Origin of the sequence: Variovorax sp. LjRoot84, from assembly GCF_964254305.1 — a bacterium.
Taxonomy (GTDB): Bacteria; Pseudomonadota; Gammaproteobacteria; order Burkholderiales; family Burkholderiaceae_C; genus Variovorax.
On sequence record NZ_CAXUTE020000001.1, the window covers coordinates 5,232,654 to 5,456,160 of the forward strand.

Below are 223,507 nucleotides of genomic sequence, written 5' to 3' on the forward strand. Positions count from 1 at the left end.
GATCACCGGGTCGTCGTTCTCGATCGAGGCGATCAGCAGGCCCTTGGCATCGCGCGGATTCGAGGGCATCACCGTGCGCACGCCGCAGACGTGCGTGAACAGCGCCTCCGGGCTCTGGCTGTGCGTCTGGCCGCCGTAGATGCCGCCGCCGCAGGGCATGCGGATGGTGATCGGCGCGCTGAAGTCGCCGGCCGAGCGGTAGCGCAGCCGCGCCGCTTCGGAAACGATCTGGTCGTAGGCCGGATAGAAGTAGTCGGCGAACTGCACCTCGACCACCGGGCGCAAGCCGTAGGCGCCCATGCCGATGGCCGAGCCGACGATGCCGCCTTCGGAGATCGGCGCATCGAACACGCGCGAGCGGCCGTACTTGGCCTGCAGGCCCTCGGTGCAGCGGAAAACGCCGCCGAAGTAGCCCACGTCCTGGCCATAGATGACGACGTTGTCGTCGCGCTCGAGCATCACGTCCATGGCGGAGCGCAAGGCCTGGATCATGGTCATGGCGCTCATGACGCTGCTCCGGACTGCATCTGCTCGCGCTGCCGCTTCAGGTGCTCCGGCATGTCCTTGTAGACATCCTCGAACATCGCCGCGGCGCTGAACAGGTGCCCATCGGCCAGCGAGCCGTAGCGCTCGGCTTCCTTCAGCGCGGCGTTGACCTCGGCCTCCAGTTTCGCCTGCGTCTCCTCGTGCTCCTGCTGCGACCAGGCGCCGATGCCCGTCAGGTGCTGCGCCAGCCGCGCGATCGGATCGCCGAGCGGGAAGTGCGCCCAGTCGTCGGCCGGCCGGTAGCGCGAGGGATCGTCCGAGGTCGAATGCGCCCCGGCGCGATAGGTGACCCACTCGATCAGCGTCGGCCCGAGGTTGCTGCGGGCGCGCTGCGCGGCCCAGCGCGAGGCGGCCAGCACGGCGAGGAAGTCGTTGCCGTCGACGCGCAGCGAGGCGATGCCGCAACCCACGCCGCGCGCCGCGAAGGTGGTGGCCTCGCCGCCGGCGATGGCCTGGAAGGTCGAGATCGCCCACTGGTTGTTGACCACGTTGAGGATCACCGGCGCTCGGTAGACGTGGGCGAAGGTCAGCGCCGTGTGGAAGTCGGACTCGGCGGTGGCGCCGTCGCCGATCCATCCCGAGGCGATCCGGGTGTCGCCCTTGATCGCCGAGGCCATGCCCCAGCCCACCGCCTGGATGAACTGCGTGGCCAGGTTGCCCGAGATCGAGAAGAAGCCGACGCGCTTCATCGAATAGCACACCGGCAACTGCCGCCCCTTGAGCGGGTCGCGCTCGTTGGACATCAGTTCGCAGATCATGTCCACCATCGACACGTCCTCGCGCGCCAGCAGCAGGCCCTGCTGGCGGTAGGTGGGAAAGCACATGTCGCCCTGCTGCAGCGCCAGCGCATGGCCAATGGCTATGGCCTCTTCGCCGAGGCACTGCATGTAGAAGGAGATCTTCTTCTGGCGCTGCGCGATCAGCATGCGGGCGTCGAAGATGCGCGTCTTCAGCATCGAGACGAGGCCGCGGCGCAGCAAGGCTGCATCCGCCTCCGGCACCCACGGGCCGACGGCACGGCCCTCGTCGTCGAGCACGCGCACCAGTGTGTAGGCGAGGTCGCTGGTGTCGGCCGGCGATGCGTCCAGCGGCGGCCGCCGCACCTGGCCGGCGCGCGAAATATGCAGGTAGGAAAAATCGGTCTCATGACCCGGCCGCCCGGTGGGCTCCGGCACATGCAGACGAAGAGGTGCGCCCTGGCTCATCGCGTTGTCTCCGCGCTCGATGGGATCGCTCGCCAGCAAAGCCTAGCGAATTTCAGGCTCCGGCGCAGCCGGTCAATCGCGCGTATCTCGCTTGACACGCGGGGCCGGCAGGACTCGAATTCGATCGGGAGAGAGAGCGGCGGAGCACTCATCAGGAGCACATCATGCGCAAGAAGATCCTGGCGACGATGGCCTGTCTCGCTTGCCTGAGCCTGCCCGCATGGCCCGCGGGCGGTGGAGGTGGAGGCGGGGGCGGTGGCGGCCCGTCGCAGCAGGAGCTGGACCCCGACTACCGCGCCGGCCAGGCCGCCGTCAAGGCCGAGCAATGGGCCGAAGCCCTGCCCCCGCTCCAGGCGGCCATCCGGACCGATCCCAGAAATGCCGACGCATGGAACCTGCTGGGCTTCGCCTATCGCCACCTGGGCGACATGGACAACTCCTTCAAGCACTACGAGCGCGCCCTGCAGCTCAACCCCGGCCACCGCGACGCGCACGAGTACGTGGGCGAGGCCTATCTGCAGGTCGGCCAGCTCGAAGGCGCGGAGAAGCACCTGAAGGCGCTCGACAAGCTCTGCTGGTTCCCCTGCGAGCAGTACACGGAGCTGAAGGAGAAGATCGCGAAGTTCAAGCGCTCGCGCGCCGGGGAATAGGTTCTGTTGACGATGTGGGGGCGCGGAGGCGGGCGGTGTGCCCTGTGCCGGCCGACGTCACCGGCCCTTCGGGCTTCCCTGCGCTGCTCGGCAGTGCCTCAACGGCCGGCCCAGGGCACACCGCCCGCAGCCGTGGAGGAGCCTGGGTCGCATCCAACCCCCGAAGCCCGGCATGCGTCCAAGGGGCTGGCGCCTCCTCAGTCGATACTCACGTTCGCCGCCTTCGCCACCTCGGCCCACTTCACGCGGTTGGCGTGAACGGTGGCCTTGAACTGCGCGGGCGTTTCGATGCGCACCGTGTTGCCCTGGCCCTCGAACTTCTCGCGGATCTCGGGCTGTTCGAGCACGGACTTGATCGCGGCATTGAGCTTGTCGACGATGCGCGCATCCGTGCCCTTGGGCGCGAAGACGCCGAACCAGATCGAGCTGTCGAAGCCCTGGGTGCCGGCGATGCCGCTCGCGGCAATGGTCGGCACTTCCTTCACCGCCGCCACCGGCTTGGCGGTGGTGACGCCCAGCAGCCGCACCTTGCCCGCCTTGTACTGCGGCAGCACGGTCTGCACCTGGTTCATGATGCAGCAGGTCTCGCCGCGCACCACCGAAGCGATGGCCTCCGGCCCGCCCTTGTAAGGCACGTGCACCATCTGCAGGCCGAGGCGCGAGTTGAGTTCGGCAAAAGCCATGTGGGTGCCGGCGCCGTTGCCGGTGGAGGCATAGTTGTACTTGCCGGGGTTGGCCTTCACGAGTTCGACGAACTCCTTGAGCGTCTTGACGTTGATCACCTCGGGATTGATCGTGAGCACGTTGGAGACGTCGAGCACCGGCGCCACGGGCACGAAGTCGGCCTCGACGTCGAAGGGCAGCTTCTTGTAGAGCGCCGCATTGCTGCCGTGCGTGGCGGCGGTGCCGAAGGCAAGCGTGTAGCCGTCGGGCCTGGCGCGCGCCACGTACTCGCTCGCGATGTTGCCGGCGGCGCCGGACTTGTAGTCGATCACCACCGGCTGGCCGAGCTTCTGCTGCAAGGGCTCCTGGATCGTGCGCGCCACCACGTCGACGCCCGAGCCGGCCGGGAAACCCATGATCAGCGTGACGGGTTGCTGCGGCCACTCGGCCTGGGCAAGAGCAGCGGGCGCAGCGCAGGCGCCGAGGGCGAGGCCGGCGGCAGCGAACAGACGGCGCGAACGGCTGGAGAGAGAATGGGGCATGACTGTCCTTCGAAGCGGATGGAGCAAGCGCCGATTGTGGCGCGAGGCTCATGCGAAACCCTGTCGAAGCTTATGCAGCACAGCTCTCTGATCGCCTCTCGATAATTGCGCCCCATGGTCCGCCCCACCCAACAACTCCATCCCCCGCGCGAACCGGCGCCGCCGCTCGCCGCCGCCACCGTGCTGCTCCTGCGCGACACGCCCGAAGGCATCGAGGTCCTGATGACGCGGCGCTCCGCCAGCGCGAGCTTCGCGCCCGGCGCCTATGTGTTCCCCGGCGGCCGCATCGATGAAGGCGACCGCGCCGCGCACCGCATCGCTTTGCGCCGGCCCACGCAAAGCGAACAGCAGCTCACGCAGGCCGTGGCCGCGGTCCGCGAGAGCTTCGAGGAGCTCGGCGTGCTGCTCGCGCGCCACGAGGACGACCGCCCGGTGAGCGCCGACGAGGTGGCGGCGATGGACCGCAGCACGGCCGCCAGCGCCATCGCCCTGGCCGACCAGTGCACGGCGCGCGGACTGCGGCTGGCGACCGACGAGCTCTTCACCTTCGCGCACTGGATCACCGACCGCGACCTGCCCAAGCGCTTCGACGTGCCCTTCCTGGTGGCGCGCATGCCCGAGGGCCAGACGCCGACGGCCGACGAGACCGAGCAGTTCGAGCCCTGCTGGGTGCGGCCGGCCGATGCGCTCGCGCGCCACAAGGCGGGCGGCTTCCTCATGATCTTCCCGACCGTGCGCACGCTGGAGCGCATGGCCGCCTACGACTCGGTCGACGCCCTGCTCGACGCCTGCGCCCACCGTGCAGACGGCGAAGGCCCGCTGTTCACCAGCTGTCCGCGCGCCGGCCTGCTGCGCGGCCAGGAGGCGCGCTACATGGAGCACGAATCGCCCTACGGCGAGCTGGCGCTGGTCTGCCCCGACGGCCAGATCGTGCATGCGCTCGACTGGCAAAGCGAGGCGCCGGTGCCGCTCTTGAAGAACGTGCAGCGGCTGACCGCGCCGAACCCCGGCGCGATGACCGGGCCCGGCACCAACAGCTACATCGTGGGCGATGCGGCCAGCGGCTACATCGTGATCGACCCGGGACCGAACGACGCGGGCCACATCGAGCGGCTGCACCGCGCGACCGGCGACGACATCCGCATGATCGTCTGCACCCATTCGCATGCCGACCACTCGCCGGGCGCGGCGCCGCTGCAGGCGTTGTGCGCAGCATCGAAGCCGGCCATCCTCGGCCTGCCCTCGGCGCCGACGGCACGCGCCTCGGCGCGCTTCGCACCGGACCGCACGCTGCAGGACCAGGAACGCCTGGTGCTGCACGGCCCGGACGGCACCACGCACACGCTGCGCGCCGTCCACACCCCCGGCCACGCGGCCAACCACCTGTGCCTGGTGCTGGAGGAGGACGGACTCCTGTTCTCCGGCGACCACGTGCTCAACGGCAGCACCACGGTGGTCGATCCGCCGGACGGCAACATGAACGCGTACCTCGATTCGCTCGACAGGCTGGATGCGCTCTGCGCCGAGGGCGAGGTGCGCTTCATCCTGCCGGCGCACGGCTACGTGCTCGGCGAGGCGCGTGCCGCCATCGCGTATCTGAAGGCGCACCGCCTGAAGCGCGAGGCCAAGATCGCCGCCGCGATGCAGCGCCTGCCGCAGGGCACACCCGAGGACTGGCTGCCGCTCGCCTACGACGACGTGCCCGAACGCATGTGGCCGGTGGCCGCGCGCTCCCTGGCCGCGCATGTGGAACGCATCCGGCAACTGGCGCAAGCTCGATGACCGATAGCGACGAAGGCATCCGCCTGGCCAAGCGCGTGGCCGCGATGGCCAGTTGCTCGCGGCGCGAAGCAGAGCTGCTGATCGAGAACGGCGCGGTGCGCATCGACGGCGAACCGGCACTGCTGCCGCAGACGCGCGTGCACGCGCACCAGCAGGTCGAGATCGAGCCCGGTGCGCGGCCCGAGCCGGTGGTGCCGGTCACGCTGCTCCTGCACAAGCCGGCCGGCACGCCGACCGACAACGCGCACCGTCTGCTGGTGCCCGCCAACCACCACGAGCCCGAACGCGCGGGCCTGCGCTTCCTGCCGCGCCACGTGGCGGCCCAGCGCTGCATGACGCCGCTCGAAACCGGCGCCAGCGGGCTCGTGGTCTTCACGCAGGAGTGGCGCATCGAGCGCAAGCTGCAGGAAGACGCGGGCATCCTCGAGAACGAAGTGATGGTCGACGTGGCCGGGCCGGTCGGGCCCGATGTGCTGGCGCGGCTCGAACGCGCCTCTGCGGCGCGCGTCAGCATCGGCCAGCAGGCCGAAGGCCACACCGGCCTGCGCTTTGCGATCAAAGGTCCGCGGCCGGGGCAGATCGCTCACCTGTGCGACGAGGCGGGCCTGCGCATCCTCGCGATGAAGCGCATCCGCATCGGCCGCGTGCCGCTCGCGGGCCTGCTGCCCGGCCAGTGGCGCTATCTGCTGCCGAACGAGCGCTTCTGATGCCCACGTCCGTGCGCCGGTTCGCCGCCGCAGCCGCACTCATCGGCTGGGCCGCACTCGCGCTGCAGCTGGTGCTGTCGATCGGGCTGGCCACGGCCGGCGGGAGGCCGGCCGGCTGGGGCGTCTTCATGTACCTCGGTTACTTCACCATCCTGACCAACCTGCTCGCCGCGCTGGCACTGACGGCCGCGGCAACCGTTGCGCAAGGCGCGTTGTGGCGCTTCTTCCGAAGGCCCGGCGTGGCGAGCGCGATCGGCGCCAACATCGCGGTGGTGGGCCTGGTCTACTTTTTCGTGCTGCGCCACATCTGGAATCCGCAGGGCCTGCTGTGGCTGGCCGACGTGCTGCTGCACTACCTGATGCCGGTGCTCTTTCTCGTCTACTGGTGGATCGCGGTGCCCGCGCACGGCCTGCGCGGGGGCGACATCCCGTACTGGTGGACCTATCCGCTGGGCTATCTTGTCTATGCACTGGTGCGCGGCGCGATCGCCGGGGTCTATCCGTACCCCTTCATCGACGTGGGTGCGCTGGGCTATGGCCGCACCGCGCTCAATGCGGTGGGCGTGCTGATCGGCTTCTCGCTGGTCGCCGCGCTGCTGGTGGCGATCGGCCGCAAGAAGCCGACCCCGAAAAAAGTGTGAAGCGCGCCTGTAGGCCGGATTCTGTGCGTTGAGGTTGCCCCCAACGTGACCGCCATTACTCTGGGCCGTTTGTCGCCAAACGGCTCGGTGCCACCTACCCGCCAGCTCTGCGGAACCACATCGACGCTGGCCTACTTGGTGTTGCTGCGCGCAGAGATTGCCCGTTTCACCCGACCGGGGTTGCCCCCGGCCGACTCGTCTCTGTTGCTCTGATCCTCACCTCGCGGTGGAGAGCCGTTAGCTCCTGCGCTGTCCTGTGCAGTCCGGACCTTCCTCCAGTGCGCTCTTTCGAGACTTGCACCAGCGGCGGTCTGGCGCGCTTCACACCATGGATTATCGCGACAATGGCAGCCCGCTTCGCGCGCCACGAAAGAATCACCCATGAAAGCTCAGAGCATCCTGCAGACCATCGGCAACACGCCGCATATCCGCATCCAGCGCCTGTTCGGCCGAGCGACGCAGCAGGTGTGGATCAAGTCCGAGCGCGCCAATCCCGGCGGCTCGATCAAGGACCGCATTGCGCTCTCGATGGTCGAGGACGCCGAGAAGTCCGGCGCGCTGAAGCCCGGCGGCACCATCGTCGAGCCCACCTCGGGCAACACCGGCATCGGGCTCGCGATGGTCGCGGCCGTCAAGGGCTACAAGCTGATCCTCGTGATGCCCGACAGCATGTCGGTCGAACGCCGCCGCCTCATGCTCGCCTACGGCGCAAGCTTCGACCTCACGCCGCGCGAGAAGGGCATGAAGGGCTCGATCGCGCGCGCCGAGGAGATCGTCGCCGGCACGCCCGGCGCCTGGATGCCGCAGCAGTTCAACAATCCCGCCAACGTCGAGGTGCATGTGCGCACCACGGCCGAGGAGATTGCGGCCGACTTTCCCGATGGGCTGGACGTGCTCATCACCGGCGTGGGTACCGGCGGTCACATCACGGGCTGCGCGCGGGTGCTCAAGAAGAAATGGCCGAAGCTCAAGGTGTTCGCGGTGGAGCCGGTCGCCTCGCCCGTGATCTCGGGCGGCGCGCCGTCGCCGCACCCGATCCAGGGCATCGGCGCCGGCTTCATTCCGAAGAATCTCGACACCGAGCTGCTCGACGGCGTGATCCAGGTCGATGCCGAACCGGCGCGCGAGATGGCGCGCCGCTGCGCGGCCGAAGAAGGCATGCTGGTGGGCATTTCCTCGGGCGCCACGCTCACCGCGATTGCGCAGAAGCTGCCCGAACTGGCACCCAACGCGGTGGTGCTGGGCTTCAACTACGACACCGGCGAGCGCTATCTGTCGGTCGACGGCTTCCTGCCGGCTTGAAGCCTCAGAGCATGTCTTTCAACCCCTCGTCGAGCGGCCGATCGCAGGCAGCGAGCGCCTTGACGCGCTCGTCGCGCAAGCGTCTCCAATCGTCGGCCTGCCAATCTGCCAGGGTCGCCGGCTCAGACTCGTAGGCGCACTGCACGGGCCGCTTGGGCATGCGGAACATGCGCGGGGCGCGGGGCGCGGGGCACGATGGCGGCACCCCACTTGAGGCGAAAGAGCTGGTCGTCGTTCATCAGCGACTCGTACACCAGGTGCCATGGGCCCGGCGTCACCCGCACCGGCGCTTGCTCGTCCTCCGGAACAGGCTCGCCCGCGGCCGCGCGCTCCCTGTAGAGCTGCGCCAGGCGCAGGCCGATCGCCTGCGGCAGTTCGGCACGCGCCGGGTTGTCGCGCAGGCGCTCGTCGTCGAGCCCTTCGACGGCGGTGCCTGCGAGGTCGTCCTTCGAGAAACCCCTGGCGCTCAACGCCGCCCCACCGGTCAGCGCGATGAGCGCCACATTCAGTCCGACCTGCACCGCGATGTTCCGGCTCGTGTCTTCGCGGCGCACGATGCGCAGCGTTTCGATGCCCTCGCGGTAGCTGCCGCGCGAGAACTCGACCTTCGGGGGTGTCGCCTGAATGGGGTCGGCGCTCGGAGCGGAGGCGCCTCCGCCGGCTGCCGGCAATGGCGCCACGACCTCGGGCATCGCCGAGCTTGCATCGGCCGGCAGGGTGTCGGCCGGTTGCGCGAACACCATCGCATGGGCCAGGATCAAGGTGGCGCAAAGCGCCGTGCGTCGATGGCGCATGCCATCCTCCCTTTGTTGAAGCGACGCGATTGTCTGGTCGGCTATCGGTAGTCGGTTCCGCAACTTGTGCAATCGTTCACGGGAAGGTCGCCGAAATTCGCGGGGTGTCGAAGTCTGATTCAGTCCTTCAGCCAGAGCCGCTTGAGCCGCTTTCCGCGCGAGCTGCGATAGCGATCGAAGTCTTTGCGATCCACAGTCAGCACGTTGTAGATGCCGGTGCGATCGGCCGCGAAGACCAGCGCGACATCGGCGAGGTCCGCACCGCCGTCGGCATAGCGCCCGGTGAAGTCGGCGATCTCCGAAAGATCGGCAGGGTCGCTCGACAGCACCGTCAGCCGACCGGCGGCAGCCCAGCGCAGCAGATTGAGCCAAGCCGTGTCGTCGAGCAGGTGGCCGGCCTCGGTGAGCACCTCCCAGACCGTGTAGAGACGCCGGCCGGCGAGTTGCTGCAACATGCCGACGGCGCCCGCGTGGTGCGTATCGCCGTCGTTGAACAGCGCGACCAGGAAACCCGTGTCAGCGAGCGTATCCGTGCTTTTCACGCAGCCGCTCCAGGATCGCTCGCTTGGCCAGGTTGGCAACGCTTTCAGGACGGCGCAGGCCACCACCCTTGCCGATATAGAGCGCATCGATCTCTGCCGCCGCGCGCTCGACCGGCATCACTTTGCCCGCGTAGGCAGCGATGCTGCGGCGGATGAACTCCGACTTGCTGATGTGCAACGCAGCCGCCGCACGCTCCAGCAGGGTCTCGTCTTCCGCAGGCAATCGAATCGACAGTGTCATGATCAGGCTCCTGTAATACAGAATTGTATTACAATCCAAGGTTCCGGCCACAGCCTTTGCCCGATCGACACGGGCCTCAAAGCCATGCTCCGAATCTCCGAAATCAAGCTGCCGCTCGACCACGGCGATGCGGCACTCCCTGAAGCCATCGCAACGGCCCTCGGCACGCCTGCCGCGGCGATCGCCGGCTTCAAGGTCTTCAAGCGCAGTTTCGATGCGCGCAAGCCGCAACTCCTGCAGGTCTACATCGTCGACGCGACGATCGCGGACCCGGCGCTCGAAGCCGCGCTGCTCGCGAAGTTCGCCGGACATCCGCACATCGGCGCTGCGCCCGACATGGTGTGGCGCGCCCCGGTCCAGGCGCCGGCCGGGTTGCCGCTGCGCCCCGTGGTGGTCGGCTTCGGCCCCTGCGGCATCTTCTGCGCGCTGATGCTTGCGCAGATGGGCTTCAAGCCGATCGTGCTCGAGCGCGGCAAGACCGTGCGCCAGCGCACCAAGGACACCTGGGGCCTGTGGCGCAAGAGCGTGCTGAACCCCGAGTCGAACGTGCAGTTCGGCGAGGGCGGCGCCGGCACTTTTTCGGACGGCAAGCTCTACAGCCAGATCAAGGACCCGCGCTTCCTCGGCCGCAAGGTGATGGAGGAGTTCGTCAAGGCCGGCGCGCCGCCCGAGATTCTCTACGTCGCGCATCCGCACATCGGCACCTTCAAGCTGGTGAAGGTGGTCGAGAACATGCGCGAGCAGATCACTGCGTTGGGCGGCGAGATCCGCTTCGAGCAGCGCGTGACCGATGTGCTGATCGAGGACGGGCAGCTGCGCGGCCTCACCGTGCTCGACCAGCGCACAGGCGAGAGCAGCGAGCTGCGCGCCGACCACGTGGTGATGGCGCTCGGCCACAGCTCGCGCGACACCTTCGAGATGCTGCATGCGCGCGGCGTGCACATCGAAGCCAAGCCCTTCTCGATCGGCTTTCGCGTCGAGCATCCGCAGGGCCTCATCGACCGCGCGCGCTGGGGCCGGCATGCCGGCCACCCGCTGCTGGGCGCGGCCGACTACAAGCTGGTGCACCACGCGAGCAATGGCCGCTCGGTCTACAGCTTCTGCATGTGCCCGGGCGGCACGGTGGTCGCCGCCACCAGCGAGCCGGGCCGCGTGGTGACCAACGGCATGAGCCAGTACTCGCGCAACGAGCGCAATGCGAACGCGGGCATCGTGGTGGGCATCGATCCGCGCGACTTCCCTGGTGACGCGCTCGCCGGCATCGCCCTGCAGCGCGAACTCGAATCCAATGCCTTCGTGCTCGGCGGCGGCGACTACCGCGCGCCCGGCCAACTGGTCGGCGATTTCGTCGCCGGCAAGCCCTCGACCGCGCTCGGCAGCGTCGAGCCTTCGTACAAGCCGGGCGTGACGCCGACCGACCTGCACGCCGCCCTGCCCGGCTACGCGATCGAGGCGATGCGCGAGGCCTTCCCCGCTTTCGGCCGAAAGATTCAGGGCTTCGATCTGCACGACGCAGTGCTGACCGGCGTCGAGACGCGCACCTCCTCGCCGATCAGGATCACGCGCGGCGAAGATCTTCAAAGCCTCAATGTGCGCGGCCTCTACCCCGCCGGCGAGGGCGCAAGCTATGCGGGCGGCATTCTTTCGGCCGGCGTCGACGGCATCAAGGTGGCGGAAGCGGTCGCGCGCAGCGTGCTTGCGCGGGCCTGAGCCCCCTCACCACCGTTCGGGCTGAGCTTGTCGAAGCCGGGGCCGGCCCTTCGACAAGCTCAGGGCGAACGGGGCTGTTTGATCGGCTCAAAAAAACCGCCCGAAGGCGGCTTTGATGCAGGCACTGAAGCTCAGGCCGGTGCGTTTTGGAGCGCAGCAATGCGCTCCTCGATCGGCGGGTGCGTTGCAAAGAGCTTGCCGATGCTGCCCGTGATGCCCATGGCCTCAACCGCCTTCGGCAGTTCGCCGGGCGACAGGCCGCCCAGGCGCGCGAGCGCATTCATCATCGGCTGCTTGCGGCCCATCAGCTGGGCCGCGCCGGCGTCGGCGCGGAACTCGCGCTGGCGCGAGAACCAGGCCACCACGATCGCGGCGGCGAAGCCGAGCACGATGTCGAGCACCAGCGTGGTGATCATGTAGCCGATCCCCGGGCCGGTGCTGTCGCTGCCGCGGCGCAGGAAGCCGTCGACCACATAGCCGATCACGCGCGAAAGGAACACGACGAAGGTGTTCATCACGCCCTGGATCAGCGTCATGGTGACCATGTCGCCGTTGGCCACGTGCGCCACTTCGTGGCCGATCACGGCCTCGACTTCTTCGCGCGTCATGTTGGCCAAGAGGCCCGTCGACACCGCGACCAGCGAGGAGTTCTTGAACGCGCCGGTGGCGAAGGCATTGGGGTCGCCCTCGAAGATGCCGACCTCGGGCATGCCGATGCCGGCCTTGTCGGCGAACTTGCGCACGGTCTGCACGATCCAGGCCTCGTCGGGCGACTGCGGCTCGTTGATGATGCGCACGCCGGCGCTCCACTTGGCCATCGGCTTGCTGATCAGCAGCGAGATGATCGCGCCGCCGAAGCCCATGACCAGCGCAAAGCCCAACAACGCTGTGAGGTTGAGACCATTGGCCGTGAGGTAGCGGTTGACGCCAAGCAGGCTGGCGACGACGCCGAGCACCGCGACCACCAGGACGTTGGTCAGGACGAACAGAAGGATGCGTTTCAAGTTGATTTCTCCGTGGGTACAGACGATGGCTCGCCGTGGCGAGCAAATGAGGGCCGCCACCCTGGTTTCAAGCGGTGGACGGTCGGGGCAGGCAGTTGTTCTTGGTTGTGGAGCCCCGCGTGGCTCAGGCGTACAGAGTGATGATAGGAGCAAAAGTTCTGCGTCAAGCGCACGCCACCACGCTCACTCCGGGTAAAGCCGGCCCGCCGGCCGCGGTGGCCTGAAGACTTCGGTATCGTCATAGAAGCCGGGTGCCTCGTTCGGCGCCCACCAGCCGGGCACGCCGAGCACGGGCAGCGGGGCGAAGGGCTTGCTCGCGAGATGGGCAGCGTCCAGCGCTGCTGCGATCGCCGCATCGTCGATCGCGACCGATCGGCTGGCGCCCGGCGCACAGAGCACATGCGCGGTCATCGGCTTGCGTGGCGAACTCAGCTTTTCGAGCAGCGCATGGCCGAAGACCAGGAGACGCGCCTGCCGCCACAAGGCCCGCTCGGCCACGAACAGCCGCTGCCAGTCGCGCGCGAGCAAGGCTTCCCACAAGGCAGGCGGCGCATCGAGCACGGCTCCGTTCTCGTCGAAGAGCGTGAGCGCATCGCGCAGCGGCCCGCGCTCGGCGCCGATGCCGGCGCGCACGATCTCGGCCGCCTGCAGTTCGTTGAGGCGCCGCTTGGTCGCGGGGAAATGCAGCCACACGAGGCCGTTGAAGAAGTCGTGCAGGTTGTCGCGCGTGGGCACCTGCGCGGTCCGGAAGATGAAGGCTTCGTAGGCCTCATCGGCCGGCGCCGTGTGCGCGGGCACGAAGCGCAAGGGGCCGGCCGGCAGCCCGATGGGCACGGGTTGGTTCGACAGCGCCTCTGCCACGCCGAGGCCTTGGGCAAGCGTCGCACCCGCGGCGGCCGCCCGCAGCGCAAAGGGCGCCAGCCATGGCCGCGCCGTATCGACGGGCCAGGCGGGGTTCACGACGGCAGCGGGCCGACGTACTGCACCTTGTTGGGCGTCTTCTCCGGCGTCAGCGCGAACAGCTCGGGGTATTTCTTGAACAGCTTGGGCGAGCTCGCGCTCTTGCCCAGCAGCTTGGCGCCGCGCAGCCGCTCGGCCGCGTGGTTGAGCTCGATCTTGCCGCCCGCACCCAGTTCGGGAACGGCGTCGAGGATGCGCAGCACGTCCTCGGGCAGCGCCGGCATGCGCGCCACCGGGGGTGCCGGGGCCTTGGTGCGGCGCGGTGCGCGCGCCGCCCGCTTGGCCGCCGGCTTGGCGACGGCCGGCCGCTCGGATTGATGATGCTGGAGGTCGATGAAGCTGTCGTAGACCGCGACGGTCTCGTCGCCGGTCTTGCCCTGCTGCCCGATGCCGCAGACGCGGCAGCCTTTTTCGCGCAGCCGGATCACCAGCGGCGCGAAGTCGGAATCGGAGGACACCAGCACCACGATGTCGGGACGCTCGGCCACCGCGAGATCCATGGCATCGACTGCGAGCGCGATGTCGGTGCTGTTCTTGCCGGCCGACAGGTTGACCATGGGCCGCACCGAGAGCCGCTTGAAGAGCGCCTGCTGCTTAAACGCGGTCTCGGCATTGCAATACGCGCGCCGCACGTGGATCGCGCCGTGCTCGGCCATCGTGCGCTGCACGGCCTGCTCGATCACGTCGGACGAGACGTTGTCGGCGTCGATCAGCAGCATCACACACGGGGTGGGGATCATGTCAGTCTCCACGCCACGGTTTCGCCGCCGCGCAAGGGTTTCAAGGTTGCATCGCCGTAAGGCACCGTTTCCGGCACGGTCCAGCTTTCGCGCTTCAGGGTCACGGTGTCGGTGTTGCGCGGCAGGCCATAGAAGTCGGCGCCGTGGAAGCTCGCAAAGCCTTCGAGCTTGTCGAGCGCGCCGGCATTGTCGAAGGCTTCGGCGTAGAGCTCGAGCGCGGTCAGCGCGGTGTAGCAGCCGGCGCAGCCCAGTGCATGCTCCTTGAGGTGCGCCGGATGCGGCGCGCTGTCGGTGCCGAGGAAAAAGCGGTCGCTGCCGCTGGTGGCGGCCTCGACCAGCGCCACGCGGTGCGTCTCGCGCTTGAGCACCGGCAGGCAGTAGTAGTGCGGCCGGATGCCGCCGGTGAAGATGGCGTTGCGGTTGTAGAGCAGATGGTGGGCGGTGATGGTGGCGGCGGTGAAGCGGCCGGCATCGCGCACGTAGTGGGCGCCCTCCTTCGTCGTCAGGTGCTCGAACACCACCTTGAGCTCGGGGAAGTCTCGGCGCAGCGGGATCATCACGCGATCGATGAACACGGCCTCGCGGTCGAAGAGGTCGACCGCGGGGTCCGTCACCTCGCCGTGCACCAGCAGCAGCAGGCCGTGCTTCTGCATCGCTTCCAGCGTCTTGTAGGTCTTGCGGATGTCGGTCACGCCGGCATCGCTGTTGGTGGTGGCGCCGGCAGGGTAGAGCTTGAGGGCGCACACGCTGGCCGCGGCGGCGCGTGCGATTTCCTCGGGCGGCAGCTTGTCGGTGAGATAGAGCGACATGACCGGCTCGAAGCTCAAGCCCTCGGGCACGGCAGCGCGGATGCGATCGCGGTAGGCGATGGCCTGGTCGGCGCTCGTCACCGGCGGGCGCAGGTTGGGCATGATCAGCGCGCGGCCGAACTGGCGCGCCGAATGCGGCACCACGGCCCCGAGCGCAGCGCCGTCGCGCACGTGCAGATGCCAGTCGTCCGGGCGGGTGATGGTGAGGGTGTCTGCAGGTCTTGTCATGGCGGGATTGTCCCATTGCGCCGCAGGCCCGAGGGCATGCCAATTGCTTGCCCGCGAGGACCCACAGGAAGACCCCCACGATGCTGTCCACTTCGATGCTCTACTTTCGCGAAACGGCGCGCGCCGGATCGTTGCGCCGCGCGGCCGAAATCCTCGGCATCGCACCCAGCGCGGTCAGCCGGCAGATCGCCAACCTCGAGACCGAGCTCAAGATCCTGCTGCTCGACCGGCGCGCCAACCGCACGACCCTGACGCCGGCCGGCGAACTGGTGCTCGCGCATGCCGAATCGGCCCTGCAGGAAAGCACGGCCCTGCGCGCCGCCTTGCAGGAGCTGGTCGGCAAGCCCTCGGGCACGGTGCGCATCGGCAGCATCGAGGGCATGGTCGGGCACTTCCTGTCCTGCAACCTGGCGCGCTACCAGAAGCGCCACCCGGAAGTGAAAGTACAGGTCTCGGTGGTGGGCTCGCGGGCGGTGCTCGAAGCGCTGCAGGAATGCCGCATCGACATGGCGCTGGCCTTCAACCTGGCCGAGCGCCATCCGTTTCGCGAGCATGCGCGGCTGGAACAACCGCTCTGCGCGCTGGTCGCGCCCACACATGCGCTGGCGCAGCGGCGCTCGGTGTCTTTTCTCGAACTCGCCGGGCAGCGCGTGGCGCTGCCCGACCGCAGCTTCCAGATCCGCCACCTGGTCGATCGCATCGCGGCCAAGCTGGGCGTGGAACTCGAGCTCGCGGTCGAGACCAACACGCTCGAGATGGCGCGCGGCGTGGTGCGCAACGGCGACCTGGTCACGCTGATGCCGCGCTATGCCGCGCTGCACGAGGTGTCGAACGGCGACCTCTGCGCCGTGCCGCTCAAGGAGCGCGACTTCGCGCAGACCGCGACCAGCCTCGTCACCCTGCCGACGCAGCGCCTCTCGCCGGCCGCGCGCTCGCTGCTGGAACTGCTGGCCACCGCCATGGGCCGCTACGGCGGCAAGGCCGGCGGGCGTTCTGATTTCGGCAACATGCGCATGCCTGAATCGGCCTTCTCTCCGGCGCAGCCCTTGCCTAGAGTGGCTGCTGATCTGGAGGAACCGAATGGCAGCAGCAGCTGAGCTGGAGGACTTCCCCGAAGGGGGCTATCGCTATTTGAAGGGCGTGTTCCAGTACTCGGGCGGCGTGACTGCGCTGCCCGGCTACGCGATCGAGCGCATGGTGTTTCCCGAGGCGCTGCCGCTGGCCGAGGGCTTCGAGGCGATCGCAGCCCACCTGGCCGCGCTGGGGCGCCCGCTCGCGGCCCTGTGCGCCTGCGAGCTGCGTTCACCCGCGCCGTTCTCCGAAGCGGGTTTCGAGGCTTTCAACCGCCACTACGCGGGCACGCTCGAACGCTGGGGGCTGGCGCGCGGGGAGCGCAATCCGGTGGCGCGCACCAACGTCTGCCCGCTCGTGAGGGTGCCCGCCGCGCCGGCCTTCCATGCCTTCTCCTACACCGTCGAGACCGGCGACGCGCCCGGCCAGGCCAGCTTCGTGGTCTCGGGCGGCGGCGAGGCGCGCGACGGCCAGGCCAGCTACCGCGAAGGCATGGTGCGGCTCGGCGACACCAGCCGGGAAGGCCTGCGCGAGAAGCTGCGCTACGTCATGGGCGAGATGGAGCGGCGCACCACCGCGCTCGGCTTCGGCTGGGCCGACGCCAGCGCCGTGCAGGCCTACACCGTGCACGACATCGGCGCGCTGGCGTTCGACGAGATCGTCCGGCGCGGCGAGCTGGGCTGCGGGCTGACCTGGCAGCTCACGCGCCCGCCGATCGTCGACATGGAAGTCGAGATGGACCTGCGCCGCGTGCGCTGCGAACGGCTGTGGTCGCGCCCGTGAAAAGCCGCACTGGCACGGCTCGTGCATGACTTCTCATCGAATCCATTTTTGTTGTCCTGAACAGGAGTTCTCCGTGAAGCGTGTCGTTCCGTCTCTGCCCCTGAAACCCCTGGCCGCCTGCGCGGCGCTGCTGACGCTGGCGCTGGCGCAACCCGCCGCCTTCGCGCAGGAGAAAACGCTGCGCATCGCGATGACCGCCGCCGACATTCCGCGCACGCTGGGCCAGCCCGACCAGGGCTTCGAGGGCAACCGCTTCACCGGCATCCCGATCTACGACTCGCTCACGCAGTGGGACCTCTCGAAGGCGGATTCGCCCAGCGTGGTGATTCCCGCGCTCGCGACTTCCTGGGCGGTGGACGCGAAGGACAAGACCAAGTGGGTCTTCAAGCTGCGTCCCGGCGTCAAGTTCCATGACGGCTCGGCCTTCAATGCCGACGCGGTGGTCTGGAACGTGGCCAAGGTGCTCGACAAGGAAGCGCCGCAGTTCGACCCCAGCCAGGTCGGCGTGACGGCCTCGCGCATGCCGACGCTCAAGAGCGCCCGCAAGATCGACGACCTGACGATCGAGCTCACGACCAGCGAGCCCGACGCCTTCCTGCCGATCAACCTCACCAACCTGTTCATGGCCTCGTCGGCCCAGTGGGATGCCAAGCTGAAGGCCGTGCCGGCCAGCGTGACGGTGCCGGCCGAGCGCTCGAAGGCCGCATGGACCGCCTTCGCGGCCGACCCCGCGGGCTCGGGTCCCTTCAAGGTCACGCGCTTCGTCGCGCGCGAGCGCCTGGAGCTGGCCGCCAACAAGAGCTACTGGGATGCCAAGCGCGTGCCCAAGATCGACAAGGTCGTGATGCTGCCGATGCCCGAGGCCAATGCACGCACGGCCGCGCTGCTGGGCGGCCAGGTCGACTGGATCGAGGCGCCCGCGCCCGATGCGATGCCGCAGATCACGCAGCGCGGCTTCAAGATCTACTCGAACGCGCAGCCGCACGTCTGGCCCTGGCAGCTCTCCTTCGTCGAAGGCTCGCCCTGGCTCGACAAGCGCGTGCGCCAGGCGGCCAACCTCTGCGTCGACCGCGGCGGCCTGAAGCAGCTGCTGGGCGGCATGATGGCCGAGCCCAAGGGCACGGTGGCGCCGGGCCACCCGTGGTGGGGCAACCCCAAGTTCGACATGAAGTACGACGTGAAGGCCGCGCAGGCGCTCATGACGCAAGCCGGCTTCTCGGCCGCCAAGCCGGTGAAGGTCAAGGTCCAGATCTCGGCCTCGGGCTCGGGCCAGATGCAGCCGCTGCCGATGAACGAGTTCGTGCAGCAGTCGCTGAAGCAATGCTTCTTCGACGTGCAGTTCGACGTGATCGAATGGAACACGCTGTTCACCAACTGGCGCAAGGGCGCCAAGGACGCATCGGCCAACGGCGCCAATGCCACCAACGTGAGCTTCGCGGCGATGGACCCCTTCTTCGCGATGGTGCGCTTCGTGAGCACCAAGGCCTTCCCGCCGGTGTCGAACAACTGGGGCTACTACGGCAGCCCCGAGGTCGACAAGCTGGTGGCCGACGCCCGCACCAGCTTCGACGACAAGGCGCGCGACGCCGCGCTCGCCAAGCTGCATGCGTACATCGTGGACGACGCGCCCTTCGTCTGGATCGCGCACGACGTCGGCCCGCGCGCGCTGTCGGCCAAGGTCAAGAACGTGGTGCAGCCCAAGAGCTGGTTCATCGATATTGCAACCATGAGCATGGACTGAGACCGCCCAACCGTTCGGGCTGAGCCTGTCGAAGCCGGACCCCGCTGGGGCGAGCCCTTCGACAAGCTCAGGGCGAACGGGGTTTGGAGAACCCATTCAATGCTCGCCTACCTCCTGCGCCGCGTCTTCTATGCCATCCCGATCATGATCGGCGTGGCCTTCGTGTGCTTTGCGCTCGTGCACCTGGCGCCGGGCGATCCGCTGGTGTCGATCCTGCCGCCCGATGCCTCGGCCGACCTGCAGGCGCAGCTGCGCGAGCTCTACGGCTTCAACCGCTCGCTGCCCGAGCAGTTCGTGCTGTGGGTGTGGCGCGCGATGCACGGCGACCTGGGCGTCTCGATCGCGAGCAACCGCGCGGTGGCCGGCGAGGTGCTGACTGCGGTCGGCAACACGCTGCGCCTGGCGGTGGTCGCGACCGCGATCGGCTTCGTGCTGGGCTGCCTGTTCGGCTTCGTCGCCGGCTACTTCCGCAACTCCTGGCTCGACCGCGCGGCCTCCATGCTGTCGGTGCTGGGCGTGAGCGTGCCGCACTACTGGCTGGGCATGGTGATGGTGATCGTGTTCTCCTCGCAGCTCATGTGGCTGCCCGCCACCGGCGCCGGCCCGGGCGGCTCGAACGACTGGGCCTGGGACTGGGAGCACCTGCAGTTCCTCGTGCTGCCCGCGCTCACGATGTCGGTGATCCCGATGGGCATCATCGCGCGCACCGTGCGCGCGCTGGTGGCCGAGATCCTCGAGCAGGAGTTCATCGTCGGCCTGCGCGCCAAGGGACTCACGCACTTCGGCGTGTTCCGCCACATGGTGAAGAACGCGGCGCCCACCGCGCTGGCCGTGATGGGCCTGCAGCTGGGCTACCTGTTGGGCGGCTCGATCCTGATCGAGACCGTGTTCTCCTGGCCCGGCACCGGCTTCCTGCTGAACTCCGCGATCTTCCAGCGCGACCTGCCGCTGCTGCAAGGCACGATCCTCGTGCTCGCGCTGTTCTTCGTGCTGCTCAACCTGGTGGTCGACGTGCTGCAGACGCTGCTCGACCCCCGAATAGCTCGCGCCTGAAACGAGGACGACCATGTCGGCTCTGCCAGCTCCCCTCTCTGCTTCGACTGTTTCGTCGCTGCCCATGCAGCGCTCGCGCGGCTACTGGACTTCGGCCATGCTGCGCTTCACGCGCGACCCGGTCGCGATGGGCGCGGCGCTGGTCGTGCTGCTCTTGATCGCGCTGGCCGTCTTCGGCCCGTGGCTTGCGCCGGCGGACCCGTACCAGTCGTCGATGCTGAAGCGGCTCAAGCCGATCGGCACCGAAGGCCTGCCGCTGGGCAGCGACGAGCTGGGCCGCGACATGCTCTCGCGCCTGATCGTCGGCGCGCGCCTGTCGCTCTTCATCGGCATCACGCCCGTCATCTGCGCCTTCGTCCTCGGCGCGGCGATCGGCATCCTCGCGGGCTATGCGGGCGGCATCGTCAACACCGCGATCATGCGCACCATCGACGTGTTCTATGCCTTCCCCTCGGTGCTGCTGGCGATCGCGCTGTCGGGCGTGCTGGGTGCGGGCGTGGTCAATTCGCTGATCTCGCTGACCATCGTGTTCATCCCGCAGATCGCGCGCGTGGCCGAGAGCGTGACCACGCAGGTGCGCGGGCGCGACTACGTGGAGGCCGCGCGGGCTTCGGGCGCCAACGCCTTCACCATCGTGCGCGTGCACGTGCTGGGCAATGTGCTGGGGCCGATCTTCGTCTACGCGACCAGCCTGATCGCGGTCTCGATGATCCTGGCCTCGGGCCTCTCCTTCCTGGGCCTGGGCGTGAAGCCGCCGGAGCCCGAGTGGGGCCTGATGCTCAACACCCTGCGCACCGCGATCTACGTGCAGCCCTGGGTGGCGGCGCTGCCGGGCGTGATGATCTTCATCACCTCGATCTCCTTCAACCTGCTCTCCGACGGCCTGCGCTCGGCGATGGACAACAAGGGCTGATCCGATGGAAGCAATCAACGACATCGGCGGCCCCGCGCAGCCCCTGCTCGCGATCCGCGGACTGCAGAAGCACTTCCCGCTCAAGAAAGACCCGCTGGGCCGCGGCGGCGGCGTGGTGCGCGCGGTCGACGGCGTGGACTTCGAGGTACTCAAGGGCGAAACGCTCGGCGTGGTCGGCGAATCGGGCTGCGGCAAGTCGACCACCGCGCGGCTCTTGATGCAGCTCATCGCGCCGACGGCCGGCGAGGTGATCTTCGACGGCCGCGCCGTGGGCAGCCGCGACCTGCCGCTGAAGGAATTCCGCCGCCAGGTGCAGATGGTGTTCCAGGACAGCTATGCCTCGCTGAACCCGCGCCTCACGATCGAGGACTCGGTCGCCTTCGGCCCGCAGGTGCACGGCGTGGCGCGCAACGAGGCGGTGCATCGCGCGCGCGACCTGCTCGCGCGCGTGGGCCTGGAGCCGCAGCGCTTTGCCGAGCGCTATCCGCACGAGCTCTCCGGCGGCCAGCGCCAGCGCGTCAACATCGCGCGCGCACTGGCCCTGCAGCCGCGCATGGTGATCCTCGACGAGGCCGTGTCCGCGCTCGACAAGTCGGTCGAGGCGCAAGTGATCAACCTGCTCCTGGACCTGAAGGCCGAGTTCGGCTTGACCTACGTCTTCATCAGCCACGACCTGAACGTGGTGCGCTACATGAGCGACCGCGTGATGGTGATGTACCTGGGCCAGGTGGCCGAGATCGGCCCCTCGAACGCGCTCTACGAAGCGCCGGCGCATCCCTACACGCGCGCCCTGCTCTCGTCGATGCCCTCGATGGACCCCGACCACCGCACCGAGGAGGCGGCGCTGGCCGGCGACCCGCCGAACCCGATCAACCCGCCTTCGGGCTGCCGCTTCCACCCGCGCTGTGCGCTGGCCGCGCCGGTGTGCAGCCAGCAGGTACCGGCGCGCGTGATCGCCGGCGCCCAGCAGGCCGTGAGCTGCCTGATCCACGAGCCGGGCAGCGGGCATCCGATGGCTCAAGCGCTGGCGCAGGCCGCATGACTTCCATGTCCGACACCTCATCAACACCCTCCTGCGCGCCCGAACCCATGGTGAGCCTGCGCGAGCTCAGTGTCACCTTCTCTGGCGGCCGCAAGCCCGTGCATGCGGTGAGCGGCGTGAGCCTTGAGGTGCAGCGCGGCGAAGTGGTCGCGCTGATCGGCGAATCGGGCTCGGGCAAGAGCGTGACCATGCGCACCCTGCTGCGCCTGCATCCCGAGCGCCGCACGCGCATGGGCGGCCAGGTCCGCGTGGCCGGGCGCGACGTGCTGGCGATGACGCAGGCCGAGCTCACGGATTTCCGCGGCAAGGTGGCCTCGATGATCTTCCAGGAGCCGCTCCTGGCGCTGGACCCGGTCTACTCGGTCGGCGCGCAGATCGTCGAATCGATCCGCCGGCACGAGCCGGTGTCCGCCGCCGAGGCGCGCCGGCGCGCGCTGGAACTGTTCGAGCGCGTGCGCATCCCGAGCCCGGAGCGCCGGCTTGCGGCCTATCCGCACGAGATGTCGGGCGGCATGCGGCAGCGCGCGATGATCGCGCTGGCCCTGGCCTGCCGGCCGCAGCTGCTCTTGGCCGACGAGCCCACCACCGCGCTCGACGCCACGGTGCAGATCCAGATCCTGCTGCTCCTGCGCGAACTGCAGCGCGACCTGGGCCTCTCGGTGGTGTTCGTCACGCACGACATCGGCGCCGCCGTCGAGGTGGCCGATCGCATCGCCGTGATGTATGCCGGGCGCATCGTCGAGGAGGGTACGGCGCGCGAGCTGATCCGCTCGCCGCGCCACCCGTACACGATCGCGCTGCTGAAGAGCCGCGCCCACGGCGCGCTGGCGCGCGGCAGCCGGCTCGAAACCATCGGCGGTGCGCCGCCCGACCTGTCGGCGCTACCGCCGGGCTGCGCCTTTGCCGAACGCTGCGCGCTCGCGAGCGAAGCCTGCCGCGCGGCGCAGCCGCCGGTGGTCGAACTCGCACCGGGCCATCGCGCGCGCTGCATCCATACCGGCGCCGCCGCGGCCATCGCGCCGGTGGTCGTCGCCTGAACCTCACTCAACACGCCACCATGCCATTGCACGACCCCGCCCACGCCTTCGTCCCCTACCCCGACGTGCCCGTCCGCGGCGCGCCGACCGGCCCGCTGGCCGACCTGAGCTTCGGCGTCAAGGACCTGTTCGACGTCGCGGGCTACCCCACGGGCGGCGGCAGCCCCACGGTGCTCGCGATGTCGGGCATCAAGACGCGCACCGCGCCGACCGTGCAGAAGCTGCTCGACGCCGGCGCCCGTTTCGCGGGCAAGACCGTGACCGATGAGCTCGCGTTCTCGATGAACGGCAACAACGCGCATTTCGGCGCGCCGATCAACGGCGCGGCCAAGGACCGCATCACGGGCGGATCGTCCTCGGGCTCGGCCTCGGCCGTGTCCTCGGGCCTGTGCGACTTCGCGCTCGGCACCGACACCGGCGGCTCGGTACGCGCGCCGGCCAACCATTGCGGCCTGTACGGCCTGCGCCCCACGCACGGCCGCGTCAGCCTCGAAAGCGCGCTCGACCTTGCGCCCAGCCTCGACACCTGCGGCTGGTTTGCGCGCGACATCGGCACCTTCGCGCGCGTGGCCGACGTGCTGCTCGAGGCCGATGCCAACCCGCTGCCGGCCAGGCTTCGGCTGCTGTGGCCGACGGACCTGTGGGCGATGCTGGAGGCGCCGGTCAAGGACGCGCTCGACGGCGCCGCCCAGCGCGTGCAATCGCTGCTCGGCAAGGCGTCGCCGGTCGAGGTCGCGCTCGAATCCTGGGACGCGATGTACTGGAACTTCCGCTACGTGCAGGGACGCGAGTCCTGGCTCACCGACGGCCCGCTGATCGAGCGCTACGCGCCGCCGCTCGGCCCCGGCGTCGCCGAGCGCTTCGCCTGGTCGCGCGACGTGACGGACGCGCAGGTCAACGCCGCGCGCGCCTTCCGCATCGCCTTCCGCACTCAACTCGCAGAATTGCTCGGCACCGACGGCGTCCTGCTGATGCCCACCATGCCCGACATCGCGCCGCGGCGCGATGCCGCCGACAGCAGCCTCGAGGACTATCGCAACCGCGCGATCCGCATGCTGTGCGTGGCCGGACTCAGCGGTTTTCCGCAACTCTCGATGCCGCTGGCGCAGCGCGAGGGCGCGCCGCTGGGCATGTCGCTGCTCGGGCCGGCGGGGTCGGATCGTTCCTTGATCGCGTTGGCGGAGCGCATCGCGGGATAGCCGCCCGGCTCAGATACCTTCGGAAAATGTGGCCTTTTGCCGTATTGAGGCCAGATCCCACGCTCGACACCGTGCCGCATTGAGTACCTTCGCGTTAGCATTCGCGCGCCAAAGGGGACTTGCATGAACACCTATCGCACGCTGAATCAGGCCACCGGAGTCGCTCGCACGCTCAGCGCGCGTTCGGCGCGAACCATCGTCGTCTACAGGACCGATGACGAAAAGTTCGTGACGGCGGCCATGAATGATCCCGTCATGGGAACCATCGAGGGCGTGTACCGCGACGGCTACGCCGTGCGAACGGTGCTGACGCGGGCGCAGCAGGCGGGCTAGCGCCCACTGAAAAACGCATCGAGTTCGTTGCCCGAGGCGGCGTCCGCGAAGCCGTCGAAACGCCCCTCTTCCGAAAGCGTGCGGGCCGCGCGCATGAATCCACCCCATGCCGCTCGCGCCAGCGCACCGCCGACGCTGACGCGCCGCACGCCGAGTTCGGCAATGTCCTGCAGGGTGAGCTCGCTGGTCGATCCGACGAGCAGATTGACCGGCTTGGGTGCGACGGCAGCCACCACGGCGGCGATCTGCTCGCGCGTGCGGATGCCCGGCGCGTAGAGGCAGTCGGCGCCCGCCTCCGCATAGGCCTTGAGCCTGGCGATCGTGTCGTCGAGGTCCGGCCGGCCTTGAAAGAAGTTCTCCGCGCGTCCTACCAGCAAGGTGTCGCCACCCGCCTCGTCGATCGCCCCGCGTGCAGCGCGAAGCCTTGCGACCGCGACGTCGATGGCATGAAGCGGATGCGCCGGGTCGCCTGTCGAATCCTCGATCGACAACCCGGCCACGCCGGTCTCGACGGCCATCCGCACGCTTTCGGCAACGCCTTGCGGATCAGGGGCGAAGCCGCTCTCGAAATCCGCGTTCACCGGCAGATCGGTTGCAGCGACGATCTCGCGCAGATGGGCGAGGATGGTCTCCCGCGAAAGCGCGCCATCGGCCTGGCCCCGCGACCAGGCGAAGCCCGAGCTCGTCGTGGCCAGCGCCTTGAAGCCCAGGCCTTGCAGGAAACGGGCGCTGCCCAGATCCCAGGGATTCGGCAGCACGAAGCAGCCTTCGGCATGGAGGGCGCGAAAGGCGGCGCGTTTTTCGGCGACAGTGCGGGTCATGGGAACCTCGGTTTGGGGATGGGCTGGATTTTGAACGCAACGACGCACAAGGGGGCAACCATGAGCGAAGCGACGGTCTTCGAAGGCGGCTGCCTCTGCGGCGCGATCCGGTATCGCGCCATCTCGGCGCCTATCCGTGGCGTCATCTGCCACTGCGCCATGTGCCGCAAGCACTCCGGCGCGCCGGCATTGGCCTTCGTTCATTTCCGCACGCAGGACTTCAGCTGGCTACATGGCGAGCCCGCCCGCTATCGATCTTCGGCATTCGCGGAACGCGGCTTCTGCCCGGTATGCGGAAGCACCCTCAGCATGCACGAGGAAGTGCTGGCGGACCGTGTTCAGATCACTGTCGGCAGCCTGGACGAACCGCAGCGCGTGCGTATCGACGATCATGTGTGGACCCGGCAGCAGGTCCCATGGTTTCGAATCGACGACGCGTTGCCGCGCTTTCCAACGAGCAGTTCCGCCGTAGCCACCAAGGCAAACGGCTCCAATTGAGGACGCTGCACATGAACGAAAAGCCCCCTGCCCATGCCGAATCCACCGTGGACCGCGCGTTCGTCCACTCGCGCTTGATCGACGCGCCACGCGAGCGGGTCTTCAAGGCCTTCAGCGATCCCGCCCACCTGGCGCGCTGGTGGGGTCCGAACGGATTCACCAGCACGTTTCACGAGTTCGATCTGCGCCCCGGTGGCAATTGGCGCTTCGTCATGCACGGGCCTGACGGTGCGAACTACCCCAACGAGAGCGTCTTCGTCGAAGTCGTTGCGCCGGAGCGAATCGTCTTCGAGCACATGTCTCAGCATCACTTCCAATTGACCATCACATTTGAGGCGCGAGGAGCCAAGACACTGGTCGGATGGCACCAAGTGTTCGACACCGAGGCTGAACGGCAGCGCATTGCCAAGGTCGTGGTCGAGGCGAACGAACAGAACCTCGATCGCCTCGCCACCGAGGTACTCAACGTGGAATGAACCCGACGTCTGCCGGCACTGCCAAGGCCATGGTGTCGCAGTCGACCGCGGCGCCCACCCGCTCCACCACCACGAAGTCGCCCGCATCCACCGCCAGCAGCGCGTGATGCCAGGTGCCGGGCGCGAGCGTCACGCCCTGGCGGCCGTCGGTGACGAAGGCGGCGAGCGCCTCGCCGGCGGGCGCAGGGCCCGCGGGCGCCACCACGATCACGAAGCGGCGCTCGCCGAGCGGCACGAAGCTCTGGCTGCCCAGCGCGTGCCGTTCCATCTCGGTCACTGCATGTGGAAAGCGGCGCGCCTGCGCGCGGAACAGCGCGAGCATCGGCCGGCCGCCCTCGGCGCCGAGCTGCAGGTCGTCGACCAGATCGAAGCGTTCGGCATTGCCGCCGTTGATGAGACGCCCCTCGCCCGCGGGGGCCGCGAGCACGGTGCCGTAAGGCGCAAAGGCTTCTGCGGTAAGCGGCTGCGCAAGCAGCATCACTGCGCGATCCCCGCGCGGTCCAGCATCGCGTGCAGCAGCACGTTGGCGCCGGCCGCGAGGTGCTCGGGCTTGGCATCCTCGATCTCGTTGTGCGAGATGCCGTCCTTGCAGGGCACGAAGATCATCGCTGTGGGCGCCGTGCGCGCGACGTACACCGCGTCGTGCCCGGCGCCGCTCACGATGTCGAGATGCGCAAGACCGGCACGCTCGGCACCTTCGCGCACCGCGCGCACCAGCGGCTCCGCGAAGTGGGCCGGCGGGAAGTAGACGGTCTGCTCGACCTCGACCGTGAGCCCGCCCTGTGCCTGCAGGGCCGCGCAGGCCGCGCGCAGCTGCGCGTCCATGCGGTCGAGACCCTCGTCGTCCGTGTGCCGCAAATCGACCGTGAAGGTCACGCGGCCGGGAATCACGTTGCGCGAATTGGGATGCACCTGCACATAGCCGACGGTGCCGCGGGCGTTGGGCTGCTCGCCCATCGCAATCTGATGCACGGTCTGCATGAGGCCGGTGGCGCCCTGCAGCGCGTCGCGGCGCAACTGCATCGGCGTGGGGCCGGCATGCGCTTCCTGGCCCGTCACGACCACGTCGTACCAGCGCTGGCCCAGCGCTCCGGTGACCACGCCGAGCGGAATGTCGGCATCTTCCAGCACCGGGCCCTGCTCGATGTGGGCCTCGAAGTAGGCGCCGAAGCGCGGTGCGCCGTCGTCCACGGCGGCCGGCGTGTCGCCCGCGAAGCCGATGGCTTGGAGCGCATCAGCAACCGTCACGCCTTCGCGGTCGGTGGCGGCGAGCGCATGCGCGAGCGTGAAGGCGCCCGCATAGACGCCCGAGCCCATCATCACCGGCACGAAGCGCGAGCCTTCTTCATTGGTCCAGACACAGACCTCGAGCGGCGCCAGAGTGCGGATGCCGGCATCGTTCAAGGTGCGCAGCACCTCCAGGCCCGCGAGCACGCCGTAGTTGCCGTCGAACTTGCCGCCGGTCGGCTGCGTGTCGATGTGGCTGCCGGTGGCCACGGCCGGAAGGCTCGCGTCCTGCCCTTCGCGGCGCGCGAACAGGTTGCCGATCGCATCGACGCGCACGCTGCAGCCGGCTTCCTTCATCCAGCGCACGAAGAGCTCGCGGCCCTGGCGGTCAAGATCGGTCAACGCGAGGCGGCAGACGCCGCCCTTCTCGGTAGCACCGAGCTTCGCGAGCTGCATCAGCGAATCCCAGAGGCGCTCTGGGTCGATCGAAAGTGCAGCGGCGGCGCGGCCGGCCGCAGGTGTGGGGGTGCTCAAGGCGACATCGTTCATGCCGCGAGTACAGCAGAAAGCGTGCCCAGCGTCCAAGCATGTCGCTAGACCAGAGCCTCGCGATAGGCCAGCGGAAGCCGCAGCTGCGCCACCAGCCCGCGCGGCCCGCGCTTGAGCTGCACTTCGCCGCCATGCGCGCGTGCGATGGAGCGGCAGACCGCCAGGCCCAGGCCGCTGCCCTGCTTGCCGGACGCACGCGCGGCGGGCGCGCGGTAGAAGGGCTGGAAGACCCGCTGCAGCTCATCGTCCGGCAGCCCCGGTCCGCTGTCGCTGACCTCGGCCACCGCGTTGTCCTCGTCGATGAACAGTCGAACCCGCGCCTGCTCGCCGTACTTCACCGCGTTCTCGATCAGGTTGTCGAGCAGCCGGCGAACGCCGATCGCGTCGACCTCGACTGCGGCCTGCTCGCTGCGCTCCAGGCGCACGTCCTTGCCGACGAAGGCCGCGTCGTCCACCACGTCCTTGAGCAGGCTCGACAGGTCCAGCCGCTCGCGCGAACCCGGCTCCGAGGCGTCGCGGATGAAGGCCAGCACCGAGCTGATCATCCGCTCCATCTCCTCCACGTCCTGCAGCATGCCGGTGCGCATGTCGTCCGGCACGTCCTCGATGCGGAAGCGCATGCGCGTGAGCGGCGTGCGCAGGTCGTGGCTGATGGCGCCGATCATCGCGGTGCGGTCATCGACGAAGCTGCGCAGCCGGCTCTGCATGAGGTTGAAGGCCTGCGCCGCACGGCCGAGCTCCGCCGGCCCCTCGAGCGCGAGGACCGGCGCCGCCGGGTCGCGGCCGAGCCGCTCGGCGGCATGGGCGAAGCCGGCGATCGGCCGCACCAGCCGGCGCGAGAACATCCAGCCCGCGGGCGCGACCACGGCCGCGGCGATCAGGAACCACAGCAGCACGCGGCGCTGCCAGGCGTTCGGAAAGGGCTCGGGCACGGGCTGCACCGTGGCCCAGTTGCCATCGCCGACCCGCATCGCAGCAATGAAGTCGCCCTCGACGAAGGGCGCCGGCGCCAGGCCGAACAGGCCGCGCGCCGGCGGGTTGACGGACACGCTCTTTTCCTCGGGCACCGGCCGCTGGGCGGGCCGCGCCGCCGGCACGCGCTGCAGCGCGGAAGGCGCCGCCGGGACGGACGGAACGGATGCAGCGGGTGGGACGAGCGCCACTGGCTCGGCGGCCGCCGGTTGCGGCGTGTCGGCAGGAAGGGGGCGGGCCTTGCGTGAGGGTACCGGTGCCGGTGCCGCCGTGGGAGGCAGCACGGCAGGCGTTCTTGGCGACACGCCGTCCAGTGCCGAAGGCGCAGGCGACGGCAGGAACGGCATCGGCGGCGGCGCGCCCGCCGAGGGCGCAGCGCCTCCCGGTGCCGGCCCCGGCCCCGGCGCGGTTGCGCCCTGCGGCTGGGGCCCCGCGGCCGGCGCATCGGGCGCTCGTCCTGCCGACGGCGCGTCTGCAGGCGGTCCGGCTGCGGGCGCGGCGGGTGCAGGCCCGCCACGCGCCATCTCTGCCGGTGCGGCAGGCGGGCTCGCATCGCCCGGGGCGCGCGAAGGTGCGGCAGGCGCCGGCATGGGCGCACCGCCGCCCCCTGCCGGGCCGCCGAACGGACCACCGAACGGTCCACCGCCCGGCGGCATGCCGGGGAAGCCCGGACCGAAACCTCCGCCGCCCGGCCCTCCAGGTCCGCCGGGACCGCGGCCGGCCTGAGCGACCTGGAAGTCCGCCAGCACGAAACCCCCGCGAAGGTCGGCGCGAGGCGACGCACGCGTCGTGCCGGCAAAAGGCAGCGGCGTATAGAAATAAAGCCGCACCTCGGATTCGTTGCGCCCCAGCAGCTGCGCCAGCTCGCGGCGGGAGCGCTCGGAGGTCAGCCAGCCGGGGCCGCTCGGCTCCGGCGGGCCGGCCTGCAGCTCGCGCTGCAAGCTTCGCGAGCCCCGGATCTCCGCGCCGGCACCGGCCAGCACACGGGCGATGTCTTCCAGCTCCCATTGGCGTTGCGGCTCGGGCGGCAACAGCATCGTCAGCCCCAGCGTCACGAGTTGCGCCACCACCAGCCCGCCCAGCAGCAGGCCCATCATCTGCAGGGCGAGCGGGGGACCGGACCAGCGGCGCGCTGCACCTGTCATGTTCATGCGCCGATGCTGGCATGGACGCAGGACGATGTCACGCATGGGCCTCGCAGTTTGGAAGCGCGAGCTTGCTGAAAGATTTCAGCGTGTGTCGCTTCATTGCACCGGCCGGGCTTTGGCCCGCCCCAGCATCGACAATAGCGCCTGCCCTCCATCCCCTGCCAGACCGTGAATCTCTGCACCCGCATCCTCATCGTCGACGACGACGCCGGCATCCGCGGCCTGGTGTCCTCCTTCCTCGAGAAGCACGGCTTCCAGGTCGACACGGCCGCCGACGTCCCGGAAATGCGCGGCAAGCTGGCGCAGAACGCCTATGCGCTGATCGTGCTCGACGTGATGATGCCGGGCGAAGACGGGCTCACGGCGCTGCGCGAGCTGCAGAGAAGCAGCGGGCCGCCGGTCATCATGCTGTCGGCCGTCGGCACCGACATCGACCGCATCGTGGGCCTGGAGATCGGCGCCGAGGACTACCTGGCCAAGCCTTGCAATCCGCGGGAGCTGCTGGCGCGCATCCGCACCGTGCTGCGCCGCGCGTCGGCACCGCCGGCCGCCGCCCCGCTCGCGCCCGGGCCCGAATCCAGCGACACGCTTTGCTTCGCCGGCTGGCGCATCGACCTGACCGAGCGGGTGCTGTACGACCCGGCGAACGCGGTCGTCAGCCTGTCGGACGGCGAATTCCGCCTGCTGCGCGCCTTCACGCAGCATCCGCGGCGCGTGCTGCAGCGCGACCAGCTGGTGGACTACGCGCTGGGCTCGGACAGCGACTCCTACGACCGGGCGATCGACGTTCAGGTCAGCCGCCTGCGGCGCAAGCTCAGCTTCGGCGATGCACGCGCCGACCTGATCCGCACGGTGCGCAACGAGGGCTACATGTTCGTGCCTGCCGTGACGCGCGGCTAGTTCCGCCGGCTTCGCAACAAAGCCGCAAGGCGGCGAAATCCGCCGGCAACATCGTGGCTCGAAGCTCGGGGCTCCACCCACCCACGGAGCCACAGTGTCAGTCCACGATTCACACCCCACGCGGAACAACAACAGCCACGCTTTCACCGAACCGTCGCATGGCCACCATCTGGCCGACGATCTTCCGCTGATCTCGGCGCAGCTCCTTCAGCGCCGCAGAGCGCTGGCATGGCTGGGCTCCACCACCGCCGGCTCGGCACTCCTGCTGGCCGGCTGCGGTGGCGGCGGCTCCGACGGGAGCAGCCTCGCGGGCCTGACGAGCACCACGGCGGCGTCGAGCGGAACGACGACTTCCTCCACCTCGAGCTCGAGCGGCTCCACGACGACAAGCACGTCCAGCAGCAGCAGTTGCACCGCGCTGCCCGGCGAGACGGCGGGGCCCTACCCGGCCGACGGCACCAACAGCTCCTCCGGCGCGACCTCCGACGTGCTCACCGCCAGCGGCATCGTCCGCAGCGACATCCGCAGCAGCTTCATCAGCACGACGACGCAGGCACCCGGCGTGCTGACCACGCTCACGCTGACGCTGGTCAACACCAATTCGAGCTGTGCTCCGCTGGCCGGCTACGCGATCTACCTCTGGCACTGCGACCGCGACGGCAACTACTCGCTGTACACGGCCGCGGCCGAAAGCTACCTGCGCGGCGTGCAGGTCACCGATGCCAACGGCCAGGTCACTTTCACGACGATCTTCCCCGGCTGCTACGCCGGCCGCTGGCCGCACATGCACTTCGAGGTGTTCGCGAGCCTCGCCACGGCCACCACCGGCCGCAACGCGGTGCTGACCTCGCAGCTGGCGATGCCGAGCGCGGCGTGCAGCGCGGTCTACCCCTACGCCACCGGCTACACCACGAGCGTGAACAACTTCGCCGCCGTCTCGCTCACGACCGACAACGTGTTCAGCGACAACACCGCGGCGCAGATCGCCGCCATGACGCCCGCCATGACCGGCAGTATCACGGCCGGCTACACCGCGACCGCGACCATCGGCATCGCGCGCTAGCTGCTAGCGCCGGGTTAGCCCCCCATCGCCTCCAGCGTGATGTTGGTGGGCTGACAATGCAGGATCACCAGGAGACGCGACATGCCCAAACTGCGCTTCAAGATTGCCATGTCACTCGACGGCTTCGTGGCCGGTCCCGATCAGAGCGTGCAGAACCCGCTCGGCATCGGCGGCACGCGCCTGCACGAATGGGCCTTCCAGCTCGAGGTGTTTCGCAGGCTCCATGGCCAGGAAGGCGGGGAAGTCAATGCAAGCACGGCGGTCGTCGAGGAATCGCTGGCCAACATCGGCGCGACGATCATGGGACGCAACATGTTCGGCGGGCATCCCGGCTCCTGGGATGCGAACACGCCGTGGAAGGGCTGGTGGGGAGACAGCCCGCCCTTCCATCATCCCGTCTTCGTTCTCACGCATCACGCGCGCGAGCCGCTCGAATGCGAGGGCGGAACGCGCTTCACCTTCGTCACCACCGGCATCGAGGACGCGCTGGAGATGGCGAAGCGCGCCGCCGGAGGCAAGGACGTATCGCTCGCCGGCGGCGCCAGGGCCGCGCAGCAGTATCTGGCAGCCGGTCTCGTCGACGAGATGGAGATCAGCCTGGTGCCGACGCTGCTCGGCAGCGGCGAAAGGCTGTTCGAGAACGTCGGCGACCAGCTCCGTGGCCTCGAGCTCGTGCGGACGGTGGCCGCGCCGGGCGTCACGCACCTCAAGTTCGCCAAGCGCGGCTGATCGGCAGGCGTGAGATCTCAGTGCGCCGCCGCGCTGCCCGGGTCGGGCGGCAGCATCGTCGCACCGGGGCCGAGCAGCACCCGGCTGTCCCACCCCTGCGCGCGCGCCATCTCGCTCAAGGCCTGGTCGTTCAGCGCCAGTCCGTCGATCGAATGGAACAAGCGACGGCGCGCAGGATCGTCGGAGCCGAGCGCGCGGTAAACCACCGCGTTGAAGCATTCGATGAAGCAGCGCGCGGCCGCGCTCATCGGGTCGCCGCGGCGCGAGATCAGGCTCACCGTCGTCTCGTTGAGGCGCTCGGCCAGCGGCAGCACGCAGAGCTGCTCGCGGCCGGCGATCGCCTCCACCAGGGGCCAGGGCATCAGCGTCAGCATGTCGGTGCTGCGGATCAGGCTGGTGACGATCACCGTCGAATGCGCCACGTGGACAGTCGGCGCGCATTCGCGCAGGTAGCGGGCGAACACGTCCTCATGCGGGTCTGCCGGGTCGTCGCCGGGCGTCCAGTTCAAGAGCCACTGCGCATCGCGCAGCTCGGCCAGCGATCGGCTGTGCGCGAGCGGATGGCCTTCGCGCCCCACCACCGCCGAGCTGGTGCGGAACAGCGGCACGTGAGCCATGTCCTCATGGGTGGACGCCGGGCCGGCGCGGCCTATGCAGAAGTCCAGCGTGCCGTCGCGCAGCTTCGGGATCGAGACCGTCAGCACGCTTTCCATCAACTCCAGGCGCACCGTCGGCATGCGCTGCTGGAACAGCTTGACGACGTCGCCCAGGCAGGTCAGGGCGAGCCACGAATTCACGCCGATGCGCAGCGGCGCCCGCCCGCGGCCCGATAGCTGCGCCATCTCTTCCTCGGCACGCGCCAGCTGGCCCACGACCAGCCGCGCGTGCACCAGCAGCGCCCGGCCGGCATCGGTGAAGGTCACGCCCTTGGCCTCGCGCGTGATGAGCAGCGTCCTGACATCTTCCTCGAGCTCGCGCACCGCCTTGGTCACCGCCGCCGGCGACAGCCCGGCGGCGCGCGACGCAGCGCGAATGCTGCCGTGGTCGCCGACGGCGACGAGGGCCTTCAACTGGTGAACCTTCATGCGCGTCTCCGAAAAATGTGAGGCGCGGGCCGCAAGATGCGTACCCGGCAACCGGCGCTCAACAGCGCCACCGTTGCAGGACTGTTGCACACGGGCGGCAAATCCTAGGATCGGGCCAGATTCATCCCCACGCCCTTCCCGACCATGATGGCCCATTGCCGATCCCCTCTCCCGCGCCTCTTCGCGGCCGTGTTCGCAGGCACGGTCGCGACCGTGGCCCCCGCCCAGGACGACTACCCCTCGCGGCCGATCACGCTGGTCGTCGGCTATTCCGCCGGCGGCTCGACCGACAGCGTCGCACGGCCCTTCGCCGAGGTGTTCGGCCGCGTGCTGAAGACCCGCGTGATCGTCGAAAACTTCAGCGGCGCCGGCGGCGCGCTGGGGGCGCTGAAGGTGGTCACCGCAAAGCCGGACGGCTACACGCTCCTGATGGGCGGCAACAGCGAGCTGATCGCGACCAAGCTGATCAATCCGAAGCAGCCCTACGACGGCCAGAAGGACCTGGCGCCGATCGGCGTGGTCAACCACCAGGGCGGCATGCTGCTGGCGTCGCGCCAGTCGGGCGTCAAGACTACCGACCAGTTCATCCAGCTGCTGCGCAAGAACCCGGACAAGTACAACTACGGCAGCTCGGGCACCGGCTCGATGTTCCACTTCGCCGGCGAGCTGGTGCGCGAACGCACCGGCACCCGGATCACACACGTGGCCTATCGCGGCGTCCCGGCGCTGGGCAACGACCTGGCCGGCGGCGCGGTGGAGTTCGGCTACATGGGCACCGGGCCGGCCAAGCCGCTGATCGACGCCGGCGTGGTGGTGCCGATCGCCGTCACCAGCGGCACGCGGGCGCCGATCTATCCCAACGTGCCCGCGCTGGCCGAGCATCCGGAGCTCAAGGGCTATGAGCTCACAGGCTGGTTCGCGCTGATGGCACCCAAGGCGGTGCCGGAGCCGGTGATCGCGAAGCTCAAGGCGGCGCTGAAGGAAGCCTTGAAAGACGCCCGCCTGCGCCAGACCTTCAACGACCTGGGAGGGCTGCCGATGGTCGAGGACGAGGACCTGCCGGCGCTGATGCGCGCGGAGGACGCGCGCTATCGGAAGTTCGTGGCGACCGCCCAGCTGGAGACGCAGAAGTGAAGCCCGCCTCCGCCGTCGCCGAGATCGCCGCCGCCGTCGAGGCGCGGCGCCGCCCCTACATCGAGATCGCCGACCGCATCTGGGGCCTGGCCGAGATGCGCTACCGCGAGTTCGAGTCGGCCGAGCTGCACGCGGCGGCCCTCGAGGCCGAGGGCTTCCGCGTCACGCGCGGCGTGGCCGGGATGCCCACCGCCTTCGTCGCCGAGGCCGGCAGCGGCGGCCCGGTGATCGGCTTTCTCGGCGAGTACGACGCGCTCGCGGGCCTGAACCAGGCCAGCGGCGCGCTCGAGTGCCGGCCCGATCCGGAACGCGCGCTCAACCAGGGCCATGGCTGCGGCCACCATCTGCTGGGCACGGCAGCGCACTTGGCGGCGGTGGTCGCGCGCGACCACCTGAGGCGCCATGACCTGCCCGGCACGGTGCGCTTCTACGGCTGTCCGGCCGAGGAGGCTGCCGCCGGCAAGACCTTCATGGCGCGCGCCGGGCTCTTCGACGATCTCGATGCCGCGCTGTCCTGGCACCCGTCGGTGGCCAATTCGGTGTTCATGAACGCCACGCTGGCCAACGTGCAGGCCTACTTCCGCTTCCGCGGCAAGTCGGCGCATGCCGCGCTCGCGCCGCACCTGGGACGCAGCGCGCTCGACGCGGCTGAGCTGATGAACGTCGGCGTCAACTACCTGCGCGAGCACATGCCCGAGCAGGCGCGCGTGCACTTCGCCTACATCGACTCGGGCGGTCCGTCGACCAACGTGATTCCGGCCCATGCCGAGCTGCTCTACACCGTGCGGGCGACACGCATCGACGAGGCGCTGGCGCTGTTCGAGCGCGTCGAGCAGGTGGCGCGCGGCGCGGCGATGATGACCGGCACCACGGTCGAGATGGTGTTCGACAAGGCAGTCTCCAATGTGCTGCACAACGACACGCTCGACCGCGTCATGGCCGAGCAGATGGAGGCCGTGGGCGCGCTCGAGGTCAGCGAAGACGAGCGCCGCTTCGCCGCCAAGATGCAGGCCACGATCTCGGGCGAGGAGCTGGCCAGCAGCGCCAAGCATTTCGCCGCCGCGCTGCGCGACCCGCAGCCCATCGCCACCGGCATCCAGCCCTACCGGCCCGACGCCGCGCGCCCGGTGACCGGCTCCACCGACATGGGCGACGTGAGCTGGGCCGCGCCGACCACCCAGTGCCTGACCGCCTGCTTCGCGTGGGGCACGGCCTTCCATTCGTGGCAGATGGTCGCGCAGGGCAAGACCTCGCTGGCGCACAAGGGCATGCTGCTGGCCGCCAAGTGCCTGGCCGCGACCGGCGTCGCGCTGGCCGGGCGTCCCGAGCTGCTGTGCGAGGCGGAGAACGAGCTGCGCGCCAAGCGCGGTGGCGCAGCCTACCGCTGTCCGATTCCCGAGGAGGTACTGCCGCCGCCGGCGCGCGAAGCCAAGCCATGAAAGGAATCCCGGCCGCGATCCTGGTCGCGCTGACCTCGATGGGCTGTACGAGCACGGACGCCATCCGGGTGCGCGAGATCGGCAGCTTCCACGTCGGTGGCCAACAGGTGACGCTGTCCGGCCTGCCTGCACGCGAGATCCGCTTCACACCATCCACGCCGCCCGTTCGTCGCGATCCGAACGGGGACTTCGAGTCGGGCCAGATGTATGTGCAATACGTGCGACTGGCCTCGCCGGCGCGCAGCCTGCCTCTGCTCCTGTGGCATGGCGGCGGCCTGAGCGGCGTGACCTGGGAGACCAAGCCCGACGGCCAGCGCGGCTGGCAGGACTTCTTCATGCGCGCCGGCTACGACACCTATGTCAGCGACGCGATGGAGCGCGGCCGGGCGTCCTGGTCCCGCTATCCGGAGATCTTTGCCGGCGAGCCGCTGTTCAGGACCAAGAAGGAGGCATGGGAGGTGTTCCGCATCGGGCCTGCGTTCGACGGCGGCCCGCAGGGACGTACCGCCTTCCCCGGCACCCAGTTTCCGGTCGGCGCCTTCGATCAGTTCATGAAGCAGAGCGTCCCGCGCTGGACGACCACGGACGCGGTCACCCAACAGGCCTATGACGCCCTGGTCGACAAGGCGTGTCCCTGCGTGATCCTGGCGCACAGCCAGGGCGCCAACTTCGCGTTCCAGGCCGCGCTGCGGGCGCCGGCCAAGGTCCGGGCGTGGTGCTGGTCGAGCCCAGCGGGGCGCCCGAGGCGGCGACCCAGGACATGACCGCGCTGAAGCACACGCCGATCCTCTACGTCTGGGGCGATCGCCTGGACACCAGCGTGTACTGGAACCAGCAGGTCCTGCCTGCCGTCCGGCGCTTCCGGGATGCGCACCGGGCCGCGGGCGGCGTCTGGATCGACCTGCCGGCAACCGGCCTGCGCGGCAATTCGCACATGCTGATGATGGACAGGAACAGCGACCAGATCGCGCAGATCGTCGACCGCTGGATCGGCCAGCGTGCGCCCTGAGGCGGCCCTGCCTCAGCGCGATCCCTCGTCCGGTGTGCCCCGCGCCCGCTCGAGGATGAAATCGATGAAGGTCCGCGTCGCCCGCGTGTGCTGCCGGTTCGGCATGTAGAGCATGAACATCTGCGTGCCGAAGATGCTGAGCCGCCAGTCGTCCAGCGTGGTCAGGACTTCGCCGCGCCGCACGTCCTCCTGCACCACGTAGTCGGGCACCAGCCCGATGCCGAGGCCGGCCAGGATGGCCTGGCGCAGGAACAGGAAGTTCTCGGAGATCAGCGTCGGCTCCAGCAGCACCTCGCGCCGCTCCTCGCCCTGGTAGGCCGAGATGCGCAGTTGCCGGCCGATGACCGCCGCGGTGACCACGGGCGCGGCCGTCAGCTGGTCGAGCTGGGTGGGCAGGCCGTGCTCCTGCGCGTAGGCACGCGAAGCGCAGGCGACATAGCGCACCGGGCCCAGCGCTCGCGCCACCAGATTGAGCGGCGGCTCGGGGATCACGCGGATCGCGATGTCGACCTCGTCGCGCAGCAGGTCCTCGATGCGGTTCTCGAACAGCACGTCGAGCACGATGCCCGGGTACTGGCGCTTGAAATCGATCAGCCAGTCGGACATGACCAGCTGCCCGTAGCCGCTGGGCACGCTGAGCCGCACGCGCCCGACCAGGCCCTGGCCCAGCGCCGACGCCGACTCGCGCGCGGCCTGGAGCTCGCTCTGGATGGCGAGGCCGTGCTGGTAGAGGCGCTGGCCGATCTCGGTGGCTTCGGCGCGCCGCGTGGTGCGCCGCACGAGCTGCGCGCCGACCGAGCGCTCGAGCTGGTTCAGGTGGTAACTCACGTTGGCGCGGCTCATCTTGAGCCGGCGCGCGGCCTCGCTCAGGTTGCCGGCATCGAGGATCTCGACCAGCAGGGTCAGCGATTGCAAATCCATGATGAGGCGGGCATTGTGTCAAAAATTCTTTGACAGTCTGTCAATCGCCAATGCAATTGTCAAAGCGACGAGCCGGGCCAAGAATGCTGGGTTCACCCGGAGACAAAGACCATGGCCACGACTGACACCCTTCCTGCGTCCGATCCCGTCACCTTCCAGCGCCAGGCCGATGTGCTGGTCGTCACCATCGACAACCCGCCGGTCAACGCCCTGGGCGTGGATGTGCGCCGCGGCTTGGTCGAGGCCATCGACGCCGCCGAGGCCGACGGCGCCGTGGCCGCGGTGCTGGTCGTCGGCGCCGGCCGCAACTTCATCGCCGGCGCCGACATCCGCGAATTCGGCAAGCCACCGCTGCCGCCCTCGCTGCCCGAGGTGTGCAGCCGCATCGAGAACTGCAGCAAGCCGGTGCTGGCCGCGATCCATGGCGCCGCGCTCGGCGGCGGGCTGGAGATCGCACTGTCGGCGCACTACCGCCTGGCCGTGCCTTCCGCCAAGCTGGGCCTGCCGGAGGTGCAGCTCGGGCTGATGCCCGGCTCCGGTGGCACGCAGCGTGCGCCGCGCCTGATCGGCGTGAAAGCCGCACTCGATCTGATGTTGAGCGGCCGCCATGCGGGTGCCAAGGAAGCGTTGGCCCTGGGCCTGGTCGATCGCCTGGGCGAAGGTGCCGACGCGCTGCCCGAAGGCCTGGCCCATGCAAAGGAACTGGTCGCGGCCAAGGCGCCGTTGCGCCGCACGCGCGACGCGAACGCGCTGGCCGAGCTAGAGGCGCAACGCGCCGCACTCGAAGCCGCGCGCACCGACACCGCCAAGAAAAGCCGCGGCCTCTTCTCGCCGATGAAGATCGTCGAGGCCACCGAGGCCGCGCTCACGCTGCCCTTCGACGAAGGCATGGCGCTGGAGCGCAAGCTCTTCCTGCAGTGCATCGAGAGCCCGCAGCGCGCCGGCCTGATCCATGCCTTCTTCGCCGAACGCGAAGTGCTGAAGGCGCCCGAGACCAAGGCCGCCAAGCCGCGGCCCATCGAATCCTGCGGCATCGTCGGCGGCGGCACCATGGGCGCCGGCATCGCGGTCGCGATGCTCGACGCCGGGCTGCCGGTGACCATGATCGAGCGCGACGAGCCCAGCCTCGCGCGCGGCCGGGCCCATGTCGAAAAGGTCTACGACGGCCTGATCCAGAAGGGCCGCATGACGGCCGAGGCCAAGACCGCGGTGATGGCGCGCTTCTCGGGCTCGACGGCCTACGACGCGCTGGCCAACGTCGACCTCGTGGTCGAAGCCGTGTTCGAGGACATGGCGGTCAAGAAGGCCGTCTTCGCCGAACTCGACCGCGTGTGCAAGAAGGGGGCGGTGCTCGCCACCAACACCTCCTACCTCGACATCGACGAGATCGCGTCCGGCATCTCGCGCCCGGCCGACGTGCTGGGCCTGCATTTCTTCTCGCCGGCCAACATCATGAAGCTGCTGGAGATCGTGGTGCCGGCGAAGGTCAGCGCCGACGTGGTGGCGACCGGCTTCGAGCTCGCGAAGAAGCTGAAGAAGACGCCGGTGCGCGCGGGCGTCTGCGACGGCTTCATCGGCAACCGCATCCTCGCGGTGTATCGCCAGGCGGCCGACCACATGATGGAGGACGGCGCCTCGCCCTACCAGATCGACAAGGCGGTGCGCGACTTCGGCTACCCGATGGGCCCGTTCCAGGTGTCGGACCTGGCCGGCGGCGACATCGGCTGGGCCACGCGCAAGCGCAAGGCCGCCACCCGCGACCCGAAGGCGCGCTACGTGCAGATCGCCGACCGCATCTGCGAGCGCGGCTGGTTCGGCCAGAAGACCGGCCGCGGCTACTACCTCTACCCCGAGGGCGCGCGCACCGGCACGCCGGACCCCGAGGTCGAGGCCATCATCGATGCCGAGCGCCAGCGCGCGGGCGTCGCGCCGCGCAAGTTCAGCGACGAAGAAATCATGCGCCGCTACATGGCCGCGATGGTCAACGAGGGTGCCAACGTCGTGCACCAGCGCATCGCGCTGCGCCCGCTGGACGTCGACGTGACCTTTCTCTACGGCTACGGCTTTCCGCGCTACCGCGGCGGGCCGATGAAGTACGCCGACACGGTGGGCCTCGCCAAGGTGCTGGCCGACATCCGCGAGTTCGCCAATGAAGACCCGCTGTTCTGGCAGCCTTCGCCGCTCTTGGTGGAGCTGGTCGAACGCGGCGCCGATTTCGCGAGCCTCAATCAATCCGAGTAAGCCGAACCAGGAGACAAACACCATGCGCGAAGCCGTCATCGTTTCCACTGCCCGCACGCCGCTCACCAAGGCGCACCGCGGCGAGTTCAACATCACGCCCGGCCCCACGCTGGCCGCCTTCGCGGTGCGCGCCGCGGTGGAACGCTCGGGCCTGGACCCGGCGCTGATCGAGGACGCCATCCTCGGCTGCGGCTACCCCGAGGGCACCACCGGCCGCAACGTGGCGCGCCAGAGCATCGTTCGCGCGGGGCTGCCCATCAGCATCGCCGGCACCACGGTCAACCGCTTCTGCGCCTCGGGCCTGCAGGCCATCGCGATGGCCGCGGGCCGCATCGTGGTCGAGGGCGCGCCGGCCATGATCGCGGGCGGCGTGGAGAGCATCTCGCAGATACGCACCCGCAGCGCCACCGACAGCGGTGACAGCGGCATGGACCCGTGGATCGTCGAGCACAAGCCCGCGCTCTACATGGCGATGATCGAGACCGCCGACATCGTCGCCCAACGCTACGGCATCGGCCGCGAGGCGCAGGACCGCTTCTCGGCCGAGAGCCAGCGCAAGACCGAGGAAGCGCAGCTCGCCGGGCGCTACCGCGAGGAAATCGTGGCCTGCACCACCACCATGGCCGTGACCGACAAGGACACCAAGGAAGTGAGCCATCGCGAGGTGACGATCGACGTCGACACCTGCAACCGCCGCGGCACCACCTACGAGGCGCTGGCCAAGCTGCAGCCGGTGATGGGCGCGGACAAGTTCGTCACCGCCGGCAACGCCTCGCAGCTGTCCGACGGCGCCTCGGCCTGCGTGCTGATGGAGGCCAAGGACGCCGAGCGCGCCAACCTCAAGCCGCTGGGCGCCTTCCGCGGCCTCGCGATCGCGGGCTGCGAGCCCGACGAGATGGGCATCGGCCCGGTGTTCGCGGTGCCGAAACTGCTGGCGCGCAACGGCCTGAAGGTCGACGATATCGATCTCTGGGAACTCAACGAGGCCTTTGCTTCGCAGTCCATCTACTGCCAGCAGAAGCTGGGCATTCCGGCCGAGCGGCTCAATGTCGACGGCGGCGCGATCTCCATCGGCCACCCCTTCGGCATGACGGGCGCGCGGCTCACGGGCCATGTGCTGATCGAAGGCAAGCGGCGCGGCGCCAAGTACGCCGTGGTCACGATGTGCATCGCGGGCGGCATGGGCGCTGCCGGGCTGTTCGAAATCTACTGAGGAGCAAGGACATGGACCTGAACTTCACCACCGAAGAGCAAGCCTTCCGCGACGAGGTGTGCAGCTTCCTGGCCGAGAAGCTGCCCAAGCGCCTCTCCGACAAGGTCGCGAGCGGCAAGCACCTGGGCAAGGCCGACATGGAGGAATGGCATGCCATCCTCCATGCGCGCGGCTGGCTCGCCAACCACTGGCCCGAGCAGTACGGCGGCCCCGGCTGGACCGCAGTGGAAAAATTCATCTTCGAGAACGAATGCGCGCTGGCCCATGCGCCGCGCATCGTGCCCTTCGGCGTGAACATGCTCGGGCCGGTGCTGATCAAGTACGGCAGCGAGGCACAGAAGCGCCGCTGGCTGCCGCGCATCCTCGATGGCTCCGACTGGTGGTGCCAGGGTTATTCGGAACCCGGCGCGGGCTCCGATCTCGCCTCGGTCAAGACCTCCGCGGTGCGCGGCACCGATGCCCAGGGCGATCACTACATCGTCAACGGCCAGAAGACCTGGACCACGCTGGGCCAGCACGCCAACATGATCTTCTGCCTGGTGCGCACCAACCGCGAGGCCAAGAAGCAGGAAGGCATCAGCTTCCTCCTGATCGACATGAAGACGCCCGGCGTCGAAGTGCGGCCGATCATCACGCTCGAGGGCGAGCACGAGGTCAACGAAGTGTTCTTCTCCGACGTGCGCGTGCCGGCCGAGAACCTGGTGGGCGAGGAGAACAAGGGCTGGACCTGCGCCAAGTACCTCTTGACCTACGAGCGCACCAACATCGCGGGCGTGGGCTTCTCGGTGGCTGCGCTGGAGCAGCTCAAGGCCATCGCCGCGAAGCAGACGAAGAACGGCAAGCCGCTCGCCGAAGACCCGGCCTTCGCCGCGCGCATGGCGCGGGTGGAGATCGACCTGGAGAACATGTTGACCACCAACCTGCGCGTGATCGCGGCCGTGGCCGGCGGCGGCGTGCCGGGCGCCGAGAGCTCGATGCTCAAGATCCGCGGCACCGAGATCCGGCAGGAGATCTCGTCGCTGATCCGGCGCGCGATGGGCCCCTACGCGCGGCCCTTCGTCGCCGAGGCGCTCGAAGAGGGCTTCGACGGCGTACCGATCGGCCCGGACTATGCCGCACCCGCAGCGGCCAAGTACTTCAACAACCGCAAGCTGTCGATCTTCGGCGGCTCGAACGAGATTCAGAAAAACATCATCTCCAAGATGATCCTGGGCCTGTGAGGAAACTGCCATGAACTTCGAACACACCGAAGACCGGCGCATGCTCGCCGACAGCCTGAACCGCTTCATCGCCGAGCAGTACGCCTTCGAGACGCGCGACCGGATCGCGAAGTCGGCCCAGGGCTTCAGCACCGAGATCTGGCAGCAGTTCGCCGAGCTCGGCGTGATCGGCGCACTGTTTCGCGAAGAAGACGGCGGCTTCGGCGGCGGCGGCTTCGACCTGGCCGTGGTCTTCGAGGCGCTGGGCCGCGGCCTGGTGGTCGAGCCCCTGCTCGGCGCGGTCATGGTCGGCGACGCCATCGCAGCCGCCGGCAGCGAGGCGCAGAAGGAAACGCTGGCCGAGATCATCGGCGGCGGCACCATCGCGGCGCTTGCGCACGACGAACCCGGCACGCACTACGAACTGGCGCACGTGCAGACCCGCGCCGACCGCAGCGGCGACCGCTGGCTGCTGAACGGCGCCAAGGCCGTGGTGCCGCAGGGCGAGCAGGCGGATCTGTTCCTGGTCTCGGCCCGCAGCTCGGGCGCGCCGGACGACGAGGCCGGCATCTCGCTGTTCCTGGTGCCCGCGAAGACAAAAGGCGTCTACGTGCGCGGCGCCCCGGCCATCGACGGCGGCCGCGTGGCCGAAGTGGTGCTGGACGGCGTGACGCTCCCCGCCGATGCGTTGCTCGGCGCCGAAGGCCAGGGCCATGCCGTGCTGGAACGCGCCGTCGGGCGTGGCGTGCTGGCCCTGTGCGCCGAAAGCCTGGGCGCGATGGAAGCCGCCAAGACGGCGACGCTGGAGTACCTGCGCACGCGCAAGCAGTTCGGCACGCTCATCGGCAGCTTCCAGGCGCTGCAGCACCGCATGGCGGACCTGCTGCTCGAGATCGAGCAGGCCCGCTCGGCCGTGATCAATGCGGCCGCCGCCATCGACGACACCGACCGCGCCACACGCGAGCGCGCGCTGTCGGCGGCCAAGGCCAGCATCGGCCGCATCGGCGCGCTGGTGGCCGAGGAAAGCATCCAGATGCACGGCGGCATCGGCATGACCTGGGAGCTGCCGCTGGCCCACTATGCCAAGCGCCTCGTGATGATCGACCACCAGCTGGGCGACGAGGACCATCACCTGCAGCGCTTCATCGCCTTCGGCAGGCAGGCAAGATGAGCACCGCGCCCTTCAGCCCGTCGTTCCCCGTCCGCAGCATCGAGGACGTGCGAAGGCTCGAGGAGACGCCGCTTTCCGAGGCGCTGACCGTGCGCAGCACCTACGAGATCTTCCGCAATGCCGCCGCGGCCTTCGGCGACAAGACGGCGCTGACCTTCCTGCGCACGGCCGATCCGGCCGACGAGCCGATCCGCTGGTCCTACGCCGAGCTCTTGGCCGGCATCCACCAGACCGCGAACGTGCTGCACGCGCTGGGCGTCGGGCCGGATGATGCGGTGGCCGTGCTGCTGCCGGGCTGCCTCGAGTACCACCTGGCCCTGTGGGGCGGAGAAGCGGCCGGCATCGTGCAGCCGCTCAACCCGCTGCTCGCCGACGAGAAGCTGGTCTCGCTGATGACGGCCGGCCGCGCCAAGGTGCTGATCGCCTACGGCTCGGACGAGGAATCGGGCATGTGGTCGAAGGCGATGCGCCTGCGCGGCCAGGTGCCCACGCTCACCACCGTGCTGCGCGTGGCGCCGCACGACGAGCCCGTGGGCAGCGCCGGCGAGCTGCCCGAGGGCGTGGCGGACTTCAACGCGATGTGCGCGCACGTGCCGGCCGACCGCCTCGCGAGCGGCCGCGACATCGCGCCTGCCGACATCGCCGCCTACTTCCATACCGGCGGCACCACCGGCGCGCCCAAGCTCGCGCGCCACAGCCATGGCGCGCAGGTCTTCACCGCCTGGGCCAGCGTGAAGCTGCAAGGCCTGAAGAGCAGCGACGTCACCATCAACGGCTATCCGCTGTTCCACGTGGCGGGCGTGCTGCCGGCTTCGCTGTCGGCGCTGTCGGCCGGCGTGGAGGTGATCATTCCGACCACGGCGCTGCTGCGCAACAGGCAGGTACTGGCCAACTACTGGCGGCTGGTGGAGAAGTACCGGCCGACTTCGCTGTCGGCCGTGCCCACGGTGCTGGCGGCACTCGCCAACGTGCCGCTGGACGGCGCCGACATTTCCTCCATCCACTACTGCCGCACCGGCGCCGCCGTGCTGGCGCCCGAACTCGCGGCGCGCTTCGAGCGCCTGTTCGGCCTGCACGTGCATGAAAGCCTGGGCATGACCGAGATGGCCGGTATCTCGACCATCACGCCGCCGGGCGTGATCGGGCCGGCGGGCTGCGTGGGTTTCAGGCTTCCGTATTCGCAGCTGCGCATCGTCGCGCTCGACGAGCACGGCAACCCGAGCGATCGCGAACTGCCGGCGGGCGAGCAGGGCATGGTGCTCTTCAAGTCGCCCAACCTGTTCTCGGGCTTCGTCGATCCAGCCGACACGGCCAAGGCCTTCACCGCCGACGGCTGGCTCGCCACCGGCGACCTGGGCTGGATCGACGGCGAGGAGCGGCTCAACCTGAGTGGCCGCTCCAAGGACCTGATCATCCGCAGCGGCCACAACATCGACCCCAAGACCATCGAGGACGCGCTGGGCGCACACCCGGCGGTGCAACTGTGCGCCGCGGTCGGCGCACCCGATGCCTACGCGGGCGAGCTGCCTGTGGCCTTCGCCACGCTGGTGCCCGGCATGACGGTCAGCGAAGCCGAACTGCTGGCCTTCACCGCCGCGCGCGTCGACGAAGCGCCGGCCAAGCCGAAGTCGGTGGTCGTGATCGAGCACATGCCGATGACCAACGTCGGCAAGATCTACAAGCCCGAGCTGCGTGCCCTGGCCGCGCGCAAGGTGGCGGAGGCGCTGGTCGGCGAGGCCTGCGCCGCGCTCGGCCTGGCGGCACGGCCCGAGGTGCAGGCCGATGGCGAGAGCGCGCTCAAGGTCGTGATCGATGCGGCCGCGGCCGGGGCGCAGGCCGCGCCGCTGCAGGCGCGGCTTACGGAGGCGCTCGGACGCCTGCCCTTCAAGACGCAGGTCGTCCTGCGATAAGCCCCCCATTCCAAAAAAAACCGTACAGGAGACACACATGAACACCCACTCCCTGAACCGCCGCGCCTGGCTCTGCGCCGCGGCCTCGGCCCTCGCGCTGGGCGCGGGCAGCGTTGCGCACGCCCAGGCCTACCCGAACAAGCCGATCAAGATGGTGGTGCCCTTCGCCGCCGGTGGCGGCACCGACGTGCTGGCGCGCGTGATCGGCGAGAAGCTGGCGGCCGGCCTGGGCCAGCCGGTCGTCATCGACAACAAGCCCGGCGCGGCCGGCATCATCGGCACCGACGCGGTCGCCAAGGCGGCGCCCGACGGCTACACCATCGTGATGTCGCTCTCCAACGCGCTGCTCACCAACCAGTTCCTCTACGAGAAGCTGCCCTACCACCCGGAGCGCGACCTGACGCTGGTCTACCAGGTCGCGATGGGCCCGCTGGTGCTGGTGGTGCATCCCGGCGTGCCGGTCAAGACCGCGCCCGAGCTGCTGAAGTACGTGGCCGCCAACAAGGGCAAGCTGGCCTACGGCTCCTACGGCCTGGGCGCCTACCCGCACCTGGCCGGCGCGCACATGAGCCTCACGCAAGACGCCGACATGAACCACGTGGCCTACAAGGGCGAGGCACCGATGGTGCAGGACCTGATCGGCGGCCAGATCCAGATGGCCTACGCGAGCGCGCTGCAGGCCAAGCCGCACATCGAGGCCGGCAAGCTCAAGGCCATCGGCGTGACCGGCGAACGCCGCATGAGCACCCTGCCCAACGTGCCCACGCTGGCCGAGCAGGGCCTGAAGGACGAGGCCTATCGCCTGACCGGCTGGCTGGCCGTCGCAGCGCCCGCCGGCACGCCCAAGCCGATCGTGCAGCGGCTCGCCGACGAGATCCGCAAGGCCACGCAGCAGCCGGACGTGCAGCAGAAGGTCGCGGCCATGGGCTTCGAGCTCAAGGACAGCTCGCCCGAAGCTTTTGCCGCGGCCTACAAGGCCGAGCGCCCGGTGTGGGAGCGGCTGATCAAGCAGTCGGGCGCCAAGCTCGAGTGAACGACGAGGACCGGGGCTCAAGGAAAGCCCCGATGGGGCGAACGGTTATGGATCGTTACGATCTGCGCTGGCCGAATTCCGGCCGCTGACCCGTTCTCCCCGATGTCCTCCCCCCCTGAGTCCGGCCCTTTGCTGGACGCCGCCAGTCCCCTGCCCCCCGAAATCGAAGCCGCCGACGAGCCCACGCGCGTGCCGCTCGCCATCGAGGACTGGGCCACGGTGATCATCATGGGCCTCTTGGCCTGCATCACCTTCGCCAACGTGCTGGTGCGCTACTTCACCGACTCCTCCTTCGCATGGACCGAGGAGTTCTCGGTCTTCCTCATGATCCTGCTGGCCATGGTCGCGGGCTCGGCCGCCGTCGCGCGCGACCGCCACATCCGCATCGAGTACTTCGCCGAGGGCGGGTCGATGGCAAGGCGTAAGCGGCTCGCGCAGTTCGGCGCGCTGATGGTGGCGCTCTTGTTCTTCCTGATCGCCGCGCTCAGCGTGCGCGTGGTCTGGGACAACTACCGTTTCGAGGAAACCTCGCCCGGCATCGGCGTGCCGCAGTGGTGGTACTCGATCTGGCTGCCGATCGTGTGCTCCGCGATCGCGCTGCGCGCGGTAGGCCTGTTCGTCCGGCGCGGCCGCGAGATGCGCGCCGGGGGCTCGGGCGAATGATCCCGACGCTGCTGTTCGTCGCCTTCATCCTGATGATGCTGGTCGGCGTGCCGATCGGCGCGGCGCTCGGCCTCGCGGGCGCGGTCGCCATCGGGCTCGCCAATGCCGACGCGCAGTGGTTCGGCCTGCTCGCGGTGCCGCAGAACTTCTATGCCGGCCTGGGCAAATACCCGCTGCTCGCAATCCCGATGTTCGTGCTGGTGGGCTCGATCTTCGACCGCTCGGGCGTGGCGCTCAGGCTCGTCAATTTCGCGATCGCGATCGTCGGGCGCGGGCCCGGCATGCTGCCGCTGGTGGCGATCGTGGTGGCGATGTTTCTCGGCGGCATCTCGGGCTCGGGCCCGGCCAACGCGGCGGCCGTGGGCGCGGTGATGATCGGCGCGATGTCGCGCGCGGGCTACCCCAATGCGTACTCGGCCAGCGTGGTCGGCGCGGCTGCGGCCACCGACATCCTGATCCCGCCCTCGGTGGCCTTCATCGTCTACTCGGTGCTGGTGCCGGGCGCCTCGGTGCCGGCGCTGTTCGCGGCCGGCATGGTGCCGGGCGTGCTGGCCGGCATCGCGCTGATCGTCCCGGCCGTGTGGCTGGCGCGCAAGCACAAGATGGGCGCGCTCGAATCCACCCTGCCGCGCCCACCTTTCTGGAAGAGCCTGCGCGATGCGGTCTGGGGCCTGGCGGCGCCGGTGCTCATCCTGGGCGGCATGCGCGCCGGCTGGTTCACGCCCACCGAGGCGGCCGTGGTCGCGGTGTTCTACGGGCTCTTCGTCGGCATGGCGATCCACCGCACGATCAAGGTCCGCGACCTGTTAGTGATCCTGCGTGAATCGGGCGAGCTCTCGGCCGTGATCCTGCTGGTGGTGTCGCTCGCGGGCATCTTCGCCTACTCGCTCTCGACGCTGGGCGTGATCGATCCGGTCACGCGCGCGATCGTGAATTCGGGGCTGGGCGAGTACGGCGTGCTGTCGCTGCTGATCCTGCTCTTGATCACAGTCGGCATGTTCCTCGACGGCGTGTCGATCTTCCTGATTTTCGTGCCGCTCTTGTGGCCGATCGTGCAGTACTACAAGTGGGACCCGGTGTGGTTCGGCGTCATCCTCACGCTCAAGGTGGCGCTGGGTCAGTTCACGCCGCCGCTGGCGGTGAACCTGATGGTCTCGTGCCGCATCGCCGGTGTGCGCATGGAAGAGACCGTGCGCTGGGTCGGCTGGATGCTCGTTGCGATGTTCCTCGTGATGGTGGCGGTGATTGCCTGGCCCGAATTGGCGCTGTGGTTGCCCCGAAAGCTAGGTTATTAGATTTTTCCAAAGGAGACTGACCCATGAAATTCCGTCGTTCCCTGCTCGGCCTGATGGCCGTCGCCGCCGCGCTCGGCGGCTTCTCGGCGGCCGCGCCCGCGCAGACCTACAAGCCCGAATACAAGATGTCGCTCGTGGTCGGCACCGCCTTCCCTTGGGGCAAGGGCGGAGAGATCTGGGCCAATCTGGTTCGCGAGCGGACCCAGGGGCGCATCAACATCAAGCTCTATCCCGGCGTCTCGCTGATCCAGGGCGACCAGACGCGCGAATTCAGCGCGCTGCGACAGGGCGTGATCGACATGGCCATCGGCTCGACCATCAATTGGTCGCCGCAGGTCAAGCAGCTCAACCTGTTCTCGCTGCCCTTCCTGATGCCCGACTACGCGGCGGTGGATGCGCTGACTCAGGGCCAGGTGGGCAAGGAGATCTTCGCGACACTCGAGAAGGCCGGCGTGGTGCCGCTGGCCTGGGGCGAGAACGGCTACCGCGAGATCACGAACTCCAAGCGGCCCATCAAGACGCCGGAAGATCTGAAGGGCCTGAAGATCCGCGTGGTGGGCTCGCCGCTCTTCGTCGACACCTTCACCGCGCTGGGCGCCAATCCCACGCAGATGAGCTGGGCCGACGCGCAGCCCGCCTTCGCCAGCGGCGCGGTCGACGGGCAGGAAAACCCGATGTCGATCTTCACCGCGGCCAAGCTGCACACCGTGGGCCAGAAGAACGTGACGATGTGGGGCTACGTGGCCGATCCGCTGGTCTTCGTGGTCAACAAGGAGATCTGGAATTCGTGGACGCCGGCCGACCAGGCGATCGTGCGCCAGGCGGCGATCGACGCCGGCAAGCAAGAGATCGTCATCGCGCGCAAGGGACTCGCCGAGGCCGACCAGCCCCTGCTCAAGGACATCGCCGCGCTCGGCGTGACGGTCACCAAGCTATCCCCGGCCGAGCGCGAAGCCTTTGTGAAGGCGACACGGCCGGTGTATGCGAAGTGGAAGCCGACGATCGGCAACGATCTGGTGGCGAAGGCAGAGCAGGCGATTGCCAGTCGGAAGAAGTAGGTCTCACATGCAATTAAAAAGCCCCGCGATGCGGCTAGGGCTAGGGGTTGGCTTAAAGTGTTGACGCTGACGCCCTAAACGCCAACGATCTCCGAGTCACTTGCTGCCCGGGGATCGTTTCTTTTGTGCGCGACCCGTAGGTCCGCAATGGAGCAAGGGCGAACAGCCGCTTCGGGCCCCTAGCGGACAGTGGCCTCGCTCCAAAGCGGACGTTCGCCAGCTGCGCTTGTGGCTGGGGGGCCCCTCATCTTGAGGATAGAACGTCAGTCGTTATACGGCAGTTCGTGCACCATCTTCTCCAGCCGATCCGCGAACAGCTTCCGACGTTCATCGTCACCCTTGATTTCCTGCAACGTCGCCGCAATGCCACGACTGAACGCGTCGACCAGTCCGCGGATTGAGAGCATGACCAAGTGTTCTACATCGCTTGTTTCGGCAACCTCCGGTAGAAATTCGTCGCCGTAGCCAATCTGGCGTTTGACCAGCCGCCGGCTTCAGGCCGGGCAGCTTCCCTCGCGCGGCGTGCGCAGCAGTGGCCGGCCGGCGGCGCGGCCGGTGACTTCGCCGCCGTCCACCGCCAGCTCGCCGTTCACCAGCACCGTCGTCACGCCCTGCGACAGCAGCGTAGGCTGCGCATAGGTGGCGCGCGCCGCGTAGCGCGCCGGATCGAACACCACCACGTCGGCGTGGTAGCCGCTGCGCAGGTAGCCGCGCTTGGTCAGTCCCAGGGTGTCGGCCACTTGGCCAGTGCTGGCGCGCACGAAGCGGCCGAGCGAGATCACCTTTTCCTTCACCACATACTGGTCGTACTTGCGCGCGAAAGTGCCGTAGGCGCGCGGATGGCCTTCCGACGAATCGGAGGAGGTCATCACCCACGGCCGCTTCATGAAGTTGCGCACGTCGTCGTCGGTCTGGTTGAAGGAGGCGATCGCCAGGTCGGCCTCGCGCAGCACCGCGATGGCGGCGTCCACCGGATCGCCGCCCTGCGCCACCTCGGCCAGCGTGCGGCCGATGTATTTGGTGTTCGGGCCGGCCGAGAACAGGATCGCCTCCGGCCCGCCGCGCAGGCGTAGGTTCTCGCGCATGTCCTTGCGCAGACGCTCCTGCAGCGAGGCGTCGTCGAATCGCTTGAGCATCGCGGCGCGGCCGCCGTCCACCGCCCAGCCGGGCACCAGCGCGGCCGAGAAGCGGGTGCTCGATGCGGTCCACGGGTACTGGTCGGCGGTTATCGCCAGGCCGCGCTTCTGTTCGGCCTCGATGCGGCGGATGATGTCGCCGCTCTGGCCATGCACTGCCACGCCCAGCGCCTTGATGTGGGCTACGTGCACCGGCAGCCTGGCTTCGTGCCCGATGCGGATCACCTCGTCGATCGAGCCCTTGAGGCCGATGTTGTACATGGACTCGTCGCGGATGTGGCTGTCGTACAGGCCGCCGTGGCGCGCCGCGACCTTGGCCAGCTCGATCACCTCCTCGGTCCGCGCGAAACTCTGCGGTGCATAGAAGAGCCCGGTTGACAGGCCGAGCGCGCCTTCGCACATCGCGCGCGAGACCTGGGCGCGCATGGCGTCCAGCTGCTCGGACGTCGGCGCGCGGTTGGCCTCGCCGAGCTGGCCGGCGCGCACCGGGCCGAAGCCGACGTAGATTGCGGTGTTGGTGCCGGCGCCGTTGTCCCTCAGCCGCTGCGCCTGCGCCGCGATGTCGGCGCCGCCGAAGCCGTCGCTGCCGATCACCGCAGTGGTCACGCCCTGGGTGAGAAAGGGCACGTTCAGCCAGCGGCGCGCGTCGGCATGGAACAGGTCGCGGTCGGCATGGGTGTGTGGATCGATGAAGCCCGGCGCCACCACCTGGCCGCGTGCATCGATGCGCCGCTTGGCCACGAAGCGATGCGGCGCAGCCCGGCCGACGAAGACAATGCGGTCGCCGGCAATGCCGACGTCGCCCACCTGCGGCGGCGCGTCGTCGCCGGTGAAGATGGTGCCGCCTTCGATGAATAGATCGAGCGCGACAGGTTCGTCGACGGCGCGCGCTGACACGCCGAAGGCCAAGGGCAGCAGCGCCGCCAGCACGGCGACGCTGCGACGGAGCGGGAAGCGGGAGATGGCGACGGGCATGGCGATGGAGTGCGCGTTGGAAGTGGGACGGCGCCCAGTCTAGAGGCGCCGCCGCGCGCGCGGCCATTACAAATGGACCACCGGCCATGCCCTCAGGGCATGGTCAGCACAGGCCCTCAAGCCACCATGCCGTCGCCGCCACGATGCCCATCGCGCTGCGGGTCGGCGCCGCCGGTGAGCCAGGACTGGCCGCCGAGCTGCGTGCGGACGATGGTGCTGATGCCGTGCGCCAGCTCTCCTTGCGGACGACACCATCCTCGACGAAATGATCAGCTTCGGCCACAACGTGTGGGCGCCACTCGTCAAACAGATCCCCCCTGGGCTGCTAGTAGTGGCTAACGGTGTTAGGCATTGAGCGGTTGCGTGCAAGGGTCATTGCTTGAGGTACAGCGTCGCCCTTTAGCGAAAACAGAGAACCATGGGGAACTTCCGGTTTTGGCCGCGAGCCGACCAGGTCAAAGATACTCGACCTGCTCGCCTGGAGGAACATAACCGAAGACCTTGAATCCCGCGGGCGTCGTGGTGCCTGGAACGTGCACGGAGCGAAGCACCTGCAGAACAGCTTGACGTTGAGTTGGGGAGCTCACGGCGATCTCGACCCACTCGTCTTCCTCGTGGCGTCCATAGAAGTGATGGAACCACTCACCATCCCACTCGCTCACGTTGCCGCTCTGCAGGTTGCGCACACGAAACTGTGGAGACAGCTTTCCAAGCCCAGACATGCTGAGTCGAAGCTCATTCCACTTTGTGTTGTTCATGACCGGGGTCATAGAGGCGTCCGTTTTGGGTGGTGAACTTGGCGTCCGGTTTTGGCCGCATTCTGCCCTTCCCGCTGAACCCAAGGGGGAGTAGGCGGCCTCCCGAGAGGACCCATGCGTTGCAACGCCCAGTAGCGCCAGCCGATACTGCACAACTCGGACGATGGCAGGCTAGCCCGCCCTCAGTACATTGCGCGGCATGACATCGCATACCCCACGAGCTACCGAGGAAAAGGCCTTCCAACGCGCCGACGGCATTGACGAGGACGTTCATCACCGCAGCTCGCGACGACCGCCTGCCTGGTTCAAGCTGTTGGTGCTCGGGTTCCACGTGCTCGCAGCCCCTGTTCTGCGCGGCCGCAGTTACCGCCGTCGCGGTGCTGCCAGCGGGTTGGAGGCGTTGGACGAGCTCGATGAAGTCGACTGGGGCTGCGCGTCGGCTAGCAAAAGCGAGCGGCAGACGCCCGGTGATTGGGTCTTTCCGAGCTTCTTCCTGTGCATGGCGGTAACCGCTCTGCCGTTGATAGGCACTCGCTGGACCACGCCGGAGGGTATGGCGACATGGTCTTCCTTCGCGGACGCCCTGGTGTTTTCACTTCCAGTCATTGTCCCGCTGCCATTCCTCTTCCTGGGCTGCCTGGGAACGCTGGCCTTACAGCCCGCGTCGCGAACGCCGGCAGCGCTCGGCTTCCTTGGCACGGCCATGCTCCTCGGGCTTGCGGGGATACACGCCTTGCTGGCGTAGATGTCGGTGCCTTCAGCCGCGATAACGAGTCCACCCAGCCTCAGGCGAACTTCCTCCAGCACCTCGTGAATGTCTTGGCGCCGCAACTGGCCTAACGAAGGGCCGGTTGTGGCCGGATGCTGCCACACGCCACAGCCGGTTTGGCGCCGGTTAGGGATTAACGGGCGCCAACGTTCTGACCCAGCGCTCGAACGCCGCGCTTTCGAACGTGTGCACACCGCCTGGCGCCTTCGAGATGATGGTCTTGGACTTCAAGTTGTTGAGCGAATACTGCACGTCGGACGGCGCGAGCGAAGGAACGCCGAGAGCTTTGGCAAGCTTCGCAAGCGCCGTCTTTCCGAATGGTTTGGCATGCGGGTCGTTGACGAAGAGCAAAAGGAGCTGGCGCTGCATCGCATCGAGCGACGCCCAGGTTCCTTCGTGGTTTTCCTCCTTGTCCTGCTCTGCCTTTTCGGTTGCCACAGCGCGCTCTAAGGTGAGCGATGGGTCCATGAGCATGGCCACGACCACCGAGAGGAATGGCTCGGGCTGCTGGTGGAATTCTTGGAAGGCCGTCCACCCTGCGGCGACGTCCAGGGTTCGTCCGCTGGCGACCTGGAACTTCTTTGCGACGAATTCGACTAGTTCTCTGCCAAGCAGCGGGAACTCTTGAACAGCGGCGCCCACCGAGAAGAGTGGCGCGGTGCTGTTGGAGAAGACGTTGGCGAGCTGCGTGCGCGATGAGCCGGTGAATACGACTCGCAGCTTGTCGCTATTTTTGGTGATGGCGGTGCGCAGTGCCATTGCCATCAGCGCATTCTCCTTGCTTCGTGCAAGTTCCTGAGCTTCATCGACCAAGAGCAGAAGCTTCTTCTTGGAAACAAGCTTGACAACGAGTTCTTCGATACGCAGGGCGAGTTCAGTGGCTTCCTTTTTCGCGTCGCCCAACTCAACCTCGATGGCGCCCTTCAACTCACCCGCGCTGCCGGATGCCTTGACCTTCTTGACCGGCTCATGCAGCTTGTGGAGCGCCTTTTGTGCCAACGTCCTCGGCGTGAGCGCTTCCTCCAGTCCCCGAACAATCGCGATGCCGGGGTTCAACCTCGTCTGCCAAAGGTCCACGTACGCGACGGTGAAGCCGGCAGCGTCGGCTGCTGGCGTCAGGTCTTTGCGCAGAAACACCGTCTTCCCGGTGCGCCGGGGCGCGAAAATGGTCGTGCTCACAACCGGCCCGGCTTGCAGCAGGGCTAGGTAGCGCTTTGCGAGCTCCGGTCGGGGGCAGTGCCAAATCTGGTTCAGTTCCATATATGAAAAATTATGGTCATCTTTCATAATTATTGAAAGGTAGTTTAATTTTTCACAATATTCGCTCTGCCTCCGTCATAGGACGGGACATGTCCGATGGGTGATTCGTTTGCCGATACGTTGCGGATGTCCGGTTCTGGCCGCCTTCAGGCATCCGGCAGAGGTTCCCGTGCGGACTTCGGTTGCTCGCTCGCTAGCGCGGAACGTGGCGAACTACGCGGAGGGGTTTCAGGGCCGCTTGCAGGGCAGCGCCGCTCAGAAGGCCGATGGGGGAAGTGTCTGTCATTTCTGGAACGCTGGCCTTGTAGATTGTTTTCTGGTTGATGGCCGAAAAGTAGACATCACACCAACAAACGTAGACGAATTTGGTAGAATGGACCGTGAAGTAGATGGTTTTGCAACCCACCTAGACAAATCCGGACCTAGACGCTGCTCGAGTAGATGAATTCGCTTGCCGAACCCGCCACTGGTAGCCCGCGCGTCGCGCCGGTCTACCTGGGCTACGAAGCCCTCATTCGGCGCTATCAACTGCAGGTGCCGCCGCTACGCACGGTGAGCGTAGGCGTGGACCGTGCTGTCGAGCGCCATATCATCGCAGCAGACGGAGACGAGCGCATCGAATTGCCTCTTCCACGACTGACCGACACCAACAGCTTGGTGGGCCAACTGACCTTCGCACTCAAGCGCGAGCGACTGAACCTCACCGTGTTGGGCGCCCTCTTCGAGCACAGGGAGACTTTAGAGGGTGTGCAGGCTTGGCTAGAGGACAAGCCCTCGTCGAAGTACGCCCGAATGGCGGGACATTTGGCCCAGTGGTTGACGGGACACGAATTTGCATACAAGTTGCCGCCGGGCACCCCACGCGTGCCTGTGCTCGACCCAAAGGAGTACATCACCGGCCCAGCCGTGCCGGACACCAAGTTTGGCGTGACGCACAACCTGGTGGGAGGCCGCTTCTTCAGCCCTCTGATTCGGCGTACTGAAAGGCTCGACGCGCTACTCGCTGAGGACCTCGGCGCAAAGGTGGCGAACGCCCTGAGCAACCTCGAGCCGGAAATGTTGGCACGAGCCGTGGACTTCCTGTACCTATCGGAGACGCGCTCGACCTACAACATCGAGGACGAAATTCCCGACAACAATCGCTCGGCCAAGTTCCGACGCCTGCTGGAACAGGCCGGCGAGCCCGGCGCGCTCAGCGAAGAGCAGCTGGTGCAATGGCAGTCACAGATTGTTGGCCCCTTGTCCATTGAAGCGTCTTATCGCAATAGCCAGAACTGGCTTTCGCGCCCCGGAGGACGCCTGCGGAACATCGCCGACTTCATACCTCCGCCGCCGACGCTCGTGGACTCGATGATGGACTCAGTGGCCGAGGTCGCTGCGTTGGCCGCGGGGCGGGGCCTTCATCCGGTACTGGCTGCTGCTTGTTCCTCGTTCGGCCTGGTCTACGTGCATCCGTTTCTGGATGGCAATGGGCGGCTGCATCGTTTCTTGCTGCACCATGTGCTGCGACAGGCCGGCTTCACGCCTGCCGGTGTGGTGCTGCCACTGTCTGCGCGCATGTTCAAGGACTTGCCTCGCTACTCCGCCCTGCTCAAGAGCTACTCGCGGCCGCGCACGGAGCTTCTCGACTACCTGCTGGATGCAGAAAGCGTCACCATCTTGGTACGGTCTCCGCAACCGGCATGGCTGTACGCCTACTTCGACGCCACCGAGATGTGCGAGTTCATCCTCGAGTGTGTGAAGCTATGCGTCGAAGAGGACCTGCTGGACGAGGTGGCCTACCTTCGCGCCCATGACCTTACCGTGCGCGAGTTGGGAAACTGGCTCGACATGCGCCAGTCGCAGCTCAACACACTCATCGACGTTATCGTCCAAGGACACGGCAAGTTGTCCAGGAACAAGCGCAAGCTGGCTGAAAGACTGAGCGATGCCGAGGTCGAACGCATGGAGGCGACCGTCAACAGCCGCTTTGCAGAGTACTTCGAACGGCACGCGCCCTGAGCGGGCAACGATATTGCCTCGATTGGGCTCGGGCGTCGAACGACCGGTTGAATCCGCAGCCGACTGTAGCCTTTCAAGCTGTCTGCCCGCGCGTTATGCATCGCTGGTGTAGCTCGGCACCCACAGTCCAGCCATGCGAGCCGCCGACCACCGGCCACAGGTGGCTCTAAGCTTGATGGCGCCGCGCGGGGCTGCTTTCAGAGTGAGGCCTTCCTTGAAAGTACAGCACCTCCTCAAGCTGAATAGGCCCATCAACATCATGAACACGTCGCGGTTCTTGTGAGTCTTTCGCTGCCTTATTAGGAGCGGGTTGCCTCCGTCTGTGAACGTCTTTCCGCAGGAATTGCAACGCCATCTGGCCGTGCCAAAGCGAGTCTTTCCGAAGCGGGCGTAGTGACCGGGTTCGCCAATGGCTTTGCCGTCGTTCTCGCACTTCTCATTCGGGCACGACGCAGCGGTACGACCAAGAATGTGCGAGCTGAGCCGATGTAGCCCCTCGACCACAGCTTGGTTGCTACGAATTGGCATGTGCGCCTTGCAGAGCGCACATTTCATCAAAGTGGAGTCGTTGGCACCGTGGCGCGCGTAGTCGCCAGGGTTCGGATCGGCCTCAGGTGCGCGTCGCCTTTGATCGGGCGACTCGGCGACGCCAAAGGAGCCACACCTGATCGTCTTGCAGAAGTTGACTTGGATGCCCTCAACGGCATCGGGAAACCGAAATCCTGACGGAGAAATCTTGGCCAGAAAAAACCCTCCGAGCCCAAATGGGCAGGGAGGGCAGCCTACGAAACCAAGCCGTCGGGATCAACGCTTCAAGCCAACGGCTAAACCGATGCGGGGCTTTTTTGTTCGCTGGGGTGCCGCCGATCCGGCTTCGCCGGTCGGCTGGCGCCGCCCCCGGTAGGGGGTTGGCGCGCGCGACACGAAGTGCGCGAAGCCTGGGGGCGAGCCTAATGCGCCAGGATCTTGTTCAGGAAGTCCTTGGTTCGCGCCTGGCGATTCTCGGGATGACTGAAGAACTCGTCCTTCGAGCAGTCCTCGAGGATGCGGCCGCCGACGTCGATGAAGATCACCCGGTTGGCCACCTTGCGCGCAAAGCCCATCTCGTGGGTGACCACCATCATGGTCATGCCTTCCTTGGCCAGCGCCACCATCACGTCCAGCACTTCGCCGACCATCTCGGGGTCGAGCGCCGAGGTCGGCTCGTCGAACAGCATCACCATCGGGTCCATGCTCAGCGCGCGGGCGATCGCCACGCGCTGCTGCTGGCCGCCGGAGAGCTGGCCAGGGTACTTGTCCTTGTGCGCCATCAGGCCCACGCGGTCGAGCATCTTCAAGCCGCGGGTCTTGGCCTCGTCGGCGCTGCGGCCCAGCACCTTGATCTGCGCGATCGTGAGGTTCTCAGTCACCGAAAGATGCGGGAACAGCTCGAAGTGCTGGAACACCATGCCGACCTTGGAGCGCAGCTTCGGCAGGTTGGTCTTCGGGTCATGCAGCGGGATGCCATTGACCGTGATCTCGCCCTTCTGGAAGGGCTCGAGCGCGTTCACCGTCTTGATGAGCGTGGACTTGCCGGAACCCGAGGGCCCGCACACCACCACCACGTCGCCCTTGGCGATGTCGACCGAGCAGTCCTGGAGCACCTGTACCGGGCCATACCACTTGGAAACGTTCTTGATTTCGATCATTTTGTCGGACATCTTTTTTCTCCTTCAGCGGATGATGGCGATTTTCTTGTGCAGGCGTTTGACGAGCCAGGACAAGGCATAACACATGATGAAGTACACGACCGCCGCGAGCAGGTAAGCCTCGATCGGACGGCCGAAGTTCTTGCCCGCGGTCTCGAAGCCCTTGAGCATGTCGTAGGCGCCGATGGCGTAGACCAGCGAGGTGTCCTGGAACAGGATGATGGTCTGCGTGAGCAGCACCGGCAGCATGTTGCGGAAGGCCTGCGGCAGCACCACCAGCTTCATGTTTTGGCCGTAGGTCATGCCCACCGCCTGGCCCGCGTAGACCTGGCCGCGCGGGATCGACTGGATGCCCGCGCGCATGATCTCGCTGAAGTAGGCGGCCTCGAACGCGATGAAGGTGATCACGGCCGAGATCTCGGAGCGGTAGTTGCTGCCGATCGAGCCGAAGGACGCGTAGAACGAGCCCGGCACCAGCAGGAAGAACCACAGGATCACCATCACCAGCGGAATGCTGCGCATGCCGTTGACGTAGACGGCAGCGGGCGCATCGAGCCACTTCTTGCCCGACAGCCGCATCAACGCCAGGATGGTGCCGAAGATCACGCCGCCGATGGTGGCGACGATGGTCAGCATGATGCTGAAGTAGAAGCCCTTGACGACGAAGTTGCTGATGACGTCCCAGTTGTAGAAGGACAGGTCGAGATTCATCATGTCAGTGTCCTCCGCCGCCGGCGTTGGCCGAGACGATGAAGCCCGGCACGCGGGTCTTCTTCTCGATGTACGCCATCAGCCGGTTGATCGCGAAGGCCGAGATCACATACAGCCCCGTGACGGCCAGGTAGACCTCGATGCCGCGCGAGGTTTCTTCCTGCGCCTGCATCGCGAACATGGTGAGTTCGGTCACCGACACCGCGAAAGCCACCGACGAGTTCTTGAAGATGTTCATCGTCTCGCTCGTGAGCGGCGGAATGATGATGCGGTAGGCCATCGGCAGGATCACGTAGCGGTAGTACTGTGGCGTGGTGAAGCCCACCGCCATGCCCGCGTAGCGCTGGCCCTTGGGCAGCGCCTGGATGCCGGAGCGTACCTGCTCGGCGATCCGCGCCGAGGTGAAGAAGCCCAGCGCGAGCACCACCAGGATGAAGCTGGGCACATCCTTCATGACCGGAATCATGGCGGGTATGACGTGGTACCAGAGGAAGATCTGCACCAGGAGCGGAATGTTGCGAAAGAGCTCGACCCACGCGTTGCCGAAGCGGATCAGCCAGGGGCTGTCGGGCAAAGTGCGGATGATGCCGATCAGCGAGCCCAGCACGAGCGCGACGATCAATGCCAAGAGGGCCACGGACACGGTCCAGCCCCAGGCCGACAGCATCCATTCCCAGTACGTCGGGTACTTCCCCCCGGGGTCTTGCAAGAAGACCTGCCAATCCCAGTTCGATCCCATCGGGACTCTCCTTCTCTACCTGATTGTTATGTTGGGCGTTAAAACAAACGCCCGCCGGGTGCGGCGGGCGTTGCGCGGCGACGGGCGCGGGATTTACTTCTTCGCCGCGTAGTCTTCCATCGGCTTGTCGTTCGGATTCGCCCACGCGTTCTTGGTGGCGTCCGACAAGGCCAGGCCGATCTTGACGTTCGACGGCGGAATCGGCTGCAGGAACCACTTGTCCCAGAGCTTGTTGAGCTCGCCCGACTTGATCTGCGCCTTGATGCTGTCGTCGACCGCCTTCTTGAAGGCCGGGTCGTCCTTGCGGATCATGATCGCGATCGGCTCGACGCTCAGCACTTCGCCGACGATCTTGAAGTCGGCCGGCGTCTTCGCCTTGGCGATGTTGGAGGCGAGGATCGAGCCGTCCATCACGAAGGCATCGGCGCGGCCCGATTCGAGCAGCAGGAAGCTGTCGGAATGGTCCTTGCCGTAGAGCTCCTTGAAGTCGACGCCGGTGGCGCGCTCGTTCTTGCGCAGCGTCTGGACCGAGGTGGTGCCGGTGGTGGTGGCGACGGTCTTGCCGTTCAGGTCGGCGATCTTGGTGATGCCCGAGGTGGCCTTGACGGCGATGCGCACTTCCTCGACGTAGGTGGTGACGGCGAAAGCGACGTCCTTCTGGCGCGTGGCATTGTTGGTAGTGGAGCCGCACTCGATGTCGACGGTGCCGTTCTGCACCAGGGGAATGCGGTTCTGCGAGGTCACGGGCTGGTACTTGGTTTCCAGCTTCTTGCCGACAGCCTTCTCGAGGTCCTTGATGATGTTGGCGCAGATGTCGTAGTGGAAGCCGGTGTACTGGCCGCCGCCCAGCGTGTAGGAAAGTCCGGAAGATTCGCGCACCCCTTCGGTGATGCTGCCGGCGGCCTTGATCTTCGCCAGGGTGTCATTGGCTTGCGCGAAAGCGCCGCCAGCGGCCAACGCCATCACTGCCATTGCCAATACTTGCTTCTTCATTTGGAAAACTCCTGTGTGACTGAGAGAGATACGCCGAAATTCTAGACACTCGCATTCTGCGGGGTACCCGGGCCAACCCGGTGCGCCCTGCACCGATGACGGACACGCCGAGTGTGGCAGGAGTTCCGCACTGGTGCGCCGCATCGCATTGGTCTTGAGCGCATTCGACTAAGCAGCCTTTGTGCCCGAAGGCACGGCTAAAAAAAAGCACGCGCGTGGGCGTGCGTCAAAACCGTGTGCGACAGCAAAACTTGGGGCCAGACTGTAGGGCCGGCATCGCGCGCAGGCAAATGCGCAATGCGGAGATCGGCATGCCGCAGCGTCATAGATTGTGCAGTGCACAAATAACCCGGGCCTCGTTCAAGGCGCCGGCTGGGTCCCGACCAGATAGGCCCACAGCGCTTCGACCGTGCTCTTGGCCCGCGGGCCGGCGGCCTCGCTCTTGGCGCTGCGCGCACCAGCCTTGGCCGGCGCCGATGCGGCGGGCCGCTCGCGATAGGCGCGGATCTCCATCGTCGCCTCCAGGCTCTCGATCTCCGGCGGCAAGGCGCTCACCAGCGTGCGGGCGCGCACTTCCCTTCGCACCGCGCTCTGCGGCAGGAAGGCGATGCCGTGGCCTTCGAGCGCCATCACCTTGAGACCCTCGGCCATGTCGGTCTCGTAGACGCGATCGAGGTGGATGGCGGTGTCGGATTCCTTGAGCAGCTGGTCGACCACGCGGCCCAGGTAGGCGCCGGGCGCATAGCCCAGGTAAGGCAGCGGCTGGCCGGGCCGGCCCGGCAGGCGGTAGCGCGGCGCGCCGTCGGCATCGGGCTTGACCCAGGGCGCGACCACCTCCTGGCCAAGGCTCACCATCTCGTAGCGGGTGGCGTCCAGCGGCAGCGGCTGCGAGGGATGGTTGTAGGCGATCAGCAGATCGCAGCTGCCTTCGACCAGCCGCAACACCGCATCGTGCACGTTGAGCGCAATGAGCCGGCTCTTCATCGGCCCGAACTGTTCGCGCAGACTCGTGACCCAGGCCGGAAAGAAGGTGAAGGCCAGCGTGTGCGGCACCGCGAACTCGATCACGTCCTGCGCCGCGGCCGAGTGGCCGCGCAGCATGGCGCGCGTGCTTTGCAGCGCCTGCAGCATCTCGATGGCCTGGCCGTACAAGGTCTGGCCGGCGGGCGTGAGGCGCGTGGGGTAGGAGCTGCGGTCGACCAGGTCGGTGCCGGCCCAGCCTTCGAGCGCCTGGATGCGGCGCGAGAAGGCGGGCTGGGTCACGTGGCGCAATTGGGCCGAGCGGCTGAAGCTGCGGGTCTCGGCAAGGCTGACGAAGTCTTCAAGCCACTTGGTTTCCATGAAGGCTGATTATGTCTTTCCCTAAATAGGCGACACCACGCCGCGCCGCGCGAAGTGCCCTTCGGCATTGGCCATGAAGCGGTTCACCGAGGCCTGCGTCGCCTCGGGCGACCAGCCCGCCATGTGCGGCGTGAGCAGCACGTTGTCGAGCCCGATCAGCGGCTCGGGACGCTTCGGCTCGCTTTCGTAGACATCGAGGCCGGCGCCCGCGATGCGCTTTTCGCGCAGCGCCTTGGCGAGCGCCTCGGTGTCGATCACGCTGCCGCGCGAGATGTTGACCAGGAAGCCCTGAGGGCCGAGCACGTCGAGGATTTCGGCATCGACCATGTGCCGCGTGCCCGGCCCGCCCGGCGTCGCGATCATCAGCACGTCGGCCCAGGCGGCCAGCGCCTTCAGGCTGTCGAAGTAGCGGTGCGCCGCGTCCTCGCGCGGCTTGCGGTTGTGGTAGCCGATCTCCATGTCGAAGCCCGCGGCGCGCTTGGCGATCTTCTGGCCGATGGTGCCCAGGCCCAGGATGCCGAGACGCTTGCCCGAGACATTGGGCGGCTGCGGAATCTCTTCGCGCCATATGCCCTCGCGGCATTGCCGGTCGAGCGTGCGGATGCCGCGCACCGCACCGATCAAGAGGCCGAAGGCGTGGTCGGCCACGCAGTCGTCGTTGGTGCCGGCGCCGTTGGCGAGCGCAATGCCGCGCGCACGGGCCGCCTCGAGCGGGAGGCCTTCGTAGCCGGCGCCCATCGCGCAGATGAGCTCGACCTTCGGCATCGCCGCCAGCTCCTGGGGCGTGAGGCCGATCACGCCGATGGTCAGCACGGCGCGGAACTCCGCGCCCTGCGCGGCGATGGCGGCCGCGCGCTCGGCCTTGGTGGGCGCGTAGCTCATGTCGTAGACCGCGGCAATCTGGGCCTGGTGGGCGCTCGAAAGGCTGTTGAGCACCAGCAGGGGAATCTTCTCGGACATTCTCGAATCGCTCCTGGATCGGTAAAAAGAGTTCAAAGAACGGGCTGGGCCTCGATCTTCTGCAAGGTCCACATCTGCGCGTACTTGCCCTGCTGCGCGAGCAGGGCCGCATGCGTGCCGCGCTCGACGATCACGCCGCCCTCGAGCACGAGGATCTCGTGCGCATCGACCACCGTCGAAAGACGGTGCGCGATCACCAGCGTGGTCTTGTTCTGCGCCGCGCTCTTGAGCTCGGACTGGATCGCGCGCTCGTTGGCCGAATCGAGCGCCGAGGTGGCCTCGTCGAAGATCACGATCGGCGGGTTCTTCAGCAGCGTGCGCGCGATCGCCACGCGCTGCTTCTCGCCGCCCGAGAGCTTGAGGCCGCGCTCGCCGACGGTGGTTTCGTAGCCCTTGGGCGTGGCGGCGATGAAGTCGTGGATACGCGCTGCGCGGGCGGCCTCCTCGACCTCGACGCGGCTTGCGCCCGGCCGACCGTAGGCGATGTTGTATTCGACGGTGTCGTTGAAGAGCACGGTGTCCTGCGGCACGATGCCGATGGCCTGCCGCACGCTGGCCTGCGTGACCTGGCGGATGTCTTCGCCGCCGATGCAAATTCGCCCCTGCTGTACGTCGTAGAAGCGGTAGAGGAGTCGAGCCAGCGTCGACTTGCCCGAGCCCGAGGGACCGACCACGGCCACCGTCTTGCCCGCCGGGATCTCGAAGCTCACATGCTTCAAGATCGGCCGCGCGGCTTCGTAGGCGAAGCTCACGTCCTCGAAGCGCACGGTCGAATCGGTGCCGGCCAGGGGCTTCGCGTCGGGCGCATCGCGCACCTCGCGCTCCTTTTCCATCAGCACGAACATCTTGTCGAGGTCGGTCAGGCTCTGCTTGATCTCGCGGTAGATCACGCCCAGGAAGTTGAGCGGGATGTAGAGCTGGATCATGAAGGCGTTGACCATCACCAGGTCGCCCAAGGTCATGCGCCCGTCGACCACGCCGGCCGTCGCGCGCCACAGCATCAGCACCAGGCTGACCGCGATCAACAGCTGCTGGCCGGTATTGAGCATGGAGAGCGTGCGCTGGCTCTTGATGGCGGCCTTTCGATAGCGGTCCAGGCTGGCGTCGTAACGTCCGGCCTCGAACTCCTCGTTGTTGAAGTACTTGACGGTCTCGTAGTTCAAGAGCGAATCGACGGCGCGGCTCTGCGCCACCGAGTCGAGCTCGTTCATGGTCTTGCGGAACTGCGTGCGCCACTCCGTCACCGTGACGGTGAAGACGATGTAGAGCACCAGCGCGACCGCGGTGATCCAGACGAAGAGCGCGTCGAACTTGACGCCCAGGATGGTCAGCACCAGCGTCAGCTCGATGATGGTCGGCACGATGCTGTAGAGCGACATCGAGATCAGCGAATGCACGCCGCGCGTGCCGCGCTCGATGTCGCGCGTCATGCCGCCGGTCTGCCGCTCGAGGTGGAAGCGCAGCGACAGCGCATGCAGGTGGCGGAACACCTCCAGCGAGATGCTGCGCGCCGCGCCCTCGGTCGCCTTGGCGAAGACCAGCTCGCGCAGCTCGCCGAACAGCGAGGTCGAGAAGCGCAGCAATCCGTAGGCCACCAGCAGCGCGATCGGCACCACCAGCAGCGCCTGCGCCATGTCGGGCTTGGGCGTCATGGTGTCGACCAGGTTCTTGAGCAGCACCGGCACGCCGACGTTGGCCACCTTGGCGCCCACCATGAAGGCGAGCGCGGCCATCACGCGCCACTTGTAGCGCCAGAGGTAGGGGAACAGGCGGCGCAGCGTGGCCCAGTCGGAGCGGTCGCCGCGCGCGGGCTGGCCCGCAGAGACGGGGTGGGGAGAGGAAAGGGCTTCGCCGCTGCGGCGCATCGGAGACAATCGTGGCTGTTTGTTGTTCTCAGATTGTGCCCATGTCCGAATCTCCAAGTGCCAATGTGGCCGCCACCCTCAAGAGCCTGCCCGCCGACATGGAGCTGGTGCTCAAGGTGATTCCGCTGCCGGCCGACGTCAACGCCAACGGCGACATCTTCGGCGGCTGGGTCATGGCCCAGTGCGACCTGGCCGGCTCCGTCATCCCGGCCCGCTACGCCAAGGGCCGGATGGCCACCGTCGCGGTCAACGAGTTCATCTTCAAGCAGCCGGTGCGGCTGGGCGACATCCTGTCCTTCTATTCGAAGCTGGTGCGCATCGGGCGCACCTCGGTCACCGTCACGGTCGAGGTGTTCGCCGAGCGCTTCAAGGCGCAGGGCGAGTACATCAAGGTGACCGAGGCCACCTTCACTTACGTCGCGATCGACGACAACGGGCGGCCGAGGCCGATCGTCAAGGACTGATCGGCAACGCTGCGAGGTGGTCACGATTGTGACCACCTCACAGACACGACAGCGCACCAGAGGTCGCCTGACCTCAGATCTTCGAGAAATCCGGCCGCCGCTTTTCCATGAAGGCCGTGAAGGCCTCTCGCGCCGCCGGCTCGCGCAGCATGCGGCCGAAGCTCTGGCCTTCTTCGCCCATGCGTTCGAGCACGGCCGACTGCTGCGACTTCTTCATCAGGCGCTTGGTTTCGATCAGCGCCGTGAGCGGCTTGGCCGCCAGCTTGCGCGCCTGCGCCTGGGCGATGGCGTTGGCCTCGGTGGGCGGCACCACGCGGTTGACCAGGCCGACTTCGAGCGCCGCCTCGGCCATGAAGGGCTCGCCCAGGAGCAGCGCCTCGGCCGCGCGGTGGTAGCCCAGCATCTGCGGCACCAGCAGGCTGGAGGCCGCCTCGGGGCACAGGCCCAGGTTGACGAAGGGCATCGAGAAGGCCGCGTTGTCGCCCGCGTAGACCAGGTCGCAATGGAACAGCATCGTGGTGCCGATGCCCACGGCCGGACCGCAGACCGCGGCCACGATCGGCTTCGGGAAGGTTGCGATGCCGTGCAGGAAGCGAAACACGGGCGAATCCGGCGTCGAAGGCGGGGCGTCCAGGAAATCGCCGATGTCATTGCCGGCGCTGAAGATGGTGGCGTCGCCCTGGATCAGCACGGCGCGCACCGCGCCGTCTTGCTCAGCCTTGACCAGCGCATCGGCGAGCTCGGCGTACATCGCGCGGGTGATGGAGTTCTTCTTGTCGAGACGGTTGAAGGTGAGGGTCATCACACCGGCTTCGGTGTGGACGAGGATGTCGCTCATGGGAGTTCCTTGCTGCAAAGAAGTAAGTATCAATAGTTCCACCGCGCTGCGCACGACCCGCAGCGCAGGAAACCGTCGCGGTCGATTCGGGGAACACCGCGGAACCGGCTCTGCCGGGCCGCTGGTGTTGCCCCCGGCGAGGGGGTTGGCGTAGCGACACGAAGTGCGCCAAGCCTGGGGGTGTGCTTCATACCAGCGCCTCGCGTACGAAATCGAGCCGGTCCTGGCCCCAGAACATCTGGTCGCCGACGAACATGGTAGGGGCACCGAAGACGCCGCGCGCCACCGCCTCCTGCGTCGCGGCCTTGAGGCGGTCCTTGACCTCCTGCGCATTGGCCAGCGCGATCATCGATGCCGGGTCGAAGCCGGCATCGGCCAGGGCGGCAGCGAGCGTGGCCGGGTCGTTGAGATTGCGCGGCTCGACCCACATCGCGTGGTACACGGCATCGACGTACGCGCGAAAGCGCTCCGGCTCGCGCATCTGCATGCCGGTGGCGCCGCGCATCAGCAGCAGCGTGTTGATCGGAAAATAAGGGTTCTGCTGCAACGGCACGCCGTAGCGCCGAGCGAAACGTGCCAGGTCCTCGAACACGTACGGGCCCTTGGCCGGAATGGCGGCCGGCGACTGGTTGCCGGTGGCCTGGAACACGCCGCCCAGCAGCATCGGCTTCCACACCAGCTCGGCGCCGGCGTCGGCGCACAGGTGCGGCAACTGGGTGGCGGCCAGGTACGAGGCGGGGCTGCCGAAGTCGAAATAGAACTCGACCGATCGCGTCGTCGTCATACCGGTCTCCTCAGAACTTCTCGGACCACGGGCGCAGATCGAGCTCGTGGGTCCAGGCATCGCGCGGCTGCGCGTGCAGCATCCAGTAGGCATCGGCGATGTGCTCGGGGTTGAGGATGCCGTCTTCCGTCTTCAACGCATAGCGCTCGGGGAAATTGCTGCGGATGAACTCGGTGTCGATGGCGCCGTCGATCACCGTGTGCGCCACGTGGATGCCGCGCGGCCCGAGCTCGCGCGCCATGCTCTGGGCCAGCGCGCGCAGCGCCATCTTGGCACCGGAGAAGGCGGCGAAGTTGGCGCTGCCGCGCAGCGAGGCCGTGGCGCCGGTGAAGAGGATGGTGCCGCGCCCGCGCGCCACCATGCGCTTGGCGACTTCGCGTCCGTTCAGGAAACCGGAGAAGCAGGCCATCTCCCAGACCTTGAAGTACTTGCGCGCGGTCTCGGTCAGGATGCTCTCGGGCACGTTGGCGCCGATGTTGAACACCAGCACCTCGATCGGCCCGATGCTCGACTCGATCTGCTCGACCAGCGCGACGACCTCCTCTTCCTTGCGCGCATCGCTGGCAAAGGCATGCGCAGTGCCGCCTTCGGCTTCGATCTGCGCGACCAGCGGCTGCAGTTTGTCGAGGCTGCGGCGCGTGACGCAGGCCGCATAGCCCGCGCGCGCGAAGCGGCGGGCGATCGCGCCGCCGGTGGCATCGCCGGCGCCGACGATCAAGGCTGCTCTGCTGGCCGTCATAGTCATTCCTTGAAGTAGACGATCTGATTGCTGGTGGCGAGCAGCGCGCCCGATTCGCTCCACAGCTGCGCCGACTGGTCGAAATAGCCGTTCTGGAACTGTTGCCCCGTCGCGCGGCCCAGCAGGTAGCCGTGGCCTACCTCCGCCAGGTGCCTCGCGTCGGCATGGAAGTAGGTCGTGATCGACACCGTGCCGATCGGCACCGGCTTGGCGCGGCGCAGCCAGACGCGCGGGTAGAAGGTGTCGCTCAAGGCTGCGAGCGAGGCGAAGTCGAGCGGACGCGGCTCTGCATCCCGCAGCCACATGCGCGTTTCGCTGTGATCGCCGCTGCCGTCCCACTTGGCTGGAATCGCGCCGCTGATCGGACGCATTTCGTACTGCGAGATCCAGGCCACGCGCGCGGGGCCGATGCTCAGGCGCTCGACCTCTTCGGGCGACGGCACCTCGGGCATCGGCAGATCGTTGGCGCCCCAGGTCTCGCGGCGCAGTGCCGTGACCGCCGTCGCGGTGGTCGTGACATGCGGCTGGCCGTCGGCGCCGGCCTGCGACATCTGCATGGTCCAGTGCTGCGTCGAGCGGTTGGTGCGCACCGGTATCGCCAGCACCTCGAAAGCGCCTGCCTCCAGCGCCGCGGCGTAGTTCACCGTGAGCGCCACCGGCGCGCCCAGCAGTTCGGGATGCTTCAGCACCGACTGCAGCATCACCGCCGCGGTCGTGCCGCCGAAGGGCCCGACCATGTTCCAGTAGTCCGGGCTCGTGGCACCGGTGAAAAGCCCGGCGCGGATGTCGCTGTGCGCGAGCGCGAGGGCCTTGTCCAGAGGATGTATGCTCATGATCGTCGCAGTGTGCCTCCGTGACCTTGGCTTATGCAGTCGTGTGCGGGACGCCCGATGGCGCTGTAGAAGTCAGCGCCGCGAGCCGGTGCAGGCTGTCGGCCAGGCGCGGCCACAGGCTCAGGCTGAACTGCTCGCGGAAGAAGCCGAAATGCCCGATGTGGCGGGCTTGCACGTCGGCCGGCGCGATGCGCTGCATCGCGCGCGGCGCGCCAGCGTAGAAGCTCAGCAGGCTCTCGGTGCCTTCGAGCGTCATGAGTTCATCGTCGGTCATCGACAGGGCCAGCACCGGGAAGCGCACGCGCTCGTAGCTGCGGGCGGCCGCAGCGCCTTCGGCGCCGACGCTGTAGCGCGGGTTCAGGCACCAGCGCCGCCACTGCAGGATCACGCCGCGCGGCAGGTCGCCCACCTTCTTGAGCTTGCGACCCGGAAAGTAGCCCCAGAGCCGCGTCGCCAGCGGCACCAGGAAGAACCAGAAGTAGAGGATGCTGCGCTTGAGACGCGGCGCGTTCTCGCGCCAGTAGCCGCTGCCCGCCGCGATGCTGATGAGGCCGTCGACCTGCTGCGGCCGCTCGAGAAAACCCGGCAGCTGCGCGCCCAGGCTGTGTCCCAGCAGGTAGAGCGGCCGGTCGGAGCGCGCGGCCTTGGCGGCGTCGATCACGGCCTCGTAGTCGCGCGCCCAATCGAACAGGTCGGCCTCGAAACCGCGCAACGAGCCGCCGGCCGTCGCCGGCCGCGAATCGCCCGAGCCGCGGTAGTCGAAGGTCCAGACGCTGAGGCCCTCCTGCGTCAGCCAGCGGGCAAAAGGTTCATAGAAGGCCTGGCGCACGCCCATCGCGCCGCCGATCACGACGCTGGCGCGCTGCGGGCCGATGGGCTCGTAGATCCGCAGCGCGAGCTGCGTGCCGTCGTCAAGCTGCAATGTCTCTTGTCTCACGCTTGTCTCCTTGTTTTCTTTTCGAGCAAGCACCGGCCCGGACGTCAGACGCGTTCAAAAATCCCGGCAGCGCCCTGCCCCATGCCCACGCACATCGTGACCATGCCGTACTTGAGTTTCTTGCGCTGCAGCGCATGGACCACGGTCGCCGACCGGATGGCGCCGGTCGCGCCCAACGGATGGCCCAGCGCGATCGCGCCGCCCATCGGATTGACCTTGGCCGGGTCCAGGCCCAGCGTGTTGATCACCGCCAGCGACTGCGCGGCGAAGGCTTCGTTGAGCTCGATCCAGTCGATCGCGTCCTGCGTGAGTCCGGCATAGCGCAGCGCCGCCGGAATCGCCTCGATCGGGCCGATGCCCATGATGTGCGGCGGCACGCCCTTGCTCGCGAAGCTCACGAAGCGCGCGAGCGGCTTGAGGTCGAACTGCTTGCAGGCCTTCTCGCTCGCGAGGATCAGCGCGCCCGCGCCGTCGGAAGTCTGCGAGCTGTTGCCCGCCGTGACCGAGCCGCGCGCGGCGAACACGGTGCGCAGTTTGGCCAGGCCTTCGAGGCTGGTGTCGGGGCGCGCGCCTTCGTCGAGGTTCACGGTGCGGGTCTTGGGCGTGGCCTCGCCGGTCTCGAGGTTCGGCGCGCGGTCCGTCACCTCAATGGGCGTGATCTCGGCGGCGAACTCGCCGGCCTGCTGCGCGGCCAGCGCACGCTGGTGCGACTGCAGCGCGAAGGCATCCTGCGCCTCGCGGCTCACCTTCCACTGCTGCGCCACCTTCTCGGCCGTGAGGCCCATGCCGTAGGCGATGCCGACGTCGCCGTCGCGCTCGAAGATCGATGGCGACAGCGAGGGCGAGTTGCCCATCATCGGCACCATGCTCATGCTCTCGACGCCGGCCGCGATCATCACCTCGGCCTCGCCGACGCGGATGCGGTCGGCCGCCATCTGCACCGCCGACAGGCCGGAGGCGCAGAAACGGTTGACCGTGATGCCGCCGATGCTGGTCGGCAGGCCCGCGAGCACGGCGCCGATGCGCGCGACGTTGAGGCCCTGCTGCGCCTCGGGAATCGCACAGCCGCAGATGATGTCCTCGATCGCCTTCGGATCGAGCCCCGGCACCGCCGCGAGCGCCGCCTTCAGGGTGGTCGCGAGCAGATCGTCGGGACGCATGTTGCGGAAGAAGCCGCGGTGCGAGCGGCCGATGGGGGTGCGGGTGGCGGAGACGATGTAGGCGTCTTGAAGTTGTTTCATGGAGGATGCTCCTTCTGGGTATTACTTAGTTGCGTAGCGGCTTGCCCGTCGAAAGCATCCCCATGATTCGCTCCTGCGTCTTCGGATGCAGGATCAGCGAGCAGAAGGCCTTGCGCTCCAGCGCCATCAGGTATTCCTCCGTGACCAGGCTGCCGGCATCGACGTCGCCACCGGTCACCACGCCTGCGATCAGGCCCGCGATGTGGAAGTCGTGCTCGCTGATGAAGCCGCCGTCGCGCATGTTGACCAGTTGCCCCTTGATGGTGGCGGCGCCGCTGCGGCCCGCGACCTTGAATTGACGGCGCAGCGGCGCGCGCCAGCCGGCGTCGGCCATGGCCTTGGCCTGCTGCAATGCGACGTAGAGCAGCTCGTCCTTGTTGGGCACGATCACGTCGCTCTCGAGCAGATAGCCCAGCTTCTTCGATTCCAGCGCGCTGGTGCCGACCTTGGCCATGGCCGCGGCGGTGAAGCCTTCGGTCAGGAAGGGCAGCAGGTCGGTGCCGGTGGAGGCTTCGGCGTTCTCGGCCGCACGGCGCGCGATGTAGGTCAGGCCGCCGGCGCCGGGCACCAGGCCCACGCCGACTTCGACCAGGCCGATGTAGCTTTCCATCGCCGCGACGCGCTTGGCCGAGTGGATGGCCAGCTCGCAGCCGCCGCCCAGCGCCATGCCGCGCACGGCCGAGACGACCGGCACGCCGGCATAGCGGATCTTGAGCATCACGTTCTGCAGCTCTTCTTCCGCCCCCTCGACCGCGCCGATGCCCGCGACCACGAAGGCCGGCAGCATCGCCTGCAGGTCGGCGCCGACCGAGAACATCTCGTCGGGGGACCAGATCACCATCGCCTTGTATTCGCGCTCGGCGAGATCGACGCCCGCGGCCAGCGCATCGGCGACGTCGGGGCTGATGGCGTGCATCTTCGAATGGATGCTCGCGATCAGCACCTCGCCGTCGAGCGTCCAGAGGCGCACGTCCCCTTCGTCCTGGATCGTGGTGCCGGCCTTGTTGGCGTCCGGCGCATTGCTGCCCAGCACGCTCTCGGGGAACAGCTGGCGTTCATGCACGGGCAGGCGGCGCGGCGCGATGAACTTGCTCTGCGATGCGCTCCACGAACCTTCGGGCGTGTGCACGCCACCCGCTTGTGCGACCGGACCTTCGAACACCCAGGAGGGCAGCGGCGCAGTGGAGAGCGCCTCGCCGGCATCGATGTCTTCCTGGATCCACTTGGCGACCTGCGCCCAGCCGGCCTCCTGCCACAGCTCGAAGGGGCCCTGCTTCATGCCGAAGCCCCAGCGCATCGCGAAGTCGACGTCGCGCGCACTCTCGGCGATGGTCGCGAGGTGCACGGCCGCGTAGTGGAAGCTGTCGCGCAGGATGGCCCAGAGGAAGCGGCCCTGCGCGCCTTCGCTTTCGCGCAGCAGCTTCAAGCGCTCCGGCGCCGGCTTCTTGAGCATGCGGCCGTAGACCTCGTCGGCCTTGTCGCCCGAAGGCACGTACTCGCCCTTGGCGAGGTCGAAGCGCAGGATGTCGCGACCGGCCTTCTTGTAGAAGCCGGCCTTGGTCTTCTGCCCCAGGTTGCCGAGTTCCAGCAGCTTGGCCAGCACCGGCGGCGTCGCGAAGTTGCCGTAGAAGGGATCGGTCTGCGCACTCAGGTTGTCCTGCAGCGTCTTGACCACGTGGGCCATGGTGTCCAGGCCCACCACGTCGGCGGTGCGGAAGGTGCCCGAGCTCGCGCGGCCCAGCTTCTTGCCGGTGAGGTCGTCCACCACGTCGGGCGTGAGGTCGAACTTCTCGACTTCCTTCAGGGTCGCGAGCATGCCGGCGATGCCGACGCGGTTCGCGATGAAGTTGGGCGTGTCGTGCGCGCGCACCACGCCCTTGCCGAGCGTGCTGGTGACGAAGGCTTCCAACTGGTCCAGCACCCCGGGCTCGGTGGTCGGCGTGTTGATCAGCTCGACCAGGAACATGTAGCGCGGCGGGTTGAAGAAGTGGATGCCGCAGAAGCGCGGCTTCAGCGCCTCGGGCAGCGCCTCGCTGAGCTTGGTGACCGAGAGGCCCGAGGTGTTCGAGGCCAGGATCGCGTGCTTGGCGACATGCGGCGCGATCTTCTTGTAGAGATCGAGCTTCCAGTCCATGCGCTCGGCAATGGCTTCGATCACCAGGTCGCACTCGCCGAGCTTGGCGAGGTCGTCTTCGTAGTTGGCCTGCTCGATCAGCGTCGCATCGGCCGCATCGCCCAGGGGTGCGGGCTTGAGCTTCTTGAGGTTGTCGATAGCGCGGCTCACGATGCCGTCCTTCGGACCCTCTTTTGCAGGCAGGTCGAACAAGACGACCGGCACGCGCACATTGACGAGATGGGCCGCGATCTGCGCGCCCATCACGCCGGCGCCGAGCACGGCGACCTTTTTCACTTGAAATCGGGACATGGAATTTCCAACAAATAGGTGTCTTACTGAACGCGAACCCAGGTCTGCGTGCGGCCGATGCCGAACACCGAGCCGCGCACTTCGAGCTTCTTGCCGCCGTCGATCGGCGTGAGCCGCAGCGTGTAGGTCTTGCCGTTTTCGGGGTCGAGGATCTTGCCGTCCTCCCAGACCTCCCTGCCCTCGGCCTTCTTCGCGCCGCGGATGATCTCGAGACCAAGCAGCGGCTTGCCCTTGCGGTCGTCGGTGCACTCGTCGCACACCGCATCCTGCTTCGCATCCTTGCGCAGCAGCTTCTCGATGCGGCCGTTGAGCGCGCCGCCCGACTCCGCGACGCGGATCTGCGACTTGGCTTCGTTCGTCTTGTCGTCGATGCTCTGCCAGACGCCGACGGGCGACATCTGCGCGAAAGCCGAGCTGGCCGACGCGAGTGCGATGGCTGCAAGAAGGCGCTTCATGATGCTTAGGCCAGGGCGGCGTCGGTGTTCATCAGCGGCGCGCTGCCGGTGCGCGCGGTGCGCATCAGCGTCGCGGTCTCGGGGAAGAGCTTGGCGAAGTAGAAGCGCGCGGTCTGCAGCTTGGCCTGGTAGAACGGATCGGTGCTGCCGGCCGCGATCTCGGCGAGCGCCACGCGCGCCATCAGCGCGAAGAAGTAGCCGAACACGAAGTGGCCCGCCACGCGCAGGTAGTCCACGGCCGCAGCGCCCACCTCGTCGGGATTCTGGAAACCCTTGAAGCCGATCTCGGTGGTGAACTTGGTGAGCTGTTCGCCCAGCACCGCGATCGGCGTGATGAACTCGCTCATCTTCTCGTTGACGCCTTCTTCCTCCACCAGCTTGGCGACCAGCTTGCCGAACTTCTTCAGCGTGGCGCCGTTGTTGCCCAGCACCTTGCGACCCAGCAGGTCCAGCGACTGAACGGTGTTGGTGCCCTCGTAGATCATGTTGATGCGGTTGTCGCGCACGAACTGCTCCATGCCCCATTCCTTGATGAAACCGTGGCCGCCGAAGACCTGCATGCAGGCGTTGGTCGAGATGTGGCCGTTGTCGGTGATGAAGGCCTTCACGATCGGCGTGAGCAGGGCGACGATCTCGCCCGAGTCCTTGCGCACCTTCTCGTCGGGATGGTGGTGCTCCTTGTCGAGCAAGAGCGTGCAGTAGATGGCCAGCGCGCGGCCGCCTTCGGCATAGGCCTTGGCGGTCATCAGCATCTTGCGCACGTCGGGATGGAAGATGATCGGATCGGCTTCCTTGTCCTTGGCCTTCACGCCCGAGAGCGAGCGCATCTGGATGCGGTCCTTCGCGTAAGCCAGCGCGTTCTGGAAAGCCACTTCGGTCAGGCCCAGCGACTGGTTGCCGACGCCCAGGCGAGCCGCGTTCATCATCACGAACATCGCGGCCAGGCCCTTGTTGGGCTCGCCGACCAGCGTGCCGGTGGCACCTTCGAGCACGATCTGCGCGGTGGCGTTGCCGTGGATGCCCATCTTGTGCTCGAGGCCGCCGCAGTAGATGCCGTTGCGGCTGCCGAGCGAACCGTCGGCCTTGACGTTGAACTTCGGCACGACGAACAGGCTGATGCCCTTGCTGCCCTTGGGCGCGTCCGGCAGGCGGCCCAGCACCAGGTGGATGATGTTGCCGGCCATGTCGTGCTCGCCGGCCGAGATGAAGATCTTGTTGCCGGTCAGCTTGTAGGTGCCGTCGGGCTGCGGCTCGGCCTTGGTGCGAAGCAGGCCGAGGTCGGTGCCGCAATGCGGCTCGGTCAGGCACATGGTGCCGGTCCATTCGCCGCTGGTGAGCTTGGGCAGGTAGGTCTTCTTCTGCTCGTCGGTGCCGTGCGCCACCAGCGCCTCGTACGCGCCGTGCGAGAGGCCCGGGTACATGGTCCAGGCCTGGTTGGCCGAGTTGAGCATTTCGTAGAAGCACTGGTTCACCACGAAAGGCAGGCCCTGGCCGCCGTATTGCGGATCGCACGACAGCGCCGCCCAGCCGCCTTCGACGTACTTGGCGTAGGCCTCCTTGAAGCCCTTGGGGGTCCTCACTTCATGCGTGCTCTTGTCGAGCACGCAGCCCTCTTCGTCGCCGTTGATGTTGAGCGGGAAGGTGACTTCGGCGGCGAACTTGCCGCCCTCTTCGAGCACCGCGTTGATGGTCTCGGCATCGACGTCGGCGTGCTTCGGGAGAACCTTGAGTTCTTCGGTGACCTTGAGCACTTCGTGCATCACGAACTGCATGTCGCGAAGGGGCGGGGTGTAGGCGGGCATGGAAAGGTCTCCAGGGAATAGAAAGAAAAAAGGAGAGGGTGAGCGGCTGCTTCAGCGCACGGTCTTGAGCCGGCGCGCAGACGGCGCGGTGTCGCCGGCCAGGGCCTCCGGCGTGGCGCAGCGCGCCAGGATGTTGTCGAAGCCCACGTTGGCGCGCGAGAGCGAATCGGGCGAGCGCAGGAAGCGCGCTTCGTAGTGCAGGGCCAGGATCAGCGCGTGGATCTCGAAGGAGATCTGCTTCGCATCGGCATCGGCGTGCAGGTGGCCTTCTTCCTGGGCCTGCATCACGGCGCGCAGCATGGCCGCGAGCCAGATGTTCACCGACTCGGCCAGCGCGTCGCGCACCGGGCCGGGCCGGTCGTCGAATTCGACCGCGCCGCTGATGTAGATGCAGCCCGAGTCGATCTCGGCCGAGGTGCGCTTCATCCAGTTGGCGAACAGCGCGCGCAGCCGCGGCAGGCCGCGCGGCGCCTGCAGGGCGGTATAGAAGACTTCCTGCTCGAAGCGCGCGTGGTACTCGCGCACCACCGAGATCTGCAGTTCCTCGCGCGAGCCGAAGTGGGCGAACACGCCCGACTTGCTCATCTGCGTGACCTCGGCCAGCGCGCCGATCGACAGGCCCTCCAGCCCGATCTGCGCGGCCAGGTTCAGCGCCGCATCGACGATGACGGCCTTGGTCTGCTGGCCTTTCTGGGGCGCGCGGGTGGCCTTGGGTGGAAGGTCGGTGGCGGGCATGGGGAAGGGCTTCGAATAAAACGAACGGTCGTTCTATTTTGCAGTCCTTTGGCGCCCGGCCCGTGCAAAGACCCACGGCGGAGGAAGGTTATCGACGGTTCGGCAGGGCTTGCAGGCCAGCTCGCGGACGGCGCTATCCTGCGCATCCCGACTTTCCTGGACTGATTCGCCGTGCCCCTGCCAAGCCCCTCCCCCACCGCGCATGAAACAGCGTCGAACGAAGAAAACTGCGACGTGCTCGTCATCGGCGGCGGCCCGGCCGGCTCCACCATCGCGGCGCTGCTGGCGCAGCAGGGCCGCGATGTCGTGCTGCTCGAGAAGGAACACCACCCGCGCTTCCACATCGGCGAGTCGCTGCTGCCGGCCAACGTCGCCCTGTTCGAGCGCCTCGGCGTGCGCGAGCAGGTCGACAGGATCGGCATGACCAAGTGGGGCATCGAGTTCGTTTCGCCCGAGCACGACCACTGCAGCTACGTCGAGTTCGCCGAAGCCTGGGACAAGACCATGCCCTCCGCCTGGCAGGTGCGCCGCTCCGAGCTCGACGAGCTGCTGTTCCGCAATGCCGCCGCGCGCGGCGCGCGCACGCTCGAAGGCTGCAAGGTGCGCGACGTGCGCTTCGACGACGCGGGCGCGACCGCGCAGGCGCAGCTGGAAGACGGCTCGCAGCGCAGCTGGCGCGCGCGCTTCGTGGTCGACGCCACCGGCCGCGACACCCTGCTCGCGAACAAGTTCCGCAGCAAGGAGAAGAACCCGGCGCACAACAGCACCGCGCTGTTCGGGCATTTCCGCAACGTGCGGCGGCTCGAAGGCAAACGCGAGGGCAACATCAGCATCTGCTGGTTTCCCCACGGCTGGTTCTGGTTCATTCCGCTGGCCGACGGCACCACCAGTGTGGGCGCGGTCTGCTGGCCCTACTACCTGAAGTCGCGCGACAAGCCGCTGGCGGAATTCTTGCGCGACACCATCGCGCTGTGCCCCGAGCTGGCCGACCGCCTGAAAGAGGCCACGCTGGTCGACGGCGCGGTGCATGCCACCGGCAATTTCTCCTACAGCAGCACCCATGCCACGGGCGAGCGCTACCTGATGCTCGGCGATGCCTTCACCTTCATCGATCCGATGTTCTCCTCGGGCGTCTACCTGGCCATGCACAGCGCCTTCGACGGCGCCGAGCTGGTCGCCACCGCGCTCGACCGGCCGGACGCGCTGGCAGCCGAACGCAAGGCCTTCGAGGCCATGATGCGCAAGGGGCCGCGCGAGTATTCGTGGTTCATCTACCGCGTGACCAACCCGACCATCCGCGACATGTTCATGCATCCGGCCAACCCCTTGCGCATCAAGGAGGCGCTGATGTCGCTCCTGGCCGGCGACATCTACGGCAGCACGCCGATGTGGGGCGCGCTGCGCATGTTCAAGTTCGTCTACTACCTCGTCTCGCTGCGCTACCTGCATCGCACCTGGCGCGGCTGGCGGCGCCATCGCTACAACATTCGCGACATGGGGCAGCTCAAGGGCGAGACCATTCTCAAGCCGGAATGAGGCCGCGCGAGGGCGGTGTGCATGCGCGCCTATTCGTAGCGCTTGCCCAGCGCCATCAGCTCCGGCGTGCCGATCACTTCGTTGAGGCCGTCGAAGTCCAGCATGCGGTCGCGCCATGGCTCGGTCGTGCGGTGCTGCGCGAGGCTCGCGTAGTAGCCCTGCAGCGTGTGGACCACCGCGCGCGCCGTGCCGCCGGGAAAGATCGCGATGCGAAAGCCGTGGGCCTGCAGCGCATCGGCATCCTGGATCGGCGTCTTGCCGCCTTCGACCATATTGGCCAGGAGCGGCACGCGGTGGGCGAAGCGCTTGCAGGCGGCCTCCATCTGCGCGGGCGAACGCAAGGCCTCGATGAAGAGCGCATCGACGCCGCATTCCAGGTACGCCTCGGCGCGGTCGAGCGCCGCGTCCAGCCCCTCGACGGCGACGGCGTCGGTGCGCGCGAGGATCAGCGTCTCGGCCGAGGCACGCGCATCCAGCGCAGCCTTGAGCTTGCCCGCCATTTCGCGCGCAGGCACGACCGTCTTTCCGTCCAGGTGACCGCAGCGCTTGGGAAAGCCCTGGTCCTCGATCTGCACCATGGCCGCGCCGGCGCGCTCGAAGCCGCGCACCGTGCGCTGCGTGTTGAGCGCATTGCCGAAGCCGGTGTCGGCATCGATGATCACCGGCAGGTTCACGCGCTCGCAGATGCGCGCCAGCGTGTCGGCCACCTCGGTGAAGGTGGTGAGGCCGACGTCCGAACGGCCCAGCCGCGTGTAGGCGATCGAAGCGCCCGAGAGGTAGAGCGCCTCGAAGCCGGCCTGCTCGGCCACCAGCGCGCTCACGGCGTCGTAGACGCCGGGTGCGAGCACGATCTCGCTGGACGCGAGCCGTTCCTTGAATGAAGTGTCATTCGCCATGTTGGTTCCTTCCTGCCTTGACGAGCGCCGCCGCCGTGCGCGCCGCGATGGCGCCGCCGGCCACGGCACTCAGGAGGCCGTTGCCCGAGAGATAGCCCCACACCGCATCGCCCGAAACGCCGCCGGCTGCGCCGCCCGCCGCGATCAGGTTGGGCAACGCCGTGCCGTCCTCGCGCAGCACGCGCATGTCCGGCCCGATGTCGAGGCCGCCCTGAGTGTGGAACAGCGCGCCCGACACCTTGACCGCGAAGTACGGCGCGGCCAGCCCGCGCTTGAACACGCGGCCGTCGGGTTGCGGACCGATGGCGCGCAAGGCATCGAGCGTGGCTTGCAAGGTGGGCACGTCGCAGCCGATGCACGCGGCGAGCTGCGCCACCGTGTCGCAGCGGCGCAGCGCGCCGGCCGCCTCGGCCTCGCAGAAATCCGGGAACTCGTGCGCCAGCGCGAGCAGCGGCGCATCGAACACATTCCAGGCGACGCCGCCCGGCTGCGCGAGCACCTTCACCGCGGCCTCGGAATAGCCCTGGGTCTCGTCATGGAAGCGCCGCCCTTCGCGGTTGATCTGCACGCCGCCTTCCATCATCACGGCCCAGGACATCAGCGCGCCCTGCGGCGTGACCCAGGAGCCGTGTCCCTGGTACCCGCCGAGGTCGCGCAGCCGCGCGCCCAGTGCCCGGCCCCAGAGGATGGCGCTGCCATCGTTGCCGGTGTGGCCGCCGAAAGCGGCATCCGCCATCTCGGGCAGCAGCGCGCGCACCATCTCCGCGTTGCCGCCGAAGCCGTTGCAGGCCAGCAGCAGCGCATCGCAGCCGAGCAATTCTTCGCGGCCGTCGGGCCGGCGGTAGCCGATACCGATCGCACGGTCCTCTTCATCGAAGCACAGCGTTTCGACCAGTGCCTGGGTAAGCACCGGGATGCCTGCCGTCTCTACCGCCGCCTGCAGCGCGGCCATGAGCGCAGCGCCGGTCTTCTGCGGCAGCGCATGCATGCGATGGGCGCTGTGGCCCGGATAGAGAAAGCCGTCGAGCAGGATCCAACCGAGCCCGTGCCGCGCCTGCAATGCGTCGAGCGCAGGACCGATGGCTTCGGCATAGGCCCGCACCAGCGCGGGCGCGGCGCGGCCGTGGGCCTTGGCCTGGATGTCGGCGGCGAAGCGTTCGGCGCTGTCATCGTGCACGCCCTGCGCGCGCTGCACGCGGGTGCTCGGCGCGGGGATGAAGCCCGAAGAGAGCGCGGTCGATCCACTGGGCGTCGCATCGCGTTCGAGCAGCACGCAGTCGATGCCCGCGTCGTGCAGCATCAGCGCCGCGGTGAGGCCGCAGGCGCCGGCGCCGACGATGGCGACGCCGGTGTGCGCCTCCGCATCGATGGCCGATGCGCGACGGATGTTTCGCTGCAGCGTCATGCCAGCGACTGGATGAAGGCCGCGCAGTCGGTGACTTCGGCCACGTTGCGCATGTCGGCCAGCGAGGTCTGGTGCCGCTCCTCGCCGAAGGCCGCGCAGCCGTCGGCCAGCACCAGCGTGCGGTAGTCGCGCATGTGGGCGTCGCGCACCGTGCTGGCGACGCCGCCGTTGGTCACGATGCCGCAGACGGCCACGGTATCGATGCCGGCGCGGCGCAGCACCCAGTCGAGCTGGGTGTTGAAGAAGGCCGAGTAGGCGACCTTGCTGACCGTCACGTCGATGAGTCCTGCCAGTTCGTCGACGTTCGCCTGCCCCCAGCTGCCCGGCGCGAAGTCGCCCTTCGTCAGGTAGGGCCGCAGCGCCTTCAGGTGCGGCGACACCATGGGCTCGCCGGCCGCATCGGGCCACAGCGTGAACTGGCTCGCGACCACCATGCCGCCGGCGCTCTTGAGCGCACGCGCCACGCCGGCCACGCGCGCCGGCAGCAGCAAGGCAGGTGGGTTGGTGTCGCCGCCGCGCGCATAGGCACCCTTCGGGTCGAGGAAGTCGTTCTGCAGGTCGATGATGACCAGCGCGGTCTTCGCAGCCGCAATGCGTGTATCAGCGTCCATGTGAACTCACCAGCAGGTTGCCGAAGGCATCGACCCCAGCCTGGAAGCCGGGCTCGAGCCACACGGTGGTGTCGACCTGCTCCAGGATCGCAGGCCCTTCGACGCGCGCGCCCACCGGCAGGTCGAGGCGCGCGAAGCGCTGCGCCTCGTGCCAGCGCCCTTGGTGGAACACGCGCTGCGTGCCCAGCGGGGCGATGCTGCCCTCGCCTTCCGGCGCCAGCACGGCCAGGTCGAACTTGGGCCGCACGCCGATGCGCGCGTAGCGCAGGTTCATCACGCGGATGCCGATGCCGTCGAGCACGCGGCCGAAGGTGGCCTCGTAGCTCGCTTCGAAAGCGGCGCGGATCGTCTCTCGCGTGAGCGTCGCGCCGCTGCCCGGCGGCAACGGCACCGGCAGCGTATGGGTCTGGCCCGCATAGAGCATGTCGAGCGCGACGATCTCGCGCACCTCGTCGAAGCGCACGCCGGCGGAATCGAGGCGTTGCTGGCAGGTCTCGGCCAGCTGCGCGATGCGCTGCCGCATGGCATCGACGTCGAGATCGGCCAGCGGCCGATTGAGGGTCTGCACCGCGTCGTGCCGCATGTCGGCGATCACGCAGCCCAGCGCCGAAGTGACGCCGGGATAGCGCGGCACGATGCCGGTGGCCACGCCGACCTCGCGCATCATCGCGCACACGTGCAGGGCGCCGCCGCCGCCGAAGGGCATGTAGGCGAAGCGGCGCGGGTCGTGGCCGCGCTCGATCGACACCAGCCGGATCGCGCCGGCCATGCGCGCGTTCGCGACCGTAAGGATGGCCTCGGCCGCCGCATGGACGTCGAGCCCCAGCGGCTTCGCCACGTGCGCCTCGATGGCCTGATAGGACTTCTCCGCGTCGAGCGCCGCCAGCAGGCCGCCGCCGAGCGGCCGGTCGGCCGCAATGCGGCCCAGCAGCACGTTGGCATCGGTCACCGTCGGGCGCATGTTGCCGCGGCCGTAGCAGGCCGGGCCGGGAACGCTGCCGGCCGACTCGGGCCCGACCTGCAGCATGCCGCTCGCATCCACCGAGGCGATCGAGCCGCCGCCGGCGCCGATGGTCTCGATCTGGATCATCGGCGAGCGGATCACCATGCCAAACTCGATCGCGGTCTGCGCCGCCAGCGCCGCCTCGCCGTTCGCCACCAGCGAGACGTCGAAGGAGGTGCCGCCCATGTCGCCGGTGATCGCGTTGGGGAAGCCCGCCGCGCGCGCGATCTCGGCGCAGGCGATCACGCCGGCCGCCGGGCCCGAGAGCGCAGTGCGCACCGGCAGCTCGCTCGCGGTGGCGCGCGACATCACGCCGCCGTTGCTCTGCACCACCAGCAGCTCGCCGGCGAAGCCCTGGCCGCGCAGATCGGATTCGAGCCGTTCGAGGTAGCTGCCGACCACCGGCTGCAGCGCGGCATTGAGCGTGGCGGTGGAGCAGCGCTCGAACTCGCGGATCTCGGGCAGCACCTCGCTGGCCGAGGTCACGTGCGCGTTGGGCCAGATCTCGCGCACCGCGGCGACGGCGAGACGCTCGTTCTCCGGGTTCGCATAGGTGTTGATGAAGAACACGCACACGGCCTCGCAGCCCTCGGCCAGCAGCGCGCGCGCTTCAACGCGCACTTGGTCGAGGTCGACCGGCGTGTGCAGCGTGCCGTCGGCCAGCACGCGCTCGTCGACCTCGCGTCGCAGGTTGCGCGGCACCACCGGCGTGAAGCTGCCGCGCAGGCCCCAGGTCTGCGGCCGGTCGCGGCGGCGCATTTCCAGCACGTCGCGGAAGCCGCGCGTGGTGAGGATGCCGGTTTTCGCCACCTTGCGTTCGAGCAGCGCGTTGGTGCCGACCGTGGTGCCGTGCACGATGGTGGCGATGGCCGCGGCCGAATCGGTCACGCGCGCCACGCCGTTCATGAAGCCGCGCGCTTCCTCGCCGCGGGTGGAAGGCACCTTGACGATGCGCGCCGTGCCGGCCGACTCGTCGAGCACGAAGAGGTCGGTGAAGGTGCCGCCGACGTCGACGCCGACGACCAGCGAGCCGCCTTCAGCGGATTTGATTGCTGCTGTCATTGCTGATCTTTCTTCTTCGCGGGCTCGACGCTCACGTAGCCCATCGCCCTGTCCTGCGCGCGCTGTTCTGGCCGGCGTTCCGCCGCATCGCCCCAGCCGCCGCCGCCGGGCGTTTCGAGCCGCACGCGTTCGCCGCGCGCGAGCCGGATGCCGCGCATCTTCGACACCATCGGCGGCACGTGCCAGGCGCCTTCGTTCTCGTAGCGAAAGACATTGAGCGCACCCGCGCCGCCGCCCGCGATGCCCTTGGGCGGCGAGCTGCCGCGCTCGCCGAAGACGAAGACCTCGGCATCCTTCTCGAGCAGCTCGATCTCGTAGACCGCGCCGAGGCCGCCGCGGAACTGGCCGTCGCCGCCCGAGTCGGCGCGCAGCGACCATTCGGTGAAGCGCACCGGGTAGGCGGCCTCGAGGATCTCCAGCGGCGGGATGGTGGCGGTGGAGATCGGCGCGTTGCCGTGCGAGAGGCCGTCGCCGCCCGAGTGCCCGCCATGCCCGCCGCCGAAGAAGCTGAACATCACCCAGCGCTGCCCCTCGCGCCCCGCGTCGCTGCGGTGGCCCGCGATCGACAGCGCATTGATGGTGCCGTAGGCCTGCGCGACGGCGCGCGCCGGATCGGCCTGCGCCGCGGCGCTGAAGATCACGTCGATCATGCGCAGGATGGTCTCGGTGTAGCCGCCCATCGGACGTGGCCGCTCGGCGCTGATCACCAGCCGGTCGGGGATCTCGAAGTCCACCGCGTCGAGCACACCGGCGTTGGCCGGCACATCGGGGAACAGGTGCTTGAGCGCGACGTAGCAGGCCGCGACCGCCGTGGCGCGCGAGATGTTGACCGGCCCCGCGCACTGTGGCGAGCTGCGCGAGAAGTCGAGCAGGAGCCGCTCGCCGGCCACCGTCATGTCGAGCGCGATGGTGAGCGGCTCGCTGGTGATGCCGTCGTTGTCGAGCAGGTCCTCGAAGCTGTAGCGGCCGTCGGGCAGCGAGGCGATGTGCGCGCGCATCAGCTTGAGCGCGCGGCTGCGCAGCTCGCCCATGGCCTGCAGCACCCGCGCATCGCCGTACTCGTCGAGCAGTCCGTGCAGCCGCTTCGTGCCGAGCTCCAGCGCGGCGAGCTGGCCGTTCAAGTCGCCCCACAGGCTTTCGGGCAGGCGCGTGTTGGCGCGCAGGATCGCCAGCACGTCGGCGTCGAGCTCGCCGCCGCGCACGATGCGCACCGGTGGGATCTGCACCGCCTCCTGCCAGCACTCGGTGGCCGCCGGGTTGTAGTTGCCGGGCACCGCGCCGCCGACGTCGTGCCAGTGCGCGGCCGAGGCCATGTAGCAATAGAGCTTGCCGCTGCGGAAGAAGGGCCGCACCAGCTTGAAGTCGTTGGCGTGCGTGCCGCCGTCGTAGGCGTCGTTGCTGATCCAGATGTCGCCGTCGACCATACCGCCGCGCGGCGCCGCCGCGGCCGCGGTCATGCGCACCGCGAAGGCCATGGCGCCGACGAACACCGGCAGGCCCGACTTGCCCTGCACCAGCGTGTCGCCGCTCACCGCGTCGTAGAGGCCGTGGCAGGCGTCGTGGGCCTCCGCGATGATCGGGTTGAAGGCGCTGCGGTAGAGCGTCGCGTCCATCTCGTCGGCCACCTGTTCGAGGCGGCCGCGCAGCACGGCGAGGGTAACGGGGTCGAGTGCGTCGTTCATGGTCAATCCACTTTCGCTCCGCTGGTCTTCACGACCTTGCCCCACTTGTCGATTTCGCGCTTCACATGCGCCGCAAACTGGACCTGCGTGGAGCCCACCGGCTCGGCGCCCAGCGCGGCCAGCTTCTCGCGCACCTCGGGCAGCTTCAGGATGCGCTGCACCTCGGCCGAGAGCTTGTCCACCACCGGCTTCGGCGTGCCCTTGGGTGCGAACAGGCCCGACCACGCGTCAGCGTAGAAGCCCGGGTAGCTCTCGGCGATGGTCGGCAGCTCGGGCAGTGCCGGCGCGCGGTGCAGGCTGGTCAGCGCAATGGCGCGCAGCTTGCCGGCCTTCACGTGCGGCAGCGCCGAAGGCAGGCCATCGACCATCATCTGCACCTGACCGGCCAGCAGGTCGGAGACCGCGGGCGCACTGCCCTTGTAGGGCACATGCGTGATCTCGATGCCGGCGGCGGACTTGAGCATCTCCATGCCCAGGTGCGCGGCCGTGCCGTTGCCGAGCGATGCGTAGTTGAGCTTGCCGGGCTCGCGCCTGGCGAGCGCCACCAGCTCGGCCAGGTTGTTGACCGGCACGGAGGGGTGCACCACCAGCACGTTGGGCACCACCGCGACCTGGCTGATGGCAACGAAGTCGACCACCGGGTCGTAGGGCATCTTGCTGTAGAGCGAGGTGTTGATCGCGTGCGATCCGGTCACGCCCATCACCAGCGTGTAGCCGTCGGGCGCGGACTTGGCGACGAAGTCGGAGCCGACATTGCCGCCGGCGCCCGCGCGGTTGTCCACCACCACCGGCTGGTTCCACTTCTCGCTCATCTTGGTGGCGACCAGACGCGCCGCGGCGTCGGTGGCGCCGCCAGCCGGGAAGGGCACGACGATGCGGATCGACTTGTTCGGGAAGTCGTCGGCTTGGGCCGCGGCGAGCAGCGGCAGGCTAAGGAGGAGCGTGGTCACGAGATGGCGCAGGCGTTTCATGGTCGTGTGGAAGTGGTGTGAAGAGGAACGAGTTGCTGCCAGAGCAGGCGCAGCTCGATGTCCTGCTGCGCGTCGAGCGCGGTGTTGCAGAAGAGCGCGGCCCGCTCGCCGGCGAGGCTGCGCGCGGCGTAGCGCCTGAACTTGGCGACGAGCGCCGCGCGGTCGAGCGGATGGGCGGCATCGCCCGCAATGGTGTGCACGGCTTCCTGCAAGCGGCCGGAGGAATGCTCCATCACCAGCGTGGCGCCGCGCTGCTTGCGCGCCGTCAGCTCCGCATCGGGCTTGAGCACCACCAGCGCTTCGAGCCGCCGCAGCTCGGCGTCGTCGAAGCGCGCTTCAGTGTAGACCGAGGGGTCGATGTCGCCGAAGCGCAGCATCGCCGCGATGCCGAAGCTGAGGCTGAACTGCGCCTGGATCGGCGTGCGCGGCGCGCGGTTGCCGCAGTAGACGATGGCTTCTTCGTAGACCTTGAGCGCGATGCCCTGAATGCCCCGGGTATCGCCGGCCAGTCGTTCGCGAAGCTGCCGCGCAGCCACCGCGCCGTAGTGAACGTGGCGCACCGCCGCGAAGGGCTTGAGATACGCATCCAGCAACAGCGTGATCTCCGCATCGGGCAGCGCCTGCGGCGCGGCGGCCGCATGCGCGTTGGCATAGTGGGCCAGCGCATCGGCCGGCGCGTCGATGCCGGCCGCGCTCGCGAAGGCCGCTTGCAGGCCGAGCGAGGCGCTGTGCCCGAGGTAGGTGTTGCGCGCCGTGCGGCCCTGGGTCACGGGCAGGTAGAGGCTGGTCGCGAGCTGGCAGGCGGCGATGTCGATCGCCTGCACGATGCCCGCCGCGGGCAATCCGATGAGCCGCGCCACGCCGGCGGCGACGCCGAGCGCCGGCCAGTTGGCATCGACATGCATGCCCGGGCGAATGCGCAGCCAGGCGCCGCAGCGCGCGCCGACCTCGTAGCCGAGCACGAAGGCATCGACGAAGGCGTCGAGCGTCGTATCTCGCTGCAGCGCCAGCGGCAGCAGCGCCGCCACCAGCGGCACGCCGGGCCGGCCGTGCGCGAGCGCGTGGCCTTCGCAGGCTTCGTCCCAGGTGGCGGCCATGGCCAGCACCTGGGCCGCGGCGTGCACGCTCATCGAGGGACCGTCGGGCAGCGCGAAGCCGCCGGGTTCGCAATCGGCCACCGCCGCTTCGAGCTGCCGCACCTCTCTTGCATGGCGGCCTGCGATCGCGCAGCCGACGGTGTCGACGAGCAGGCGCCGCGCCTGCTGCGCGGCTTCGGGCTCTGCCGAGCGCGCCGCGTGCCGCGCCACGGTGGCATGCAGCACCGCGAGATGCGCGTCCCAGCGGCGCAGGTCGCCTTCTTCAGCGCGCATGCGCGTCCCCGGCGCCGAGACGCAGGCGCAGCTGCTTCAACAAGCCGCCCGCGCGCGCCATGTCCATGAGGAAAGCCGGCACCGGCTCGCAGGCCAGCGTGCGGCCCTCGGCGGTGCGCACAGCCGGCGTCTCTACATCGAGCTCTACCCTCTCGCCTTCCTGCAGCGATTCGGCTTCCGCGCAAGTGAGCAGCAGCAGCCCCACGTTGAAGGCGTTGCGGAAGTAAAGCCCGCTGTACGAGGGTGCGATCACCGCCGCCACGCCCAACTGCACCAGCACCGCCGCGGCCTGCTCGCGCGAAGAGCCGATGCCGAAGTTCGGGCCGGCCACGATCACGTCGCCGCGCCGCACCTCGCGCGCGAACTCGGGGCGCACGGCTTCGAGGCAATGCTGCACGATGGTCTCGATGCCGTGCTTCATCGCATGGCCGGGGGCCAGCGCGTCGGTGTCGATATCAGCGCCCAGGCGCCACACGCGGTGAGTCATTGCAGGATCTCCCGCGGGTCCGTGACGCACCCGCGCAGCGCCGAAGCGGCCACGGTATAGGGCGAACCGAGGTACACCTGCGCCGTCGCCGAACCCATGCGCCCCTTGAAGTTGCGCGCGGTGGTCGAGATCACGGTGATGTCGTCGCCCATCGGATCGCCATAGCCGGAGCACGCGCCGCAGGCGGTCGGGAAGAGTTCGGCGCCGGCGTCCATCAGCACCTGCAGCACGCCCTCTTCGCGCGCCTGCTCCTGGTCCTGCAGGCTGGCCGGCGCGACGATCAGGCGCACCCCGGCCGCCACCTTGTGACCGCGCAGCACCTGCGCGGCGGCGCGCAGGTCGTCGAGCTTGGCGCCGGTGCAGGCGCCGATGTAGGCCACGTCGACCGGCGTGCCGGCATCGCGGCTCACGCCGTGGGCATTGGCCGGGCTGTGCGGCGCCGCGACCTGCGGCTCCAGCGCGGCGGCGTCGAAGCGGTGCTGCTCGAACGTGGCACCTTCGTCAGTGAACCACGGCGCGATGTCCACCGGCGGCGCGCCGGCCTCGGCGAGGTAGGCGGCGGTGGTCGCGTCCGGCGCGATCAGCCCGGCCTGCGCGCCGAGCTCGGCGCTCATGTTCGACAGCGTCATGCGTTCCTGCATCGACAGCGCGGTCACGGCCGGGCCGCAGAACTCGACCGCCTGGTAGCGCCCGCCGTTCATGCCGAAGCGGCCGATCATGGAGAGCATCATGTCCTTGGCCGTCACGCCGGCAGGCAGCGCGCCATCCCACCACATGCGGATGGTCTCGGGCACGCGCAGCCAGATCTCACCGGTGACCACCACGCCGAGCATCTCGGTGCTGCCGACGCCGAACATATAGGCACCGAACGCGCCGCCGGTGGGCGAATGCGAATCGCCGCCCACGCACAGCATGCCGGGGCGGATGTGCCCGTGCTGCGGCACCACCACGTGGCAGATGCCCTGGCTGTCGTAGACATGCGGCAGCTTCTGGTCGCGCGCCCAGTCGCGCGCGATGCGCACGATGCGGCGCGAGTCCTCGTCGCGCTCGGGCACGTAATGGTCCATCACCAGCACGATGCGCGACTTGTCCCAGACCTGTGCGCCCAGTTCCTCGAGCATCGGCTGCAACCGGCGCGGGCCCGATGAGTCGTGGAACATCGCGAGATCGACCGCGCAGGTCACGACCTCGCCCACCGCCACCTGCGCGCGCCCGCAGGCGCGGGCAATGAGCTTCTGCGCCAGCGTCTGCGGCGCGCGTGCAGCGGCGCTCATTCCGGCCTCGCTCCGGAGAACTTGACCACCTTGGCCCAGCGCGTGATCTCGCTCTGCACGAAAGCCGAGAACTGCTCGGGCGCGTTGCCGACCGGGATCGCGCCCTCGGTCTCCAGGCGCTTGCGCATCTCGGGTTGCGCAATCGCCTGCCGCGCCGCATCGCTGGTGCGGCGCGCGACGTCGGCCGGCATGTTGCCCGGCCCGAAGAGCCCGAACCAGGCGCTCGACTCGTAGCCCGGCAGCACCTCGGCGATCGCAGGCACCTCGGGGAAGGCGGGCAGGCGCTTCGCGCTCGTCACGCCCAGCGCCTTCAGCTTGCCGGCCTTGATATGCGCCTGCACGTTGCCGACCGCCGCGAACATCAGCTGCACCTGGCCCGCGAGCACGTCCTGCACGGCCGGCGCGGTGCCGCGGTAGGGGATGTTCACGATGAAGGCGCCCGACTGCATCTTGAAGGCGTCGCCCGCCATGTGCAGCGAGGAGCCAATGCCGCCGATCGCGAAGTTGAGCTGCCCCGGCTTGCTCTTGGCCAGCGCGATCAGTTCGCGCACGTTGTTGGCCGGCACCGATGGATGCGCGACCAGGATGGAAGGCGCGGTCGCGACGCAGGTCAGCGCCGTGAAGTCCTTCACCGGATCGAAGGGCAGCGACGGGTAGAGCGTGGCATTGATCGCATGGCTGGTGAAGCTCATCAGGAGCGTGCTGCCGTCCGGCGCCGCCTTGGCCACCGCGTCCGCCGCGATGTTGCCGCCGGCACCCGGCCGGTTCTCGACGATCACCGTGCGGCCGAGCACCGGCCCCATGCTGGCCGCCAGCGTGCGCGCCAGCGTGTCGGTGGAGCCGCCGGCCGGCGCGCCGACCAGGATGCGCACCGGCGCGCCGCCGATCTGGGCGCGCCCGCCGCCGGCGAATGCCGCCGCCATGGGTGCAATGAGGATGTCACGACGTTTCATGTTGTCTCCTTCTGGCGCGGCCGGATCAAAGGCCCAGGTAAGCGCGCCGCAAGTCATCACTTGCCAGCAAGTCCTTCGGCAAGCCCGAGAAGCGCACGCTGCCGTTCTCCAGCACGTACGCACGATCCGCGATCTCCAGCGACTGGCCCACGTTCTGCTCGACCAGCAGCACCGCAAGGCCGTCGTCGCGCAGTTGGCGAATGAGCGAGAACATCTCCTCCACCAGCAGCGGCGACAGGCCCAGCGAGGGCTCGTCGAGGATCAGCAGCACCGGCTCGGCCATGAGGCCGCGGCCGATCGCGAGCATCTGCTGCTCGCCGCCGCTCATCGTGCCGGCGTGCTGGCGCAGGCGCTCCTTCAGGCGCGGGAAGATCGCGAACACGCGCTCCAGGTTGAGCGCGCGGCGTTCGCGGGCGCGCGTGAAGGAACCGAGCTCGAGGTTCTCCAGCACGCTGAGGTTGGGGAACACCTTGCGGCCCTCGGGCACCTGGATCAGCCCGGCGCGCACCACCTCGCGGTAGTGGGCGCCGCTCAGGTCCTGCCCGTCGAAGCGCACCGTGCCGGCCCAGGCCGGGCAGAGGCCGCAGACCATCTTGTTGAGCGTGGACTTGCCGGCGCCGTTGCTGCCCAAGAGCGCGACCATCTCGCCGGCATTTACCTGCAGGTCGACCCCGCGCAGCACTTCGACGCGGCCGTAGCCGCCGCGCAACTCCTTGATGTCGAGCAGGACCGTCATGCCGCCGCTCCCGCGGCGCGCAGCCGCGCCGCCGTGCCGTGGCCCAGGTAGGCCTCGACCACCTTGTCGTTCGACGTGACCTCGGCCGGGCTGCCCTCGGCGATCAGGCGGCCCTGCGCCAGAACCCAGACATGCTCGGCCAGGTGCATCACGGCCTGCATCACGTGCTCGATCATCAGCACCGTCACGCCGCTCGCGGCAATGCCACGCACCACCGGCATCATCTCGGCGATCTCCCGCGGATTGAGGCCGGCCAGCACCTCGTCGAGCAGCAGCAGGCGCGGCTGCGTGGCGAGCGCGCGTGCCAGCTCCAGCCGCTTGCGGCCGGCCACGGTGAGGTCGGAGGCCGGTTTGTCGATCTGTCGCGCAAGGCCCACTTGCTGCGCCACCGCCTCCGCGCGCGCCAGCGCGATGCCGCGGCTGCGCTCGTGCAGGTGCGCGCCGACCGCGATGTTCTCGCGCACCGTCTGGGCCGCGAAAGGCTTGACGATCTGGAAGGTGCGCGTCATTCCCAGGAGCGCATTGCAATGCGGCTCGCGGCCCGTGATGTCCTGACCCGCGAAGCGCACCGTGCCGCTGTCGGGCTTGAGGAAGCCCGACATCAGCGCGAACAGCGTGGTCTTGCCGGCGCCGTTGGGGCCGATCAGCGCGCACAGGCGCCCTTCTTCCACCGCGAGGCTCACGTCCTGCACCGCCGCGAGGCCGCCGAAGGAACGCGAGATGCCGGCGAGGGACAGCAGCGCTTCAGCCACGGCGGCCTCCCCTCCCGGCCCAGAGCTGCCGTGCCGACAGGCCGATGCCCGCGATGCCGCGCGGCACGAAGATCACGATCAGCACCAGCACCACGCCGTAGATCACCATGTTGATGCCCGGGAGCTCGCCGAACAGGTTGCGCGTGAGGTCCGACAGCACGTGCAGCACGAGCGCGCCCAGCACCGGCCCCCACAGCGTGCCCATGCCGCCGACGATGGCCGCGACCAGCGCCTCGACCGAGGTCGCGGGGCCGTAGGCGATGCCGGGGTCGATGTACTGGAACACCTGCACGTAGAACGCGCCGGCCGCGCCCATGAAGGCGCCCGAGATGCCGATGGCCGCGAGCTTGACGTTGAAGGGGTTCACGCCCACTGCGCGCGCCGCATCCTCGTTGTCGCGCACCGCCTGCAGGCAGGCGCCGAAGCGGCTGTTGCGCAGCCACCAGGTGACGACGAGCGCGGCCGTGACGAAGCCCAGCACCAGCCACAGGTAGCCGCTGCGCGAGGCGAACTGCAGGTTGGCGGCGGACTCGCGCAGCGGCACCATCAAGCCCACGCCGCCGCCGGTGAAAGGCACCGACAGCGCGATGATGCGGAACGCCTCCGCGAAAGCCAGCGTGACCAGCGCGAAGTAGGAACCCTTGAGTCCGTAGCGGAAGCTCAGCGCGCCGACGAAAAGCCCCACCAGCGCCGCGCCCGCCACCGCGAGCGGCAGCGCGACCCAGGCGTTGATGCCGCCCTGCAGCTGCGCGATGGCCTGGATGTAGGCGCCGGTGCCGAAGAAGAGCGCATGGCCGAAGGAGAACTGCCCGCCAAAGCCGCCGAGGATGTTCCAGGCCTGCGCAATGAGCGTGGCATAGAGCGCCATCATCACGAAGTTGAGCGTGGTGCCGGACGCCGTGACCAGCGGCACGCAGGCCACGAGCACCGCGAACAGCGCAATGAGAGCGAGTTGCCGGTTGCCTGCGCTCATGTCCTCGCTCCGAACATGCCTTCGGGCCGGAACAGCACGACGCCGATGAAGATCGCGAAGATGCCGATCTGCCCCAGCGACTCGCCGAGGTAGAGCCCGCCCAGCGACTCCACCACCCCGACCAGGAAGCCGCCGACGAGCGCGCCGACGAAGCTGCCCATGCCGCCGAGCACGACGATGGTGAAGGCCACCAGCACGAAGCCGCTGCCCACCTGCGGGTTGACGTAGTAGGCCGGCAGCAGGAAGCACGCGGCCGCGCCCAGGCAGGCCAGGCCGATGCCGAAGCTCATCGCGTAGACATGGTCGACGTCGATGCCCATGAGCTTGGCGCCTTCCTTTTCCTTGGCCACCGCGCGGATCGCGCGGCCCAGGTCGGTACGGCCCATGATCCAGAACAGCAGTGCCGACACCACCAGCGCGCCCGCGAAGGCCACCAACTTGGGCACCGCGATCATCGCGGGCCCGATGGCCACCGTGCTGAGCGAATAGGCGGTGTCGATGTTGCGCGTGTCGGACTTGAAGAAGATCAGCGCGAGGTTCTCCATCACGATCGCGATGCCCAGCGTGGCGAGCAGGATGTTCTCGTCCTTGCCGTGGCCCGCGCGGTTGATCACGATGCGCTGCAGCGCGTAGCCGAGCGCGAACATGCCCGGCACGACGATCGGCAGCGCCAGGTAGGGGTCGACGCCCCAGCGCTCCTTGAGGAAGTACACCGCGTACAGCGCCAGCATCAGGCAGGCACCGTGCGCGAAGTTGATGATGTGCAGCACGCCGTAGATCAGCGTGAGGCCGAGCGCGATCAGCGCATAGACCGCGCCGGTGGTGAGGCCGTTGAGGACGGAGGGAAAGAGAATGCCGAAGTCGAGCATGGTCAGGCGTCTCGAAGATGCACGCCGATGGACAGGCCCGCAGCCCCCACCCTAGCCCTCCCCCGGGAGGGGAGGGAACAAGAGATGGTGCTCATGCCTTGAGCGGGAACACGGGATCCACCTCGCGGTAGTCGCGCGGAATGATCACCTTGATGTCGTTCTTCACCACCTGCGTCATCAGCGGCTGCGCGCCCTCGTTCTGGCCGTTCGTGAATTTCGTCGGGCCATACGGCATGATGTGATTCGAGAAGGTGCTCTTCTCCAGCGCATCGATGATGGCAGCGCGCTCGGCCGACCTGGCACGCTCCAGCGCATCGGCCAGCAGCCACATCGCGGTGTAGGTCATGAACACCTCGTAGCTGAAGAACTGGCCCTTGCCCTCGACCCGCTTCTTCAGTTCCTGCGAGCGCTTGTCCTTCGGGTTGAACCAGTGGTTGCAGTCGATGATGCCGTTGGCCGCGTCCGGAAACTCCTTCACGAACTTGTAGCTCGATGCCGCGCCGCCCAGCACCGAGAAGATCGCCTTGGGACTGACCTTCTGCTGCTGCATGGTGCGCACCAGGAGCGCGTACTCGTTGTAGTAGTTGGCCGGGATCACGATGTCCGGGTTGACCGACTTCATGCGCAGCACGATGTTGTTGAAGTCGCGCGTCGGATTCGCGTGCTTCACCACTTCCTTCACGTCGAAGCCATAGCCCGGCAGCTCGCGCGACAGCAGCGCCGCCGTGCCGGCGCCGAACAGCGACTCCTCGTGGATGATCATCACTGTCTTGGCCGGATTGCCCGCGGCCTTGTTGAGCACCAGCAGATTGGCCATCGCGACCTCGGTCGACTTCTTGTAGCCGGGGCCGAAGCGAAAGGTGTTCTTCAGGCCGCGCTCGACGATCTGGTCGGCCACGCCCACATCCACCACGTGCGGCAGGTTGTACTTGGCCGCGGCCTGCGTGGTCGCGAGGCAGATGGCCGAGGCATAGGCGCCGACGATGGCCGAGACGCCGGCCTCGTTCATCTTCTCGACCTCCGCCGTGCCGGCCTGCGGCTGCGACTGCGCATCGCCGAGCAGGGCCTCGATCTGCGCGCCGCCGAGCGACTTGATGCCGCCGGCCTTGTTGATGTCCTCGATCGCGAGCTGTGCGCCCAGGCGGCATTGCTGGCCCGAATAGGCGAGCGCGCCGGTCACCGGATGCAGCACGCCGACCTTGACGGTCTTCGGCTGCGCGCCGGCCACGAGCGGGAATGCGATGGCGGAAGCCACGGCGGCGGATTGCGACATGAAGCGGCGACGATTCGACATGGGGCTTTTCCTCTTTCAGTTGAACTGGGCTGACACATCCTTGCTGACCCACACCTTGGCGTCGATGCTGCCCACGCGGGACAACTGCATCTCGTAGGTGTAGCGGTCGGGCCGGTAGAAGCCGTGCAGCCACTGCACCGGCCGATCGGCGTCGTCGTAGACGAGGCGGCGCACGGCCAGCAGCGCCGAGCCGACGGAGACTTCGAGGTGTTCGGCCAGCACGTTGTCCGCAAGCCGCGCAGAGATCGTCTGGTGCGCGCGCCCGACCTTGACGCCCGCCTCTTCCAGCAGCACGAGGATGGGCTTCTTGGCGAGTTCGCGCCGCCCGAAGCGCCGCGCCACCTCGGCCGGCACGTAGGTGGTGATGTGCGAGAGCGGCCCCTCGCGCGTCGAGCGCACGCGCACCGCCTTCTGCACCGCATCGCCGAGCTGGATCTGCAGCGCCTCGGCCACCTGCGTCGAAGCCGACACCATCGCGACATCGACCACCTTGACCGAGGTGCGCAGGCCCATGGTGACCAGGTTCTCCAGCAGGCCATGCAGGTTGGCGCGCTGGCTGCCCTCGTTCTCGCGCGGCTCGGCGGCCGACACGGGCGGCACCGGCCGCGTCCGGCGCCCGGGGTTGCGCGAGATCAGCCCTTCGGTGGACAGCCGCTCCAGCGCGCGCCGCACGGTGACGCGCGCCACGCCGAACTGCGCCATCAGCGCCAACTCGCCCGGCACGCCTTCGGCGAAACGCCCTTCATCCAACTGCTCGCGCAGCACCAGGTAGATCTGGTGGTATTTCGGCAAGGGCATCTGCGACATGCCCTGAATGTTTGTGCAGTTCTAATGTTCTGTCAATGAGACATTTGAAGTCGGCGCGGGCCCTCTGTCCTGGGGACGCGTGTTCGGCTAAGCTCGCCCGCAGAGGAGGAGGGAAACGTGAGGACATTCCTGCTGGCGCTGGCGATGACCGTCGCCTTCCTCGCTTCCGGCTGCGCGACCGGCCCGGGTGCCAAGGCACCGGCGCCCATCGCGAAGGAGACACAGGCACAGGACTTGGCCGACTTCCAGAAGGCGAGCCTTCTGGTCTTCAAGCAAGCCAAGCCTGCGGAAGGTCTGCAAGTGATCGATGGATTGATCGGTCGCTTCGAGGCCCGATACCGCGACAGCAAGCAGCGCATCTACAGCGCGCGCACCTTGCCCGAAAGCCTCTACTACATGACCCAGGCGGCGAGCGATCGGAAGGATGCGATCGACGTCGGCCCGACCTGGGGCCATGCCCAATACCTCAAGGGCTATGCGCTGATCGAACTGAAGCGAGTTCCCGAAGGACGCCGCGCGATCGAGCGCGCGATCGAGCTCTCGCCTGCCAATGCGCAATTCCGCTCGGAGCTCGGCCACACCTACCAGGTCGACAAAAACTGGCCGAAGGCGCTCGAGATCTTCACCGAGGCCGAGCGCCTCATCGAGTTTTCCAAGGACGACGAAAGGGTTCGCCACCAAACCCGCGCACTGCGCGGCCAGGGCTTCGCCCTCATCGAGATGGGCCGTCTCGACGAAGCCGAGAGCCGCTATCGCCGCTGCCTCGAACTCGATGCCGGCGACAGGCGGGCGCAGACGGAGTTGCGCCTCATCGACAGTCTTCGCGCGCGCGGTCGTACGACGCTTCCCGGACGCCCCACGCCGCTTTGAAGACAAAAAGCGGCGGCAAGCAGGCCGCCGCCTCGCGCGTTCAAAGCTTGAACGCCACCACGTCCTGCCGCTGCTCCCCCAGCCCCTCGATGCCCAGCGTCATCACGTCGCCCTTCTTCAAATAGAGCGGCGGCTTCATGCCGAGGCCGACGCCGGGCGGCGTGCCGGTGGTGATGACGTCGCCGGGCACAAGCGTCATGAACTGGCTCACGTAGCTCACGATCTTGGCGATGTTGAAGATCATGGTCTTCGTGTTGCCGGTCTGCATGCGCTTGCCGTTGAGATCGAGCCACATCGCGAGCTTCTGCGGGTTGGGCACTTCGTCGCGCGTCACGAGCCAGGGGCCGATGGGGCCGAAGGTGTCGCAGCCCTTGCCCTTGTCCCAAGTGCCGCCGCGCTCGATCTGGAATTCGCGCTCGCTCACGTCGTTGATGACGCAGTAGCCGGCCACGTAGTCGAGCGCGCTCTTCTGCGAGACGTAGCGCGCCTGGGCGCCGATCACCACGCCGAGCTCCACCTCCCAGTCGCTCTTGACCGAGTTCTTGGGCAGCATGACCGGATCGTTCGGGCCCTGGATGCAGCTCGTGGCCTTCGTGAAGACCACCGGCTCGGCCGGGATCGGCAGGCCCGACTCGGCCGCGTGGTCGGCGTAGTTGAGGCCGATGGCGATGAACTTGCCGACATCGGCGACCGGGCTGCCGTAGCGCGGCTTGCCCTTGACCAGCGGCAGCTTGTCGGTCTTCAGCTTGCGCAGCTTGGCCAGCGCGGCATCGCCCAGCTGCTTGGGGCCGATGTCCTCGACCACCGCGCTCAGGTCGCGCAGCAGACCCTTGTCGTCGATGAGGCCGGGCTTCTCCTTGCCGGGGTTGCCATAGCGAACGAGTTTCATGTGTGCCTTTCTTGTTGCGAGTTCAGTAAGTGGAGCGGCCGCCGGACAGGTCGAACACGGCGCCGGTGGAGAAGGAGCAATCTTCGGTGCAAAGCCAGCTCACCATCGCGGCGATCTCCTCCACCGTGCCGAAGCGCCCCATCGGGATCTTCGAGAGCATGAAGGCGATGTGCTCGGGCGTCATCTGGTCGAAGATCGCGGTCTTCACCGCGGCCGGCGTCACGCAGTTGACGCGGATGCCGGTGTCGGCCAGCTCCTTGCCGAGCGACTTGGTGAGCGCGATCACGGCCGCCTTGCTGGCGCTGTAGGCGCTGGCGTTGGGATTGCCGTCCTTGCCAGCGACCGAGGCGATGTTGACGATGCGGCCATGACCCTGCTTGCGCATCTGCGGCACGACCTCGCGGCAGCAGAGAAAAACACCGTTGATGTTGACCTCCATCACCTCGCGCCATGCATCCACCGGATAGTCCCAGAGCCGGGTGTTGGGCCCGGTGATGCCGGCGCTGTTGACCAGCGCATCGATGCGCTTCGCCTGCGCCAGCGTGTCCGCCACGGCCCTCGCCACCGAGGGCTGCTGCGACACGTCGACCGCGAGCGCGAAGGCCTTGGCGCCGAGCGCCCAGGCCGCCTTGGTGACCGCTTCGCTGTCGCGGTCCCACAAGGTCACGCTGCCGCCGGAGGCGATGAGCCGCTGCGCGATGCCGTAGCCCAGGCCCGTCGCGCCGCCGGTGACGACCGCGTGCCGGCCGGCGAAATCGAGCTGGTTCATATGGTGATGCCGCCGTCGGCCGCGTAGGCCTGGCCAGTGACGAACTGCGATTCGTCGCTGGCGAGGAACACGACCAGCGGCGCGATCTCTTCTGCCTGCGCAAGCCGGCCCATCGGCTGGCGCGCGATGAAAGCCTTGCGCGCTTCGACCGGGTCGGCATTGGCGTTGATGCGCTCGCCCAGCGAGGGCGTGTCCACCGTGCCGGGGCACACCGCATTGCAGCGGATGCCCTGCCCCACGTAGTCGGCCGCGACACTCTTGGTGAGCCCCAGCACCGCGGCCTTGGTGGTGCCGTAGACGCAGCGGTTCGGCAGGCCCTTGATGCTCGAACACACGCTGGCCATGTTGATGATGCTGCCGCGGCCCGCGGCCAGCATGCCGGGCAGCACGGCCTGGATCAGCCAGAACTGGGCCCGCACGTTGAGGCGGAAGGCGAAGTCGAGGTCGTCGTCGGTGGCCTGCAGCGCAGCGCCGTTGTGCACCACGCCAGCGCAGTTGAACAGGATGTCGAGCGTGGGCAGGGTCTTGGTGAAGGCGTCGATCGCGGCCTTGTCGAGCACGTCGAGCTTGGCGGCCTGGATGTTGGCGACGCCTGCGTAGCGCGCGAGCAGCTTCTCGTTGACGTCGGTGGCCCAGACCTGCGCGCCCTCGGCGGCGAGTGCGAGTGCGCTGGCATGGCCGATGCCCTGCCCGGCCGCGGTCACGAGCGCGGTCTTGCCCTTGAGTCTCATGGGATGTCCTTGTTGGAATCTGGGTCGAAAAAGGGACGCGATGCAGGCGTTCAGGGTTTGGCCCGATGGCTGCATCTCGGTGAGAATCGTATTCTGAATTGGCCTTACCACTTGTCCAATTCAGGACAACCCTTAAACCCATTGACCCACGTGCCCCTGCAGACCGTCGAACCCAGACGCCTTTACCGCCAGATCGCCGACCAGCTGCGCGCGCTGATCGCCAAGGGCGAGTTCGCGGCCGGCGCGCGCCTGCCGGCCGAACGCGACCTGGCCAAGCAGCTGGGCGTGAGCCGGCCCTCGGTGCGCGAGGCGCTGATCGCGCTCGAGGTCGAGGGCTGGGTCGAGGTGCGCACCGGCTCGGGCGTCTACGTGCTCGACCGCTCGCACCGCGCCGCGGCGCCCGTGGCCGCCACCGAATGGGGCCCGCTCGAATTGATCCGCGCCCGCCGCGTGGTCGAGGGCGAGACCGCGGCGATCGCGGCGGGGCTCGCCAAGCGCAAGGATATCGATGCGATGACGCGCGCCATCGAACGCATGCGCGAGCTGGCCGACCGCAACCTGATGCCGCTCGATGGCGACCGCGCCTTCCACCTTGCGATCGTCGAGTGCTGCGGCAACGTGGTGCTTTCCGAAACGGTGCAGGCCTTCTGGGATTCGCGCAAGGGGCCCATCTTCACCCGGCTGGGCGGCTACTTCGAGACCGTGAAATCGTGGCGCAGCGCCATCGCCGAGCACGAGGCGATCCGCGACGCGATCGCCGCGCGCGACGCCGACGCGGCGCGCCGCGCGATGCACGCGCACATGGACAAGTCGCACCAGCGATTCAGCGCGAGCTGGCGCCGCGCGAATGCCGCTTGATACTTCAAGGACACACACGATGAACCCCTTTATCCGCCTCCACCCCGCCGACGATGTCGTCATTGCGCGCGGCCAGCTGCTCGGCGGCACGCCGGTCGAAGGCGTCGCCGCGCGCGGCCTGATCCCGCCCGGCCACAAGATCGCCATTCGCGCCATCGCCCAGGGCGAGCCGGTGCGCCGCTACAACCAGATCATCGGCTTCGCGAGCAAGCCGATCGCGCCCGGCGAGCACGTGCACACGCACAACCTCGACATGGGCCCCGACAAGGGCCACTTCGACCGCGACTACGCCTACGGCGCCGACGTCAAGCCGCCGCCCGCGCGGCGCGAAGCCACCTTCATGGGCATCAAGCGCGCCGACGGCCGCGTGGCCACGCGCAACTACATCGGCGTGCTGACCAGCGTGAACTGCTCGGCCACCGCGGCGCGCGCCATTGCCGACCACTTCTCGCGCAAGACCAATCCGGCCGCACTCGCGGACTACCCCAACGTCGACGGCGTGGTCGCGCTCACGCACGGCACCGGCTGCGGCATGGACACCGGCGGGATGGGCATGCAGATCCTCGAACGCACGCTCACCGGCTACGCCACGCACGCCAACTTCGCCGCCGTGCTGGTGGTCGGCCTGGGCTGCGAGGCCAACCAGATCAACGCCTGGCTCGCGACCGGCAACCTCGCCGAGGGCGAGAACTTCCGCGTCTTCAACATCCAGGACACGGGCGGCACGCGCAAGACGGTGGAGAAAGGCGTGGCGCTCATCAACGAGATGCTGCCGCGCGCCAACGCGGTGAAGCGCGAGCCCTGCAGCGCGGCGCACATCACCATCGGCCTGCAGTGCGGCGGCTCGGACGGCTATTCGGGCATCAGCGCCAATCCGGCGCTGGGCGCCGCGGTCGACCTGCTGGTGGCGCACGGCGGCACCGCCATCCTGTCGGAAACGCCCGAGGTCTACGGCGCCGAACACCTGCTCACGCGCCGCGCGGTGAAGCGCGAAGTGGGCGAGAAGCTGGTCGAGCGCATCCGCTGGTGGGAGCACTACACCGAGATCAACGAGGGCGAGATGAACAACAACCCCTCGCCCGGCAACAAGGCCGGCGGGCTCACCACCATCCTCGAGAAATCGCTGGGCGCGGTGGCCAAGGGCGGCACCAGCAACCTCGAGGCGGTGTACGAATACGCCGAGCCGGTGACGGCGCACGGCTTCGTCTACATGGACACGCCGGGCTACGACCCGGTGAGCGCGACCGGCCAGGTCGCGGGCGGCGCCAACATGATCTGCTTCACCACCGGCCGCGGCTCGGCCTACGGCTGCGCGCCCTCGCCCTCGCTCAAGCTCGCGACCAACTCGGCGCTGTGGCAGCGGCAGGAAGAGGACATGGACATCAACTGCGGCGAGATCGTCGAAGGCACGGTGTCGATCCAGGAGATGGGGCAGCGCATCTTCGAGCTGGTGCTGGCCACGGCCTCGGGCGAGCAGAGCAAGAGCGAGAAGCACGGCTACGGGCAGAACGAATTCGTGCCGTGGCAAGTCGGCGCGGTGATGTAGCCGGATTGGAAATTTTCATGCCCCAAACACTTCAAGCATCCACCCTCCGCACCCAAGTCGCCGCCATCATCGCCGGCACCGGCAGCAGGCCCGCCGAAGCCGAACAGGTCGCCGCCAACCTCGTGCTCGCCAACCTCAGCGGCCACGATTCGCATGGCGTGGGCATGGTCCCGCGCTATGTCGACGCCGCAGCCGAAGGCGGCCTCAAACCCAACGCCAGCGTCAAGATCAACCTCGACACCGGCCCCATGCTCGCCCTCGACGGCCAGCGCGGCTACGGCCAGATCGTCGGCGTGCAGGCGATGGAGCTCGCCATCGCGCGCGCCAAGCAGCACGGCAGCTGCATCCTCTCGCTCGCCAACGCGCACCACCTGGGCCGCATCGGCCACTTCGCCGAGATGGCGACCGCGCAGGGCCTGGTGGCGATGCACTTCGTCAACGTGCTCTCGCGCCCCGTGGTCGCGCCCTGGGGCGGCGGCGACGGGCGCTTCGGCACCAACCCGTGCTGTATCGGCATACCGATCAAGGGCGCAGTGCCCTTCATCCTCGACTACGCGACCAGCCGAGTGGCGCAGGGCAAGATGCGCGTGGCCCACAACAAGGGCGAGCGCGTGCCGCCCGGCTACCTCATCGACGAGCACGGCGCGCCCACCGACGACCCCGGCGTGGTCGTCGTGCCCCAGAGCAACGGCCTCTTCGGCGCGCTGATGACCTTCGGCGAACACAAGGGCTACGGCATGGCGGTGGCCTGCGAGCTGCTCGGCGGCGCGCTGACCGGCGGCGGCACCTGGCACCGCCCCGCCGACACCGCACGCACGGTGCTCAACGGCATGCTGGCGATCGTGATCGACCCGGCCAAGCTCGGCACGCAGGCCAGCTTCGAAGAGGAGGCGAGCGCTTTCATCGCCTGGCTGCGCCAGAGCCCGGCAGGCCAGGGTTTCGACGCGGTGCAGATCGCGGGCGAGCCCGAACGCAAGGCGCGTGCGGCGCGCGAGCGCGAGGGCATCTGGCTCGACGACGCGACCTGGGGCGAGATCGTCGCGGCCGGGGCGAAGGTGGGCGTGAGCCTCGGCTGAGGCAGCCGAAAGTCCGGCTCGCCGCCCAATCCTTCAGGCGCGACGCGCCTTCAGCGCAGCTTGTCGTTGGCCCTGATCTCGGCGCTCAGCTTGCTGGCGACATCCGAACCCGCACGGTTCGCCGCGAGGCTGAAGTTGCTCTTGAATTCGCTGAACTCCGCGTTGCCCGATCCGGCAGCACGCACGCTGGCAACTTCCTGGCCGGACGCATCCGTGACCTTGCACGCGATCTCGCTGGTAAAGCGCGTCGGCGGCCAGGTGAACGGAGACGGCGATCCGGAGGTGGTCTTGATCTCGGGCGTGAAGACCAGCGCCACGCCCGAGTCGCGCATCGCGTTGGCGTCGGCCGTCGAACGGATCACGACCACGTCCGCGTACACCGAGCGAAGCGCTTCGCGGATCGCCTTCTCCAGATCGCGATACGGGTAGTAGCTGACGCGGTCGCCGCCGCCGCCTTCGGTGGTCACTTCCTTGGCGCGGTCCGCATCGGTCATTGCATAGGCGACCTTCTTCTGGATCAACTGGGACTCGACGCGCTCCGGCGTCTTCTCGGCGCTGACCACGATGGGGTGGGCACAACCGGCGAGAACGGCAACGACCGCGGTCGCGGCACAAAGACGAACAAAACTGCGGATGGGCATGGGATCTTTCTTTTTCACTTGCTGATGGCGGCGATGAACGCCGGGTCTGTGTACACCTCGCGCAGCAGCGCGCGCACGAGGTTCGGGTATTCGGCCTGCCCCTTCGGGATCGCCACCGCGCCCGCGAAGCTCGACTCGAAGCTCGTCTGCGCCGAATACACCTTGCGCAGCCTTTGCTTGCCGTCGCGGGCGACCGTCAGCTCGACGTCCATCAGCCCGGTGCCGGTCGATATGTTGGCCACGGCGATTTCATTCTTCTGAATGACCGTGTCGATGCGCGTACGGGCGGCGGCGTCGTACAACGAGATTTCCTTCAGGTCGCCAACCAGCGCGTCTTCCAGGTACTTGGCGAAAGTGCCGCTGCCCGACCGAAAACCCGCGCCGCGCAGCGACAGGTTGTTGACGGCGTTGTTCGCGTCCGTGGGCTGCACGGTCGCCACGGCGACGCGCTCCGCCGGGACGCGCTTCAGGCGGTCGAGCGCTTCGTAGTCGCTGGAGTAAGGGGGTGCGATCAGTTGCGCGCAGCCGGTGGCTAGAAGCGCAGCCGTGCACATCGAGATCAGTCTCAGGCGTGATGCCATCTCTCGCTCTTTCTTCTGGTTGTTTGAGGAGCGGGAAATGTAACTTGTTGTACAGCAAAGGCCGCCGCGCCCTGAAACTGCCCCCCAGGTTTCGCAAACGTTCGTGAAATTTCTCTCTCAGGCGCCTCATGAACCGAGCGTCGGTCCCCTTCCCCCGAACGCGGGATGCCAAACGCGAAGGCGGCATTTCCGCCGCGGGGCTTCTTTTCTAGATTGCATGCACGCGCGTTTCATTCAGCGCGTGCCGATCGAAGGAAGGAAGGACCATGCAGTTCCAAAAAAATCGCCTTGCCACCGCTGCGCTCCTCGCCGCCTGCGCATGGATCGCCACCGGCTGCGACATGACGCCCGGCGTGATCTACGTTGCCAACGGCGCCGACTTCAACGTGATGAGCCTGACCGATGCGCAGGACGTCTGCGACACCGCCGCCCGCGTGGCCTACCTGAGCTGGTGGGACTCGGCGACGCTGAAGGGCTGCTGGGTCCGCGAACGCGGTGAGATCGTCGCGCGCTTTCCGGGGATGGCGGAGCGGCGGATTCCTGTGGGGGACTTTCAGCGCACCGAGCTGGCGGGGTACAGGAATTTGACGCTGGACTGAGCGCCCGGCCATACATCCTTTAGTGGATGGCGCCCGCGGGCGCGCGGGTCATCATGCGGCCTGCGACCACTCTCGGAGCCGGCAGCATGGGTTTCATCGTTCTTCCCCCCGGCAGGTGGCAGGTGATCTGCGCGAGCAGCGCGGTCTTCGAGGTCGACAACGCGGCCAGCACCGCGGACAAGCAGCTCGACTTCGGCGAAGAAACCAAGCCGCCGCTGGTCGTCGACCTCGTCTCGGGCGCCATGCGCCAGCTGAAGGACGGCGAATCGTGGAACGCGGCGACCGACATCGCGGGTGCGCCGGTCTCGACCCCGCTCCCCGCCATCACGGTGGAAGCGGCGCGCGCCAGGTCGGCCACCGCGCCGGCCACGCGCGCACGCGAACGGTCGATGCGCCTCGCGCCCATGGTCGACGACGCGATGAAGCTGCTGCGCCATGCGGCATCGACCAAGAGCCCCGACATCGACGACGACCTGCGCAACGCCATCATCTCGACCCACGACCTCGTCGGCCGCCACGCGGCAACGCTCGAGGACGAGCAGAAGTTCTTCAAGGCCTACCAGGAACTGACCCGCAAGCTCGCGCCCGTGACCGCCGAAACGCTGCAGGCATCGATGCAGCGGCTGCCCCCGCTGTCGTCGCTGTTGCAGTTGCGCGGCAACTTCATGACCCGGATGTCGGGCATGACCTGGGGCCGCTTCATCCACGCGGTGCTTTTCGTCGTCGTGCTCATCATGGCAGCCCTGGCGCTGGGCCACCAGACCATCGGCAGCGCCGCGCTGGCGCGCCACAAGGCGCTGAGCGACGACATCACCAAGCTGGCCGACGACAGGGTGAAGCTGCAGGCCGCGATGTTCGACAAGCAGGCGCTGGCGGACAGGGACCGATCGGAGCCCGGGTCGCCTGCGGCGCGTGCCATTGCGAACGCGGTGCGGCAGGCCGGGGACGAACTGGTGGTGAAGAGCGAGCAGAAGAAGCAGCTCGAATCCGAAAGAGACGGCATCCCGCCGACACTGGGCCGCTGGGAGCAGCGGCCGTGCGACACGTGGCTGCTGAAGGCGTGGCTGTGCCTGGACAGCGGCAATGGCAACGGCGGCAACGTCCGCAACGGCAACGGCAACGGCACGACATCCGCCGCCGAAGTGCTGGACAGCGCCAGGACCACGCTGGACCGACTCAACCGCATCGTGCTGCCCCTGCTCTTCGGGCTGCTCGGCTCCTACTCTTACCTGCTGCGCAACATCAGCCTGGAGATTCGAGCCCAACAGTTTGCGCCGCACTCGTCACTGCACCACATCGCGCGGCTCTCGCTCGGCGCACTGGCCGGCATCGCATCGACCTGGCTGCTGACGCCGCAGCAGGTGGGGCTGTCGAGCAGTCTGCCGATATGGACGCTGGCGTTTGTGGCGGGGTACGGGACGGAGCTGGTGTTTGCGTTTATGGATCGGATTGTTTTGGCGTTCAAGGCTTAAGCAGCTTGCAGCTGCCAGCAGGTGTTGGTCCCACAAGAAGTCGGGCAGCATGCCCACCCACCTCCTTGGGCGAGTCAGGCGCCATGGGCTCCCCTCTCTCCAATGCGTGCGCCTGTGGCAGCCATCACTTATCTCGTTGAGGACAATGCGATCATCAGGGAAAACTTGATTCCTACGCTGCACGATCTTTCCAACTGCAGGGTCGTAGGGTTTGCCGAAGGCGAGCATGACGCGAGCGAGTGGCTCGACGGCCACAACGGCTCCTGGGACTTGGCGGTGGTCGACCTCTTTCTCAAGGATGGGTCAGGGCTCGGTGTTCTGAAAGGGTGCGACCAGCGACAGCCGCACCAACGAGTGGTCATCCTCACGAACTACTGCACGGTCGACATCCGTGCGCGATGCATGGCTCTGGGTGCGGATGCTGTCTTCGATAAATCTACCGAGCTGGACGGGTTTTTCGACTTCTGCAATGCGCCAAAAGATACCCCCATGTGACGCGCCTGGACTGCGCGAGCTGGAACTTCTCCGTGCGTTACCGCACGGACTCATCGCGCTTGAAGTCGTTGAAGAGAAGAACGAGAGCTCGGCGTTCGTCGAGATGAAGTACGTTAGACCATTCACCCCGCAACGGCTGCCAGGGGCGTGGCCGGCTCGATGCCGGCTGTCCTCGCTCGATTCGCTCAGGTCTTCGTGCGCGTTCTTCCTCTCGGCAATGAGGCTTCGGAGAACTTGTCCAGATGAAGGCTTGCAACTTCGTCTGCTACCAGCTCAAGGACCTTGCTCACGTCGTTGGTCGAAGGCGAATTTGCGTAGGCCAGCGTGAGCACTGTCAAGGGATGCAGGCCCAACACACGAACCAAGGCATCGATCTTCGTGAGCGTCGGAACATTCACGCCTCTCTCCAAGATGCTGACATACGTTCGCGACGACACCGTGTCAAACGCCTCTTGCGAGATCCCCACAGCCACCCGCGCAGCGCGAAATGCACGAGGGAAGTTCGGTGGCGGAACAGGGGGAGCACGGCGACTTGGCACCGCCCAATTCCCCCATATAGAATGGGATAGAGCTACAAAGTATATGGCGAGTTAATAAGACTGCCCGCATGGGATTCGCGAGCAGGCAACCAGTGCGGCGCGGTCCACGTTGCGTGGCACCAGCAAGATCGATAGCGCGCAGTTCGACTGCGCTCCAGGAGCGAGATTAACTTGACCCGTGCACAGATCTCATCGCCGTTCCCAACCGCCCGACCCCTGCGGCTGCCGGCATCGGTGACGCGCATCCAGCCGCTGCGCGAGGGGCCGCCCGCGCGCAGCAGGCCCGCCTCCCTGCTCGGGAGCCAGGTGCGCGCCCTGCGCATGGCGGCTGGGGCCTCAGGTGGTGAGCTGGCTGCGCGCTGCGGCATCTCGCGCTCCATGCTCTCGCGCATCGAGCGCGGGCTGGTCTCCGCTTCCGTCGAAACCCTGGACCGCATCGCCAGCGGCCTGGGCGTGCCGATCTCGCGCTTCTTCGGCGACCAGCCCAGCCGCACGGACTTCAGCCACGTGCGGGCGGGGCACGGGATCCAGGTGGACCGGGTCGGTGCCGTGGCCGACTACCGATACGAGTTGCTGGGGCATCTGCTGTCGGGCAACCTGTTCGTGGAGCCCTACCTGGTGACGCTGCTGCCGGGGGCCGAGCCTTACGTGACCTTCCAGCACCCCGGACTGAAGTTCCTGTACCTGCTCTCGGGCGAGGTGCGATACCGCTATGGGGCGAAGGTGGTGGAGCTCGGCGCGGGGGACTCGCTGCTCTTCGAAGCCTGCGCGTTGCATGGCATCGAGGCGATCGGCACGCAGCCCGTCACGTACCTGTCGGTGGTGTTCACTCTGCGCGATTAGATTGATGACGTGCAGGAGCGCGACGACTGGGGGGCGCTCATGATCGTGCGAAGCACGGCCGCAGAGGTACAGAAAGGGTACACAAAGGATGCAGTTGGGCTACACCCCTGGACGCATGCGCGTCGTGATGTGACGCTCTCGAAGCGATCGTGCCGATCGTTCGAACGGGGTGCTCGAAGGCGCGGCGCCGAATGCGTTTGCTTAATTGTTAAGCAGCCCAGCCCCCATACGCCATACGCACCTACCAGGTGCCCGGCAACCCGCACGGTTGCTCGATTGTTCGGTGTTACTTGCTCGGCAAGAGGTCACACCGATCGGGCGCAAGGCCGCATGCAGCCTTGACCCTGAGGTGTTACCGGCTTCCTGGGGGCGTTCGTCGGTACTCACGGCTGCAGCTGCCCTCAAAACCGCTACCGCGTGCGCGCGGGGCGGCCGGTCGCGGGTGCGCGCGGCCGGTGCGACGCCCCGCCAACCCGCATGGATGCTGGCGCGCGGAGCGATGTGGCTACGTCGCCTCAGACCCAATGCCTTTGGTAACACGCTGGGGGACGAGTTCCAGAGTCTCTTGAAGGGGCTGACGGGGCTGCAGCTGATTCGGATAGGCCTGGAGCAGGAAATACGCTGGACCTCCCTTACCTTGATTCACCTCGCACCTGGCGAAGCCGCGGGGGAGCTGACCGCGTTCGCTTTCAAAGCGCAGTCGCCTTCGGAGGCGCGCGGCCGATGAGCGAAGACATGTTCCTTCGACCGGGCTTGATCCACGCAGCCGCGAGCACCAAAGGTCTTCAACCAACAACCGGTTCAGCAGATTCCTTGATTCCCTGACCGAAGACGGTTTCAGGTACCCACCAAGGCAGCATCGACACCACATCGACCATCTCCTCCAGCGGGCTGGTCTTCTTGCGTCGCGGCATGTTCGCTCCTCGTCGTTGTTCGTACGGCGGCACCGGACGTGATTGCCCGGCACTCTAGCCAAGGAGGCGCCGGCATGGCGATTTCATGCGAGGGCTACGACCGCTTTCGTGACTATTGCCACAGCATGAGGCGACACGCAGCGCGGCGTTGCATCTTGCACTTGTAGTACTAAACTATTCGCCATTTCAACCCACAAGGAGACGCGCCATGGGTACCCCCACCGAGATTGCGAAGCAAGGCTACACAGCTTTCGCCAGCCGCGATATTCCTGCGCTCCTCGCGCTCCTTGCAGATGACGTGGAATGGCGATTCCTGGGCAGTCCGGAAACCGGTACGCAATATGGCGGAACCTGCAAGGGCAAGCAGCAGGTGGCTGAATTCTTCGGAAAGCTCGCGCAGGCCGATGAGATCCTGGAGTTCGAGCCTCGCGAATTCCTCGAAGGGCCCAATCATGTGACGGTCCTCGGCCGCGTAAAGAGCAGGGCGCTCCCGGATGGCAAGGTGCACGAGTCCGAATGGGTGCAGGTCTTTACGTGGAAGGACGACACCAAGATCAGCCGTTGGATTGGGACGGGGGACACGGCCGCCAGACTCAACTCGAAGTAGCCGGGTATCGACAAAAATTGTTACCGGAGTTGTTACTTTCGACCGACGCGGTTACAACCCTGGCTTTGCCTGTGTTCATACCGCTTTGAGGTCGCTTTGCTTCCGACTGATTCGATCTACCGCTTCGACAACATCGAATTGCGCCCTTCCACCCGGCAACTGCTGGTAGCGGGCCAGCCCGCCAACTTGGGGAGCCGCGCCTTCGATGTGCTTTCGGCCTTGATCGCGCACCGCGAGCGGATGCTGACCAAGAACGAGCTGCTCGAGATGGTGTGGCCGAACCTGGTGGTGGAGGAAAACAACCTCCAGGTGCATGTGAGCGCGCTGCGCAAGCTGCTGGGGCCCAAAGCCATCGTCACGATTCCGGGCCGCGGCTATCGCTTCGCCGCCGCGCTGGACGCCCTGCCCGCTTTGGCCGCGGTCGCCGCGAGCGCCGGCGCGCCCGCACCGAGTCCCAGGGGCGCTCCCATGGCATCTGCCGCCAGGGCCCTGCGCTCGGACACCGGCAACCTGCCTGCCCTGCTGCCCCCCTTGCTGGGCCGGGATACCGAGCTGGCGATGCTGCGCGAGCTGGTGCTGCAGCAGCATCGGCTGCTCAGCCTGCTGGGGCCGGGCGGCATCGGCAAGACCAGCCTAGCCCGCGCCGCCGCCCGCCAGGTGGCGCACGACTTCCGGGACGGCGCCTGGATGGTGGAACTGGCCTCCATCTCGGACCCGGCCGCGCTGCCCGGCGCGGTGGCGCTTGCCTTGAGCATCAACCTGCCCGGCCGGGCCGACGCGAGCGTCGAGCTGGCCGAACGTCTGCGCGGCCACGAACTGCTGGTGCTGGACAACTGCGAGCACCTGATCGAGCCCGTGGCTGCGCTCGTGGGCTACTTGCTCGAAGCCGTGCCCAAGCTGCATGTCCTGGTCACCAGCCAGGAGCCCTTGAAGCTGGCCACCGAGCGGCCGGTCCGGCTCGGCGCCCTGGCAGTGCCAGACCATGCCGTCCTGGCCGATGCGGCGACGCATGGCGCGGTGGCCCTGTTCGTGGCTCGCGTCGGCGCCATGCAGCCGGGCTTCCGGCTCGACGAAGGCAATCTGGACGCGGTGGTGGACATTTGCCGCGAGCTCGACGGCCTGCCGCTGGCGCTGGAACTCGCCGCCGCGCGCGTGCCGCTCCTGGGCGTGCAGGGCGTGCGGCAGCACCTGGCCCAGCGCCTGCATGTGCTGAAGAGCGGCGTGCGCGATGCGCCTTCGCGCCATCGCACCCTGCGCACCACGCTCGATTGGAGCCATGCGCTGCTGAGCCCGGATGAGCAGAAGGTGTTCCGCCGGCTCGGCGTGTTCGTCGGCGGCTTCGGCCTCGAACTGGCGCAGCAGGTGGCGTCCGACGAGAGCATCGATATCTGGGCCGTGCTGGACCATCTCGGCAACCTGGTCGACAAGTCGATCGTCGTGGTCGATGCCGGCCCGGTGCCGCGCTACCGCCTGCTGGAGACGGCCCGCGTCTACGCCCGCGAGCAGCTCGAGGCGGCCTCCGAATGGGACAGCCTGCGCCAATGGCATGCGCGCTGCATGCAGTCGGCGCTCGACCGGCGCGTGCGTGCCGGCCACCTGGGCGCCGAGACGGTGGACCAGTGGGTGCTGGCCTGCAGCCCCGAGATCGACAACCTGCGCAGCGCGATCGAATGGGCCTGCGGCCCCGGCGGCGATGCCGCGCTGGCGCTCGACCTGGTGAACATCGCCGCGGTGCTGATGTACCAGGCAGGCCGCTACCCCGAATGCCTGCGCTGGATGCTGATGGCCGAGCCCCTGATCGACGAGGCCACGCCGGCGCAAGTGGTGGCCGAGTTCAGCCTCGGCCTGGCGCTGGTCGGGCTGCACGGCGGCATCAGCGCGCAGCGGCGGATGCAACTGCTCGACCGGGCCTGCGACATCTTCGAGCGGCAGCCGCCGCACGGCCTGCTGGCCCTCACCCTGTGCTCGAATGCCTACGTGGCAGCCGTGAGCGGCGATTTCGACAGCGCCGAGCGCAGGCTGGCGCAATGCCGCGAGCTGGTCGAGCAACCCGGCCTGCGCCCCTTCAAGGGCACCTGGCTGTACTGCACGGGCATGGTGCGGCGCTACCAGGACCAGCCCGTCCAGGCGCTGTCTGCCTTCTCCCAGGCGCTGCCGCTGGTGCGGTCGGAGGGCAACGCGCGCACGCTGTTCCATGTGCTCAACAACCTGGCTGCCATGCATCACGAACTGGGGCATGTCGACGAGGCGGTGGCCCAGTTCCGCGGGCTCATCGACCATTTGCAGCGCTCGACGCTGGCCGATGCGCAGATGATGGCCTTCGCGCTGAACTGGTACGCGCATGCGCTGACCGGTCAGGGCGCGCTCGAGGAGGCCCAGGCCCAGGTGCTTCGAAGCCTGCCGCATTGCCGCCGTTCGGTCGGGCTGCGCCACTTCGCGGGCATGCTGGCGCTGCTGGCGGCGCGCCAGGGCCGGCTGCGCGAGGCCGCGTTGCTGATCGGCTGCGACGACGCCGCGCGCCAGCGGCGCGGCGAGCGGCGCTCGCCCAGCGACGACCGCGCGATGGCGGCCGCCCTGGCGCTCATCGGTGCCGCGCATCCGGCGGCCAGCATCGAGGCCTGGCGCCTCGAAGGGGCCGGGCTCGACGAGGACGCCATCATGGCGCTGGTGTCCGAGCGGCACCTTCTCAACGCTGCCTCGGGTCCGCACGTTCGAGCTGCGTGATCAGGTAGGGGAAGACGTCCCGCGCCGCATCGCGCCCGATGAACAGGTCCATGTGGGCGTAGCCGTCGAAGATGTGGCGCGTGTAGAGCGTCGGGTCGTTGAAGGCCGACAGCCAGCTCTGCGTGCGGATGCAGGTTTCCGGGAAGAAGAGCTGGTTGCCGGCGCCGGCCACGAAGCTGATCGGCAGCGCCAGCCGCGGCGCGTTCTCCGGCACGACGTAGACGTCGCGCCCCTCGCTGTCCACCGCCTTGGCCTGCTGCATCATCAGGCTCAGCTGCTCGAAGGGGCGCAGTGACACGCAGCCGAACATTTCCGCCAGCGCCGTGTGGGTGGCGTTGTTCAGCTGCGCATGCGCATACGAGGGGCCGAAGATGGAGAACACGCGGCGGCACAGCGGGTTCTTGCATTCCTCGCCGGCGGGAATGGGCACCTTCCAGGCGAGCGTGTCGATTTCGCGGTCCAAGTCGGTGGTGCCGGGCACGCTGTCGAAGCGGTCCTCCAGCGGTGCATAGCCTTCCAGCAGCCGGGCCAGGCCGAGATCGGCCTTGGCGTAGTTGAGCCAGTTCGTCACCGGATGCAGCGTCAGCTGCGAGGAGACGATCGACCGCACGCCGGTCATGCCGTCGAGCAAGGCCATCAGCAGGCTCATCGAACCGACGCAGTGCGCGATCGCCTGCAGATCCCGTGCGCCCGTGGCCTCCAGGATGAAGCGCACTGCGGCCGGCCAGTCGATGCGGGCGATGTCGTCGATGGTGAAGGGGGCGATCGGGCTGCCGGAATCGGGGCTGGCCCGGTAATCGAACAGCCACACGTCCCAGCCGCGCGCGCAGAGCGCTTCCACCAGGTTCTGCTCCACCGTGTCGGTGGCGAAGGACGACGCCCGCACCGAGAAGCCCGGCGCCAGCACCACCGGCCCGCGCGCGCCGCCGGCATAGCGGGTGAGCTTGATCCGGAAGCCGTCGCCGACATCCACGCTGTGCGGCACCGGCACCGGTGCGTGCAATGCGCGCCGCTGCAGCTGGGGGAGGTCGAGCGCCGGGAAGTTGTTCAAGTCCGCCAGCAGTCCGCCGTAGGCGCGGAACAGCGTCGTGGCGAAAAAGCCGCCGAACTTGGCCAGGTAGGCGGCATTGATGGCGTCGCGCGCGGCCGGCACCTGCTGTTCCACCTCACCCAGCAGGTTCGCGGGCGGCTCGAGCTTGATGGAGGAGGCCTGCCACAGGAGATCGTCGAGGTCGAGCGTCAGGATGCCCTGCGCGACCAGCGGGCTCTCGGCGCTTTCCACGTCGTGCACGCGCACGAACAGCGTGGTGGTGTCGGTCCAGGGTGAGGACCCGGGCCGCTGGTGCAGCAGCTTGTGGCCCTTGAAGCGCAGCCGCGAGTCGCCGCGCTGCAGCATCATCTCGTAGGTCATGGTCCAGGTTTCCACGCGCTGCGCATCGGCCGGCAGCAGGTGGAACACGCCGCTCACGACCGGCATCGGCTCGTGCCACAGCGCCGGGCAGGTGACGGTGCCGGAGATGGTTGCGGCGTGGGTCGGGTCCGAGACCATCGCGTGCAGGTCGTGGGTGTGGATGGTCAGCTCGAAGCACATCGTCTGGTTGCGCACGCGGCCCCAGGCGCAGGCGACTTCGTAGTCGTCGGCGATGCGGCGCGCCGCGTCGGGGCGCGCGACCACCGCCTCGGTGCTGATCCAGCCTTGCATGGTTTCGGTGAACTGGAAGCTCGGGCTGAGCAGCGCCGGATCCTTCTCGATGAGCTTCTTGATCGCGTACTTCGCCAGCTCGATGGCGCCTGTTTCGAGATTCCCGGTCACGCTCTGGAGCAGCGCTTCGGCGTCGTGCGCGATCGACGAGATCTCGCGCTCCAGCCGCTCCAGCAGGCCCGAAGGAGGCGCGGCGGGAGGCGAGGATGCGCTGCTGCGCGCCGGCAAGATCTGGCGTGGCTTCAGGCCGAGCTCGATCGCCCAGCCTCGCGCGTCGCACAGGTTCTGGCTGGCGCGCTCGGCCAGCGCCGTGATGGTCAGCAGCGGATTCACGCCTGCCGCGCCCGGCAGCACCGCGCCGTCGCAGACGTACAGGCCCTCGTGCACCGCACCGCCGTCGTTGCCCGAGAACACCTGGCTCTGGTGGTTGACCACGCCATCGCGCGCACTGTCGCCCATGCCGCAGCCGCCGAGCGGGTGCACGGTGATCAGCTTGCGGCCGAGCGATTCGGCCGACAGCGGGTTCGGGATGAACTGGCCCTGGACCGCGTCGTTGGCGGCCTTCAGCCACGCCTCGTCCCTGGCGATCGTGGGGCTGGCGCCGGCGTTCGGCCAGTCGATGCGCAGCCGGTCGTCCTCGAGGTGCAGGCGGCCGGCCGCCTCGTCCACGCTCATCACCAGGTAGGTCTGCGTGCGGGCCACCGCGCCGCTGTAGGCCAGTTGGGTCAGGCTGCCGGGGTCGCCCTGCACCGCCTCGCCCAGGGCCTGGGCATCGAGCAGGCGGGACTTGGCTTGCGTGGCGCCGTACGCGAACTCGCCGCCCAGCATGGCGTCGGCGAAGAACAGCGCCGGCGTCAGCAGCGGGGCCAGCGCGCCGGGGATCACGCCCTCCTCGATCACCAGCCCGTCGCCCACCTCGGGCGTCTGGCGCATGTCGATCACGCCGGTGATGCACGGCCCCGGCAGATCGGCCGGCACGACCTCGTTGCGCCCCGTGCCCACGCCGTTGATCTTGCGCTGGACCGCCTGGCCCTCCGCATCGGTGCCGGACTGCCAGTAGCTGTTATAGCCCAGGGCGAGCACATCGCCGTTGCCGGAGAAGCGCTGGCCGAGCCGGTCCGACAGCGGCAGTCCGTGCGCCTTGGAGCGCAGCAGGATCTCGGTCGAGCCCAGGGCGCCTGCGCCGAGCATCACCACATCGGCGGTGACGCTGCGCCGGCCAGCGGTCCCCTGCGCGGCCGGGCCGTCCGGACCCCGCAAGCCGACCTCGTCGAAGAACACGCGCCAGCGCGCGCCAGCGCGCTCGACGTGGCTGACCCGCGCGCCCGTGAAGATCTGCGCGCCGTGGCCGTGCGCGTCGGGCAGGTAGTTCATGCGCGTGGTGTTCTTCGCACCCACGTTGCAGCCGCTGGTGCAATCGCCGCACAGGTTGCAGCGCGGCTGCGTAACGCCGAACGGGTTCACCTGGTCGACGAAGTTCACCGCGATCGGCGGGCGCTTGAACGGCTTCTTCATCGCCGCGGCCGATTTCTGCAGCGCCAGCAGCTTGTTCAGCGGCGGGAAGTCTTCCGAATCCTCGGGATAGGGCGAGGGGTCGAGCATCTGCCGGGCCCGTGCGATATAGGGATCGAGCAGCTTCGGGTCGCGGCGGAACTCGGCCGGCCAGGGCGTCGCGTCGAACAGGCGCGGATCGATCTCCAGCGCGACGTTGGCATTGATCAGCGAGGTGCCGCCCAGGCCGCAGCCCACCATCGCCAGCATGTCGTCGTTCAGGTGCAGGTTGTACAGGCCGTCGGGCGCGCCGAGCTTGCCGCGCGCACCGTCGATCTGCATGTCGGCCTGCGCGGTGGCGATGTCGTTCGGGAACTGGCCGGGCAGGATCTCGCGGCCGCGCTCCAGCACGCAGACCGTCTGGCCGGCACGCGCGAGGCGCGAAGCCGCCACGCCGGCGCCATAGCCGGAACCCACCACGACCACCGTGTAGTGCGAGGCGATCTCGTCGAGTGAGCGGGAAATGGGCTTCATCGTCATGCGTTCGCCTTTGCCATCGTCTTTGCCCGGGCCTCGATCTCGGCCCGTGCGTCCGCAATCACCGCGACCGAGGCGGTGAAGAATTCGTCGAGCAGCAGCGTGGCGCGGCTCTGCGTGGCCTGTTGCGCGTTGCGCGAGAACGCCCCCCAGGCCGGTGCCGTGCGTTCGATGCCGGCGGCCAGCGCCGCCAGCATCGGGTTGTCGCGGTCGCGGAAACCGCCGATGCCGCGTGCGTGCACGGGGGGCATGCGCCCGTTCACCGGGTCGTTGAACAGGCGCAGCGACGCGACGTTCAGCGCATCGTCGATGAATATGGCCGACGCGCCCTGCGTGGTGGTCATGGTGGGCTGGTCCATCACCCAGCCGCCGGTGTTGAAGATGCCGACCGGCCGGTCGAAGCCGGCCACCGGCAGCTCGTCCTCGAAAGGCTTGTGGCTGTGGCCGAAGACGAAGCTGAAATCCAGCTCCGACGGCTTGAGCCCGGCCTGCTCGAGCTGCAGCTTCACCGGCCCCGACAGGTACCAGCGCAGGTCCGCCACGTCGTCGGCGCTCATCACTTCGGCATAGCCGTCGCGCTGCGACTCGGCGCCCCGGCCCAGCGTGGCGTCGAGCGTGCCGAGCACGAGCTGGCTGACCGTGATGCCCTGGAACACGTCCATGCTCCCGCTCATGCCGAAGTTCTGGTCGAGCTTGGCCACCAGCAGGGCGGCCAGCCGTTGCGAGAAGTCGTGCGATGCGGCGGCATCGCGCATCACCTCGTAGAGCTTGCCGGCGCCGGCCCCGGTCATGCCGGAACTGCCGAGGTCGGACCACATGAAGTCGACCCAGGCGCCGTTCTGGCCCTCCAGGTCCGAGATCGTCACGGTGCCGGGGTTGCGTCCCGCGCTCCGGCCCGGAGCCTGCGCATTCAGGATCGTCATCACCCGGTACATCGGGTCGATGTAGTGCCCGTGGTGCAGCACGACGCAGCGGCGGCGCGACGCATCGAGCAGGCCGAGATTCGGGTAGGCGATGTCCACCCGCGCGTCGGCCAGGCCCGGGCAGCCGGCCACGAGGCGCGTCAGCATCGACGAAGCGATCCGGGCGGCACCGGCCACGTCTCCCGCTACAGCGTCCTCGAACAGCGCGGTGTGCTTGATCAGGTCGTCCTCGATGCGGCCCTGCTGCAGCGCGTCCTGGAACTGCTGGTCCTGTGCGATGCGCCAGAGATGGTGGTCGTGGTTGCCGGGCACGTACAGCACGCGCGGGGCGAACACCGGACGGCCGCCGTCCTGCATCACCGTTTCCACGAAGCACCGGAAGGCCGCCGCCACGTCGCCCATCGGCGACAGGCCCATGTCGAGCACGTCGCCCAGCAGGATCAGTGTCGGGGGCGGGCCGTCCATGGTGGACAGCAGCTGGCGCAAGGCGCTGCCGAAGGCGATATGGGTGTCGCTGGGGCGGCCGGGATCGGGCCGTCCCTGCGCGTCGGCGTAGGTCAGGGTGCTGTAGGCGGCGCCGAGGTGAAGGTCGGACAGGCAGACATAACGCGGTGCATTCAAGGCCATGGTTCGTGGGCGGATCGGTGGACCCGGCCGGGTCCGTGCCGGGACTGTCGCCGAAGGCGGCCGCGGCGTCATGAATTCGGCCCTTAAGCGTTCTGAATTCGGGAGGCCGGCGGCCGCCTGAAGCGGGCTTCAGCACGCTTCAGTACTACTTAAGGACTGGAAGGGCGCGGCGCGAGAAGCTTGGCACTCCTTTTCACCAGCCAACGGAATAGCGCCATGCTCAAGCTGAACACCACCCCGGCCGCAGCCATCGCCGCGACGCGGCGTGCCGTGGGACTGCCTCGGCACGTGCGGCTGCGCAACGGCGTACCGGCCCAGATCCGTGCCCTGCGTTCCGACGACGCGAAGCGCTTCGGCGGCTTCGTCGCCAGGCTGTCGGCCGCCTCGCGCTGCGAGCGCTTCGGCCGCGGCTTCGGTGCCTGCTCGCCGGCCATGCTGCTGGATCTGGTCAACGTGGACGGCGTTCGCCATGCCGCTTTCGTCGCCACGCTGAGGCTGGACCACGACGAGGAGGTGATCGGGGAGGCGCGCTACGACGTCGGCGCGGACGGCGACTGCGCGGAGCTGACGCTTGTCGTGGCCGACTTCTGGCAGGGCCAGGGGTTGGCCGAGCAATTGCTCGATCGCCTGCTCGAAGCGGCGCGCGATGCCGGCCTGCACCGGCTTGTCGGCGAGGTGCCGTCTTCCAACCGCCGGATGATCCGCTTCATGCAGCGCATGGGCTTCGTCGCGTGCGCCCAGGGCGCCGATCGGCCGGTGCTGCGCATGGAACGTGGCGTGGCCCCGCGGCTGCCGCAGGCGCCCGCGCCGCGGCCCGTGGACGTACTGCGGCGCTGGCTGAGCAACCAGCTCTTCCAGTTCGGCTTCTGAATGGCCTCCCGCGGGTCGAGATAAGATGCCGCGCTTTTAGCGCGCCGGCGCACGAAGGGACCGACATGGCGATCACCACCGATGGACCGCGTGCGGATGCACCTCTGCGGCGTATTCGCGAGCTGCCGGGGCCGCGCGGCCTGCCTCTGCTGGGCAATGCCCTCCAGATCGAGCGCGAACGCCTGCACCAGAAGGTCGAGCAGTGGGCGCGCGAGTACGGCGAGATCTACCGGTTCCGCATCGCCTCCCGCGAGTTCGTCGTCATCTCCAACCCGGGGACGGTCGCCGCGGTGCTGCGCGACCGGCCCGACGGATTCCAGCGCGGCGCAAAGCTCAACGCGGCGGCTCGCTCGCTGGGCTTCAATGGCCTGTTCACCATCAACGGCGACGAATGGAGGCGGCACCGGCCCATGGTGCTGCGCGGCCTGGACCCGACCCACATCAAGGCCTTCCATCCCACGCTGGTGAAGGTCACGCAGCGTTTCGAGGGCCGCTGGCGCCGGGCCGCGGAGGCCGGACAGCCGATCGACCTGCAGGCGGACCTGATGCGCTACACCGTCGACGTGACCGCGGGCCTGGCCTTCGGCACGGACATCAACACGTTGGAGTCGGACGAGGAGGTGATCCAGCAGCACCTGGACAAGCTGCTGCCCGCGCTGGCCAAGCGCGTGCTGTCTCCGCTGCCGCGCTGGCTGACGCGGCGCGACCGGGCGGTGGAAGCGGATCTGGCGGCGGTGCACGGCGCCGTGAACGGCTTCATCGCCGCCGCGAGGCAACGGCTCGCCGACGAGCCTGAACTGCGCGAGCACCCCCGCAACCTCATCGAAGCCATGGTCGCCGAGCGCGACCGGCCCGGCTCCGAGCTGACCGACGAGGACGTTTCCGGCAACATGCTGACCATGCTGCTGGCCGGCGAGGACACGACGGCCAACACGCTGGCGTGGATGATCTGGCTGCTGCATCGCCATCCCGAGGCCGCACAACGGGCCGCCGAGGAAGTTCGTCGCGTGATCGGCGAGGGATCGCATCCCACCCACGAGCAGTTGGGCCAGCTCGATTTCGTGGAAGCCTGCGCGCACGAGACGATGCGGCTGAAGCCGGTCGCCCCGCTCCTCATCCAGGAGGCCGTGCGCGATACCGTGGTGGACGGTGTGGCGGTGCCTGCCGGCACGCCGGTGATGTGCCTGATGCGCCCCGGGGCCGTGAATGCCGCGCATTTCGCCGATCCCGAGGCGTTCTGGCCGGAACGCTGGCTCGCCGGGGATGGCCCGGGCCGGGCCGCGGGCTCGGCCAAGCGGGTCGCCATGCCTTTCGGCGCCGGGCCGCGCACCTGTCCCGGCCGCTACCTCGCGCTGTCGGAGATGAAGATGGTGGCCGCCATGCTGCTCGGCGCGTTCGAGATCGCGGACGTATCCACCGCCGACGGCACGGAAGTGCAGGAGCGGCTGGCGTTCACGATGTCGCCCGTAGGCCTGAGGTTGCGGCTACGCAACGCGCCGTAGCGCGGCCATGACCTCGGCCGCCGGCGGCAGCTCGCTGGTACGCCAGACCAGCCGAGCGTGGCGATCGAACAGATAAACCTGGCCGGTATGGCGGTCGCCCGCGGCCGCGCCCCCCTTGAACAACGAGAGCATCGGGTCGAGCGCCTCGGGGGCAGGCGCCGCCGCGCTCCATGTGGGCCTGGCGCCGAAACGCCGCAGCCAGCCGCTCAGGGCGGCGGGGTCGTCGGCCAGCGGGTCGATGCTCAGCGACAGCAGGCGCGCCGCCGCATCGCGCTCGGCCAGCAACGCGGCCTGCAGCGCCGAGAACAAGGCGCCCTGGATCGGGCAGACCGTGCTGCAGCCGGTGAACATCAATTGGACGGCGGTCGGGGCGCCGCGCAGCTGCGCCGCGAGCGTCGGCGCGGCGCCGTCGTGGCGCCGCAGCGGCAAGGCAGGGGCCGCCACGGCCGGCATCACCGGGCCGACGCCGGCGTTGGCACGGGCGGCCGGCGGCACCCCCAGCCACGCCAGCGCACCGGCGGCAACCAGGCGCCGGCGCCCGGGGGATGCAACCCGGGATGGGACGAGGGGGCGATGCGCGTTCATTCGGGGGGGCCCTGCGTCAGGTAGTCCCACAAGGCCGCGCACTGGCCATCGTCGGCATCGAAGCGCGGCATGGCTCGGGGCAACACGATGTGGGCCGGATCGACGCCGGTGCGCAGCGTGCGGCAGAAGGACGCCTGCTCGTACGCGACGGGCGGGCCGCCCCGGCGCGGGCGGGCTTCGCGCAGCTGGCGCCGGTCCAGCGGCGGCGCGAAATTGGAGGCCGCGGCGGTGGACTTGCCAGGGCCGGCGTGGCACTGGGTGCAGCGCGTCGCCGCGACCGGCAGCGGCGCGCTGTGGCCGGACAGCGTGCCGGCGAGCGGCTCGGTGCCCTCGAACAGGCGCGCGCCGCGCGCCACCGAGGCCGGCACGGTGGGTTCGCGCCACCCGCGCCACGCCAGGCCCGCGGCCAGTGCGGTTGCGAGCGCCAGCGCCATCGGGAGCCTCAGCTTGCGAAGCGCGCCGGCCACTAGCGGATGTTGATGGTGCGCGCCACGCTGGGCACGCCGCTGCCGTCCAGCGCGAACAGCATGTAGTTGCCCGGCAGCACCACGCCGCGATCGGCCGGAATGCCCAGCTGGTAGTTGCCTGCCGTGCCCGTGAAGGAGAGCGGGATGCGACGCTGGTCGGTGTTGACCGAGTGAGTGGCCGACGCCATGCGCACCAATGCAAAGCCGGCCGCCGCGCGGTCGGTGGCCACGGCGATCTGGCTGCCCCATGTGGCGGTGGCCGGCGCGGCCGTGATGGCCGGGCGGGGTGCCGGCGTTCCGTCGGGCGCCAGCAGGTAGGGTGGCGTGTAGATCTCCGCGTCAGGGTGGTCGGCAGGGCAGGCGCACAGCCCGCCGCCGCCCGCCAGCACGCGTCCGTCCAGCAGCAGCAACGCCACGCTGTGGTAGTTGCGCGGTCTCTGCATCGGCGGCAGGGTGATGAAGCTCTCGAGCACCGGGCTCCACAGCTCGGTAGCCAGCACGCTGTAGGAGTCGGAGAAGGTCACGGGCTGCGTCTGGCCGCCGATCACAAGCACCTCGCCGTTGGGCAGCACCACGCTGTTGACGAAGGTGCGGCCATAGGCCATGGGCGAGACCTTGCGCACCGTGGGTGGGTTCGGCGCGCCCGCATTGATGTCGATGATGTAGGCGGTCTTGAAGGCGTTGCCGCTGTCGTGGTTCGGCGCGCCGCCGAGCTTGAGGATCTTGCCGATGTCGTACATCACGGCGCTCGCGGTCATGGCGTACGGGTCGTCGCTGCGCGGGCCGGCCTGCAGGATGGCACCGCTGCCGAGCGTGTCGATCCAGTGCATCGCGGCGGCGGGACCGGCGTGGAACACCCAGCCGCCGGCGGCGCCGAACAGCCACATGTGGTTGTCGCCTCGGTAGACCCCGGACGCGTCCGGGCCGGCCAGCGGCGGGTTGGAGACATTGCTCGCGTCCGGCATGTTGGCCGGTACGCCGGACAGCGTGCGCCAGGTCCTGGTGCTGGCCGACCACACCTCGCCATACTTGCCGCCCAGTCCGCCGTTCCACGAACCACCGACCGTGAATACGGAGCCGTCGGACATCGTGGTGCTGGACTGGTAGGCACGTGCGATCCCGAGTTGCGCACCCGTCACCCAGCCGCCCAGCGCCGGGTCGTAGATCGAGGTCTTCACCGCATCGCTGCCGCCGGTGACCAGCACGCTGCCGTCGGCCAGCATGCTGAGGCCGGGGCAGAACATCTGGTGGCCCGTGGCCGTGACCGTCAGGGGGCTCGACGATCGCGTGGCGGGGTCGAACACCGAGGTGTAGGTGTAGGCCTCGTTGCTGCTCGTGCTGAAGCTGGTGGGCGAGCGGGCCGCCCACAGCAGCAGCTTGCCGTCCGGCAGGTTGGCGGCCGAGGCGGGCACGAGCGGCAGCGCGATCGGATCGGACCAGGGCTTGACGGCAGCGGTGGACTGCGCCGCGGTGTATCCGGCTGCCGTGAAGCTGTACTCGTTGGATGGCAGCCACTTTCCCTTGAATCGGGAGCGCAGCCGGACCACGAGGCCCGCGCCGTCCGTGGGCAGGTTTGTCACTGTCAGCGTGGTCGCGCTGGTCACGGTGTCGACCACCGGTGTCGCCGAGGAGGTCGACTGGATCGCGAAGCCGTACTGGTTGGCGCCGGTGTTGGTCCAGACGAAGGTCGCGCTGCGGCTGGCGAATTTGGTGCCGGGGGGCGGACTGGTCAGGATCGCAGGCTCTCCGCCCGGCGCCGGCCTGCTCGATGCGGACACGTCCGCGAGCGCCGCGTTAGCGCCCTGCGCTCTGCCGCCGCCTCCGTCGTCGCCGCCGCACCAAGCCAGGAACACCAGGGACGCATAAGCAAGGCCGCGCAAGGCGCGCGCCGATGGAACGCTGGTCATCCGTTCCTCCTTTTTTGATCTTCATCCGACGGGTGCCAGCTTAGTCCTTGCGCGCGCAAGAAACAATACTAAAGTATTCAAAATTGCGCCGCGGCCCAGCTGTTCGGATGAAACCGCCGATCTGGAGCGGCTTCAGAAAGAACCTGTTGAACTACCCGATACAGCCTTCGGCAAGTTCGGGCTCCGTCTACAAATCCGACTCACATGGCAAAGCTTCGCAAACACCATTCCTCGACCCCCTGCCTCAGGGTGGGCCCAGCGAAGTCCACGGCCTCGGCGCCTTCGCGACGCGCGCGTTGCCCGCTTTCGCATTGCTGGGTATCTACGAAGGCCGGCGCTACTCACAGCAAGAGATCGCCGCCAAGGTCTGGGATGGCCTGCTCACTTACCTCTTTACCTTGTCCAATCGGGAAACCATCGATGGCGCCAAGGGAGGCAATGGCACTCGGCACCTGAATCACGCCTGCGACCCGAACTGCGAGGCGGTCGAGGAGTACGACGACGCAGGCCAGTTGTTGCTGAAGTTCCAGACGATCGCTCCCGTGAACGCGGGGGACGAACTGTTCATCGACTATTGCCTGACAGCGGACGACGGCTCGCCGGCCTCGGACTATCCCTGCCGTTGCGGGTCTCCCAATTGCCGCGGCACGATGCTCGCAGACCTCGGCTAGCGCTGTTGCAGGCGCTGAAGCAGCTCTGCGCTCGGATAGCCGTCCGCGGGCAAGCCGACACTGCGTTGATAGCGGCGCAGGCCGTCACGGGTGGCGGGGCCCATCACGCCGTCGGGCGCTCCGCTGGCAAAGCCACGCTGATTGAGCGCGGTCTGGAGCTCGATCAGTTGGCTGCGCGTGAGAGCGGCCAGATCCCGCGGCCAAGGGGACTGCACGTCGGGGCCGCCAGTCAGGCGTTGCGCAAGAAGGCCGACCGCGAGCGCATAGCTGGTCGAGTTGTTGTAGCGCAAGATGGCTCGGAAGTTCGATCCGACCAGGAAAGCCGGCCCGCGCGCGCCTGCGGGCAGCAGGATCGTTCCGTCCGCAAACTCCGGCAGTGGCTGACCGTCCGCGCTTCGCAGCCCCTCGGCGGCCCATTGAGCGGTGGACTGGCGCACGGCTGTGTCGGCCCGACCGTAGTCGAAGCCGGTCGGCAACCGGACCTCGACGCCCCAAGGCTTGTCCGCCTGCCAGCCCGCGCGCGACAGGAAGTTCGCGGTCGAGGCCATCACGTCCGCCATGCTGCCCCAGATGTCACGCCGACCATCGCCATCGGCATCCACCGCGTAGGCCAGGAAGTTCGACGGCAGGAACTGGGTCTGGCCCATGGCACCAGCCCAGGAGCCGACCAGGTGTTCGCGATCGATGTCGCCGTTGTCGACGATCTTCAGCGCCGCGAGCAACTCAGCGCGCGCCCAGTCCGCGCGACGCCCCTCGAAGCCCAGCGTCGCCAGCGCGTCGATGGTCGGGGTACTGCCGTAATTGCTGCCGTAGTTGCTCTCCATGCCCCAGATGGCGACCACGATGCTGGGCGGGACGCCGTAGCGCGAGGCCGCCGCTTCGGCTTCGTTGCGAACCTGCAGGAGCTTGTCCTGGCCCGCCGCAACACGTTGGGCGGTCACGGTTCGATCAAGATAGTCCCAGACCGTGCGCGTGAGTTCGGGCTGCACACGATCCAGTTCGATGACGCGCGGCAGGTACTGGACATTGTCGAATGCGCTGCGCAGCGTGGCCTCGCCGATGCCTCCTGCGCGCGCGGTCGCGCGGAAGTCCGCGACCCACTGTGCGAACCGCTTGTGGAGCTCTGCGTCGTCCACGGCCGCGGGCATGGGCGTCGGGAGCGCCGTTGATGGCTGCGATGGCGCTGTAGATGGCACGGAAGCGCAGCCGCCCAGCAGAGCGACCGCGAGCGCCATCAGGGCAAGCCGGGGGAAATGCAGCGATGGGAAATGGGCTTGGTGCATTCTGACTATTCGCCACCGATCCTGGCGGCGACGCTCAATCCTGCATTGCCAACGGATTGGGAGCCGGCTCACCGATCTTCGTGAGTGTGTTGCGGTCGGTGTGATGAAAGGGTTCGGCAAGCCCTTGGATCTGCATGACGGTATCTTGGTTGTACGACCAGGTGCCATCGGCATTGAACGCGACCTCAATACGCCACTCCAGCGTGGTGAAAGCATGCTCGATGAACGCGTTGGACACGATGCCGTTCACGAGGCTCCCGCGCGTGGCGACGAGTTCAAAGCGGTCTGCGTCCGCCTTCACTTGGCCGCTCGCCATCGCTACCTGGCCTCGCGGAATCGCCAGTGTGTGCATGACGGTGCCGGTGGCAGGTTCCCACAACCAGTAGCCGACCTGATCGTGATACATCTTGGTCAGCCCCGGCTTGTGGATGTAGGTGTGATAGCGCAGGCCATACAACACTTGCGGGCCGTTGGTCTGGGGATCGATCGGCTGCAATTCGTAGTGCTCTCCATAGACCTGCGTCTTCGGTCCCTGCGCCTTGGGCTTGACGTCCACGCCCTTCTCGCCCTGCCACAGGCCCGCCATCCTGCGCAGCGGACCGAGGTTGGAGAGGGTTCTTCCATCCAGGTTGGAAGGCTCGGTGTAGATGTCGTCCGGAAACGTGGGCATGGGAGAGGCCGGGAAGTTGAGTGCAGTCGGCGAGTTCGATCGCCTGGTTCTGGCCCGCATCCTGCCACAACGGCGCCAACCGCAGCACGGCTGCTTGCGATGGGCGATCCATCGCCGATTACTACACTGGTCGGATGAGCCACCCCCCTCAACCGCATCGCGTGCGAGACCTCCTTGCTTCCTATTTCTGGAGTGGCGATGCCATCCGCAGTCGAAGCGTGAGTGATGTCGTGCTGTCAGGCACGGTCGACGCGCCTGCGCCCCCTGCGAGGCTGTTGGCAGATTGGGAAAGGGAGACATCGTTGCGCTTGGGCCTGGAACCCGGAGACGTCGAGGCATTGCCTCTGGCGCGAGCGCGTGCGCGCTGGCCGGACTACAGGCACTGCGTGAAGGCAGCATCCGATTGGACGCGCACGCTCGGTCTGCCCGAGGTGCTTGCCTCCTGTGACGTAGCCCTCATGGCCTGCCGCGGCGCGAAGTACCACCATGACGGCGCACGCTATGGCGGTGCGGCCTTCTGCAATCTCTTCCTGAGCGAGGACAGGGGTCTGGACCTGCATTTCCCCGCTACAGGTCATCGAATCCCGCTTGCCAGGGGTACGGCTGTGATATTCGATACGGGCCAGCCGCACGCCGTCATCAAGCGCCGGAGCGGCGGCTTCCATGTGGCCGACTTCGCGCCCGACCAGGATTGCACCCAGGTATTCCTGACCTGGGAACTTCCCATCGAGAATGCCGATGTCGCGCGCGCACTTCGGATCGACTTCGACATCGATCCTTCGACCTCGTTGCAACTGGATGAAGAGCAGGTCTGGCTGAATGGCGCACGGGCCAGTGTGTGTCCGGATTCGGGCCGGTGGTGCCGAGACCGCTGAGATCCTATCTAGGTTGGATCGCCCGCCTGATCCGATCTGCGTAGGTCGTCAACGTAGGTACCATCGCGACGACTTCCTCGAGCGTGCGTCGGCTCTTCGGCGCAGAAATCGTGAGCGCCGCCACGACCTGGCCATCTGTGCCCTGTATGGGTACTGCGGCACCGACGACGCCCACGATGTACTCGGACTCGTTGGCCGCATAACCTTGGTTCTTCACCTTTCGGAGGCGCTCGAGAAGCCCCTTCGGTTCGGTGACGGTCTTGGGCGTCAGCGGCTCCCAGGGGCCGGAGGCCATGAACTTTGCGAGTTCATCCGGCGGCAACGCTGCAAGAAAGACCTGACCGCTGGACGTGCAGTGCAGCGGCGCCTTTTGCCCAGCCTGGAACTGCAGCGTGAGCGGCGACTGGCCCATGACGCTTGCGATGTACTCGACCTCGCCGAAGGACATCAGTGCCAGCCCACAGGTCTCTCCGGTCTTTTGTGCAACGGCGGTCAACAGTGCCTGGATGGGCGCGTAGACAATCGTGGAGCTCAGGATCGAGGTCGCCAATCCGACCAGCTTGGGCGCGACGGCGTACTTGCCCTTGACCGGCATCTTCTGAAGAAAGTGCAGTTCCTCCAGCGAGGCGATCATCCGGTGAGCCGTAGGCCTGGGCAGATCGAGGAGGTAGACGATATCGGCTGCGGAGATCATGCCCATCTTGGCCGCCAGGTTGAGGACCGCGAACAGCCGTTCGACGGGCGTTCCTGCGACGGCTGTCGAAGTTTTCCTGGCCTTCCTGGTCGATGTGCTCATGACCGGATTATTGGGACTCTAGCGCCGTCCTGGAACTGCATAGCGATTCTTCAGTACGGCAACGAGTTGCGACGTGATCGAGCAAAGCACCATGTAAATCACGGCGACCGCCAGGTACATCTCGACGAGGCGCCCATCACGTTGGGCGATCTTCGACGCTGCACCCAGGAGATCGGTCACGGAAAGCACGTAGACCAGCGACGTGTCCTGAAACAGGATGATCGTCTGCGTGAGCAGGATCGGACTGACAACCCGCAGGACCTGCGGGAGGATGATCAGCCGATAGCTCTGCCACGTGGACATCCCCAACGCCCTGCAAGCGCCATACTGCCCCTTTGCTATCGCCTTGAACCCGGCGCGGATGATCTCCGCGTAGTAGGCGGCCTCGAACAATGTGAAGGTCACGAAGGCCGTCCACACGGGTCCGATCTGCACCGGCCTTGAAGCTCCTGTCATCCACATCAGCACAAGCGGCATCAGGAAGAAGAACCAGAAGAGCACCATGATCAGCGGGACTGAGCGAATCAGCGTGATGTACGCGCTGGCGAGCTGCGATGCCACCGGAACTTCAAGGTGCCGCACAAGAGCCAAGCCGATACCGAGCACCAATCCCCCGAGGAAGCCGACCGCGGTGAGCTCCAGCGAGAACACCAACCCTTTGAGCAGGAACGGGTAGGCCTGCGCAATCACGGAGAAATCGAAGTGATTCATGGCTTTGCAGCCTCCTTCCTCAACAAGAAGAAGCGGCGCCGCGCGATCGTGAGTTCCGAGCCAGGCGTGCGAAGGCGCCGTTCCAAGCCATGCATGATTGCGTAGACGAAGAGAGCGAGCAGCAGATAGAGAAGGGTTGCCGCGCCAAAGGCTTGGAACGTCTTGAAGGTGAACTCGTTAATTTGTCGGGCTTGGGCGGTGAGTTCGAGAAGCCCGATGGTTAGAGCTACGGACGTGTTCTTGAAGATGCCCATCACCTCGCTGGTCAGCGTCGGCATGATGATTCGCAGCGCCTGCGGAAGCAGGATGGTGCGATACACCCTTAGCTCGCTCATGCCGAGTGCCCTGGCTGCTGAACGCTGGCCGTAGGGCAACGCCTCGATACCCGCTTTGACTTGCTCGGCCACGCGCGCTCCGGTGTAGAGCGAAAGCGCGATGAGGGCCGGAACGAACGCACCCCAGGGGGGCGGCATCTTCTTCATCGCGCTGCCGAGATCGGCTGGTAGCAGTTCCGGCAGTACGAAATACCAAAGGAACATCTGGACGATGATTGGAATATTGCGGAAGACCTCCACATAGAGCCGCGCGGCCAGCGCTATGCCCCGGTTGGAGGATGTCCGGCAGCATCCGACCAGCACCCCCAAGACGAAGGCAAAACACCAGCCTGCCAGCGCCAGAGCCACCGTCCAAGCCAAACCATTGAGCAGCCAGGTGAGATACAGCTCCTCTCCGTCCTGGACTGTTTCGAAAAGGACTTCGAACACGTCGAGCTCCGGTCAGTTGCAGATGGTTCTTCAGTCGATCCTGTCGCTGGGCGCCTTGACTCGCTCCTTCAGCTTTTCCGTCATCGGAAAGGAAAGACTCACGTTGCGCGGCGGAATCGGCGACTCGAACCACTTCTTGTAGAGCTTGTCGTACTCGCCGCTCTTCATGAGGTTGCCGAGCACGCCGTCGACCAGGGCTTTGAACGCTGGATCGTCCTTGCGCAGCATCAAGCCGTAGTAGATGTTGTCGAAGCCGCCCGGCACGAGGGCAAACGATGCCGAGTTGCGCGAGTTGGCCTTCTCGCCCGCCAGCAGGATGTCGTCTTCGAGCCAGGCTACGGCACGGTTGCTGTCGAGCGTGAGCATCGATTCGCCGTGATCCTTGGCCGCGATCGTCACCAGCTCCATCTTCTGCTCTTCGTTGAACTTGCGCGCGAAGCCAACGGCATTGGAGCCCTGCGTGACCACGACGGTCTTGCCCTTGAGGTCCGTGGGCTTCTTCACGCCGGAGTCCACGCGCACCAGCCAAAGCGGCTGGCTGACGAAGGTCGCAACGGAAAAGCCGACCTGCTTCTGCCGCGCCGCATTGTTCGCGGTGCCACCGCACTCGACGTCGACAGTGCCGTTCACGACCAGCGGGATGCGATTCGACGAGTTGACCGCCACGTACTTGACTTCGAGCTTGGGCAGGTTCAGCTGCTGCTTCACCTTGTCCACGATGGCCGCGCACAGGTCCATCGAGATGCCAACGGGTTTCTGCTGGCTGTCCAGGAATGAGAACGGCACGGACGACTCGCGGTAGCCGAGCGTGATCGCTCCGGTTTCCTTGATCTTCTGCAGCGTATCGCCGCCCGCCTGGGCGAAGGTGGGCATGCTCGCAACCAACAGGCTTGCTGCTGCGATGGTGAGAAAGGACGACTTCAAGTTCATGAAAGATTCTCCTGCGGGCAATGGAAATGGATGGCGCTCAGTCGACCTGGGTCGCAGCGGCCGGATGGCCGGTTCGGTTCAAGCGCTGCTGGATCAGCGACACAACCTGGTCAACGTCCTCGGCGGTGTTGAACATGCCGAAGGAGATGCGAACACCGCCTCGCTCGGGCGACACGCGAACCTGGTTCTGCGTGAAATAGTCGTGCCACTCGGCAACCGGCAGATCCATCACGTAGATGTGCGCACGTCTGGCACGAGCGCGCGGTCCAACGAGGCGCACGTCGAGCTTTTCGAGTTGGGCGATCAGCCGATCACCGAGCGCGAGCACATGCTCTTCGATTCGCTCGACGCCGGTCTTCTGAATGAGACCGATCGAGCTCGACAGGGCATGCAGATCCGGAAGGTTGTAGTTGCCGAACTCGAAGCGACCCGCATCCTTGCGCGGTGCAAGATCGTCAGGCCGCGCTATGTAGTCTTCGGGGGGATTCGCCAAGCTGCTCATTGCCAGGTACGCCGGTTGAAGCTCATCGAGGCCGGCCTTCACGTAGAGGATGCCCAGGCCCTGGGGTACCAGCAAACCCTTGTGGCAGCCGGCGGCGAGCACAGAAACGCCCAGTTTCTTGACGTCGACCGGAACCACGCCGACCGACTGCATCACGTCGACAACCAGGTAGATGCCCTTTTGCGCGCACAGGCGGCCGATGCTGGCGATATCGTGCCGCTGGCCAGCATGGAAGGTCACGTGAGACAGCGAGATCACCTTGGTCGTGGCGTCGATGAAGCGCTCGAAGGTTTCCGCCGTCGCGATTTCATCGTCTGCCACCTTCACGAAGCGTACCTTTACGCCCTTGCGCTTGAGGTTGAGCCAGGCATAGGCGTTGTTCGGATGGTCGCCTTCGAGCATGAGGACCGTGTCCCCGCTCGCGAGCGGAACGGCATTGGCGGCGATGTTCAGTCCTTCAGACGTGTTCTTGGTGAAGGCGATCTCGCCGGGCGACGCGTTGAGCAGCGCAGCAACGTCCTCACGAGCACGCTCCACGCGGCGCATCCATACCGGCTTCGGCCCGGCCATTTCGTTGCCTTCGGCGAGAAATTCCGCGAGCGCCTGGCGGACGCAAGTCGCCATCGGCGTCTGGTGCGCGGAGTCCAGGTAGAGCATCCGCTTGGTGACGGGAAACTCCTGGCGGATGGAGTCGAGTTCGAGAGTGACTGACATGGTTTCCTCGGTTCATCAATCGGTGCCCCGAAACGGGGCGACTGGTGCACGGAACGCGTGATCACCGTGTAACGTCGATTGATGCGATGGCCCATCCTAGGAGCGCCATTGAGCCACCACGTCTCAATATTCGGCCAGGTCGAAGTCCGGGCTTACGAGGAAAAGCACCTGCAGGCCGCTCCAGAACTTGCGTCCGAATTCTGAGACGGAATTTAGTCGCCGAGCACCTCGGAGAGCGTCTTTCAAGCACTGTTCGGAGGGTCACCTCATTTTTTTGCGTCGCACTTTTCGGACGCGTGTTCAGTCCTCGGCGCCGCATGGGCAAATGCGAAGGGAGAGCCCCTGACGGACTGGCCAGTGGAATCTGTCATGTTGTTAGCATGGGTCGATTGAATGGTCGACCCGATAGAGAGAAGGCACAAGCCGTATGACGAACGCATCCAACCGACGAGACGAACTGAAGAAGCTGGTGCTCTGCGCCTCGTGCGCCGCAATCCAGCGCAACTGGCGCCGCGCGCCCGGGCATGCCGAACTCGTTCAGATGTCCAGTCGCAAGGCGGAGCGCAGCGATGGCGATAGCGGCGGTCACACGGTCACCATCACCAGCTACCGTTGCGACGCCTGCGGCACGCGGTGGGAGTACGAAAACGACAAGACGAACCAACAAGCGGGCTGGTCGGTCGTAGGGCAGTAGGTTCGCGCCTCAGGGTCGAAGGTCTGCTGGCCCGACTGTCGAAGCCCAGCATCTTGCGGGTAACGGCCGGTTTCGCTGCGGAGCGAAAGTTCAGATGCGGAGGTCGACGGACGACAAGGGGCCCGAAGCTGGTCTCTCACTTCCCCAGCACGACGAGCGGCTTCCCTTTTTCGACGATGTACGTGGCGAGCTCCGCCGCGTTGCCGCTGCCGACGTTCGTCACCCTGTGGTTCGCTCCGGCCGGAATGAACAGGACCTCACCGGCCTTGAGCGTCACCGGCGGCTTGCCCTCGAGCTGGTACTCCAGCAAGCCTTCGACGGCATAGACGATCTCTTCGCCCGGATGGCTGTGCTTGGGGGCCACCACCCCGGGGGCGAAATCGACGCGCACCTGGACGACCTCGCGTCCCGGCGCGGTGAGATCGTGCCGCTGGAGATCGGTGCGCGCGATTCCCGGCGGCTGCGCCTGCGGCATGTGGGCGTAGGCAGGGGACGAGAACACGAACAGGCTGACAAGCGCCGCACTGGCGGATGCGATGGCGAAATAGGTCTTCATGGCTGGCTTTCAAAAAGTTGAAGAGTGCATTGGAGACGGCGCTCGTATCTGCGATGTGTCGAGCGGCCGTCGATTTGCATTCCCGTGTGTTCTCGCGCCTGTCAGACACAGTGGCGTACAGAACGACTGCCGGCGTGCGGCGCATGGCGCGTGGGCGACGCGCAAACCCAAGATGAAACGTACTGTGTTGATTTCTCGTGCCGATACAGAGGCATACGTTCTGCGCTCCGGAGGCTCAGTTCCCCACTGAAAATTCGGCCGTCGTCAACCAACCCTCTGCGAAAGAAAACGTCATGCCATCTGCTTTCAGACACCTTGCCGTCGTCGCTGCCGCCGCTGTTTTCTGCGTCGCAGCCTGGGCGCAAACTGCCGCGCAAACTGCCACGGATATCGGCCGTCCCGCGGCTGTCATTCCGCTCGAATCGGAACCGCCGCCGAAACTCGTTGTGTATCCGCCGTTGGCCGAGCCTCTGGCTCGGGGCGTCGTCATCGTTCAGCACCGGACCGAGAACCTGCGGATCATCCCGGTCTTCGGCAAGAGCGCCGCCGAGGTATCGCCCCGTGTCGGCCACCTTCACGTGACAGTCGACGACCGGCCCGGCACCTGGGCCCACACGAGCGGCGATCCCATCATCGTGGTGGGTTTGAAGCCTGGCGTGCACAAGATGCTGATCGAACTTGCCGATCCGAGTCACAAGATCCTTGCCAGCGAAACGATCGCCGTGACTGTCCCGGAGCAGAAGGCGTCAAAGTCCCACGAGCACGGATAAGCCGTGCATGGGGCGATGCGCCAATTCAGGAGTCCTCATCGCCATCGCACGCCACGGGTGCAGCGGTCAGATTCACGACGATCTTGTTACTCCGCGCTGCGCTCCCGAGTGAATAGAGTTGTCTTGCGGCGCCATCCGAGGCGCGCCACAAGGAGCCGGCGATGACCAGTAAGACAAGCAAGCAAGCTTCCGGCCGAGTAGCACGGGCGCTCGAAATCTATCGAAGCATTGCCGCGTGCAATGCGTACATTGCACGCGGCAATGACGTCCACGCGCTCACAGCGGTGTTGATGTTGCCCTGCTACCAAGCTGAGTTCGGGAGCCTGGCGCTTGAGCTGACCCATGTGGAGGAGTACGAGCTAAGGTCTGTCCTCCGGCGGATTCGGAACTCTGAACTTGCCCTTCAAGAACGCGCTTCCGCAGCCATTGCATGCGAAAGCTCTGTCGCAGCGGATGGGGCGGGCTGAGGCAGTACCGGATGCGGACCCGTTGACGTGCCCGCCCTTTTTCGAAGCAGAATCCAGATTCCTCAACTTGGACCCCGGGGAGGAGGGACAAAATGGAAATGGAAGAAGTCAACGCGCGACTGCGTTCGCTCGAGTTGCGAACTGTCGCCCAAACCGCGGCGATCGCGGTTCTGCTCCAGGAGCAGCCCAATGCATCGGCAAAGCTGCACCTGGTCGCCGAGCACCTTGTCGACGCACCCCCGATCCCGATGTCTGACGAGGACCTGGTGAAGGTCGCGGCGTATATCCAAGCAATGCTTGGTGGTCCCTGGATCGACTGACTGCTGCCGCGTCGCGATCTTCGCCAGAACGAGAGGGGATTCGTTCAAAGTCAACGGCAGCTCCCGCTGCCAAGCGGCGCCCCACCGCCCCCTACGCCCCCATGAAGAACCTAGACGCCCCCACGCTCGCGCTGATCGACACCTGCTCCCAGGCTTCACTCGAACTGCTGGAACGCAACCTGACGCCGCACGGCATCCTGGCCGCGAGCCGTACCGAGGCGGCCGAGGCGCGGCGCTACACGCGCATCTTCGGGCGCGACGCCGCGATCTGCGTGATGGCGATGTGCGGCAGTGGTGTGCCGGCGCTGGAGCAGGGAGCGGTGGCCAGCCTCGACGCGCTCGCGGCACAGCAGGCGGCCAATGGGCAGATCCCCAAATACGTCGACCCGGAAGGCCGCGATGCCGACTTTTGGTACCTGGGCTGCATCGACGCCACCTTGTGGTGGCTGATCGCGGTGGATCATGTGCGCCGCCATGGCCGCGTCGGTCGCTCGCACTGGGGCCGCGAGGCAGGCCGCGCGCTCGGCTGGCTGCTGGCGCAGGAGCACCAGCACTTTCGACTGCTGCAACAGAACGAGGCCAGCGACTGGGCCGACATCATGCCGCGCTCGGGTTACGTGCTGTACAGCAACGCGCTCTGGTACGAGGTCAAGCGTCGCTACGCAATGGACGAGGCCGAGGCGACGCAGTACCACTTCAACCACCTGTTCAATCCGTTCCAGCGCAACCTGCCCGAGTACCATCGCGCCCGACTGCTGCGGCACTATGCGCGCCGCGGCCGGCGCGACCCGGGCCTGTACCTCAGCTTCGTCAATCTCTCGGTCGTCGGCGACGAGGGGGATGTGTTCGGCAACGTGCTGGCCATACAGAGCGGGCTGGCCGATTCCTCCATGGCACGCCGCATCGTCAAGACCATCAGCGCGGCGCGTGCCTGCGATCCCTACCCTGTGCGTGTGGTGCTGCATCCGCTGTCGCGTCAGCATGCGCTGTGGCGGCCGTATATGGCGCGCCATCAGCAGAACATGGTGCACCAGTACCACAACGGCGGCATCTGGCCCTTCGTCGGCGGCTTCTGGGTGATGGCGCTGGCCCGGGTGGGCCTGCACTCAATGGCCTGGCAGGAGCTCGCGCGACTGGCGCGCGTGAACGAGCTCGGCGACTGGCGTTTCACCGAGTGGTTCCACGGCCGCACGCTGGCGCCGATGGGGATGGCCGGGCAGAGCTGGAATGCGGCGACCTTTCTGCTGGCCAGGCGCGCCCTGCTGGGCGGCGGCGCAGGCTGGTGACGTCTCGTTACAGAGGCGACTCGGCCAGCCCGTCCGGCGCGAGTGCGCGGTGTAGACTGCCGGGCTTTTCCTTCTGGCGGTATGGTGCAAGTGTCACGGCGCACAGGTTTCACCGGATCGGCGCTCATTCGCTTGCTCGCTCAACTGACCGACACCGACGTTCCCGAATCCAAACAAGGCTTCGCGGATCGATTGGGTGAATGGCTCCGTTGGACCGACGCCATCTCGCTGTCCGCGGCGTTGAATGGCGGTGCGGCGACTGCGCCATCCGGCGCGCGCGCTTCCGCGCGCGCCGAGGAAGCCGAATGCACCCGCGTGCGAGCCGCGTTGGCGAAAGCCATCGCCGCAGACAGCGCACTCGGGGCCGACTTCTCCGCATACCGTCGGCGCTACCTCGCCAGGCAACAGGCGATCGAGGCGGCCATCGAGCCCTTGCGCGGTCGCCTGCGGGCGAAGCTGGCGGCCAGGTCGCCCGCCATGGCCCGGCTTGCTGCCGTGGATGCCGTCATGGAACAGGCGCTGGGTGCGCACGAGCAGCGCTTGCTGTCGACCGTGCCCGGGTTGCTCGAAAAGCATTTCGGGCGCTTGCGCCAGGCCGACAGCGGGGCCCAGCCCGAAGGCTGGTCAAACGTTTTCTGCAAGAACATGCAAAGCGTGTTGCTTGCCGAGCTGGATATTCGATTGCAACCGGTCGAAGGGCTGCTCGAAGCCCTTCGCAAGAGTGAATGACTAGATTTCTTCAACACTTCGCTTTTTTCGTGGGCTTGGCCGCCGTCTGTTGGGTCGGCGCCGGGTACATCGGCTCGAACCCGTTGGCGCTGGTGATCACGCTGCTCGTCGGCGCGTTCTATCTGATGGGCGCGCTGGAACTGCACCGCTTCCACCAGGCCACGTCCACCCTGGCACGCGCCTTGGCGGACATGCCCGATCCCCCGGCGAGCCTGGGCCATTGGCTCGACCAGCTGCATCCTTCCTTGCGGAACGCGGTGCGCCTGCGCATCGAGGGTGAGCGCGTCGGCTTGCCCGGCCCGGCCCTGACGCCGTACCTCGCGGGGCTGCTGGTGCTGCTGGGGATGCTGGGCACCTTTCTCGGCATGGTGGTCACGCTGAACGGCACCGGGATCGCGCTGGAGAGCGCGTCGGACCTGCAGGCCATCCGCTCCTCCCTGGCCGCCCCGGTCAAGGGGCTGGGGCTGGCCTTCGGCACGTCCGTTGCGGGCGTGGCCGCGTCCGCGATGCTGGGCCTCGTCTCCGCCTTGTGCCGGCGCGACAGGCTGCAGGCCGCGCAGCTGCTCGACACGCGCATCGCGACCACCTTGCGTGCCTTCTCCCTGGCCCATCAGCGCGAGGAGTCCTTCAAGCTGCTGCAGCGACAGGGCCAGGCGATGCCCGAGCTGGTCGATCGGCTGCAGGCCATGATGGCGACGATGGAGCGGCAGAGCCAGGCCTTGAACGAGCGCCTGCTCTCCAGCCAGGACAGCTTCCACAGCAAGGCCGAGGCCGCGTATGCAAGCCTGGCCTCCTCCGTCGACCGCTCGTTGAAGGAGAGCCTGACCGAGAGTGCCCGCGTTGCCGGCGCGACGATCCAGCCGGTCGTCGAAGCCACGATGGCCGGGATCGCGCGCGAGGCGACCTCCTTGCACGGCACCATCGAGCACGGCGTGCAGCGGCAACTGGAAGGGCTGTCGACCCGCTTGGAGCAGCATACGGCTTCGCAGCTGCGCACTGTGGCCCAGGCGCAGGCCGACCTGCAGGCGGAGATGGCGTCGCGCGACCAGCAGCGGCTGGCGGCCTGGACCGATGCGCTCGAGGCGATGGCCGTGTCGCTGCAGCAGGAATGGCAGCAGGCGGGCGCGCGCAGCGAGAGCCAGCAGCAGCAGCTCTGCAAGACGCTGGCGCAGACCGCCGAAGAGATATCGGCCCGGACGGAAGCGCACGCGAGCAACACGATCGCCGAGATCGCCCAACTCGTGCATGCCGCCTCGGAAGCCCCCCGGGCCGCGGCCGAGGTGATTGCCGAACTGCGCCAGAAGCTTTCCGACAGCATGGCGCGCGACAACACGATGCTGGAGGAACGCGGCCGCATTCTGGAAACGCTGCAGACCCTGCTCGACAGCGTGAACCATGCGTCCACCGAACAGCGCTCGGCAATCGACGCGCTGGTCGCCGCGTCGGCCGACTTGCTCGATCGTGTCGGCACGCGCTTCACGGACAAGGTCGACGCGGAAACCGGGAAGATGGCCGACGTCGCCGCACAGATCACCGGCAGTGCCGTCGAGGTGGCAAGCCTGGGCGAGGCATTCGGTTTCGCGGTGCAGCTGTTCAGCCAATCGAACGACAAGCTGGTAGCCCATCTGCAGCGCATCGAAGGCGCGCTCGGCAAGTCCATCGCGCGCAGTGACGAGCAGCTGGACTACTACGTGGCGCAGGCCAGAGAAGTCATCGACCTGAGCATCATGTCGCAGAAGCAGATCGTCGAGGATCTGCAGCAGCTCGCCAGCAGCCGGGCACCGATGGGCAGCGAAGCGTGATGACGGAGGACGTCGACGCCGGCCTGGAGCCGACGGTGCCGGTATGGGCCGTGTTCGGCGATCTGATGTCGGGGCTGCTGGGCGCCTTCGTGCTGATCCTGGTGTGCGTGGTCGGCATGCAGCTGGACCTCACGACGAAGCTGGAAGCCGAGGTCAGGCAGCGGCAGGCTGCAGCGCAGCGACTGCAGGCCCTCGAGCAGGCACTCGCGGGGCCGCTGGCGGCGGGCCGGGTGACGCTGAACAACGGGCGCATCGGCATCAGCGGCAGCGTACTGTTCGCCGTCAACTCCGCCGAGTTGCAGCCCGAAGGCCGGCAACTGTTGAAGAGCCTGAGCGCACCGCTGGCCGCCTACCTCCAGGGCCGCGACGAGATCCTGATGGTGAGCGGCTTCACCGACGACCGGCAGGTGCGGGGAGGCAACCGCCAATTCGCCGACAACTGGGAGCTGTCGGCTCAGCGGGCCTTGACGGTGACCCGGGCCTTGATCGAGGAAGGCATCCCGTCGTCCTCGGTATTTGCCGCAGCCTTCGGTTCCGAGCAGGCGGTGGCGTCGAACGCCGATGCCGACGGACGATCCAGGAACCGGCGCGTGGAAATGGCGCCCACGCCGAGACCGTCCAACGCAAGCATGAAGTCCCGTGAGTAGCGAGGGGACATGCGCAACCGGCGCGATGATCGACGCACGGCGCGAACGTGGCGATCATCGCTTCGATCCGGTCCGCTTTCGTTTCATCGAGGTGCTGGCCGGACGGGCGGCGGCCTACAGCGGCGAGGCGCGACGCATCCTGGACGACAAGGTGCTCAAGCTGCTCGCGGCCTATGGAGAGGATCTCGAAAGGGCCCGATGTGCGGACGGCGACATCGCGGGGCAGCAGGACCAGCCCCATCGCGGCGCGCTCGCGGCGCTCGTCGACCACGTCGCCCGGCATGCGTCGTCATCGCGTGGGGACGGCGCGGCGCTCGACTCGAAGACGCTCAGCTATTTCAGAAACACCTGGTCGAGGCTCAGCGCCGATCGACGGCTGACGCAGTCGCTGGCGACGGTGCCGCAGAACGCCGGCCCCCTCAACTCGCGTCACCTCGTGCATCGATCGCTCATGTTGATGCGTGAACTGTCGCCGGAGTACCTCCACCGCTTCATGTCGTATGTCGACGCTTTGCAGTGGGTCGATCAGGCGAACGGTGGCAGTGCCTCGGCGGGTACGGATACCCCGCGCACCGAGGGCAATAGGAAGAGCGCTCGGAGCCGATCCGGCTGATCATTTGAGCGGAGCGACAATCACGCCGCGTAAACCGGCTCTCTCAATCGCGGCTTTGACCAGACCCTCGGACTTCGCGTCCTCAACGAACTGGCGCGTGTATGCCGCTCCGAGATCCCGTCCCTTCGGCATCGCCATAGCGTGCGGATCGATGCCAGGTCGACCGTCGAGGACTCGAGAACCAGGCAATTGATTCGACATCTCGAACAGGATCGGCTTGATGCTGCCCATGACGTCCGCCCTCCCGGATTTCAACGCCTCCAATGCGCCAGGGTTGCTTGATGCTCGGATCACCACAGCATTCTTCAGCGTGCGAGTAAAAAAGACATCGGGTCCGGACTTCTCCTGCACGGCAACTCGAGTCCCGGGGCGATCCACATCAGCCATTGTTGAGATCGATGAACCGCCAGGGATGAGGTAGCCGAATTCGACCTCCAGGTGAAGCGCGCTGAAATCCCACTCCTTCGCCCGCTCGGGACTGAACCCAAATTGGGCGACGTCCCAAGCCCCCGATTTCCCGCCGTCGTGAAGGGCTCCGATCGATGGGTACAGCACCGGCTCAAATGGAACCCCTATGCGCCGGGCCATCTCTTTTCCGAGGTCGAATCCAACCCCCTTCATCTCACCCGACACGGAGTCCCGTGCCACGTTCAAGGGATTGCCAAGCTGGAGCCCAACGCGAAGCTTGCCGGTTGGAGCCAAAGCCTGTCGCGCTTCCGGTGTCGGAGCGGTTCTGATGCCCGCACAGCCCGCAAGCAGCAGTCCAAGGACTGCAGTCATCAGCCAATGAGCCGTTCGCATTGCGTCCTCCGTTGAAGTCGCTCGCGGTGCTTCCCGAATGGAGATGCCTTTGGGTCAGCAGACATTGCCGTCGAAGGTCTGCTTCTCCTGGAAGCATTCTGCTCCGAGTTGAACGCCCTGCCTATCGTGGTCGACGAGCCCCGGGCGAGCCGATCGACGCGCGCACGGGCCGCGTGCCCTCACCCCAGCCCTCTCCCGGAGGGAGAGGGAGCAAGGCCCCTCATCCCCGAAACCCCAGCATCTTCATCGCCGGCCCAATCCCCTGCGCCGACTTCGCATAGTCCTTCCAGGGCTCGTTCCCCTTGTCCAGCCGCGTATGGATGTTCCGCACCGTCCATTGCGCCCCGCTCGTCAGGTGCCGCACCTCCGTCCACTCGACGGGCACCGACACCCCGAGCCCCGGCCGCGCGCGGGCGGACCAGGCGCAGACGGTCGTGGCGCCGAAGCCGTTGCGCAAATAGTCGATGAAGATCTTGCCCACGCGGTTGCGCGGGCCGCTCTTGGCGACGAACATCTTCGGCAGCGTGCGGGCCAGGTGGCGCACGATGGCTTCCGAAAAATCCTTCACGGTGTCCCAGTCGTGGTGCTTGCGCAGCGGCACCACCACGTGCAAGCCCTTGCCGCCGGTGGTCTTGCAGAAAGACACCAGGCCCAGCTCGTTGAGGAACACGCGCACGACCTCGGCGCCTTGCTGCACGGCCGGCCAGCCGACGCCCTCGCCCGGGTCGAGGTCGAAGGTCATGCGGTCGGGTTTGCCGGTCGCGGTCTTCACGGCATTCCAGGTGTGGAACTCGATGACGTTCATCTGCGCGGCCGACAGCAAGCCTTCGGGCGTCGCGACTTCGAGCATCTGTTCGTGGCCCGGCCAGATGGCGGGGTCGAGTTGCCGGATGCCTTCCATGCTGCCCTTGTCCAGGTGCTTCTGGAAGAACAGCTCGCCCGTGACGCCGGTGGGCGCGCGCACGATCGACACCGGCCGGCCCTTGAGGTGCTCCATCATCAGCGGCGCGACCAGGCCGTAGAAGCGCACCAGCTCGATCTTCGTCACGCCGCTCTTCGGGTCGATCACGCGCTCCGGGTGGGTAACCTTGAGCTTCGGCGGCAGCGTGTGCGCGATGGGCTGCTGTTGCTCGACATCGGCGTCCGCCAGGTGCACGGGCTTCTCGCGCACGATGGCCCGGGCCGGCTTGTCGGTGCGCAGCGCCTCGAACACGCCATGCCGGATGTGGCCGCCGGCGGTCCACTCCGAGTACGTGACCTCCGCCACCAGCGTGGGCTTGACCCAGTGGGCGTTGCGTTCGTCTTCGGTCCTGTTCTTGAAGGGGCGCTGGTCGATCTCGATCTTCTGCAAGCGCGTCAACATGTCCGCGAGTGAGCGGTCGTTGAAGCCGGTGCCGACCTTGCCGGCGTACACCAGATCGCCATTGTCGTCGTGAACACCGAGCAGCAGCGAGCCGATGCCGATGCGCGAGCCCTTCGGGTCGGTGTAGCCGCCGATGACGAACTCCTGCCGCTGGCTGCACTTGAGCTTGATCCAGTCCGTCGAACGGCGCGACCTGTAGCTGCTCTGCTTGCGCTTGCCGATGATGCCCTCGAGCCCGAGCTTGCAGGCCGAGGCGATGATGTCCTTCGGCGCCGCATCGAAGGCTTCGCTCAGGCGGATGTCGCCCGGCGCCTCGGCGAGCAGCGCGCGCAGGAACTCGCGCCGCTCGATCAGCGGCACGCCGCGCAGGTCGTGGCCGTCGTAGTACGGCACGTCGAACAGGAAGAACTCGATGCCCTGCGTCCTGGCGCTCTCGAAGGCGTTCTGGAGCGCCTGGAAGTCGGTCCGGCCGGATTCGGCGAGCACGACGATCTCGCCGTCGAGCCAGCCGGGCTTGAGCTTCATGCGCGCGAGCGCCTGCACCAGGTGCGGCAGGCGGCTGCTCCAGTCGTGGCCGTTGCGCGTGATGAGCCGCACGCCCTGGGCTGCATCGATGCGCGCCAGCATGCGGTAGCCGTCGAACTTGATCTCGTAGATCCATCCGCTCGGCCGGCCGGGCGGCGCATCGACCAGCGTGGCCAGCAGCGGCGACAGCTTCTGCGGCATCTCTGCCTTGACCGCGCCCGCGGGCATGCCGCGCGCACCGGCGCGCTTCTTTGCCGGTGCGGGCGCGGGTGCGGCCGATTCCGGCTTGGGCATCGGCAGGTCGGCCACGCTGTCCGGGAACTCGTCGACGACGCTGAACTCGGCCGAAGGGCGCTCGTAGGCATCGCGTTCCTTGATGAGCAGCCAGGCGTTCTGCTTTTCTTCCTTGCTCTTGATGCGCACCAGCACCCACTTGCCGCGCAGCTTGTAGCCGTGCAGCGCGAACTTGAGGTCGCCGTCACGGTAGCCCTCGTGCGGATCGCCGATCGGCGTCCAGGTGCCCTTGTCCCAGATAACGACCTTGCCGGCGCCGTACTGCTTCGGCGGGATGGTGCCTTCGAAGCTGTTGTACGAGATCGGGTGATCCTCGACGTGCACGGCCATGCGCTTCACTTGACGGTCGTAGCTCGGGCCCTTGGGCACGGCCCAGCTCTTCATCGCGCCGTCGAGCTCGAGCCGCACGTCGTAGTGCAGGCGCGTGGCCCAGTGCTTCTGCACGACGAACTGCCGCGCGTGGGTGCTTTCGGCTCCGCCCTCCGCCGGTTCCGGCGTGAGCGCGAAGTTGCGCTTGGCCTTGTATTTCTTGAGCGGGTCGGCGCGGGCCATCGCGGTCGCCGCCGGCTAGACGCGCGGTTGCAGCCGCCGGAATGCGCTGAAGTGGCGGATGGCCATCTGCTTCTGTCCGGCATGTGCATAGAGCAGCCCGGCGTTCTGGTGCGCGTCGGCAAAGTCGGGCTGCAGGCGCAGGCATTCCTCGTAGCTCGCGAGCGCGGCGGCCACGCGGCCGAGGTCTTCGAGCGCGACGGCGCGGTTGTAGTGCATCAGCGGGTCGTCGGGGCAGTGCGCGAGGCCCTCGTCGTAGAGCGCCACGGCATCGCGGCTGCGGCCGGCCTCGCACAGCATGAAGCCGAGGTTCAGGTAGGCGTGGGCGTGGGCCGGGTCCTGCTCGAGGATGAGGCGGTAGGTGTCTTCGGCGGCGGTGGGGTCGGAGGCTTCCAGCTCTTCCGCCGTTTCGAACAGGTCTTCGAGGTCGTCGGACTCGGGCGTCGCCGGCTCGGCGGCGCGCTGGGAGATGAAGCTCACCGAGCCGGTCGACGGTGCCACACTGAAGTCCATCACGAGCTGGCCCGTGTCGGGCTCCCATTGCGCGTTCTCTTCGCGCACCGTGATGCGGTCGCCGGCGGCCGTGATGCGCAGGCCGCTCACGGGCACTTCGGGCGGCAGCGTGTCGCGCAGTCGCCGCAGCGAGCGCAGGATCTGCCGCGTGGGAATGCGCGCCACGCGCAGGTCGTGCGCCGAGCGCAGCAGCACGACGTCGCGAAACGAAAAGCGCAAGGCGCGCCCGGGTCCGCGCGACGGGTCGACGAAGCCGAGTTCGATCAGCTTCGAGACGGCATGCCGGGTCAGGCCCAGCATCTGCCGGACGCCGCGCAAGGTGTAGGGGTGCGTGCTTTCGAGCGGTGAGCTGTTCGTCACTTCTTCATGCGCGCGCGCACCGGCGGCGCGGCCTCGGCCACCTTTGCCGCCCGGGGAGCACGCTTTGCGCCCTTGCTTTCGACTGCGGGTGCGGGCTGCTTCGCGCCGGGCTTGACGGCGCGGCCGAGGCTCGCGCGCAGCATTTCGGTGAGATCGATGACCTGGGCGCCGGCGGCAGCATCTTCCGGATGCTCGACCGCCACCACTTCCTGGCCGGCGATCTTGGCGTCGATCGCGACCAGGATGCGCTTCTTCTCTTCGTCCTCGAAGAGCGTGGGCTCGTAGTCGTCGGCGGAGATCTGCTCGATGAGCTGCAGCGCCAGCTTGAGCTCGGCGGCCGAGGGCGGCGGGAGCTGCTCGATCTCCAGGTCTTTCATCGACCGGACCTCGTCGGCAAAGAGCAGCTGCTGCAGCACCAGGCCGTCGTCGTTGGCGCGCACCTGCACCACGTACTGCTTGGACTTCCAGGCCCAGCGTGCCAGCGCGCAGCGCCCGCTCTGCTGCATGGCGGCCTTCAGCAGGTTGTAGGGCTTGCCGCCGCGCTTGTCGGGCGCGAGGAAGTAGGCCTTGTCGTAGTAGAGCGGGTCGACCGCCTGCTCGGGAATGAAGGACACGATGTCGATCACGTGGCTGCCGCCCTCCTCCAGCGCCTTGAGCTCCTCGGGCTTGAAGATGACGTAGCGGTCCTTCTCGAACTCGTAGCCCTTGACCATTTCGGTGCGCGGCACGACCGTCTGGTCCTTCTCGGAGATGTATTGCTGCTTCACGCGCGAGCCGTCCTTCGACAGCAGGTTGAAGCGGATGGTCGCCGAGCTCTCCGTCGCCGAATACAGCTTGACGGGGATCGACACCAAGCCGAAGCCGAGCGACAGCGACGCTATGGAACGAGCAGCCATGGGATTGCCTCCAGGCGAACGAAGGAAGGCAGCATGCCATTTTTTGGCTGCCAGGAGAATAGGCGCACTTCCCCTCACCCAACCCCACCATGTCCGAACCCCGCCCCGACCTCGCGAAGACCACCTTCGGCGTCCTGACCCTGGTGCTGCTCATCGGCTCCTCGCTCTGGATCCTCCGCCCCTTCCTGGGCGCGACGATCTGGGCCGCGATGGTCGTGGTGGCGACCTGGCCGGCCTTCCTCTGGATCCAGGCGCGGCTGTGGAGGCGTCGCAGCCTGGCGGTGGCCGCGATGGTGCTGATCCTGCTGCTGCTGTTCGTGCTGCCGCTCACGCTGGCGATCTCGACCATCGCAGCCAATGCGGAGGAAGTCGTCGCATGGATCAGGTTGCTGATCAGCCGGGGCCCGCCCCAGTTGCCCGGCTGGGTGGAGCGCCTGCCCATCGTCGGGCCGAGGCTCGCCATGGCCTGGAATGAACTCGTGGCATCGGGCGTGGCGGGGTTGGAGGCGAAGGTCACGCCCTATATCCGGCAGGTCACGGGATGGCTGTTCGCGCAGGCCGGCGTCGTGGGTGCGCTGACCCTGCAGTTCCTGCTCACGGTCGTCATCGCCGGGATGATGTATGCGGGCGGCGAATCGGCGGCGGCGGTGGTCCGGCGCTTCGGCCTCAAGCTCGGCGGCCAGCGCGGGGAAGACGCGGTGGTGCTGGCCGGCAAGGCGATCCGCGGCGTGGCGCTGGGGGTGGGCGTGACGGCCTTCGTCCAGGCGGTGGCGGGCGGCATCGGCCTGGCGATTGCGGGCGTGCCATTCGCGGCCCTGCTCACGGCCGTGATGTTCATGCTGTGCATCGTGCAGGTCGGCCCGACGCTGGTGCTGGCGCCAGCGGTGATCTGGGTCTTCTGGAGCGGATCGACCGGCTGGGGCATCTTCCTCCTGGTGTGGACGGTGATCGTCGGCACGATGGACAACTTCCTTCGCCCGCTCTTGATCCGGCGCGGCGCCGACCTGCCGCTGGTGCTGATCTTCGCGGGCGTCATCGGCGGGCTGCTCGGCTTCGGGCTGGTCGGCATCTTCGTGGGGCCGGTCATGCTGGCGGTGTCCTACACCCTGATCGACAACTGGCTTCGGGATGCCGAGGCGCAGACGGCCGATGCGGCGCGGCAGTAGCGTTGGCGAGGGTCAGACGTAGCGTGTGACCCAGTTCGGCCGCTCCCGCTTCTTGCGGTAGTACCAGGCGCAGGGCCAGACCATGAGGGCCAGCAGAAGCAGCCAGATCAGATAGGTTTGCGTCAATCCCCACTTCGTGTGCACGACGGCCGCGGCCAGACCCAGCACGTAGAAATGGACGACGTAGAAGAAGAACGGCACCCGGCCGAAGACCATGAACGGACGCAGCCAAACGGGCAGGCCGCTGCGCGTGACCCACCACAGCACGGCCAGGCCCGCGAAGATCGCGGCGAAAGACCAGGCAAGGAAGGGCAGGTCCGGCGGGTACTTGGCGAAGTTCCAGAACGCCAGGCTGGCGACCTTCGTGTACGCGTAGGCATTGCCATAGCCGCCAGCCAGGCGGATCGCAAGAAACAGCGCCAGGCAGACGCCGGCCAGCCCCAGCCAGAACCGCGCCGGCTGCAGGCGGTGCAGCGCGTCGCGGCCCGCGACGAAGCCCACGACGGCGATCGCGGCCCAGGGGATCACCGGGTAAAGCGAACGAAACGCGCCGCTTCGAACCGGCTCGTAGAGCACCGCCCGCAAGGGCAGCGGCAGCGCCGACACGTCGAGCAGCGGGTGCAGCGCCAGCACCGCGATCGCCGCCGCCAGCAGCAGCTTGCCCGGCGCGTCGCGCACGAGCGCGAGGATGATGATGGCCGCGCCGATCGAACTGAGCACCACGAAGGAATAGAAGCCCATGGCGGCGCGCGGCAGGCCCATGACGAGCGCGTCCACGGCGATCAGCACCAGGCCGCGCAGGATCAGTCGCCGCGTCACCTCGGCATGCGGCAGGCCGCGCTGCTCGCGCGCAGCACTGGTCAGCGCCACCATGAAGCCGGCCATGAAGAAGAAGGCCGGCGCGACCGGCACACCCGTGAAGCGCGTCAGGAACTGCAGCAGGTCGCCGGGCACGGGCGCCGCGGCCGCGGCCAGTTCTTCGCCGGCCCGGCCGGCGTTGAACATCAGCGAGGCGTGGTCCAGCGCCATGTGCGCGATCAGGAGGCCGCGAAAGGCGTCGACGTAGCCTTGCCGCGCGATCGGCGCGTCGATGGCGCTGGCCTGGGCGAGGATTGCGGAGGAAGGGCTATGCATGGGGGAGTCTCGAGGGGCGTGGCCAGTGTCGGGCAGGCGCGCAGCGCACGTCTTGGAGATTGGCGACATGCGCGCGGTGTCGCAACCTGGACGATGGAGCACGAGGCCGGGACGACACGTGATTGAAATTCACGCACCGCCAGGGCCCAATAGCGACCTTTGCAATTCCAGGAACGCACTGCAGAAGGCAAACGACATGGCAACCCTGAACGCACTCATGCTCCCCCTTACCGTGCTCGCCGCCGTCGGCTCGGCCGTCATCGCCGGCCTGCTCTTCGCCTTCTCGACCTCGGTGATGAAGGCGCTGTCGCAGCTGCCGCCCGAGCAGGGGATGGCCGCGATGCAGAACATCAACGTGACGATCCAGAATCCGGTGTTTCTCGGGGTGTTCGTCGGCACCGCGCTGCTGTGCGGGGTGCTGGTGCTGCGGGCGCTGCTGCATGCGAACGATGCGGCCAGCTGGTGGCTGCTCATCGGAGCAGCGGCCTATCTGATCGGGACCTTCGGGGTGACGATGGTCTTCAATGTGCCGATGAACAACACGCTGGCGCGGGCCGAAGCGTCTGCAGCGGTGGCCGCGGTGCAGTGGCCGGCCTATGTGGGGCCCTGGGTTCGCTGGAACCACCTGCGCACGGTGATGGGGGTGCTGGCTGCGCTCTCGTTCACGGTGGCGGCACTGCAGTGGGCGCGTGCGGGAGCGTCGGGCGCCTGAGGTCGGGCAGGAGGCCCCACAACCAGCGCGCTCCTTGCGATGGCGGTGCCGCGTCGACCGAGATATGCCCGCAGGTCGCCGTGGACTGCTCCTCGAAGGCCTTGAGCTGGGCAAGATCGGTTTCGAGTTCGCTCTCGAGCGTCGCGAGTTCGTCCCTGAGCTTCAGGATCAGTGCCGGCATCGTCCGGATGCGCTCGCGCTTGCGCTTGATCTCCTCCTTGATCTGCACGATCGCTCGCTTCACGATGTCGCCATCGATGGAGTTGGTGGTGGCCATGGCCTATCTCCTGAGGTGGGCTCGATGCGCCGGTTGTACGCGCAGCAGGGATGCATCGCCTCCTCCCGACTGGGGAGGCTGAAGGCGGCGGCCCCGGTGCGAGTCGCAAGCGCCGAAGTGGCCTGCCCTCGCCAACCGTCGGGCACCTCGCGTGCGCCGCTACACCCTCTCCCGTGTGCGCTGGTCGATCTGCATGCGCCGATCGCGCAGCGACGATTCGGTGTGCGGGAACATCGGCTTGGCGCTGCGAATCGGGATCGCCAGGTCCGGGAGCTTCACCGCGAGCTTCGCCTGTGCCTTGCCGGCACCTGCCGCAATGCGCCTGAAGGTCGACATGACTGTCTTCTTGTCGTCGTCGAAGTCGCCGTGGTGCATGGCCTCCGATGCGCTCAGCGAATCGTCGGGCTCGGTGTTGGGCGTGAGCACGAGTTCGGCGCCGTGGGCATTGAAGATCTTGCGCAAGGCAGGATCAAAGGCTTTCTCCATCCCGAGGATCGACACGCCATCGCGAAAGAACGGGATGCGCGCCTGGCCCTCGAAGGCATTCGAGACCAGGTAGAGCAAGGACCTGTTATAGATCTTGGCGCAGTCGTCATCACGCTCGATCTTGTCCTTGAGCGCATACACCGTCAGCTTGCGGAGCGCCTTTGATTCCATCGCCGGCACGTAGAACTCCTTGAAGAGTTCGACCGTGCAGGCCGGCGCCCACAGGGTGCAGGTCTCGATCGGCAGGCCGCGCGCAGCCAGGAGCTTGACGATCGGCGCGTGCAGGATCGAGCCCGCGCTGTGGCCCACGAGATGGATCTCGAGAGCCTGGCCGTTCTTCTCGGCCTTTTTCGCCAGCTTCTTCAGGTGATCGACGACCAAGGTCGAGGCACAGCCCTGGCTGGCGGCGCGCAAGGCGTTCTCCTTCATCTCGCTCCAGGCGGCCTTGCCGCTCAAGACGCGGGCGAGCGGCTCCAGCGCGTCGTCGAGCCGATCCAGCATGAAGTCCTTGGTGGCGTCCAGCGCGCCTTCTGGCCGTCGACGGCTCACCGCGTCCTTGAGGATGTTCGAGAAGGTGGTCCAGTAGTCGGTGCGCCAGATGAAGGCCAGCGGGTAGACCTCAGCCTTCAACAGCTCCGGTCGGTATTCCGCGAGGCGCTGCACCGCGGCCTGTTCGCTCACCAGCCCGCCATGGGCATACAGAAGGACCCGCAGCTTCTTCCAACCATGGCTCGCCGCCGGGATGTCCTGCTCGAAGATGTGACCGAGCTCGTCGGGCGTCGAGCCGTAGTCGCCGCCCGCCTTCAGCTCCCCGTCATTGCCGACGCTCACGATATGAGGCCGCAGGTCTGCGAAGGAATAGGCCACGCTCTGGTTGGCGGTGGCCGAATGCGTGGCGGCGGCCGATTGCTTCGCGCGCAGCGTCACCGGCGCCCCCAGGCGGGCCACCCACACATCGGTGCCGTTGGCGATCCAATCGTCATAGGTGATCCGCGCAAAGCCGCGCAGGCCCCATGTCGGACCCCAGGAGTTCTGCAGCCAAAAACCTTGATCGTCATAGGCCACGATGGCGAAGGCATGGCCGCCGGTGATCACCTCCGACTGCACGATCAGGCCGTCGGCCCCTACGCTGCCCCATCCCTCGTGGACCGTGGCCGTCGCATAGAGCACGCCGACCTCGGCGATGGCCGCGTGCATGGCGACCAGGTCTTTGTGGTTGACGCGGAAATAGGCGCCCAGCGGCCGGCGGATGCCGTCTGCCACGCGCTGCTCGGTCATGCCCCGGCGGTCGACCTTGCCGGGCTGGTAGGGATATAGCTCCTCGGAGCAAATGCCGTGCTTGTGCCAGCCCTTCATCGCGCCGCGCGCGCTCGAGCCGCTGTAGTTCTCGCCGGGCCACTCGTCGTAGCGGCGCGCCAGGTCGTACAGCATGCGCGGGCTGACGGGAACGCTGTCAGGCACCACCCGCCTGCGCTGGAGCAGATAGTTCGCGACGGTCGCCAGGCCGAAGCCGGTGCACGCGCCTTCGCTGCCCTGGTTCAGGATCGGCACCTTGTGCTCCAGGTACTCGCCCAGCGGAATGTGGGTCGGCACCTCGATGAGCGTGGGCGTGTACATCAGGTCGCGGAAGTCGAGCGTGTCCGGCCGCACTGCGAGCGATTCGGAAGGCGGCGGCACAAAGGCCGGCGGCGGCGGCTCCAGCTGGATTGGCTCAGCGCCGCGCATCAGTGCATCGGCCGGCTCCGCGAACGTCTTCGCGGTCTTTGCCTTGGCATGTCTGGCGCTCGCGGCCGGAAAGGAGGGGGCCAGCACCAGCTTGGCCCGCTCGTAGAAGCGAACCCTTTCAGCCGCGCCGTTCTGGCCGCCGTTGATCCTGCGCGTGATCTCGGTGAAGTTGTCCGCATCGGCGAGCTCGTTGAGCCCTTTGCGTTTCCAGTACAGCCCCGCCGTCTTGAACGCCAGCTCCGGCGCGGCGGCCAGCTCGGGCTGGCCGACGAGGTCGACCCCGAGCAGATCGCCGAACTTCTGGTAGTTGGCACGGCCAGTCAACTGAATCGGGCCGCGGCCCTTGAAGCGCTTGCCATCACCGGGCTGCGTGTTGCCAAGCGTCCGTGCCAGGTCGCTCGGCGGCTCGTAGCGCTTCTGCGCCGGCGTCGGCCCCCAGATCTCCTCCATGAAGTTGAACTCGCCCGACTCGTGCGCCAGCTGCGCGATGAATGCGGATGTTCGTCGCAGATTGTTGATCTCGAATTCCTCCATCGCCGCGTTCAGCGGGTTGACGTACAGGAGGCGCTTCTTCTGCGAAGCGTGGAGCATGATCTGCGCGAGTTGAAGGTCGGTGAGCATGGGATGCCCTTTCGCGAGTGACGGGGACTGGCTCGCGGCAAATTCTGCCTCTCACGCAGAATCTGACGAAGCGGCCTGAAGGACTATGTCTGTCGATCTAGCCAAAGGGATGTACGAGTGATCGGCCCGCTGCGGCAAAATCTCGGGCAACTCCGAGGAGGTGCGATGGGAACCAGTGACAAGGACTCGCTACCGACCGCTGTGCTGACCGATGGCACCGATTCACAACGCCATCTGAGCTTCAAGAAGCTGGCATCCTGGATCGCCATCGTCGTGACCGTCGTCGCTGGAACGGCCGCGTTCGTCAAGAACGTCGACACGATCTGGACCACGGCCTCCGGCTGGTTTCGAGGCAAGCCGCAGCCGACGCCGGGCACTGAAATCAAGGTGACTGCCGAGACGCTGGTCGCCATTGCAGACGCCATGGCCAAGACCGCTGCTGCAAAGTCCGGAGGCGCGGCCAGCGAAGAGGTGAAGAAGGATTCGGCGAATCTGAAGAGCGCGGCGAAGGAGATCGAAGCGCCGTTGTCGGTCGGGACCGCGGCGATACCGGCACCGCCCTGGTTGAAGCTTGCCTTGGCCGAACTGGGCCAGTCAGAGATCCCAGGGCCCGAGTCCAATCCACGCATTCTTGAATACATCCATTCCTCACCTCATTTCAAGAATGTCACTGACGACACGATGCTTCCTTGGAGCGCGCTCTTCCTCAACTGGGCGATGAAAGCGTCGGGCGTTCCCGGCGTGGATGATGGTCGCAATATCGCGTGGCTGGCGTGGGGGAGCGAACTGAAGGAACCCAAGCAAGGCGCCGTGGCGATCTTCAAGCGCCCGGAAAGTGATGCGTCCCCGTCGCGCGGGCAGGCCTATTCGTGCCTCTACCTGGGCCAAACCGCGACCTACATTCTTTGCCTGGGCGGCAACGTCGGAAATGCCGTTCGGATCACGTCCAGGCCCAAGGAGAACCTGGTGGGCTACCGATGGCTTCCCGCCTGATTCCGTGGTTGGGCAGTACTCGACGTAGAACGTTTCCTCGTTGCCGTCTTCGACCTGCTTCGCGCGCAGAGGGTTTGCCAGAAGGGTTAGGCTGGAGGCCTGATGACACCCTCCAAGGAAAACGCCAATGCCGGCTCTGTCTGGATCCGGTTCTGGTCGCCGACTTCCGCTTTGGAGCCGACTCCGGCCCATGCAAGTGCGCCTGAGCGTGCGGCGATCAGGAGCCGGAACTACGTCTGGCTGAAAACGTACATGGACATCTACATCCTGCGCTGGGGTGCACTGTGGGCAGCTTGCCTGGTTCTCGCGCTCCTTGCCACGGACGATGCAGTGCCAGGGGTACTGTTTGCGATCGCGCTGGCCTCGACCATGGCGTCTTTTTTTGGTCTGGTTTCCATGGTCTTGATCTATCGCCGAGCGGTCAGGGCTGTGAAAGATCGGACCGCATAGCTCAGACGGCTGGCCTCGGAGAAAACCTGGCCTAGACTCCCGCGTCTCTGTTCAACGAAGGATTTCCCGATGACATTCGCATCGACCACCTGTGCGCCTGCGGCACGTTGGCTGCCTCGTTTCTTGTTGGGGCTCGGCGCGGCAATGCTGGTGTCCACGCTTCATGCCCAGCCCCACAAGGAAGTTCTCGACCGATCTGCAGGCTACAGGGACGAAGCGCTGTTGCTGCTTGAACGCCTGGTCAACATCGACTCCGGCTCGGCCAACACCGCAGGCCTCGAGAAGGTGCGGGGTGTGGTGGTCGAAGAGTTGCAAAAGCTCGGCGGAAAGATCGAGACCTTTCCGGCTACGCCGCATCCCGGAACCAACGTGGTCGCGACCTTCGAGGGCACCGGCACCCGCAAGATCCTGCTGATGGCGCACATTGACACGGTGTTCGCCGACGGCACGGCGAAGGCCAAGCCCTTCTACATCAAGGACGGCCGCGCCTACGGCCCCGGCGTGATGGACAACAAGGGCGGCGTGGTCGCGGGGCTGTACGCGATCAAGATCCTGAAAGCGATGAACTTCAAGGACTACGGCCGCATCACCTTCCTGATCGACACCAACGAAGAGGTGGGTTCGCTCGACACCACGGCGCTGATCCGCCGCGTAGCCAGGGAACACGATGTCACCCTCAACCTGGAGCCCGGCCGCCCGGCCGACGGCCTGGTGGTGTGGCGCAAGGGCAGCGCCACGGCCTCGGTGGAGGTCAAGGGGCGCGCGGCCCATGCCGGCGTGGCGCCGGACGCAGGTCGCAACGCTGCCATGGAGGTGGCCCATCAGGTCTTGCAGCTCGGCAAGCTGGGCGATGCGGAAAAGCTCACCACGATCAACTTCACCGTGCTGACAGCCAACGGCGCCACCAACGTGATCCCCGAGAACGCATCTGCCAGGGGCGACGTGCGGGCGGTGACGCGCGAAGAGTTCGATCGCATCGAGCGCGACCTGGCCCGCGTCTCGCAAAGCAAGCTGATCGCCGACACGCAGGTCAAGACGATGCTGTCGCGCGGCCTGCCGCCGATGCCGCGCACGCCGCAGTCCGACGCACTGGTCAAAACGGCCGAATCGATCTACGCCGAGATCGGCAAGAAGCTCACCATCGAGGGCTCGGGCGGCGCCGCCGACGCGAGTCTGGCCGCCGATGTCGGCGTTCCCACGCTCGATGGCTTCGGGATCGTCGGCGGTGGCATTCATACGCCGGACGAATATGCCGAGGTCGAGAGCGTGGTGCCGCGCTTCTACCTGCTCACCCGCATGGTGATGGAGCTCAGCAAGAAGCCTTGACATCACGCGCGCCACCGGGTGGTGCGCAAGGCTTGGACCATTCGTCGACCAGGCCTTCCCGTTTCTTGCATTTCCAGGAAGCGCCGCCGATGATTCGAAGTCGTGGTGGTTCGCGCCGCGAGTCCCGGATCCAAGGAGTTGCCATGCTCAACGAAGTCCAGATCAAGTTCGATGCAGGTTCCACTTCTATATCAAGGCGACCTGCAATGGATGCAAAAGACATGGCACGACGACAGTTGATGCGGCAAGGCGGTGCGGCGCTCGCCGGTCTGGCGCTGCTGCACTCCCACTTGCTTGCCCAGGCCTTCCCGGCCCGGCCGGGCGAGGAGGTCATTCCCTGGCTGGATCAACCGCCACCGAACCCGAGTGGCGGTGTCGTCGAGAATCTGCCCCAGTGGGAAGAGCTGAGTTCCTTTTTGACGCCCAACGACAAGTTCTTTCGTGTTGCGCACTACAACAAGCCGGTCATCGACGAGAAGGCGTGGGCCCTCGAGATCACCGGGCTCGTCAAGCAGCCCAAGACATTGACGCTCCCCGCGCTCAAGGCCCGACCTCGGAAAGAGGTCGTCTTCACACTCGAATGCTCCGGGAATCATGGGTTCCCGTGGTTCATCAGCGGAATTGGCACCGCCAGGTGGGCGGGGACGCCGCTCGCCCCACTGCTCAAGGAAGCCGGGGTGCTGAATCGAGGGATGGAAGTCGTCTTCGTTGGGAGCGACGCGGGTGAGGAGGAAGTCCGCCAGGCCAAGATGCCGCAGCACTTTGCCCGCAGCATGTCGCTGGTCGATGCGATGAACCCGAACAACCTGCTCTGCTATGAGATGAACGGCGCAGCGCTTCCGCAGCCCCACGGGTTCCCCGTGCGGCTTATCGCTCCGGGCTGGTATGGCATTGCGAACGTCAAGTGGCTGAAGCGCATCGAGGTATGGGACACCCGCTTCATGGGCCGCTTCATGGCGCGTGACTACGTGACGATCCGCGAAGAGCAGCGCAATCAGGAAACCATCTGGACGGAAACGTCCGTGGGTCGGGCCCTGCTCAAGTCTGTACCGGCCAAGGTCACCGGCAGAAACGGCAAATATCGCATCGTCGGTGCAGCGTGGGGGCCATCCGTAGCGCGCGTGGAGGTGCAGATCGACGCGGGACCCTGGGTCGCAGCAACCATGGACCGGAGTGAGCAAGCCGATTTTGCGTGGAAGCTCTGGTCCCTGGAGTGGGCGAATGCGACGCCAGGAGAACACGCCATCACTTCACGTGCTGTCGATACCCAGGGGAATGTCCAACCAGCGATGGAGGATCCCCGCATCGCCAAGAAACGCACCTACTGGGAAAGCAACGGGCAAGTCACGCGGCGGGTCCGACTCACCTGATCGTTGTTCGCACAGGAGACTCTCCGATGCGTACCAGGTTCGCTGTTTCTGCTTTGTTGCTTGCGCTTGCGACACCTTGCGCAACCAGCGCCCCACCGCCAGACTAGTCATGGCAGCTAGAGGCCGCATCCTGCCCGTCGAGTTGCAGCCCACAACCCACAGGAGACGCGCATGATCACGAATCCGCAGGCCGGCACCAACGTGCAGGAAATCGCCTCGGGCATCTTCCGCATCAACACGCCGGTGCCGCTGCCCGACGGCAGCCTGTTCAGCTTCAACCAATACCTGGTGGTCGACGACCAGCCGCTGCTGTTCCACTCCGGCCTGCGCCAGCTTTTCCCGCTGGTGAGCGAAGCCATCGCAAGCGTGATGCCGGTCGAGCGCCTGCGCTACATCGGGCTGTCCCATGTCGAGGCGGACGAGTGCGGTGCGCTGAACCTGTTTCTGGCCGCAGCGCCGCAGGCCGTGCCCCTGTGCAGCAGCATCGCGGCCATGGTCTCTATAGGCGACATGGCCGACCGCCCGCCGCGCGCGCTCGCCGATGGCGAAGAACTCGCGCTCGGCACCCACACGATGCGCTGGTTCGACACGCCTCATCTCCCGCACGGCTGGGAGTGCGGGCTGATGATGGATACGCACACGCGCACCTTCTTCTGCGGCGACCTCCTCACGCAGCCGGGCAACAGCGAGCGGGCGCTGGTCGATAGCGACATCCTTGGCCCCAGCGAGGCGTTTCGACGCCAGATGGACTATTACACGCATGCACCGCAGACGGCCGCATTGCTGGCCGGGCTCGCGAAGCAGGAGCCCCGCACGCTCGCATGCATGCACGGCAGCGCATGGCAGGGAGATGGCGCATCACTGTTGCGCCAGCTCTCAGAGGCACTCTCGGCCCCGCATTGAGTTCCGCGCGCTCAGCCTTTACTTACCCTGCCCTGCCGGCCATTCGGACGCAGAGCTCGAAGGCTTTTTGCAAGCCTTCGACATTCGCCACGCCCTTGCCTGCGATGTCGAAGGCGCTGCCGCTCGCCGAGGTCGCCACCGGCACCGGCAGCCCGCCGTGCAGGGTCACGCCCTGTTCGAAGCCCAGGAGCTTCATCGCGATCTGGCCCTGGTCGTGGTACATCGAGACGACGGCGTCGAAGTCGCCGCGGCGCGCGCCGATGAAGACGGTGTCGGGCGAATAAGGGCCGCGCGCGTCGATGCCCTGCGCCTTCAGCGCGCGCACGGCCGGCTCGATGATCTCGATCTCCTCCCGGCCGATGGAGCCGCCGTCGCCGGCATGCGGATTGAGGCCCGAGACCGCGATGCGCGGCGCGGCCACGCCGGCACTGACGAGCGCGCCGCAGATGATGTGCACGGCGTCCTGCACGGCCTGCCCGGTGATGAGGGCCGCGACGTCTTTCAGCGGCACGTGCGAGGTCACGCGCGAGGTCCACAGGCTGCCGGTGATGTTGAACTCGCAGACGAAGCCCGGCACATCGAAGCGCTCCTGCATGTAGCGCAGCTCGTCCTCGTGCGCGAGGCCGCCCAGGCGCAGCGAATGCTTGTTGAGCGGCGCGAAGACGATGCCGTCGACCGCGCCGCGGCGCACGGCTTCGGTGGCCAGCTGCATGGCCTCGAAAGAGGCCTTGCCCGAATGCGCGTTCGATTCGCCCAGCACCGGCGGCTTGCCGGCCATGGTGTTCTGCACCAGCAGGCTGGGGCGGCCGGGCTCGAAGCGCAGCACGTCCAGGCTTTCCAGTCTCAAGGGGTCGAGCGCGGGGCCTCCTGCGCTGCGTTCGCCGCTTTCAAGCACCAGCGGATCGGCGATCAGCAGCAGCTCGGCAGCTTCGAGGTTCTGCGCGCGGCGCAGCAGCTTCACCGTCATCTCGGGGCCGATGCCGCTCGGGTCGCCGGGCAGCACTGCGATTCGGGGTTTCATCGACATCCTTTTCTCTTAAGTCAATCGGCGCGCATGCCGGTGTCCTTGACCAGCTTGCCGTAGCGCTCGAACTCGCTGCGGTTCATCTCGGCGAAGGGCTCGATGCCCATGGCCGTGATCTCGCCGCCCAGGCCCTTGATGCGCTCCTGCACGTCGCTCATGCGCAGGCTCTGGGCCAGCTCGGCGTTGAGCCGCTCCACCGCCGCGCGCGGCGTGCCGGCGGTGACGAAGAGGCCATACCAGGTGTTGACATCGGCGCCCTGCACGCCCGCCTCGGCCAGCGTGGGCACATCCGGCAGTTCGGGCGTGCGCCTGGCCGCGGCGACGGCGAGCGCGCGGAACTTGCCGGCCTTGATCTGCTGCATGGCCGAGGAGGTGCTGTCGAACATCATCTCCACCTGCCCGCCGATGATGTCGACGTGCGCCTGCGAGCTGCCGCGGTACGGCACATGGATGGCCTTGGTGCCGGTGGCCAGTGCAAAGGCTTCGCCGCCCACGTGCTGCGTGCTGCCGATGCCCGAGGACGCATAGCGCAGGCCGCCGGGCTTGGCGCGCATCGCTGCGATGAGTTCCTTCACGTCCCGGTAGGGCGAGGTCGACGGCACCACCAGCACGTTCGGCATCACGGCCACCAGGCCGACGGGCTGCAGGTCCTTCAACGGGTCGTACTTGAGCTTGAGCAGGTGCGGCGCCACCGCCTGGCCGGTGTTGGTGGCCAGCAGCAGCGTGCTGCCGTCTGCGACGGCCCGCGCCGTGAGTTCGGCCGCGATGGTGTTGGAGGCGCCGGGCCGGTTCTCGACCACCACCGGCTGCTTGAGCGAGGCGCCGAACTTGTCGGCGAGCAGGCGCGCGAGGATGTCGGTGCCGCCGCCGGGCGAGGCGCCGACCATGATGCGCAGGGGCTTGTCGGGATAGACCGCTTGGGCGGGCGCCGCGAGCGGCACGGCGATCAGGCAGAGCGCCGCAAGGCGCCAGGAGAGGAATGGCATGGGCGTGTCTCCGATCTTTGTGGTGCCCAGCTTAGGGATGTTCGCCATTCCAATCCAATCGAATGTTCTGAAGAATCCATATACCGCCGTATATGACTCAGCCCGGCCCCGATCTCCCGCCCTGGCGCCTGCTGCTGCGCTTGCGCACGCGGCAATGGGTGCTGCTGGCGCTGCTCGACCAGCACCGCCACCTGGGCCGCGCGGCCGCGGCGATGAACATCAGCCAGCCGGCGGCCACCAAGCTCTTGCAGCAACTGGAAGAGACCTTCGCGGTGCCGCTCTTCACCCGCGTCGCGCGCGGCATGACGCCCACGCCGTATGGCGAGGCGTTGGTGCGCCATGCGCGCTGGGTGCTGACGGATTTCGGCGCGGTGTGCGAAGAGGTGGAGGCTCTGCGCTCCGGGCTCAGCGGCGCGTTGCGCGTGGGCAGCGTGCCGGGCGCGGTGCCCGAGCTGCTGGCGCCGACGCTGGTGGCCTACCAGAAGAAGCACGAGCGCGTGGCGGTGAGCGTGGTGGTCGACACCAGCGACGTGATGCTGCGCCAGCTTGCGCGCGGCGAGGTCGACCTGATGCTGGGCCGGCTCACCGAAGACCACAGCGCCGAAGCCTTCGATTGCGTGCCGCTGCTCGGCGAGCCGCAGGTGGTGGTGGTGCGCAAGGCGCATCCGCTGTTCAAGCGCAAGTCGCTGACGCTGCGCGAGCTGGTCGACTGGCCCTGGCTGCTGCAGCCGCCGGGCTCGCCGCAGCGCGGGCGCTTCGAGGCGGCCTTGCGCGAGGCGGGCATCCAGCAGCGCCTGCGCATCACCGAAACCGCATCGCCGATCGCGATGACGGCGCTCTTGGAACACTCGGACATGGCCGCCGTGATGCCGGCCTCGCAGGCGGCACACTACGCGCGGCTGGGCGTGCTGCGCGTGCTGCCGGTGAAACTGCCGATCCGCGTGCCGCCGATCTACCTGATCACGCGGCGGGCGCACAGCCTGTCGCCGGCCGCGGCGGAGTTCGTTGCGCTGCTGCGGCCGGCGGCGGCCTGACAGGCGCGGACCTTCAGGGCAGCAGCTCGAACTTGAGTTCGGACAGCGGCATCACCTTTTCTTCGCGCGTCATCTTGTATTCGGTGTTCGGGCCGAGCCATTTGGCCCAGATCTTGTCGATCTCGCCGGCCTTGTCCAGCGCCACCAGCGCCGCATTGACCTTGGCCAGCAGCACCGGCTCGTCCTTCTTCATGCCGACGCCGATCGGCTGCAGCACCATCGGCTCCTTGATCATCTTGAGCTCGACCCCGGAGGTCTTCGACTGGTTGACGAGCTTGGTGATGGTCATGGTGTTGGCCACCATGCCGACCGACTTGTTCTGCTGCACGGCCATGAAGGCCGAGCCCGTGTCCTGGAAGGTCACCGGCTCGGAGCCGTTCATCTTGATCGACAGCTCCGAGGTCGAGCCCTTGGTGGAACTCAGGCGCTTGCCCTTGAAATCGGCCTTGGTGGTGCCGGGGTCGGAGGCTTTCACGGCCAGCATTTCCTTGGCCACGTAGTACGGATCGCTGAACTGGATCTGCTCGCCGCGGCTCTTGGTGTAGGCCAGGTTGGCCACGGTCACATCGACGCGGCCGAGCTTGACCTCGGGCACGCGCGCCTCGACCGACAGCGGCGTGACCTTCGCGCTCAGGCCCAGTTGCTTGGCCAGCGCGTTGCACAGATCGACATCGAAACCCACCATCTCGCGCGTCTTGGGGTCGGGTGCGGCAAAGGGCGGCACATCGGCGAAGGTGCCGCACTTGAGTTCCTTGCGCTGGTTGATGTCGTCCCACTGGTCGGCATGCGCCAGGACGGACAGGGCGCCAAGGCAACAAGCGATGGCGGCGAGACGGAAGACGGTCTTCTTCGACATGATGAACTCCTGGTGAGGGCTGGGATGGGAAACGCCTAGTGCGCGCGCAGATCGGACAGGAAGCGCTGCGCGCGCGGATGCTGGGGGCTGCTGAAGAAAGTCTCGGGCTCGGCCTTCTCGAGGATCCGGCCGGCATCCATGAACCAGATGCAGTCCGCGACCTCGCGGGCGAAACTCATCTCGTGCGTGACGCACATCATGGTCATGCCGTCGTTGGCCAGGCCGCGCATCACCGACAGCACCTCGCCCACCATCTCGGGGTCCAGCGCACTGGTGGGCTCGTCGAAGAGCATGGCCGGCGGCTCCATGGCCAGGGCGCGCGCGATCGCCACCCGCTGCTGCTGGCCGCCCGAGAGCTGCGCCGGATAGGCGCCGGCCTTGGCGGCCAGGCCCACGCGCTCCAGCAGCTGCATCGCCTTGGTCCGCGCCGCGGCGCGCTTGACGCCGAGCACGCGCATCGGCGACAGCATGATGTTCTCCAGCACCGACAGGTGCGGGAACAGGTTGAAGCTCTGGAACACGAAGCCGATGCGGCTGCGCAACTTGTTGAGCGCCACGCTGCTCATCGGCGCGTGGATGTCGTGGCCGTCGAAGAGCAACTGGCCCGACTTGATCTCCTCGAGCCGGTTGACGGTGCGGATCAGCGTCGACTTGCCGGAACCGGAAGGCCCGCAGACCACCACCACCTCGCCTTTCTTGACTTCGGCGTTGACGTCGGCGAGCGCCTGGTAGTCGCCGTACCACTTGTTGATGTTGGAAAACAGGATCATGGGAACGTCTGCGTTCGTTGGGGTGGGCATGGTTCTGTCTCCTTTGCGTTTGTCCGACCGTCGTGCGCGGCCTTGTCAGGGATTGGCCGCCACCGGCGGCGGCAGCGAGGCGCCCTCGGGCGACAGCGGGGCCATCGCCGCGCCGAGCCGCTTGTGGGCAATGCGCCGCTCCAGCCACTGCGCCAGCTGCGTGAGGCTGAAGCAGACCACGTAGTAGGTCATCGCCAGGATGAAGAAGACCTGGAAGGGCTTGGTCAGCAGCTGGTTGTTGATCTGGTTGGCCGCGAAGGTGAGCTCGTTCACGTTGATCACGTAGCCCAGCGTCGTTTCCTTGATGGTGGAGATGAACTGGCTCAGCATGCTCGGCAGCATGTTGTAGAGCGCCTGCGGCAGGATCACGTACCACATCGTTCCCAGGTGGCTGTGGCCGAGCGCGCGCGCCGCCTCGGTCTGTCCCTTGGGCAGGGCCTGGATGCCGGCGCGCACCACCTCCGACAGGTAGGCGCCCTCGTAGATCACCAGCGTGCACAGCATGGTGGTGAAGCCCGAGATCTCGCGGCCGATCAAAAGCGGCACGAGGAAGTAGACCCACAGGATCACCATCAGGAGCGGCACGCCGCGCACGACGTAGACCAGCACCGTCGCCGGCCAGCGCAGCACCGCCCACGGCGACAGCCGCGCCAGCGCCATCAGCACCGACAGCGGGAAGGCCAGCACGATGCCCAGCACCGACAGGGTCAGCGTGGCGACGATGCCGCCCATGGGGCCGTTGGGATACTGGCCGATGAGCAGCAGCAGCCAGTTGTCGCGCAGGATCTCGAAGATGCTGAACATCTCTCACCTCGCTCCGACGATGCGGTAGTGCCGCGCCACCCAGCCGCCCGCGGCCATGATGAGCAGCGAGAAGCCGAGATAGAGCACCGTGGCCACGCTGTAGGCCTCGAAGGCGCGGAAGCTCTGGCTCTCCACTTCCTTGACCGCGTGCGTCAGCTCGGCCACGCCGATCGCCATGGCCAGGCTGCTGTTCTTGAACAGCGACACGCTGTGGTTGACCAGTGCCGGGATCGCATTGCGGATCGCCTGCGGCAGCAGGACATGGCGCATCGAGCCGATGTAGCTGTGGCCCAGCGCCCGCGCGGCCTCGGCTTGGCCCGCCGGGATGGAACGCAGGCCCGATCGCAGGTCCTCGCTGAAGTAGGCCGCCTGGCACAGCCCGAGCGCGACGATCGAGAGGATGGCCTCCGCGTTGTGCTCGGACAGCCAGTTCTGCAGAAACTGGGGCAGCAGGCTGAAGATGCCGAAGTACCAGAGCATCAGCTGTACCAGCGTCGGTACGTTGCGATGGTAGGAGACATAGGCCGCGACCACGCGCTCGGCGACGCGGCTGGCCGTCAGGCGCACGGTCAGCAGCACGATGGCCAGGCTCATCGCGAGCAGCCAGGAGCCGGCCGCGATCTTCAGCGTCATCTCCACGCCGTGCAGCAGCATCGCGCCGAACTCCGGCTTCAGCAGGACGGCCAGCAGGTCGAAGTCCTTCATGTGCCGTTCCTTTGATTTCCGTGGTTCTCAGGCCTGCGGCGCTTCCGGGCGCGCGGTGGAGAGCCCGCCGGGCACCTGCAGCGTCGGCGTGATCTCCATGTGGCCCACGTTCACCGCGACCGGCGCGGCGATGGCGAAGGCAATGGCGTCGGCAATGTCCTCGGCCCGCGGCAGCTCGAAGCCCTCGATGAAGCGCTTGTGCATTTCCTCCGGGTTGCCGTGCACGTGCGCGAAGATGTCGGTGGCCACCCGCCCCGGGCAGATCTCGGTGACGCGCACGCGCTTGCCGAAGACATCGATGCGCAACTGGCGCGACAGCATGCTCACCGCGGCCTTGGTCGCGTGGTAAGTGCTGTTGCCGCCGAAGTTGTAGGCCCCGGCGATCGAGCTGATGTTGATCACGTGGCCGCGGTCGCGCGCGGCCATGCCCGGCACGACCAGCCGGCACAGGTGCAGCACGGCGCGCAGGTTGACGTCGACCAGCAGGTCGATGCCCTCGGCGTCGGCCTTCAGGATCGAGCCGGGCCGGTCGACGCCGGCATTGTTGACCAGCACGTCGAAGGGGGTCTCCTGCGCCAGCCGGGTGATGCCCTCGAGGTCGCTCACGTCGATGGCGTGCGGGATGCAGCCCGTGCGCGCGGCCAGTTCGGCCAGCTTGCCGGCGCTGCGCGCGAGCGCGTGGACCTGCAGGCCTTCCTTGCAGAGGCGCTCGACGACCGCGGCGCCGATGCCCGAGGAGGCTCCCGTCACCAGCGCGGTCTTGTAGTCGGAGAAAGGCATCTTTGGCTTCTTTCGTTATGACGAATTCACTGTATCCAGCGCGACCTCGGGGCGCCAAGACGGAATGGCTGTGTAGAGATAAGCCGTCCTTATGTCGCCTGGTCGCCCGGCCTCAAGGCGCCATCTGGCGCGAGATCGGCAGCACGCGCCCCGCCGCCTCGACCACGCCGCGTACGGCCCGCGCCAGCTCCACCGCACCGGGCGTATCGCCGTGCACGAGGATGGAGCGGACGTTCATCGGGATCCTGCGCCCGCCATGGCTGGTGACCGTGCCCTCCTCCAGCAGCTGGCGCACGCGCGCCAGCACGGCCTCGGGCTCGTGGATGACGGCGCCGGGCAGCTTGCGCGGCACCAGCAGGCCCTCGTCGTCGCAGGCGCGGTCGGCCAGGAAGGTCCGCGCCACGCGCAGCCCGCAGCGCTCGGCCGCATCTTCGATGGCGCGGCTGGCAGACGAGCTGATGATCAGGCCGGGGTCGAAGTCCGCCACCGCGCGCACCAGCGGGCCGGCCAGCGCCGCGTCGGCGGCCGCCATGTTGCCCAGCGCGCCATGGAAGCTCATGTGCGTCATCCGGTGGCCGGCCGAGCGCGCCATGCCCGCGAGCGCGCCCAGCTGGTAGGTGACGTAGGTGGCGAGCTCCGCGACATCGATCTGCATCGGGCGGCGCCCGAAGCCGAGCAGGTCGGGAAAACCCACATGCGCCCCCACGTCCACGCCGCGGTCGCGGGCCATGCGCACCGTGCGGTCCATGATGACCGGGTCGCCGGCATGGAAGCCGCAGGCCACGTTGGCGGAGGAGACGATCTCCAGCAGCGCCTCGTCCTCGCCCATGCGCCAGGGGCCGAAGCCCTCGCCCAGGTCGGCGTTCAGGTCGATGTCCATTGTGATGTTCCTTTCATTCGAGGCCTTGCAACTCGACCAGCGCCGTGCCGTAGCCCACGGCTTGGCCCGCGACGACGAGCATGGCCGCTACGACGCCGGCCAGCGGAGCGGTCACCGGCAGCAGCAGCGGGCCGATCTGCAGCAGCCCCAGAAGCTGCCCCGCCGGCACGTGCTCGCCGGTGCGCACCAGGGGGGCGGCGTGCAGCGGATGGCTGTGGAGGAACAGGCCCACGCTCGAGGCGGCGGCGACGACCGGCGCGGGTGCAGCACCCTCGTCACCGGCATCGAGCTGCACGATCTCGCCGGACGACGCGCCCTTGCGGCCCAGCCGCACCGTTCCTTCGGGCGTGCGCAGTTCCAGCAGGCCGATGTCGGTGTCCGCCAGCCATGCGGCCAGTTGCCTCAGTTGCTCTGCTGTTCTCATGTCAGTTTTCCACCACGCTATCGCGTGACCCGCGACGCATGAAACGCTGCTGTAATTGAGGCGCGGCGTCCGGCAAAGAGGTCGGTTTGTACCTGGTGCCTCGAACCCGTATGTCAGTTGGACCCGCGGCTCCACGAGCACCCCGTACTGTCGCCTTGGGCTTGGCGCCCTTGAGCACGCATTTCAGACTTCGATGACGTGGGCCGCACGCCGATGTCGCCGCACATTGGAGGCGATCATGGAAGTCATCTATCCGCGCTGCGCGGGACTGGACGTGCACAAGCAGACGGTGGTGGCGTGCGTGCGCATCGCCGGCGACGCACCGCCGTTGCAGGAAGTGCGCACCTTCGCCACCACCACCTCGGGCCTGTTGGCCCTGGCCGACTGGCTCGACTCGTTCGGCGTCGAGCACGTGGGCATGGAGGCCACCGGCGTGTACTGGAAGCCGGTGTGGCACGTGCTCGAGGGCCACTTCGAGCTGGTGCTGGCCAACGCCGCGCACGTGAAGAACGTGCCCGGGCGCAAGACCGACGTCAACGACGCGATGTGGCTGGCGGACCTGCTGGCCCACGGCCTGATCCGCGCCAGCTTCGTGCCGCCGGTGGCCGTGCAGGAGCTGCGCACCCTCACGCGCACGCGCAAGCAGTTCGTGCGCGAGAGGAGCGCCCACGCGCAGCGCATCGAGAAGGTGCTCGAAGACGCCAATCTCAAGCTCAGCGTCGTGCTCAGCGACATCCTGGGCAAGAGCGGGCGCGCGGTGCTGCAGGCCCTCATCGACGGCCAGACCGAGCCCGAACGCCTGGCCTCGTGCATTGCCACCCGCGTCAAGGCCAGCCGCGCCGAGCTGCTCGAAGCGCTGCGCGGGCGCGTCAGCGCGCACCACCGCTTCATGCTCAAGCTGCACCTGGGCCACATCGACGCGCTGGACCAGGCCATCGCCGACATCGAAAAGGAGGTGGGCCTGGGGCTCGAGCCGTTTCGACAGGCCGCCAGGCTCCTGAGCACCATGCCGGGCCTGAGCGCTGTCAGCGCCCATGTGATCGTGGCCGAGATCGGCATCGACATGTCGCGCTTCGCCTCGCCCCGCCACCTGCTGTCCTGGGCCTGCCTGTGCCCGCGCAACGACGAGAGCGCCGGCAAGCGCCGCTCCACCCGATTGCGCCGCGGCGGCAAATGGCTCAAGACCACGCTGGTGCAGGCCGCATGGTCCGCCGTGAGGGTCAAGGGCGGCTACCTGCAGGCGCAGTTCCACCGCCTGCGCGCTCGCCGCGGCGCCAAGAAGGCCATCATCGCCGTGGCCGCCTCGATGCTCACCGCCGCTTGGCACATGCTGCGCGACGGCACCGAATGGCACGACCTGGGCGCCGCCCACTTCGACCGCGCCGACGCCCACAAAACCGCCAACCGTCTGATCCGAAGACTTCAACAGATCGGCTACGCCGTGCAGGTCACTCCGGCTTAAGCGAGACAGTTTCATTTCAGTCCATGCGCGGCGAACTGCGGTGCAGATCGACGATGCGCCGCACCTTGTCTAGCCAGGCCTGGACCTCGTCCAGCGCGGCGATGGCCTCGTCCCAGGTGGCTTCGACGAAGCGGATGCGGCTGCCGATCGGCGCCTGGCCGAGCCGCCACAGATCGGCCTCGATCACGGTGCCGAACTTGGGGTAGCCGCCCGAGGGCTGGGCATCGCGCATCTGGATGATGGGCTGGCCGCTGTGCGGCACCTGGATCACGCCGGGCACGATGCCGTGCGAGCGCATCTCCATCGGCGCGATCGGCCGCAGCGCCTCGCCGTCGAGGCGATAGCCGTAGCGGTCGCTCTGGGCCGTGATCTTCCATTCGCCGGCCCAGAAGGCGGCGCGCGAGGCTTCCTCGAAGCCCAGGTATTCGGCGGCGGGCAACACCCGCACTGCGGGCAGGCCGTCCGCCTGCAGCGGCAGGCTCAATGCCGGCGGCACGAGGCCGAAGCCGGTCTGGCAGGACTGCCCCTCGCCCACCGCGCGCAGCGCATCGCCGCGGCGCAGCGCGCGGCCCTCGTGGCCGCCGAAGGCGCCGCGCAGCTGCGTGCTGCGCGAGCCCAGGACCTCGGGCACGTCCACGCCACCGGCCAGGCACAGCATGGCGCGGCTGCCGCGATGCCTGCCGCCCTGCGGCAGGCCCAGCGTGAGCGTCTGCCCGGCGCGCGCCTGGTGCACCCACCAGGGCAGGAGCGGCGCTTCGTCGAGCCGCGCCGCGCAGTCGGCGCCGGTCAGCGCGAAGGCGCAGTCCTGGTCGAAGCGCAGCTTGAAAGGAAACACCGGCACCTCGATGGCGGCCGCATCGGGCCCGTTGCCCAGCAGCAGGTTGCCGGCCGCCAGCGCCAGTTTGTCCATGGCCCCGGAGGTGCCCACGCCCCAGCGCAGGCTGCCGGTGCGCCCCATGTCCTGCACGGTGGCCAGCGCGGCGGACGAGAGCACTTCGATCATCGGATCACCCCCTGGACCCGGAAGCGGATCATGTCGCCCGGCTGCAGCCTCGCCGGCGGGTCCTGCGACGGATCGAAGAAGGTCATGGCGGTGCTGCCGATCGTGTTCCAGCCGCTCGGCCCGGCCGAGGCCGACACGCCGGTCTGCGCGCCGCCGATCGACACCGCGCCGCCCGGAATGCTCAGCACCGGCACCTTGCGCCGCGGCGTGGCGATGCGCGGGTCCATGCCGCCCAGGTAGCAGTAGCCCGGATGGCTGCCGAGCGCGTACACCGGATAGACCGGCGTGCTGTGGAACTCGACGATCTCCTCCACGCTGAGCCCGGTGTGCGCCACCACGTCGGCCATGTGGGGGCCGCCCTCGCCGCCGTAGACCACCGGGAGCTCGACCACGCGGCCTTCCAACGGCAGCGGGAGCGCCGCGTCCCAGGCCGCCTGGAGGCGGGCCTCCAGCGCTTCCAGGGCAGCTGCGTTGCGCGGCGCTCGCATGAAGGTGAGCATGAGGTTGTTCATGCCCGGCACCGCTTCGCGCACTTCGGGCCAGGCCTGGGTCTCGCGCGCCAGCGCCCAGATGCGCTGCTGCGACCCGAGGTTCAGCTCGCCCGGCGCCTCGAACAGCAATGCCGTGGTGCCCAGCAGGCTGACGGATGCGGTCGGTGCGATCACGCGAGGCTCCTTCGCTGCAGCCAGCGCTCGAGGTGGTGGATGTCCACGCCGCCGGCGGCGAAGCCCTGGTCGCGCAGGATCTCGCGGTGCAGCGGCACGTTGGTCGAGATGCCCTCGACGCGCATCTCGGCCAGCGCCAGGCGCATGCGGTCGAGCGCGTCGGCGCGCGTGCTGCCCTGCACGATCAGCTTGGCGATCATCGAGTCGTAGTACGGCGACACGCGGTAGCCGGCATTGGCATGGGAGTCCACGCGCACGCCGAAGCCGCCTGGCAGCTGCCAGCCGCTGATGCGCCCCGGCGAGGGCGCGAAGGTATCGGGGTTCTCAGCATTGATACGGCACTCGATGGCATGCCCTTCACAACGCACGTCGGCCTGCGTGAAGCCCAGGCGCTCGCCGCGCGCCACGCGCAACTGCTGCTGCACGATGTCGATGCCGGTGGTCATCTCGGTCACGGGGTGCTCCACCTGGAGGCGGGTGTTCATCTCGATGAAGTAAAAGGCGCCCTGCTCGTACAGGAACTCGAAGGTGCCGACGCCGCAGTAGCCGATCTGCCGGCAGGCCGCGGCGCAGCGCTCGCCGACCTCGCCCAGCAGCGCCTCGTCGATGCCGATGGCCGGCGCCTCCTCGATCACCTTCTGGTGGCGGCGCTGCAGCGAGCAGTCGCGGCTGCCGAGCCATAGCGCATTGCCATGGCTGTCGGCCAGCACCTGGATCTCGACATGGCGCGGATGCAGCAGGAGCTTCTCGATGTAGACCTCGGGGTTGCCGAAGGCGCGGCGCGCCTCCTCGCGCGTGAGCGACATCGCCTCCGGCAGGGCGGCTTCGTCGTGCACCACGCGCATGCCGCGACCGCCGCCGCCGCCCGCGGCCTTCACGATCACCGGGAAGCCGATCTCGCGCGCCAGGGCGAGAACCTCGTCCGGGTCCTCCGGCAGGCTGCCGTCGGGGCCGGGAACGCAGGGCACGCCGGCGCGCCGCATCGCGCGCTTGGCCGCGACCTTGTCGCCCATGGTGCGGATGCAGGCGGCGCTCGGGCCGATGAAAGTGAGGCCGGCCTGCTCGACGCGCTCGGCGAAGCCCGCGTTCTCCGACAGGAAACCGTAGCCCGGATGGATGGCCTGCGCGCCGCTGACTTCGGCGGCGAACAGGATCGCGGAGGGGTTCAGGTAGCTCTGCCCGGGCGCGGCCGGGCCGATGCACAGGGCCTGGTCGGCCTGCGCCACATAGCTCGCCTCGCGGTCGGCTTCGGAGTACACCGCCACGGTCCGGAGCCCGAGGCCGCGGCAGGCGCGCTGGATGCGCAGGGCGATCTCTCCCCGATTGGCGATGAGCACGGTGTCGAACATGGCCATGGTCCCCTATACGCCGTCGAAGCGGAACAGCGGCTGGCCGGCTTCGACTTCCTGCCCCGAGCGCACCAGCACCGCCTGCACCGTGGCGTCGCGTTCGGCGCGCACCTCGTTGAAGACCTTCATGGCCTCGATCACGCACAGCGTCTGGCCCGCCTTAACGGTTTGACCGGCCTGCACGAAGGGCGGCTCGGCGGGCGTCGGCTGCAGGTGCACCACGCCGTAGAGCGGCGCGAGGCACTCGGCCGACGCTGCCGCCGCAACGGGCGCATCGTGCGCCGCGATCGCTGCTCGCCGGCGCGGCGTCGCCGCCAGCGCCGACTGCTTCACCAGCCGCAGCGTGCAGCCGTTCTCGCTGTACTCCAGCTCGCACAGGTCCGATGCGGCCAGCGCGTCGATGAGCGTCTTGATCTGTTCCTGATTCATGCCGGGCCGTCTTGGGCGACGGAACATCCTGGGTGGCCGACGCGTTCGACGAACGCGTGACGGCAGGCATGAAAGGTAGCGGGCCGCGGGCACAAAGCCCAAGACGGATTGGCTGTGCCGCGATAAGGGCGGCTTATGACAAGGCGTTCAGTTCGGGTTCGGGCGTCGAGGCGACGGTGCCGGCAAGGTCGACGACGAGCTCGAGCAGGATGTCCTTCACCGCTTGCGCCGGTTCGGAAAGTGGCAGGTGGTCCGACTGGCACAGCGCCAGCGGCGCCTCGATCACCGGATCGACGATGCGGAACTGCCAGGCGCCGCAGGCCGCCACGACCTCGCGCGCCATCGACGCCGGCAGGATGGTGGCGCCCAGTCCGTCGGCGATGGCGGAGGTCAGGGTGAAGGCCGATTCGATCTCGGCCACCACGTGCGGCACCATGCCGGCGCGCACGAAGGCCGCATCGACCAGCTTGCGCACCACGTTATAGGGGCGCGGCAAGAACAGTTCGATCTCGCGCAGGTCGGCCAGCCGCACGGGCTCGGCCGGCGCCGGCATGGAAGCCGGCCCCACCAGGAACAGGGGCTCCTTCAGCAGCGGCAGGAAGGACAGCCCGTGGATGGCCTTGTCGCCATAGAGCACGGCCAGGTCCATGCGGCCGTTCATAATGAGTTCGCTCAGCGTGGTGCCGTAGTTCTCGTTGAGGTAGAGCAGGATTCCGGGATGCCGGGCGCGCACGGTGCGCAGCAGCGGCAGCGACAGCGCGGAGGCTGCGGTGCCGGGCGCGAGCCCCACCGACACCTGGCCCGACAGGCCCTCGCCGGCGGCCTCCATGTCGACGCGGGCCTGCTCGCACTGCCGCAGGATGATCTGGGCATGGCGATACAGCACCTTGCCGGCCTCGGTGGGCGTCACGCCGCGCTTGGTGCGCACCAGCAATTGCTGCCGCACCTCGCCTTCGAGCGTGGCGAGCTGCTGGCTCAACGCCGGTTGCGCAATGAAGAGCACCTCGGCAGCCTGCGTCAGGCTGCCGATGTCCACGATCTTCACGAAGTATTTGAGGCGTCGGAGGTTCACGCCTTGTCTCCAAGCAAAAGCTGAGCCTAGCACTGGGGCGCAGGGGCGCCTAGATGCGATGTGTCCGGGGGGTCCGGGGGCGCGGAGGCGCCCGTGCCCTCACCCTAGCCCTCTCCCGGAGGGAGAGGGGGACCAGACAGGAGTCACCATAAGCTGCGCCTATACAACCAGAGCGATCTCATCTTGGCCGAGGTGGAGCGATGTGCGTACCGTTGGGTCCGTACATCCCGCACCCAAGGAAGATCCGTGACCACCTCCCGCATCGCCGCCCGCGTACGGCGCATCAAGCCTTCGCCCAGCACCTCCGCCGCGGACCGCGCCAACGAGCTGCGCCGCCAGGGCAAATCGATCGTCAACCTGGTGGTGGGTGAACCCGACTTCGACACCCCGCTGCATATCCGGCGCGCCGCCGCCGAAGCCATGGACAAGGGCGCGACGCGCTACACGCTGATGGCCGGCACGGTCGAGCTGCGCCAGGCCATCGTCGCCAAGCTGCAGCGCGAGAACGGCCTGACGTACGCGATGAACGAAATCATCGTCACCAGCGGCGCCAAGAGCGCGATCTACAACGCCTTCGCGATCACGCTGGAACCGGGCGACGAAGTGATCATCCCCGCGCCCTACTGGGTGTCCTACCCCGACATGGTGCTGGCCTGCGAAGGCAAGCCCGTCATCGTCGCCTGCCCGGAGGCCAACGGCTTCAAGCTCACGCCGGCCCAGCTCGAGGCCGCCATCACGCCGCGCACGCGCTGGCTCCTGATCAACTCGCCGAGCAACCCCACCGGCGCCAGCTACACGGCCGACGAATACCGCGCGCTAGCGGATGTCCTCATGCGCCATCCGCAGGTGATGGTGATGACCGACGACATCTACGAACACATCCGCTTCGACGGCCGCTCGACGCCGCACATACTGGCGGTCGAGCCCGCCTTGCGCGAGCGCACGCTGGCCGTCAACGGCGTCTCCAAGACCTATGCGATGACCGGCTGGCGCATCGGCTGGGCCGCGGGCCCGGCCGATCTGATCACGGCGATGGACACCCTGCTCTCGCAGTCCGCCGGCAACTGCTGCTCGATCAGCCAGGCGGCCGCCGCGGCGGCGCTCAACGGCGACCAAAGCTTCGTCGCCGAGAGCGTGGCGGTCTACAAGGAGCGGCGCGACCGCACGCTCGCGCTCGTCAATGCGATCCCCGGCCTGAGCTGCGCCACGCCGCCCGGCGCGTTCTACCTCTACATCCACTGCGCCGGACTGATCGGCAAGACCACGCCCGCAGGCAAGCAACTGAACGAAGACGGCGACGTCGTGATGTACCTGCTGGAAAGCGCCGGCGTGGCCACGGTCGCCGGCACCGCCTATGGGCTCTCGCCCTACTTCCGCCTCTCCATCGCCACCTCGATCGAAACACTGGAAGAAGGCTGCACGCGCATCGCCCGCGCGGTGGCCGAACTGCGTTGAGCGCACGAACCATCGCCGCCACCAAGGACACACCCATGCCATACAAAGCCATCCGCAAGAACCCCTCGGCCGCGCAGGTCGATCCGAAGATCCTGGCCGCACTGCGCGAGATGCCCGTTGCGGCGCTGAGCGACAACATGCACCGCAACATCGGCACCACGGGCCTGAACCCTTATCACCGCCCCGTCGCCCGGACCATGGCAGGCACGGCCGTCACCGCGCGCTCGCGTGGCGGCGACAACCTGACGTATTTGCGCGCCCTCGAGTTCTGCCGTCCCGGCGACGTGCTGGTGATCGATGCCGGGGGCATCCTCAACAACGCGGTGGTCGGCGGCATCCTGTCCTTCTACGCCGCCCACATCGGCGTCGTGGGCGTGGTGGTCGACGGGGCGATCCGCGACGTGGCCGAAATCCGGGCGCGCGAGTTCCCGGTCTACGCACGCGGCGTCACCCATCGCGGCCCGTACAAGGACGGCCCGGGCGAGATCAACGTGCCGGTGTCCGTCGGCGGCATGGTGGTCAACCCCGGCGACATCGTGGTCGGCGACCAGGACGGCCTGATGGCCTTCGCGCCGGACGAGGCCGAACTGTTGATCGAGAAGGCACGCGCGCACCTGGAGACCGAAGCCGAGACGATACGGGCCATGAAGGAGGGTCGATGGGACCGTTCCTTCATCGACGCGCTAGAAGCCCGCTGCCCCAACTGAAAGCGGGCGGGGCCGTCAATGCAAGGTATGCAGGCCGACTTCGAGTTCGAGCTGGCCGACCAGTTCGAGCAGGATGGCCTTGACCACCTGCGCCGGCTCGGAAAGCGGCAGATGATCGGACGCGCACAAGGCCAGCGGCACCTCGACGGGCGGTGAGACGATCCGGTGCAGGTGCACGTCGGCGGTCGCGGCGACCCCGCGCGCGGCCGACACCGGCAGGATCGTCGCGCCCACGCCGGAGGCGACCGCGGCCGCCAGCGTGTTCGAGGATTCCATCTCGGCCACGACGCGCGGCACCATCTGCGCCGCTGCGAAAGCCTGGTCCACGTACCTGCGCAGCTGGTTGTTCGCGCACGGCAGCAGCAGGTCGATGCCGTCCAGGTCGGCCAGCGCCACCTCGCCCTCCCTGCGCAGCAGTCCCTCGGGCGCCACGACGAACAGGTCCTCGGTCAGCAGCGGATCGAAGGAGAGGCCCTGCACGACGCGCCCGCCGCCGTACAGCACGGCCATGTCCATGCGGCCGCTGCGCACCACGTCGCACAGCGTGGTGCCGAAGTTCTCGTTGATGTGGAGCACGATCTGCGGATGGCGTCCCTGCACGGCCCGGAGCAGCGGCAAGGCCAGTGCGGAGGCCGCGGTGCCCGGGGCCATCCCGACCGACACCTGGCCCGACAGGCTCTGACCGGCGTTGAGCACGTCGGCCTGCGCCTGGTCGAACTGCCGCAGGATGATCTGCGCATGGCGGTACAGCGCCTTGCCGGCCTCGGTGGGCATGACGCCCTTCTGCGTGCGCAGCAGCAGCTGCTGCTTGAACTCGCCTTCCAGCGTCGCCAGCTGCTGGCTCAGCGCGGGTTGGGCGACGTGGAGCACTTCCGAGGCTTGCGTCAGGCTGCCGACGTCGACGATCTTCACGAAATACTTCAAACGCCTGAGATTCACGGGGGCCTCGTTGATGCTCTCGGGACGGAGCCAAGCAAGCATCGAGCCACCGATTGGCCGCGTCAACCGGGGTTACGATCAGCCGGCAATGACGGTGAACTTCAAGACGCTCAGGAGCTTCGTGACGGCGGTGGATGCGAAGAGCCTGTCCGCCGCGGCGCACCAGCTGCGCGTCGCCCAGCCCGCGCTGAGCCAGCACATCGCCTCGCTCGAGGAGCATTTCAAGCACCGGCTGCTCAACCGCTCGAACGCCGGCGTCACGCCGACGCGCGCCGGCAGCGAGCTCTACCGGCATGCGCAGATCATCCTCAGCCATCTCGAGCAGGTGGAGCGCGAGCTCACGAGCCGCAGCGACGCCAGCTTCATCGCCGGCGCCGTGTCGGTGGGGCTGGCCACCTACAGCACGGCGTCGATTCTCTCGATGCCCCTGTTGCAGGCGGTGCGGCGCGAGTATCCCGATGTGAGCCTCTTCATCAACGACAACTTCGGCCTGGTGCTCAGCGAGATGGTGATGACCGGGCGCATGGACATGGCCGTCATCTATGCGGCCGGCCCGATCAAGGGCGTCACGCTGCAGCCCCTGTTCACGGAGGAGCTGTGCCTGATCGCGCCGCCGGATCTCCGGTTGCCGCCGGGCAGCGATGAGGCTGTCGCCCTGCGTTCACTGGCCGACATGGACCTGCTCTTGCCCAGCCGCACGCACTTCCTGCGCCGGCTGATCGACGAGGCTTTCGCCCGCATCGGCGTGGTGCCGCGCATCACGGCCGAGATCGAGTCGGCCGCGACCTTGCGCCAGGCGATCGAGGCCGGCGTCGGCGCCACGATCCTGCCGTCGGCCTCGGCGCATGCGACGAGCGTCGCGGCGCAGCTGGTCATTCGCCGGATCGTCGAGCCCGGCCTGCAGGCCACGGTGTCGCTGTGCGTGCCGGACCACCTGCCGATGTCGGACCAGGCGCAGGCGGTGCTCGGCATCCTCCGCAAGCAGATCGAGGACCTGTTCGCCGACGGCCGCCTGGTCGGCATTCGCGCGCCAGAGCCCGACGCGACGCCGCGCTGAGCCTCAGTGCGCTTCTGCAGCGAGCGGCGCGCTGAGCTGCCGCATCACGCCCACGCCTTCGGCGACGAAGGGATCGGCATGGTAGTAGAGCAATTGCGCGCCGACCGACACCAGATGCGCGACGTCGTGCCGCACGACCAACGTGCCGGCCACCTTGCGCGCGGCGCGGATGCGCTGCAGCGTCTGGTCCACCAGGTCGAGCACCGGTTGCGCCCGGCGCTTTCCCGCCGCCACTGCAGGCGAATAGCCCATCGACTGCGACAAATCGCCGGGGCCGACGAAGAACACGTCGATGCCTTCCACCGCGAGGATCTCGTCGAGATTGCGCACCGCTTCGACCGACTCGACCATGCCGATCAGCAGCCGGGCCTCATGGTCGTCCGGGCAGGCGTAGCGGAAGGTGTGCACCACCTGGCGCGCGATCTCGGCGGTGTGGATCAACGGCACCATCACGCCGTCGGCGCCGGCGTTGAGGCAGCGCGTGATGGTCGAGCGCTCCTGGTTCTGCGGCCGCACGATGCCGAAGCCGCCCGCGTAGCGCGCGGCCTTGGCCATGTGGTGGATGTCCTCGAAGCCGGCCAGGCCGTGCTCGCAGTCGATGAAGACCGAGTCGGCGCCCGAGCGCACCAGCTTCTCGCACAGCGTGGGCGAGATGTGGTTGGGGTTGACCATCAGCACGGAATCGCCGCGTGCCAGGCGTTCCTTCAATGATGACGAAGTGCTCATCGCGTTGTCTCTCGTTCAGGGTTTGCCGGGGGTGCCATCGGGGGCGCCGAGCCAGCGGCTGATCTCGACGTCGGGCCCCTGGTCGCGCGCCAGCGTGGGGCTGATGACCAGCTGCTCGATGGTGGTGCCCTGCGGCAGCGTGCAGGCCAGCAGGATGGCGCGCGCCACGTCCTCGGGCGCGACCATCGCGGCGCGCTCGGCCGCGCTGGGCGGGCGCACGCGGGTGTCCATGATCGGCGTGTTCACCTCGCCGGGCAGGATGGTGGTCGAGCGGATGTTGTTGTTGCGGAAGGTGGCATGCATGAAGCCCATCAGGTTGCTCACCGCCGCCTTCGCCGCACCGTAGGGGGCGCCGCCGAGCAGGTTGGGCCGCACCGCCGCCAGCGAGGAGACGGTGACGATGGTGCCTGCGCCCGCGGCCAGCATGCCGGGCAGCACGGCCTGGATCAGCACGTAGACGGCGGTCAGGTTGACCGAGATGGCCGACTCCCAGTCGTCCGGCTCGATCCAGCGGATGTTGCGCACGCGGCTGGTGAGGCCGGCGTTGTTGACCAGGATGTCGACCGAGCCGACTTCGGCCTCGGTCCAGCGCACCAGCGCCTGCAGTTGCTCGCGTTCCTGCAGATCGGCCTCGCGCGCCCAGGCCTCGCCGCCGGCGGCGCGGATCTCGGCCACCACCGCGTCCAGCGGCTCCTTGCGGCGGCCCATCACCACCACACGCGCGCCCTCGGCCGCGAGCATCAGCGCCGTGGAACGGCCGATGCCGGAGCCGCCGCCGGTGACCAGCGCGACCTTGCCCGAGAGTGCGGTGCCGGCCATCACGCCACCGCCTTGGCCGGCGTTGCCGGGGCCAGCGCTTCGTAGCCGTAGTCGGCGAGTGCGCCCGCGGCGCTGATCAGGCCCTGTCGCAGGTCGTCCTCCACCAGCTCGCGCGAACGCTGCTGGGCATCGCCCCAGCCGCCGCCGCCCGGCAGCTCGATCATCAGCCGCTCGCCCGGGCCGAGCACGAGCCGGCCCTTCGGAAACACGTGGCGCCCGTCGTGCATCACCGCGCCGTTGCGGCCGGCCTGGCCGCCCAGCACGCCCAGGCAGGGATGCTTCACGTGCTCGGTGCTGAGGTAGATGTTCATCTCGCGGTCCGACAGGTTGCGCATCACGCCGCGCTGACCGAGGCCGCCGCGGAACTTGCCGGGGCCGCCCGAATCCGGGATCAGCTCCTTGCGCTCGGTCAGGATCGGCACCGCCATCTCGTACATCTCGATCGGCGTGACACGGCAGTTCGACGGGAAGCTCAGCGTGTCGAGCCCGTCCATCGACGAACGCCCGCCCTGCCCGCCGTGGAAGTTCTGGGCGCTGCCGTAGGCGCTGCCGTCGGAGCGCTGGCCCTGGCAGTTGATGCCCCAGATCGGCGCGCCGCCGCTGTCGCCCATGGCGCCCTCGGGCACCACGTTCTGCAGCGCCTTGAAGATCAGGCTCGGGATCACGTGGCCCACCAGGTTGCGCGCCGCGCCGGCGGCATGCGGCCGCGGGTTGAGGATCGAGCCCGCGGGCGCCGAGTCGGTCAGCGGGATCATGCAGCCCTCGTTGTTGGGCGTGTCCGGGTCGAGCAGGCACTTGAGCGCGTAGACGCTGTGCGCGACGCGGTAGTGCGGCACCACGTTGATGCCGCGCGCCACTTCCGGCGAGGTGCCGGTGTAGTCGACGTGGATGGCATCGTCGCCCACCTCGACGCTGACGCACAGCTTGACGTCGCTCTCGAAGCCGTCGATGGTCATGTCGGCCTTGTAGCTGCCGTTGGGCCAGGCCGCGATGGCCTGGCGCATGAAACGCTCGGAGCGGCTGAAGATCGCCTCGCCGAGTTCGTTGCAGTCGTCCAGGCCGTACTCGTCCATGAAGCGGCTGAGCTCGCGGCACATCACCTCGTTGGCCGCCACCATGCTCTGGATGTCGCCGCGCACCTCGTGCGGCAGGCGCACGCTGGCCTCGATCACCGCGAACACGTCGGTGTTCGGCTTGCCGGCCTTGAAGAGCTTGAGCATCGGGATGCGGATGCCCTCCTCGAACATGTCGGTGGAGTCGGGCGACTGCGGGCGGCCGCCGATGTCGGGCAGGTGAGCGATGCTGCCGGCATAGGCGACGATCTTGCCGTTGCGGAAGATCGGCGTGAGCATCACCATGTCCGGCAGGTGGCCGGTGCCGATCACCGGGTCGTTGGTGGCGATCACGTCGCCCGGCTCCAGCGATTCGGGCGGGAAGGCCGGCAGGAAATAGTTCTGCGCCGCCATCGGCAGCGTGGTGATGAACACCGGGATCGACCAGGTGCACTGGGCCAGCGCGCGGCCCTTGGCATCGAGCAGCACGGTGACGTAGTCGTGGTTCTCGCGCACGATCGGCGAGAAGGCGGTGCGGCCGAGCGCGATGTCGGCCTGGTCGGCGATGAAGACCAGGCGGTCCCACATCACCTGCAGCGTGATCGGGTCGTTGAAGTCGGGTTTCAGCATGGACATGGCGGAGGCCCTTCAGGACAAAAGCATGATCAGGTTGTGCTCGGCGTCGAGCGAGGCGGAGGCGTTCGGCCCCATCACCACGGTCGATTCACGCTGCTCGATGATGGCCGGCCCAACGACCGGCACGCCGGGCAGCAGCGCGTACTGGTCGTAGACCGGGGTCAGGGCGTACTTGCCGAGTTCGGAGAAAAACACCGGCCGCGTGCCCTTGCGCGGATCGCGCACGGCGCCGGCTTCGCCGCGCAGCCCGGCGAGCGACACCTCGTGTTTCGGGCCGCTCGCGCGGATGCGCCAGGTGATGACCTCGGCATCGGTGCCGGCGACGGCGCGGCCGTACAGCGCGACGTAGTTGGCGTGGAAGCGCGCCAGCAGCTCATTCAGGAAAGCGGGGTCAGCCGGGTCCAGCTCGGGCAGCGCCACCGAGATCTCGTAGCCCTGCCCCACGTGGCGCATGTCCACGGTGTAGGAGAAGCCGATGCGGTCGGCCGGCACCTGGCTGGCCAGCACCACCTCGCGGCCCTGCGCCTGGAGCGCGGCCTTGAGCGCGTCGACCGCCTTCGGGTCCCAGGCCGACAGCCGCATCGGCAGGCTGGTCGAGAGATCGGCGGCCACCGGCGCGCCGAGCAGGCCGATGGCCGAGGTGACGCCCGCGCCCAGCGGGCAGATCACCTTGCGGATGCCGAGCTTGCGCGCCACGCCGTAGGCATGCACCGGGCCGGCGCCACCGAAGGCGATCAGCGGCAGCGCGCGCGGGTCCACGCCGCTGTCGGTGGCCTGCATCGAGGCGGCCTCGGCCATGCTCTCGTTGACCATGTCGTGGATGCCCCAGGCGCAGCGCTCCGGGGTGATGTCGAGCTCCTTCGCCAGGCGCGCCATCGCGGCCTCTGCCGCCGCGCGGTCGAGCGCGAAGTCGCCGCCGAGGAAGGACTTCTCGTCGAGGTAACCCAGCAGCAGATCGGCATCGGTCACGGTCGGCTCGGTGCCGCCGCGGCCGTAGCAGGCCGGGCCGGGCGCGGCCGCGGCGCTGCGCGGGCCGACCCCCAGCAGGCCGAGTCGGTTGCGTGCCGCGATGCTGCCGCCGCCGGCGCCGATCTCGATCATGTGGATCGACTGGATCTTGAGCGGGAAGCCGCTGCCCTTGCGGAAGCGCGCGTGGCGCGCCACTTCGAGTTCGTTGGCCACCATCGGCTGGCCGTTCGGGATCAGGCACAGCTTGGCGGTGGTGCCGCCCATGTCGAAGGACAGCACGCTCGCCTCGCCGGCCCGGCGGGCATAGTCGGCGGCGGCGACCGCGCCGGCCGCCGGACCCGACTCGATCAGGCGCACCGGCGTGCGGGAGGCGGCCGAGCTCGGCACCACGCCGCCGCTCGAGGTCATCCACAAGAGCTGGCCGTCGATGCCGCGCTGCGAGAGCTCGCGTTCGAGGTGGCTCACGTGCCCGACCATCATCGGCCGGGTGTAGGCGTTGGCGACGGTGGTCGACGCGCGGTCGTACTCGCGCACCTCGGGGCAGACCGTCGACGACAGCGACACCGAGATCTTCGGCGCCACCTCGGCCAGCAGTTCGGCCACGCGCCGCTCGTGCTGCGCGTACTTGTAGGCGTGCAGCAGGCACACGGCCACCGAGTCGACCTTGCGCTCCACCAGCGTGCGGCCGATGGCGCGCACGCCCTCCTCGTCGAGCGCCGTGATCACGGTGCCGTCGGCGGCGATGCGCTCGACCACGCCGAAGCACAGCTCGCGCGACACCAACGGCTCGGGGTACTGGATGCGCAGGTCGTACAGGTCGTAGCGGCCCTCCGTGCGGATGCGCAGCATGTCCTGGAAGCCGTCGGTGGTGATGAACGCGGTGTTCACGCCCCGGCGCTCGAGCACGGCGTTGGTGACGACCGTGGTCGCGCCGAGGATCTGCAGCGTGCCGCGCGTGTCCGCCCTGCCCGCGTGGTTCGCGCGCACCTTGGCCAGCAGCTCGTCCACGCCCTGCAGCACGGCGCGCGCGGGGGCGTCCGGCGTGCTCAGCACCTTGTGCAGCAGGATCGTGCCGTCGTCGTCCGTCATGGCGAAGTCGGTGAAGGTGCCGCCGGTGTCGAATGCCAGTTTCATGCTTTTCAGCTCCTTGAATGTTCGGTGGATGTCGGCGTTCAGGCCGGCGCCGCGTCCGACGCGCGGCGGCCCGTCATGAACAGTTCGCCGAGGTCCGCGTTGCTCAGTTCGCCGACCGGGCTGTCCCAGATCACCTTGCCCAGGCGCAGCACCACGGCGCGCTCGGCCGCCTGCATCGCCTTGCGGGTGTTCTGCTCGACCAGCAGGATGGTTCGGCCGCCCTGATGCAGGCGCTTGAGCTCGTTGAAGACCAGCGTGATCGCCTGCGGCGAGAGGCCCACCGAGGGTTCGTCCACCAGCAGGATCTCGGGCCGGCGCAGCACCGCCATCGCCATTTCCAGCAGCTGCTGCTCGCCGCCGGACATGTTTCCGGCAAGCTCGTTGCGGCGCTTGCGCAGGATCGGGAACAGGTCGTAGACGTACTCGCGCTCGCCCTTCAGGTCGCCGTCCTTGAGGGTGTAGGCCGCCATCTCGAGGTTCTCGTCGATGGTCATCAGCTGGAAGTTGCAGCGCCCCTGCGGCACGTAGGCAATGCCGTGCGCGAGCATCTGTTGCGGCCGCAGGCCGGCGATGTCCTTGCCCTTCCAGCGGATCGCGCCGCCCTTGTGCGTGGTCATGCCGAACAGCGACTTCAGCAGCGTCGATTTGCCGGCCCCATTGGGCCCGAGCAGCGCGACGAATTCGCCGTGGCGGATCTTGAGGTCCACCCCGTGCAGGATGTCCAGGTGGCCGTAGCCGGCATACAGCTTGTCGATTTCGAGTTCCATGATCGGGTCTCCCATGTCAGCCTCCGAGGTAGGCCTCGATGACCTCCGGGTTGCGCACCACGGCCTCCGGTGTGTCGTCGGCCAGCTTGGCGCCCTGGTGCAGCACCACCACGCGGTGGCTCAGGTTCATCAGCACGTCGGTGTTGTGCTCGATGACGACGAAGGTCACGCCCAGCGTCTGGTTCGCATGCTCGATGCACTGGATCACCTTCTCGATCAGCACCGGGTTGATGCCGGCCAGCGGCTCGTCGAGCAGGATCAGCTCGGGCTCGGGCATCAGCATCGAGGCGAACTGCAGCAGCTTCTGCTGGCCGCCGGACATGTGGCCGGCCGGCTGGTGCGCCACACGCGAGAGGCCAGAGACCTCGATCAGCTCCCGGGCGCGTTCGCGCAGCGCCTTCACGCGCCGCTGCGCGGCCGGCCCGATCCAGAAGGTCGACAGCACGCTGGGGAAGCGCGACATCTGCCCCGCGAGCACCAGGTTCTCTTCCGAATCCAGCGTCGGGAAGACCACCGTCTTCTGGAAGCTGCGCAGGAAGCGGCCTTCGCGCGCGATCCGGTTCATCGGCCAGCCGGTGATGTCCACGCCCTTCAGCAGCACCCGGCCGGCGTCGCTCTTCTGCAGGCCGGTGCAGCAGTCGAACAGAGTCGACTTGCCGGAGCCGTTGGGCCCGATCAGGCCCATCACCTCGCCGCGCCGGACCTCGATGTCCACGCCTTGCAGCGCAGCCACCGCGCCGTAGTTCTTGCGCAGCCCTTCGATGCGCAGCATGGCGTGCTCAGCGGACATCGCGCTGCTCCTTGCGGCCGCCCTGGCCGATGCGCGCGATGCGCTCGGCCGCGCCGTGGAAGAGCGGCGCCAGCCCCTGCGGGAACAGGAACACCAGCCCCAGCAGCACGAAGCCGTAGATCACCATGCGCAGCTCGGGCGTGATCCGCAGCGCCTCCGAGACGGCCACGAAGACGAAGCTGCCGATGATCGCGCCCGGCACCTTCCCGACACCGCCGCCCAGCACGATGATGAGGATGGTGTTGGAGTAGTAGGCCTGGAACACCAGTGGGCTGACCACTGTCGAGAAGTGCGCGTAGAGGCTGCCGCCGAGGCCGGCGAACACGGCGCTCAGCATGAACACGATCAGCTTGTAGGTCCAGGTAGGCACGCCCAGCGATTCGGCCAGCGTCTCGTTGTCGCGGATCGCCACCATGCAGCGGCCGGCCGGCGAGCGGATCAGCGCGACGAAGGCCGCCACCGCCAGCGCGGCGAGCACCAGCACGAGGTAGAAGTACTCGGGCGCCCTGACGATGGTGAGCGCCATGTCGCCGAAGCCCAGCGTCGGCCGCGGCACGCCCGACAGGCCCATGTCGCCGCGCGTGAGCTCGACCCAGTTCTTCGACACGACCTGCGCGATCACCACCATGCCGAGCGTGCACATCACGAAGGAGGTGTCGCGCAGCCGCAGCGCCGGGATGCCCAGCGGCAGTGCGACCAGTCCGGCGAGCAGGCCGGCGCACAGAAAGTTCACGAGGAAGGGCGTGCCGAAGTGGATCGACATCAGCGCCGATCCGTAGGCGCCGAGGCCGAAGAACACGCCCTGCGCCAGCGACAGCATGCCGGTGTAGCCGAGGATCAGGTTCAGGCCCAAGGCAGGCAAGAGGAAGATCATCGCGAGCACCATCGCGTGCAGGTAGTAGTCGCCCAGGAAGAGCGGCGCCGCCAGCAATGCCGCCATCGCCAGCGCGCAGGCGCTCCAGTTCACCGTGGCCAGCCGTGCGGCCGGCAGGCGGGGCGTATCCAGCGTGGTGGTGGACATCATCGTGCGTTCCATTCGGTGAAATCTCAAAAGCTCAAAAGCTCAAAAGCTCAGAAGCGGGCCTTGCTGCTGAACAGGCCGTGCGGCCGGAACATCAGCATCAGGAGCAGCGCAATGAAGCCGACCGAATCGCGGTACTGCAGGCCGATGAAGCCGGCCACCAGGCTCTCGACCACGCCCAGCAGGCAGCCGGCGATCAGGGTGCCGCGCACGTTGCCCATGCCGCCCATCACGATCACGGCAAAGGTCTTGAGCGTGATCGACTCGCCCATGCCGCCATAGATGCTGACGTTGATCGGGCCGGTCAGGATGCCCGACAGCGCGGCGATGGCGACGCCGATCAGGAAGGTGCGGCGCACCACCTGCTCGACGTCGATGCCGTTGACCTGGCAGCACTCGATGTTCTGCGACACCGCGCGGATCGAGCGGCCCAGGCGCGTGCTGCGCACCATCCACTCGAGCGCTGCGAACACGACGAGCGTGACCACCACCAGGATCACGCGCTGCTGCGACATGCCGAAGTCGCCGAGCTCGATCGGCTCGATCCAGCCGCCCGAGAACACCTTGTAGCCGCCGCCGAAGGCCAGGATGACGACGTTCTGCAGGATCAGCGACAGGCCCAGCGTGGCCAGTACGCCGGCCTGGAAGGGCTGGCCGATGAGCCGCTGCATCACGCTGCGGCCGATCAGCACCGCGATCAGCGACACGATCGCCACGCCGCCGACGATGGCCAGGCTGTAGTCGGCCATCAGCTTCGACATGACCCACCAGGCCGCGAAGGTGCCCAGCATGTAGTACTCGCCGTGGGCGAAATTGATGGCCCGCAGCACGCCGAAGATCATCGTCATGCCGGCGGCGACCAGCGCGTACACCGACCCGGTGATGATGCCGTTGACGATCTGTTCGAGGATGAAGGAACTCACGTGGGTGTCCCGGCAGGCGGATGAAGTCGGCGCTTCACTTGACCGCGTAGTCGATCTTGGTGGTGATCGTTCCCTTGATGGCCGGCTTGCCGTCGGTGATCTCCAGCAGCACCATCGGCAGCACGGCCTGGTTGTGATCGTCGAAGGTGACGATGCCCATCGGGCTGTCGTACTTGATCTTGGCGAGCGCGTTGCGCACGTCCTCGCCCTTCAGGCTGTTGGCGCTCTTGATGGCCTGCGCGATCAGCTGCAGCGTGTCGTAGTGCGTGTAGGCGTGGTTGTTGGGCATCTCGCCGCCATGGGCCTTCTGGTAGTCGTCGACGAACTTGAGGCTGCGCGGCGCCGGCACCTCGGGCAGCCAGGCCGCCGCCTCGACCGCGCCGTTCATGACCTTGGGCGCCGCGGCGATGGTTTCCTTGGTATTGAACTCGCCGTTGCCCACCAGCGCCACCTTGCCGGCCAGGCCCAGTTCGAGCATCTGGCGCGCGATGATCGGCGTGGTGTCGGCCTGCCCGTAGAGGATGATGGCCTGCGCGCCGGAGCGGCGGATCTTGCTGAGCACCGAGCGGAAGTCGGTCTCGGAATCCTTGTAGTAGTCCTCGCTGAGAATTTCCGCGCCCTCGTACTTCGGCAGGTAGCGCTTGGTGAACTTGATCGCGCCGCGGCCGTAGTCGCTGTCCACCGAGAGCACCGCGTATTTCTTGAAACCCTTGGTCTTGGCGGCGTACTCGAGCACGGTGGCCGCGCGCACCTCGTCGGTCGGGTAGTTGCGGAAGGTCCACTTGAAGCCGCCGACGCCGGCCTTGTGGGTGATGTCGGGGTTGGACGATGCCGCGTTGACCAGCAGTACCTTCGACTCCTCCACCATCGGCTGCATCGCCAGGGTCACCGAACTGCAGACGTCGCCGATGATGATCGCCGTCTTCTCCAGGCTGATCATGCGCTGCGTGGCCGCCACGCCTTCGGCCGGCACGCACTGGCTGTCGCCGCTCACCAGTTCGATCTTCTTGCCGAGCACGCCGCCGGCGGCATTGATCTCCTTGGCGGCGAGCGCGGCGCCCTTGTTGGCGAAGGCGCCGTAGCGCGCGTTCGGGCCGCTCATGGGGCTGATGATGCCGATCTTGAAGGTGTCGGCGCCCTGTGCGCGCGCGGACGTGAAGGCGCAAAGACCGGAGAGCGCGACGAGCGCCATCCAGGCCGCGGCGCGCATGTTCGTCGTTGTCGTGGGGTGGCAGCTCATCGCAGTGCTCCAATCAATGAAAAAGGGGTTGGAAGAATGATAGGAAGGCCCTTGCCGGCGGGCCAATACGTCATGCGTCTTCACGTATAAGCGTTCTTGATGGGGTGCGACGTCAGCGCAATTGCGCGACGGCGCGGGCGATGCGCCGGCAGCCCTCTTCGATCTGCTCGACGCTGGTGGCGGTCGACATGCGGAAGTAGGGCGACATCCCGTAGGCGGTGCCCGCGAGCACCATCACGCCGCCGGCCTCCAGCAGGTGGATCACCACGTCGTTGTCGGTCGCCAGCGTCTTGCCTTCGGGCGTGCGCTTGCCGATCAGCCCGCCGCAGTGCGGGTACAGGTAGAAGGCCCCGCCGGGCGCGCGGGCGCGGATGCCGGGGATGGCGTTGAGCATTCGCAATGCCGTATCGCGCCGCTTGCGGTAGGTCGCCACCCATTCCGGCAGGAAGGTGGGCTCGGCATTCAGCGCCACCACGGCCGCCGCCTGGCTCACCGACGAGACGCCGCTGGTGGACTGGGACTGCAGCATGTCCAGCGCCGCGATGATGTCGGCGGGGCCGGCCGCATAGCCGATGCGCCAGCCGGTCATCGCATAGGTCTTGGACACCCCGTTGACCACCAGGGTGCGGTCGCGCAGCGCCGGCTCGATGGCCAGCAGGTGCCGTGGCGGCACGTCGTCGAAGCGGATGTGCTCGTAGATGTCGTCGGTCAGCACCATCACCTGCGGGTGGCGCAGCAGCACGTCGGCCAGCGCGCGCAGCTGCGCGCCGGTGTAGGTGGTGCCGGTCGGATTGGTCGGCGAGTTGAAGACCAGCCAGCGCGTGGCCGGCGTGATCGCCGCCTCGAGCGCCTCGGGCGTGAGACGGAAGTCGTCCTCCTCGCGGCAGGCCACGATCACCGGCGTGCCGTCGCAGGCCAGCACCATGTCCGGGTAAGACACCCAGAACGGCGCGGGCACGATCACCTCGTGCCCCTCCTCCACCGTGACCGACAGCGCATTGAAGAGCGCATGCTTGGCGCCGCAGGTGACGATGATCTCGCGCGGGCTGTAGGCGAGGCCGTTCTCGCGCTGGAGCTTGGCCGCAATCGCCTCGCGCAAGGCCAGGGTGCCGGCGACCGGGGTGTAGCGCGTCTCGCCGCGCTCGATCGCCTCGCAGCCGGCCCGCCGGATGTGGGCCGGCGTGTCGAAATCGGGCTCGCCGATCGCCAGGTTGATGATGTCCCGGCCCTCCCGGCGCAACTCGGCAAAACGATCTGCAGCGGCGCTACTCGGGGACGGCTTGATGCGGCGGATGCGCGTCGAGATGCGGGACGGGCTCACGGGATTTCCTCTTCGGTGGCGATATTCGCAACGGTAGGCCTGTCCCGGCGCGGAAGCCAAGACGGCTTTGCTCTAGGGGTGTCGCATCCGCTTATGGGCCTGCGCGCCCCGCATAAGCTTTTGCTATACAGCCAGAGCGATCTCGTCTTGGTCGCGGCCGGCGGGCTTGCATACCGTTGCGCTCATTCGCGATCGGCGAAGCGATACTTCGCTACTCGGCCACGCAACACACGCACCTTGATGGAGACACCGCCTTGAATCCCGTCCTCAAAAGCTTCGACCTCAGCGGGCGCACCGCTCTCATCACCGGCTCCAGCGCCGGCATCGGCTACGCGCTGGCGCGTGGACTGGCGGGCGCCGGCGCGCGGGTGATCCTCAACGCGCGCAGCGCCGACAAGCTCGAACAGGCCGCGGCACGGCTGCGCGAGGAAGGCTTCAGCGTCTTCACCGCCGCCTTCGACGTGACCTCGGGCGAGGCGGTGGGCGCGGCCATCGAGCGCATCGAGGCCGACATCGGCGCCATCGACATCCTCGTCAACAACGCCGGCATGCAGCGCCGCGGCCCGCTCGACCAGTTCGAGGAAGCGCACTGGCACGAGCTGATGAAGACCAACGTCGACAGCGTGTTCCTGGTCGGCCAGGCGGTGGCGCGCCGGATGATCCCGCGACAGCGCGGCAAGATCATCAACATCTGCTCGGTGCAAAGCGAGCTCGGCCGCCCCGGCATCGCGCCCTACACCGCCAGCAAGGGCGCAGTGAAGATGCTGACCAAGGGCATGGCGATCGACTGGGGCCAGCACGGCATCCAGGTCAACGGCCTGGGGCCGGGCTATTTCAAGACCGAGCTGACCGATGCCTTGGTCAAGAACGAAGAGTTCACCGCCTGGCTGGTCGGGCGCACGCCGTCGCGCCGCTGGGGCGACGTGGAGGACCTGGTCGGCGCGGCGGTGTTCCTCGCGAGCGATGCCTCCAACTTCGTCAATGGCCACATCCTGTACGTCGACGGCGGCGTCACTGCCACTCTCTAGACAACAAGGAATCAGCCATGGAAGCACTCGTCATCCACGCCCCCGGCGACCTGCGCGTCGAAGAAGTCGCCACCCCCGAACTCGGCCCCGGCCAGCTGCGCGTGCGCGTGCGCTGCGGCGGCATCTGCGGCTCCGACCTGCACTACTACCAGCATGGCGGCTTCGGCACCATCCGCATCAAGGAGCCGATGGTGCTGGGCCACGAGGTGGCCGGCGTGATCGAGGCCGTGGGCGCCGGTGCAGGCGGCTTTGCGGCCGGCGAGCGCGTCGCCATCAGCCCGAGCCGGCCCTGCGGGCTGTGCCGCTACTGCCAGCAGGGCCTGCAGAACCATTGCCTGGACATGCGCTACTACGGCAGTGCGATGCGCACGCCGCACGTGCAGGGCGCGTTCCGCCAGCAGATCGTGGTGGAGCACTGGCAGGCGCATCGGCTGGCCGACAGTGTGAGCGACGGCGAGGGCTCGATGGCCGAGCCGCTGTCGGTCGCGCTGCATGCGGTGCGCCGCGCGGGCCCGCTGCTCGGCAAGAGCGTGCTGGTCACGGGCTGCGGGCCGATCGGCGCGCTGGCCATCATTGCGGCGCGGCGCGCGGGCGCCACCCACATCGCGGCCACCGACGTCGGTGCGCACACGCTGGGCAAGGCGTTGAAAGTCGGCGCCGACGAGGTCGTCAACGTGGCCGAGGAGCCCGATGGCCTGGCGCGCTTCACGGCCGGCAAGGGGCATTTCGACGTGCTGTTCGAAGCCAGCGGCAACCAGCGCGCGTTGGTCGGCGCCTTCGATGCGCTGCGCCCGCGCGGCATCATCGTGCAGCTGGGGCTGGGCGGCGAGATGCAGCTCCCGATCAACACCATCGTGGCCAAGGAGTTCGACCTGCGCGGGGCCTTCCGCTTCCACGAGGAGTTCGCGGTGGCGGTGGAGCTGCTCAACAAGGGACTGGTCGATGTGAAGCCGCTGATCTCGGCGACCTTGTCCTACCGCGACTCGGCGCGCGCCTTTGCGCTGGCGGCCGATCGCTCGCAGGCCATGAAGGTGCTGCTGAACTTCGATTGATCAGGTCGCGCTGCGCCGATAGAAGGCCAGCGACCCCGCCAACGCCAGCAGCGCGCCGCCGCAGCAGCGGTCCAGCCACAGCACCGCACGCTGCCGCAGCAGCTTGACGGCGCGCGCGCCGATCACGGCATAGGCCAGCATCACCGAGAAGTCGAGACCCGCGAACACGATGCTGATGGCGGCGTACTGCGGCCACTGGGCTGCAGCGGGATCGATGAATTGCGGCATCAGCGCCGAGCAGAAAAGATAGCCCTTGGGGTTGGTCACGGCCACCAGAAAGGACTTGGCGAAGATGGCGCGCGGCGTCGCGCCGCTCGGCACCTCGCCTTCGGGCCGCGAGAGGTCCAGCCCGCCCTGCGAGCGCAGCAGCCGGATGCCGAGCCACGCCAGGTAGGCCGCGCCCACCCACTTGAGCACCGAGAACCAGAACTCCGACGCCGCCAGCAAGGCGCCGAGACCGAGCGCCACCGCGCCCACGAGCACGAAGTCGGAAGCGACTGCGCCCAGCATGCCGGGCAGCGAGCGTCGCACGCCGAAACGCGAGCCGTTGGCGAGTGCGAGCAGCACGGTGGGGCCGGGCGTGGCGATGGCCACCAGCGCGACGAAAGCGAAGACGAGCAGGGTTGCGGTATTCATTGGTAGACGTTGGCTCTTATGGATGTTGAATCGAAGAGCCAACGCCCCCGTTCAAACCGTGCATGCGGATTTCCCGCACACGGCTTACCGGTGGACTGTCGGCTCGCAGCATTACGCGACCCCCTTGTTGTGCAAGAGGGAATGCGCCGGGTAGCGGATGGTTCCGCGCAGGCGATACAGACCGAGTGCTTCGAAGTATTCACGCGAGTAGCCGGGAGCTTCGCCAGGACGCAGGTTGCGCCCTTTGCGCGCGACGCGCAGCTTGCGCAGCCGGCGCACCACGAAGGAGTCCAGCGCGCCGAACTGCCGCGCGGCGTTGCCGCTTTGGAAGTACTGACCCCAACCGCGCAGCACCGGGTTGAGCTCAGCGATGACGCTTCGCACATCCTGATGACAGCGCCCCCGAGGCGTTATCTGCCGCACGCGTTCGCGGATGCGGTTCATGGCTCGCCCGCTGGGCCCGCGATGCAGGTAGTACCTGCGCAGGCCCTGGTTCTGCCAGATTCGCCCGCTCATGCGCTTGTGCAGATGGCAGCCCAGGAAGTCGAAGCCTTCCTTGCCCTGCGTCAGCTCCACCACGCGCGTCTTGCCCGGATGCAGTTCAAGCCCCAGCCGCTGCATGATGTGGCCAATGCGCTCGCGGGCTTCTTCGCAGTCCGCGCCATTGCGGCACATGATCACGAAGTCATCCGCATAGCGCACCAGCGTGCCCAGATGGGCACACCGTTTCGTCCACACCTGGTCCAGTACGTGCAGGTAGATGTTGGCCAGCAACGGCGAGATCACCCCGCCTTGCGGCGTTCCGGCCGCCGCGCTGCGCACGGCGCCTTCTTCCAACACCCCCGCCTGCAACCACTGGCGCAGCAGCTTGAGCATGCGCCCATCCGACACGCGCCGCTCCACCAGCTTCATCAGCTTGCCGTGATCGATGCTGCCGAAGTAGTCGCGGATGTCGGCCTCCAGCACCCACTGGCCGCCTCGGGCTCCGAGTTTCCTCAGCTCCTCCAGGGCCTGCGTGGCACTGCGCCTGGGCCTGAACCCGTATGAGCAGGACAGGAAGTCCGCCTCGTACACGGGTTCGAGCACCAGCTTGGCCGCCATTTGCACTACCCGATCTCGCACCGTGGGGATTCCCAACGGCCTCGCGCTTCCATCGGCTTTCGGTATGTATGTGCGCCGCACGGCTTGCGCACGATAGTCGCCCGCCCTCAGCGTCGCCGCAATTTCGCCCAGGAAGCGATCAACCCCGTACTGCTGGATTTGATCGATGCTCTGGCGGTCCACTCCGGCTGCGCCTCGGTTGGCCTTCACTCGCCTCCACGCCTCCTGCAGGATGTCATCCCTGCAAATCTGGCCGTACAACGCGTGGAAACGCCTACCCGGTGCCCGCTTGGCTGCGGCCCAGAGCTGTCTTTGCAGTTGTCGCACTTTGGCGTGGGGCTCTCGCCCCACGGGGTCTTTAGGTCCGGTCAGGCCGGCCATTCCCTCGCGCTTACCCGCATCCCCAGCATGTCCACCGCAGGGACCCTTCCCTCCAGCCGCGTTATGCCGCGCGGCCTTCGTCGGTGCAGCTTGCGCCCCACCGTGCAGTACTACGATCCCCTCGGACTGCCGCTGCGCACGTCTCGATTTCGCCTTGGGCTTATACGAGCGCGCTTGCCCCGACCCGGGCCGCGCAGACGGCTCTCTCGTGTTCCGCTCCTGTCCTTGCACACGTGCTGCTCCCCATACCCCGCCGCAGTCTTGCGCACCGTTCGGTTCAAGCGCGCCCGATGTTGCCTTCGCCGCGACATGATCGGCTCGGCCTGCGGGTTGTAACTCTGTCGAGGCTGCAGGCTTCACTTCATGTTGCGGCCCGCGTGCTTGCTCCCCGCTGAACAGCTCAAGCTGCTTCACGGGCTTTTGACACCCCGCTCGGGCGGCCGGGTCTCCCCGCTCCACCTGGGGTCTGCTACCCGGCGCACCGACGCTTACCGGGACGGGACTTGCACCCGTTGGACAGGCGCAGCAAGCAAAGTCGGTCCCTTCCCCCTTCGGAGTCAGTTCGTTCTTCGCGTCACGACGCACCATGCGGCGCAGCTTAGCCGAAGCGCGCGATCAAGGGCTTCTTTTGCAACTCTTCGTTGCAGGCTTCCGTCCTACATCTGCTGCGGCGCTTTTCCGAAGTTGGTGTTGCAACAAGGCTTCGTTAATTCGTTCTGTGGTCGAGCTCCTTGGCGAAGAGAAGGAGCCCGGCTTTTTCGGGAACAGGTATCTCATCCATGCACTGACTCGATCTCATCATGACCGCCCTCACCGCCAACGTCGTCTCCCCGCCCGGCCCCGTGTCTGCAGAAGCATTCGGGGGCTTGATCGACCTGTCGAGGGTGCTGCTGCACAGCGACCCGTCGACCACCGTGGTGTGCGAGACCTGCCGGACCATCAACCGGGATTCGGCCCTCTTCTGCAAAGGCTGCGCGGGCAAGCTGCCGGCCTTCTACGCGACGGGTGCCGTCGCGGACAACGCTTCGCACGCGCCGGGCATCGACGACGAGCGCACGCCTACCGTGCTGACGCTCGCGGTCTCGGTGCTGGGCTTTACCGCGGCGCTGGCCACAATGCTCGCCTTGCTCGGGCTCTGGTACGGCGGCGGCACGACGGTGGAGCCGCCACCGGTTTCGACGGCCACCTCGCCCCCGGCCGTGACGCCGGTGGCTGCGCCCAGCGTGCTTCCAGTCGCGCTCCCGGCGATGGCTTCGAGCCTCCACGCCACCTCCTCGGGCGAGAACCCGAAGGCCGCGGTGTTCGTCGACGAGCAGCCGGCACCTCCCGCGGCAAGCCCCACGCTGAAGCGCGAGCCGCGCGCCCACGCCCAGACCGTGCGCAAGACTTCGGCGCTGCCGCCCGAACAGCGGGCGGCGAGCTTCCGGCGCTCGGCGCCGGGCCCGCTGGCGCTGTGCGATGGACGCAACTTCATTGCGCATGCCGTCTGCGTCAACAACCGTTGCGCCCAGCCCGGCAGTGCCCACCACCCGCAGTGCAAGAAGCCGCTGAGCCAGCGCCGCCAGGACGAAGCGCGCCGCAATCTGTTTCTGGGCAATTGAGCCACGCGGGCAAGGGGGCGGAAGGAACGACGGTGACCTTGCAGAAACTCAAACCGGCCCTGGCGCTGTGCGCAGCGGGCGCCATCCTGTCGCTGGCGGCGTGCAGCGATCAGGCGGGCAAGCAGAGCGCCGAAAGAAAAGTCGACTCCGCGGTGGAGAAGACGCAGGACGCGACCGTGGCCGCCGCGCGCAAGGCCGCCGAGCTGGCGGAGAAGGCGCGCGACAACACCAAGGCCTACTTCGAGTCGCCCGAGGTGAAACGGGACGTCGCGGCGGCCAAGAATGCGCTGAAGAACGCCGGCGACGCGTTGACCGCCAAGACGGACGACGCCGCGATCACGGCCTCGGTCACGGCCGCGCTGGCGCGCGATCCCGAGCTGAGCGCCCGGCGCATCGACGTGCGCACCAACGCCGGCACGGTGCAGCTCGCCGGCCCCGCGCCGAGCACCGAAGCCAAGGCGCGGGCAGAGACCATCGCCCGCGCCGTGAAGGGCGTCAGCTCGGTCGACAACCGGCTCGAGGTGACCGCGGCGAACTGAGGCCGCGCTCCTCGATCAGCTCCGGCTCTCGGCGTGCGCCGGCTTGCCGACCTGGATCGTCACCTCTTCGCCCTTGATGCGCGCCTGCACGGCACGCACCGCGTTGTGCACGCGCTCGCCGTAGTCGGCATCGGCCTGGCGGAAGTGGTTGACCGCGCGGTCGATGATGTCCTGGCGCGTCACGGCGCCCAAGCTGCCGGCGATGCTGGCGACCAGGCGGCTCTTGGCCGCCTCGTCCATCCCCCTATCTCGGCAATAGTGCCGAACCCCCGTTCGCCCTGAGCTTGTCGAAGGGCTCGCCCCGGCTTCGACCCTTCGGCAAGCTGAGGACAGGCCAAGCTCAGCCCGAACGGTTTTTTAGAGCATCAAGGCGACCGCGGCTTCCAGATGCTCGGAAGGCGCACGGCGGAAGCCCGAGCGCGCGAAGCGCTGCAGGCGGCCGACCACGAAGGCGGTGAGCGTCGAGGCGCGCACCTGCGCATCGACACTCGGCGTGGCCGAGCCATCGGCCGCTGCCGCGCCGCGCAGGGACTGGCGCAAGGTGGACTCGATCTTGTCGAAGAACTGGTTCATGCGGTTTTGCAGGCGCTCGTTCTCGTAGACCAGCGCATCGCCGACCATCACGCGGGTCATGCCCGGGTTCTTCTCCGCGAACTGCACCAGCATCGCGACGACGCGCGCGGCCTGCTCGTGACCCGGCGCCTCGCGCTCGGTGATCTGGTTGATCAGCGTGAACACGCTCTGCTCGATGAAATCGATCAGGCCCTCGAACATCTGGGCCTTGCTCGCGAAGTGGCGGTACAGCGCGGCTTCGCTCACGTCGAGCCGCGCCGCGAGCGCCGCGGTCGTCACCCGCTCGGCGCCGGGCTGTTCGAGCATGGCGGCCAGGGCCTGGAGGATCTGCACGCGCCGCTCGCCCGGCTTGGGGCGTTTGCGCGTCGGTACGGCCACCGGACCTGAACTGCTGTCTTCAGCGCGCGAGGCGCTTGTCTCATCGTTCTGCATGGGCGCGTGCAAAATGTAAAAAATTGATTCTCGCACAGCGCAGTGAGCGCGTGCCTACTGGGCATGCACTGTACGTCGCGCAGAATGGCTGGGCTTTTTTCACACAATCAGCGAAAGAAAAACGATGGGTTCGACGATTCTCGTGACCGGCGGGGCCGGCTTCATCGGCAGCCACACCTGCGTGGCACTGGCGGCGGCCGGCTACACGCCGCTGATTCTGGACAACCTCGGCAACAGCGACGCGCGCGTCGTCGACCGGCTCGCGCGCATCATCGGCACCGCGCCGCGCTTCATCGAAGGCGACGTGCGCGACCGCGCGCTGCTCGACAAGCTGTTTCGCGATCAGGCGATCGCCGGCGTGATCCACTTCGCGGGCCTGAAGGCGGTGGGCGACTCGGTCGCCGACCCGATCACCTACTACGACAACAACGTGCACGGCAGCTTCGTGCTGGCGGCAGCGATGCAGGCGGCGGGCGTGCGCACGCTGATCTTCTCGTCTTCGGCCACCGTCTATGGCGACCCCGACAGCTCGCCGATCCCGGAAAGCGCGGCGCTCAGGCCGGCCAATCCTTACGGCCACTCGAAGCGGATGGTCGAGCAGGCCCTGGCCGACCTGCAGCATGCGCACCCGGCCTGGCGCATCGCGCTGCTGCGCTATTTCAATCCGGTCGGCGCGCACGAGAGCGGCCTGATCGGCGAGCATCCCCAGGGCAAGCCCAACAACCTGATGCCCTTCGTCTGCCAGGTGGCCGTGGGGCTGCGCGACAAGCTCGCGGTGCACGGCGGCGACTACCCGACGCCCGACGGCACCGGCGTGCGCGACTACGTGCACGTGATGGACCTGGCCGAAGGCCACGTGGCGGCGCTGCGCCATGCCGAGCAGCAGCCCGGCCTGGTCACGCTCAACCTGGGCACCGGCCAGGGCGCCTCGGTGCTGGAGGTGGTGAAGGCCTTCGAACGCGCCAGCGGCAAGACCATCGCCTACGAGATCGGCCCGCGCCGGCCGGGCGACGTGCCAGCCTACTGGGGCGACCCCTCGCTCGCGCAGGCCACGCTGGGCTGGCGCGCGCAGCGCGGGCTGGAGCAGATGTGCGCGGACAGCTGGCGCTGGCAGCAGGGGAATCCGAGGGGCTACGAGAGCTGAGGCGCGCGTTCAGCGCGCACGGATCATCGTCCCGTAGGCTTGGTCGGTGAGGATCTCCAGCAGCATCGCGTGCGGCACGCGCCCGTCGATGATGTGCACGGCATTGACGCCGCTCTTGGCGGCATCGAGCGCGCCTTCGATCTTCGGCAGCATACCGCCGGAGATGGTGCCGTCGGCGAACAGGTCGTCGATCTCGCGCGCGCTCAGGTTGGTCAGGAGCTTGCCGTTCTTGTCGAGCACGCCGGGCGTGTTGGTGAGCAGCATGAGCTTCTCGGCCTTCAGCACGGTGGCGAGCTTGCCTGCCACGACGTCGGCATTGATGTTGTAGCTCTCGTTTTCCTCGCCGAAGCCGATCGGGCTCACGACCGGGATGAAGGCGTCGTCCTGCAGCGCGATGACCACGCTCGGGTCGATCGAGACGATGTCGCCGACCTGGCCGACGTCGTGATGCAGGTTGGGATCGTTGCGGTCCGCCATCTTGAGCTTCTGCGCGCGGATCAGGCCGCCGTCGCGCCCGGTGAGGCCCACCGCCTTGCCGCCGGCCTGGTTGATCAGGCCCACGATGTCCTGCTGCACCTCGCCGGCCAGCACCCACTCGACCACCTCCATGGTCTCGGAGTCGGTCACGCGCATGCCCTGGATGAAGTGGCCCTTCTTGCCGAGCCGGTTGAGCGCCGCCTCGATCTGCGGGCCGCCGCCGTGCACCACCACCGGATTCATGCCGACCAGCTTGAGCAACACCACGTCTTCGGCAAAGTCGGCCTGCAGCGCCGGATCGGTCATGGCGTTGCCGCCGTACTTGATGACGATGGTCTTGCCGTGGAACTTGCGGATGTAAGGCAGCGCCTGGGCCAGGATCTCGGCCTTGTCGCGCGGGGGGATGTTGAGGACGGGATCGGTCATGGTCGGCGGTGGAGTAGACGGATGCGGCGGATTGTGACGGAACTCAGGGCCGGAGCCAGCGCGGGACCTTGAAGCGGACGATCATCAGATAGGCAGCGACGTAGGTGGCGACGAACAGCGCGCAGAAGGCCATCAGGATCGGCGTGTTGTTCCAGAACAGCACGGCCGGCACCACCGTCAGCGCCGCGAAGATCCACAGGTAGGGCGAGGTGCGGTTGTTGCGCGCCAAGAGCTGCCGGGCCTCGTCGTCCGCGAGGGCCACCCGGACGATGCGCCGGAAGATCAGCTGGTGGAAATGCAGCGCGTCGGCGTCGCCCGGCGACTGGCCGCGCGCCAGCTTGCGGTAGATGGAGAACACCGTCTCCCACACCGGGTAGATCAGCAGCAGCATGGGGAACCAGGGCGAGACGACGCGATGCCGCTGCACCAGCGTCACCACGGCGATGGCGATCACCATGCCCCAGACGTAGGCGCCGCCGTCGCCGGCGAAGATCTTGCCGCGCGGGTAGTTCCAGACCAGGAAGCCCGCCGTCGCGCCCACCAGGCAGATCACCATGGCGGCGAGCTGCCGGTCGCCGACCTGGAGCGCCACGTGCGAGACCGCGAGGCACACCAGCACGGCCACGGTACCGGCCAGGCCGTTGTAGCCGTCGATGATGTTGAAGGCATGCGGCAGGCCGCCGATGGCGAAGGCCGCGAACAGGATCGCCGCGTAGGGCCAGGCCTGCAGCCAGCCGTCGACGAAGCCGATGCCGGTGCGCGAGACGCCGAGGCCGAGGAGCCAGCACAAAAGCAGCGCCGAGCCGATGGTGAGCCCGAGCCGGTAGCGCACCGAGACCCGCTGGGTCAGGTCCTCGATGATGCCGCCCAGCACGGCCGGCGCGATGCACAGCAGCGTGAAGGCGGAGGCCTTGAGCGGCCACGAGACGTTGAACGGGTCCGAGCCGATGCCGGCCACCAGCCACGCGGCCCCCGTGCCGAGGAAGATGCCGGCGCCGCCCAGCCGCGGCACGTGGCCCTTGTGGAAGCGCTGCGGCATGTCGGTGCCGTAGCGCCGCGCATGGCGGCGCGCCCGGCGCATGAAGAACAGCACCGAAATGGCGGAGACGAGAAAGCTGATGACGATCAGGGTAAGCATGGATGGAAATCGGGAACCCTAGAATCCCCGAGCGAAATTAGACCATGTCCACATCCCCCTCCTCCTCGCCCGCCGTTACCGTCTCGATCGTGAGCCATGGTCAGCTCGAACTGGTGCGCCCGCTGCTCGAGCAGCTGGACCGCTTCAGCCGCGCGCTCACGGCCAAGGTCGTGCTCACGCAGAACATCCCCGAGCCCGACCTGCTGGCGGGCGCCAGTTGGGGTTTCGAGATCGAACGCATCCAGAACGCGGTCCCCCTGGGCTTCGGCGCCAACCACAACCAGGCCTTCGATCGCTGCACGACGCCCTGGTTCCTGGTGCTCAACCCGGACATCCGCTTCGACCGCGACGTGCTGGCGCCGCTGATCGCGCAGGCGGCGCCCGACAGCGGCCTGCTCACGCCGCGCATCCTCGAGCCCGGCAAGAGCGAGCCCGAGCAGCACCGCACGATCATCACGCCGCTGGAAATCCTGCGGCGCAAGCGGCCGGACTATGTGCGACCGCTGGTGCCGGACTGGATACCCGGCCTCTTCATGCTGTTCCGCAGCGAGGCCTACCGCCAGGTCGGCGGCTTCGACGAGCGCTTCTTCATGTACGGCGAGGACTTCGACATCTGCGCGCGCACGCGGCTTGCCGGCTGGAAGCTGCAGGTGGCGGAGGACCTGACGGCGCTGCACGATGCGCAGCGCGCCAGCCGAACGAGCCTGCGGCATCTGTACTGGCATGTGACGAGCCTGCTCAAGGTCTGGCTGTCGCGGCCTTTCTGGCGCTATCGGCGGATGCATTCGCCCCGCCCCTGAGCGGATGCCGGCTAGCGAGCCAGGCGCCGAAGGCTTCGCAGCCCGGGCAGCCGCGTCACGGCGGCTATGAGCCTTACCAGGGCGGGCGAATCGTGTTCGAGCAGGAAGGCAATCACGCGCATCTTGAGCTTGATCCGGCGGCCCACATAGGGATTGGAAAGCACGATCTCCACGTACTCCGTGAAACGGGCGCGCATTTCCTCCTGATGCTCATGCCGCAGCTTGATGGCCTGGATCGCTTCGTCCACGAACACCTGGCCGAACCTTGGCACCAGGTAGTCGCGAAGGTAGAAGCGGTTTCGCCGCGGCTCGTCGGGGAACATGGCCAGCAGCTTCTTGAAATATCTGAAACGGCTTCTGACCATGCGGATGCTGAAGGAGGTGCTCTCCGTGTGGATGCACCACACCGTCACGGCCCGATCGACAAAATGGTTGCTGTAGCCCTGGCGAAAGATCCGCAGGAACAGATCGTCGTCTTCGTAGCCCATGAACTGCGGATCGAAGCCGCCCACGGCCTCGAAGGCCTCGCGGCTCACCAGCGCCGCCGAGGGCAGCACGAACATGTCTTCGCGCAGCAGCTCGAAGATATCGCGCTTCGGATGCGTCGAATGCTCCTTCACCACGCCGGTGCGGATGGTCTTGCCGTCGGCATGCGCCTCGTAGACGTCGGCATAGACGAAGCCGAACAGCCGATCACCGGCCGGGATGGCCGACGCCAGGGTCTCGATGTGGTTGGGCAGGTAGAAATCGTCCTGATCCAGGAAGCAGAGATAGTCCGAAGTGGAACCCGCGACGCCGGCATTGCGCGCCGAGCCCTGCCCGCCGTTTTCCTTGTCGACGATGCGGAAGGGATAGCGCAGCGCCAGCGCATCCAGCGCGGCACGCTCTTCGGGGCGCGAGCCGTCGTTGACGACGATCACCTCGGCGGCCGGCACCGTCTGCTCGAACACGCTCTTCACCGAGCGCTCGATGAAATCGGCGCCGTTGTAGAAGGGGATGACGACCGCGACGCTGGGCCACCGCGCGGGCTGATCGGTCGGCGTGTCGGGCGAAGCGTTCATGGGGTTCATTGTTGTCTACACGGATTCGAACAGGTCGCGCACCACGCCGCGCACGCCGCGGCCGAACTTGTCGTAGCGGCCGGTCATGGCTTCGCGCAGCACCGGCAGGCAACGCGCGATGCGAGACGCGGGCAGCGCCGCGCGGAAGCGCTGGTGCGCCACCTTGCCGCGCACCTTCTCGATGGTCTCGGGCGCCACGCGGTCGCCGAATTCGAGCAACCTCGCCAGCAGGATCTCGGCCTTGATGGCGCGTTCGACGTGAATGCGCCCCCTGGAAGCCAGCGCCTTGCGGACCTTGCCGGCGAACGAATCGCGGCGCGCGCCGATCTGGTTGGCTTCGTGCTGGCGGTATTCGATCCAGGCCTGCTCCAGCATGTCGACCTGCCCGACGGCGGCGGCGATGATGCCCAGCCATTCGTCGTGCACCCATTCGGGCGGCAAGGGCATCGCCTGGGCGAGCAGGGAACGGCGGAAGACGGTGGTTGCGCCCGTCACCAGATTGCGGCGAAGGAAGACATCGAAGGCCCGCCCGCCATGGATGCGCTCGGCCTCGAAGGGCTGCACCTCCAGGGCGTGAAAGAGCGTCTGGCCCAGATCTTCGCGATTGGCACCCACCAGGCGCGCATCCGTATGCAGCAGGAGCAGCCCCGGCCGGGCCTCGAATTCCGACACCATGCGCGCGAGCCTTCCCGGCAGCCACACATCGTCCTGGTCGGAGAGGGCGATCAGTTCACCGATGCAGGCTCCGATAGCCTGCTCGAAATTCTTGGTGACGCGCAAGGCCACAGCGTTCTGCAGCACGCGCAGCGGCACTTGGAGCCCCGGCCGCTCGCGCTGGCACTCCTCGACGGCCGCACGCACCACGGCGACGGAATCGTCACGCGATGCATCATCGGAGAGCACGATCTCGGCCGGCGGCGGGACCTGCAGGCAGATGCTACGCACCTGCTCGCGCAGAAAGCGCGCGCCGTTGTAGGTGCACAAGGCGACGGAGACGCGGAGCGCGGGCGCGGCGGCTTCTTCTGCCGTGCTCATGGCCGAGCCTCCGGACTGTGTATCCGAAGCGGGGCGTCGAGCGGCGCAACGCGCGGCGGCCAGGCCAGGCCGAAGTTCTCGTTATGGAGCGTGAGATTGGGGTTGTAGGCAGGGTCCGCCGCCAGCATGTTGCCCCAGCGCTCCCGCATGTAGGCTGCCTCCTTGTCCAGCCGCACGCGCGCCTCGGCCTCGACGTCGGTGCCGCGGGTAGCCGACTCGTGGTGCAGCAGTTCGGCGTACGGCGTCCACACGTTGCGGTAGCCGGCCTCGCGCAGGCGCAGGCAGAAGTCGACGTCGTTGAAAGCCACGCCCAGGTTGACTTCGTCCAGGCCGCCGAGCTGCTCGTAGAGGCTCTTGCGCACCACCAGGCAAGCGGCCGTCACGGCCGAGAAGGACTGGATCAGCTGGGCGCGGCCGCCGTGCCCGGGCCGCCAGTCCTCGAAGTGCTTGTGGGCATGGCCCGCGATGCCGCCGACCCCGAGCAACACGCCGGCATGCTGCACCGATTGGTCGGGGAACAGCAGTTTCGCGCCTACCGCGCCGACGCCGGGCTGCAGCGCCAGGGAAACCATCTCGCCCAGCCACTCGGGCGAGACGACCTCGATGTCGTTGTTGACCAGGGCCACGAGTTCGCCCCGCGCGCGGGCGACGGCGTGGTTGTTCAGCGCCGAATAGTTGAAAGGCCGGACGTCGCGGATCACGGTGAAGCCCGATTGCGCGCCCAGGCTTGCGAAGTAGGCCAGCGCCTCGGGGTCATCCGACCCGTTGTCCACCAGCAGGATCTCGTAGTGCGGGTAGGTGGTCTTGTCGACGATGCTCTCGATGCATTGACGCACCAGCGCCGCGGCATTGCGGGTCGGAATGATCAGCGACACCAGGGGCGGCAGCTCGGGCGGCGCATAGCGCACGCAGTAGCCTTCGCGAACGGTCTCGGCCACTGCCTTCAAGCCCAGGCGCTGGAAATGCTCGTTCAATGCGCGCTCGGCAGCAAGCTGCGCGTAGGGCTTTGCATCGGATGACTGCGCCGTGCTCTGCTCGTGCGCACGCCAGTGGTAGAGCACGCGCGGCACGTGCCGTATCTGCGTGCTCTCCACGCGCTCCATGCATCGCAGCGCCAGGTCGTAGTCCTGCGAGCCTTCCAGACCTTCACGAAAGCCGCCAACCTCCTCGACCAACTGCTTCTGGTACGCGCCGAGGTGGGAGAACAGGTTTTGCGAGCGGAAGAGGTCGGGATTCCAGTCGGGCTTGAAATAGGGGCCGTCGCGTCGCCCTTCGGCATCGATCACGTCCTCGTCCGAATAGATCATGCGTGCATCGGGGTGCTCGACGATCTCGCGGGCCACGCAATACAAGGCATGCGGAGGCAGCAGGTCGTCGTGGTCGAGCAAGACGATCCATTCGCCGGAGCAAAGCGCCAGCGCGCTGTTCGACGCGGCGGAGATGTGGCCGTTGCGCGCGCGGAATTCGACCTTGATTCTTGGATCGCTGCGCGCGTAGCGCTGCAACAGGGAGCGGACCTCTTCGCTGGTCGAGGCATCGTCTGCAATGCAGAGCTCCCAGGTCGGGTAGATCTGCGCGCGCACCGATTCGATTGCCTGGCGAAGCCAGGCCGGATGGCCGTTGTAGCTCGGCATGAGCACCGAAATCATGGGCCGCGACGGCCAGCCGGCGACCGTGCGCCGCAGGTCCGCGCGCATGGCGCGGCTCGGGGTGTCGTAGGCCGCGATCCATTCCGCGTAGCTGCCGCCCGGCCTTGGGCCCCGCAGGGCGTGCTGAACGCGGCGCACACGCTCGCCGAACCAGCGCAAGGGTTTGGTCACGCGCCAACTGGTTGACTGCCGCAGGGCAGTTGCTTGCGCGAAGAGGGTCTTGTTCTGCGATTCGAGCGCCCTGATGCGTCGTTGGAGATGGGCGCCGTCCAGGCGAGCATCGGGCTCAGGCCGCGCGTGCGGCGATGGCGCTGCCGGCAGCGTCGGCTTACTGTGCATCGAGGGAGATCAAGAGAATTGCGGGCATGGGTGCATAGGGTGGTGGCCGATCATCGGGTGTTCCCTGTAGCGGGACCGGTAAAATTATCCCCTTCTTCACACCCCATCCAAAAAATGCGCTTGCTTTCTGTTGTGCTCTCGGGAGGCGCAGGCTCCCGTCTGTGGCCCGCATCGCGACAAGCCTTCCCCAAGCCCTTCATGAAGCTCGGCGACTCGACCCTGCTTCAGCAGGCCATCGAAAGAGGGCAGGCCTGCGGCACGGGCGATCTGATGGTGGTGACCAACAAGGACCACCAGTTCCTGACCAAGGACGTGCTGCGTCAGATGAGCGATCCGCCATCGGCCACCTTCCTGCTCGAGCCCAGGGGCCGCAATACGGCGCCGGCCATCGCCCTGGCGGCCTTGCAGTGCGAGCGCCAGTTCAGCGGCGACACCGTGATGCTGGTGCTCTCGGCCGATCACCTGGTGCCGGACGTGGAAGCCTTCGTCGCCAGCGCGAGCGAGGCGTTCCGGCTGGCCCAGGAAGGTGCGCTGGTACTGTTCGGCATTTCGCCGACCGCACCGGAAACCGGCTTCGGCTATGTGGAAGTCGAGCGCGTCTCGCGCGGCAGCCAACCGGTCAAGCGATTCGTCGAGAAGCCGGACCTGGCCACGGCGCAGGAGTACCTGGCGACGGGACGCTACTACTGGAACAGCGGCATGTTCTGCTTCACAGCGGCGGCGATCGTCTCGGCGATGGAGCTGCATGCGCCGGAAGTGCTGAAGGCGGCGCGCCATGCGCTGGACACGGCGCAGACCAAGGGCGAGGCGGTCAGCTTCGACCTGCACGCTTTCGGTCTGCAGCCCGACATCAGCATCGACTATGCGGTGATGGAACACGCCGACAACGTGCGCGTGGTGCCGGCCCGGTTCGCCTGGAGCGACGTAGGTTCCTGGCCGGCCGTCGCCAATGCCATGCCGTCGGACGCCAGCGGCAATACCTTCCCGGACGACCAAGTAGTGGCCGTGGACACCACGGGGACCCACATCCAGGTCGAAAGCCATGGTCCCAAGATCGTGGCGGCCCTGGGCTTGCGCGACCTGGTGATCGTCGACACGCCCGATGCGCTGCTGGTGGCCCACAAGGACAGCGCGCAGCAGGTCAAGAAGGTGGTCGACATCCTCAAGGCGCGCAAGCACGAAACCGTGCAGCTGCCCGCGGTCGTCCACCGTCCCTGGGGCACCTACGCCTCGCTCAAGGAAGAAGACGGCTACAAGGTCAAGCGCATCACGGTGAAGCCGGGGGAGGCGCTCTCGTTGCAGTATCACCACCAGCGCGCGGAGCACTGGGTTGTCGTCCGCGGCACGGCGATCGTCCAGATCGGCGATGTGGAGCACAAGACCTTGCCCGGCGAGTACCGCTACATCCCGCTCAAGGAGAAGCATCGTTTGACCAATATCGGACAGGATGAACTGGTTCTCATCGAAGTCCAGTGCGGTAGCTACCTCGGCGAAGACGACATCGTTCGCCTGGTGGACACCTACGGACGCGTATGAGCCAGGCGCATTCCAATCTTCATCGCAACGCGTGGGCCGACTGGTGGGAGGGCACCCGCCGCACCGACATCTGGTGGACGCTGGCCTGGTTCGACATCGTGCTGCGCTACCGGCGCTCGATGCTGGGCCCCTTGTGGCTGACGCTCAGTATGGGCGCAATGATCGGCGGCATGGGCCCGCTGTACAGCTCGCTGTTCGGCACCGAGCTGTCGAAGTTCTTCCCGCACCTGGCGCTGGGGATCATCTTCTGGAGCTTTTTCTCCAGCATGGTGACCGACGCCTGCAACGCCTTCATCGGGTCGAGCAACTACCTCAAGCAGGGCTACTTCCCGATCAGCCTGTTCGTCTGGCGGAGCATGGCGCGCAACCTGATCCAGTTCTCCCATCACATCGTGCTCTACGTGCCGGTGGCCCTGTGGGCCGGCATCTCGCTGTCGTGGTCTGCGCTGCTCTTCGTGCCCGCCTTTTTGCTGATGCTGATCAACGCCCAGGCCCTGGGCATGGCGCTCGGACTCGTCTGCACGCGCTTTCGCGACGTGACCCAGATCGTCACCAGCGTGATGCAGATGCTGATGTTCCTGACGCCCGTTTTCTGGCTCCCCGAAAGCCTGCCCGGTCGCGCCCAGTACATCCTGTGGAACCCGTTCGCGCAGATGCTCGACCTGCTGCGCGCGCCCCTGATGGGCGGCGTCTCCGGCGCCCACAATTGGTGGGGGATTCTCTTGTGGACGGCGCTGAGCTTGATCGCTTCGAGCCTGCTTTTCGCGAAATACCGTCGCCGCGTCGTCTACTGGCTGTAAGGAACCATGGCTTTCATTTCCCTCAAGAACGTCTCGGTCAACTTCCCGATCTACGGGGCCGGAGCGGCCTCGCTGAAGAAGACGCTCGCGGCGTCCGTGACCGGCGGCCGCTTCGGCAAGGAGACCGGCGTCAATGTGGTGCAGGCGCTGAGCAACATCAACCTCGAGTTGAAGAGCGGCGACCGCCTCGGCCTCGTGGGCCACAACGGTGCGGGCAAGTCGACGCTGCTACGCGCGCTGGCCGGCGTCTACGAGCCGTCCTCGGGCGAATTCGTCCGCCAGGGCAGCGTCTCCAGCCTGATCGACCCGGCATTGGGCATCGAGCACGACGCGACGGGTATCGAGAACATCATGCTGCGCGGGCTCGTGATGGGCATGAGCAAGAAGCAGATCGATGCGCTCACGCCCGAGATCTGCGAGTTCAGCGGATTGGGCGAATACGTCAACATGCCGGTGCGCACCTATTCCACCGGCATGCTGATGCGGCTGGCCTTCTCGATCTCGACCAGCGTCGAGGCCGACATCCTGTTGATGGACGAGTGGCTGTCTGTCGGCGATGCCGAGTTCACCGAGAAGGCCGAGCAGCGGATGAAGGACGTGGTGTCCAAGTCCGGCATCCTGGTGCTGGCCTCGCATTCGCCCGACCTGATCGCGAAGGAGTGCAACCGGGTGATCCACCTGGAGCACGGGCGGATCGTCGAGGTTGCGAAGACCGAAGAGATCAGCGGGCAGCGCGCCGCAGCGCTTTGATCTCCTCGAGGCGGGCGGCGATTCTTCGGCCCGCAGCCTCCAGCGACAGGTTGGCTTCGGCGCTCGCCTTGCCTCGCGCACCGACCTCGCGCGCCCATTCCTGGTTTTCGTAGACGCGACGCATGAGCTGTGCGGCATGCTCGACGGAGGGTTCGGCCCACTCCAAATCGGCGTCGTATGGCGGAATAGGCTTGCCGAGCTTCACCAGTTCAAAAGGAACGAGCAAGCTGTTGCTCTCGTCCATGAAGTCCACATTGCCCGAAAAACCCGTGGCGATGACCGGCTTGCCCATGAGCATGGCTTCGGCCATCGTCAGGCCCAGGCCCTCGCTGCGGTGCAGGGAAATATACGTATCGCAGGCATCAATGAGCGACAGCACCTTATCGTGGCTATAGACCTCGTCGATCACGACAATGTTGGCATCGGCCGCTGCATCACGGAGTTGCTGCAGCTGTTGGGGATGCCGATCGCCGAACGAGGTTTTCAGCACCAATTGAACGGGCTCGCCGGTCGCAAAGGCCGCCTTGAAGGCACGAATGAGCCCCAAGGGGTTCTTGCGCTCCATCACGCTCATCATATGGAACGTGAACAGGAAAGTGAACGAAGCAGGATTCAGCCCGAAGTCGCCGAGACTGCGCCGCTCGTACGGCGCAAGCGTCACCCCGGGGAAAAGCGTACGCACGGGAACATCGAGCCGAGAACGCAAGCCATGGGCGACGAAATCGGTCGCAGTCCAAACCTCATCGACGTTCTCCGCGTGGGCAATCCAAGACTCCGGGATGGAATCGAACTCCCAATACCAGTAAGCCACGCGATAAGTCCGCGGATCTCGCGGCTGAAGGTCGGAGCGCCAGTAAGGCTCGTCGAAGAAAGGCTCGGGTTGGGTATGGATGATGGTGACGTCGAGGCACTCCATGCCGTCGAAGTCGACGTGATGGGGATCATCCTTTGCATCGGTGCGCAGGTCACGCAGCGACACCGGGACCTTGACCGCCTGCATGGCCTTCACCATGGCTTCCACGGACACCTTCAGTCCCGACGGGTAGCAAAAATGCCCGATGACATTAGCGCCGGCCTTTGCGAGTTCGACGGCGGTCTGATCCGGATCGAGCGCCAAGCACCATTGCCGGGCTGAGTCCGAGATACTCGACTGCGGCGATCTCAGCCACCTCAAGAACGCTTGCGCAGACCGCGTGTCGTTCAGAGCATCCGGGTGCGCATCCTGCCATTCTTTCCGGGCCCAGTAGCTGGTTCGCAAATCCAGCGCCGCGGGCTGCGATTCGCACCAAGTCGCAGGGTTCGCCCATTCTTCGTCGACACCGTACTCGGACCGAAACCAGGCCGCAAACTCATCACGACCAAAAGGGGTCAGGCCATCGGGATGCTCTTGCTGCCAGGCCTGAGTGAACTTGTACGCGCGCATCAGCTCCCGCTGCGGATTCTGAGCGGCACCTAGAAAGAGCCACCACACCTCTTCGACACGCAAGCCAGCCTCTTTCATGGCGTAGTGCAGGAACCAACGAAAGGCCTCCCGCATGCCAGGCGGCGTGAGCCCATGGGGCAGTGCCGCTCGCGGCATCTCGTTGCCGAGAAAGGCCTGCCGAGCGTTGTCGGAAACGCCCACTTCCAGCGCTTGGAGAAGCCATGGCCCGCTCGACGCGGGAAGCGCCAATTCGTTCAGGCCTCCCCGCTGAAGCCAGCTGCCGAACTCGCCTGCTTGCCCGGACGACAAGGCTTGTGGGAACCGCCGGCGAAGTTCGGGCCTGCAACGCCACAGATCTATCAGATATCGAACTGCCGACCACGGGTCGTCGATCGCATCGCCCGCTTGCGCCGGCCAATAGATCCGATCCATCGGCAAGCCGACCGCTTCAACCACGCTCGAATCGCTGCACAGATCGATGGCTTGGGGCGCCACCGCTAGCGTTCCATCCTGACGAAGCGATGCGCGGCGCTGTTCACGGTGAACCAAGGCTTCGATCGCCTGATCCCTCGCCTCGCGCTCCGCCCGCTCACCCAAGAACTGCAGGCGCTGACGCATTTTCCAGGGAGTCACCAGCCACCAGAGTGCCTTGGCGGTCCTGCGCGCGCTGCGGTGCAGCAAAGTCTTCTGCTTCGTCATTCATCAGCGAGTCACGGAGGCTGACTCGGCTCGGGCTATTTCTTCAGGGGATGAGTTTAGTCGTCGACCGTCGCGCAAACGCAACACTATAGAATACCAAGTCGCCCCTGGGGGGAGATGGTCGAGGCTCAGCGCTTCATTGGGGGCCGTCTTCGGGGGATCACAGACACAAGGCCCATGACTTTCACTTCCTACGCACAAAACTTCGAAGACGTCATGCTTTGGCGCGCGCTTCAGCACGTACAGAACGGCTGCTATATCGATGTCGGCGCCCAGCATCCGGTCATTGATTCGGTCAGCAAAGCCTTTTATGACAAGGGCTGGCGCGGAATCCACGTCGAGCCGGTGCTCGAATTCGCCAACCTCCTTCGCGAAAATCGCCCGGATGAAACTGTGCTGCAGGTCGCCTTGGGCGATGCTGAAGGCACCTTGTCCCTGAATGTCATTTCGGGCACAGGGTTGAGCACCGGGGTGGAGCGCCATGCCAGCAATCATCATGACGTTCACGGATTCGTCATCGAGAAATTGGTAGTGCCGGTGCTCACCATGAGATCGGCATTTCGTCACCTGCAGGGGCAGGACGTTCACTGGCTCAAGATCGACGTCGAAGGCTTCGAGAAGCAGGTGCTCGAAGGTTGGGACAGCGCGACCCTGCGGCCCTGGATCATGGTCATCGAGGCGACGGAACCGCTGTCAAGCAAGCTCGACCACCAGCAGTGGGAGCACCTGCTCTTGCAAGCCAACTACGCGTTCGTCTATTTCGATGGCCTGAATCGCTTTTATGTCGCCAATGAACACAGCGAATTGGCCCAGCATTTTTCAGCGCCTCCCAATGTTTTCGATCACGCCAGGCTCAGCGGCGAAAACAGCTCCGAATGGTCCCGCGGAATCATAGAAAGGCGCGACGAGGCGCTCAGGCAAAAAGACGAGATCGTCTCCCAAACACAGCGCGATGCGAAAGAACTCCAGGCAGTCATCGATCGGCTCAAGAAAGAGGTCGACGCCAGTGCACAACAGTTGGCAGCCTCGATCGCTCGGGCGGACGAACGCCATCGCCTGCTTCAACAGGAGGTCCAGGTCCAGCAGTTGCGCGCCAGCGAGGCCGGGAACCGTGGCGATGCACTGTATGTGCAACTCCTAGCGCACCAGCAGAGCGTTTCATGGCGCCTCACGCGGCCGCTGCGCACGGCATACGCCGCCCTGCCAGCCAGCATGCGCAATCAGGCACGCCGTGGTCTCAAGGCACTGTACTGGGCCGCGACACCCTGGAAGCTCCCGGCGCGAAAGCGGTTTATCGAGGAGCGTACCCGACGCCTCCAAGCGACAGCCGCAACCTCGGCAATATCAGGGGCCAAGGCGCCTCCCGCTCGCAGCACGCTGGACACCTACGTCGTCGGCTCCTCGACGCCCGCTGTCCTCCCCGACCACGAAGGGTTCACTGCGCCGCTGCCGGTCGGCAAGCGCACCGTCTATCTCTTCGTCGACCACACCATCTTCTGTGACACCAACACGGGCGTGCAGCGCGTCGTGCGAGGCCTGGCCTCCGGCCTCGCGCGAACCGAGGAGCGTGTGCGCTACGTCAAGTGGGACCCTTCGAGCAAGCAATGCGTGCTGATCAGTAGGGAGGACCGCGAGTACTTGGCTCACTGGAACGGCCCGCCGGTCGCACCGCAGGAGCACGAGCTCTATCTTCCTGCGGCGACCGCGTCGATGCCGGTGCCTTTGCATCGACTCGGAGCGAACAACTGGCTTGTCGTGCCCGAAGTCACTCACCTCACGCCGCATCCTGCACCGGTCACCTTGGAGCTCATCGGCTGGGCACATCGCGCAGGTTTGACAACCGGATTCGTTTTTTACGATGCGATCCCGCTGCGCCGACCGGAGCTGAAAGATACTGTGCCTCGCCATCGACAGTACATGCAGCATTTGAGACTCGCGGACGTCGTATGGGCCATCTCCGAGTGGTCGAAGGCAGATCTTCTGGCCTATTGGGCCAGGAGCGAACTTGCCACATCCAACACCATTCCCGAAGTGACCACCCTTGTGCTTCCCGGAGAGTCCATACTGCATGAACGCGTCAAGGTCTCCACGCCCAGCGAGCCTTTGATCATCAGCGTCGGCTCGGTGGAGCCGCGCAAGAACCAGGTCGCGCTCGTTCGAGCGTTCCAGGCCTATCGCGCCAGGCACCCGGACAGCCCGTGGCGCCTGGTGCTGGCCGGCAATCTCCATCCGCTGGTGGCCGACGAAATCCATGCGGCGGTGCAGCGCGATCCGGCGATCAGCTATCGCGGTCACGTAACAGACGAGGAATTGAACGCACTGTATGGAAGCTGCGCGTTCTCCGTCTTCCCTTCCGTCGAGGAAGGCTTCGGCCTCCCGATCCTGGAAAGCCTGTGGTTCGGCAAACCCTGCCTGTGCGCTGATTTCGGCGCAATGGCGGAGGTCGCAAAGGATGGCGGCTGCCTGACGGTGAACGTGCGGGACGCTGAAGCGCTTCATGCAGGTCTCGTCAAGCTCATCGAAGACGAGCGCTTTCGGCAAGACCTTTCTGATGCCGCCATCGCACGCAAGATCACGGGTTGGGTCGACTACACGGCGCAGGTTCGCGCGCGAATCGACCGCAAGGCAGACGGACGCGACGCCGTGGGCACCATCTACTACTGGGTGGACTCGACCGTGAGTTTCCCCAAGAACACCGGCATCCAACGCGTCAACCGCCAACTCGCGCGCGGCTTGCTGAATCTCGGTTTCGAGCTGGTCCCCGTCAAATGGGACAAGGGTGCACGTGCGTTCTCGGACGTTTCGCCGGACGAGAAGGCCTATCTGGCGAAGTGGTACGGTCCCGGCGCGGCACAGTGGGCGTCGCCGCCCGACTCGGCACGGCCGAACAGCTGGTTCCTGATGACAGAGCTCCCGTTAAATCTGTCGACACAGGAACAGCGCGATGTCCTCGAGCATGCACGCTCCAAGGGACTGAAGTGCGCTGCCGTTTTCTACGATGCCATTCCATGGAAGCTGCGGCAGGACTATCCCGAGCATTTCTCGGCCGCGCACCACGAATACATGGGAACACTCGCCGACTACGAGCTGGTGCTTCCGATTTCGGAGTTCAGCCGCAGCGATCTGATCCAGTTCCTCGGTTCGACCCTCGAGAGGCCGAGAAGCCTCGACACCCGCATCAAGGCGGCGCTCCTTCCGGGCGAACTGATTGAGCGCGCGCGAACCACGACGCTTCCGCAACGTGGCAATTCAGACGTCATCACCGTGCTGTGTGTCGGCACGGTGGAACCGAGAAAGAATCACCTCCGCTTGATCGAGGCTTTCGTGTCCGCTCAAAAGCGGACGAAGAAGAAGCTGAAGCTGGTCATCGCGGGACGGGAATGCGTTTCGGACCTGACAGCTTCCATCAATCAATCTATCGAGGTCAATCCGAACATCAGCTGGGAGATGCACGCGGACGACTCGCGCCTCCAGCAGCTTTACGAGACGGCGGACTTCACGGTGTATCCGTCGCTCGAAGAAGGCTTCGGGCTTCCCATCCTCGAAAGCCTGTGGTGCGGCCGTCCATGCATCTGCGCGAACTTCGGTGCCATGAGCGAAGTGGCCCACAGCGGCGGTTGTCTGACGGTGGACGTGCGAAACACCGCTGCACTTGCCGACGCCATCCTTGAGCTTAGCGAGAAAAAGACGCTCGACACGCTGACTCGCGAAGCCATCGACATCGATTTCAAGTCTTGGCACGACTACGCCTTGGAGGTTTCGCTCCAGATGGCCCAATTCGAATCGGTGGCGATCGCGAAAGACAGTGTCATGCCGACATCCGAGCTCGAGATTCGCGGAATCGAGCTGGGTCTGGACACCAGACCCAAGCTTTCCATTTGCATCAGCACCTACAACCGTGCAGAGTGGCTCGCCAAGAGCCTCGCCAACTGGTCGGCGCAGTATCCCCAGCCCGTTCCGGGCGTCGAACTGCTCGTCTGCGACAACGCGTCCACCGATCATACGGCCGAGGTCGTCAAGTCATTTCTCGGCCGGACCGACTTTTCGTACCGCTGCAATCCGGTCAATGTCGGAATGCTCGGCAACTTGCGCGAAACGGCGCACCACGCCCGCGGAGACTACGTCTGGATCATCGGCGACGACGACCTCCTAATGCCGGGGGCGATCCCGAGGGTCCTGGACACGCTAGTCGCCCATCCGGAGGTCGCGCTGGTCTATCTCAACTACGCATTCACCCGACTGGAAGACGCGCGAACCATCTCTGACTTCGAATCGTTCTTCAGGGCCGCGACGCCGATCGTTCCCGCGGAGCCCGATCTCGCCGGGCCCATCAAGACCATCTGCGCGAGAAACGAGAACTTCTTTACCGCGATCTATACCTTGGTGTTGAGGCGCGATCACGCGATCAATGCCTACTCCCAGGACACCTCCGGCCGACCGTTCTCCACGATGAAGACGGCGATCCCCACTACGCACTACGTCCTCAATCACATGATGGACGAGGCTGGCGTGTGGATCGGCACACCGCAGCTCGTCGTCAACATGAACGTTTCCTGGATGAAATACGCGCCGCTCTGGATCCTCGAACGTGTTCCAGAGTTCTATGATCTTGCGGAGGAAAAAGGTGCCGCGCCGAGTGACGTAGACCGCTGGCGCCGCCACACGGTGGGCAGCATGGAGCACTTTTTCCGGGAAATCTACGAGGACGATCCATTAAACAATGCGTCGTTCTTCCAAGTTTCCCGGCTCGTCCGGAGGTTCAAGCATCTGCAAGAATTCAGGGAGATCGAGCCGCGTCTGCGTGCCATCTACGAAACTGCTCACGTCCAAGGCCATCCGGCTGCAAAGCTTCCGCCATCGTCCGTGTTTCCGCAAATTTCAGTCATTCATTAAAAGGGGATAGCTTTGACTTCTTACCACGCGATTGATAGGTGCCGCGTCGGCGGCGCCGAAGACCTCGTCACCGTTCTCAATCTGGGCAATCAGGCGTTGACCGGCGTATTCCCCGCCAGTGCATCGGAACCTGTCACGGTGGGCCCGCTTGAGCTGGTTTGGAGTCCGAGCAGTGGCCTTCTGCAGTTGCGTCACTCGTACGAATCGTCGGAGATGTATGGCGACAACTACGGCTATCGCTCGGGTCTCAATCAATCGATGGTCGACCACCTGACGCACAAGATCGCCTACCTCGAGCGGCTCGTGCGGCCCAGCTCGGGCGACACCGTGCTCGACATCGGAAGCAACGATTGCACCACGCTGAAAGCCTACAAGACCGCCGGACTCACGCGGCTGGGCATCGACCCGACCGCCAGGAAGTTCGCCGAGTTCTATCCTCCTGAAATTCGATTTGTTCCCGATTTCTTCAGTGCCAAGGCGTACCGTTCCCTGACGGACAAGCCCGCGACGATCGTTACCTCGATCGCGATGTTCTACGACCTGGAAAGCCCCATTCAGTTTGCCAAGGAGATCGAACAGGTACTGGCCGAAGACGGCGTCTGGCATTTCGAACAGAGCTACATGCCATCGATGCTGCGGCTCAACTCCTACGACACGATCTGCCACGAGCACATCGAGTACTACTCGCTGAGCGTGGTGAAGCGAATCCTGGATGCCGCCAACCTCCGGCTGGTCGACGTCGTGATGAACAACATCAATGGCGGAAGCTTCGCCGTCACCGCCGCGAAGAAGTCGAACACCTCTCTGAAAGCCAACGATGCGGTCATCAACTGGCTGCTGGATCAGGAAGAGAGAATGGGGTTGTCGTCGCCTCGGCCGTACCGGGATTTCGAGGAGAGGGTCTATCGCCATCGCGACGATCTGGGCCGGTTGATTCGCGCGCTCGTGGCCGACGGCAAGAAGATCATCGGCTATGGCGCATCGACGAAGGGCAACGTCATGCTCCAATTCTGCGGTCTCACGGCCAGTGAGATCCCGTGCATCGCGGAAGTTAATCCGGAGAAATTTGGACGCGTGACACCAGGCACCCACATTCCGATCATTTCCGAAGCCGAAGCACGTGCCATGAAGCCCGACTACTTCCTAGTCCTGCCGTGGCATTTCAAGGATGGCATCCTGAGAAGAGAAAAGGAATACCTCGCAAACGGCGGAAAGTTCATTTTCCCGTTCCCAGAAATTGAGATCATCTGAGCAAATCGCCGACTACGCCTACCACTTTGAATTTGACTTACTTGAGATCTGAGGGATTGATATGAAGAAACGTGCGGTCGTTACCGGAATCACAGGCCAAGACGGCGCCTACCTCGCAGAGCTTCTTCTGGAAAAGGGCTACGTGGTCTATGGCACCTATCGGAGAACCAGCTCCGTCAATTTCTGGCGCATCGAAGAACTCGGCATCCAGGAAAATCCAGATCTCCACTTGGTCGAATACGACCTGACCGATCTGGGCAGTTCGCTCGGCCTCATCCGGGAGACGGCACCCGACGAGGTCTACAACCTGGCAGCGCAAAGCTTCGTGGGCGTGAGCTTCAACCAGCCCGACGCCACCGCACAGATCACGGGCATGGGCGCCCTGCATCTGCTCGAAGCGATCCGTATGACCAACCGGAGCATCCGCTTCTACCAGGCGTCTACCTCCGAAATGTTCGGCAAGGTGCAGGCCATCCCGCAGGTCGAGGACACGCCCTTCTACCCGCGCAGCCCCTATGGTGTTGCAAAGCTGTTCGCGCACTGGATGACCATCAACTACCGCGAGAGCTACGACATCTTCGGCTGCAGCGGCATTCTCTTCAATCACGAGAGCCCGTTGCGCGGTCGCGAATTCGTCACGCGCAAGATCACAGACGCCGTGGCCAAGATCAAGCTGGGCAAGCTGGATGTGCTGGAACTCGGCAACATGGGCGCCAAGCGCGACTGGGGTTTCGCCAAGGAGTACGTCGAAGGCATGTGGCGCATGCTCCAGGCCAACGAACCCGATAGCTACGTGCTCGCCACGAACCGGACGGAAACCGTTCGCGAATTCGTCGACATGGCATTCAAGGCGGCCGGCTACGAACTGCGCTTCGAAGGCAGCGAACAGGCCGAGGTGGGAATCGACACCAAGACTGGCAAAACCCTGGTTCGCGTCAACCCCAAGCACTACCGTCCCTCGGAAGTCGACCTGTTGATCGGGAACCCTGCGCGCGCCAAGGAAAAGCTGGGCTGGGAGCCGAAGACCACGCTGGAGCAACTGTGCACGATGATGGTCGAGGCGGACATTCGGCGGAACACCGCTGGCCATTCGTTCTGAGTATGTGCTTCAACGCCGGCCCGCTTTGCCGCCGCCGCCGTTGGGGCGGCAAGGTTCAATCGGCACTTGGATTGTTGACCTGTTAGTGCTCTTGGCGCCTCGGGATTGATCTCCAAGAATTTGGTAAGCGAGCCTGAACCGTGTTTTGCGGCTCGCCATCACGATGGCAACAGTTCGACGGTCAGCGAATTTTTTCACGGCGCATGAGCCTACTGTCACAGTCCAATAGTCCTGCCCGACAGGGCGCCGCCGTTCTCATCGGCAGCTTCCAGCCCTTTCACAACGGCCATCTGGCCTTGTTGCGCCAGGCGCTCGACGCCGCGCCGATCTGCGTCGTAATCATCGGCTCGGCCTTCCAGGCGCGCTCGCCCGACCATCCGTTCACATGGCTAGAACGTGCGCAGATGATTCGATCCGCGCTGTTGCCAGCGGACCGCGCACGCGTGCGATTTGCGCCAGTGCGTAATCACCATGCCGAGTCGCGCTGGGTGGCAGCCGTTCGAGAAAGTGTGGATGCTGCATTGGGCACTCAAGGGTCGCGGCTGCTTGTAGGCCACCTCAAGGACGAGACGCGCGACTACCTCAACGAGTTTGCCGGCTGGCAGTGGCACAAGGCTGAATGGGCTGCCCCTGTCACCGCCTCTGCGGTGCGCGACGCGATCTTCGACGCAGGCAGCGGCGACGCTGAATCCACTCTTCGGCAACTGGCCGATCATCTGCCCGGCAGCACCGTCGAGTTCTTGCGCGAATGGTTCAAGCAACCGGTCTTCGAGCAACTCAAGCCGGAGTGGCAAATGCTCAGGGACTACCAGGCGTCATGGGCGGGCGCGCCCTATCCTCCCGTGCTATTCACAGTCGATTGCGTGGTGCGGTGCCAGGGTTATGTCTTGTTGATCAGGCGCGGCCACGCGCCAGGCAAAGGAATGCTCGCCGTTCCGGGTGGATTCATGGAAGAGCGAGAGACCACACGACAGACTGCCTTGCGCGAACTCGAAGAAGAAACGCACCTGGATCTGCCTGCCGCCACCTTGCGTGTCTCCCTAACAGCCACCGAGTTGTTCGACCGGCCCGGCCGAAGCGGGAGAGGCCGCACCCTGACTCACGTGCATTTTTTCGACCTCGGTGACCGTGACCTGCCGGCGGTTCGCGCCGACGACGATGCCGCGGCCGTCGAGTGGACGCCCATCGCAAGGCTGCCGAACCTCGAAGGCCAGTTCATGGACGATCACTTTCAGATGCTCGACCACTTTCTCGACCTTGAGCTCGCCGCTGCGCCGGTGTGGGTCGAGGAGGGCCGCGCACAGGGCCGCAGTTAAACTTGCCCGCTCATGCAGACCCTCGCCCCTCCATCGAATCGCCTGCCTTTCGAGAAGACCTTGCAGGCAAAAAGAATCCTGGTGACCGGCCATACCGGATTCACCGGAAGCTGGGCGTGCCTCTGGCTGAAGAGCATCGGCTGTGAAGTCGCGGGGCTCGCGCTTCCTCCGGAAACCAACCCTTCGCTGTTCGAGGCCTTGGGACTGGCGTCCGACATGCCTTCTCTTTTCGGCGACATCTCGGATCCCGCGGTCGTGCACGATGCCATCGCACAGACGCGACCCGAACTGATTCTTCATCTTGCCGCTCAGCCGCTCGTGCGGCGCGCCTATCGCGACCCCGCGCGAACCTTCATGGTGAACGCGCAGGGAACGGCGCATGTCCTCGATGCCGCCAGACAAAGCAAGGACGTGCGGGCCGTGCTGTGCATCACCACCGACAAGGTGTATCGCAACAATGAGTGGGTGTGGCCGTACCGCGAAGACGACGTGCTGGGAGGCAAGGACCCGTACAGCGCATCCAAATCAGCGGCCGAGTTCGTCATCCAGAGCTTCGCAGCCTCCTACCCGTGGCAGAAGGGCGAAGGCCCAGCCATCGCAACAGCGCGCGGTGGCAATATCGTCGGCGGCGGCGACTGGTCCGAAGACCGATTGATTCCCGATTTCGTGCGTGCCGTGACCGACGGCAAGAAACTCACGCTGCGTTATCCCGACGCCACGCGCCCCTGGCAACATGTGCTGGCGTTGGTACATGGCTACCTGCTGCTCATGGCGGGCCTCGTCTCGGAAGACCCTGCCCCCTTTGCGCAAGCCTGGAATCTCGGGCCTGCCGATCCGCGCGAGTTCACCGTGCGCCACGTGCTTGAGATGATGTCCTCGGCCTGGAGGCGACCGGACGTCGACTATCTTGACAATCCGCTGCCGGAAGCACGCGCCCTCGCGCTCGACAGCAGCAAGGCACGCCACAGCCTCGGGTGGCAGTCGCCCTGGGATACGCCCCGCGTCATCGAGGAAACCGCTCGCTGGTACCGGGACTACGACGCCGATCCGACGCGTGCGCGCGACAACACGCTCGCTCAGATCCAGGTCCTGCGCGCCGAGCTGGCCGCGGCACCATGAATCTCATCCTCGGAGCCAGCGGTCGCCTGGGCCGCGCCCTGAGCTCGCAGTACGACGCACAGGGCGTCATCGCGCCGCCGCGCACCGTGTACCAGGAGTGGTGGCGCCCGGACTCCTTGCCCGCGATCACGCGCTATCTCGCACTTCAAGTCCGTCGCGTCGACGTCATCTTCGTCGCGGCCGGCATCATCGATCCTGCCGCTTCGGCGGCAGAGCACGAACGCGTCAACACGCAACTGCCTCAGCAGGTGATCCGGGCGGCGATACCACTCGGTATCCGCGTCGTCACGTTCGGGACCGTGATGGAAACGGTCATGCGCAGCATTCCTTCCGCGGGTTACGTTGCAAGCAAGGCGGCGTTGAGCGCGTTCGTCGAACGGCAGGCGCAGGCCGGGGCGCGTGCCTTGCATTTGCGCATCCACACGCTCTACGGCGGCGGACAGCCTGCACCCTTCATGTTCGCGGGGCAAATGCTGACGGCACTGCAGACGCGCACGCCGTTTCGAATGTCCCCCGGAACTCAGTTGCGGGAGTATCACCACATCGACGACGAGAGGCCGGCGATCGCGACGCTCGTCGGCGACCACACCGCAGGCATCGTCGAACTGAACCACGGCGATGCCGTTCCTCTCGCGGAGATCGCCCGGAGCACCTTCGCCCGTTTCGGCGCAACTGACCTTCTGAGGATCGGTGCCCTGCCCTTGCCCGCCAACGAGACACCGGGCGTGCGCTTCGCGCGCTCCACGTCACTGGCGAACCATGCCTTTCGCGACGTGCGCGTCGCGATGGCCGAGGACCTTGCGGCGTACCTGTCCGGCCCGAAAGCAGTCGCATGACGCTCATCACGCAAACGCCGGAGCCGCTCCGGCCACTCATTTCGCTGTCCATCCCGGTTCTGAACGAGCAGGACAACCTGGACGCGCTGTACACGCGCCTCCGCGCGCTCGGCGAGCGCATGGCCGACCGCTGCGACCTCGAGTTCGTGTTCTCGGACAACCATTCGAGCGACGCGACTTGGGCCAAGCTGGCGGAACTGTCCCGGCACGATCCGCGTGTTCGCGCCATCCGGTTCTCGAAGAATTTCGGGTTCCAGCGATCTATCCTCGCGAACTACATGCACACGCGCGGCGACGCCATCATGCAGATCGACGCCGACCTGCAGGATCCTCCCGAGCTGCTCGAGAACTTCTACGAACACTGGCGTGCCGGCTACCACGTGGTCTACGGCGTTCGCCGCAAGCGGCAGGAGGGCGCCTTCATCAACGCGTTCCGGAAGCTAGGATACCGCCTGATCGACCTGATCAGCGACCATTCGATTCCCAGGGACGCCGGCGACTTCCGCTTGATCGATCGAAGGGTCGTACAGGCCTTGCTGCAGCTTAAGACGGCGAGCCCTTACCTGCGCGGCATGATCGCGGGCCTCGGCTTCAACCAGATCGGCGTCGACTACGAGCGCCAGGCGCGCGTCGCCGGCGAAAGCAAGTTCGGCGTGGCACGCCTCATCCGACTCGGTCTCACTGCGGTCTTCAATCATTCGACGGTGCCTTTGCGCCTCGCCTCCATCGCGGGCATCGGCATGCTGCTGTTCAGCGTCGCCGGAGCGATCTACTACATCGCACTCAAGATGATGCAGCCCGAACTGCCGCGAGGGCTGGCGAGCATCCATATCCTCGTCCTGTTCGGCATCGGTCTGCACTCGCTGCTGCTCGGCATCGTGGGTGAGTATTTGCTGCGCATCTACCTGATCCTGCGCGCCGAACCGGTCGCCATCGTCGAGAACAGCCTCAACATCCCGCATTCCGATCTGAAACTTTGACCCATTCGAACCTATGAAAGCAGTGATCCTGGCTGGCGGACTCGGAACCCGCATCGCAGAAGAATCCGACCACCGGCCCAAGCCGATGGTCGAGGTGGGCGGCCGTCCGCTTCTGTGGCACATCATGAAGACCTATGCCCACCACGGCGTGAACGATTTCGTCATCTGCCTGGGCTACAAGGGCTACGCGGTCAAAGAGTTCTTCTTCAACTACCACCACCACACGGCGGATCTCGAAATCGACCTGAAGCAAGGCACGCATCGCGTGCTGAACAGCCAGGCTGAGGACTGGCGGGTCACCCTGATCGACACCGGCGCCGAAACCCTGACTGGCGGTCGTCTCAAGCGCGTCGCGCCCTATCTCGGCGACGAGACCTTCTGCCTCACCTATGGCGACGGCCTGGCAGACATCGACATCTCGAGCGAGATCGAGTTCCATCGCCGGCACGGCAAGCTCGCGACCGTGGCAGCCGTGCAGCCGCCTGGCCGATTCGGCGTACTCAACATCGATGCGAACCACAGCGTGAGTTCTTTCGAGGAGAAGCCGAGCGACGAGATCGGCTGGATCAACGGTGGATTCTTCGTGCTGGAGCCGCGCGTCATCGACTACATCACAGGCGACGCGACGTCCTGGGAGCGTGAACCTCTGCAGAACCTCGCGCGCGACGGCCAACTCGCTGCGTTCGAGCATCATGGCTTCTGGCAACCCTGCGATACGTTGCGGGACAAGCGACAGCTCGAGCAACTATGGGAATCCGGCCAGGCACGATGGCGAGTCTGGCATGGCTGATGCGCGCACGCGCGGCCGTGGGACGTGGGTATCTCTCGCCGTCGGGATCGCGGTTTCGCTCGCATGCCTCGGCTTCATCGTCCAGAAGGTCGACCTGGAAGAGGTTCGCCGTGCCCTCTTGCGCTTCGATCTGCGCTACCTCGCGCTCGGCGTCCTCTGCCTGGCGTTCGGCTACGTGATCAGGATCCTTCGATGGTCGAAGATGCTCAACGCGGTCGGGGCGCACGTGCGCTTTCGCGAGTGCGCCGCACCATTCCTGGGCTCCATCGCCATCAACAACGTACTGCCCCTGCGGCTCGGGGACGTGGTACGGGCCCTGGTCTTCCCGATCTCGATCGGTGTTCCGCGGAGCATGTCGACCAGCAGTCTCATCATGGAGCGGCTGGTCGACCTGATGACGCTCATCCTCTGGCTGGCCCTGAGCCTCGCCCTGAGTGTCCAACTCGAGACCCCGGCCTGGCTGAAAGAAACCGCCGTGACGCTCGCAGTCGCCGGATGCCTGGCTTTGCTCCTGGCGTTCGCGTTCAGCGGCGCCATCGCCCGGCAACTCAGCTCCTCCACGAAGCGCCCGATTCAAGCGATCGTGGTGCTGCTGCAAGGCTTCGATGCCATGACGCGTCCACGCGTCATGGCGATGCTGTTCGGGCTTTCGCTTCTGGTCTGGCTCGGCGAGGCCGGACTCTTCTACAATCTGTTGCTCGGCTTCGGCTTCGAGGCCACGCCGTCGGCGGCCATCGTCATCATGGCGATCGCTACCTTGGCGACGCTCGTGCCTTCCTCTCCAGGCTACGTCGGGCCGTTCCACCTGGCAGCATTCGCCGGCATTTCCCTCCTTGGCGGCACCAATGAGCAAGCAGCCAGCTTCGCCGTGCTGTCGCATCTCGGTCTCTGGGTGCCGACAACTCTCGCCGGCGCGGTGGCGATCGCCGCCGCGCCCCAAATGTTCAAAGGTCTCCGTCGCATGCGGGACCAACGCGTTGCCTAGCAGCGCCACCACACAAGATGAAGCAGTATGACGTCGTAATCGTGGGCGGGGGCTTTACGGGCCTGACCGCCGCTTATTGCCTGGCCAAGGCCGGCAAGACCGTTCGTGTGATCGAAGCCGACAGCGCTCCCGGCGGGCTGGCGGGCACCTTCGAATTCGGCGACGGGGTCAAGCTGGAGAAGTTCTACCACCACTGGTTCAACAACGACGTCTACGTGCCCGAACTCGTCAAGGAGCTGGGCATGGAAGGGGACGTCATCACCCTGCCGTCGCGCACCGGCATGTACTTCAACGGCCGCATGTGGAAGCTGTCGACACCGATCGACCTGCTGCGCTTCAAGGCACTGCCCTTCATCGATCGCATCCGGCTGGGTCTGCTGGTGCTGCAGGTGCGGCGCGTCAAGGACTGGCGAACCATCGAGCATCTGAGCATCCGTGAGTGGCTGGAGCCGCTGTGTGGAAAGACGGTCTACCGGATCGTCTGGGAGCCGCTGATCCAAGCCAAGTTCTCGGTGTTCGCGGAGGCGGTGAACGCCGTGTGGTTCTGGAAAAAGCTCGTGCTGCGCGGCGGCACGCGCGACAAGAAGGGTGGCGAGGAACTCGCCTATTTCAAGGGCGGCTTCGGCCGGCTGGCCGACGCTCTGGTCGCGGCCATCCGTCAGCTGGGAGGCGAAGTGAGCCTGGGTCAAGGTGTGAGCGCCATCCGGGCGGAAGGGGAGCGCGTGCTGTCGGTGAACACGCCGGATGGCGAAATCGCAGGCAAGCAGTTTCTCTTCACACCGGCCTTTCCGATCATTGCCGACCTCTTCGAGCCGATTGCCAGCCCTCAGTGGATTCAGTCCCTGCGCCGCATCAAATACCTGGGCAACATGTGCCTGGTGCTCAGGCTCAAGCGCAGCCTGTCGGACACGTACTGGATGAACGTCAACGATCCAGGATTCCCTTTCGTCGGCGTCATCGAGCACACGAACTTCGACGACCCGAAGAACTACAAAGGTAGCCGAATCGCGTTCTTGTCCCGCTATCTGGCCGTCGAGGATCCCGTCTGGTCGTACAAGGACGATGAATACCTGCAGTTCGCACTGAAGCATCTCGTGCGCATGTTTCCAGACTTCGACGAATCATGGATTCTCGAACATCGTGTTTGGCACGCGGAGTTCGCACAGCCGGTGACCGAGCGGGACTACTCCTCCTACGTGCCAGGCTCCGGTACCCCTTTCAGCAACGCCATGATCTCCACCATGGCCCAGATCTACCCCGAAGACCGGGGAACGAACTATGCGATCAGGGAAGGCCGGGAAGTCAGTCGGCAGATGCTCGCACTGCTCGCCGGCAACGCGGTGAAGAAGACGCCAGTGGAGGCGGGCTCAAGCGTGATAAACGGCGTGGTGTCCGCATCCTCGAACACGACGGGGGCTTAGCTTGTTCGAGTTTCGACATGCAACGGTCCACGCGGCTGCGATCACCGGCTTGATTCTTCTGTTCGGCGCGAACGTCTATTCTGGAAGCATTGATGTCGCCGCCCATTTCGTCTTGGCCGACTTCCTGACCAAGTACGACGTGAGCGCGCTGGCGAACAACCCTTCGCTCAGTTCGATGGCCTACTACCCCCGGGGGTCGCACTGGCTGGCAGCCGCGATCGGGTTCATCACCGGCTCCACGTTCTCGGCAATGTGGCTGATCTGCATCGCCGCGGTCTACCTCGCCTACTACGCCATGTCGCGCTTGGCGCTTGCCGCCGGCGGGTACGTTTGTCTGATTGTCTTTCTCGCCACTGCGCTGGCCATGCGGATCAGCGCAGCAGTGACGGGCTACGAGATCTTCGCCAATTTCTTCTATTCGCAGCTCGTCGGCACCACGGTGTATTTCTTGCTGCTGCTGAGCCTCGCGAGAATCTCGGAGCCCACGTCTATCGCTGCGACCTTAGCGGTTCTCCTGGCAGCGACCGTCCTGATGACTATTCATGCGCTTCCCGCGTTGAATCTCGTGGGCACGTATGGCTTGTTCCTCGCATTGCGTGCTGCGCTCAATGCGATTGACTCGCGCAAGCTGCAACTCAAGCAGTGGATCAAGCCCGTGGCATTCGGTGCATGCTGCCTGGTTCTCATGGCCCTGCATCCATCTCTCGAGGCCATGAAGAAGCTTTCCTCGAATGACGGCTCCCTCAACTTCGGCCTCAGCCCACTGCTGATGTTCGGCGTTGCGTTGCTCGTTGCGGCGATCGCTCTGCTCCGACTCGTGCGAGCAAGGATGGGCGCCAGAAGCACCGTCGACATCCTTCTCGTCGCTGCGCTCATCACATCAGCCGTCCTGGTCGCTGCGCAGTTGACGTTGTTCTGGCTTCGAGGCGATGGTTCGCTATATGCGATCAAGAAGCACTTTTTCTTCCTTGTTCCGCTGACACTTCTAAATACGGCCAGATTGATCTCTCTGGCGGCCCCAGACATCTGGCGACCGAAGCATGAGTTCGCGACGCCGGCTGTCTTCGGATTGGCAATGACATTCGCGCTCTATGGGCTCGCTCAGCCGATGTCGATGCGCGCCGTGCTGAAGCCGCTCAACTTTGCGCAGCGAGCCGTCGATGGCGCCTTCGGGGAGTTCAAGCCCAACGAAACAGTCGTCATTGCCAGCGATGTCGATCGGGTCACACGACTCATGATCGACCTCGCGGTCTTCAAGCTCACGTTCGATGACGAGGCGCTTCGCGTTATCGACGGCAGCTTCGACGTAGCGCAAAAATCCTTCGTCATGATCGACAACTCCAAGAAGCTGAGGGAGAAGTGCGCTCAACCTCAGGCGCAGAATGCGGACTACGCGATCGTGCCGACAAGCTGCTTGCTGCAGCTCCCGCTCAACGAGGAAATCTCGTTCACACAGGGCCAAGGATCTGGGTTGTATCTCAGAAGCGGTTGGTGGCCTCCGGAGGACTGGGGCGTATGGAGCAGCGGACGCTCCGGCGTGCTCCAGTTCATGTTGCCCGACACGGCTAAGGGCAACGATCTCGTGCTGACTTTCGATCTCAACAGCTTTCCACCACGCGCCGAGTCCACTCCCGTTGTCGGCATCGTGGTCGATGGGCAAGCCTTCAAGTTCGAATTCCACGGCGTCCAGTCGGTGAACGTGAAAGTCCCGAAGATTCTGACCGAAGACGGAAGACTCGTGATCGAGCTGATCAATGAACGACCGACAACGCCCAAGGCGGTCGGCTTCAATGAGGATGGTCGACTGCTGGGTGTCGGACTGCGTTCGATGAAGGCGCGGCGCCTGTTGAACTGAGGCGTACCTCCGCCGCTGGCGAGCGGCGTCCTAACGTACCCGCCTGAGATACCCCTCGGGCGCCACACTGACCAGCAGCTTGCTATCGATCGTGCGATCGATCTCGAAACGCGGGTCGGTTTTCAGGTAGGCATGCACGGCGGTCTTGGGATTGTCGCCAGGGCCCCACGGTCTGTCCGGAAAGAACTCTACGGGCAGGTCCTCGACGACGGTGTCGAAGACAACGCAGTAGCTTCCGACCGTCACCAACGGTGCGTAGGCCTGGAGTTCTTCCAGGACATGCGAATAGGTGTGGTTGCTGTCGAGGCAGACCAGAACGCTTCGCTTGCCGGCCGCCCGTCGCGCCACCTCCGCGACGATGATGGGATCGACGCTCGAGCCCTCGATCATCGAGATGCGACGGGCCATCGGATGGGCCTCGATGGCCTGTCTGTTATGGGGGCGAATGTCGATGTCCAGGCCCAGCACCTGGGCATCGGCCGGTCCTCCACAGGACGCATTGAGTTCGAGCATGGAGGCCGAGAAGATCAGCGACCCCCCGTGCGCGATGCCCGTCTCGATGACCAGATCAGGCTGGACTCGCCAGATGATCTCCTGCATGGCGACGATATCCTGCGGATATTGGATGATCGGTCGCCCCATCCACGAGAAGTTGTACGAATAGCCAGCCTTGATGGAGGCATCCATCAAGGCCTTGGCATCCTTCTGCAGGCCCGCGTTGGCCGCGTTGGCCGCTATGCGGCCTGCCACTTCATCATCAAAGTTCATTGTTGTCTGCCTTTACCAAACGAAAGCGCTGCGCAGACTGCGCTGCGATTTCGTCGAAATAGTTGGAATTCATCACGAAGACCAGCGAGCCCGCCGGCAAGACTTCGATGGCGCGCGCCGGAGAGACGATCTGCCCACCCGTCCCGGCCATGAACTTGCCTTGCTTGACGGGATTGATATCAATGCCCAGGTCGACCTCGACGCCGGCGAGCGCCATATGGTGCATGAATATCACGCCCTTGGAGGATGCTCCCCAGATCGCCTTGTTCCCCGTGAAGGCGCGCGCGATGTCTCGGCACTGCCAGATACCCGCCATGAAGTCGGCAGGAAAGTCGAACTCCGCGTCGGGTCCACCCGCCGGCTGCCGCAGTGTTGCAAGATCGGCAACCACATACAGGTACTGCCCACCGAATACGTGGCCCATCTCATCGATGCGACCGAACATGCGGTTGAAATCATCCGCGCGGAAATAGTTGACGTGCTCGTAGAAGATATCGAACCAGGCTCGTCGCGTCCGAATCCAGGCCAGGCAGGGCACTTCGATATAGATGCGGCCGCGCCCGCCGTTCGCTCGCGCGATTTCGCTCAGAAAGTGCACCGGGTCCTGGATGTGCTCGAGCACATGCCTTAGCACGATCGCATCGGCAGACAAGCCGAGTTCAGGCGAGAAGGCGGCCTTCACGACATGGGGGCTGTCACCCTCATAGGCGGGATCGACACCCTTGGCGTCATAACCGGCGTCGCGCAGGTGGCGCAGAAAGTACCCTTTGCCGCAGCCGACCTCGATCAACGAAGGTTTGACGAAATTACGCGCAACGATCGCGAGGACGTCATCGAGATGGCTTCGAAAGACGGATGAGCAAGCCTGCTCGTTCTGGTAGTCCGCATCGTACTGGAGGAGCCCTGGGTCGAATGCGCGGTTGAAGACGAGTCCCGTGGCCGCATCCTGCACCAGATCCATGGTGCCCCGCGGAGAGGCTCTCGCAGACTCGGCGCTCGGATAAACGCGATTCTGCAGAACCGGCAAGCCGTCGATGCGCAGCAGCTCCTTGCGGTTCACGCACCCTCCTTCAGCAAGCGCTTCAGCTTTGTGTCACGACCCCAGAACGCCATGGGTTCATGCGTCGGATACGAATAGTGTCCCAGCTCCAAGCGGATGGACGATCCGAGAGCGTCGCGCCAGCCCTCGACCAAGGCGCGAACGGAGATGGGGTGCCCCGAGCAGACATTCACAATGCCTGCGCCCGGCGCATGGAGAGCAAGCGACACCAGGCGCTTTGCGACTTCCGTGACGTGCAAGTAGTCACGTAGCTGCTGGCCTCCGGACATCGGGAAAGCGGACTCTCCGTTGCTGATCGCGGCCATAAACTGGGCGAACAGCGACGACGAGGGTTGGCCCTCACCGTACATGTAGAACAAACGCGCCCAGGTCAGCGCGAACTCTTTCTCCTGCGCCAGGAATTCAAGCTGACGCCGCAATGCATCCTTCGCATGGCCGTAGGGATTGGAGGGTTCGGTTGCCAGTTCCTCGTCGAGTTCTCCGGACTGCATTCCGTACTCAAAGCATGTCCCGACGGACAGCAACGACGGGAGC

Annotated in this window: 210 protein-coding genes and 1 other RNA gene (2 of these 211 only partly in view); 92 read left to right on the plus strand and 119 right to left on the minus strand. The window is 67.1% G+C overall.

Annotation, left to right across the window (positions count from 1 at the left end; translation table 11 throughout):
• Both ACSQ9I_RS25860 and ACSQ9I_RS25865 read right to left on the minus strand, forming a co-directional pair.
• Positions 1-507: the start of an alpha-ketoacid dehydrogenase subunit beta gene (locus ACSQ9I_RS25860; RefSeq protein ID WP_093103968.1), read on the minus strand. Its footprint begins 507 nt before the window's first position; the window shows 507 of its 1,014 coding nt (coding positions 1-507); it begins with the start codon at positions 505-507; its stop codon lies beyond the left edge, outside the window.
• A complete protein-coding gene (locus tag ACSQ9I_RS25865; RefSeq protein WP_436309753.1) occupies positions 504-1,751 on the minus strand; it encodes a 3-methyl-2-oxobutanoate dehydrogenase (2-methylpropanoyl-transferring) subunit alpha in 1,248 nt (415 codons plus the stop codon). Before ACSQ9I_RS25865 ends, ACSQ9I_RS25860 begins: the two co-directional genes overlap by 4 nt.
• Positions 1,752-1,915: 164 nt before the next feature.
• On the opposite strand from ACSQ9I_RS25865, the gene ACSQ9I_RS25870 reads away from it, so the two are divergent.
• Positions 1,916-2,401: a tetratricopeptide repeat protein gene (locus ACSQ9I_RS25870; RefSeq protein WP_436314968.1), complete on the plus strand. Its 486-nt coding sequence runs from the start codon at positions 1,916-1,918 to the stop codon at positions 2,399-2,401.
• Positions 2,402-2,598: 197 nt separating this feature from the next.
• Here ACSQ9I_RS25870 and ACSQ9I_RS25875 read toward each other — a convergent pair whose 3' ends face one another.
• A complete protein-coding gene (locus ACSQ9I_RS25875) occupies positions 2,599-3,606 on the minus strand; it encodes a Bug family tripartite tricarboxylate transporter substrate binding protein (protein WP_436314969.1) in 1,008 nt (335 codons plus the stop codon).
• Between the two features lie 114 nt (positions 3,607-3,720).
• On the opposite strand from ACSQ9I_RS25875, the gene ACSQ9I_RS25880 reads away from it, so the two are divergent.
• From ACSQ9I_RS25880 to ACSQ9I_RS25890, 3 genes are read left to right on the plus strand one after another with little or no spacing between them, the layout of a single operon-like run.
• Positions 3,721-5,388, plus strand: a complete 1,668-nt coding sequence (locus ACSQ9I_RS25880; RefSeq protein ID WP_436314970.1) for an MBL fold metallo-hydrolase — start codon at positions 3,721-3,723, stop codon at positions 5,386-5,388.
• Complete coding sequence (locus ACSQ9I_RS25885; protein ID WP_436314972.1) at positions 5,385-6,095, plus strand: RNA pseudouridine synthase; 711 nt, start codon at positions 5,385-5,387, stop codon at positions 6,093-6,095. The genes ACSQ9I_RS25880 and ACSQ9I_RS25885 overlap by 4 nt, the downstream gene beginning before the upstream one ends.
• Positions 6,095-6,736, plus strand: a complete 642-nt coding sequence (locus ACSQ9I_RS25890; RefSeq protein WP_436314973.1) for a Pr6Pr family membrane protein — start codon at positions 6,095-6,097, stop codon at positions 6,734-6,736. Before ACSQ9I_RS25885 ends, ACSQ9I_RS25890 begins: the two co-directional genes overlap by 1 nt.
• Here the strand turns inward: ACSQ9I_RS25890 and rnpB are convergent.
• Positions 6,731-7,059: RNase P RNA component class A (gene rnpB / locus ACSQ9I_RS25895), an RNA gene on the minus strand. The genes ACSQ9I_RS25890 and rnpB overlap by 6 nt on opposite strands.
• A 58-nt stretch (positions 7,060-7,117) precedes the next feature.
• On the opposite strand from rnpB, the gene cysK reads away from it, so the two are divergent.
• The gene (cysK, locus tag ACSQ9I_RS25900; protein ID WP_093103959.1) at positions 7,118-8,038 is read left to right on the plus strand and encodes a cysteine synthase A; all 921 of its coding nucleotides are present in this window, start codon (positions 7,118-7,120) and stop codon (positions 8,036-8,038) included.
• Positions 8,039-8,160: 122 nt separating this feature from the next.
• Here the strand turns inward: cysK and ACSQ9I_RS25905 are convergent, their stop codons facing one another.
• The 3 genes from ACSQ9I_RS25905 to ACSQ9I_RS25915 all read right to left on the minus strand — a co-directional run bounded on the left by ACSQ9I_RS25905 (position 8,161) and on the right by ACSQ9I_RS25915 (position 9,615).
• Positions 8,161-8,832 carry a hypothetical protein gene (locus ACSQ9I_RS25905; RefSeq protein ID WP_436314974.1) on the minus strand — a complete coding sequence of 224 codons (672 nt, stop codon included), beginning with the start codon at positions 8,830-8,832 and terminating at the stop codon, positions 8,161-8,163.
• A 119-nt stretch (positions 8,833-8,951) separates the two neighbouring features.
• Complete coding sequence (locus ACSQ9I_RS25910; RefSeq protein ID WP_436314975.1) at positions 8,952-9,374, minus strand: type II toxin-antitoxin system VapC family toxin; 423 nt, start codon at positions 9,372-9,374, stop codon at positions 8,952-8,954.
• A complete protein-coding gene (locus ACSQ9I_RS25915) occupies positions 9,349-9,615 on the minus strand; it encodes a ribbon-helix-helix protein, CopG family (protein WP_093103955.1) in 267 nt (88 codons plus the stop codon). The genes ACSQ9I_RS25910 and ACSQ9I_RS25915 overlap by 26 nt, the downstream gene beginning before the upstream one ends.
• Positions 9,616-9,699: 84 nt before the next feature.
• Between ACSQ9I_RS25915 and ACSQ9I_RS25920 the strand changes: the two genes are divergently transcribed.
• Entirely contained in the window at positions 9,700-11,325 is a 1,626-nt protein-coding gene (locus ACSQ9I_RS25920) for an NAD(P)/FAD-dependent oxidoreductase (protein WP_436314976.1), read from the plus strand.
• A 131-nt stretch (positions 11,326-11,456) separates the two neighbouring features.
• Here the strand turns inward: ACSQ9I_RS25920 and htpX are convergent, their stop codons facing one another.
• The 4 genes from htpX to pyrC form a co-directional block, all read right to left on the minus strand.
• Positions 11,457-12,329 carry a protease HtpX gene (gene htpX / locus ACSQ9I_RS25925; protein WP_436305485.1) on the minus strand — a complete coding sequence of 291 codons (873 nt, stop codon included), beginning with the start codon at positions 12,327-12,329 and terminating at the stop codon, positions 11,457-11,459.
• 183 nt (positions 12,330-12,512) lie between these two features.
• Positions 12,513-13,289: a DUF3025 domain-containing protein gene (locus ACSQ9I_RS25930; protein ID WP_436314977.1), complete on the minus strand. Its 777-nt coding sequence runs from the start codon at positions 13,287-13,289 to the stop codon at positions 12,513-12,515.
• Positions 13,286-14,029, minus strand: a complete 744-nt coding sequence (locus ACSQ9I_RS25935; protein ID WP_436293663.1) for an NYN domain-containing protein — start codon at positions 14,027-14,029, stop codon at positions 13,286-13,288. Before ACSQ9I_RS25935 ends, ACSQ9I_RS25930 begins: the two co-directional genes overlap by 4 nt.
• Positions 14,026-15,066, minus strand: a complete 1,041-nt coding sequence (pyrC, locus tag ACSQ9I_RS25940) for a dihydroorotase (RefSeq protein ID WP_436293664.1) — start codon at positions 15,064-15,066, stop codon at positions 14,026-14,028. The genes ACSQ9I_RS25935 and pyrC overlap by 4 nt, the downstream gene beginning before the upstream one ends.
• Positions 15,067-15,146: 80 nt before the next feature.
• Between pyrC and ACSQ9I_RS25945 the strand changes: the two genes are divergently transcribed.
• The 9 genes from ACSQ9I_RS25945 to ACSQ9I_RS25985 all read left to right on the plus strand — a co-directional run bounded on the left by ACSQ9I_RS25945 (position 15,147) and on the right by ACSQ9I_RS25985 (position 24,238).
• Entirely contained in the window at positions 15,147-16,163 is a 1,017-nt protein-coding gene (locus ACSQ9I_RS25945; protein ID WP_436309762.1) for a LysR family transcriptional regulator, read from the plus strand.
• On the plus strand, positions 16,147-16,920 hold the full coding sequence (gene cnbZ, locus ACSQ9I_RS25950) for a 2-amino-5-chloromuconate deaminase CnbZ (RefSeq protein ID WP_436314979.1): 774 nt from the start codon (positions 16,147-16,149) through the stop codon (positions 16,918-16,920). The genes ACSQ9I_RS25945 and cnbZ overlap by 17 nt, the downstream gene beginning before the upstream one ends.
• A 73-nt stretch (positions 16,921-16,993) precedes the next feature.
• Positions 16,994-18,661, plus strand: a complete 1,668-nt coding sequence (locus ACSQ9I_RS25955; RefSeq protein ID WP_436305490.1) for an ABC transporter substrate-binding protein — start codon at positions 16,994-16,996, stop codon at positions 18,659-18,661.
• A gap of 99 nt (positions 18,662-18,760) precedes the next feature.
• Complete coding sequence (locus ACSQ9I_RS25960; RefSeq protein ID WP_436293667.1) at positions 18,761-19,714, plus strand: ABC transporter permease; 954 nt, start codon at positions 18,761-18,763, stop codon at positions 19,712-19,714.
• Positions 19,715-19,727: 13 nt separating this feature from the next.
• A complete protein-coding gene (locus ACSQ9I_RS25965; protein ID WP_436293668.1) occupies positions 19,728-20,627 on the plus strand; it encodes an ABC transporter permease in 900 nt (299 codons plus the stop codon).
• Between the two features lie 4 nt (positions 20,628-20,631).
• On the plus strand, positions 20,632-21,669 hold the full coding sequence (locus ACSQ9I_RS25970; protein ID WP_093103938.1) for an ABC transporter ATP-binding protein: 1,038 nt from the start codon (positions 20,632-20,634) through the stop codon (positions 21,667-21,669).
• 47 nt (positions 21,670-21,716) lie between these two features.
• A complete protein-coding gene (locus ACSQ9I_RS25975; protein WP_436315830.1) occupies positions 21,717-22,706 on the plus strand; it encodes an ABC transporter ATP-binding protein in 990 nt (329 codons plus the stop codon).
• 20 nt (positions 22,707-22,726) lie between these two features.
• Complete coding sequence (locus ACSQ9I_RS25980) at positions 22,727-23,905, plus strand: amidase (protein WP_436305492.1); 1,179 nt, start codon at positions 22,727-22,729, stop codon at positions 23,903-23,905.
• 123 nt (positions 23,906-24,028) lie between these two features.
• A complete protein-coding gene (locus ACSQ9I_RS25985; RefSeq protein ID WP_093103933.1) occupies positions 24,029-24,238 on the plus strand; it encodes a hypothetical protein in 210 nt (69 codons plus the stop codon).
• Here ACSQ9I_RS25985 and ACSQ9I_RS25990 read toward each other — a convergent pair.
• Positions 24,235-25,059, minus strand: coding sequence for an isocitrate lyase/PEP mutase family protein (locus ACSQ9I_RS25990; protein WP_436314980.1), 825 nt, complete (start codon positions 25,057-25,059; stop codon positions 24,235-24,237). The genes ACSQ9I_RS25985 and ACSQ9I_RS25990 overlap by 4 nt on opposite strands.
• 60 nt (positions 25,060-25,119) lie before the next feature.
• On the opposite strand from ACSQ9I_RS25990, the gene ACSQ9I_RS25995 reads away from it, so the two are divergent.
• Together ACSQ9I_RS25995 and ACSQ9I_RS26000 are read left to right on the plus strand one after the other, a co-directional pair.
• The gene (locus ACSQ9I_RS25995; RefSeq protein WP_436314981.1) at positions 25,120-25,557 is read left to right on the plus strand and encodes a GFA family protein; all 438 of its coding nucleotides are present in this window, start codon (positions 25,120-25,122) and stop codon (positions 25,555-25,557) included.
• Positions 25,558-25,604: 47 nt separating this feature from the next.
• A complete protein-coding gene (locus ACSQ9I_RS26000) occupies positions 25,605-26,033 on the plus strand; it encodes an SRPBCC family protein (protein WP_436314982.1) in 429 nt (142 codons plus the stop codon).
• On the opposite strand, the gene ACSQ9I_RS26005 is transcribed toward ACSQ9I_RS26000, so the two are convergent.
• The 3 genes from ACSQ9I_RS26005 to ACSQ9I_RS26015 are packed head-to-tail and all read right to left on the minus strand — an operon-like array spanning position 26,020 to position 29,932.
• Positions 26,020-26,511, minus strand: coding sequence for an ureidoglycolate lyase (locus tag ACSQ9I_RS26005; protein ID WP_436309767.1), 492 nt, complete (start codon positions 26,509-26,511; stop codon positions 26,020-26,022). The genes ACSQ9I_RS26000 and ACSQ9I_RS26005 overlap by 14 nt on opposite strands.
• The gene (locus tag ACSQ9I_RS26010; RefSeq protein WP_436314983.1) at positions 26,511-27,809 is read right to left on the minus strand and encodes a Zn-dependent hydrolase; all 1,299 of its coding nucleotides are present in this window, start codon (positions 27,807-27,809) and stop codon (positions 26,511-26,513) included. The genes ACSQ9I_RS26005 and ACSQ9I_RS26010 overlap by 1 nt, the downstream gene beginning before the upstream one ends.
• Before the next feature lie 44 nt (positions 27,810-27,853).
• Positions 27,854-29,932, minus strand: a complete 2,079-nt coding sequence (locus tag ACSQ9I_RS26015; RefSeq protein WP_436314984.1) for an ATP-binding protein — start codon at positions 29,930-29,932, stop codon at positions 27,854-27,856.
• A 165-nt stretch (positions 29,933-30,097) separates the two neighbouring features.
• On the opposite strand from ACSQ9I_RS26015, the gene ACSQ9I_RS26020 reads away from it, so the two are divergent.
• From ACSQ9I_RS26020 to ACSQ9I_RS26030, 3 genes are all read left to right on the plus strand, one after another.
• Positions 30,098-30,829, plus strand: a complete 732-nt coding sequence (locus ACSQ9I_RS26020; RefSeq protein WP_436314985.1) for a response regulator — start codon at positions 30,098-30,100, stop codon at positions 30,827-30,829.
• 94 nt (positions 30,830-30,923) lie between these two features.
• Positions 30,924-31,892: an intradiol ring-cleavage dioxygenase gene (locus ACSQ9I_RS26025; RefSeq protein ID WP_436314986.1), complete on the plus strand. Its 969-nt coding sequence runs from the start codon at positions 30,924-30,926 to the stop codon at positions 31,890-31,892.
• Positions 31,893-31,973: 81 nt separating this feature from the next.
• On the plus strand, positions 31,974-32,621 hold the full coding sequence (locus ACSQ9I_RS26030; protein ID WP_436314987.1) for a dihydrofolate reductase family protein: 648 nt from the start codon (positions 31,974-31,976) through the stop codon (positions 32,619-32,621).
• Positions 32,622-32,638: 17 nt separating this feature from the next.
• Here the strand turns inward: ACSQ9I_RS26030 and ACSQ9I_RS26035 are convergent, their stop codons facing one another.
• On the minus strand, positions 32,639-33,706 hold the full coding sequence (locus tag ACSQ9I_RS26035) for a LysR substrate-binding domain-containing protein (RefSeq protein WP_436305501.1): 1,068 nt from the start codon (positions 33,704-33,706) through the stop codon (positions 32,639-32,641).
• Positions 33,707-33,919: 213 nt separating this feature from the next.
• On the opposite strand from ACSQ9I_RS26035, the gene ACSQ9I_RS26040 reads away from it, so the two are divergent.
• Genes ACSQ9I_RS26040 through ACSQ9I_RS26055 form a run of 4 tightly spaced genes read left to right on the plus strand, consistent with a single transcriptional unit; the run spans position 33,920 to position 37,288 of the window.
• On the plus strand, positions 33,920-34,840 hold the full coding sequence (locus ACSQ9I_RS26040; RefSeq protein WP_436314988.1) for a Bug family tripartite tricarboxylate transporter substrate binding protein: 921 nt from the start codon (positions 33,920-33,922) through the stop codon (positions 34,838-34,840).
• Positions 34,837-36,279 carry an amidohydrolase gene (locus ACSQ9I_RS26045; protein WP_436305503.1) on the plus strand — a complete coding sequence of 481 codons (1,443 nt, stop codon included), beginning with the start codon at positions 34,837-34,839 and terminating at the stop codon, positions 36,277-36,279. Before ACSQ9I_RS26040 ends, ACSQ9I_RS26045 begins: the two co-directional genes overlap by 4 nt.
• Complete coding sequence (locus tag ACSQ9I_RS26050; protein WP_436314989.1) at positions 36,276-37,043, plus strand: esterase; 768 nt, start codon at positions 36,276-36,278, stop codon at positions 37,041-37,043. Before ACSQ9I_RS26045 ends, ACSQ9I_RS26050 begins: the two co-directional genes overlap by 4 nt.
• Positions 37,040-37,288: a hypothetical protein gene (locus ACSQ9I_RS26055; protein WP_436314990.1), complete on the plus strand. Its 249-nt coding sequence runs from the start codon at positions 37,040-37,042 to the stop codon at positions 37,286-37,288. The genes ACSQ9I_RS26050 and ACSQ9I_RS26055 overlap by 4 nt, the downstream gene beginning before the upstream one ends.
• A gap of 12 nt (positions 37,289-37,300) precedes the next feature.
• Here ACSQ9I_RS26055 and ACSQ9I_RS26060 read toward each other — a convergent pair whose 3' ends face one another.
• Entirely contained in the window at positions 37,301-38,209 is a 909-nt protein-coding gene (locus ACSQ9I_RS26060; protein WP_093103915.1) for a LysR family transcriptional regulator, read from the minus strand.
• 111 nt (positions 38,210-38,320) lie between these two features.
• Here ACSQ9I_RS26060 and ACSQ9I_RS26065 point away from each other — a divergent pair, with 111 nt between their 5' ends.
• The 9 genes from ACSQ9I_RS26065 (at position 38,321) to ACSQ9I_RS26105 (ending at position 49,992) form a co-directional block, all read left to right on the plus strand.
• Positions 38,321-40,450: a 3-hydroxyacyl-CoA dehydrogenase NAD-binding domain-containing protein gene (locus tag ACSQ9I_RS26065; protein WP_436314991.1), complete on the plus strand. Its 2,130-nt coding sequence runs from the start codon at positions 38,321-38,323 to the stop codon at positions 40,448-40,450.
• Positions 40,451-40,472: 22 nt separating this feature from the next.
• Positions 40,473-41,663: an acetyl-CoA C-acyltransferase gene (locus ACSQ9I_RS26070; protein WP_436305505.1), complete on the plus strand. Its 1,191-nt coding sequence runs from the start codon at positions 40,473-40,475 to the stop codon at positions 41,661-41,663.
• Positions 41,664-41,674: 11 nt separating this feature from the next.
• Positions 41,675-42,883 carry an acyl-CoA dehydrogenase family protein gene (locus ACSQ9I_RS26075; RefSeq protein ID WP_436314992.1) on the plus strand — a complete coding sequence of 403 codons (1,209 nt, stop codon included), beginning with the start codon at positions 41,675-41,677 and terminating at the stop codon, positions 42,881-42,883.
• Positions 42,884-42,893: 10 nt separating this feature from the next.
• Positions 42,894-44,033: an acyl-CoA dehydrogenase family protein gene (locus ACSQ9I_RS26080; RefSeq protein ID WP_436305508.1), complete on the plus strand. Its 1,140-nt coding sequence runs from the start codon at positions 42,894-42,896 to the stop codon at positions 44,031-44,033.
• Positions 44,030-45,943, plus strand: a complete 1,914-nt coding sequence (locus tag ACSQ9I_RS26085; protein WP_436314993.1) for an acyl-CoA synthetase — start codon at positions 44,030-44,032, stop codon at positions 45,941-45,943. Before ACSQ9I_RS26080 ends, ACSQ9I_RS26085 begins: the two co-directional genes overlap by 4 nt.
• Before the next feature lie 37 nt (positions 45,944-45,980).
• The gene (locus tag ACSQ9I_RS26090; protein WP_436314995.1) at positions 45,981-46,976 is read left to right on the plus strand and encodes a Bug family tripartite tricarboxylate transporter substrate binding protein; all 996 of its coding nucleotides are present in this window, start codon (positions 45,981-45,983) and stop codon (positions 46,974-46,976) included.
• A 102-nt stretch (positions 46,977-47,078) separates the two neighbouring features.
• Complete coding sequence (locus tag ACSQ9I_RS26095) at positions 47,079-47,639, plus strand: TRAP transporter small permease (protein ID WP_093103904.1); 561 nt, start codon at positions 47,079-47,081, stop codon at positions 47,637-47,639.
• Positions 47,636-48,934, plus strand: a complete 1,299-nt coding sequence (locus tag ACSQ9I_RS26100) for a TRAP transporter large permease (protein WP_436314996.1) — start codon at positions 47,636-47,638, stop codon at positions 48,932-48,934. The genes ACSQ9I_RS26095 and ACSQ9I_RS26100 overlap by 4 nt, the downstream gene beginning before the upstream one ends.
• A 23-nt stretch (positions 48,935-48,957) precedes the next feature.
• Complete coding sequence (locus ACSQ9I_RS26105; RefSeq protein WP_093103901.1) at positions 48,958-49,992, plus strand: DctP family TRAP transporter solute-binding subunit; 1,035 nt, start codon at positions 48,958-48,960, stop codon at positions 49,990-49,992.
• 263 nt (positions 49,993-50,255) lie between these two features.
• Here ACSQ9I_RS26105 and ACSQ9I_RS26110 read toward each other — a convergent pair whose 3' ends face one another.
• The 3 genes from ACSQ9I_RS26110 to ACSQ9I_RS26120 all read right to left on the minus strand — a co-directional run bounded on the left by ACSQ9I_RS26110 (position 50,256) and on the right by ACSQ9I_RS26120 (position 52,873).
• Positions 50,256-50,399: a hypothetical protein gene (locus ACSQ9I_RS26110; protein ID WP_309960357.1), complete on the minus strand. Its 144-nt coding sequence runs from the start codon at positions 50,397-50,399 to the stop codon at positions 50,256-50,258.
• 87 nt (positions 50,400-50,486) lie between these two features.
• On the minus strand, positions 50,487-52,103 hold the full coding sequence (locus tag ACSQ9I_RS26115) for an N-acyl-D-amino-acid deacylase family protein (protein WP_436314997.1): 1,617 nt from the start codon (positions 52,101-52,103) through the stop codon (positions 50,487-50,489).
• Between the two features lie 455 nt (positions 52,104-52,558).
• Positions 52,559-52,873, minus strand: coding sequence for a DUF6678 family protein (locus ACSQ9I_RS26120; protein WP_436314998.1), 315 nt, complete (start codon positions 52,871-52,873; stop codon positions 52,559-52,561).
• 187 nt (positions 52,874-53,060) lie between these two features.
• Between ACSQ9I_RS26120 and ACSQ9I_RS26125 the strand changes: the two genes are divergently transcribed.
• A complete protein-coding gene (locus ACSQ9I_RS26125) occupies positions 53,061-53,606 on the plus strand; it encodes a hypothetical protein (RefSeq protein WP_436314999.1) in 546 nt (181 codons plus the stop codon).
• 150 nt (positions 53,607-53,756) lie between these two features.
• Here ACSQ9I_RS26125 and ACSQ9I_RS26130 read toward each other — a convergent pair whose 3' ends face one another.
• On the minus strand, positions 53,757-54,890 hold the full coding sequence (locus ACSQ9I_RS26130; protein WP_436315001.1) for an AAA family ATPase: 1,134 nt from the start codon (positions 54,888-54,890) through the stop codon (positions 53,757-53,759).
• A 441-nt stretch (positions 54,891-55,331) separates the two neighbouring features.
• Here ACSQ9I_RS26130 and ACSQ9I_RS26135 point away from each other — a divergent pair, with 441 nt between their 5' ends.
• On the plus strand, positions 55,332-56,891 hold the full coding sequence (locus ACSQ9I_RS26135) for a Fic family protein (RefSeq protein WP_436315002.1): 1,560 nt from the start codon (positions 55,332-55,334) through the stop codon (positions 56,889-56,891).
• Positions 56,892-57,841: 950 nt separating this feature from the next.
• Here ACSQ9I_RS26135 and ACSQ9I_RS26140 read toward each other — a convergent pair.
• The 7 genes from ACSQ9I_RS26140 to ACSQ9I_RS26170 form a co-directional block, all read right to left on the minus strand.
• On the minus strand, positions 57,842-58,579 hold the full coding sequence (locus ACSQ9I_RS26140) for an amino acid ABC transporter ATP-binding protein (RefSeq protein WP_436293717.1): 738 nt from the start codon (positions 58,577-58,579) through the stop codon (positions 57,842-57,844).
• Between the two features lie 24 nt (positions 58,580-58,603).
• A complete protein-coding gene (locus ACSQ9I_RS26145) occupies positions 58,604-59,293 on the minus strand; it encodes an amino acid ABC transporter permease (RefSeq protein ID WP_093103900.1) in 690 nt (229 codons plus the stop codon).
• Position 59,294: 1 nt separating this feature from the next.
• On the minus strand, positions 59,295-60,029 hold the full coding sequence (locus tag ACSQ9I_RS26150; protein WP_093103898.1) for an amino acid ABC transporter permease: 735 nt from the start codon (positions 60,027-60,029) through the stop codon (positions 59,295-59,297).
• Between the two features lie 93 nt (positions 60,030-60,122).
• Positions 60,123-61,022 (minus strand): amino acid ABC transporter substrate-binding protein, encoded by a 900-nt coding sequence (locus ACSQ9I_RS26155; RefSeq protein WP_436315003.1) that lies wholly within the window; start codon positions 61,020-61,022, stop codon positions 60,123-60,125.
• A 360-nt stretch (positions 61,023-61,382) separates the two neighbouring features.
• On the minus strand, positions 61,383-62,363 hold the full coding sequence (locus ACSQ9I_RS26160; protein ID WP_436315005.1) for a LysR substrate-binding domain-containing protein: 981 nt from the start codon (positions 62,361-62,363) through the stop codon (positions 61,383-61,385).
• 21 nt (positions 62,364-62,384) lie between these two features.
• Complete coding sequence (locus tag ACSQ9I_RS26165) at positions 62,385-63,323, minus strand: 2-hydroxyacid dehydrogenase (protein ID WP_436315006.1); 939 nt, start codon at positions 63,321-63,323, stop codon at positions 62,385-62,387.
• 32 nt (positions 63,324-63,355) lie between these two features.
• Complete coding sequence (locus ACSQ9I_RS26170; protein WP_436315007.1) at positions 63,356-65,188, minus strand: ABCB family ABC transporter ATP-binding protein/permease; 1,833 nt, start codon at positions 65,186-65,188, stop codon at positions 63,356-63,358.
• Between the two features lie 41 nt (positions 65,189-65,229).
• Between ACSQ9I_RS26170 and ACSQ9I_RS26175 the strand changes: the two genes are divergently transcribed.
• Positions 65,230-65,652 carry an acyl-CoA thioesterase gene (locus ACSQ9I_RS26175; protein WP_436305517.1) on the plus strand — a complete coding sequence of 141 codons (423 nt, stop codon included), beginning with the start codon at positions 65,230-65,232 and terminating at the stop codon, positions 65,650-65,652.
• A 73-nt stretch (positions 65,653-65,725) separates the two neighbouring features.
• Here ACSQ9I_RS26175 and ACSQ9I_RS26180 read toward each other — a convergent pair whose 3' ends face one another.
• From ACSQ9I_RS26180 to ACSQ9I_RS26225, 10 genes are all read right to left on the minus strand, one after another.
• Positions 65,726-66,490: an enoyl-CoA hydratase gene (locus tag ACSQ9I_RS26180; protein WP_093103887.1), complete on the minus strand. Its 765-nt coding sequence runs from the start codon at positions 66,488-66,490 to the stop codon at positions 65,726-65,728.
• A 187-nt stretch (positions 66,491-66,677) separates the two neighbouring features.
• Positions 66,678-67,274: a 2-hydroxychromene-2-carboxylate isomerase gene (locus ACSQ9I_RS26185; protein WP_436315008.1), complete on the minus strand. Its 597-nt coding sequence runs from the start codon at positions 67,272-67,274 to the stop codon at positions 66,678-66,680.
• Positions 67,275-67,284: 10 nt separating this feature from the next.
• Complete coding sequence (locus ACSQ9I_RS26190) at positions 67,285-68,013, minus strand: SDR family oxidoreductase (RefSeq protein ID WP_093103884.1); 729 nt, start codon at positions 68,011-68,013, stop codon at positions 67,285-67,287.
• 2 nt (positions 68,014-68,015) lie between these two features.
• Entirely contained in the window at positions 68,016-68,846 is an 831-nt protein-coding gene (locus tag ACSQ9I_RS26195) for an acyl-CoA thioesterase (RefSeq protein ID WP_436315009.1), read from the minus strand.
• A 31-nt stretch (positions 68,847-68,877) separates the two neighbouring features.
• Positions 68,878-69,783: an alpha/beta hydrolase family protein gene (locus ACSQ9I_RS26200; protein ID WP_436293689.1), complete on the minus strand. Its 906-nt coding sequence runs from the start codon at positions 69,781-69,783 to the stop codon at positions 68,878-68,880.
• A gap of 44 nt (positions 69,784-69,827) precedes the next feature.
• Positions 69,828-71,024 carry an acetyl-CoA C-acyltransferase gene (locus ACSQ9I_RS26205; protein ID WP_436305522.1) on the minus strand — a complete coding sequence of 399 codons (1,197 nt, stop codon included), beginning with the start codon at positions 71,022-71,024 and terminating at the stop codon, positions 69,828-69,830.
• 25 nt (positions 71,025-71,049) lie between these two features.
• Complete coding sequence (locus tag ACSQ9I_RS26210) at positions 71,050-73,449, minus strand: 3-hydroxyacyl-CoA dehydrogenase/enoyl-CoA hydratase family protein (RefSeq protein ID WP_436315011.1); 2,400 nt, start codon at positions 73,447-73,449, stop codon at positions 71,050-71,052.
• Positions 73,450-73,472: 23 nt separating this feature from the next.
• On the minus strand, positions 73,473-73,904 hold the full coding sequence (locus tag ACSQ9I_RS26215; RefSeq protein ID WP_436315012.1) for a DUF2147 domain-containing protein: 432 nt from the start codon (positions 73,902-73,904) through the stop codon (positions 73,473-73,475).
• A 5-nt stretch (positions 73,905-73,909) separates the two neighbouring features.
• Positions 73,910-75,706, minus strand: a complete 1,797-nt coding sequence (locus ACSQ9I_RS26220; protein WP_436315013.1) for an acyl-CoA dehydrogenase C-terminal domain-containing protein — start codon at positions 75,704-75,706, stop codon at positions 73,910-73,912.
• A 51-nt stretch (positions 75,707-75,757) separates the two neighbouring features.
• Complete coding sequence (locus ACSQ9I_RS26225; protein WP_436293694.1) at positions 75,758-76,441, minus strand: TetR/AcrR family transcriptional regulator; 684 nt, start codon at positions 76,439-76,441, stop codon at positions 75,758-75,760.
• Between the two features lie 234 nt (positions 76,442-76,675).
• On the opposite strand from ACSQ9I_RS26225, the gene ACSQ9I_RS26230 reads away from it, so the two are divergent.
• On the plus strand, positions 76,676-77,977 hold the full coding sequence (locus tag ACSQ9I_RS26230) for an NAD(P)/FAD-dependent oxidoreductase (protein ID WP_436315014.1): 1,302 nt from the start codon (positions 76,676-76,678) through the stop codon (positions 77,975-77,977).
• A 29-nt stretch (positions 77,978-78,006) separates the two neighbouring features.
• Here the strand turns inward: ACSQ9I_RS26230 and ACSQ9I_RS26235 are convergent, their stop codons facing one another.
• The 16 genes from ACSQ9I_RS26235 to ACSQ9I_RS26310 form a co-directional block, all read right to left on the minus strand.
• Positions 78,007-78,873, minus strand: coding sequence for an isocitrate lyase/PEP mutase family protein (locus ACSQ9I_RS26235; RefSeq protein WP_436293696.1), 867 nt, complete (start codon positions 78,871-78,873; stop codon positions 78,007-78,009).
• Positions 78,863-80,278 carry an FAD-dependent oxidoreductase gene (locus tag ACSQ9I_RS26240; protein ID WP_436315015.1) on the minus strand — a complete coding sequence of 472 codons (1,416 nt, stop codon included), beginning with the start codon at positions 80,276-80,278 and terminating at the stop codon, positions 78,863-78,865. Before ACSQ9I_RS26240 ends, ACSQ9I_RS26235 begins: the two co-directional genes overlap by 11 nt.
• The gene (locus ACSQ9I_RS26245) at positions 80,275-80,889 is read right to left on the minus strand and encodes a cysteine hydrolase family protein (protein ID WP_093103867.1); all 615 of its coding nucleotides are present in this window, start codon (positions 80,887-80,889) and stop codon (positions 80,275-80,277) included. Before ACSQ9I_RS26245 ends, ACSQ9I_RS26240 begins: the two co-directional genes overlap by 4 nt.
• Positions 80,879-82,954 (minus strand): hydantoinase/oxoprolinase family protein, encoded by a 2,076-nt coding sequence (locus tag ACSQ9I_RS26250; protein ID WP_436315016.1) that lies wholly within the window; start codon positions 82,952-82,954, stop codon positions 80,879-80,881. Before ACSQ9I_RS26250 ends, ACSQ9I_RS26245 begins: the two co-directional genes overlap by 11 nt.
• The gene (locus tag ACSQ9I_RS26255) at positions 82,951-84,636 is read right to left on the minus strand and encodes a hydantoinase B/oxoprolinase family protein (RefSeq protein ID WP_436315017.1); all 1,686 of its coding nucleotides are present in this window, start codon (positions 84,634-84,636) and stop codon (positions 82,951-82,953) included. Before ACSQ9I_RS26255 ends, ACSQ9I_RS26250 begins: the two co-directional genes overlap by 4 nt.
• Before the next feature lie 2 nt (positions 84,637-84,638).
• Positions 84,639-85,607 carry a tripartite tricarboxylate transporter substrate binding protein gene (locus tag ACSQ9I_RS26260; RefSeq protein ID WP_436315018.1) on the minus strand — a complete coding sequence of 323 codons (969 nt, stop codon included), beginning with the start codon at positions 85,605-85,607 and terminating at the stop codon, positions 84,639-84,641.
• Positions 85,604-86,977, minus strand: coding sequence for an MmgE/PrpD family protein (locus ACSQ9I_RS26265; protein WP_436315019.1), 1,374 nt, complete (start codon positions 86,975-86,977; stop codon positions 85,604-85,606). Before ACSQ9I_RS26265 ends, ACSQ9I_RS26260 begins: the two co-directional genes overlap by 4 nt.
• Positions 86,967-87,464: a 3-isopropylmalate dehydratase gene (locus ACSQ9I_RS26270; protein ID WP_436315020.1), complete on the minus strand. Its 498-nt coding sequence runs from the start codon at positions 87,462-87,464 to the stop codon at positions 86,967-86,969. The genes ACSQ9I_RS26265 and ACSQ9I_RS26270 overlap by 11 nt, the downstream gene beginning before the upstream one ends.
• Positions 87,461-88,738 carry a 3-isopropylmalate dehydratase large subunit gene (locus ACSQ9I_RS26275; protein ID WP_436305535.1) on the minus strand — a complete coding sequence of 426 codons (1,278 nt, stop codon included), beginning with the start codon at positions 88,736-88,738 and terminating at the stop codon, positions 87,461-87,463. The genes ACSQ9I_RS26270 and ACSQ9I_RS26275 overlap by 4 nt, the downstream gene beginning before the upstream one ends.
• The gene (locus ACSQ9I_RS26280; RefSeq protein WP_436315021.1) at positions 88,735-89,691 is read right to left on the minus strand and encodes a tripartite tricarboxylate transporter substrate binding protein; all 957 of its coding nucleotides are present in this window, start codon (positions 89,689-89,691) and stop codon (positions 88,735-88,737) included. Before ACSQ9I_RS26280 ends, ACSQ9I_RS26275 begins: the two co-directional genes overlap by 4 nt.
• 25 nt (positions 89,692-89,716) lie before the next feature.
• Complete coding sequence (locus tag ACSQ9I_RS26285) at positions 89,717-90,427, minus strand: ABC transporter ATP-binding protein (protein ID WP_436305536.1); 711 nt, start codon at positions 90,425-90,427, stop codon at positions 89,717-89,719.
• Positions 90,424-91,179, minus strand: coding sequence for an ABC transporter ATP-binding protein (locus tag ACSQ9I_RS26290; protein WP_436315022.1), 756 nt, complete (start codon positions 91,177-91,179; stop codon positions 90,424-90,426). The genes ACSQ9I_RS26285 and ACSQ9I_RS26290 overlap by 4 nt, the downstream gene beginning before the upstream one ends.
• Complete coding sequence (locus ACSQ9I_RS26295; protein WP_436315023.1) at positions 91,172-92,152, minus strand: branched-chain amino acid ABC transporter permease; 981 nt, start codon at positions 92,150-92,152, stop codon at positions 91,172-91,174. Before ACSQ9I_RS26295 ends, ACSQ9I_RS26290 begins: the two co-directional genes overlap by 8 nt.
• Positions 92,149-93,021 carry a branched-chain amino acid ABC transporter permease gene (locus ACSQ9I_RS26300; RefSeq protein WP_436315024.1) on the minus strand — a complete coding sequence of 291 codons (873 nt, stop codon included), beginning with the start codon at positions 93,019-93,021 and terminating at the stop codon, positions 92,149-92,151. The genes ACSQ9I_RS26295 and ACSQ9I_RS26300 overlap by 4 nt, the downstream gene beginning before the upstream one ends.
• Before the next feature lie 91 nt (positions 93,022-93,112).
• The gene (locus ACSQ9I_RS26305; RefSeq protein ID WP_436315026.1) at positions 93,113-94,315 is read right to left on the minus strand and encodes an ABC transporter substrate-binding protein; all 1,203 of its coding nucleotides are present in this window, start codon (positions 94,313-94,315) and stop codon (positions 93,113-93,115) included.
• Between the two features lie 15 nt (positions 94,316-94,330).
• A complete protein-coding gene (locus ACSQ9I_RS26310; RefSeq protein WP_093104163.1) occupies positions 94,331-95,113 on the minus strand; it encodes a GntR family transcriptional regulator in 783 nt (260 codons plus the stop codon).
• Positions 95,114-95,239: 126 nt separating this feature from the next.
• Here ACSQ9I_RS26310 and ACSQ9I_RS26315 point away from each other — a divergent pair, with 126 nt between their 5' ends.
• Positions 95,240-95,992: a tetratricopeptide repeat protein gene (locus tag ACSQ9I_RS26315; protein ID WP_436315027.1), complete on the plus strand. Its 753-nt coding sequence runs from the start codon at positions 95,240-95,242 to the stop codon at positions 95,990-95,992.
• 40 nt (positions 95,993-96,032) lie between these two features.
• On the opposite strand, the gene ACSQ9I_RS26320 is transcribed toward ACSQ9I_RS26315, so the two are convergent.
• From ACSQ9I_RS26320 to ACSQ9I_RS26330, 3 genes are read right to left on the minus strand one after another with little or no spacing between them, the layout of a single operon-like run.
• Positions 96,033-96,881 (minus strand): fumarylacetoacetate hydrolase family protein, encoded by an 849-nt coding sequence (locus tag ACSQ9I_RS26320; protein WP_436305541.1) that lies wholly within the window; start codon positions 96,879-96,881, stop codon positions 96,033-96,035.
• A gap of 22 nt (positions 96,882-96,903) precedes the next feature.
• The gene (locus tag ACSQ9I_RS26325) at positions 96,904-97,650 is read right to left on the minus strand and encodes an SDR family NAD(P)-dependent oxidoreductase (RefSeq protein ID WP_436315028.1); all 747 of its coding nucleotides are present in this window, start codon (positions 97,648-97,650) and stop codon (positions 96,904-96,906) included.
• Positions 97,647-98,381 carry an SDR family oxidoreductase gene (locus ACSQ9I_RS26330; RefSeq protein WP_436293708.1) on the minus strand — a complete coding sequence of 245 codons (735 nt, stop codon included), beginning with the start codon at positions 98,379-98,381 and terminating at the stop codon, positions 97,647-97,649. The genes ACSQ9I_RS26325 and ACSQ9I_RS26330 overlap by 4 nt, the downstream gene beginning before the upstream one ends.
• Before the next feature lie 150 nt (positions 98,382-98,531).
• On the opposite strand from ACSQ9I_RS26330, the gene ACSQ9I_RS26335 reads away from it, so the two are divergent.
• From ACSQ9I_RS26335 to ACSQ9I_RS26345, 3 genes are read left to right on the plus strand one after another with little or no spacing between them, the layout of a single operon-like run.
• Entirely contained in the window at positions 98,532-99,239 is a 708-nt protein-coding gene (locus ACSQ9I_RS26335; RefSeq protein ID WP_436315831.1) for a FadR/GntR family transcriptional regulator, read from the plus strand.
• A gap of 19 nt (positions 99,240-99,258) precedes the next feature.
• On the plus strand, positions 99,259-100,785 hold the full coding sequence (locus ACSQ9I_RS26340; protein ID WP_093103837.1) for a UxaA family hydrolase: 1,527 nt from the start codon (positions 99,259-99,261) through the stop codon (positions 100,783-100,785).
• 17 nt (positions 100,786-100,802) lie between these two features.
• On the plus strand, positions 100,803-101,861 hold the full coding sequence (locus ACSQ9I_RS26345; protein ID WP_436315029.1) for a malate/lactate/ureidoglycolate dehydrogenase: 1,059 nt from the start codon (positions 100,803-100,805) through the stop codon (positions 101,859-101,861).
• Between the two features lie 50 nt (positions 101,862-101,911).
• On the opposite strand, the gene ACSQ9I_RS26350 is transcribed toward ACSQ9I_RS26345, so the two are convergent.
• A complete protein-coding gene (locus ACSQ9I_RS26350) occupies positions 101,912-102,502 on the minus strand; it encodes a hypothetical protein (RefSeq protein WP_436315030.1) in 591 nt (196 codons plus the stop codon).
• 14 nt (positions 102,503-102,516) lie between these two features.
• Positions 102,517-103,083: a hypothetical protein gene (locus tag ACSQ9I_RS26355; protein ID WP_093103834.1), complete on the minus strand. Its 567-nt coding sequence runs from the start codon at positions 103,081-103,083 to the stop codon at positions 102,517-102,519.
• Between the two features lie 266 nt (positions 103,084-103,349).
• On the opposite strand from ACSQ9I_RS26355, the gene ACSQ9I_RS26360 reads away from it, so the two are divergent.
• From ACSQ9I_RS26360 to ACSQ9I_RS26370, 3 genes are all read left to right on the plus strand, one after another.
• Positions 103,350-103,682 (plus strand): hypothetical protein, encoded by a 333-nt coding sequence (locus ACSQ9I_RS26360; protein WP_436315031.1) that lies wholly within the window; start codon positions 103,350-103,352, stop codon positions 103,680-103,682.
• 86 nt (positions 103,683-103,768) lie between these two features.
• A complete protein-coding gene (locus ACSQ9I_RS26365; RefSeq protein ID WP_436315032.1) occupies positions 103,769-105,154 on the plus strand; it encodes a hypothetical protein in 1,386 nt (461 codons plus the stop codon).
• A gap of 114 nt (positions 105,155-105,268) precedes the next feature.
• Positions 105,269-105,649 (plus strand): response regulator, encoded by a 381-nt coding sequence (locus ACSQ9I_RS26370; RefSeq protein ID WP_436315033.1) that lies wholly within the window; start codon positions 105,269-105,271, stop codon positions 105,647-105,649.
• A 185-nt stretch (positions 105,650-105,834) separates the two neighbouring features.
• Here ACSQ9I_RS26370 and ACSQ9I_RS26375 read toward each other — a convergent pair whose 3' ends face one another.
• Complete coding sequence (locus ACSQ9I_RS26375; protein WP_436315034.1) at positions 105,835-106,188, minus strand: helix-turn-helix domain-containing protein; 354 nt, start codon at positions 106,186-106,188, stop codon at positions 105,835-105,837.
• A 306-nt stretch (positions 106,189-106,494) separates the two neighbouring features.
• Between ACSQ9I_RS26375 and ACSQ9I_RS26380 the strand changes: the two genes are divergently transcribed.
• Entirely contained in the window at positions 106,495-107,031 is a 537-nt protein-coding gene (locus tag ACSQ9I_RS26380; RefSeq protein WP_436315832.1) for a helix-turn-helix domain-containing protein, read from the plus strand.
• Positions 107,032-107,816: 785 nt separating this feature from the next.
• Here ACSQ9I_RS26380 and ACSQ9I_RS26385 read toward each other — a convergent pair.
• Entirely contained in the window at positions 107,817-107,945 is a 129-nt protein-coding gene (locus tag ACSQ9I_RS26385; RefSeq protein WP_436315035.1) for a hypothetical protein, read from the minus strand.
• 208 nt (positions 107,946-108,153) lie between these two features.
• On the opposite strand from ACSQ9I_RS26385, the gene ACSQ9I_RS26390 reads away from it, so the two are divergent.
• Complete coding sequence (locus tag ACSQ9I_RS26390) at positions 108,154-108,552, plus strand: nuclear transport factor 2 family protein (protein WP_436315036.1); 399 nt, start codon at positions 108,154-108,156, stop codon at positions 108,550-108,552.
• 96 nt (positions 108,553-108,648) lie between these two features.
• Positions 108,649-111,276: a winged helix-turn-helix domain-containing protein gene (locus tag ACSQ9I_RS26395; protein ID WP_436315037.1), complete on the plus strand. Its 2,628-nt coding sequence runs from the start codon at positions 108,649-108,651 to the stop codon at positions 111,274-111,276.
• Here the strand turns inward: ACSQ9I_RS26395 and ACSQ9I_RS26400 are convergent.
• Together ACSQ9I_RS26400 and ACSQ9I_RS26405 are read right to left on the minus strand one after the other, a co-directional pair.
• A complete protein-coding gene (locus ACSQ9I_RS26400; RefSeq protein ID WP_436315038.1) occupies positions 111,239-115,009 on the minus strand; it encodes an alpha/beta fold hydrolase in 3,771 nt (1,256 codons plus the stop codon). The genes ACSQ9I_RS26395 and ACSQ9I_RS26400 overlap by 38 nt on opposite strands.
• Positions 115,006-116,550 (minus strand): hypothetical protein, encoded by a 1,545-nt coding sequence (locus ACSQ9I_RS26405; RefSeq protein ID WP_436315039.1) that lies wholly within the window; start codon positions 116,548-116,550, stop codon positions 115,006-115,008. The genes ACSQ9I_RS26400 and ACSQ9I_RS26405 overlap by 4 nt, the downstream gene beginning before the upstream one ends.
• A gap of 222 nt (positions 116,551-116,772) precedes the next feature.
• Here ACSQ9I_RS26405 and ACSQ9I_RS26410 point away from each other — a divergent pair, with 222 nt between their 5' ends.
• The gene (locus ACSQ9I_RS26410) at positions 116,773-117,426 is read left to right on the plus strand and encodes an N-acetyltransferase family protein (protein ID WP_436315040.1); all 654 of its coding nucleotides are present in this window, start codon (positions 116,773-116,775) and stop codon (positions 117,424-117,426) included.
• 65 nt (positions 117,427-117,491) lie between these two features.
• The gene (locus ACSQ9I_RS26415) at positions 117,492-118,928 is read left to right on the plus strand and encodes a cytochrome P450 (protein ID WP_436315041.1); all 1,437 of its coding nucleotides are present in this window, start codon (positions 117,492-117,494) and stop codon (positions 118,926-118,928) included.
• On the opposite strand, the gene ACSQ9I_RS26420 is transcribed toward ACSQ9I_RS26415, so the two are convergent.
• Genes ACSQ9I_RS26420 through ACSQ9I_RS26430 form a run of 3 tightly spaced genes read right to left on the minus strand, consistent with a single transcriptional unit; the run spans position 118,911 to position 121,887 of the window.
• Positions 118,911-119,513, minus strand: coding sequence for an SCO family protein (locus tag ACSQ9I_RS26420; protein ID WP_436315042.1), 603 nt, complete (start codon positions 119,511-119,513; stop codon positions 118,911-118,913). The two genes, ACSQ9I_RS26415 and ACSQ9I_RS26420, sit on opposite strands and share 18 nt — an antisense overlap.
• Complete coding sequence (locus tag ACSQ9I_RS26425; RefSeq protein ID WP_436309801.1) at positions 119,510-119,947, minus strand: hypothetical protein; 438 nt, start codon at positions 119,945-119,947, stop codon at positions 119,510-119,512. Before ACSQ9I_RS26425 ends, ACSQ9I_RS26420 begins: the two co-directional genes overlap by 4 nt.
• A 32-nt stretch (positions 119,948-119,979) precedes the next feature.
• Positions 119,980-121,887 (minus strand): galactose oxidase-like domain-containing protein, encoded by a 1,908-nt coding sequence (locus ACSQ9I_RS26430; RefSeq protein ID WP_436315044.1) that lies wholly within the window; start codon positions 121,885-121,887, stop codon positions 119,980-119,982.
• A 107-nt stretch (positions 121,888-121,994) separates the two neighbouring features.
• Between ACSQ9I_RS26430 and ACSQ9I_RS26435 the strand changes: the two genes are divergently transcribed.
• Entirely contained in the window at positions 121,995-122,558 is a 564-nt protein-coding gene (locus tag ACSQ9I_RS26435; RefSeq protein ID WP_436315045.1) for an SET domain-containing protein, read from the plus strand.
• On the opposite strand, the gene ACSQ9I_RS26440 is transcribed toward ACSQ9I_RS26435, so the two are convergent.
• Positions 122,555-123,841 (minus strand): lytic murein transglycosylase, encoded by a 1,287-nt coding sequence (locus ACSQ9I_RS26440; protein WP_436315833.1) that lies wholly within the window; start codon positions 123,839-123,841, stop codon positions 122,555-122,557. The genes ACSQ9I_RS26435 and ACSQ9I_RS26440 overlap by 4 nt on opposite strands.
• Before the next feature lie 34 nt (positions 123,842-123,875).
• Positions 123,876-124,511: an FABP family protein gene (locus ACSQ9I_RS26445; protein ID WP_436315047.1), complete on the minus strand. Its 636-nt coding sequence runs from the start codon at positions 124,509-124,511 to the stop codon at positions 123,876-123,878.
• A gap of 134 nt (positions 124,512-124,645) precedes the next feature.
• Between ACSQ9I_RS26445 and ACSQ9I_RS26450 the strand changes: the two genes are divergently transcribed.
• Positions 124,646-125,386 carry a hypothetical protein gene (locus ACSQ9I_RS26450; RefSeq protein ID WP_436315048.1) on the plus strand — a complete coding sequence of 247 codons (741 nt, stop codon included), beginning with the start codon at positions 124,646-124,648 and terminating at the stop codon, positions 125,384-125,386.
• Positions 125,387-125,390: 4 nt separating this feature from the next.
• Here ACSQ9I_RS26450 and ACSQ9I_RS26455 read toward each other — a convergent pair whose 3' ends face one another.
• From ACSQ9I_RS26455 to ACSQ9I_RS26475, 5 genes are read right to left on the minus strand one after another with little or no spacing between them, the layout of a single operon-like run.
• Positions 125,391-126,182, minus strand: a complete 792-nt coding sequence (locus ACSQ9I_RS26455; RefSeq protein WP_436315049.1) for an IclR family transcriptional regulator — start codon at positions 126,180-126,182, stop codon at positions 125,391-125,393.
• 18 nt (positions 126,183-126,200) lie between these two features.
• The gene (locus tag ACSQ9I_RS26460) at positions 126,201-126,893 is read right to left on the minus strand and encodes an amino acid ABC transporter permease (RefSeq protein WP_436315050.1); all 693 of its coding nucleotides are present in this window, start codon (positions 126,891-126,893) and stop codon (positions 126,201-126,203) included.
• The gene (locus ACSQ9I_RS26465; RefSeq protein WP_436315051.1) at positions 126,890-127,657 is read right to left on the minus strand and encodes an amino acid ABC transporter permease; all 768 of its coding nucleotides are present in this window, start codon (positions 127,655-127,657) and stop codon (positions 126,890-126,892) included. The genes ACSQ9I_RS26460 and ACSQ9I_RS26465 overlap by 4 nt, the downstream gene beginning before the upstream one ends.
• 30 nt (positions 127,658-127,687) lie before the next feature.
• Positions 127,688-128,587, minus strand: a complete 900-nt coding sequence (locus tag ACSQ9I_RS26470) for a transporter substrate-binding domain-containing protein (protein ID WP_436315052.1) — start codon at positions 128,585-128,587, stop codon at positions 127,688-127,690.
• A 37-nt stretch (positions 128,588-128,624) separates the two neighbouring features.
• Positions 128,625-129,803, minus strand: a complete 1,179-nt coding sequence (locus tag ACSQ9I_RS26475) for an aminotransferase class V-fold PLP-dependent enzyme (RefSeq protein WP_436315053.1) — start codon at positions 129,801-129,803, stop codon at positions 128,625-128,627.
• A gap of 427 nt (positions 129,804-130,230) precedes the next feature.
• On the opposite strand from ACSQ9I_RS26475, the gene ACSQ9I_RS26480 reads away from it, so the two are divergent.
• Entirely contained in the window at positions 130,231-130,497 is a 267-nt protein-coding gene (locus ACSQ9I_RS26480; RefSeq protein WP_093103801.1) for a hypothetical protein, read from the plus strand.
• Positions 130,498-130,633: 136 nt separating this feature from the next.
• Here ACSQ9I_RS26480 and ACSQ9I_RS26485 read toward each other — a convergent pair whose 3' ends face one another.
• On the minus strand, positions 130,634-131,053 hold the full coding sequence (locus ACSQ9I_RS26485; RefSeq protein ID WP_436315055.1) for a cupin domain-containing protein: 420 nt from the start codon (positions 131,051-131,053) through the stop codon (positions 130,634-130,636).
• A gap of 293 nt (positions 131,054-131,346) precedes the next feature.
• Between ACSQ9I_RS26485 and ACSQ9I_RS26490 the strand changes: the two genes are divergently transcribed.
• The 8 genes from ACSQ9I_RS26490 to ACSQ9I_RS26525 all read left to right on the plus strand — a co-directional run bounded on the left by ACSQ9I_RS26490 (position 131,347) and on the right by ACSQ9I_RS26525 (position 137,687).
• On the plus strand, positions 131,347-131,823 hold the full coding sequence (locus ACSQ9I_RS26490; RefSeq protein WP_436315056.1) for a DUF6130 family protein: 477 nt from the start codon (positions 131,347-131,349) through the stop codon (positions 131,821-131,823).
• Positions 131,824-131,984: 161 nt separating this feature from the next.
• The gene (locus ACSQ9I_RS26495; protein ID WP_436315058.1) at positions 131,985-132,290 is read left to right on the plus strand and encodes a hypothetical protein; all 306 of its coding nucleotides are present in this window, start codon (positions 131,985-131,987) and stop codon (positions 132,288-132,290) included.
• Between the two features lie 92 nt (positions 132,291-132,382).
• Positions 132,383-132,610 (plus strand): hypothetical protein, encoded by a 228-nt coding sequence (locus ACSQ9I_RS26500; protein ID WP_436315059.1) that lies wholly within the window; start codon positions 132,383-132,385, stop codon positions 132,608-132,610.
• Positions 132,611-132,711: 101 nt separating this feature from the next.
• Positions 132,712-133,896 carry an amylo-alpha-1,6-glucosidase gene (locus ACSQ9I_RS26505; protein ID WP_436309814.1) on the plus strand — a complete coding sequence of 395 codons (1,185 nt, stop codon included), beginning with the start codon at positions 132,712-132,714 and terminating at the stop codon, positions 133,894-133,896.
• A gap of 81 nt (positions 133,897-133,977) precedes the next feature.
• Positions 133,978-134,625, plus strand: a complete 648-nt coding sequence (locus tag ACSQ9I_RS26510; protein WP_436295287.1) for a DUF3348 domain-containing protein — start codon at positions 133,978-133,980, stop codon at positions 134,623-134,625.
• Complete coding sequence (locus tag ACSQ9I_RS26515) at positions 134,622-136,427, plus strand: hypothetical protein (protein WP_436315060.1); 1,806 nt, start codon at positions 134,622-134,624, stop codon at positions 136,425-136,427. Before ACSQ9I_RS26510 ends, ACSQ9I_RS26515 begins: the two co-directional genes overlap by 4 nt.
• Positions 136,427-137,074 (plus strand): OmpA family protein, encoded by a 648-nt coding sequence (locus ACSQ9I_RS26520; RefSeq protein WP_436309817.1) that lies wholly within the window; start codon positions 136,427-136,429, stop codon positions 137,072-137,074. The genes ACSQ9I_RS26515 and ACSQ9I_RS26520 overlap by 1 nt, the downstream gene beginning before the upstream one ends.
• Before the next feature lie 25 nt (positions 137,075-137,099).
• Positions 137,100-137,687 (plus strand): DUF2894 domain-containing protein, encoded by a 588-nt coding sequence (locus ACSQ9I_RS26525; RefSeq protein ID WP_436295255.1) that lies wholly within the window; start codon positions 137,100-137,102, stop codon positions 137,685-137,687.
• Here the strand turns inward: ACSQ9I_RS26525 and ACSQ9I_RS26530 are convergent, their stop codons facing one another.
• From ACSQ9I_RS26530 to ACSQ9I_RS26545, 4 genes are all read right to left on the minus strand, one after another.
• Positions 137,688-138,467 carry a transporter substrate-binding domain-containing protein gene (locus tag ACSQ9I_RS26530; protein ID WP_436309819.1) on the minus strand — a complete coding sequence of 260 codons (780 nt, stop codon included), beginning with the start codon at positions 138,465-138,467 and terminating at the stop codon, positions 137,688-137,690. It abuts the gene before it with no gap.
• A gap of 241 nt (positions 138,468-138,708) precedes the next feature.
• Positions 138,709-141,222 (minus strand): DNA ligase D, encoded by a 2,514-nt coding sequence (gene ligD, locus ACSQ9I_RS26535; RefSeq protein WP_436315061.1) that lies wholly within the window; start codon positions 141,220-141,222, stop codon positions 138,709-138,711.
• Positions 141,223-141,237: 15 nt separating this feature from the next.
• Positions 141,238-142,092 (minus strand): tetratricopeptide repeat protein, encoded by an 855-nt coding sequence (locus tag ACSQ9I_RS26540; protein ID WP_436315062.1) that lies wholly within the window; start codon positions 142,090-142,092, stop codon positions 141,238-141,240.
• The gene (locus ACSQ9I_RS26545) at positions 142,089-142,988 is read right to left on the minus strand and encodes a Ku protein (RefSeq protein WP_436295251.1); all 900 of its coding nucleotides are present in this window, start codon (positions 142,986-142,988) and stop codon (positions 142,089-142,091) included. Before ACSQ9I_RS26545 ends, ACSQ9I_RS26540 begins: the two co-directional genes overlap by 4 nt.
• Positions 142,989-143,077: 89 nt before the next feature.
• On the opposite strand from ACSQ9I_RS26545, the gene ydiK reads away from it, so the two are divergent.
• Positions 143,078-144,154: an AI-2E family transporter YdiK gene (gene ydiK / locus ACSQ9I_RS26550; RefSeq protein WP_436295250.1), complete on the plus strand. Its 1,077-nt coding sequence runs from the start codon at positions 143,078-143,080 to the stop codon at positions 144,152-144,154.
• Positions 144,155-144,166: 12 nt separating this feature from the next.
• Here the strand turns inward: ydiK and ACSQ9I_RS26555 are convergent, their stop codons facing one another.
• The gene (locus tag ACSQ9I_RS26555) at positions 144,167-145,288 is read right to left on the minus strand and encodes a heparan-alpha-glucosaminide N-acetyltransferase domain-containing protein (RefSeq protein ID WP_436315063.1); all 1,122 of its coding nucleotides are present in this window, start codon (positions 145,286-145,288) and stop codon (positions 144,167-144,169) included.
• 196 nt (positions 145,289-145,484) lie between these two features.
• Here ACSQ9I_RS26555 and ACSQ9I_RS26560 point away from each other — a divergent pair, with 196 nt between their 5' ends.
• Entirely contained in the window at positions 145,485-146,000 is a 516-nt protein-coding gene (locus ACSQ9I_RS26560; protein WP_436315064.1) for a DUF1772 domain-containing protein, read from the plus strand.
• On the opposite strand, the gene ACSQ9I_RS26565 is transcribed toward ACSQ9I_RS26560, so the two are convergent.
• Positions 145,951-146,277: a hypothetical protein gene (locus ACSQ9I_RS26565; RefSeq protein WP_436315066.1), complete on the minus strand. Its 327-nt coding sequence runs from the start codon at positions 146,275-146,277 to the stop codon at positions 145,951-145,953. The two genes, ACSQ9I_RS26560 and ACSQ9I_RS26565, sit on opposite strands and share 50 nt — an antisense overlap.
• Positions 146,278-146,436: 159 nt before the next feature.
• Positions 146,437-149,109 (minus strand): C1 family peptidase, encoded by a 2,673-nt coding sequence (locus tag ACSQ9I_RS26570; protein WP_436315067.1) that lies wholly within the window; start codon positions 149,107-149,109, stop codon positions 146,437-146,439.
• A 165-nt stretch (positions 149,110-149,274) separates the two neighbouring features.
• Here ACSQ9I_RS26570 and ACSQ9I_RS26575 point away from each other — a divergent pair, with 165 nt between their 5' ends.
• The 5 genes from ACSQ9I_RS26575 to ACSQ9I_RS26595 all read left to right on the plus strand — a co-directional run bounded on the left by ACSQ9I_RS26575 (position 149,275) and on the right by ACSQ9I_RS26595 (position 154,151).
• Positions 149,275-150,102, plus strand: a complete 828-nt coding sequence (locus ACSQ9I_RS26575; protein ID WP_436315068.1) for a TIGR02594 family protein — start codon at positions 149,275-149,277, stop codon at positions 150,100-150,102.
• Between the two features lie 102 nt (positions 150,103-150,204).
• Positions 150,205-150,552 (plus strand): hypothetical protein, encoded by a 348-nt coding sequence (locus ACSQ9I_RS26580; RefSeq protein WP_436295245.1) that lies wholly within the window; start codon positions 150,205-150,207, stop codon positions 150,550-150,552.
• 144 nt (positions 150,553-150,696) lie between these two features.
• Positions 150,697-151,878 (plus strand): glutamate carboxypeptidase, encoded by a 1,182-nt coding sequence (locus ACSQ9I_RS26585; protein WP_436315834.1) that lies wholly within the window; start codon positions 150,697-150,699, stop codon positions 151,876-151,878.
• A 143-nt stretch (positions 151,879-152,021) separates the two neighbouring features.
• Positions 152,022-153,248, plus strand: a complete 1,227-nt coding sequence (locus ACSQ9I_RS26590) for a sulfite oxidase (protein WP_436315069.1) — start codon at positions 152,022-152,024, stop codon at positions 153,246-153,248.
• Positions 153,249-153,419: 171 nt separating this feature from the next.
• Positions 153,420-154,151 (plus strand): MBL fold metallo-hydrolase, encoded by a 732-nt coding sequence (locus ACSQ9I_RS26595; protein ID WP_436315070.1) that lies wholly within the window; start codon positions 153,420-153,422, stop codon positions 154,149-154,151.
• A gap of 22 nt (positions 154,152-154,173) precedes the next feature.
• Here ACSQ9I_RS26595 and ACSQ9I_RS26600 read toward each other — a convergent pair whose 3' ends face one another.
• Together ACSQ9I_RS26600 and ACSQ9I_RS26605 are read right to left on the minus strand one after the other, a co-directional pair.
• Positions 154,174-155,172, minus strand: coding sequence for a 4-hydroxythreonine-4-phosphate dehydrogenase PdxA (locus ACSQ9I_RS26600; protein ID WP_436315071.1), 999 nt, complete (start codon positions 155,170-155,172; stop codon positions 154,174-154,176).
• A 20-nt stretch (positions 155,173-155,192) separates the two neighbouring features.
• Positions 155,193-156,161 (minus strand): Bug family tripartite tricarboxylate transporter substrate binding protein, encoded by a 969-nt coding sequence (locus ACSQ9I_RS26605; protein WP_436309833.1) that lies wholly within the window; start codon positions 156,159-156,161, stop codon positions 155,193-155,195.
• Between the two features lie 92 nt (positions 156,162-156,253).
• On the opposite strand from ACSQ9I_RS26605, the gene ACSQ9I_RS26610 reads away from it, so the two are divergent.
• On the plus strand, positions 156,254-157,195 hold the full coding sequence (locus ACSQ9I_RS26610; RefSeq protein WP_436315072.1) for a LysR family transcriptional regulator: 942 nt from the start codon (positions 156,254-156,256) through the stop codon (positions 157,193-157,195).
• A gap of 13 nt (positions 157,196-157,208) precedes the next feature.
• On the opposite strand, the gene ACSQ9I_RS26615 is transcribed toward ACSQ9I_RS26610, so the two are convergent.
• The 7 genes from ACSQ9I_RS26615 to ACSQ9I_RS26645 all read right to left on the minus strand — a co-directional run bounded on the left by ACSQ9I_RS26615 (position 157,209) and on the right by ACSQ9I_RS26645 (position 162,444).
• The gene (locus ACSQ9I_RS26615) at positions 157,209-158,051 is read right to left on the minus strand and encodes an ABC transporter substrate-binding protein (protein WP_093103765.1); all 843 of its coding nucleotides are present in this window, start codon (positions 158,049-158,051) and stop codon (positions 157,209-157,211) included.
• A 35-nt stretch (positions 158,052-158,086) separates the two neighbouring features.
• Positions 158,087-158,821, minus strand: a complete 735-nt coding sequence (locus tag ACSQ9I_RS26620) for an amino acid ABC transporter ATP-binding protein (protein WP_436306358.1) — start codon at positions 158,819-158,821, stop codon at positions 158,087-158,089.
• 75 nt (positions 158,822-158,896) lie between these two features.
• Positions 158,897-159,655: an amino acid ABC transporter permease gene (locus ACSQ9I_RS26625; RefSeq protein ID WP_436315073.1), complete on the minus strand. Its 759-nt coding sequence runs from the start codon at positions 159,653-159,655 to the stop codon at positions 158,897-158,899.
• 3 nt (positions 159,656-159,658) lie between these two features.
• On the minus strand, positions 159,659-160,360 hold the full coding sequence (locus ACSQ9I_RS26630) for an amino acid ABC transporter permease (protein WP_436315074.1): 702 nt from the start codon (positions 160,358-160,360) through the stop codon (positions 159,659-159,661).
• A gap of 27 nt (positions 160,361-160,387) precedes the next feature.
• Positions 160,388-161,140 carry an SDR family oxidoreductase gene (locus tag ACSQ9I_RS26635; protein ID WP_436315075.1) on the minus strand — a complete coding sequence of 251 codons (753 nt, stop codon included), beginning with the start codon at positions 161,138-161,140 and terminating at the stop codon, positions 160,388-160,390.
• 112 nt (positions 161,141-161,252) lie between these two features.
• The gene (locus ACSQ9I_RS26640; protein WP_436295235.1) at positions 161,253-162,020 is read right to left on the minus strand and encodes a LamB/YcsF family protein; all 768 of its coding nucleotides are present in this window, start codon (positions 162,018-162,020) and stop codon (positions 161,253-161,255) included.
• Positions 162,021-162,033: 13 nt separating this feature from the next.
• On the minus strand, positions 162,034-162,444 hold the full coding sequence (locus ACSQ9I_RS26645; RefSeq protein WP_436315077.1) for an acetyl-CoA carboxylase biotin carboxyl carrier protein: 411 nt from the start codon (positions 162,442-162,444) through the stop codon (positions 162,034-162,036).
• Positions 162,445-162,682: 238 nt separating this feature from the next.
• On the opposite strand from ACSQ9I_RS26645, the gene ACSQ9I_RS26650 reads away from it, so the two are divergent.
• Entirely contained in the window at positions 162,683-163,906 is a 1,224-nt protein-coding gene (locus ACSQ9I_RS26650) for an IS110 family transposase (protein ID WP_436315078.1), read from the plus strand.
• A 16-nt stretch (positions 163,907-163,922) separates the two neighbouring features.
• Here ACSQ9I_RS26650 and ACSQ9I_RS26655 read toward each other — a convergent pair whose 3' ends face one another.
• The 5 genes from ACSQ9I_RS26655 to nac (ACSQ9I_RS26675) form a co-directional block, all read right to left on the minus strand.
• The gene (locus ACSQ9I_RS26655) at positions 163,923-164,909 is read right to left on the minus strand and encodes a biotin-dependent carboxyltransferase family protein (RefSeq protein WP_436315080.1); all 987 of its coding nucleotides are present in this window, start codon (positions 164,907-164,909) and stop codon (positions 163,923-163,925) included.
• Positions 164,906-165,574 carry a 5-oxoprolinase subunit PxpB gene (gene pxpB / locus ACSQ9I_RS26660; protein WP_436315081.1) on the minus strand — a complete coding sequence of 223 codons (669 nt, stop codon included), beginning with the start codon at positions 165,572-165,574 and terminating at the stop codon, positions 164,906-164,908. The genes ACSQ9I_RS26655 and pxpB overlap by 4 nt, the downstream gene beginning before the upstream one ends.
• The gene (gene accC, locus ACSQ9I_RS26665; RefSeq protein ID WP_436315082.1) at positions 165,571-166,923 is read right to left on the minus strand and encodes an acetyl-CoA carboxylase biotin carboxylase subunit; all 1,353 of its coding nucleotides are present in this window, start codon (positions 166,921-166,923) and stop codon (positions 165,571-165,573) included. Before accC ends, pxpB begins: the two co-directional genes overlap by 4 nt.
• A 12-nt stretch (positions 166,924-166,935) precedes the next feature.
• Positions 166,936-167,352, minus strand: a complete 417-nt coding sequence (locus ACSQ9I_RS26670; protein ID WP_436315083.1) for an acetyl-CoA carboxylase biotin carboxyl carrier protein — start codon at positions 167,350-167,352, stop codon at positions 166,936-166,938.
• 133 nt (positions 167,353-167,485) lie between these two features.
• Positions 167,486-168,424 carry a nitrogen assimilation transcriptional regulator NAC gene (gene nac, locus ACSQ9I_RS26675; RefSeq protein ID WP_436315084.1) on the minus strand — a complete coding sequence of 313 codons (939 nt, stop codon included), beginning with the start codon at positions 168,422-168,424 and terminating at the stop codon, positions 167,486-167,488.
• Positions 168,425-168,670: 246 nt separating this feature from the next.
• Here nac (ACSQ9I_RS26675) and ACSQ9I_RS26680 point away from each other — a divergent pair, with 246 nt between their 5' ends.
• The gene (locus tag ACSQ9I_RS26680; protein WP_436315085.1) at positions 168,671-169,879 is read left to right on the plus strand and encodes an aspartate transaminase; all 1,209 of its coding nucleotides are present in this window, start codon (positions 168,671-168,673) and stop codon (positions 169,877-169,879) included.
• Between the two features lie 35 nt (positions 169,880-169,914).
• A complete protein-coding gene (locus tag ACSQ9I_RS26685; RefSeq protein ID WP_093103747.1) occupies positions 169,915-170,586 on the plus strand; it encodes an RraA family protein in 672 nt (223 codons plus the stop codon).
• 15 nt (positions 170,587-170,601) lie between these two features.
• Here ACSQ9I_RS26685 and nac (ACSQ9I_RS26690) read toward each other — a convergent pair whose 3' ends face one another.
• Positions 170,602-171,525, minus strand: coding sequence for a nitrogen assimilation transcriptional regulator NAC (nac, locus tag ACSQ9I_RS26690; protein ID WP_436315086.1), 924 nt, complete (start codon positions 171,523-171,525; stop codon positions 170,602-170,604).
• Between the two features lie 88 nt (positions 171,526-171,613).
• Between nac (ACSQ9I_RS26690) and ACSQ9I_RS26695 the strand changes: the two genes are divergently transcribed.
• Positions 171,614-172,582 carry a LysR substrate-binding domain-containing protein gene (locus tag ACSQ9I_RS26695; RefSeq protein ID WP_436305612.1) on the plus strand — a complete coding sequence of 323 codons (969 nt, stop codon included), beginning with the start codon at positions 171,614-171,616 and terminating at the stop codon, positions 172,580-172,582.
• Between the two features lie 3 nt (positions 172,583-172,585).
• Here the strand turns inward: ACSQ9I_RS26695 and ACSQ9I_RS26700 are convergent, their stop codons facing one another.
• From ACSQ9I_RS26700 to ACSQ9I_RS26745, 10 genes are all read right to left on the minus strand, one after another.
• The gene (locus tag ACSQ9I_RS26700) at positions 172,586-173,308 is read right to left on the minus strand and encodes an HpcH/HpaI aldolase family protein (RefSeq protein ID WP_436315087.1); all 723 of its coding nucleotides are present in this window, start codon (positions 173,306-173,308) and stop codon (positions 172,586-172,588) included.
• Between the two features lie 15 nt (positions 173,309-173,323).
• Complete coding sequence (locus ACSQ9I_RS26705; protein ID WP_436315088.1) at positions 173,324-174,127, minus strand: SDR family oxidoreductase; 804 nt, start codon at positions 174,125-174,127, stop codon at positions 173,324-173,326.
• Positions 174,127-175,815 carry a hydantoinase B/oxoprolinase family protein gene (locus ACSQ9I_RS26710; protein ID WP_436315089.1) on the minus strand — a complete coding sequence of 563 codons (1,689 nt, stop codon included), beginning with the start codon at positions 175,813-175,815 and terminating at the stop codon, positions 174,127-174,129. Before ACSQ9I_RS26710 ends, ACSQ9I_RS26705 begins: the two co-directional genes overlap by 1 nt.
• A 12-nt stretch (positions 175,816-175,827) precedes the next feature.
• A complete protein-coding gene (locus ACSQ9I_RS26715) occupies positions 175,828-177,918 on the minus strand; it encodes a hydantoinase/oxoprolinase family protein (protein WP_436315090.1) in 2,091 nt (696 codons plus the stop codon).
• Positions 177,919-177,956: 38 nt separating this feature from the next.
• Complete coding sequence (locus ACSQ9I_RS26720) at positions 177,957-178,685, minus strand: branched-chain amino acid ABC transporter ATP-binding protein (RefSeq protein WP_436295221.1); 729 nt, start codon at positions 178,683-178,685, stop codon at positions 177,957-177,959.
• A gap of 16 nt (positions 178,686-178,701) precedes the next feature.
• A complete protein-coding gene (locus ACSQ9I_RS26725; protein ID WP_093103735.1) occupies positions 178,702-179,475 on the minus strand; it encodes an ABC transporter ATP-binding protein in 774 nt (257 codons plus the stop codon).
• Positions 179,465-180,499 carry a branched-chain amino acid ABC transporter permease gene (locus tag ACSQ9I_RS26730; protein ID WP_436315091.1) on the minus strand — a complete coding sequence of 345 codons (1,035 nt, stop codon included), beginning with the start codon at positions 180,497-180,499 and terminating at the stop codon, positions 179,465-179,467. The genes ACSQ9I_RS26725 and ACSQ9I_RS26730 overlap by 11 nt, the downstream gene beginning before the upstream one ends.
• 47 nt (positions 180,500-180,546) lie before the next feature.
• Positions 180,547-181,419, minus strand: coding sequence for a branched-chain amino acid ABC transporter permease (locus ACSQ9I_RS26735; protein WP_436315092.1), 873 nt, complete (start codon positions 181,417-181,419; stop codon positions 180,547-180,549).
• A 34-nt stretch (positions 181,420-181,453) separates the two neighbouring features.
• Positions 181,454-182,659, minus strand: a complete 1,206-nt coding sequence (locus ACSQ9I_RS26740) for an ABC transporter substrate-binding protein (RefSeq protein ID WP_212733643.1) — start codon at positions 182,657-182,659, stop codon at positions 181,454-181,456.
• A gap of 112 nt (positions 182,660-182,771) precedes the next feature.
• On the minus strand, positions 182,772-183,980 hold the full coding sequence (locus ACSQ9I_RS26745; protein WP_436315093.1) for an aspartate transaminase: 1,209 nt from the start codon (positions 183,978-183,980) through the stop codon (positions 182,772-182,774).
• 254 nt (positions 183,981-184,234) lie between these two features.
• Between ACSQ9I_RS26745 and ACSQ9I_RS26750 the strand changes: the two genes are divergently transcribed.
• Positions 184,235-185,008, plus strand: a complete 774-nt coding sequence (locus ACSQ9I_RS26750) for a glucose 1-dehydrogenase (protein ID WP_093103729.1) — start codon at positions 184,235-184,237, stop codon at positions 185,006-185,008.
• 17 nt (positions 185,009-185,025) lie between these two features.
• Positions 185,026-186,060, plus strand: a complete 1,035-nt coding sequence (locus ACSQ9I_RS26755; RefSeq protein WP_436315094.1) for an L-idonate 5-dehydrogenase — start codon at positions 185,026-185,028, stop codon at positions 186,058-186,060.
• On the opposite strand, the gene ACSQ9I_RS26760 is transcribed toward ACSQ9I_RS26755, so the two are convergent.
• Positions 186,061-186,696: a LysE family translocator gene (locus ACSQ9I_RS26760; RefSeq protein WP_436315095.1), complete on the minus strand. Its 636-nt coding sequence runs from the start codon at positions 186,694-186,696 to the stop codon at positions 186,061-186,063. It lies immediately after the preceding gene.
• 111 nt (positions 186,697-186,807) lie between these two features.
• A complete protein-coding gene (gene ltrA, locus ACSQ9I_RS26765) occupies positions 186,808-188,178 on the minus strand; it encodes a group II intron reverse transcriptase/maturase (protein WP_436313884.1) in 1,371 nt (456 codons plus the stop codon).
• 800 nt (positions 188,179-188,978) lie between these two features.
• On the opposite strand from ltrA, the gene ACSQ9I_RS26770 reads away from it, so the two are divergent.
• Together ACSQ9I_RS26770 and ACSQ9I_RS26775 are read left to right on the plus strand one after the other, a co-directional pair.
• Complete coding sequence (locus ACSQ9I_RS26770; protein ID WP_436315096.1) at positions 188,979-189,779, plus strand: hypothetical protein; 801 nt, start codon at positions 188,979-188,981, stop codon at positions 189,777-189,779.
• A 32-nt stretch (positions 189,780-189,811) separates the two neighbouring features.
• A complete protein-coding gene (locus ACSQ9I_RS26775) occupies positions 189,812-190,318 on the plus strand; it encodes a BON domain-containing protein (protein WP_436315098.1) in 507 nt (168 codons plus the stop codon).
• A gap of 15 nt (positions 190,319-190,333) precedes the next feature.
• Here ACSQ9I_RS26775 and ACSQ9I_RS26780 read toward each other — a convergent pair whose 3' ends face one another.
• Positions 190,334-190,558, minus strand: coding sequence for a catalase-related domain-containing protein (locus ACSQ9I_RS26780; protein ID WP_436315099.1), 225 nt, complete (start codon positions 190,556-190,558; stop codon positions 190,334-190,336).
• A gap of 117 nt (positions 190,559-190,675) precedes the next feature.
• Positions 190,676-191,323, minus strand: a complete 648-nt coding sequence (gene slmA, locus ACSQ9I_RS26785) for a nucleoid occlusion factor SlmA (RefSeq protein WP_093108487.1) — start codon at positions 191,321-191,323, stop codon at positions 190,676-190,678.
• Positions 191,324-191,447: 124 nt separating this feature from the next.
• Between slmA and galE the strand changes: the two genes are divergently transcribed.
• Entirely contained in the window at positions 191,448-192,467 is a 1,020-nt protein-coding gene (gene galE / locus ACSQ9I_RS26790) for a UDP-glucose 4-epimerase GalE (protein WP_436315100.1), read from the plus strand.
• A gap of 9 nt (positions 192,468-192,476) precedes the next feature.
• On the opposite strand, the gene argB is transcribed toward galE, so the two are convergent.
• Both argB and ACSQ9I_RS26800 read right to left on the minus strand, forming a co-directional pair.
• Positions 192,477-193,370, minus strand: a complete 894-nt coding sequence (gene argB, locus ACSQ9I_RS26795) for an acetylglutamate kinase (protein ID WP_436295659.1) — start codon at positions 193,368-193,370, stop codon at positions 192,477-192,479.
• Between the two features lie 43 nt (positions 193,371-193,413).
• Complete coding sequence (locus ACSQ9I_RS26800; RefSeq protein ID WP_436315101.1) at positions 193,414-194,508, minus strand: MraY family glycosyltransferase; 1,095 nt, start codon at positions 194,506-194,508, stop codon at positions 193,414-193,416.
• 44 nt (positions 194,509-194,552) lie between these two features.
• On the opposite strand from ACSQ9I_RS26800, the gene ACSQ9I_RS26805 reads away from it, so the two are divergent.
• On the plus strand, positions 194,553-195,308 hold the full coding sequence (locus tag ACSQ9I_RS26805) for a glycosyltransferase family 2 protein (protein ID WP_436315102.1): 756 nt from the start codon (positions 194,553-194,555) through the stop codon (positions 195,306-195,308).
• A gap of 11 nt (positions 195,309-195,319) precedes the next feature.
• Here ACSQ9I_RS26805 and ACSQ9I_RS26810 read toward each other — a convergent pair whose 3' ends face one another.
• From ACSQ9I_RS26810 to ACSQ9I_RS26820, 3 genes are read right to left on the minus strand one after another with little or no spacing between them, the layout of a single operon-like run.
• A complete protein-coding gene (locus ACSQ9I_RS26810; protein ID WP_436315104.1) occupies positions 195,320-196,369 on the minus strand; it encodes a glycosyltransferase family 2 protein in 1,050 nt (349 codons plus the stop codon).
• Positions 196,370-196,384: 15 nt separating this feature from the next.
• Entirely contained in the window at positions 196,385-197,404 is a 1,020-nt protein-coding gene (locus ACSQ9I_RS26815) for a glycosyltransferase family 2 protein (protein ID WP_436315106.1), read from the minus strand.
• Complete coding sequence (locus tag ACSQ9I_RS26820) at positions 197,401-199,224, minus strand: glycosyltransferase (RefSeq protein ID WP_436315107.1); 1,824 nt, start codon at positions 199,222-199,224, stop codon at positions 197,401-197,403. The genes ACSQ9I_RS26815 and ACSQ9I_RS26820 overlap by 4 nt, the downstream gene beginning before the upstream one ends.
• Before the next feature lie 282 nt (positions 199,225-199,506).
• Between ACSQ9I_RS26820 and ACSQ9I_RS26825 the strand changes: the two genes are divergently transcribed.
• From ACSQ9I_RS26825 to ACSQ9I_RS26835, 3 genes are read left to right on the plus strand one after another with little or no spacing between them, the layout of a single operon-like run.
• Positions 199,507-200,928, plus strand: coding sequence for a mannose-1-phosphate guanylyltransferase/mannose-6-phosphate isomerase (locus ACSQ9I_RS26825; protein WP_436315108.1), 1,422 nt, complete (start codon positions 199,507-199,509; stop codon positions 200,926-200,928).
• The gene (locus ACSQ9I_RS26830; protein WP_436315109.1) at positions 200,925-201,728 is read left to right on the plus strand and encodes an ABC transporter permease; all 804 of its coding nucleotides are present in this window, start codon (positions 200,925-200,927) and stop codon (positions 201,726-201,728) included. Before ACSQ9I_RS26825 ends, ACSQ9I_RS26830 begins: the two co-directional genes overlap by 4 nt.
• Before the next feature lie 6 nt (positions 201,729-201,734).
• A complete protein-coding gene (locus ACSQ9I_RS26835; RefSeq protein ID WP_436315110.1) occupies positions 201,735-202,478 on the plus strand; it encodes an ABC transporter ATP-binding protein in 744 nt (247 codons plus the stop codon).
• Here ACSQ9I_RS26835 and ACSQ9I_RS26840 read toward each other — a convergent pair.
• Positions 202,450-204,600: a glycosyltransferase family 4 protein gene (locus ACSQ9I_RS26840; protein ID WP_436315111.1), complete on the minus strand. Its 2,151-nt coding sequence runs from the start codon at positions 204,598-204,600 to the stop codon at positions 202,450-202,452. The genes ACSQ9I_RS26835 and ACSQ9I_RS26840 overlap by 29 nt on opposite strands.
• A gap of 177 nt (positions 204,601-204,777) precedes the next feature.
• On the opposite strand from ACSQ9I_RS26840, the gene ACSQ9I_RS26845 reads away from it, so the two are divergent.
• The 11 genes from ACSQ9I_RS26845 to ACSQ9I_RS26895 all read left to right on the plus strand — a co-directional run bounded on the left by ACSQ9I_RS26845 (position 204,778) and on the right by ACSQ9I_RS26895 (position 221,145).
• Positions 204,778-209,493, plus strand: coding sequence for an FkbM family methyltransferase (locus ACSQ9I_RS26845; RefSeq protein ID WP_436315112.1), 4,716 nt, complete (start codon positions 204,778-204,780; stop codon positions 209,491-209,493).
• Between the two features lie 12 nt (positions 209,494-209,505).
• Positions 209,506-210,744, plus strand: coding sequence for a class I SAM-dependent methyltransferase (locus ACSQ9I_RS26850; protein ID WP_436315113.1), 1,239 nt, complete (start codon positions 209,506-209,508; stop codon positions 210,742-210,744).
• Between the two features lie 61 nt (positions 210,745-210,805).
• Positions 210,806-211,843 (plus strand): GDP-mannose 4,6-dehydratase, encoded by a 1,038-nt coding sequence (gmd, locus tag ACSQ9I_RS26855; RefSeq protein WP_436315114.1) that lies wholly within the window; start codon positions 210,806-210,808, stop codon positions 211,841-211,843.
• Positions 211,844-212,046: 203 nt separating this feature from the next.
• A complete protein-coding gene (locus tag ACSQ9I_RS26860; RefSeq protein ID WP_436315115.1) occupies positions 212,047-213,159 on the plus strand; it encodes an NUDIX domain-containing protein in 1,113 nt (370 codons plus the stop codon).
• Between the two features lie 12 nt (positions 213,160-213,171).
• The gene (rfbG, locus tag ACSQ9I_RS26865) at positions 213,172-214,278 is read left to right on the plus strand and encodes a CDP-glucose 4,6-dehydratase (RefSeq protein WP_436315116.1); all 1,107 of its coding nucleotides are present in this window, start codon (positions 213,172-213,174) and stop codon (positions 214,276-214,278) included.
• Entirely contained in the window at positions 214,275-215,114 is an 840-nt protein-coding gene (locus ACSQ9I_RS26870) for an NAD-dependent epimerase/dehydratase family protein (RefSeq protein ID WP_436315117.1), read from the plus strand. Before rfbG ends, ACSQ9I_RS26870 begins: the two co-directional genes overlap by 4 nt.
• On the plus strand, positions 215,111-216,094 hold the full coding sequence (locus tag ACSQ9I_RS26875) for a glycosyltransferase family 2 protein (protein WP_436315118.1): 984 nt from the start codon (positions 215,111-215,113) through the stop codon (positions 216,092-216,094). The genes ACSQ9I_RS26870 and ACSQ9I_RS26875 overlap by 4 nt, the downstream gene beginning before the upstream one ends.
• Before the next feature lie 13 nt (positions 216,095-216,107).
• On the plus strand, positions 216,108-216,884 hold the full coding sequence (gene rfbF / locus ACSQ9I_RS26880; RefSeq protein ID WP_436315119.1) for a glucose-1-phosphate cytidylyltransferase: 777 nt from the start codon (positions 216,108-216,110) through the stop codon (positions 216,882-216,884).
• On the plus strand, positions 216,877-217,869 hold the full coding sequence (locus tag ACSQ9I_RS26885) for a lysylphosphatidylglycerol synthase transmembrane domain-containing protein (protein WP_436315120.1): 993 nt from the start codon (positions 216,877-216,879) through the stop codon (positions 217,867-217,869). The genes rfbF and ACSQ9I_RS26885 overlap by 8 nt, the downstream gene beginning before the upstream one ends.
• Before the next feature lie 17 nt (positions 217,870-217,886).
• Entirely contained in the window at positions 217,887-219,290 is a 1,404-nt protein-coding gene (locus tag ACSQ9I_RS26890) for an NAD(P)/FAD-dependent oxidoreductase (RefSeq protein WP_436315121.1), read from the plus strand.
• Position 219,291: 1 nt separating this feature from the next.
• Positions 219,292-221,145, plus strand: coding sequence for a hypothetical protein (locus ACSQ9I_RS26895; RefSeq protein WP_436315123.1), 1,854 nt, complete (start codon positions 219,292-219,294; stop codon positions 221,143-221,145).
• A 30-nt stretch (positions 221,146-221,175) separates the two neighbouring features.
• On the opposite strand, the gene ACSQ9I_RS26900 is transcribed toward ACSQ9I_RS26895, so the two are convergent.
• The 3 genes in view from ACSQ9I_RS26900 to ACSQ9I_RS26910 are tightly spaced (each overlapping or abutting the next) and all read right to left on the minus strand, a layout consistent with a single transcriptional unit that may run on beyond the window.
• A complete protein-coding gene (locus tag ACSQ9I_RS26900; RefSeq protein WP_436315124.1) occupies positions 221,176-221,913 on the minus strand; it encodes a cephalosporin hydroxylase family protein in 738 nt (245 codons plus the stop codon).
• Positions 221,903-222,973, minus strand: a complete 1,071-nt coding sequence (locus tag ACSQ9I_RS26905) for a class I SAM-dependent methyltransferase (protein WP_436315125.1) — start codon at positions 222,971-222,973, stop codon at positions 221,903-221,905. The genes ACSQ9I_RS26900 and ACSQ9I_RS26905 overlap by 11 nt, the downstream gene beginning before the upstream one ends.
• Positions 222,970-223,507, minus strand: partial view of an NAD-dependent epimerase/dehydratase family protein gene (locus ACSQ9I_RS26910; RefSeq protein ID WP_436315126.1) — the 3' portion only. Its footprint extends 308 nt past the window's final position; 538 of the gene's 846 nt are visible here — the last part of the coding sequence; the start codon falls outside the window, past its right edge — the gene reads right to left on this strand; it ends in the stop codon at positions 222,970-222,972. Before ACSQ9I_RS26910 ends, ACSQ9I_RS26905 begins: the two co-directional genes overlap by 4 nt.

Bases quoted from the DNA above. Each gene is read 5' to 3' on its own strand.
- ACSQ9I_RS26705 (WP_436315088.1), bottom strand. From the start codon at position 174,127: ATGGCCGGCACCGCACTCTCGGGCAAGGTCGCGCTGGTCACCGGCGGC.
- ACSQ9I_RS26130 (WP_436315001.1), bottom strand. From the start codon at position 54,890: ATGGAACTGAACCAGATTTGGCACTGCCCCCGACCGGAGCTCGCAAAG.
- ACSQ9I_RS26840 (WP_436315111.1), bottom strand. From the start codon at position 204,600: ATGACGAAGCAGAAGACTTTGCTGCACCGCAGCGCGCGCAGGACCGCC.
- ACSQ9I_RS26245 (WP_093103867.1), bottom strand. From the start codon at position 80,889: ATGGACGCTGATACACGCATTGCGGCTGCGAAGACCGCGCTGGTCATC.
- ACSQ9I_RS26500 (WP_436315059.1), top strand. From the start codon at position 132,383: ATGGAAATGGAAGAAGTCAACGCGCGACTGCGTTCGCTCGAGTTGCGA.
- ACSQ9I_RS26530 (WP_436309819.1), bottom strand. From the start codon at position 138,467: ATGACTGCAGTCCTTGGACTGCTGCTTGCGGGCTGTGCGGGCATCAGA.
- ACSQ9I_RS26805 (WP_436315102.1), top strand. From the start codon at position 194,553: ATGTCCACATCCCCCTCCTCCTCGCCCGCCGTTACCGTCTCGATCGTG.
- ACSQ9I_RS26415 (WP_436315041.1), top strand. From the start codon at position 117,492: ATGGCGATCACCACCGATGGACCGCGTGCGGATGCACCTCTGCGGCGT.
- ACSQ9I_RS26175 (WP_436305517.1), top strand. From the start codon at position 65,230: ATGTCCGAATCTCCAAGTGCCAATGTGGCCGCCACCCTCAAGAGCCTG.
- ACSQ9I_RS26300 (WP_436315024.1), bottom strand. From the start codon at position 93,021: ATGCTCGACTTCGGCATTCTCTTTCCCTCCGTCCTCAACGGCCTCACC.
- ACSQ9I_RS26590 (WP_436315069.1), top strand. From the start codon at position 152,022: ATGCTCAACGAAGTCCAGATCAAGTTCGATGCAGGTTCCACTTCTATA.
- ACSQ9I_RS26065 (WP_436314991.1), top strand. From the start codon at position 38,321: ATGGCCACGACTGACACCCTTCCTGCGTCCGATCCCGTCACCTTCCAG.
- ACSQ9I_RS26475 (WP_436315053.1), bottom strand. From the start codon at position 129,803: ATGTCAGTCACTCTCGAACTCGACTCCATCCGCCAGGAGTTTCCCGTC.
- ACSQ9I_RS26150 (WP_093103898.1), bottom strand. From the start codon at position 60,029: ATGGGATCGAACTGGGATTGGCAGGTCTTCTTGCAAGACCCCGGGGGG.
- ACSQ9I_RS26275 (WP_436305535.1), bottom strand. From the start codon at position 88,738: ATGAGCGCCGCTGCACGCGCGCCGCAGACGCTGGCGCAGAAGCTCATT.
- ACSQ9I_RS25880 (WP_436314970.1), top strand. From the start codon at position 3,721: ATGGTCCGCCCCACCCAACAACTCCATCCCCCGCGCGAACCGGCGCCG.
- ACSQ9I_RS26090 (WP_436314995.1), top strand. From the start codon at position 45,981: ATGAACACCCACTCCCTGAACCGCCGCGCCTGGCTCTGCGCCGCGGCC.
- ACSQ9I_RS26620 (WP_436306358.1), bottom strand. From the start codon at position 158,821: ATGATCCTGTTTTCCAACATCAACAAGTGGTACGGCGACTACCAGGCG.
- ACSQ9I_RS26885 (WP_436315120.1), top strand. From the start codon at position 216,877: ATGGCTGATGCGCGCACGCGCGGCCGTGGGACGTGGGTATCTCTCGCC.
- ACSQ9I_RS26570 (WP_436315067.1), bottom strand. From the start codon at position 149,109: ATGCTCACCGACCTTCAACTCGCGCAGATCATGCTCCACGCTTCGCAG.
- ACSQ9I_RS26350 (WP_436315030.1), bottom strand. From the start codon at position 102,502: ATGCCCATCCGCAGTTTTGTTCGTCTTTGTGCCGCGACCGCGGTCGTT.
- ACSQ9I_RS26210 (WP_436315011.1), bottom strand. From the start codon at position 73,449: ATGTCCCGATTTCAAGTGAAAAAGGTCGCCGTGCTCGGCGCCGGCGTG.
- ACSQ9I_RS26595 (WP_436315070.1), top strand. From the start codon at position 153,420: ATGATCACGAATCCGCAGGCCGGCACCAACGTGCAGGAAATCGCCTCG.
- ACSQ9I_RS26345 (WP_436315029.1), top strand. From the start codon at position 100,803: ATGCCCCAAACACTTCAAGCATCCACCCTCCGCACCCAAGTCGCCGCC.
- ACSQ9I_RS26305 (WP_436315026.1), bottom strand. From the start codon at position 94,315: ATGTCGAATCGTCGCCGCTTCATGTCGCAATCCGCCGCCGTGGCTTCC.
- ACSQ9I_RS26165 (WP_436315006.1), bottom strand. From the start codon at position 63,323: ATGTCCGAGAAGATTCCCCTGCTGGTGCTCAACAGCCTTTCGAGCGCC.
- ACSQ9I_RS26060 (WP_093103915.1), bottom strand. From the start codon at position 38,209: ATGGATTTGCAATCGCTGACCCTGCTGGTCGAGATCCTCGATGCCGGC.
- rfbG (WP_436315116.1), top strand. From the start codon at position 213,172: ATGCAGACCCTCGCCCCTCCATCGAATCGCCTGCCTTTCGAGAAGACC.
- ACSQ9I_RS25945 (WP_436309762.1), top strand. From the start codon at position 15,147: ATGCTGTCCACTTCGATGCTCTACTTTCGCGAAACGGCGCGCGCCGGA.
- ACSQ9I_RS26455 (WP_436315049.1), bottom strand. From the start codon at position 126,182: ATGAGCACATCGACCAGGAAGGCCAGGAAAACTTCGACAGCCGTCGCA.
- ACSQ9I_RS25890 (WP_436314973.1), top strand. From the start codon at position 6,095: ATGCCCACGTCCGTGCGCCGGTTCGCCGCCGCAGCCGCACTCATCGGC.
- ACSQ9I_RS26340 (WP_093103837.1), top strand. From the start codon at position 99,259: ATGAACCCCTTTATCCGCCTCCACCCCGCCGACGATGTCGTCATTGCG.
- ACSQ9I_RS26835 (WP_436315110.1), top strand. From the start codon at position 201,735: ATGGCTTTCATTTCCCTCAAGAACGTCTCGGTCAACTTCCCGATCTAC.
- ACSQ9I_RS26125 (WP_436314999.1), top strand. From the start codon at position 53,061: ATGACATCGCATACCCCACGAGCTACCGAGGAAAAGGCCTTCCAACGC.
- ACSQ9I_RS26875 (WP_436315118.1), top strand. From the start codon at position 215,111: ATGACGCTCATCACGCAAACGCCGGAGCCGCTCCGGCCACTCATTTCG.
- ACSQ9I_RS25995 (WP_436314981.1), top strand. From the start codon at position 25,120: ATGAGCGAAGCGACGGTCTTCGAAGGCGGCTGCCTCTGCGGCGCGATC.
- ACSQ9I_RS25915 (WP_093103955.1), bottom strand. From the start codon at position 9,615: ATGACACTGTCGATTCGATTGCCTGCGGAAGACGAGACCCTGCTGGAG.
- ACSQ9I_RS26710 (WP_436315089.1), bottom strand. From the start codon at position 175,815: ATGTCCATGCTGAAACCCGACTTCAACGACCCGATCACGCTGCAGGTG.
- ACSQ9I_RS25960 (WP_436293667.1), top strand. From the start codon at position 18,761: ATGCTCGCCTACCTCCTGCGCCGCGTCTTCTATGCCATCCCGATCATG.
- ACSQ9I_RS26810 (WP_436315104.1), bottom strand. From the start codon at position 196,369: ATGAACGCTTCGCCCGACACGCCGACCGATCAGCCCGCGCGGTGGCCC.
- ACSQ9I_RS26100 (WP_436314996.1), top strand. From the start codon at position 47,636: ATGATCCCGACGCTGCTGTTCGTCGCCTTCATCCTGATGATGCTGGTC.
- ACSQ9I_RS26430 (WP_436315044.1), bottom strand. From the start codon at position 121,887: ATGACCAGCGTTCCATCGGCGCGCGCCTTGCGCGGCCTTGCTTATGCG.
- ACSQ9I_RS26055 (WP_436314990.1), top strand. From the start codon at position 37,040: ATGACCGCGCTGAAGCACACGCCGATCCTCTACGTCTGGGGCGATCGC.
- gmd (WP_436315114.1), top strand. From the start codon at position 210,806: ATGAAGAAACGTGCGGTCGTTACCGGAATCACAGGCCAAGACGGCGCC.
- ACSQ9I_RS26080 (WP_436305508.1), top strand. From the start codon at position 42,894: ATGAACTTCGAACACACCGAAGACCGGCGCATGCTCGCCGACAGCCTG.
- ACSQ9I_RS26460 (WP_436315050.1), bottom strand. From the start codon at position 126,893: ATGAATCACTTCGATTTCTCCGTGATTGCGCAGGCCTACCCGTTCCTG.
- ACSQ9I_RS26425 (WP_436309801.1), bottom strand. From the start codon at position 119,947: ATGGCGCTGGCGCTCGCAACCGCACTGGCCGCGGGCCTGGCGTGGCGC.
- ACSQ9I_RS26155 (WP_436315003.1), bottom strand. From the start codon at position 61,022: ATGAAGAAGCAAGTATTGGCAATGGCAGTGATGGCGTTGGCCGCTGGC.
- ACSQ9I_RS26160 (WP_436315005.1), bottom strand. From the start codon at position 62,363: ATGGAAACCAAGTGGCTTGAAGACTTCGTCAGCCTTGCCGAGACCCGC.
- ACSQ9I_RS26365 (WP_436315032.1), top strand. From the start codon at position 103,769: ATGGGTTTCATCGTTCTTCCCCCCGGCAGGTGGCAGGTGATCTGCGCG.
- ACSQ9I_RS26545 (WP_436295251.1), bottom strand. From the start codon at position 142,988: ATGGCTGCTCGTTCCATAGCGTCGCTGTCGCTCGGCTTCGGCTTGGTG.
- ACSQ9I_RS26490 (WP_436315056.1), top strand. From the start codon at position 131,347: ATGCCATCTGCTTTCAGACACCTTGCCGTCGTCGCTGCCGCCGCTGTT.
- ACSQ9I_RS26075 (WP_436314992.1), top strand. From the start codon at position 41,675: ATGGACCTGAACTTCACCACCGAAGAGCAAGCCTTCCGCGACGAGGTG.
- ACSQ9I_RS26030 (WP_436314987.1), top strand. From the start codon at position 31,974: ATGCCCAAACTGCGCTTCAAGATTGCCATGTCACTCGACGGCTTCGTG.
- ACSQ9I_RS25865 (WP_436309753.1), bottom strand. From the start codon at position 1,751: ATGAGCCAGGGCGCACCTCTTCGTCTGCATGTGCCGGAGCCCACCGGG.
- ACSQ9I_RS26355 (WP_093103834.1), bottom strand. From the start codon at position 103,083: ATGGCATCACGCCTGAGACTGATCTCGATGTGCACGGCTGCGCTTCTA.
- ACSQ9I_RS26295 (WP_436315023.1), bottom strand. From the start codon at position 92,152: ATGAGCGCAGGCAACCGGCAACTCGCTCTCATTGCGCTGTTCGCGGTG.
- ACSQ9I_RS26310 (WP_093104163.1), bottom strand. From the start codon at position 95,113: ATGCCCTTGCCGAAATACCACCAGATCTACCTGGTGCTGCGCGAGCAG.
- ACSQ9I_RS26270 (WP_436315020.1), bottom strand. From the start codon at position 87,464: ATGACTCACCGCGTGTGGCGCCTGGGCGCTGATATCGACACCGACGCG.
- ACSQ9I_RS26525 (WP_436295255.1), top strand. From the start codon at position 137,100: ATGATCGACGCACGGCGCGAACGTGGCGATCATCGCTTCGATCCGGTC.
- ACSQ9I_RS26740 (WP_212733643.1), bottom strand. From the start codon at position 182,659: ATGAGCTGCCACCCCACGACAACGACGAACATGCGCGCCGCGGCCTGG.
- rfbF (WP_436315119.1), top strand. From the start codon at position 216,108: ATGAAAGCAGTGATCCTGGCTGGCGGACTCGGAACCCGCATCGCAGAA.
- ACSQ9I_RS26085 (WP_436314993.1), top strand. From the start codon at position 44,030: ATGAGCACCGCGCCCTTCAGCCCGTCGTTCCCCGTCCGCAGCATCGAG.
- ACSQ9I_RS26565 (WP_436315066.1), bottom strand. From the start codon at position 146,277: ATGGCCACCACCAACTCCATCGATGGCGACATCGTGAAGCGAGCGATC.
- ACSQ9I_RS26610 (WP_436315072.1), top strand. From the start codon at position 156,254: ATGACTCAGCCCGGCCCCGATCTCCCGCCCTGGCGCCTGCTGCTGCGC.
- ACSQ9I_RS26560 (WP_436315064.1), top strand. From the start codon at position 145,485: ATGGCAACCCTGAACGCACTCATGCTCCCCCTTACCGTGCTCGCCGCC.
- ACSQ9I_RS26360 (WP_436315031.1), top strand. From the start codon at position 103,350: ATGCAGTTCCAAAAAAATCGCCTTGCCACCGCTGCGCTCCTCGCCGCC.
- ACSQ9I_RS26700 (WP_436315087.1), bottom strand. From the start codon at position 173,308: ATGAGCACTTCGTCATCATTGAAGGAACGCCTGGCACGCGGCGATTCC.
- ACSQ9I_RS26555 (WP_436315063.1), bottom strand. From the start codon at position 145,288: ATGCATAGCCCTTCCTCCGCAATCCTCGCCCAGGCCAGCGCCATCGAC.
- ACSQ9I_RS26635 (WP_436315075.1), bottom strand. From the start codon at position 161,140: ATGCCTTTCTCCGACTACAAGACCGCGCTGGTGACGGGAGCCTCCTCG.
- ydiK (WP_436295250.1), top strand. From the start codon at position 143,078: ATGTCCGAACCCCGCCCCGACCTCGCGAAGACCACCTTCGGCGTCCTG.
- ACSQ9I_RS25870 (WP_436314968.1), top strand. From the start codon at position 1,916: ATGCGCAAGAAGATCCTGGCGACGATGGCCTGTCTCGCTTGCCTGAGC.
- ligD (WP_436315061.1), bottom strand. From the start codon at position 141,222: ATGGCCCGCGCCGACCCGCTCAAGAAATACAAGGCCAAGCGCAACTTC.
- ACSQ9I_RS26495 (WP_436315058.1), top strand. From the start codon at position 131,985: ATGACCAGTAAGACAAGCAAGCAAGCTTCCGGCCGAGTAGCACGGGCG.
- ACSQ9I_RS26480 (WP_093103801.1), top strand. From the start codon at position 130,231: ATGACGAACGCATCCAACCGACGAGACGAACTGAAGAAGCTGGTGCTC.
- ACSQ9I_RS26205 (WP_436305522.1), bottom strand. From the start codon at position 71,024: ATGAAACAACTTCAAGACGCCTACATCGTCTCCGCCACCCGCACCCCC.
- ACSQ9I_RS26325 (WP_436315028.1), bottom strand. From the start codon at position 97,650: ATGAACCAGCTCGATTTCGCCGGCCGGCACGCGGTCGTCACCGGCGGC.
- ACSQ9I_RS26685 (WP_093103747.1), top strand. From the start codon at position 169,915: ATGCCATACAAAGCCATCCGCAAGAACCCCTCGGCCGCGCAGGTCGAT.
- ACSQ9I_RS26095 (WP_093103904.1), top strand. From the start codon at position 47,079: ATGTCCTCCCCCCCTGAGTCCGGCCCTTTGCTGGACGCCGCCAGTCCC.
- ACSQ9I_RS26280 (WP_436315021.1), bottom strand. From the start codon at position 89,691: ATGAAACGTCGTGACATCCTCATTGCACCCATGGCGGCGGCATTCGCC.
- ACSQ9I_RS26015 (WP_436314984.1), bottom strand. From the start codon at position 29,932: ATGAACATGACAGGTGCAGCGCGCCGCTGGTCCGGTCCCCCGCTCGCC.
- ACSQ9I_RS26400 (WP_436315038.1), bottom strand. From the start codon at position 115,009: ATGACGATGAAGCCCATTTCCCGCTCACTCGACGAGATCGCCTCGCAC.
- ACSQ9I_RS26390 (WP_436315036.1), top strand. From the start codon at position 108,154: ATGGGTACCCCCACCGAGATTGCGAAGCAAGGCTACACAGCTTTCGCC.
- ACSQ9I_RS26260 (WP_436315018.1), bottom strand. From the start codon at position 85,607: ATGAAACGCCTGCGCCATCTCGTGACCACGCTCCTCCTTAGCCTGCCG.
- ACSQ9I_RS26450 (WP_436315048.1), top strand. From the start codon at position 124,646: ATGAGCCACCCCCCTCAACCGCATCGCGTGCGAGACCTCCTTGCTTCC.
- ACSQ9I_RS25985 (WP_093103933.1), top strand. From the start codon at position 24,029: ATGAACACCTATCGCACGCTGAATCAGGCCACCGGAGTCGCTCGCACG.
- ACSQ9I_RS26330 (WP_436293708.1), bottom strand. From the start codon at position 98,381: ATGAGACTCAAGGGCAAGACCGCGCTCGTGACCGCGGCCGGGCAGGGC.
- ACSQ9I_RS26445 (WP_436315047.1), bottom strand. From the start codon at position 124,511: ATGCCCACGTTTCCGGACGACATCTACACCGAGCCTTCCAACCTGGAT.
- ACSQ9I_RS26135 (WP_436315002.1), top strand. From the start codon at position 55,332: ATGAATTCGCTTGCCGAACCCGCCACTGGTAGCCCGCGCGTCGCGCCG.
- ACSQ9I_RS26115 (WP_436314997.1), bottom strand. From the start codon at position 52,103: ATGCCCGTCGCCATCTCCCGCTTCCCGCTCCGTCGCAGCGTCGCCGTG.
- ACSQ9I_RS26220 (WP_436315013.1), bottom strand. From the start codon at position 75,706: ATGCCCGCCTACACCCCGCCCCTTCGCGACATGCAGTTCGTGATGCAC.
- ACSQ9I_RS26615 (WP_093103765.1), bottom strand. From the start codon at position 158,051: ATGTCGAAGAAGACCGTCTTCCGTCTCGCCGCCATCGCTTGTTGCCTT.
- ACSQ9I_RS26845 (WP_436315112.1), top strand. From the start codon at position 204,778: ATGACTTTCACTTCCTACGCACAAAACTTCGAAGACGTCATGCTTTGG.
- ACSQ9I_RS26870 (WP_436315117.1), top strand. From the start codon at position 214,275: ATGAATCTCATCCTCGGAGCCAGCGGTCGCCTGGGCCGCGCCCTGAGC.
- ACSQ9I_RS26625 (WP_436315073.1), bottom strand. From the start codon at position 159,655: ATGTTCAGCATCTTCGAGATCCTGCGCGACAACTGGCTGCTGCTGCTC.
- ACSQ9I_RS26440 (WP_436315833.1), bottom strand. From the start codon at position 123,841: ATGCACCAAGCCCATTTCCCATCGCTGCATTTCCCCCGGCTTGCCCTG.
- ACSQ9I_RS26190 (WP_093103884.1), bottom strand. From the start codon at position 68,013: ATGACGGCCAGCAGAGCAGCCTTGATCGTCGGCGCCGGCGATGCCACC.
- ACSQ9I_RS26265 (WP_436315019.1), bottom strand. From the start codon at position 86,977: ATGCGCGCTGAAGAAGGCGACCTGCGCCGCTGGGACGCGCATCTCGCG.
- ACSQ9I_RS26505 (WP_436309814.1), top strand. From the start codon at position 132,712: ATGAAGAACCTAGACGCCCCCACGCTCGCGCTGATCGACACCTGCTCC.
- ACSQ9I_RS25980 (WP_436305492.1), top strand. From the start codon at position 22,727: ATGCCATTGCACGACCCCGCCCACGCCTTCGTCCCCTACCCCGACGTG.
- ACSQ9I_RS26420 (WP_436315042.1), bottom strand. From the start codon at position 119,513: ATGAACGCGCATCGCCCCCTCGTCCCATCCCGGGTTGCATCCCCCGGG.
- ACSQ9I_RS25885 (WP_436314972.1), top strand. From the start codon at position 5,385: ATGACCGATAGCGACGAAGGCATCCGCCTGGCCAAGCGCGTGGCCGCG.
- ACSQ9I_RS26070 (WP_436305505.1), top strand. From the start codon at position 40,473: ATGCGCGAAGCCGTCATCGTTTCCACTGCCCGCACGCCGCTCACCAAG.
- ACSQ9I_RS25935 (WP_436293663.1), bottom strand. From the start codon at position 14,029: ATGATCCCCACCCCGTGTGTGATGCTGCTGATCGACGCCGACAACGTC.
- ACSQ9I_RS26470 (WP_436315052.1), bottom strand. From the start codon at position 128,587: ATGAACTTGAAGTCGTCCTTTCTCACCATCGCAGCAGCAAGCCTGTTG.
- ACSQ9I_RS26050 (WP_436314989.1), top strand. From the start codon at position 36,276: ATGAAAGGAATCCCGGCCGCGATCCTGGTCGCGCTGACCTCGATGGGC.
- ACSQ9I_RS26645 (WP_436315077.1), bottom strand. From the start codon at position 162,444: ATGAGAACAGCAGAGCAACTGAGGCAACTGGCCGCATGGCTGGCGGAC.
- ACSQ9I_RS26320 (WP_436305541.1), bottom strand. From the start codon at position 96,881: ATGAAACTCGTTCGCTATGGCAACCCCGGCAAGGAGAAGCCCGGCCTC.
- ACSQ9I_RS25875 (WP_436314969.1), bottom strand. From the start codon at position 3,606: ATGCCCCATTCTCTCTCCAGCCGTTCGCGCCGTCTGTTCGCTGCCGCC.
- ACSQ9I_RS26655 (WP_436315080.1), bottom strand. From the start codon at position 164,909: ATGATCGAAGTGCTCTCGTCCGCCGCGCTGGCCACCGTGCAGGACATG.
- ACSQ9I_RS26830 (WP_436315109.1), top strand. From the start codon at position 200,925: ATGAGCCAGGCGCATTCCAATCTTCATCGCAACGCGTGGGCCGACTGG.
- ACSQ9I_RS26730 (WP_436315091.1), bottom strand. From the start codon at position 180,499: ATGATGTCCACCACCACGCTGGATACGCCCCGCCTGCCGGCCGCACGG.
- ACSQ9I_RS26605 (WP_436309833.1), bottom strand. From the start codon at position 156,161: ATGCCATTCCTCTCCTGGCGCCTTGCGGCGCTCTGCCTGATCGCCGTG.
- ACSQ9I_RS26145 (WP_093103900.1), bottom strand. From the start codon at position 59,293: ATGATGAATCTCGACCTGTCCTTCTACAACTGGGACGTCATCAGCAAC.
- ACSQ9I_RS26715 (WP_436315090.1), bottom strand. From the start codon at position 177,918: ATGAAACTGGCATTCGACACCGGCGGCACCTTCACCGACTTCGCCATG.
- ACSQ9I_RS26600 (WP_436315071.1), bottom strand. From the start codon at position 155,172: ATGAAACCCCGAATCGCAGTGCTGCCCGGCGACCCGAGCGGCATCGGC.
- ACSQ9I_RS26410 (WP_436315040.1), top strand. From the start codon at position 116,773: ATGCTCAAGCTGAACACCACCCCGGCCGCAGCCATCGCCGCGACGCGG.
- ACSQ9I_RS26255 (WP_436315017.1), bottom strand. From the start codon at position 84,636: ATGAACGACGCACTCGACCCCGTTACCCTCGCCGTGCTGCGCGGCCGC.
- ACSQ9I_RS26670 (WP_436315083.1), bottom strand. From the start codon at position 167,352: ATGAATCAGGAACAGATCAAGACGCTCATCGACGCGCTGGCCGCATCG.
- ACSQ9I_RS26180 (WP_093103887.1), bottom strand. From the start codon at position 66,490: ATGAGCGACATCCTCGTCCACACCGAAGCCGGTGTGATGACCCTCACC.
- ACSQ9I_RS26110 (WP_309960357.1), bottom strand. From the start codon at position 50,399: ATGCTCTCAATCCGCGGACTGGTCGACGCGTTCAGTCGTGGCATTGCG.
- ACSQ9I_RS26105 (WP_093103901.1), top strand. From the start codon at position 48,958: ATGAAATTCCGTCGTTCCCTGCTCGGCCTGATGGCCGTCGCCGCCGCG.
- ACSQ9I_RS26170 (WP_436315007.1), bottom strand. From the start codon at position 65,188: ATGCGCCGCAGCGGCGAAGCCCTTTCCTCTCCCCACCCCGTCTCTGCG.
- ACSQ9I_RS26240 (WP_436315015.1), bottom strand. From the start codon at position 80,278: ATGACGCTGCAGCGAAACATCCGTCGCGCATCGGCCATCGATGCGGAG.
- ACSQ9I_RS26900 (WP_436315124.1), bottom strand. From the start codon at position 221,913: ATGAACTTTGATGATGAAGTGGCAGGCCGCATAGCGGCCAACGCGGCC.
- ACSQ9I_RS26140 (WP_436293717.1), bottom strand. From the start codon at position 58,579: ATGATCGAAATCAAGAACGTTTCCAAGTGGTATGGCCCGGTACAGGTG.
- ACSQ9I_RS25970 (WP_093103938.1), top strand. From the start codon at position 20,632: ATGGAAGCAATCAACGACATCGGCGGCCCCGCGCAGCCCCTGCTCGCG.
- ACSQ9I_RS26035 (WP_436305501.1), bottom strand. From the start codon at position 33,706: ATGAAGGTTCACCAGTTGAAGGCCCTCGTCGCCGTCGGCGACCACGGC.
- ACSQ9I_RS26755 (WP_436315094.1), top strand. From the start codon at position 185,026: ATGGAAGCACTCGTCATCCACGCCCCCGGCGACCTGCGCGTCGAAGAA.
- ACSQ9I_RS26215 (WP_436315012.1), bottom strand. From the start codon at position 73,904: ATGAAGCGCCTTCTTGCAGCCATCGCACTCGCGTCGGCCAGCTCGGCT.
- accC (WP_436315082.1), bottom strand. From the start codon at position 166,923: ATGTTCGACACCGTGCTCATCGCCAATCGGGGAGAGATCGCCCTGCGC.
- galE (WP_436315100.1), top strand. From the start codon at position 191,448: ATGGGTTCGACGATTCTCGTGACCGGCGGGGCCGGCTTCATCGGCAGC.
- ACSQ9I_RS26485 (WP_436315055.1), bottom strand. From the start codon at position 131,053: ATGAAGACCTATTTCGCCATCGCATCCGCCAGTGCGGCGCTTGTCAGC.
- cysK (WP_093103959.1), top strand. From the start codon at position 7,118: ATGAAAGCTCAGAGCATCCTGCAGACCATCGGCAACACGCCGCATATC.
- ACSQ9I_RS25990 (WP_436314980.1), bottom strand. From the start codon at position 25,059: ATGACCCGCACTGTCGCCGAAAAACGCGCCGCCTTTCGCGCCCTCCAT.
- ACSQ9I_RS26195 (WP_436315009.1), bottom strand. From the start codon at position 68,846: ATGAGCATACATCCTCTGGACAAGGCCCTCGCGCTCGCGCACAGCGAC.
- ACSQ9I_RS26630 (WP_436315074.1), bottom strand. From the start codon at position 160,360: ATGAAGGACTTCGACCTGCTGGCCGTCCTGCTGAAGCCGGAGTTCGGC.
- ACSQ9I_RS26515 (WP_436315060.1), top strand. From the start codon at position 134,622: ATGACTAGATTTCTTCAACACTTCGCTTTTTTCGTGGGCTTGGCCGCC.
- ACSQ9I_RS26285 (WP_436305536.1), bottom strand. From the start codon at position 90,427: ATGACGGTCCTGCTCGACATCAAGGAGTTGCGCGGCGGCTACGGCCGC.
- ACSQ9I_RS25920 (WP_436314976.1), top strand. From the start codon at position 9,700: ATGCTCCGAATCTCCGAAATCAAGCTGCCGCTCGACCACGGCGATGCG.
- cnbZ (WP_436314979.1), top strand. From the start codon at position 16,147: ATGGCAGCAGCAGCTGAGCTGGAGGACTTCCCCGAAGGGGGCTATCGC.
- ACSQ9I_RS26385 (WP_436315035.1), bottom strand. From the start codon at position 107,945: ATGCCGCGACGCAAGAAGACCAGCCCGCTGGAGGAGATGGTCGATGTG.
- ACSQ9I_RS25975 (WP_436315830.1), top strand. From the start codon at position 21,717: ATGGTGAGCCTGCGCGAGCTCAGTGTCACCTTCTCTGGCGGCCGCAAG.
- ACSQ9I_RS26695 (WP_436305612.1), top strand. From the start codon at position 171,614: ATGACGGTGAACTTCAAGACGCTCAGGAGCTTCGTGACGGCGGTGGAT.
- ACSQ9I_RS26825 (WP_436315108.1), top strand. From the start codon at position 199,507: ATGCGCTTGCTTTCTGTTGTGCTCTCGGGAGGCGCAGGCTCCCGTCTG.
- ACSQ9I_RS26580 (WP_436295245.1), top strand. From the start codon at position 150,205: ATGACACCCTCCAAGGAAAACGCCAATGCCGGCTCTGTCTGGATCCGG.
- ACSQ9I_RS26720 (WP_436295221.1), bottom strand. From the start codon at position 178,685: ATGGAACTCGAAATCGACAAGCTGTATGCCGGCTACGGCCACCTGGAC.
- ACSQ9I_RS26510 (WP_436295287.1), top strand. From the start codon at position 133,978: ATGGTGCAAGTGTCACGGCGCACAGGTTTCACCGGATCGGCGCTCATT.
- ACSQ9I_RS26575 (WP_436315068.1), top strand. From the start codon at position 149,275: ATGGGAACCAGTGACAAGGACTCGCTACCGACCGCTGTGCTGACCGAT.
- ACSQ9I_RS26010 (WP_436314983.1), bottom strand. From the start codon at position 27,809: ATGAACGATGTCGCCTTGAGCACCCCCACACCTGCGGCCGGCCGCGCC.
- ACSQ9I_RS26760 (WP_436315095.1), bottom strand. From the start codon at position 186,696: ATGAATACCGCAACCCTGCTCGTCTTCGCTTTCGTCGCGCTGGTGGCC.
- ACSQ9I_RS26800 (WP_436315101.1), bottom strand. From the start codon at position 194,508: ATGCTTACCCTGATCGTCATCAGCTTTCTCGTCTCCGCCATTTCGGTG.
- ACSQ9I_RS26725 (WP_093103735.1), bottom strand. From the start codon at position 179,475: ATGTCCGCTGAGCACGCCATGCTGCGCATCGAAGGGCTGCGCAAGAAC.
- argB (WP_436295659.1), bottom strand. From the start codon at position 193,370: ATGACCGATCCCGTCCTCAACATCCCCCCGCGCGACAAGGCCGAGATC.
- pyrC (WP_436293664.1), bottom strand. From the start codon at position 15,066: ATGACAAGACCTGCAGACACCCTCACCATCACCCGCCCGGACGACTGG.
- ACSQ9I_RS26235 (WP_436293696.1), bottom strand. From the start codon at position 78,873: ATGGCGAATGACACTTCATTCAAGGAACGGCTCGCGTCCAGCGAGATC.
- ACSQ9I_RS26650 (WP_436315078.1), top strand. From the start codon at position 162,683: ATGGAAGTCATCTATCCGCGCTGCGCGGGACTGGACGTGCACAAGCAG.
- ACSQ9I_RS26225 (WP_436293694.1), bottom strand. From the start codon at position 76,441: ATGCCCGCCACCGACCTTCCACCCAAGGCCACCCGCGCGCCCCAGAAA.
- ACSQ9I_RS26890 (WP_436315121.1), top strand. From the start codon at position 217,887: ATGAAGCAGTATGACGTCGTAATCGTGGGCGGGGGCTTTACGGGCCTG.
- ACSQ9I_RS26640 (WP_436295235.1), bottom strand. From the start codon at position 162,020: ATGGACATCGACCTGAACGCCGACCTGGGCGAGGGCTTCGGCCCCTGG.
- ACSQ9I_RS25965 (WP_436293668.1), top strand. From the start codon at position 19,728: ATGTCGGCTCTGCCAGCTCCCCTCTCTGCTTCGACTGTTTCGTCGCTG.
- ACSQ9I_RS26120 (WP_436314998.1), bottom strand. From the start codon at position 52,873: ATGACCCCGGTCATGAACAACACAAAGTGGAATGAGCTTCGACTCAGC.
- ACSQ9I_RS26185 (WP_436315008.1), bottom strand. From the start codon at position 67,274: ATGACGACGACGCGATCGGTCGAGTTCTATTTCGACTTCGGCAGCCCC.
- ACSQ9I_RS26815 (WP_436315106.1), bottom strand. From the start codon at position 197,404: ATGAGCACGGCAGAAGAAGCCGCCGCGCCCGCGCTCCGCGTCTCCGTC.
- ACSQ9I_RS26780 (WP_436315099.1), bottom strand. From the start codon at position 190,558: ATGGACGAGGCGGCCAAGAGCCGCCTGGTCGCCAGCATCGCCGGCAGC.
- ACSQ9I_RS26585 (WP_436315834.1), top strand. From the start codon at position 150,697: ATGCTGGTGTCCACGCTTCATGCCCAGCCCCACAAGGAAGTTCTCGAC.
- ACSQ9I_RS26520 (WP_436309817.1), top strand. From the start codon at position 136,427: ATGACGGAGGACGTCGACGCCGGCCTGGAGCCGACGGTGCCGGTATGG.
- ACSQ9I_RS25905 (WP_436314974.1), bottom strand. From the start codon at position 8,832: ATGCGCCATCGACGCACGGCGCTTTGCGCCACCTTGATCCTGGCCCAT.
- ltrA (WP_436313884.1), bottom strand. From the start codon at position 188,178: ATGGCCGGCCTGACCGGACCTAAAGACCCCGTGGGGCGAGAGCCCCAC.
- ACSQ9I_RS26860 (WP_436315115.1), top strand. From the start codon at position 212,047: ATGAGCCTACTGTCACAGTCCAATAGTCCTGCCCGACAGGGCGCCGCC.
- ACSQ9I_RS26770 (WP_436315096.1), top strand. From the start codon at position 188,979: ATGACCGCCCTCACCGCCAACGTCGTCTCCCCGCCCGGCCCCGTGTCT.
- ACSQ9I_RS26250 (WP_436315016.1), bottom strand. From the start codon at position 82,954: ATGACAGCAGCAATCAAATCCGCTGAAGGCGGCTCGCTGGTCGTCGGC.
- ACSQ9I_RS26435 (WP_436315045.1), top strand. From the start codon at position 121,995: ATGAAACCGCCGATCTGGAGCGGCTTCAGAAAGAACCTGTTGAACTAC.
- slmA (WP_093108487.1), bottom strand. From the start codon at position 191,323: ATGCAGAACGATGAGACAAGCGCCTCGCGCGCTGAAGACAGCAGTTCA.
- ACSQ9I_RS26005 (WP_436309767.1), bottom strand. From the start codon at position 26,511: ATGCTGCTTGCGCAGCCGCTTACCGCAGAAGCCTTTGCGCCTTACGGC.